The following is a 230,686-nucleotide window of genomic DNA, read 5'->3' on the forward strand; positions in this document are numbered from 1 at the left end:
GGTAAGGCGCTTTATGTTGGTGTTTCGAACTACACTGCCGAGCAAACAAAAGCAATCACTAAAATATTCGATGAACTTGGTACACCATTTATTGGTAACCAAGTATCTTATAACATGTTGAACCGCACAGCTGAAAAGGATGGTCTTTTGGATGTCTTGGATCAAAATCATGCGGGTCTTGTAGCCTATGGACCACTTGCTGAAGGCTTATTGACTGATCGTTATCTGAAAGAAATTCCTGCTGATTATCCAATCCATCCAACAAACCAATTCTTATTTAAGAACGGTAAGGATGCCTTAATTGCCAAGCTAAATGCTTTAAATGCAATTGCGCAAGGCCGTGGACAAAAATTGTCACAAATGGCGCTAGCTTGGTTATTAAAGGATGAACGCGTTGCAACAGTCGTCATTGGTGCAAGTAAGGTTGAACATTTAGTTGACAACTTAAAGTTTTCCGATAATTTAGATTTCTCTGCGGCTGAACTTAAAGAGATCCAAGCTATTTTAGACAAATAAATACTGAATATATCAGGAATCAGTTTTGTACTGGTTCTTTTTTGTTGTCCAAAAAGAAACCGTTTACAATCCAAACGTTCGACAAATTTTGTCAGATCGTGAAAATACCTATCAAAAAACGAACTATATCTTTATTTATTATAAAAATATAATTTAAAAACATACAAAATGGTCAATATAATTGTTAAACTATAGTTATTAACAAACAAAGAGGCCAGTCATGACAAAAGTTTTGATTATCGGTTCTGGTGCACGTGAGCATGCGCTAGCACAGACATTTTTAAAAAGTCCACAAGTAGATGAAGTCATTGTTACACCCGGAAATGATGGGATGACAGATGACCATTTACGACGAGTTGAGATTCCAGTGACTAATTTAATTGAACTAAGGGATTTCGCAAACCAAGAACACGTTGATCTAACGTTTGTTGGCAATGAAGAGCCGTTGACACTAGGTATCGTTGACGTATTCACAGAAGCCTCCTTAAAAATATTTGGTCCAACAAAAAAAGCAGCTCAACTTGAAGGTTCTAAATCATTTACGAAGAACATTCTTCAAAAGTACAATATTCCAACTGCGCAATCAATAACCGTAACTTCTTTTAATGAAGCGAATCAAGCTATTGCAAAATTTGGTTTTCCAATTGTTTTTAAGCTAGATGGATTGGCTTTGGGCAAAGGGGTCACTATTATTGAAAATGCCGCTGATGCTCAAGTTTATTTGGAAAAGTTATACACGCAAAATGTTGATGTCAAATTGGTTATTGAGGAATATCTGAAAGGAGTCGAGTTTTCTGTATTTACATTAGTGGGTCAAAACGGTGCAATGACTCATGCACCTTTAGCACAAGACCATAAACGTCGTTTTGATGGTGATGAAGGACCTAACACCGGTGGAATGGGGGCTTATAGCCCAGTGAAATGGATTTCAGATCAAATTCGTCAGGAAACTATTGAAACTTTAGTTAATCCAACAGTGAAAGCAATGGTTGAAGAGCACGCGTCATTTACTGGTGTCTTATATACAGGCGTCATGTTAACTGAAGAAGGTCCTAAAGTCATTGAATTCAATGTACGCTTTGGTGACCCTGAGGCACAAGTAGTATTACCTCAATTTGAGGGTGATTTTTATCAATTAATTTTGCAGCTATTGTCAGGTGAAAAACCAGCGTCACATTGGCAAGAGGAAGAAGTGTATGTTGGGGTTGTTCTAGCAGCGAAGGGTTATCCTGAACGTCCTCAAAAAGGAGCAATCGTTCCTCAAATCCCATTAGTGACTAATTATGCTGGCGTCAAATTGGCGAACACGGTGTTGCATGCAAATGGCGGGCGTGTAGCCACTGTTATTGCTCATGACAAAAATGTGAAATTGGCACAAGAAAAAGTTTATAATGTATTAGATAAGACACCGATGGATTTACAATATCGTCACGATATTGCTTATCAAGCTGTTCAAAAATTATAAAGGGAAACAAACATGCAAACAGATATTGAAATTGCCCAATCCGTTGAAATAAAACCAATTACCAAAATTGCTACTACTGCAGGGCTGCAGGCTAATGAAATTGAACCCTATGGATACGACAAAGCAAAAATTAATTTGGATCCATCTATCGTTCGTAAGCAAGAATTGGGTAAGTTGATTTTGGTTACGTCAATTAATCCAACTCCCGCCGGCGAAGGAAAATCAACAGTAACGGTTGGTTTGGCTGATGCGCTAAATTTGGCCGATAAAAAGACGATGATTGCGCTACGTGAACCCTCCTTGGGGCCTGTGATGGGGCTTAAAGGTGGCGCAACTGGTGGTGGCTTTGCACAAGTCGTTCCAATGGCTGATATTAATTTACATTTTACTGGAGACTTCCATGCATTAACATCAGCTCATGATACACTTGCTGCATTACTAGATAATAGTATTCACCAAGGAAATCCATTAAATATTGATCCACGTCGTATTTTGTGGAAACGCGTAGTAGATATTAATGATCGTGAATTGCGTCATGTCACTGTCGGCTTAGGTGGACCAACTTCAGGTGTTCCGCGTGAAGATGGTTTTGACATTACTGTAGCTTCTGAATTGATGGCTATTTTAACACTCTCAACTGATTTAATGGATATGAAAGAGCGTATCAAGCGTATTGTTGTTGGTTATACCTACAGCAAAGAACCAGTGACTGTTGCTGATTTAGGTGTTGCTGGCGCCTTAACTGTTTTGTTGAAGGACGCTATCAAACCCAATCTTGTCCAAACACTGGCACACACACCGGCAATTATTCACGGTGGTCCATTTGCTAACATCGCTCAAGGAACTAACTCTATTTTGGCAACCAAAACGGCTCTGAAATTAGCAGATTATGTTGTAACGGAGGCGGGATTTGGTGCAGACTTGGGTGGCGAGAAGTTTCTAGATGTTAAGGTGCCGTTGCTTGGTAAAACGCCAGATACAATTGTTATTGTCGCTACCGTACGTGCTTTGAAACACCATGGTGGCGTTGCATTATCAAATTTGAATAATGAAGATGTCACTGCGCTCAGGAACGGCTTAGAAAATTTAGGTCAACACCTGACAGCGATGAATCGTTATGGCGTACCAGTGTTAGTAGCCATTAATCGCTTCACCTCGGATACGGAAGCAGAGTTACAGGTTATTAAAGACTACGTCCAACAATTTGGCGCAACAGCTTATACAACAGAAGTTTGGGCAAAAGGCGGTGCAGGGGCACAAGAGTTGGCTGCAGCTGTCATTAAAAAATCAGCTCAAGAAGCAGATTTTACACCACTATATCAAGCTGACGATTCAGCTATTGATAAACTAAATACTATCGTGCAAACAATATACGGTGGGACGGGTGTTGAATTATCAACTAAGGCGCAAAAACAATTACAAGATTTTAAAAAATATGGTTGGGACAAGTTACCAATTATTATGGCAAAAACGCAGTATTCATTTACAGATGATGCTAAAAAACTTGGGGCACCTAAAGATTTCAAAATTTATATCCGTGAATTCGTACCAAAACTTGGCGCTGGATTTTTAGTTGCATTAACGGGAAGCATCATGACAATGCCTGGATTACCAAAACATCCAGCGGCATTGGATATTGATATTGATGAGAATGGTACAATTACTGGTTTGTTTTAGACTAAAAAATGGCCTTTAGGCCATTTTTTTATTACTTATTTTCTGGCTCGACATGGATTTCAACGTCAAAAATTTGGTACGCTTCAAATAATTTTTTTTCAATAAGTTTTGTGATGGCATGACTTTCTGCCACAGTCAGTTGTGGGTTCATTGTTACGACAATATCCAGGGCAATGTTTTCACTATAAGATCGACCTCTTATCTCTTTTACAGCGATGACACCAGGAATTCTGTTAACTGTCAAACGATACTGATCCAGTGTATGCTGATCAAAACCATCTGAAAGCATAAACACACTGTTTTTAAAAATATCAACTGCCATGTTAAGGATTAATAGAGAAATAATGATTGCTACAGTAGCATCAAGCCATGAAAAATGAAATGAGGATGCGAGGATTGCCAACGTGGTGGCTATACTAGTAAAAATATCACTGAGGTTGTCCTTAGCAGCTGCAAGCAAAGCTGTGCTATGTACGTTTTTGGCCAACTTCTGGTTGTGAAAGTACAAAAAGCTAAGTAGGATGGCTGAAATAATGCCAACAATTGCGCTGAGGGGGCTAGGTGTGACTATTTGACCACTCAGGATATTTCTAAAAGCACTAAATAGAACTTGTAACGCAACGATTAACATAATTATTGAAGTAATCATGCTGGCGATGTTTTCTGATTTCCAGTGACCGTATTGGTGGTTTTTATCAGGTGGTCGGCGCGAAAAATGAAGCCCAATCAGCACCGTTAGTGACGCTAAAATGTCAGTTGAATTATTGAATCCATCAGCGATTAAGGCTTCCGAATGACCAATATTTCCAACTAGCAATTTCATAATAGTGATCAGACTATAGGCAGTAAGGCTGATAATAGCGCCACCTTCAGCGGCTTTAAGTTGTTCATAGCGTTTATTGAGCATTTTGGTACCTGCATATCAATGATAGATACATGTGCAAGAGTTCACTTTTATTATACAATGAAATACAGTTGTTCCACCAAATTTGACTTTCATTTTTGGTGGAGAATAAGCTCCTTTTAACGTTGTGCTTGAACCGTTTTAAACTAACAATATAAAGGTGTGTTATACTATATTTATGAAAACAGGAACAGTAAAAATTTGGCAAAAAGAACGTGGATATGGATACATTACACCCGATGAAGGTGGAGATGATGTCTTTGTTCATTTTAATGGTATTGATATGGATGGCTTTAAGTCATTGATTCAAGGCGAAAAAGTAGCGTACGTACTGGTACAAGGGTATAAGTCTTATCAAGCAGCCCAGGTTCGTCCACTTTCGGTTGAGGCAGCAGACGTTTAATGGTGGCATATCGTGAGACAGTAACATCGTCTAAGATAATTTATGAGGGGCCAATATTTAGCGTTGAAACGCAAGATGTTGATCTCTATAATGGAAAAAAAGCTAAAAGAGATATTGTTAGGCACGTGCCTGCAATTGGCGTTTTAGCTTTTGTTGATGATGAACATATTATTTTAGAGAAACAATGGCGTGCCACAATTAGCGATTTTATTTTGGAAATTCCCGCTGGAAAATTGGATCAACGTGATTTTGACGAACCTCATCATGCAGTTGAGCGTGAACTAAATGAAGAATTACGTATGGCAGCGGGTTCTATTGAAAAAGCGTTAGGTTTTGTTGAAACAGTTGGTTTTTCTGATGCTTATATGCATTTATATGTTGCGAGAAATTTAACACCCATTGAACAAGATCAACAATTACCACGCGATTTAGGGGAGACAATGGATTTAGTAACCATGTCTTTTAGTGAAGTGAAATCGTTGTTTGATTCAGGAAAATTAATTGATCAAAAAACTGTCACAGCCTTTTTGTATTGGAATTACTTGCGGGGTTAATTTATGGATAAAATGTCACGTAAAGCAGCCAAAAAAGAGCAAAAGGCGCGTGAAAAAGAACGTATCAAAGTTGAAAAAGACTACGCTAGAAAACATCCAACTCAAGTTGAAATTGTCCAGCCAGAAACTCGAGAAGAGATGCGGTTAACACGTAAAGGACGTTATGAATTAGGGTCAGATGGTAAGCTAACAGCGAAAGGCAAATCAAAACGCTTAACGCATCGTTACAATGTAATTATTATTGTTTTGATTTTATTAATTATTGCAACGTACGCTGCCTTTTTTTTAATTAACTAGTAAATTTGGAGAAAAAAATGAAAATAGGAATTATCACGCCAATGGCGGAGGAAAAGATTGCATTGTCTGCAATTCTTGAAAATACAGAAACAAGACAGCACGGCAGCACAACGATTACTTCAGGAACTTATAAAAATCATGAAGTAATGCTCACTGAGTCTGGTATTGGTAAAGTGGCTGCAGGTTCTGCTGCTACAGTGATGATTGATAATTTTAATCCTGATTTGATTGTTAACACTGGTTCTGCTGGTGCGTTAGACCCCGATTTAAAAATAGGGGATGAAGTTATTGGCACACGTATTGCGTATTCAGATGTTGATGTGACAGCATTCGGATATGCTTATGGTCAATTGCCAAACAAGCCCTTATATTACGAAGCTGATCCAGCAGTGGTTGCTGATTTTAAGAATTTGACAGCGGGCAAAGAAGGCTTAATTGTTTCTGGTGATCAATTTGTTCAAGATGATGGTAAAAAGAAAATTTTGTCCCATTTTCCAGAGGCATTAGTTGCTGAGATGGAAGCAGCAGCGGTAGCACAAGTTGCTACACAGTTTGGAACCCCATTTATTGTATTACGTGGTGTTTCCGATTTAGCTAATGGAGAATCTAATATTGTCTTTGATGATTTCGTAGTTGAAGCTGGTAAGGCTTCAGCCCAGTTATTAATCAATTATATGGATCAAAAGAACTAAGCCGACAGGCTTTTTTTTGTACTGTGAAGTCAGTGCAGTGCTAGATATAGCTGATTTCTGTGGTAGTTGGTATAGAGGTTAGTGTGCAAGCAAGTTAAGAATAATGTAAAATAGAAAATATATTAAATTTAAGGAATATAATAAAATGATTACTTCATATAACCAAAAATCTTGTGGGGACATACTTGTTGTTACACTTGCTCCTAACGCGGAAAAACAAATTGTGACTACTGTCGGAAACGTGACACGAATAAGTAATGCTGAAACAGGTCAGGCCACTGGGTTTAACATTGCTAATGTAGGTGCCGAATTAGGGATTATTGGAGAAAATGGTCAAATATTCTTAAACGAAGAGCAAATAAATATTCTTAACGCCAACATCAAATCAGCTGGATTTGATGAAATTATGAAGGTTTCACCTTCAAAACTTGTTATTGGTTTCGTTGAAAACCTTTCGAATCATCCAGATTCAGATCATTTACATATCACACAAACAAAAGTTAGTGACCAAAAAAGCCTTCAAATTGTCTCTGGATCGCCAAATATGAAAACAGGGATTAAAGTTGTGGTAGCTCAGCCTGGAACTATGATGCCTTCAGGCACCTTGATATGGGATGGTGCATTACGCGGTGTGCCATCTTCAGGGATGATTGTTTCTGGACGAGAGTTACATTTACCGGGCGCTCCTGAAAAACCAGGTGCCTTGGTTTTACCAAATGATTTTGGTGAAATTGGCGATGTGTTTGACTTCGAAAAGGGTGCAACGCTCTATACAGATGGATTAGTTGATACAAATTATTAAGACAGGGGAAGTACAGCTCGTGTTGATCAATTGATTAATGTAGCTGAAAGTGTTGATAAGATGGTAGATAAAATTAGAAACGCACCTCATGTTTATCGAATATTCAATGATGAAAGTACAAAGTATCGGAAATTGGTGTTTGAGTTGCGAAAAGGTGAGTTACAGTATTTCACGTTTGTGATGGAGATCGTAAAAAAATGAGTAAAAAATATTATTTTATTGGCATCAAAGGTACTGGAATGGGACCGTTAGCACAAATTTTGCATGACCAAGGAAATGAGGTGCTTGGTTCAGATATTGATACGTATACATATACGCAAGCTCCATTAGAGGCAGCAGGTATTAAAATATTAACATTTGATGCAAGAAATATAGATGCCAATCAAGATGCTATTTTTGTGAGGGGAAACGCTTTTAATAATGATCAAATTGAAGTGGCTCGGGCATTAGAAATTGGTGTAACCATGGTTTCGTATCCAGAAGCTGTTCAAGAACAAATATCACAAACTACATCCATAGCAGTTGCAGGAGCCCACGGCAAAACGTCCACAACCGGATTACTAGCTCACGTGTTGAAGAATATTGCCCCTACCTCATATCTTATCGGAGATGGTACAGGACGAGGCGTGCCTAACTCACAATTTTTTGTTGTTGAGGCAGATGAATATCGTCGTCATTTTAAAGATTATGCCCCGGATTATGCGATTTTAACAAATATTGATTTTGATCATCCTGATTATTATACTGGCATTGAAGATGTAACGTCTGCATTTGCTGATTTTGCTAATAATGTTAAAAAGGCTATTTTTGCTTGGGGTGATGATGAGCACTTGCGTTCTTTGAAACCCTCAGCAGATGTTTACTACTATGGCGTCAATCCAGAAAGAGATGATTTTGTAGCGACTAACATTCACAAATCAACTCAGGGGTCGCATTTTGACGTTGTTTTTCGTGGTAAAGACTTAGGCGAATTTGCTGTTCCTTTATTTGGGCAACATGGTATTTTAAATGCGTTAGCAGTGATTGCTGTATCTTATATGGAAGAGGTTGACCTTGATTTAATTCGTCAATATTTGCTGACCTATCAGGGGGTTAAACGTCGTTTTAGTGAAAAGCAAATTGCTGATATTACAGTGATTGATGATTATGCTCACCATCCAACAGAAATTACAGCGACATTAGACGCGGCACGCCAAAAGTATCCCAATAAAAAAATTATTGCCATTTTCCAACCGCATACTTTTTCACGCGTAATTGCGTATAAAGACGAATTTGCTAGCAGTTTAGAAGCGGCAGATCAAGTTTATCTAGCCAATATTTTTGGCTCTGCACGAGAACAAGCCGGAACGATTACTTCCAAGGACTTAGGATCTGAAATTAGTAAGTTTGGTGGCATCATTGAAGAAAACGACATGAGTCTGTTAATGCCATATGAAAATGCTGTAATGGTCTTTATGGGCGCTGGTGACATTGAAAAATATGAATTTGCTTATGAAAAGCTACTTGGCCAATTGAGAACAGACTTGACTTAATATCTATTTAATGTGATTTCTGTTATAATTGATATAACCAGAATTGTTTAGAATACTGGAGGTAAATAGTAATGGATAATTTTAATATGAACGCCCGTCGTGATGTGACGGGTGTAGATGAGGGAATGCGCGCATTCTTTAAACAGACATATAGCTTTATGGGTATAGCAGTTTTACTTACCGCAGTGACAGGCTTTATAGTACAAAACTTTTTTTTGGAACAAGTTGCTAAGTTGCTTGTAGGTAATGTTATTGGTCTTTTGGCACTGTTGGGTATTCAGATGTTGATTATAACGATGATTGGTCGTGCAACTTTTAAAAATCCTGCTCGTGCTTTTGGCTTGTTGATGGCTTTTGCAGTGGTTGAAGGCTTGACGCTTGGTGTCTTGTTAGCTGTTTATACAGGAGCTTCTGTGGTGATGGCTTTCGTTTCTGCATCCGCGGTTTTCGGTGGAATGGCAGCTTATGGTGTTTTCACAAAACGTGATTTGACGGGACTAGGTTCGATTTTGTTTGGTCTGTTAATTGGTTTGCTGATAGCATCAATTGCTAATATGTTTTTCTATAGTGGAATCGTTTCGCTATTGCTCTCATGGGCTAGTGTCGTTGTCTTTTCCTTATTTACAGCATATGATAATCAGAACTTGAAGGTAATGTATTCACAATTTGCTGGTCAAGCAGATACAACAGGACTTGCAGTAAATGGCGCCTTGAGATTATACCTAGACTTTGTCAATATTTTCTTCGCGCTGTTACGCATCTTCGGTGTTGTTAGTGGCTCACGCGACTAATGAAGAAGACCCATATGGGTCTTTTTTTTGTGAAAAAAATTTAGTTATAAACTAGAAACAAAAATTTTAATTTTAAAAAAATAATCACGTATAATGAAATAGTTGGTAAAATATGAAAATTATTGTTGAGGAATATTATGAATTTGAATCGGAGAAAAAGCATTATTTTGGTATCAATTATCTTGGTATTACTGGCTATTGTTTTTGTGCAAGCAGCACGTTATTATCATGATACATATGTAACAGAAGTCGGCTATGCCAAAGCACCTGCACATGTTCCTAAAAAAGAAAAAACTACAGATGATAACGGGAAGGTTATTGCTCATTCACATAGTTATATATACAAATTTCACTTTGTTACCAAAAAAGGTGAAAGAAAGACACTCAATTATGAATTAAGTGGTGAAAATGTAAGGCCATTGAAAAAGAATAGTTTTGTTAAAGCCGATATTAGTGATAAACGGGTAGTAGAAGGTCCATACATCATTAGTAAGTCAACAATTCCAGATAATATTATTTATAAGCTGAAATAATACTTTTGAACACTTTCACAAATACTGACTAGTATAGTCCATTGCTTTCAAAATGTTATCGTTTTAAAATATTGTATGTGCTTTTCAACTCTACCGAAAAATGCACACTCTTGAATGTGGGACCACATGTTTACCTATTGTGTGGCTCTTTTTTATTTAGTTAAAATGACTAACGTTTGACAAATAAAATGTTTCAGGTAAAATAAATCTTATGCGCAAATTTAAGGGAGAGAGTATTTTTATGACATTTACAAGACTACTAAGGGTAGCTGGAGCAGTATTTTCACTGTTTTTCATCAGCACTTCACCTGTGCTGGCGGGGACTGTGACATCAAATGAGTATCAACAATATTATCACCATAATATTGAGCAAGGGCTTATGAATGACGTACAAAGTATTTGGCAGGATTCATCGGGATACTACCATATTTACTATTTAGCTGATTTGAATTATAAGCATGATGACGATGGCACGGAATGGTATCATGTTAAGACAAAAGATTTCGTACATTACGAGAAACTAGGTATCGCTATTCCAAAGTTTCAGAATAAATGGGAAGCAGTTGCGACTGGATCAGTAATTAAAAACACGAATAAGTTCTTTTCTGATTTGCCAAAAAAAGCAATCATCGCTTATTTCACTAGTTATACACCAACGGGACAAAAACAATATGTGGCTTATTCTATCGATAATGGTGTGACCTATCAACCTTATTCTGACGGAGCTATTATGTCTGCATCATCTGCAAAAGCTCACTTTAGAGATCCATACGTCTTTTTCAATAAAGAAACGAAAAAAATGACGATGTATCTTGCTGAAGACGATAAAATTGGTGTTTATACTAGTGGCGATGGTAAAAACTTCAACTATGTAGGTGCTACACCATTGAACAGCGGTGCTTTAAATGGTAAGGATCTGGGATTGATTGAATGCCCAAATCTAAAAACAATGTGTGATACAACTACGGGGACAACTAAAACGGTGATGTTTTTCGGTGCTAATGGCTACAATTACGGTCAGACCAGTGGTTCTTATTATATGGTTGGGCACCTTGATGATAATGGTGTATTTGTTGCTGAACAGCAACCAAAGCGTGTTGATGATGGTTCAGATTATTATGCTAGTAACTATTTTCAAACATCGGATAACACGAATATATTGTCAATTGGTTGGTTAGGTAATTGGGGGTATTCATGTAAAAAAATAGTTGATGCGAATAATGAACAATCATATAAGTTGGGATCATTATCGTTAGCGCACCAATTGAATTTAACCAAAGTTAATGGTGAGTACACAATGGCATCTTCACTGGTTAAGCCCTATGATAGTTTGACAAAAACAGTTAAAGATACGATTAATACAAGTCAATTATCTAAAGATAACGATGGCTATTATCAACTATTGGATACCCAACGCTGGACAAGTCAAAACTTCTATTTACAAATGACAAATAAAAAGAAGGAAACTGTCTGTGGAAACATTCATTTGTCATTCAAGCAAAAGGATTCAACCGTTGACTTAAATTATAATGCAGATACCGGATATTACACGGTATCACGACAAACAAAAAATATCGCTGATAGTGATGCAAATACTGAATATAATAAAAAATTTGTCGAACAAAGCGGTGTCGTTAATCCAAATGTCTTCAAGCTACATGTATACACGGATAAAACAAGTGTTGAGTTTGAATTTGAAAATAGCGGACGTACTTATTCATTATTAAAGTATTCGACAGAAGAAAATTTATTATTTAATATTGAAACTGACAGTGAGAACGACTTGTTTTATTCGATGAGCAATATTGATAATAAATAATCTTTGCTAATTAGCAGCATTTTTAACTAAATAAAAAAGCACGTAGAACTTTTAGCTGGTGAATTTGGCTAAAAGTTTTTTATCTTTTTGACTAGTAACAACATAAAATACGTGCAAAAACTGGTTCATAAGAAATTACTATACTTAAGTGATATATCAACGTGTGTTACACTTAATATAGATAAATATAAGATGGGACATTAAGATGACCAATAAAAAACTATTACTTGTTGATGGTAATTCGCTGGCTTTTAGAGCTTTTTATGCGATGTACAATCAGTTAGATCGTATGATCTCGCATGAAGGATTGCATACAAATGCATTAGTGGCTTTTAATAACTTTTTAGATAAAATTGTAGATCCAATGGCTCCAGATTTAGCATTAGTGGCTTGGGATGCTGGTTCTGGAAAAGAAACGCATCGTGGGAAGTTATTTCCTGAATATAAGGATGGCCGTTCTAAAGTACCAGAGGAATTTAAAGAACAGTTTCCATATTTACGTGAAATGGTTATGTTGCATGGATTGCGGAATTATGAACAGGCTGGATTAGAAGCTGACGATATCATTGGAACTTATTCACGTATGGGTGAAGCAGCAGGATATTCTGTCATTATTGTAACTGGCGATCAAGATTTGACGCAATTAGCCACGGAAAACGTTACTGTAAACGTGACTAAAAAAGGTGTAACAGATATTGAAAGCTATACACCAGCTTATATAAAAGAAAAATTTGGGCTTACACCGGCTCAAATCATTGATAAGAAGGCGTTGACGGGCGATACATCTGATAATTACCCTGGTGTTACAAAGGTCGGTGAAAAGACAGCATTAAAACTTCTTGCCGAATATAATAACATTGATAATTTGTATGATAATATCGATAAACTGAAGCAGTCAAAAATGAAGGACAATTTGATCAATGATCGTGAATTAGCCTTCCAAGCACGTGAATTAGCTACAATTTTAACTGATGCTAACTTACCTTTACCGCTTGAAGAAATGGAATATAGAGGTGTCGATTTTGAGAAGATTATTCCATTCTATGAAAATTTGGATTTCAAACAACATTTAGCGAAAATAAAAGCATTACGTAAATCTGGGCAGCTTGAGAATACAAAAGAATTTGACAATGGTATAAATTTTGTCGAATTAAAAGAAAATAATTTAAGAGCAATTGCGATGCTAGGTGATAAGATATCAGTTCATATTGAATTTGTGGGTGATAATTATCACGAGGGTGAAATGATTGGTTTCGCTATTGGTAATCCAGAAGTTGGCTACTATGCTAGTCGTGACATCTCCTTGTTACAAACTGAAGAGTTGAAGTCGGTGATTGAGAATGAGCAGATTTTAAAAAATGTTTTTAATGTTAAAGCACAGCTTGTATTATTTAAGCGACTTGGTTTGGCACTTAAGGGCGTGAATTTTGATTTTATACTGGTTGCATATTTGCTTGATACGGTAGCTAATGATAATGTTTTGTCCACTTTGGCACAGCGTTTTGATGTTTATTTGGCACCTGATGAAGATATTTATGGTAAAGGCGCCAAATTCACTGTGCCAACCGATACCAATCTTTTATTGTCGCACGTTGCTCATAAAGCGGATGGACTTTTCAAATTAGAAAAACCAGCGTTCACAGAATTAAAGCAACACGAACAAACGCACCTATATACGGACATTGAGCTACCATTAGCGTTTGTTTTAGCTGATATGGAATATCAAGGGATTAAGGTCAATCCTGAATACTTACGAAATAAAGGCAAAGATTTATCCGAACGAATAGCTGATATTCAATCAGCCATCTATATTGAAGCTGGTGAAGAGTTTAATCTAAACTCACCAAAACAATTAGGGGTATTGTTGTTTGAAAAAATGGGTTTGCCTGTAATTAAAAAAACAAAGACAGGCTACTCAACGGCTGTGGATGTTTTAGAAAAACTAGCACCACAAGCGCCTATAGTTGACCATATTTTGCAGTATCGTCAGCTAGCGAAACTAAAATCAACTTACATTGACGGCCTGCTTTCAGTTATATATCCTAAGGACAGCAAGATTCACACACGATTTTTGCAGACTTTGACACAAACTGGTCGATTGTCATCAGTTGATCCTAATTTGCAGAATATTCCAATGCGTTCAGAAGAAGGGCGCTTAATCCGAACAGCATTTGTTCCTAGTCATCCGAATTGGCAAATATTTGGTGCCGATTATTCTCAAATTGAATTACGTGTTTTGGCCCATGTTACGGGTGATAAAAACATGCAAAAAGCCTTTCTAAATGGCGAAGATATCCATGCCGAAACAGCTCGAGCTGTCTTTGGCTTAGCCGATGATGCAGTAGTTGATCCACTTAAGCGTCGTACGGCTAAAGCTGTGAATTTTGGTATTGTGTATGGTATTTCGGATTATGGATTGGCTAATAATTTGGGGATTTCACGTGCCGAGGCGAAACGTTTTATTGATACTTATTTCCAAGAGTTCCCTCAAATTCATGAATGGATGAATACAATTAAGACTTTTGCACATGAACATGGTTATGTAGAAACAATTGCCCATAGGCGACGTTATTTGCCAGATATTCAAGCAAAGAACTTTAATTTAAGGTCATTCGCTGAACGCACTGCGATGAACTCGCCCATCCAAGGTTCAGCAGCAGATATTATCAAAATTGCGATGATAAAGGTTAACGAGGCTTTACGAGAGAATAATTTACAGGCGAGAATGTTGCTTCAAGTACACGATGAATTGATTTTTGAAACCCCCGTAGACGAAATTGATGAATTGACCGAAGTTGTTACGAATGTTATGGATTCAGCCGTTGCATTAGATGTACCATTGAAAGTTGATGCACATCATGGTGACACTTGGTACGATGCAAAGTAGGGATCACAAGAATTCAGGTGAGGACGGATTATTATGATGATAAAATTGCCTTCAGTATTAGCAGTGGCGTCTAGTGGCGACATGACAGTATGGCAGATCATGCAAAAAATAGGGATATATGTTGCAGTTTTTGTGATGATCTTTTTGTTAGTTGCTGCTAGTCAACTCGTAATTTCTAGACTGCGTCATAAGAAGTTTAGTCATCATCATTTGTTTTATGATGCACTGTTTGTTACAAGTTTCATCTCGTTGCTTGTCCTTGGAGGTTCTTACTTATACCAAAAAAATGTGGCGGGTATCAAAACAGTTATTTTGAAACCAATTCATGAACAAGAACGCAAAACGGCTAATAAAAAAGCATCAGAGGATACAACTTCGCGCGCCCTGATTCGAAAAATGGTTATGCGAAATGCAACAAAAAATTTTGAGAAACAAGGATTTGTATCAATTCCAAGTACAAATATTTTATTGCCAATTTATAATGATGCCTATAGTGATGAAGGACTGAACCTTGGTGCAAATTACGCGAATAAATCTGAAAAAGATCCGGAGGGGAAACAAAAGCCAGTTATGGGACAAGGAAACTATGGGTTGGCAGCCCACAATTTTAATGATGGTCAGACTGGATTTAGCGCGTTGCAACAGACAACCAATAATGATTCACCGTATTTGCAAGATGGCAAGGTGAAGGGTTCATCATGGTTAAACGGGAAAAGCGTTTTGTTGGCTAATAGCAAGGGGATTTACCGATACGAAATTACTAGCCAAAATACAGTTGCATCAACAGAGGTATCAGTGTTAAACCCAACTAAGAAAGCACAGTTAACAATTATTAGTTGCCTTTTCCCATCAACGGCATATCGAATTATTACACATGCTGAATTGAAAAAAACATATACGTGGCGTAATGCACCCGAAAAATTGGTTAGTGAATTTAATTTGAAAGTACGCAATACTAATGCCCGTGTGAGTTGGTGGAATCCAGGAATAGAAGAAGGCGCCAATGGTGATGCTGGTGGAACAAAATAAATTGAATTGACTGAATAAAAATGGTTTCAGATAATGAAACCATTTTTTGATAAATAAAATTCATTACCATTTATTTATACAGTGAACAGCGCTATAATAAGCGAAAGCATAAAAATAGTGTCAAAAATTTTTCTTTATATAGGAATAAAAATGATAGATAAACAAAAACGTAAGGATACTTCACTAATATTTAAGCGACAATTTTTCGATGTGAAAGCACAAGAATATTTGCCCATTTCTGCTGATGAATTATTATCTCAGCACTTGCTAATTACTGGTGTTACTGGTAGCGGAAAGTCTTCGACTGCGCTAACAATTATAGAAGAACTCAAAAAGAACCAGCAGAATGTCATTGTATTAGATCCAACAGGTGAATTCCGTACAATACCAAATGTACAGCGTATTGTGTTGGGGGATGATGGTTTCTTTGATGTTACTCACTTAACGAGTGATCAAATTGCTCATCTATTAAATATTACAGATAAATCACTGCTAGCCAATTTACCCGCTGCAATTGAAAGTTTGCAAATACAAAACAATGTTGTAGCGAAACCAGGAATCTATAAAAAGATCAATAGAAGCCAAATTGAACATGATAACCTAGTGGAACAACTTAAAATTAAGGATAAATACTTTGATTTAAGCTTGCTGGCTAATCAGTTGCAAGAAGAATATATTACGCCTTATGTTGATGAGCGTGCTGATTTTTCATTATTAGGACAAATTTATGATAAGGAAGCCATTGCCAAAGCATGGTCAAGTCTTGCTCAATTAAAACAAACCTTAAAAAATAAACAAATACGTACTTTATTGTTAAGATCAACGAAACAAGAAATTGTGCACTATGATGTCGATTATTTACTGCGATTGTTTATAACACGTCGGGCGACGAAACAGAGTTTGATCATCGATTTATCTTTGTTTAGTCACGAACAAAAATTAAATCAAGTACTTGTTGAAATTCTGACTCTGCAGATGATGAGCATAGCAAAACTTAATGGACTAAGTTTTCCTGTAACAATCTTTATTGATGAAGCACATCGATACTTGTCTAATGATGGTCATGGCAATTACGGCATCTTTTCGTTAATTCGTGAGGGACGAAAACTAGGATTGGATTTGATGCTGAGTACACAAAGCCCATTAGATGTTCCTGTTGAGTTACTCGGGCAATTTGGTAGCTTTATCGTGCAGCGATTAAACACACGAAATGAAATGAAAAACTTATTAATCATCAAAGAGGACCTAATTGACCAAGTAGCACATTTAGCAACTGGGGAGGCGCTTTTAAAAACAATTGGTCGCCAGGAGTTGAAAAAGGTCAAAGTGGAACTGAGTACAATTAGCCATCAAACCGAAAATATTCCATTTGGTCTATAACTAAACTTAATGTTAGAAAACCTGACACATAATTTGCAAAGGTTATTAATTTCGTTTAGAATAAAAGTATCTTAAGCGGAGGTATTGTGATGAGCGAACGCGAATTGAGACGTAATTTATCAATTTTACCAATTGGTACTGTACGCGAGCTCACGTTATTGACTGATCGTCAGATTAGATACTATGAACAACAGAAATTAATTGCGCCGGGTCGCGGCAAAGGTGGCCAGAGACGTTTTTCATTAAATGATGTTGATCGTTTGCTCGAAATTCGTGATTTCTTGGATGCTGGAGACTCTATCAAGGATATTCAAGAAATTTTTGCCAAGCAACGCCGTAAAGCACAAGAAAAACAAGATTCAGAAGCAGCACTACGCCGTTCACTACAAAAAGAATTCGCCCAACTTGGACGATTCGGGGCTCATTAAGAAAGGACAATCATGGCTCGCAAAACTTTTACCAAAGAAGAAATTAAGCAAATCGTGGCAGACGAAAACGTGGAGTTTATCCGCGTAACATTTACAGACGTCTTGGGCGCTATTAAAAATGTCGAAGTGCCCACATCACAGTTAGATAAAGTGTTAGATAATGATTTGATGTTTGACGGTTCATCTATCGAAGGATTTGTGCGTATTAATGAATCAGATATGTATCTATATCCTGATTTGTCCACATTCATGATTTTCCCATGGGCGACTGACGGACACGGCGGTAAGGTGGCACGATTAATTGCTGATATTTATACAGCGGATCGTGAACCATTTGCTGGCGACCCTCGTCACGCACTACGTACTGTGTTAACAGAAGCACGTGAAGCTGGATTTACTTCATTTAATGTTGGTACTGAGCCTGAATTCTTTTTGTTCAAGCTTGATGAAAAAGGAAACCCAACCACTGAATTGAATGATAAGGGTGGCTACTTTGATTTGGCACCTTTGGATATGGGTGAAAATGTTCGTCGTGAAATCGTCTTGACATTGGAAAAGATGGGCTTTGAAATCGAAGCAGCTCACCACGAAGTTGCTGAAGGTCAACACGAAGTTGATTTTAAGTATGCATCAGCATTGGAAGCGGCAGATAACATTCAGACATTTAAGCTCGTTGTTAAAACAATTGCGCGTAAGAATGGTTACTTTGCAACATTCATGCCAAAACCAGTTGCTGGCATTAATGGTTCAGGTATGCACACAAACATGTCTTTGTTTACTAAAGAAGGCAATGCATTTGAAGATGTTTCTGATGAAATGGGACTTTCAAAAGCAGCTTATAACTTCTTGGGTGGTGTTTTGGAACACGCTACAGCCTTTACAGCTTTGGCAAATCCAACTGTTAACTCATATAAGCGTTTGACGCCTGGCTTTGAAGCACCAGTTTATGTTGCTTGGTCAGCTTCAAACCGTTCACCAATGGTACGTGTTCCAGCATCACGTGGGCAATCAACACGTTTGGAACTGCGTTCAGTAGATCCAACGGCCAACCCTTACACATCTCTTGCAGCAATTCTTGCTTCAGGATTAGATGGTATTAAGCGTGAGTTGGAACCATTGGCTTCAGTTGATAAAAACATTTATTTGATGGATGAAATTGAACGTGAGCGTGCCGGTATTACGGATTTGCCAGACACATTGTTGGCGGCAGTTCGTGAACTTGCAGCTGATGACGTTGTCCGTGCAGCGATTGGTGAACATATTGCTGACAAATTTATTGAAGCAAAGAAGATTGAATATACATCATATCGTCAGTATGTTTCTCAATGGGAAACAGATTCATATTTAGAAAAGTATTAATTTCGTAGAAGCAGAAATGCTTCTTTTTTATTGCTCAAAATTTTAGACGAACGTTCAGTTTTAATGTTTTTGTAAACGCATACATCGCTAACGTTCGGATAAAAACAAATAAATGTCAAAAACGTTCGTTATATACGAACTCTTTTTTAATTATTGTGAATTTTCTTATTTTAAAACGAACACAAATGTATAAAAATCTGTTAAATTGTAATTGTAAACGAACGATAACCTTGCAAATCACAAAAATTGTACATATTGGAGAAAAATATGCCTCAAGTTGCAGTTGTCATGGGATCAACTAGTGATTGGTCCAGCATGAAAAAAACTACAGAAATTTTGGATATATTAGGTGTTACTTACGAAAAACACGTCATTTCAGCGCATCGCATGCCTCAAGAATTACAAGCATTTGGCACACAAGCAAGAGACAATAAGCTTCAAGTAATTATTGCTGGTGCCGGCGGCGCGGCTCATTTGCCTGGTATGCTGGCAGCTAATACAACGCTACCAGTCATCGGCGTGCCGATGCAATCACGGGCACTAAATGGACTGGATTCTTTACTCTCTATTGTTCAAATGCCAGCAGGGGTCCCCGTTGCTACAGTTGCAATAGGTGATGCAGGTGCAAAAAATGCGGCAATTCTAGCTGCACAAATTATTGCTTTAAATGATAATGACGTATTGCAGGCCTTGAATGAATATCGAGAACGCCAAACAAAGACTTCTATTGAAAGCGAGGCAGAATTGATATGACAGGAGTAATTTTACCGCCGGCAACGATTGGTATTATTGGCGGTGGCCAACTTGGTCAAATGATGGCTCTTTCTGCAAAAGAAATGGGGTACCGTGTTGGAATTTTGGATCCCACGAAAGGCTCTCCAGCTGGGCAAGTATCAGATTTTCAGATAGTTGCTGATTATGATGATGTCGAAGCATTAAATGAATTATCACGACGAAGTGAAGTGTTAACATATGAATTTGAAAATGTTGATCGAGATGCATTGAATGAGCAAAGCGATGCAGAATTGCCGCAAGGTACAGAACTACTAAGAATTACAAGCGATCGCATTACTGAAAAAAAGTTTATTCGGGATGATGCTAAAGTACCAGTCACAAATTTCATTGAAGTAAATTCACCCGAAGATTTACGAAAGGTAACTTTACCAGCTATCTTAAAAACAGTGAGTGGAGGATATGATGGCCATGGTCAGTGGTCAATTAATACAGTGCAAGATATTGTTAATCTTGAAAAAGATTTTCCAGATATGCAATTAATTTTAGAACAAGTTGTGAATTTTAAACAAGAGCTAAGTATTATGGTTTCACGTTCCCAAGATGGGCAAATTGTGACCTGGCCGATTGTCGAAAATGTTCATGAAAATCACATTTTAAAAACGACAACAGCACCTGCTGACATCTCATTGACACTCAAGAATAAAATTGAAGCAATTGCTGAGAATATCGCTGAGTCACTTAAATTGCGTGGCGTACTTGGTATTGAGTTATTTGTCGCTGACGAGGAAGTATGGGTTAACGAATTAGCACCGCGACCACATAATTCTGGACATTATAGTATTGAAGCGACAAATGTATCACAGTTTGAAGGACATATTAGAAGTATTGTCGGTCTACCTATACCAAAAATTGAGTTGCAAAGCCCTGCTACAATGTTGAATTTGTTGGGCGATGAGTTAACACAAGCTAGAGAAGATTTAATTCATCATCCTGAGTGGCATTTTCACGATTATGGTAAATTGGCTGTTAAACCTAATCGTAAAATGGGTCATATTACGGTACTAGGAACAGAAAATGGTCGAAAATTAAAAGAATGGGGTGACTTGCATGAGCAGCGCAACTGAATACGAAGACAAAACAGTGACTCGCGGAGAACTGAAATATCAAGGTAAGGCGAAACAAGTTTATTTCACAGATAATCCTACAATTTTGTGGGTTCATTATATGGATCAAGCAACAGCTTTAAATGGTAAGGTACATGAAAATATACCAGAAAAAGGCCAATTGAATAGTGCAATTTCGCATATATTATTTGAACATTTAACACGTCAGGGCATTGAAAATCATTATCTTTCTTCGGTTTCTGAAACAGACGAACTGGACTTAGCCCTTGATATTTTGCCCATTGAAGTGGTTACGCGAAACTACGCATCAGGGCATTTTGTAAGTAAATTTAACGCAACGCCAATGCAAAAATTAACACCAGTTGTTCAAGAATTTTACTATAAATCAGACGAGCTGGATGATCCCTTCATGAATGATTCTCAAATTTTAGCTCTTGGTTTTGCCACATTATCTGAACTCACAAAATTACGTGCATATGCCCAAGAAGTTAATCAAGCGCTCACAGAAATATTTGATGAAATTAATATTAACTTAGTCGACTTTAAATTAGAATATGGTCGTGATAGTGAGGGAAAGTTAATCTTGGCTGATGAATTGTCACCAGATAATATGCGTTTGGTCGACCAAAAAACAGGTAAGTCACTTGATAAGGATGTATTTCGAAAACATGCTGGTGATGTTACTGTTGGTTATCGTGATGTTCTATCACGTTTAGAAAATTTGGAGAAATAATATGTACTTAGCAAAAATATATGTCACATACAAGCCATCAATCCTTGATCCACAAGGTGAAGTGATTAAAGCTGCGTTAAATCGTATGGATTATAGCGGAATCGAGCAAGTATCACAAGGAAAATATTTTGAAATTAAGCTGAAAGCGACCGATGTTGATGCTGCTACTTCAGAAGTTGAAAGTTTCACTGATGCCCTATTAATCAATCAAAATACCGAAACCTACCGCTTTGATTTATCTTTGGTAGATGAGGACGAGGTACTATCATGAAAGCTGCGGTTATTAGTTTTCCAGGATCAAATTGCGATTTTGACATGTTACATGCATTGCAAGAATTTGGTGTTGATGCAGAAATTGTTTCTGCAAAACATAATAATTTGAAAGCATATGATGCAATCTTTTTACCAGGTGGTTTTTCATACGGAGATTATTTGCGTACAGGAGCGATTGCCCGTTTTTCACCAATCATGAGTGCTGTGACACAGGCGGCTAATGATGGCAAGCTTATTGTTGGCATTTGTAATGGATTTCAAATTTTGACAGAAGCTGGTTTGCTACCTGGACAACTATTAACAAATAAAAAACCAGGATTTATTTGCGATGAAATAGCACTTTCAATTGCAAATCCAAACACTGCTTATACAAATGCTTATGATTCTGAAGAAATAATTAATATTCCTGTGGCACATGCAGAAGGAAATTATTATGCCGATGCAGAAACATTGACGAAACTTGAAGAGGATAATCTGATTGTTTTCCGATATGTGGATAATCCCAATGGATCAGCACATGATATAGCGGGGATTATGAATGAAAATGGTAACGTCTTTGGTATGATGCCACACCCAGAGCGTGCAGTTGATGCAGTGACTGGTAACGAAGATGGTAAGAACTTTTTCAAAAGTATTTTGAGCGGCATTCTAGCAGGAGCCTAATATAATGACAACAAATGAATTATCACCCGAAGAAGTACGTGACAGTAAAATTTATATAGAGTGGGGGCTTACAGAACAAGAATATGATTTGATTGTTAAGGAGTTAAAGCGTCTACCTAATTTTACTGAAACAGGCATTTTTTCAGGAATGTGGTCGGAACACGTTTCTTATAAGAAATCAAAGCCAATTTTGCGCAAATTCTGGTCATCCAACGAACGGGTTTTACAGGGACCAGGTGAAGGTGCTGGAATTTTAGACATTGGTGACAATCAAGCAGTTGTTTTTAAGGCTGAAAGTCATAATCATCCTTCATTTGTTGAACCGTATGAGGGGGCAGCAACCGGAGTTGGCGGTATCTTACGTGATATTTTTTCAATGGGTGCCCAACCTATTGCTGTACTGGATTCGCTACGTTTTGGTGAATTGGACAATGCGCATACAAAACATATTGTTGACGGTGTCATAGCAGGAATTGCGGGATACGGTAATGCGATTGGTATTCCCACAGTGGGAGGCGAAATTGGTTTCGATGGCGTTTACGCTGGCAATCCATTGGTAAATGTTATGGCTGTTGGCTTGATGGACCAAAATGCTATGCAAGTTGGACAAGCTAAAGGCATAGGAAATTCAATTATCTATGTTGGTGCTAAAACTGGTCGTGATGGTATTAATGGCGCTTCATTTGCCTCTGCTGAGTTTTCAAGTGCAGAAAAATCTGATCGTTCGGCTGTTCAAGTTGGCGATCCATTCTTGGAAAAGTTGGTGATGGACGCAACGCTCCAAGCAATTCGTGAACATTCTGATATTATTGTTGGCATTCAAGATATGGGTGCAGCTGGACTCCTATCTTCGAGTTCTGAAATGGCTGCTAAAGCAGGCATGGGTATTCACTTGAACTTGGATATGGTCCCTCAACGTGAAACAGGAATGACGCCATATGAACTAATGTTGTCAGAGTCGCAAGAACGCATGGTGCTGGTTGTTAAAAAGGGTGAAGAACAAGCTATTATTGATTTGTTCCAATCGGCTGATTTAGATGCTGTAATCATTGGTCAAGTTACCGATGATGGTCGTTATCGATTAAACTTCAAAAATGAAGTTGTTGCAGATGTGCCTGTTGATTTCTTAACGCATGCGCCAAAGCAAGACTTACCAATGATTGAACCGGCAAGATTGGCGAACTTTACAGATGAACAATTTGAGCCAGACATGGGTAACGTCAAAGAAACAATATTAACATTACTCGCACAACCAACAATTGCTTCTAAAGCATCGTTGTTCCGACACTTTGATTCTCAAGTGCGCGCTGATACGGCTATTAAGCCTGGTGGAGATGCGGCGTTGATTCGTATTCGTGATACGCAAAAGGCATTAGCGATGACAACAGATGTCAATGCTCGTTATTTATATCTCAATCCACGTGTGGGTGCCAAAATGGCAGTTGCTGAAGCGGCTAGAAACATTGTATCCACAGGGGCAAAGCCAATTGGCATCACAGATGGCTTGAACTTTGGTTCACCGGATAATCCAGAAGTTTATTATGAGTTGGATCAAGCTGTTGCTGGGATTAATGACGTGGCTAAACAGCTTGACACACCAATTATTTCTGGAAACGTGTCTCTTTACAACGAAACAGATGGGCAAGCAATTTATCCCACACCAATGATTGGCATGGTTGGTTTGCTTGAAGATATCACAAAAGCAACACGAACGGCATTTCAAAAAGCAGGCGATAACATTTATCTTGTAGGGCGAACGAAAGATAGCTTTAACGGTTCAGAAATTCAAAAGATGCAAACAGGACATATTGCCGGTCAATTATTTGATTTTAATGATGAGGACGAGTTAGCAGCGCAACAGGTCATTCTAGATGTCACTGATCAACGTCTGCTTAATAGTGCGCATGATTTATCTGAAGGTGGATTAATCGTTGGTCTTCTTGAGAGCGCCTTTGCTGGAAATCTTGGTTTTGATATCTCGGTAGACTTAGCCGATAAGTATTTATTTTCGGAAACACCAAGTCGTTTTGTAGTCAGTGTGTCACCTGAAAATAGGACAACATTTGAATCACTAGCCGGTGACCGAGTAATAAAATTAGGTGTGGTTACAGCAGATGATACGATTAATATTACAACGACAACAAGCGATATTCAATTGTCATTAATCGAAACGAAGAAAATCTACCAGGAGAGTATCGCATGGAAACTAAATGCGGAGTAACGATGATGAACGAACAAAAAAATGAAACATCACGTCTTAATGTGCGTAGTTTGAATGAAGAATGTGGCATTTTTGGCGTCTGGGGTCGATCCGATGCGGCGCAATTAACATACTATGGACTACATGCATTACAACATCGTGGTCAAGAGGGTGCTGGTATTGTTGCTAACAATAATGGTCATTTGTGGCAAGAACGTGGTTTAGGTCTACTGAGTGATGTTTTTCGAGATACATCTCGCATTGAAGCATTAGCTGGGAAAAGTGCTATTGGTCATGTGCGTTATGCCACAGCTGGATCTAATGGTTTAGAAAACATCCAACCTTTGATGGTGAATTTTCATGACATGCAAATCTCATTAGCGCACAATGGTAATTTGACAAATGCCCTTACATTACGTGAAAATTTGGAAGAAGAAGGGGCCATTTTTCAATCATCTTCTGATTCTGAAATTTTATTGCATTTAATTCGCCGATCTAAAGCAGACAAATTTATTGATAAACTAAAAGAAGCTTTAAACATTGTACATGGTGGATTTGCGTTCTTGCTATTGACGCCACATGGAATGTTTGCTGCGTTGGATCCACACGCGTTTCGACCTTTTGTCATTGGTCAAATGCCGGATGGTCACTACATTGTTACATCTGAAACAGCTGCTATTGAAGTTGTTGGTGCCAAGTTCGTACGCGATGTACAACCTGGCGAACTAATCGCGATTGACGACAATGGTTTAACCATCGATACATATACTGATAAAACCACTTTAAATATTGACTCGATGGAATATATCTATTTTGCTCGCCCTGATTCAATGATTTATGGTGTGAATGTACACAAGGCACGTAAGCGGATGGGGGCAGCTTTAGCAGCAGAACAGCCGGTTCCGGAAGCAGACATTGTTGTTGGCATTCCGAACTCTAGTTTGAGTGCAGCCGCTGGGTTTGCTGAAGCCAGTGGTTTACCAAATGAGATGGGGTTAGTAAAAAATCAATACATTGCGCGTACATTTATTGAACCAACACAAGATAAAAGAGAACGAGCCGTTCGTATGAAATTAAGCGCTGTCCGTGACGTTGTTGTTGATAAAAATGTCGTTTTGATAGATGACTCAATTGTTCGTGGAACAACCTCTATGTTCATCGTGCGAATGCTGAAAGAAGCTGGTGCTAAATCAGTTCATGTAAGAATTGCGAGTCCTATATTTAAATTTCCGTCATTTTATGGCATTGATATGCAAACAACAGAAGAACTGATGGGCGCAAATCATTCATTGCTTGAAATGACAAAAATGATTGAAGCTGATTCACTTGGATTTTTGTCAGTTGATGCACTGGTTAAGGCAATTGACTTACCATATGATGGAGAAGGAACTGGGCTAACGACCGCTTACTTTGATGGGCATTATCCAAGTCCAATTTATGATTATAAAGCCAGTTTAGACCGATTTGTTCGTTCTGGAGAAGTTGATTTCGTTCCTGAACCAGTAACCACTTATCATCCCCGTCAAGTGGCTTCATTGCGACATCAGGAGCTTTTGTCAGATGGCACTATCCATTTAGATTCACAAACAATTCAGGGGGTGGAAATATGAGTGAGAAAAATGCGTATCAGAAAGCTGGCGTCGATATCAAGGCTGGAGAACGTGCTGTTGATTTAATGAAAGATGCAGTTGCAGATACATATAATGACCAAGTGCTTGACGGTATTGGTGGTTTTGGCGCTGCATTTGCTTTAGGAAAAGGATACACTGATCCGGTTTTGATTTCAGGCGCTGATGGGGTAGGAACAAAACTACTGTTGGCTATCGCTGCGGATAAACATGATACAATTGGACAAGATTTAGTAGCGATGGTGGCTAATGATATCTTAGCTCAGGGCGCAAAGCCAGCTTTCTTACTGGATTATTTAGCTGTGGACAAGATGAGACCAGAAGTTGTTGCTGAAATTGTCACTGGCATTGCCAAAGCCGCCAAAGCATCAAATATGTCTCTAATTGGTGGTGAAAGTGCTGAACTACCAGGATTGTACGCGGAAAAACATTATGACTTAGCAGCTTTTGCTGTTGGTATTGCAGAGCGGCAACAATTATTGTCTGCAAAAAATGTCTCTGAAGGAGATGTTTTGATTGGTTTGCCATCTTCTGGAATTCACTCTAACGGCTATTCGCTAGTACGTCAGGTTTTTGGTGTTCAGTCGGATGACGACTTTAATCAATTATCTCCTGAGACAAAGGCAACCTTACTGACTCCAACAGCTTTATATGCTCAATCTGTTTGGCCGGTTGTTGCAGCCAACCTTGTGCAGTCCATGGCGCATATTACTGGTGGAGGAATCATAGAGAACTTACCTCGAGCATTGCCCGATAATGTTTCTGCTGAAATAAGCTGGGGTTCATGGCCAATTTTGCCTATTTTCCACGAACTACAAGCTAAAGGACATTTATCTTTAGAAGATATGCTATTGACGTTCAATAATGGATTAGGTATGATTCTGATTGTAAAGCCACAACAATTAGCAGATGCAATGACCTTATTAACTCATCAAAATCAAACAGCCTACGTGCTTGGTAAAATAACGCCTGCTCAGAACGATCGAGTTGTCTTTACAGGTAATGAACCATGGTGAGAAAAGTAAAGTTAGCAGTTTTTGCGTCTGGTACGGGGACCAACTTTCAAGCATTAAATGATGCTATTTTACAACGAAATCTGAATGCTGAAATCGTACGTTTGATTGTTGATAAATCAACTGCTGGTGCCCTGAATTTAGCAAAATTATTCGGTATTCCTGCTACAGCAATCAAATATTCTAATTATGAAACGAAGATCGAAGCGGAACAGGTCATTATTAATCAACTTAAAACAGATCAAGTTGATGGTATTTTATTGGCTGGTTATATGCGTATTTTGACGCCAAAGTTAATCGATGCCTATTCAGGGAAGATTATTAACCTCCATCCGGCCATGCTGCCTAAATTCCCGGGACGACACAGCATCCTAGATGCCTTTGAAGCCGGTGTTTCAGAGACCGGTGTAACCGTTCATTTTGTGGATAATGGCATTGATACCGGTGAGATAATTGCTCAAGAAGCTGTCCCAATTTTGGTGAATGATACCATTGATTTACTTGAGACACGTATTCATAATGTTGAACATGTGCTGTATCCCAACACACTTGCAAAGTTAATAGATGAAGGAGTATTTTTAAAATGACACGAGCATTACTTAGCGTTTCTGATAAAAGTGGTTTAATCCCTTTTGCCAAAAATTTAGTTGAATTAGGTTATGAATTGGTATCTACTGGCGGTACTCATAAAGTGTTGATCGATGCCGGTTTAGATGTTATTTCAATTGATGAAGTAACTGATTTTCCAGAAATGTTGGATGGCCGTGTAAAAACTTTACATCCTCGTGTCCATGCTGGTTTACTTGCTCGTCGTGACTTACCAGAGCACATGGCTAAATTAGCAGAATTTGATATCACACCGATTGATATGGTAGTTGTTAATTTATATCCCTTCAAATCAACCATCCAAAAAGAAGGTGTTACTGAGGCGGAAGCAATTGAAAACATTGATATTGGTGGACCCTCAATGTTACGTTCTGCAGCTAAAAATTTTGCATCAGTTTTGCCAATTGTGGATCCAAAAGATTATGATGTTGTTGTCAATAAGCTAAAAGCTGGTGAAGTGGATCGTGAATATCGTAAGTCATTAGCCGCAAAAGTGTTTCAACATACTGCCAGTTATGATGCCTTGATTGCCAATTATTTGACGGAAACATCATTTCCTGAAAATCTAACATTAGCTTACGAAAAATTTGATGATATGCGTTACGGGGAAAATCCACATCAACCAGCTGCTGCCTATAAGACAGCCTTACCTGAAGCCTATTCGGTTCTGAATGCTGATATTTTACACGGCAAACAATTGTCATATAACAATATTCGTGACGCTGATGCAGCCCTTAGAATAATTGCTGAATATGAAGAAACGACAGTTGTTACAGTTAAGCACATGAATCCAGCTGGAATAGGGCAGGGACAAACTTTGGAAGCTGCTTGGGATCAAGCCTTTGCTGCTGACGATATTTCAATTTTTGGTGGTATTGTAGCGCTTAATCGTGAAGTTGACGCAGCAACTGCCGAAAAGATGCATGATATTTTCCTTGAAATTATTATTGCACCAAGCTTCACACCGGAAGCATATGAAATTTTAGCAGCTAAAAAAAATCTTCGTTTGCTGACATTACCATTTACAACAAGTATTCCACAAAAATTGGAAGTCACTTCCGTATTAGGTGGGGTGGTTGTACAAGAGCGTGATTTGGTTGGTGAGTCTGAAAATAATTTTACCGTGGTTTCAAAAGCACAGCCTACTAAAGAACAGTTACAGGCAATGGTTTTTGCTCAAAAAGTAGTGAAACATGTGAAGTCAAATGCTATTGTTGTCGCTCGTAATGGTCAAACATTAGGCATCGGTGCAGGACAGCCGAATCGTATTGATTCAGTTGTTTACTCAATCCAAAAGGCAGAAAAAAAGCCAGGGTTTGATGAAGCAGTATTAGCTTCAGATGCATTTTTCCCAATGGATGATTCTGTTCAGTATGCAGCAGAACATGGTATTAAAGCGATTGTTGAGCCTGGTGGATCTATAAAAGACAAGGATTCGATTGCCAAGGCTGATGAATTGGGCGTTGTCTTAATCTTCAGTGGAACACGTCACTTTAAACATTAAAATACTGACAAAAAGCGCTGTTTAGAGCGCTTTTTTAGTTGAATCACATTATTTTTTTAGGTATACTTATCTATACGAACAAATATTCGCTTAGGAGATTATATGAAATTTATTCATGCAGGTGATGTGCATCTTGGCAATCCTTTTTCTGGTCTGGATAAACAGTTGCCATTTACTCTAAAAAAAACAGTTCAAACAGCAACAATTAAGGCATTTGAGCAATTAATTGATGATGCTATTTCTGCTGAGGTCGATTTTGTCTTATTCCCAGGAGATTTATATAATTCAGCGGAGAATAGTCCATTTATTCAAGAAGTAGTGAGCAAACAATTCAAACGACTTTCAGATGTGAACATTGATGTTTTTTTAAGTTTTGGGAATCATGACTTTGAAGCAGATACGAGAAATCATCTGCCCTGGCCAAACAATATCCACGTTTTTCATCAAGAAGTAGAAACAAAAATTAAAATACTTCATTCTGGAGAAAAAGTTGCGCTGACGGGCTTTAGTTACCAAACCCAACGTCAAACTGAAAAAATCATTGATGATTTTCCTAGCAAGGGAGATACTGACTATCAAATAGGCTTGTATCATGGTGCACTTGGTGTGGCTGGTGATCCTTATGCTCCTTTTTCCTTGAGTGATATGTTGCAAAAGAACTATGATTATTGGGCTTTGGGTCACATTCATATACGTCAGACGCTAAATGAGCAGCCGTTTATTGGTTATTCTGGTGTTTTACAGGGCTTAAATCGTAAAGAAACCGGGGACAAAGGCTATTACTTGGTTCACTCTGAGAATCAACGTTTAATTCCAGAATTTAAAAATATTGCACCAATTAATTGGAATAGTACGACGATTTCGTCAATGACAGATGAGACTGACCTAATTGATCAAATTATCAGTCTCAAAAATGACAAAATAACTTTTTGGTCAATCACTATAACTGCTCAGATTGATGCAACCATTATTGAAAGAATTAATAGCGGTGTGACATTAGACAAAATACGTGATCAATTACCAACTAACATGTGGGTCGTTCGTTTAAGTGTTGCTAATGCTGGACAATTATCATTAGTTTCTGACAATATTGATCAACAATACTGGACAGGGGCGCTTGACAAGGTTTTTGAAGAGTCTAACATAACTGATTACTTGCCAAGTCAAGTTCCTGTATTTATTCGTGAGCATTTCATGAGTGATGATGGTCAGGAAGAACTTCAAAATGCTATGGAACAATTAATCGCAGAAAGGCGACAAAACAATGAAGATTAAACGCTTAGAAATTAGCGGATTTGGCCGTTGGTCGCAAGAAGCTTTTGATTTATCGGATGGTTTGCAGGTTATTTTCGGACAAAATGAGTCGGGAAAAACAACCCTAAGAGCATTTATTGTAGGTGTCTTGTTTGGCTTTCCAACGAAAAAAAATGGTCATAATGTTTACGATCCAAAGGACGGAAGCCAATACGGTGGTAGCCTAATTTTAGAAACCGATGAGGGTGATGTCAAAATTACGCGTTTGAATCGTACCAAAACAACTTTGACAATTACACGCTTAATTAATCAAACGGAAATTATTGATCCAGAAAAGTGGTTGAAACAAAAATTATCGCCACTTACAAGAGAAGCATTTGACGATATTTTTAATTTTAACCAAGAAGACCTAACCCGAATATCTCAAATCAAATCAGTGGATTTTCAAAAGTTGCTGCTAAATATTGGTGCTGTAGGGAGCACCGGTTGGTTAGATGTCATGGCTGAATTTGATAAGTCTGCTGATAAACTATTTGCTCCGCGGGCAAATAAAAGGCCTTTAAATATTGCCATTAAAGAATATGAAAATGCAACGGAAGAATTACATCAAAAAAGTGCTGAATTAGATGACTTTATGTTGGCAGAACAAGCACTAACTGATTTAGAAAGTGAGCAACATGAGCAAGAAGAAAAAATTCTTACTGCTAGTCAACAACTACAAGAAACACAACAGTTAGTACAACAATACCAATTGTTTGAATCAGCTAAAAAAATAGAAATCGAAAATGTACCCTCTGTTGATGAAAAGCAGGTCGTGCAAGCACGACGATTACAAATTGAAATTGACTCTTTGAATGATAATATTTTGCGGCATAATGAAGCGTTAAAAAATATTGAAGTGCCTCATGAAGTGAGTGATGACAACACCGACCAAATGGTTTTGACAAAAGCACAAGTAGCGCAACGAAATTTAGCAGTGAATACTGAGAAGCGAACTAATTTGCTAAAGCAGAAGGAACAAATTGAAGCTCAGTTTGAGGGGGATGTGCCGAAAGGATTAACAGACAGTGAATTGCAAAGTTTATCCTCTTCAAATGTGTATTTGCTGTCAACTGGTGCGTTAATTTTAATCTTATTCGTTAGTATTTTTATAATGCACTGGCCTGCCCTGTGGATGGTTATTTTGTCACTAATTGTAACCGCAGGTCTCTTCTATAAGCGACAGAAGAAAAATCAAATACGCCAAATGATTCAAAAGGCTTACAGCCCCCTTAATATACAAAACATTAAGAAGATACAGCCTGAGGTGGATCAATATGAACAACAAAAAATGGATATTCAAAGCTTAAATGAACAAATTGAAGGCCAATATGACAGTCTTATTCAAATGATACAGCCAATTGCATTGAAGCTTGATATTCAGATTCTTTCAGATTCGTTAGAATTAACCATTGCGCAATTAATAAGTGTTCAACAACAAGAAAGTCTTTCAGAGCAAAGTAAGCGAAGTATGTATGTGCAACAGCAAAATCAAATTGTCACTGAAATACAACAACAACAGGAAAAGTTGTCTGAGAAGTTGAACGAACAGAAAACAATTTTTAAAGAATATCATGTCACAGATTTGCACGAACTGCAAAACACATTAGATCAATATAATAAAAATGAACAATTAAAGCAGCGCTATCAAGATATCATGAACCAAATTGATGAAAGTACGCGCCAAGAACTGTTAAAGTATGATGATGAAACTCAACTGCTTGAACAGAAGGAAAAACAACAAAAACACTTAACGATACTACAAAAACATGCCTTTGAATTGCAGAGCGACATTGCACATTATAAAGCTCAGCAAGAGCAAAGAACTAGTAACGATCAGTTCATGATGTTACAACAAGATCTTGCTAACCAAAAAACAGAACTGACACAACAATTTGGCGAATATTTAGCAAAAAAAATGAGCGTAAAATGGATAAATCAAGCCTTGCAAGATGCATCTCAAAATCGCTTTCCAAAGATGCAGCAGTTAGCAACGGACTATTTTCAAAAACTGACAGCCGGTCGATATGTAAACATTCAATTCGATAAAAATACGTTGCAGGTCGTGAGAAATGATCGACAAAAGTTTAGTGTAGTAGAATTATCTACCGGGACGCAAGAACAACTATATGTGGCTTTTCGTTTAGCGTTAAGCCAAGTTATTAAGGATATTATTAATATGCCTATTCTAGTAGATGATGGCTTTGTTAATTTTGATTTAAGTCGCAAACAAAATGTTATAGCATTATTAACTGATATTGGACGGAATCAGCAAGTTATCTATTGGACAGCTGCTATTCATAACGAACACTTCGACAAAGTGATAGAATTATAACTAATTAAGCTGGTAAGGGGCCATGAGATGAACAAATTATTAGCAGAGTATCAAGATACAGAGCATATTGATAATTTTGCATTAATCAAAGCTGCAGAGGTACGTTTAACGAAAACAGGGAAAACTTATATCAGTATACTGTTTTCGGATCGCTCAGGAGATCTGCCTGGTAATCTTTGGGATGCTACTGATGAACAAATTAAGACTTTGATTCCTGGGAAAGTTGTTAGCTTACAAGGCGTTAGGGGATCATATCGTGATCAGCCTCAGATACAAATTACTCACGTCAGACTAACTGAAGCTGGGGAACCTGATAGTCCTTCAGATTTTATGACTCATGCGCCAGTTAAAGAAGCCGAAATGAGCGAAGAACTTAGTGATTTTATCTTGTCAATTGCTAACCCTACCTGGAATCGATTAGTTAGAAAGTTATTTACGCAATATAATGATTTGTTTTTAAAATATCCTGCCGCAAAGATGAATCATCACGCATTTGGAGGCGGACTGGCTTTTCACTCTTTGTCGATTGCTAAACTAGCAAAAAATCTTGTTTTACAATATCCGCAACTTAATCAGGATTTGCTGATTTCTGGTGCCTTGCTGCATGACTTGGGGAAAGTGATCGAACTTTCTGGACCAATTGCTACACAATATACATTGGCAGGAAACTTAATTGGCCATATTACGTTAATTGATGAGCAAATCGTTTTGGCAGCAAATGAGTTACATTTTGATTTGCAGAGTGAAGAAATGATTATTTTACGTCATGTGGTTCTAGCACATCATGGTTTGCTAGAGTTTGGATCGCCCGTTCGTCCGGCACTAATGGAAGCAGAAGTTCTCCATCAACTTGATGAGCTGGATGCGGGGATTCAAATGATGACGGGGGCTTTAGAAAAAACAAATTCAGGATCATTTTCCGATAAAATATTTGGCTTAGACAATCGGAAGTTTTACAAAACAGAAGAGGATTTTTAACTGAAAAATTAGTAGCGTACCCCACTATAAACGTTTGAATAAGAAAAAAGCAAAGGCACAAAATCCAATTTGGATAATCAACACTGTGCTGACAAATGCAAGTAAGTGAACATCATTCAGACGAAATGACACATAAATTAATAATAATAAAACTGAAAAAATGATGATATAAAACCCTGGCATAAATTTCTCCTTATTTATTGTGATCCTATTTTAAATTATTATAAGGTGCAATAGTTATATGAATTTTAAATGATCATAAGACGTCTATCACTTGAGTTTTAATTGTCTATTTAGTAATGAATTTAAGTTAAAGTATAGTACTCAAATACTAATGTTATATTTTTGAACGTCTCTCATATCAGTGCTACAATAAATGAAATATAAATATTTGTAATTTGACGAGAAGGAAGAAACTCATGACTATTAAAAACCCGTTAGTAATTGTATCTTTTGATGCTATGGGTGCTGAAGATATTGCAGAGCACATTGATTTGATGCCTAATGTTGCTACTTTAATCGCTCGGGGAACCCATGTAAAAAAAGTTGAAGGCATTTATCCAACGCTAACTTATCCTTCACATACAACTATTATGACTGGTGTTTATCCCGCCAAGCATGGTATTGTAAACAATACAAAAATCCAGCCGGAGTTAGGGGATTCGCCAGACTGGTTTTGGTACGCGCGAGACATCAAGACACCAACTTTATTTGATTTGGCACACAACAAGGGATTAAAAACAGCCGCTTTTTTATGGCCGGTTTCAGCCAAAGCGCCAATTACATGGAATATCGCTGAAATTTTTCCTAACCGAATTTGGACCAACCAATATTTTGTGTCGTTTCATGCTAGTTCACCCTATTTTTTATTTGACATGAATAGAAAATTTGGTAAGTTTCGAAAAGGAATTGCACAACCACAGTTAGACCAATTTATTACAAAAGCCGCAGCAGACACAATTAAACACAAGAGGCCAGATATGACAGCTATTCATCTAGTTGATATGGATTCGCATCGGCACAAATATGGGGTGCGTTCTAAGCAAGCTTATGAGGCTTTAAAAAGATTAGATGGCAACCTTGGAGATATTATTCAAGCGACGAAAGATGCAGGTGCTTTTGAGCAAACCAATTTCGTTGTTTTAGGTGATCATTTTCAAATTGACGTTGCAAATATGATTCATTTAAACAAGTTATTTGCCATTAATGATTGGCTAACTGTAACTGACAAAGGGCTGATTGCAAATGATTGGCGAGTATTAGCCAAAACAACTGATGGGTCTACGTATATTTATATAAAAGATCTTTCATTAGTGGATGAGGTGCGTGCTGTTGTACAGCAAGTACCTGGTATCGAAATGATTTATACTTCTGCAGATATTATCAAGTGGCACATTGATCCAGAAGCCACTTTTATTGTTGAAGCGCAAAATGGTTTTTTCTTTACAGATGAAGTTGATCGGCCAGTAGTTGTGGAACCCACAGATGAGAAGGAATTAGGTCAAAGCGATCGCTATAAAGCAGTACATGGATTCAGACCGGATAAAGTAGGCTATCAGACTACCCTTGTGATGGCCGGACCAGATATTGCGCATGGCACAATTGAAGAAGCGAGCTTAGTAGATGAAGCGCCCACTATGGCACAATTACTTGATGTGGAATTCGAAAACGTCTTAGACGGTATACCGCTCACCAAAGCGTTTAAATGAAAATATCTTTTTTGGAGATTGATTGTGGATAAAAAAATGGATAAAAGCGAGTTAAAAGTTACAACGCGCTACAAGACAGTGTTAAAAAGTCTGGACAACACATGGCGTATTCTTGATGAAGGTAGGGTAGCTGTACTAAAAGAGGTGTTGATGTGGTTAGGGCATCCTGACAAATCGTTAAAAATTATCCATATTGCTGGGACTAATGGTAAAGGGTCAACAGGCACAATGTTGGGATCAATTTTAAAGGCCAATGGATACACCTATGGTCATTTTTCAAGTCCTTCTATCATGGACGATCGTGAACAAATTCGTATTAATGGGGAAATGATATCCAAAAGTGATTTTTTAAAATATTATGATCAATTAGTCGTTCTTTTTAAACATCACAATGTGCCACTTTATTATTTATCTTATTTTGAGTATTTTACGATTATTTCATTGCTGGCATTTGTTGACAAAAAAGTGAATTTGGTTATTTTTGAAACGGGGTTAGGTGGCCTTTGGGATGCCACTAATGCGATTGAGCCACCAATGTTAACTGTTTTTACTAAAATTAGCATTGACCATCAAAATTTGTTGGGACATAATATCGCCGAAATTGCTGAAAACAAGGCTGCTATTATCAAACCGGGTACATGGGTAATCGACTATCCGGGACAAGATATTGAAGCCAAAAAGGTATTAAAAGCGCGAACAGAAAAAGTTGGCGCACGTTGGTTCGAACATAAGCGAGATGAAATCATTATAGCTAATACCTCACCATCTGGTCTTGATTTGATTATTAATGGCAAGAGCGGTTATTTCTTAAGTATGGCGGGTGCTTTTCAGGTTCATAATTTCAGTATCGTATTGAAAACGAAAGCGGCATTGATCGAAAAAGGATATCAATTTGATACCGAAAAGACTCGTAATGGCATTGCTAATGTAAAAATGTTGGGACGGATGAATTACCATGCTGATAAAAACATTTTGTTTGATGCTGCTCATAATGTTGATGGCATTCAGGGATTAGTCTCTGCATTGAATTCTTGGCACTTAAAAATTAAGCCGACTTTGATTCTAGGTGTTCTCAAGGACAAAGATTATCATGAGATGTTGGATGAAATTATACCATTTGTTCAGCGCGTCATTACCGTCACACCGAATAACAAAACACGAGCGTTATCTGCAGACGAATTGGCAACTGATATCTTATCGAACTATCCAAGTATTGAGGTTGAGATTGCTAATGATGCTTCGGCAGCCATCTCACTTGCAATGCGTGTTCGTGAGTCTTCTCAGGCATTGATTGTCGTTACTGGATCATTCTACACTTTAAGTGCGATTCATAGGGAGGGGCGTATTTAGAGCCATTTCAAAAATGATGATGCTTAGTAGCAGATCAAATTGATCATTTATTCACTTTTTTAGGTTGTTAATATTTTGTGAAAATGTCTTTCTCATGTTAAAATGGGAGAGATATTTTTATGAGTATGAAACTTTATGAGGCAAAATAATGTCAGAATTAAAACCAAATTTTTTCTGGGACGAAGTCATTGAAAAAGTACAAAATAATCACGAGAGCAAACAACCTTTTTTTAGTATGGCACCAATGGAAGCCGTAACTGATACTGTTTTTAGACGTGTTGTCGCCAAAGCAGCGGCACCGGATGTTTATTATACTGAGTTTACCAATGCTAGTTCGATGGTTCATCCTAAAGCTAAGTTTTCTGTTCAGGGTCGCTTAGCAGTCGCTGAAGGCGAACAACAGCCCGTGGCACAGATATGGGGATCAAGACCCAAAGAAATAGCTGGGTCAATAGAGGTTTTAGCAGACATGGGCTATCAGGCTGTTGATATTAATATGGGTTGCCCAGATGGCACAGTGATTAAAAATAGTTCTGGATCTGATTTGATCAGGCATCCTGATTTAGCTGAAGAAATTATTGTTGCCGCTCAAAGCGGTAGTTTGCCGGTTTCAGTAAAAACGCGGCTTGGTTTTTATAAACCAGAAGAATTTAGAGAATGGTTACCAATTATTTTACGGCATCAGGTAGCAGTTCTGACTGTCCATCTACGGTCTCGTAAAGAGATGTCTAAAGCACCAGCTCATTATGAACATATTGATGAAATACTGGCAATGCGTGACGAAATAGCACCCAACACATTAATCCAAATTAATGGTGATATTAAAACTAGAGCACAGGGAATAGCATTAGTCCAAGAACACCCAGGTATTGATGGGATTATGATTGGTCGAGGAATTTTTGAAAATCCGTATGCTTTTGAAAAGGAACCGCGCCAACATACACTAGAAGAATCAATTGCGTTGTTGAATCTACAATTAGACTTATTTGATGAAGTTAGTGAAACGGTAACAACGAAACACTTTGAGGCTTTGAAAAGATACTTTAAAATTTATTTGCGTGGATTCGCCCATGCTTCAGCATTACGTCAAATGTTGATGGATACACATACAACGACTGAGGTTCGAGAAATTTTAACCCGGGAATTAGCCAAGGTCTATGCTGCAGTGGCTGACGATAAGCATATCTACCGTGACAATGCTGCTGCCAGTGCTGATATGGCCTTGTCAGTGAATAAGCAAAAATAAGAAGGCATTTGAAAGTTTGTGCGACTATTGCACAGCTTTTTTAGTATAATGAAATTATGAGATTAACAACTGAAACAATTCAAAATTTATTAGTGGACCATAATCTATTATTAGATGCACCAGACGTTGATATGACGTTTGATTTCTTACACTATGATACCCGAGAAGTACAAAAAAATACTTTATTTGTTATTAAGGGCGCCTTCAAAAGGGCTTACTTGGATAATGTACATGGTATTACAGGATTAATTACAGAAACAAAAATTGATGTTGATTTACCGCAGTGGCAAGTAACGAATGTTCAAAAGGCTTTATCCTTGTTATCAATGGCTTTTTTTGACTATCCGCAGGAGCAGCTATGGATTGGTGCTTTTACAGGTACCAAAGGTAAAACGACTGCTGCTTATTTTGCCTATACAATGCTGAAAGAGGCAACTAATAATCATACAGCCTTATTTTCTACAGTTGATCGCATTACTGGTCCGCAAGCATCCGACAAGAAAAAGTCTGATTTAACAACACCTGAGTCATATGAATTGTTTAAAGATATGCGTCAAGTTGTTGATAATGGTATGACTCACCTTGTGATGGAGGTGAGTTCACAAGCATATCTTAAAAATCGTGTTTATGGACTACGCTATGATGTGGGCGCCTTCTTGAATATCTCCCCAGATCATATTGGCCCTAATGAGCACCCAACATTTGAAGATTATTTGGCACACAAGTTGATGTTACTAGATCACTCAGATGAGGTGATTGTCAACGCTGAAACAGACCATTTTGATACTATTTACACCTATGCTAAAAAAGCACATCATAAGGTCTACACATACAGCCGTCAAATGTTTACTTCTGAAGAAAGTGCCATTCATGAAAGTAGGTTCACAGTTGTTAAGAGTGAATTCAACGAGATGCTTGGTTCGTATCGTTTAAATGTTCCAGGAGACTTCAATGAGTCAAACGCAATGGCAGCAATGATGTTGGTTTCTTTTGCTGGTGTTAAGCATCAAGCCATGGTAAAAGGATTAGATGAAGTGTTTATTCCCGGCCGGATGCTTAGTTTGCCAATTAATGGACATGGGGTTGCTTTTGTTGATTATGCTCATAATTTTGTCTCCATGCAGGCCTTACTTAGCTTTGCGCAGGCCCAGTATCCAAATGGTAGAGTGCTTGTTGTAGTTGGCTCCCCAGGTAATAAAGGTGTTTCGAGACGTGCTGATTTTGGACACGTAGTGAGCGATTTGGCTGATGTAGTTTATTTAACCGCTGATGATCCACAATTTGAAAACCCATTGGATATTGCACATGAGATTGCCGCGCATATCAATAATGATAAATTAGAGGTGCATTATGAAATGAATCGTATTGCAGCCATTCATGAAGCAATTTCTGCTGCAAATGAAAATGATATTGTTATTGTTGCTGGCAAGGGTGAAGATCCTTATCAAAAAATAGATGGTGTTGATGTGCCTTACATTGGCGATTATGCCGTTGTAAAACAATTTAGAGATCAGATAAAGAACCCGTAAGGGTTCTTTTTTGCGCTGTAAACTTTAAAATGTATCATTTTTTTGGTCAAACTAGTGGTACAATGAAGTTGTAGAGTGTAAGCGGTTACAATAAGGAGCTGATAATATGCAATTTATTAATTACTTTAATCAAGATGCCTATACCAACATCGCCATGGATGCTTGGTTACTGAAAAATTTAAAACCAAAAAAGCCGGTTTTTGCATTATGGCAGAACAAAAAAGCAGTGATTATTGGTGAAAATCAAAACACCTTTTCGGAGGTAAATCAGGCGTATATAGAGTCACAAAATGTTCAAGTTGTTCGTCGTGTTTCAGGAGGAGGCGCAGTTTATCATGATTTAGGAAACATTTGTTTTACATTTTTTGTTCCAGTTGCTACTAGTGCTAGTGTTGATTTTCATCAATTTGTTAAACCAATGGCGGATGCTTTGGAGTCACTTGGTATACATGTTGATATCTCCGGACGAAATGATTTAGAGATTGCGGGGAAAAAGGTTTCTGGGAATGCCCAGAGATATGCCGGTGGCTATCTAATGCATCATGGCACACTGCTCTGGGACACTGATGTGGATGCTATGGTACGTTCTCTTAATGTGGCTGACGAAAAGTTCATATCTAAGGCGGCTAAATCAGTTCGTGCTCGTGTTGGCAATATCAAAGACTATGCACCTGAAGGGTTAACAATTAGTACATTTATTGATCAGTTGAAATACTATTTAACAGATGAGGGCAAAGATACGGAATATGTGTTGAGTGAAGCACAAAAGGCTTCTATCAAAAAGCTGCGCGATGAAAAGTTTTCACAGTGGGCCTGGAATTACGGAAAAAGCCCACAGTTTATGTATAACAATCATGCTAAATATGATGGTGGTGCAATTGATGTACAAATCGATGTTAAAAATGGTGATATTACAGATGTAAACTTTACAGGAGACTTTTTAGGGGTTAGAGATTGGCGTGAAATAAAATCAGAATTAATCGGTATTCCATTTACTCGCGATGCAATTGCCGAAGTACTTGACAGAAATAAAGATGGTCAATACTTTGGCAGCATCACAAATGATGAGCTTTTAGAAACATTCTTTCAGAAAGATGAGGTAAAAATAAATGGCTGACATAACAGCAACAAATAAGCAAGTACTTGACTTTAATCATCAGCTTACTGCACAAGCAGATAGTTTCCCAACATTAAGTGTATTAGACAATACTGGAAAAATTGTTGATGATGAAGCTTTCGAGCGTGCTGAGTTATCTAATGAAGACTTAATCAATATTATAAAACGCATGATTTTAAGTCGGCAGTTAGATATTCGTTCAACAAAACTAGCTAAGCAGGGGCGGTTTGGATTTTTTGCACCAACAGCTGGTCAAGAAGCCTCACAGATGGCCTCCTCTTATGCTTTTAATGATGATGACTGGCTAATGCCGGGTTATCGTGACATCCCCCAAATTGTTGTGAAGGGATGGCCAATTTGGAAAGCGATTTTGTGGTCACGTGGGCATGTTTTAGGTAATGTATATACTACTGAAGACGACAAACCAGTAAATTCGTGGATGCCACAAATTATCATTGGTGCTCAGTATGTGGAGGCGGCCGGCATTGCGTTAGGGTTGAAGAAACGTGGAAAAAACGCGGTCGTATATGCTTATACAGGTGATGGTGGTACATCACAAGGCGATTTTTATGAGGGCATAAATTTCGCCGGAGCGTATAACGCTAATGCAGTGTTCTTCGTTCAGAACAATGGTTACGCTATTTCTACACCACGCGCTTTGCAAACAGCAGCACCGCATTTAGCTGCAAAAGGTTGGGCGGCTGGATTACCAAGTCTGGTAGTGGACGGGAACGATCCAATCGCTGTTTATTTGGCTTCTAAAGAGGCTCGTGCATGGGCGGCAAACGGCAATGGCCCTGTGCTGATTGAAACGATTACTAATCGTTTGGAGGCTCATTCGACAGCTGGAGATGATCCGCTACGTTACCGAACGAAAGATGATATTGGAGAATGGTGGAAAAAAGAACCGCTTATTCGCATGCGCAAGTTATTGCAGGGTCAGGGTATTTGGAACGAAGAACAAGAAGACGATTATGTAAAAGAAGTCAATCAACTGATTGATGACCAAATTAAGATTGCAGATAGTGTCGAGAAACAAAAAATTTCTAACTTTATTAAAAATACACTCGAAGTCCCAAGTCAAGCAATGAAAGAGCAAATAGCTAAGTTTGAAAGCGAGGGAAAGTAACATGGCTGTGAAAAGTTATATCGATGCCATCCGTGAAGCGATGGACTTGGCATTGGAAAAAGATGATGATGTGATTATCTTTGGTGAAGACGTTGGAAAAAATGGTGGTGTTTTCCGTGCCACTGATGGTCTTCAAGCTAAATACGGCGAAGATCGTGTGTTTAATACGCCTTTAGCAGAATCAGGTATAGGTGGCATGGCAATTGGTTTGACTACTCAAGATTATCGACCAATTATGGAAATTCAATTCTTTGGCTTTGTGTTTGAAGTAATGGATTCGATAGCAGGTCAAATGGCACGAAATCGTTTCCGGTTTAATGGTACGCGTAACATGCCAATTGTTGTCCGTTCACCTTATGGTGGCGGAACTAAAACACCAGAAATGCATGCTGATAATTTAGAGGGCATGGTAGCACAAATTCCTGGTATCCGAGTTGTGATGCCGGCAAATCCTGCTGACGCAAAGGGGTTGCTACTAAGTTCTATTGCGTCCAATGATCCAGTTGTATTTCTAGAAAATTTACATTTGTATAGATCATTGAAAGGTGAAGTGCCGGAAGGATACTACACGACACCATTAGATAAAGCTGCGATTGCACGCGAGGGAGATGATGTATCAATCATTTCGTATGGCGGTGGTGTTCCTGTTGCCTTGAAGGCAGCTGAGGAATTATCTAAGAACGGTATTTCAGCTGAGGTGCTAGATCTTCGTACAGTTTCACCATTAGATATTCAATCAATCGGAGAAACCGTTGCTAAAACAGGTCGTGTGGTTGTTGTGCAAGAAGCGCAGCGAATGGCAGGTATTGGCGCTGCTATTATGAGTGAAATTTCTGAACGATTTATTTTGAGTTTAAAAGCACCTATCGGTCGAGTAGCTGCACCAGACTCTGTTTATCCATTTGGACAAGCAGAAAACGATTGGATGATTAAGTCTGACGATGTTGTGGCCAAAGTAGTGGAGGTTGTAAATTATGACTGAGATTTTTAAGATGCCAGATATTGGCGAAGGTATGGCGGAGGGAGATATTACTTCTTGGCTGGTTAAAGTTGGTGATACGATAGCGGCTGATGATCCAGTCGCAGAAGTACAAAATGATAAATTGATGCAAGAAATTTTGTCTCCGTATGGTGGTAAAGTTACAAAACTTTTTGTTGACGCCGGAACAACAGTTGAAGTTGGCGATCCATTAATTGAGTTTGATGGAGACGGCAGCAGTGAAAATGACTCTGATAACGGTCATGTAGCGCAACCAAGTACTTCTTCGAACGTAGTGGAGACAGAGCAAAGCACCCCAAAAAACACAGCTCCGAAGGAAACTAGCACTGTTCAAGTAGCAAACGGTCATGTGCTGGCAATGCCATCAGTACGTCATTTGGCTCATGAGAAAAATATAGATTTAACACAAGTACCAGCTACTGGTCGCCATGGTCATGTTACATTAGCAGACGTTGAAAATTTCCAGGGATCAGACAATTCAGCACCCACTCAAACGCAAACATCAACCACATCTCAAACAGAGTCGTCTGCAGCTGTTCATGAGGAACCAACACCAGCATTACCATTGCGTGAAGGGCGTCAACCAATGGCACCAGTACGTAAAGCGATAGCTAGAGCGATGGATAGGCAAGCAGCTATTCCAACAGTAACGAATTTTGATTCTGTTGATGTTAGAAAATTGGTTGGCCACCGTAAGGCGTTTAAGGAAATGGCTCGAGATGACAAAGGCATACGTTTAACATACCTAGCCTATGCTGTTAAAGCGTTGGCAGCTGTAGCTAAGAAATTCCCAGAATTAAATGCTAGTGTTGACATGAAGGCGCAAGAAATTGTTTATCACGATGATGTTAACATGGGTATCGCTGTGGATGCGCCAACTGGGTTGTTTGTGCCAGTCATTAAGAATGCAGATCGAAAGTCTATTTTCACAATTGCGCAAGAAATAACTGATCTTGCTGAAGCAGTTCGTGATGGATCAATTACACCTGCCCAAATGCAGGGCGGAACAATCACAATTTCTAACCTTGGTTCGGCCCGAGGTACTTGGTTTACACCAATTATTAACGGTAAAGAAGTAGCAATATTGGGACTAGGTTCGATCTTAAAGGAACCAATTGTCAATGACGATGGAGAGCTAGCCGTGGGCCAAAACATGAAATTATCATTGACCTATGATCATCGTTTGATTGATGGTATGCTAGGACAATCGGCCCTTAATTATTTGAAGCAGCTATTGTCTGACCCAGCCTATATGTTGATGGAGGTGTAATTATGGTTGTTGGTGCACAAGCACGTGAAATTGATACAGTAGTCATTGGATCTGGTCCTGGTGGTTATGTTGCTGCTATTCGGGCTGCTGAGCTTGGACAAAAAGTTGTTATTATCGAGCGTGATAATATTGGTGGTGTGTGCTTAAATATTGGTTGTATTCCATCAAAGGCATTAATTAATGTGGGTCATAGATACCGTGAAGCAACTGAGGAGACTCCGTTTGGATTACTCACTTCTGGAGCCACACTTGACTGGCAACAGACACAAGATTGGAAACAAAATAAGGTGGTACACACGCTAACTTCTGGTGTAGAGATGCTATTAAAAAAGCATCATGTTGAAATTGTTAAAGGAGAGGCAGTGTTCAATGACAACGAGACCTTGAATGTTTTACAAGAGGATGGTCATGAACTATTGCAGTTTAACAATGCAATAATTGCTACAGGTTCGAGGCCAATTGAAATTCCAACTATTCCGTTTGGTGAACGCATCGTTGATTCTACTGGTGCTTTAGGTTTTACTGAAATACCAAAAAGATTAATTATTGTTGGTGGTGGCGTTATTGGATCTGAGATTGGCGGTGCCTATGCTAATTTAGGAGCGCAAGTAACCATTATTGAGGGTTTGGATCACACACTGAACGGTTTTGATGCGGAAATGACGAAACCAGTATTAGATGATTTTAAAGCTCATGGTGGTACGGTTGTGACATCCGCAATGGCTAAGGAAGCAACACAGACTGCTAAGGAAGTGACGTTGACCTACGAGGCAGACGGTAAGGAGCAAAGTATTACGGGCGATTATCTCTTAGTAGCTGTGGGACGTCGTGCCAATACAGACGGTTTGGGATTGAACAATACCGATATCAAAGTAGACAGCAAAGGCTTGATTACAACAAGCGATACAATGAAAACGAGCGTACCGCATATATATGCCATTGGAGACGTTGTCGCAGGTCCGCAGTTGGCTCATAAAGCTAGTTTTGAAGGAAAAATAGCTGCTGCAGCCATCGCAGAAGATGCGCAGGCGCGTGATTTACATTATTCACTACCTTCTGTAGCCTATACGCAGTATGAATTAGCAACAACTGGTGAAACGCCTGAGTCAGTCAAAGTAAATCATTTGGAAGCAAAAATTTCAAAGTTCCCGTTTGCCGGTAATGGTCGAGCCATTTCTATGGATCAAGCTGTTGGTTTTGTACGGCTGATTAGTGATAAGAGTAGTAATGCCTTAATTGGCGCACAGATTGTTGGTCCCTCTGCATCAGACCTGATTTCCGAGTTGTCCTTAGCGATTGAAAATGGTTTGACAACGAAGGATATTTCATTGACAATACATCCACATCCGACACTCGGTGAAGCAATTATGGATGCAGCTGAGTTAGCCGATGGGCTACCAATCCATATTTAAGTACAAAGTTGTGATGAGTTTAAGAATTGAAGATGTTGGGGGTAAACAATGTCAACATTTATAACAAATGATGACGTAAAACTGAATTACAATATATACGGCGACGGGCTACCAATTATTTTAGTTGCAGGTTATTCAGGCAATCAGGCTACGTGGGCGGCACAAATAGAACCGCTTAAACAGGCTGGGTTTCAGGTGATTACTTATGATCGTCGCAATCATGGTGAAAGTCAAACGGTTGATTATGGCATGCGTATGTCAAGACATGGGCAAGATTTAGCCGAGTTGATCGCAGCGCTTCATCTCAATCAAGTAATTCTTGTAGGACATTCAATGGGTGCAAGTACAATTTGGTCCTATTTGTCGCTGTATGGCGAAGCAGATGTCAAAGCTATTATTACGGAAGATCAAATTCCCAAGATTTTAAGGGATGAAACTTGGTCTCTGGGGATTTTTAACGCAGATATAACAATGATATGGACGGCGGCAGAAAAGTTGCCACATACTAAATTAACACATGCTAAAATTTCAAGTGACATCAAACGTAAACTTGCAGCGGCTTATCATCCCTTTAACTTTAAATATAATGAACCGTTATTAGTAAACAGTTTTATCGAAGATTGGCGTGACATTGTGAAACGTGAACGCGTACCACATTTATTCTTGGCGGGTAAACATTCTCCGTTATGGCCAGCTGACCACGTTTATGATTTGAAGGCTATGTCTACATTCGGTGAAGAACACATATTTGAAGAAGCGGGACATATTCCACATATTGAAGAACCAGAAAATTTCAATCAAGTGACCATCAACTTTTTAAAACGCATCGATGATTATTAGACTGATAATAACAGATTATGACATTAATTTGTTTTAATGGTAACATGAGATTGTTCGGGTTACGTACTATAAATAGTACTAGCTTGTGCTTTCTTTTTTATGTCTAAAATAAAATTTATAATATCCCTGAAGTTCGTGAGAGAATACTTATGAAGAAAATAAAATTAAATACACTTTTTAAATGGGCAGTCGCCTTGTTTATTTACAATCTCGTTGCCAAAATAATCATTTATTTTGCTCAAAAAACGTTACCGGACTTTTATCGAGTTGATACGAGTAGTTTAGCTTCACTGACCGACTCAACTTCAAAATACTTAGGATCTTTATTGGGAATAATTGCGGTTTATATTGTCCTTTGGTTTATGTTCGCAGGTATTGTATTATACTTTCTTCGGCGTTCGTGGGGAGAAAAAAGCGAAAAGCGTTTTACTAGGCAGTTGTTGTCTTACAAATTACATACTTCAATCGCGGCATTTATTATTTTGATGGTCCCGTTAGTTGAATTTGGTTTAAAAGTGCCATTTGCTCAATATCTTGCATTACCCAAAACTTTTGTTGATATGGTGAGTGGATTTTGGGCAAATACAATTTTCACAGCGTGTTATCTTGTACTGATTTTATTGTTAATTAAATTCAGACACATTAGTTATTTTGCGATTTATCAAGATTATTCCTTATTGAACGCTATCAAGATATCTGCAAGAGAAGGCATGGCCTCGGGAATACAGTTATTCTTAAAATCAATAATTCGTTTGGTGGTAGCAAGTGGCATTGGTTTTGCGTTATTATATTTTTTGCAGCTATTTGCTGATACTTTTTTTGACGTAAATAATAGACGCCTCATTGCTAATATCTTACTTGCCATTACAAGTGGATTAATGTATGTTATTACTGCATATATCTTAAACCTGTATGTCACTCTTTTGACAACCGACCACAAGAAAGATGCTGAAAAAAAATTGAATGGCTCTTCGGTATTTTTGCAAGGACTCATACTCATAGTCATTGGGGCAGGCAGTACTTTAATTTCCGGTAATTATTTTATATCGCCAAGAGAAAAATATTTAGTGATTGCACATAAAGGTGTTTCATATCCGAATGCCGTCCCAAACTCGTTAATTGCTTTGAAAAGAACTATTGCTACTCATCCTGATTACATTGAAATTGACATTCAACCCACAAAAGATGGCGTATATGTTCTGACACACAATACTAAAGTAAAAACAGTCTCGGGGGAAACGCTTGACATATCAAAAACAAATTGGTCTACTCTGAAAACCAAAAAAGTTACAGAAGATGGGCATCAATTTTATTTAACTAGCTTTTCGAAATATATTGATTTGGCGAATAACAAAAAACAAAAATTATTAGTAGAATTGAAGTTGAATCAAACTATAACAGATGAGCAATTAAAACAATTTGTAGCCAAATATGGCAAGCAAATGAAGGAAAATAAAAGCGAAATTCAATCAATGAACCAAAACGTTATTAAACGAATATATCAATACACTAGTTTAACTACAGGATTATTATCACCCGTTAAAAATACAGTTGATGGAAATAAAATTAGTAAATTCTATGCTATGGAATATTCAAAGGTTGATGCACATTTATCCAGCCAAATTAGACAGTATAACAAAGATTTGTATAGTTGGACAGTTAACGACAAGCTTGATGTTGAAACGGCCTATATGATAGGTGTCAATGGCGTGATTACCGATAAGCCACGAGAGACACGGACGATTTTAGAAAATATCAGTGAAAAGTTGACTTATCGTAGAGCATTTATTTCTATGATTTTGAATCAGCAAAGTGATATTTAATTCAATCTTTTTGAGTTCGTGCAAAATAATTATGTATGCCCGTGAGGGCTTTTTTGTTAACGTAATGATTTACGATATCCTGCCGCTTGGGCGTCTGCTTCACTATTAAAATAAACAGCGTTGCTACTGTTCATATAGTAGCCAGCTTGACCAGGAACATGATAAATATGTGATTTTGAATTTCCGATAATTTGTTGACTTTCACCAGTGTATGTTTGTGTTGCTGCAGATTGATTCTGTGCTGCTTGTGCTTGTGCAGCTGAAGCTGCTGCTGCAGAATTAGCTGCCGCTTGAGATGACGCGGCGGCTGCCTGTGATACACTAGCTTCACTTGCAGCTTTTTGTGCAGCAGCTATTGAAGATTGTTCTGCTTCGGAACTAGCTTTGGCAGATGACACTGCTTCAGAACTGGCTCTGGCAGATGAAGAAGCTGCCGCGGAGCTAGCTTCTTCTGCAGCTTCTTTTTGAGCGGCTAAGTCAGCTTTTTTGTGTAATGTATTTTTGGCCGTTCCATCAGCATAATTAATAATTGCGTTTGAACTGTCATTATTTAGGTAAACTACTGTTGCACCGTCATTGCCATCTTCTTCACGGTATGATTTAAGACTAATCTTAACTTTCTCTCCAGAGTTAGAATATCCTATGTAAGATAGGCGAATCTGTCGTGGCAAGAGTTCATTGCCACTATACATTGGTGTAACTTGATAATCTAAACGGCTTGATTTGTGGTGCTTAAGCCATTTTGTGAGACCTCTTTCATAATAAAGCATAGCTTTTTTGTTACTGGCATTCGATTTTTTAAGTGCGCCAGTATTTAGGTAAGCTGTCTCTGGAACTAAGTTTTTTGCTTCATCATTTAAACCGCTGAATTGATAGCCAATAAGATGTCCGCGATTGAATAGCCATGACTTACCAATAGATGCGTTGGCTTTTTTATATTTGAATTTATAATTGTGCCAACCAACAGGATTGTAGTTTAGTTTTGTCGCTTGTTTTGCAGTTGGTTCTTCAGCATAATTGAGCTGAATATGAGCATCAACCGCACGCTTTTGACTATCTTGATCAGCTAGAACAAGTTGTTTTTCGTTTTTGAAACTAAGAGGATGCTGCTCAGCACCACTTAGTTTGTCCTTTTGATAACTATCAGCAGCAACACCCAAAGCAGGGTATATCGTACTAGTGGCAACCACTAACACTGCACTGATAGTTACTTTTTTTAGTAACTTTAACATAATAAATTCTCTCCCGAACAGTTTAGCGTGGATATTTGGCACGTATCGAACAATCATTTTTTAGTATTATTAAAAAATAGAAACAAATTTTTTATTTTTAAGCGTGAGTTACCATACTTTTTTAATTATAATACTTCTAAAGTATGACATGCAAATATACTTGTACAGACCAGTTGTTCGATATGTAAACTTAAAACATTTATATCATAAAAGGCATTGACGGAACTTGAAATGCTGATATAATAAATTTGTAAGCGTTTTCTTATGTTGAGGATTCGTTTACACATCAATAATTTTCTGACAACGAGTCAGATGCTCCTTAAATATGTATGCTGAAATGTGTACAATAAATAAGATGTGGTCACGGAAAACCATATCTTATTTTTTCAATATTTATGTTTTTCAAGTTTAATTTATTATGTTTTGATGATATAATTTAAACTGGTTATGACCTACGATAGTTTCGAAAATATCATGATGTAAAATTACCAATTTTATTTCAAAGTACTATTGTGGGGCATTACTGTCTGGACCATTAGCTCAGTTGGTTAGAGCAAACGGCTCATAACCGTTCGGTCGTTGGTTCGAGTCCAACATGGTCCATCTATTTACTTTAATTTTAGTAGGAGCTTGTCTTCTAATTGTCTTTCTGATATCGATTCTTTAATAGGCACCAATCAATAAAAACGAAATAGGCTAAGAACAACCAAACGGAGTATTTTGGTTGTTTTTATTTGCTACTATTTTAAGTGAAAGGAGGATATGCTAATGAGTCGAGATATTGATTATGATGTACTGAGAAAAAATCAGCAAGAAAACCGTGCCAATGCTTATTTGAATAAAGGCTTGCGATTATTTGGTGCTGCGCCTATGGTAACTATGGGGGTAGCCACTAAAGGTTATATGACCGAGAGTGGTTTTTATTCAGACAAGCATTGATAATAGGGAAAAAAAGTCAGCCAGGTTAGTTTCTGGTTGGTTTTTATTTTCACAAAAAGTAGATGATGAATTAAGTCTAAAGCATATTAAACATCAAGATTAATCCAAAAATGAGAACTAGCCACTAAAAGCGTATAATATGAAGTAAGTGAGAAGGAGGATAGATGATGTCAGACATATTTTTAAAAAAGCTACGCAATATTATTGGATTTGACGCTATTGTGTCAATTATTTTTGGTGCTCTGATACTTTTTTGGCCAACGCACAGTGCTTCAGTAGTAGCCGCTTTGATTGGGTTAGCTTTTATTGCGATAGGTATATCGCACATAGCATCCGTATTTGATAGAAAAGATGAAGACGGTTGGGCTCGTGTGGGTAACTTGGTTATTGGGGCTGTCTACTTTATCGCTGGCGTATTTACCTTTATAAACTTGTATGCAGCAACTACCTACTTGTTTATAATTGTCGGCTTGCTTGTTGGTATGACATGGACACTGGAAGGAATTATTGAATTTGGGTCACTGAAGTATTACACACAAAAAGGGTGGGCGATGTTTTCAGCTCTCATCAGTATTATTGGTGGAATCGCGTTATTGTTTGCGCCTTTGCTTAGTGCAATCTTCCTTTGGCAATTACTTGGGGCCTCTTTACTGGTACTAGGTATTATTAAACTGTTGCATTTCTTTGCTTGGAAAAGGTAAAACTTATTTTCCAATTACAACGCCGTCTGCTTAGATTAATTCTGGACAGACGGTTTTGTGTTATAATCAAATCAATTTTAAATTATAAAGTCTTAAACAATTTGATTAGTGACTGATGTAACAGAAAATACTATATTTAAACATAAAAGATTGCGAGGAAATTTACTTTGGCAGAAACCAAAACAGCGACAAAAAAGAAAAAAGCGGCACCACGGAAGAAATCTAAAATCAAGAAAAATCTAGTTATTGTTGAAAGTCCATCGAAAGCAAAAACAATTGAAAAGTATTTAGGTCGCAACTATAAAGTAGTTGCTAGCCTTGGTCATATACGTGATCTGCCTAAATCCACCTTAGGTGTTGATGTCGAAAACGATTATGATCCTAAGTATATTAATATTCGTGGAAAAGGCGATGTTATTAAGGGATTACGCAAGGAAGCAAAAGCCGCAAAAGCCGTTTATCTGGCTTCCGATCCGGATCGTGAAGGTGAAGCAATAGCTTGGCATTTGCAGCATATTTTGGATTTAAATCCTGAACAACCTAATCGAGTTGTTTTCAATGAAATCACAAAAGATACGATTAAAAATTCCTTTAAAACACCGCGTGTTATTAATCAAGATCTTGTTGATGCACAGCAAGCACGTCGTATTCTTGATCGATTAGTAGGTTATTCAATATCACCGATTCTTTGGAAAACCGTGAAGCGTGGGTTGTCGGCTGGCCGTGTGCAGTCTGTGGCTTTAGGCTTGATCATTGCGCGTGAACGTGAGATACAGGCTTTTCAGCCAGAAGAATATTGGACGCTAGATTCTATGTTTAAAAAGAATCGTACCAAATTCAAATCAATATTCTACGGATTTGATGGAAAAAAACAGCCATTGCCAGACAATGACAGTGTGCAAGATGTGTTGAAGCGGATTAACAAAGATGGTGATTTTGATATTGTTAAGGTGGATACGAAGCAACGCAAGCGCCAACCTCAACCACCATTTACGACGTCAACAATGCAACAAACAGCCAATACACAGTTAAAATTTAGAACGCGTAAAACAATGATGGCTGCACAGCAACTATATGAAGGTATTAATCTGGGTAAGGGGTTAGGTCAAGTAGGATTAATTACTTATATGCGTACAGATTCGACGCGTATTTCATCTGTTGCAAAGAATGCTGCAGCACAATTTATTCACGATACATGGGGTGAAGAATACTCACAGCATAAGCCAGTGCAAGGAAAGCTACAGGAGGGAGCTCAAGATGCCCATGAGGCCATACGACCATCTGATGTCAATCGGACGCCAGAGTCTATCAAAGATAAACTAACCCCTGATCAATTTAAGCTATACTCTTTGATCTGGTCCCGATTTGTTGCTAGCCAAATGACACCAGAAATTTTAGATACAATGGCTGTGACAATTGAACAAAACGGCGTTATCTTTAGAGCTAATGGTTCTAAAACAAATTTTGAAGGATTTACAAAGGCCTATCCAACAGCAAAAAAGAAAGATAATGTTTTGCCTTCGTTGAGCGAAGGGGACAAGGTGAGTTTGGCAAATACAGATCCTGAACAACACTTCACTTTGCCACCAGCACGCTATTCTGAAGCAACGCTAATTAAAGCCTTAGAGGAAAATGGCGTAGGGCGTCCATCAACTTACGCGCCAACTCTAGATACAATCCAACGGCGGAACTATGTTCGTATTGATGCTCGTAAGTTTGTGCCAACTGAACTGGGAGAAATTGTTCAAACGATTGTCGAAGAAAGTTTTCCTGACGTGACAAACATGAAGTTCACGGCTGCGGTTGAACATGAGCTAGATGAGGTCGAAACGGGTAACAAGCACTGGGTACCAGTCATTGATTCATTCTTTAAACCCTTTCAAAAGGAAGTCGAGAAAGCTGAGACATCTCTTGAAAAGATTATTATGCATGATGAACTGGCGGGGATGGATTGCGAGGTTTGTGGTGCGCCCATGCTAGTCAAAATGGGTCGTTATGGCAAGTTCTATGCCTGTGCACGTTTCCCCGATTGTCGTAATACAAAAGCAATTGTTCAGGAAATCGGTTTGCTATGTCCAAAGTGCCATAAAGGACAAATTGTTCAGCGAAAAACTAAACGTGGACGAACGTTTTATGGTTGCCAAAGATATCCCGATTGTGACTTTGTAACTTGGGATAAACCTACGGAAAAGACATTAGCTGACGGTACAACACCAAAAGATGATGAGAAAAAAGAACCAGTCAAAAAATAAAAGCCACAATATAAAATTGTGGCTTTTATTTTAATTTGAATATTGATTTTTTGGGACGAAGATAAGAAAAACCTTCGCCAAGCTGTTCTTGCGTTGTAAATATGGAAACAAAAGCTTTTGGATCTACCTGATCAACAATGCGCCGGACTGTGCTGACTTCTGAAGGGTCAACTACGGCATAAACAACACGTTGATCTCGATGAGAGTAGCCTCCTTCAGCTTTAAGCAAACTAGTACCACGATCAAGTTCATCCATAATAGCATGTGACATTTCTTCTGGATACTGTGTAAAGATCATAAAGGACCTTGCATCATAAGCGCCGCGTTGCGTCATGCTAACAACTTGTGAAAATACAAATGAAGCAATCAGTGTGTACATCATGTGAACAATATCAATATAAACAAGTGATAACAGTAAAACACAGGCATCTAGGATAAACATTGTCCGTCCGATAGGAATGCTAAATTTTTGCTCTACAATACGAGCGACAACGTCACTGCCGCCTGATGTGCCACCAAAGCGGAATACAATACCTAAACCAAATCCGGCAATTATCCCGGCAATTATTCCAGCAATCAGCATATCATGATGAAGTGCAGGCGGAGTGGGCACAACTTGCCACAACCAAAGCCAGAATGATAGGGATGCAATGCCCCAAATAGTGTAAATCAGCGCACGACGCCCTAAAATACGATAGCCAATAAAAAGTAAAGGGACATTTAATAGTAAGTTAGTATAAGCAGGATTCCAATTAAAAAGTGCACGCAAAATTAGTGTGATACCAGAAATGCCACCTTCGGCTAAGTCATTAGGAATGTTAACATTAATTAACCCCCAGCCATACATTCCAGTACCAATTGCAATCATAATTAAGTCTCTAATAGAAATACGTTCTAGATTAGTTGTTTCCATAGTCAAAACCTCGTAATATCTCGTAAAATTAATCATACCATATATATGGTAGGAAATTTATCGCTTTATTTGATATAATAGTTAGTGATTAGAGGTTAATATGGCAGATTATAATAATTATAAACGACCACAATTTTATAAAAAAAAGCATCCAGTACGTAATTTTTTTATCGTGCTTGTAATTTTAATTGTTGTAGCGTTGAGTATTTTTATCTACATGAATTATTCAACAGCACAAAAAACAACCACACCAATTGAACAGAAAACTAGTACAAACAGTACAATCGAAGAAAATTCTGATTCAACATCTGAAGATAGCAGTTCTTCGGATGAAAGTGAATCAAGCGATTCTGAGTCATCGTCAAGTGAATCAAGCTCGTCGTCATCTTCAAGTAGCTCAAGTTCATCATCTTCAAGCAGTTCAAGTAGTGCCGCTGATTCAGCGCAATTAAAGGGCAAAAAGATTAGTGAAGCTATTGCATGGGCTAAAGAAAATAGGCGTACTTATTCATGGAACATTACATCAGGTGGAAATGATGCCGTTGTGACGCAGATTACAGATGATGGACAGAATATTAGTTTTACAGCATCAGCTGATCAATAATGGTTAAGAAGTTACTAACAATCGCTGGCTCTGATTCACTTTCAGGTGGTGGAATTCAGGCTGATTTAGCTACATTTAATGAATTTGGATACTTTGGGTTAAGTGTGATCACAAGTATTGTGACCGTAACAAACGACAATTTTAAAATTTACCCAACTGATTTAAAAATTATTCAAGCACAACTTGATTCAACGTTAGCATTAGATGATATTGCTGCGATTAAAGTTGGCTTACTGCCCACAGTTGACATTATTGACCTAGTTGCTGAGTATTTAAAAAAAGTCGATGTACCTGTTATTGTTGATCCCGTGATGGTGTTCAAAGAAACGGATAGTACAAATACTGATTTTTTGGTACAAGAAATAAAAAATCAGTTATTACCATTAGCCACAGTCGCAACTCCAAATCTATATGAGGCACAATTATTGTCTGGTTTAACGATTCAGAGTGTAGACGATATGAAAGCTGCGGCAAAAGTTATTGGTAGTTTTGGAGTCGAGAGTGTTGTAGTTAAAAGTGGCGCGCGACTCGCTGGTAATCAAACATTCGATCTTTTGTTTCACAATAACAACTATAAAATATTTGAACAGAAAAAAGTGATGTCAAATATCCCCATGAACAACGGCGCTGGCTGTACTTTTTCATCCAGCATTGCAGCCAACATCGTAACGTCCAGTGTTACGGATGCTGTAGCGGATGCAAAAGCATTTGTACTTGCGGGCATTGAAAATGGTGTGATAATAAATGAAAATTTTGAAGTAGGCAATGTCTGGCAGGCCGCTAGGCGTCTGCGCAACAACTAAAGTAAAAGCGACAGATCAACATCTGTTGCTTTTTATATGTTAAAGGCACATGTGAAATGGTAATCATAGACGAATTGATACAATATCGACGCACGCTGAGGTCGATGGATCGCAGTTTATTAAATCAAATGTTAGATAATGTTCAAGTTGCTGCATTCTTTGAAACTAGTGATAAAAAAAGCACAATGTATGCGTTTGGACAAAAAAAAATATGGTCAAAAATGCCAGATAAAACAGATTCGATTGTTTTTGGTGCCAGCTCTTTTGATGATCAGTTAGAAGCAGGAATCATGAAGGGTTTTTGGTTTGAGCCTGAATTTTTAGTTTTATTGCAAGATAATCAATTACTATCTAGTACTACAGCTATTGACGATTATTTAATGCAACTTAGTCAATTAAAAAAAACACAAGCACCGCAAATTATCGATGAAAGTGCTGAGGCTGATTGGCAAGCAAGGGTGCAGACTTTAATTAATGAGTTGAGTGTTAATCGAAGTTTAAAAAAGGTGGTTTTTAGTCGGCAACAGCAAATAACCTTATCAGCAAAATTGGTTTTGTCTAAAGTTATACCAGCACTGCAAAAACAGCAAGATGTTTATCATGCGGCCCTCAAAAGGGATACTGAACTATTTATAACTGCCACACCAGAGCGACTGGTTAAAATAAATGATAACCAAGTAGAAACAGCAGCTGTGGCCGGTACAATTCGTCGCGGACAGATAGACCTAGAAGATGTTAAACTGGGTAAAGAGTTATTGAATAGCGAAAAGAACAATCAAGAACATCGTTATGTTGTGGATAATATTGTTCAGCAATTGGGTAGTTTAACTAATCAATTGCATGTGCCAAATAAGCCTTTCTTGTTGAAAAATAAGCAGGTTCAACATCTTTATACGCCAATCCAAGGCACATTAGCTACCAACATTTCTATTAAAGATGTTGTCGGAAAATTACATCCAACCCCAGCTTTGGGCGGTTTACCAAGAAAAAATGCCTTGGTATATATTCGTAATTATGAATTGCATCCCCGAGGATTATTTGCATCCCCAATAGGATATTTTACAAAAAATAATTTCGGAGAATTCGTTGTCGGTATTAGATCAATGTATGTTAATGGGCGAAATGCTCGTCTGTTTGCAGGCGCTGGTATTGTTGCTGAATCAGATAGCCAACAAGAATATTACGAAACAACTTTAAAGTTTCAACCAATGCTTGAGTTACTGGAGGAACTATCAAATGACGGACACACTAACTTTTAATACAAAGCACCTACTAGAGGCACTATTTGAAAGTGGCATTCGACATTTTATTGTGTCTCCTGGATCCAGAAGTACACCGATAGCATTACTTTTAGCAGAATACGCAGAACAAAATAATGAAATTAAATTATTTGTTGATGTTGATGAACGGTCAGCTGGCTTTTTTGCTTTAGGAATCGCCAAAACACTTTTAGAACCTGTTGTTCTGCTAGGAACATCTGGCACTGCAATTGCAGAGTATATGCCAGCAGTGGCTGAAGCGTATGCTGCGAACATACCATTAGTCGTATTATCGACTGATCGACCCCAAGAATTGCAGTTCAATGGGGCGCCACAGACTATACCGCAAAGCAATTTGTTTGGACAATTAACAAAGCAGGCAGTTTTAATACGTTTGCAAGATATGCACAGCGATGTGACAGAGTATATTGATTTCATAGTACAAAAAGTGGTTAACTTATCTATTACTGCACCACGTGGCCCTATTCAAATTAATTTACCACTTCGTAAGCCATTAATGCCTGTATTAGATCGCCAAGATGAGGTGCATGTTCAACGAGTAGTTTTTGACAAGCAATCCGTGCAATATCGTTTACCACCAATAACGGCAAAAAGATTATTAATATTGGCTGGTCCAAATGTTTTGAATAGTTATGACGATAGTTTGAAAAAGTTCGCTATTAAAAATAATGTACCTGTCATTGCCGATGTTCTGAGTCAAAGCAGACACACATATACAATTCATGGCATAGATGTTTTACTTCAGGCACATAAGATTAATGCTGATTTGAAGCCTGATTTAGTTGTTCGGTTTGGTAAAACGCCAGTGTCTGCACGTGTATTACAGTGGCTAAAAGAGGAAAATATTTTAACTTGGCATGTTGATGAAGATGCTGGTGTAGATCATACAAGGCATATTGTACGAGCAATCAAGATGGCGCCACATGATTTCCTGGAAAGCATGCATTTGACGCTGTCTAAAAATCAGATTGATTTTAATCAAAAGTGGTTGTCTTTGCCTAAAGTAATAAAAACTCGTAACGAAATGAATATTATAACTGCTTTGGATGATGCTGTTCCAGATGACACGCATATTTTTGTGGCTAACAGTATGCCAATACGTGACATGGATAACTTTTTTACTGGAAACCATACGCAGCGCATTTATGCAAACCGTGGAGCTAACGGCATTGATGGTGTGATATCGAGTGCATTGGGCATGAGCGCAGTGGTTAAGCAGCGGAGTGTTTTGTTGACAGGTGATTTGACGCTGTTTCATGATATGAATGGTTTAATGATGGCTAAAAACTATCAGTTACCGTTAGATATTATCGTAATTAATAACAACGGTGGGGGCATTTTCTCATTTCTACCACAGGCCGGTGCGCCAAAGTATTTTGAACAATTATTTGGCACGCCGTTAAATATAGACATTAAAAAAATCGCTGATTTATATTATATAGACTATCATCAATTGAATGTTCCAGAAGCATTAAGCCAAATTCTACAGACACCTTCAAAAACGACAAGACTGATTGAATATAAAAGTGATCATCAGAGGAATAGAGATGACCATCGTGAAGTATTGGAGATGTTAAAATGATTATTGACGTCAATAATTATCCTTATCAGGCTTACCTGACGAAAAATAATGATGAAAATCAAAAGTGGCTATTATTACATGGCTTTATGGGCTCTCATTGTGATTTTAATCATATTATTGATCATTTACCGGGACAAGTACTGACTTTGGACTTACTGGGGTTTGGTGGTCATACAACGTCGGTTGAAGTTACCAGATTTGAAATGGCTCATCAAATACAAGATTTAGCGATTATATTGAATCAATTGCACTGGAAAAATATTAACCTACTAGGCTACTCGATGGGCGGTCGGTTAGCTTTAGGCTTTACCAAGGTGCACAGTGAGTTGGTAAAACGATTATACTTAGAGAGCACAACTGCTGGACTGAAGACTGCTCAAGAACGTCATGAACGGCGTGTTTCTGATTACAAAAAGGCTGAAAAAATCCAGCAAAACTTTGAAACATTTGTTACGGACTGGGAGCAGATGCCACTATTTGCTACACAACAACATGTTAGTCCAGAGCAAAAGAAGTTTATGCATCAACAACGGATAAATCAGAATCCAATCAACGTTGCGAACTCACTCCGTTATATGGGTAGTGGTGTGCAACCAAATTATTGGCCTTGTTTGCAATCATTACATACACCCACACAAGTTATTGTAGGAGAACAAGATATTAAATTTAACCTTATTGCCGAAGAAATGACAAACTTACTGCCAAATGCCAAAATAAGCATTGTGCCCAATGCTGGACATAATGCGCATTTTGAGCAACCAGCAGCATTTATTGAGGTACTCGATGTATCAAATTAAAAAAATAACTTTAATACCTATTGCACTGACTATGTTGCAAGCCTTTGAAACTGCGCATCACACCATTAGCGAACGACCATTAACTATTGTCACCGTTGAACTATTGAACGAAGATAGTGGTGAGATAGCTGTAGGTTATGGTGAAGTTCAGTCGTTTGCAGACTTCTCGTATACGCTTGAAAATCAATCTGTCAGTCGAGAAATTTTAAAAACAGTTTTGTTACCACAAATTCGAAGATTCTCTTTTAGTAATCCCCAATCGTTTTCGATACGTTTGAATCAACTGACGCCATTTGCTTCATTCGCTAAGGCAGGTTTAGAAATGGCTGTTTGGGACGCGATTGGTAAACTAACGCATCAATCTCTACAACAAATGATTCATGGCCAAGGGGGAACAGTTCCAGTCGGAATCGCTGTCGGTATGGCAGATAGTATTGATGAAGCATTAACGCAAGGATATCAGAGAATTAAGCTTAAAATTGATGCTCATGTAGTTGACTTTGAAAATTTGAACCGGCTGTTAAAAAAATATCCTGAACAACAATTTTCAATTGATGCAAACAGTAGCTTTACAGATAAAAATATTGCACAAATTAACAGGTTACCTGAAAATGTTGGGTTCATTGAACAACCACTTGGTGAAAATGATTTTGTACAGCATGCGGTACTCCAAGCTCATACAAGTAAAATCATTAGTTTAGACGAATCAATTAATAATCTTAACGATGTTGCTACGATGTTGAAATGTCTTTCGGCGAAAGCTTTGACAATTAAACAGGGCAAGATTGGTGGTATTTCCAATGCTTTGACGGCTATTCAACTTGTTGATAAGCCATGGGTTGGCGGCATGCTAACTAGTGGTTTAGGTAGAAGCGTCGATATAGCAATTAGTAGTTTACCTAAAATTGCTTTCCCAGGAGATATTTCAGATAGCAGGCGCTATTTTGAACGTGATATTATTGAGGAACGTTTACGCGTGAATAATGGGATTATATCAGTGCCAAGGAATTACGGCATTGGCGTGACAGTAGATTTAAATGCGATTTCAGATCTGCAAACGGAACAAATGTTTACAATTACTGATTAAAAACGAGGTTATTATGGAAACGAACTATGCGCAACAAATGCTTGATGCTCTCTCAAGTGGGCAACTAGATGATGCAAAAAAATTTTTTGCACAATCATTACGAAAAGATAGTGATGATTTAATTTATAGTTTAGCTGAGGAGTTATATGCTCTTGGGTTTTTGAACCAGTCATGTCGTGCCTATAAAAAATTATTAGAAAAATACCCTGATGAGGATGAACTTCGTACGGCATTAGCTGATATTGCGATAGAAGATGGTGAGATTGATGAAGCGCAAGACTATTTAGCGCAAATTAAGCCTGATTCACCTTCATACTTACAGGCTTTACTCGTTAAGGCAGATGTCTATCAGTCTGAGGGATTAACGGAATCTGCAGAACACAGTCTATTGCAGGCAGAAAGAATATCCCCAGATGAAGATGTGATTCAATTTGCCTTAGCTGAATTTTATTATGCTAATCAAAGTTATCCCAAGGCGATTCCACGCTATCGTGCGTTGTTGAAAAAAGGCAAACGAGAAATTAGTCGAGTTGATATTGTAGCGCGTATTGGTATGGCGTATGCTCAAGTGGGTAATTATGAGCATGCGGTTGGTTATTTAGAACAAATTAAACCAGAACAAATGACATTAGATACACGATTCCAATTGGCAGTTCTGTATCAAGAAAACAAACGAACCCGAGAAGCGATTGATTTGTTTAATGGTGTATTGGAAGTGGACCCTAAATATACGTCTATTTATCCGATATTGGGACAAGCGTATGAACAAGAACAACAACTTGAGGACGCTTACCGAGTTTATCAAGAAGGATTAGCTCAAGATGAGACCAATACAGTATTATATCGTCTAGCAGGGTTGGCAGCAGAAAAACTTGGAGATGATGCTAAAGCTAAAGCATATTATCAAAATGCTTTGGCGTTAGATGATACAGATGTGACGTCAATAATTATTTTGTCTGCTTTGCTATTAAAGCAACGAGAATTCGAAGCAGACATTCAGTTGTTAGAGAAACATATTCAAGAAGATGTTATTGATCCTGAATTTTACTGGCATTTGGCGCGCGCCTATTATCAGGAAGGCAAGGAAGATCAAGCTACTAAATATTGGGAAATGGCTTTACCCTTTTTCCAAGAGAATACTTCATTTTTGCGTGATATTATTGATTGGTACCATGAAGAAGGTGAACGTCAAGGTGAGATTGATATGATGGTCAGATATTTAAATATCGAACCAGAAGATGCTGATATGCAAATGCGATTAGAAAATGCAAAATATTAAAGATACGCAAATGCTGCTATTTTGGTAAAATAGACTCATATGAAAATTACACAATTACCTCAAGAATTTATAGATGCACAACCAATATTAACAAAGTTAGAAGATGCTGGATTTGAAGCTTATTTTGTTGGTGGTTCGGTACGTGATACTATGCTTGGAAAAACGATTCATGATGTTGATATTGCAAGTAGCGCTTTTCCAGAAGAAGTGAAATCATTGTTCCATAATACTGTGGATACGGGCATTCAACACGGGACAGTGATGGTTTTGGACCATGGGACAGGATATGAAATTACGACTTTTCGTGTCGAGTCAACTTACACAGATTTTAGGCGACCTGATCATGTCACTTTTGTACGTAGCCTCGAAGAGGATCTTAAAAGACGTGATTTCACAATTAATGCTTTGGCAATGCGGCACGACGGTGAGGTATTAGATCTCTTTGATGGTCTAGAGGACATGAAAAAAGGCGTTATTCGAGCCGTTGGTGATGCCGAAAAACGCTTCACAGAAGATGCCCTGAGAATGATGCGTGCCCTGAGATTTAGCGCCCAACTTGGTTTTAACATTGAAGCTGATACTCAAAAAGCATTGGTAGATTTGGCACCGAACTTGGCTAAAATCGCGGTTGAACGAGTTCGAGTTGAATTTGAAAAATTATTGTTAGGTAGTCAAGCATCGCAGAGTTTAGAACTGGCCCTGCGCGATCAGGTCATGAATTATTTACCAGGTCCGCACATTGAAGATTGGTCAAGTATTATAGATGATTTAAATAAAGACCAGGCTACAAATTACACCGTGGCTTGGGCACATATATTATCAAGAACGCAATTTGATGACAAGAAACGTCGTCAATTTATGTACGATTGGAAAATGAGTCGTAACGTGATGAAAACGGTCAACGCAATTGTTCCTATTGTGCATAATCCAAAGAAATCAACTGTATTTGATATATACCAAGTTTTAGCTTATCAGGAAGAATTGCTTGAAGTTTTGTCACTAACTGGTAGTCAGCCCGAGACAATTCAGAGAATAAGTCATATAATAGAGATGTTACCGATTACAAAAGCTGCTGATCTTAACATTAGTGGCGGTGAATTGATCCGTTCTGGTATTTTAACACCTGGGCCTTTATTGGGGCGTGTGCTTAAAAAAATTGAGTACGCAGTCGTTGTTGGTGATATTTTAAATGATCACGACGCACTTGAAAAGTTTGCAAAGGAGTACGTAAATGACCAAAATTAAAATGGTATGGGCTGAAGATCGTCAACATGCAATTGGAAAAGATGGTGGTATACCTTGGCATATGCCTGATGATCTCAAACTGTTTAGAGATGAAACAGTCAATACCCTAATGATTATGGGGCGCCCAACGTGGCTTAGCATTGGGCGGCCATTGCCTAAACGAACAACTGTAGTTATGACTAGGCAAGAAGACTGGACACCAAGTTATCCAGAAGTAAAAGTTATTCATTCCATTGAAGAAGCCAAAAATTTGATAGCTAAGGAAGAGCGAGATATTACGATTGCTGGTGGCGCAGCAGTTTACCGTGAATTTATGCCCTATGCAACAGATTTAGTTATAACGCGAGTTGACGGTGTGATTGATGGCGATACTTTTGTTGATGAGGTGGATTTAACACAATTTCAACTAAAGTCCAGTGAACCACATGCGAAAGATGATAATCATGATTACGCATTCGTTGTCGAACGCTACGAACGCATATAAGGAAAGAATATGTCAAATATTAAAATCGTTACAGATTCAGCTGTAGCATTAACTCCAGAAGAAATTACCAAATACGATATCAAAATTGTGCCGCTATCAGTACAAATCGATGGTACAGTCTATGAAGATGGTGTCACTATTCAGCGCGATGAATTTCTTGAAAAGATGATTGAAAGTAAGAGTCTTCCTCAAACATCGCAGCCATCAATCGGCACATTTCAAGCTGTTTATGATGATATTCATCAGAAATTTCCAGATTCCGAAATTTTAAGTCTCCATTTATCATCAGGGCTGTCAGGAACTGTCCGCGCTGCTGAACAAGCAGCCGCATTGACAAGTGCTAAGATTACAACATTTGACACATTAGCGGCTGACCGTGCGCAAGCATTTGTTGTCTTACAAGCGGCAAAAATGGCGTCCCAAGGGGCTACGATGGCTGAAATATTACCAGCGGTTGAAAAAGCTCGTGATGAGTCGCATATTTTTTTGAGTTTTACTTCTTTGACAAATATGGTTGCCGGTGGTCGCTTGAGTAAAACACAAGGAATTATCGGTAATTTGCTAAACATTAAGGTCGGTGCTGGTGTAACAAAAAATGATGGCACGGTTGAAGTACTGCTCAAAGGCCGAGGCATGAAAACTATTGCTAAATTCAACAATAATGTTATTGCTAAGATGCAAGAGTATAAGGAAGTATTGTCAATAGGTATCTCTCACGCAGGAATTCCAGAGGAAGCAGCTCAAATTGCAGCACGCTTAAAAGCAATTTGGCCTGATATTGAAATTCCAGTTTTAAATACAACACCAATTATTTCTACCCATACAGGCGTAGGCGCATTAGCAATTTTGTACCGAGCACGCTAAAATAAAAACCCCAGAATTTTATTTCTGGGGTTTTATTGTTGCATTAAAATTGGTACACTTAAAAAGCATTTATCAAAATCGGCAATCGTGCCGGACTGGTTCGGAAAATCCCAGAAAAAAAAACCAAGTGTGATTGTATTGTATCAATAAAATCACATATGACAGAAAGGAAAGATAAAATGCAAAAAGTTATAATTGACACGGATCCAGGAATTGATGATAGTTTAGCACTTTTGGTCGCATTAAAATCACCAGAGCTTGATGTTATCGCCATTACTGTTGTCGAGGGAAATGTCCCTACAAAAATCGGTGTTCAGAATACTCTCAAAGTGCTTGAAGAGGTAGGAAGGACTGATGTTCCTGTCTTTGAAGGGGCACATGAACCCTTGCAACATGAGTACATCAGTGCACAGGATACCCACGGATTGGATGGGTTAGGACAAAGTAATATTGCTGTCCCAATGATAGAGGCCAGCACAATAAGTGCCCATTCAGCATACAATCAGTTACTCACCAATCATAATGATGTTTGGGTACTGGCTTTGGGACCGTTGACAAATATTGCGCTAGCCATGCAAGAAAATCCCAAGGTTTGGCAAAATATGTCGCGCCTAATCATTATGGGTGGATCCTATCTTTCGAATGGAAATACCTCACCAGTTGCTGAATACAACTTCTGGGTAGATCCGAATGCAGCTGATTATGTTTTGAAAAATAGTCCTATTGTAGCTGAAATTGTCCCATTAGATGTTACTCGAAAAATGTTACTGACACCAAATATCTTGTCATTAATGCAGCGATTGAATCCTGAGCAATCAATATTTATCACAAAAATCATTAAGTTTTATTTTGATTTTCATTGGCAACAAGAACACGTGATGGGGGCGGTTATTAATGATCCACTTGTGATTATTCATGCATTATATCCTGAGTATACTCGTGGCATTAGTAAATATGTCACTGTAGTAACAGAAGGTGTAGCCCTCGGACAAAGCATAGTTGATATAGCTGATTTTTGGAAAAAAGAAGCGAACGCAGTGATTTTAACAGAGGTGGATTCTTTGCATGTTATGGCGGAAATCATAGCTCGCCTATTGGAAATTTCGTCAGCAACCATATTGACTGAATTAACCAATATTGCCACAGATCTTGAGGTATTATCATGAAAAAGCTATCTACTCAGCGTATCACGTTAATTGCCTTATTTATTGTGATTAATATTGTTGGTGGTCACATTGCTTTACTTGCCAAGTTACCAGTTTACTTAGACACGATTGGTACGCTTTTAGGCGCATCTTTTTTTGGTCCAGTTGGTGGCGTAGTCGTTGGTATTTTGACAGCATTAATAAACGGTACAACAGGTGACCCTTTTTCAATTTACTACATGCCTAGCCAAATTGTTACCGCTCTTGTGGCAGGATTAATTTACAGAAAAGTCAGCGCTACGGATGTTAAAAATATTTGGTGGTCAGCTTTGATCATATCCGTACCGGCGACAATTGTGAGTTCAGTAATTACCGTCATTCTTTTTCACGGCATTACTTCTTCTGGGTCAAGCACGATTGTACAGGTGCTTCACGGTCTTGGGGTCAACCAAACACTTTCTGTTTTTCTAGTACAGATTGGAACGGATTATCTCGATCGCCTGATTGGCGTGTATGTTGTAGCCGTAGTATATAGTGTTATCGTATCACGCGTTCATTTAATTTAAATATCACTTTATAAAATAAAAAAATAAAGAACGAGGAATACTTGTTCTTTGTACATAATGGTCATTTACGCTATAATGGTTACCAGTTAAGTTTCAGGAGAATTGCACATGCGAAAGTTTGCCATCAGTTTAATACCCATCTTATTGATTGGCATTGGGGCATTTTATGGCATCAAAACTTGGGAAAATCAAAAAAATGATTTAAATCAACCTCAAAAATCGGTGCAAAAAGTATCACATATTAATTTAGTTGCCCTTGGGGACTCATTAACAGAGGGTGTTGGAGACGAAAAAAATATGAAGGGGTATTCTGGGCGCATTGCTAAAAAAATTCGTGCACAATACAACGTTAGTGTCACTGTTAGTAATTTTGGTAAAGCAGGGGATCGATCTGACCAAATCAAAAAAAGATTGGATACGCAACAAAAATTTCAAAAACGATTACAAAAAGCTAATGTGATTGTAATGACCTCTGGTGGTAATGATTTGCAACAATTGCTTTTGAAAAATGTTTTGGCAACGTCTCCAAAGACGTTGTCAGCTGCCGTTAAAGCAGGGCAACAATCTTATCAACAAAAGTTATCTGCTTTGATAAAGGATATTCGCTCTTATAATTCTGATGCACCAATATTTATATTTGGAAATTATAATCCTTTATATGTTCATTTTGCCGATCGATCTGATTTTAATGACGACGTTAAGCTATTTAATAACATTAATGCTCAAGCTGCCAAAGAAGCTGGCAATGCATATTTTGTCAGTATTTTCAATTTAACGTATGGTCAATTTAAAACAACAACGCAACGAGAAGGGCTCATTAAGGAATCAGCTAACTCAAATAGCAGTTCAAATTCGAATGCTGCCATGACAGCCGTATTGACGGGTCAAAAGAATGTTAACAACGCATGGATTAGTACGGAAGACAATTACCACCCTAATAATAAGGGCTATAATTACATGACAACACAGTTATTTAACAAAATGAAAAAGGAAACAAAGCAATGGCTGATCAAACAATAGCTAGATCAAATAAAATAGTCAAAAAGAAAAAGCCAATTTGGTTCTGGCTTTTTTGGGGTCTAATATCTATATTATTGGTAGGTGGAATCTGGCTTTTCAATGAAGCTAGCGGGCCAGTAAAAATTAAGGACAATGTATCCAAGATCAGTAAATCGGACGCGACGTTTGATGTATCCTTAAATAAAAAACAAATCAATGCCTTAGTTGCTCATTATCTTAATGATACAGATAACAGTGGCTATACTTTTAAAATTGGGGATGACGTGATGATGTATGGTAGCGCCAAACTTTTGGGCCAAAAATTTAATTTTGGCATGGCGCTAGATGCCAAATTAACGCCTAATGGGAACATCGTTATGCAGGCGAAATCTTTAGCAATTGGTAACCTATCGTTGCCAATTAAAACTGTGATGAGTTACGTTAGATCAAGTTACGATGCGCCTGAATACGTCACAATCGTACCGAAGAAGAAGCAAATATTCATTGATATGAGTAAGTTACCCACAACGCAAGGCATTAAATTTAAAGCAAAGGTCATTAATATAAAAGCAGATCAGTTTGTTTTCCAAGGAGGTCTTGCTAATGAGAAAAAGTGATCGTTCATTTTACAATTGGTTAATGACAAATCGTAATTCTATGGCAGCCAATGAAGTGCAACAATTTGCAAACAATGCCTTTTTAGATTCGTCATTTCCAAAACAAAGTAGTGATTTTGATGAATTGTCACAGTACTTAGAAGAGAATACAACCTATTTAATGAGTATGACAACATTTGATGAAGCGTGGTCACTATACAACGCTGAGCGTTAATGTTAGAAAGGACATATGTTTAATGGCACAAATAATTCAATGGTTCCCAGGCCATATGGCCAAAGCCTTCCGTTTGATGCGGGAAAATTTAAAACTAGTCGACGTTGTTTTTGAGCTGGTTGATTCCCGTATTCCCGAAAGCTCACGTAATCCGGAAGTGGATAAGTTAATCGGCAATAAACCCCGTTTGTTAATTATGACTAAAGCTGATTTGGCAGATCCTGATCAAACACGGGCATGGAAAAAACATTTTGAAGCACAAGGATACACAGTACTTGTGCTCGACACGCGTGACCCAAGAACTCCGCAATTAGTGACTAAAGCAGCCCGACGAGCAGTTGAAGCAAAAAAAGCAGCACAACTAGCAAAAGGTATCCAAGATCAGCCTATTCGCGCCATGATTTCTGGGGTGCCAAATGTCGGTAAGTCAACATTATTGAATCACTTGGTAATGAAAAATGTTGCGCCAACGGCGGATCGACCAGGTGTAACGAAGAAAATTGCTTGGCTAAAAACACCAACAAAATTAGAATTACTGGATTCTCCTGGGGTGCTCTGGCCAAAGTTTGAAGATCAAAACATCGGCATGAAATTAGCATTAACAGGAGCGGTGAAAGATACAATCTTTGCCAAAGATGATGCTGCGCTATTTTTGATCAACTTTTTTCGAGAATATCGACCAGAGGCCATTATTGAGCGATATCATTTGAACGACAATATTTTTGATCAAGAAAATGTAGATGTTTTATTATCCATCACAAGCAAATTAGGATTCAAAGACGATTATGACAAGGCCAGTGAACGAATACTAAATGATCTTAGAAAAAATAAACTAGGGGCGTTTACACTTGATTTAATTGAGACGAAAAATGACTGACACAATTGCAAATATTAAATTACAACTCAAAAACACATCTCCTAATGACGAGCAGTTGCTAATTTGGCAACAAGATAAGCGTGTTGGTGTACAAAATGCATTGAAGGCTTGGCAAAAAAAGCAAGTGATGTTGCGGGAAAAACGCGAGCATTTTTTATCTCGTTTTGATATTGAGCGTCAGTACTGGATGCAAGGCTACGACTTAATTGCTGGCGTGGATGAAGTTGGTCGGGGGCCTTTAGCTGGCCCAGTTGTTGCGGCAGCTGTTATTTTACCGCATGATTTTGATGTTTTAGATGTCATAGATTCTAAGCAACTGTCTGCAAAAAAAAGAGACGAGTTGTACGACAAAATTATAGAAAAAGCAATTTCTATAGGTGTTGGCAGGGTCGAAGCCTCAATTATTGATGAAATTAATATTTATGAAGCAGCACGTGTTGCGATGACCGAAGCAGTCAACCAGTTGGCTCCTATACCTGAAGCTTTATTAATAGATGCTATGCGGTTAGATTTAGATTTGCCGCAAGAATTTTTAATTAAAGGAGATGCACGAAGTAATTCTATAGGTGCAGCCAGTATTATTGCAAAGGTCACACGTGATCGCCTAATGGCTTCTTATGGTTTAAAATATCCTGGTTATGGTTTCGAAAAAAACGCTGGATACGGTACAAAAGAACATCTTGAGGGTATAAAAAAAATCGGCATTACACCGATTCATCGTAAAACATTTGCACCCATTAAAGATATATTATGATGCACTGTAATATGACTAAGAGACTGATTGCCATCATCCAGTCTCTTTTTTTGATTACAATTGTGTTAAAGTGTGTCCGCTCAGCATTTTCGGTAAATCCATGTGAGGCCATAGCTTCTGCTAAACGAGTTGACCACCGGAGTGAGACCAAAATAGCTTTGAAAAATAATTGTGGTGAGTAAAATGTTAAAGATTCACCACGCATTAAAGCTGCCGTTCGGATAGTCTGGACTTCTTGTTTAACACGGGGCACAAAGGATAATGCACCGCGAAGACCGTAGACAAAAGTGGTTGGCACACGAAATTTTTGTTCGAGTGTGTCTAGAAGCAAGATCATGTCAGTTGTAAACGAAAAAGCCGCTCCTAGGAATATGTAGGCAACAATTCGAGTCATCATGATAATTGCCATTTCATGGGAACCAAAAGTTGTAAATGATGTCCATGCACCTAAGACAGGCAAGATAGGCATGGCAATTAATAGCAAATAACGTTTCCAAGACAGTTTTGAAAAAACAAGATAAATACCAGCAATAATCGCTACAACAACATTGACTTGATAATTAAGGACAAAAGTTAGTTCGATGCTAACGATAAGTATAAGTAGAAATTTAACACTTGGATTCATAAAAAATGCTCCATATATTGTAAAGTTCGATTAGATAGATGCAAATGATAATCAATGATTGGGCGTAGCTGATCTAGTTGGTGGCTAATAATAATAAAACGTTGCCGTCCATTATCTGCGATTTCTCGTAAAATTTCGCCTACAACCCGAACGGAATCTGTGTCCAGACCAGCAATAGGTTCGTCTAACAATAATATTGGTGTGCCAACAATTAACATCACCAAGAGTTGAACTTTTTTCTTTTGCCCGCCAGAGAGCTGATAAACGACATGATCTTGTAGCCCATCCAAATTTAAGCGCTCTAAGTAACGAGTAATTACGTTTTCGGACCATTTTTCTGGTTGTTGCGCATGTTGCATGCTCAACGCGATTTCCTCACGAATCGTCATTCGTAAAAACTGCCGTTCTGCATTTTGAAAGATCAATGCTACTTGTTTTGCATATTTAGCAGCATTAAATTTTTTGATATTTTGATCTATATACAAAATGTCACCTTGGTAGGATTTTAGTCGAGTTAGCGCATTGAAAAGGGATGACTTGCCTGTGCCATTTGCTCCAGTAAAGAGCGTAATTCCACCGGGAGCCAAAGGTAAATCAGAAATACTAATTAATTGACGTTGCCCCACTAAAAGTTCAAAATTTTTTAATTGCAAAACACCTTCTTTAGGTAATTGCAGGTGGACATTTTGTTCCGGTAAAATACGATTCTGAAAGTTACTAACAGTTGCTACTTTTTTGTGGTGTATTTCCCACACATGATCAACAAGTGGTTCGTACCCATGTAAATCATGATCAGTGATTAATATAGTGGTTTGTCCCTGTATTTGCAAATCTTTCAATTTAGCTAATAGGTCTTGGCGAGATTGGCTATCAATATTTGCAAAAGGTTCGTCTAATAATAAGAAATCACTTTGCATTGCAACAATGATAGCCAATGCAACTTTTTGTTTTTCACCACCTGATAAGGTGTCAATGTCTTGATGAGTTAAGTCTGAAATACCAACAAATTCTAGAGCGTGCGTTGCACGTTGCTTGATATCAGAAGGATGAACTTGCAAGTTTTCTAAAGTGAAAATCAATTCATCCAGTGGCGTTTTCATAACAAATTGGGTGTCTGGATCTTGAAATAAAAAACCGACGACTTTGGCTTTCTCGTTAGCCGGTAATGTGGTAACTGCTTGATCATTAACAAGTACTTCACCTTTTAGTTGCGGATATAATCCTGCAAATATTCGGAGAAGGGTTGATTTTCCAGAGCCAGAGGGACCAATTAGCAGGTTAAAACTATTGTGAGATATTGACATGGTGGTATCATCAAGTATTTTTGTATTGCCATATGACAAACTGATATGTTTTAAATGAGTAACCATAATAATTCCCTATGTACGCGGAAATTCCGCTTATTTATATTTATCTGTTTTCTTTGCAATGGTTAAAACATCAGAATCTGTAGCCATGTTTATTTTGCTGTATACCATGACAGGGATGTCACTAATTTCTGCTGCAACCTTGGGCAAATTTTTTAAAATATCCATTAGTTGATCGTAATCACCTTCGAGAGTTGATTCGAAAGCACCTACCTGATAGTTGACACCACTCTTGTCAATATAAGCAATCACATGATCAACTATGCGAATGACTTCTTCTGTGTCAGCTGTCATCGGCAATACTTGGACCGCAATACTTGATATCATGAGACCACCTCGTTTTTATTGACCTCTAGGATACCTGATTTAGCAACTAATTTTTGTGTGAAGTAAACGATAACTCCTGCAAAAATAGCTGCTGAAATGAGGCGAGTAATAAATAATCCAATCAACAAACCAAATGAGTAGTCAGCATAACCATTACGGAACAGGTCCCAAATAAACGTCACAATGGTAACTGTGATGACAGACATTGACAAACTCGTTTTGTCCCAACGACGGTAGCCAAATACAGCAAATCCAAGTTCGGTACCAAACCCTTGGATTAATGCAGAAACAACGTTCATGACACCCCATTGAGAGCCAAACACCATTTCAATTGTGCCGCCAAGTGTTTCACCTATAATTGATGCGCCAGGACGACGTAAGATGAACCCAGCCATCGGACCAGCCATTAGCCAAGGACCCAATGTTGCATCATTAGCATATGCGCTTAATCCAAATGGTGTTAAAAAGGCAGCGATGACATTATAACCAAATGCCCAAGCCCAAAATATAAATCCAAAAAAAACACCGATTAGTGCGATGAAGATAACATCGCGAAGTGACCATTTGTTTGCAGACATTTGCAAAACCTCCTAAAATTTCCGATATTAACCAATAGGTGCATGAGCTATACAACTGTTTACATGACTTATTGGTTAATAATTGATGTAACCGAAATCACCGCAAAATCGGGTGTAATTAGAAAAAGCCAGACTTCACAAGGAAGACTGGCTTGAAAAATTGTGGTCATGATCTCAATGCAGAAACGTTACTTAACAAACTTGTGTTATTTCATCATCATATATTATAGTGATAACGTTACAAAACATAGTACCGTCATATATTATAGTGATAACGTTACAAAACATAGTACCGTCAAGATATGTCAGTTCATTAATACATTTTCAAGTAAATCTCCCTACGCTAGTATTAACTAGATCAGGTGTGATGGGTTTTATCTCAGCGCGACGGCACCCCAGATTTTGGTGTTTTCAGTTATTTGTGAAAAGCTCACGCCTAGAGTGTAACACAAGACAAATTATCGTGCAAACTATTCGTATGCAATAGAATTTAATCCCAAAATTATGTTATATTTTCTAACATTCTAATGTTTTTAATTATGAAATTTGAGTATGATATAATTTGTGGTCTTTATTAATTAAAAGTACATGATATCAGCGAGATATTGACTTATTTGTTATACTAAAATGAGTAAAAAAAACAACTCTAAGGATAGAAAATGGACAGTATTCATCTTTCACCACGGCTTGCAGCTGTGGCTTCATTTGTACCCAAAGGCGCAAGGTTAGCCGATATTGGCTCTGATCACGCCTATTTACCTGCTAATCTATTAATCAATAACAAAATATCGTTTGCGATTGCTGGTGAGGTTGCTAAAGGACCTTACGAAAATGCGCAGCACGAAATTGTTCGAAGAGCGTTAACCACACAACTTGAGGCGAGATTGGCGAATGGATTAGCGGCAATTAAAGATGAGGATCATATTGACACGGTCACAATCGCTGGTATGGGTGGTGTCTTAATTACAGATATATTAGAAGCGGGATTTTCAAGAGCAAAACGTTTTGAAACGCTTATACTACAACCTAATACTGATGAGCACATTGTGCGAACGTGGCTAAACAATCATCAGTATAAAATTAACGACGAGGTTATTGAACAAGAGGATAACCACTTTTATGAAATTATGATTGCAACAAAGGGCACCCAAAGTTTATCAAGCCTCGATAAAAAATTTGGTCCTGTCTTGCGAAAGAGAAAAACGTCAGTTTTTGTTGCTAAATGGCAGAAAGAATTGGATCGTATCGACACAATTTTTGAAAATCTTGAATTTGCTGGAAAAGCTGATTCACCCATTTATCAAGATTGGAAAAAAAAATATCAGCAAATTCAGGAGGTTATCAAGTGATTGCACAAGAGTTAATTGACAAGATTGAACTTTTTGCGCCGAAACAATTAGCTGAGGAGGGTGACCCCACGGGACTGCAAATTGGTGATCCTAAACAGCCTGTACATCGAGTAATGACAGCCCTTGATGTTCGTCCAGAAGTGGTTCAAGAAGCAATTGATAATCAGGTCAATTTTATATGGGCACACCATGAGGTCATGTTCTTCCCGGCGAAAAATCTAGACTTATCACAGCCTCAAAATCGAATGTATGCAGATTTGATTCAACACCATATCGTTGTTTATGCTTCACATACTAATATGGACAGTGCACAAGGTGGCATGAATGATTGGTTGGCCGAGGCACTTGGTATTCAAGATGTAGTGCCTTTAGTACCAAATGTAGATAAGAAAACTGGTCTTGGCAGGATCGGACAATTAGAGCAACCAATTTCTGTACAAGAATACGCTGTGAAAATTCGTGATTTGTTTCATGTTCAAGCAGTGCGTGTTATTGCTAAAGATGTGACAAAGCCAATTCAAAAGATCGCTGTGCTAGGTGGAGATGGTGGCCGTTGGTGGCGGGTTGCGCAACAAGCAGGAGCTGATGCCTACGTCACAGCCGATGTCTACTATCACGTTGGGCATGACATCTTGGCTTCAAATTTTATTGTGATTGATCCTGATCATCATATGGAAGCTATTGCTAACGAAAAAATGGTTGATAAGGTCAAAGAATGGTTTGGTGACACTGTTGATGTAGTTGCTACAAAAATCAATACAGATCCATACAAATATATTTAGTTAACGGTTAAAACAGTGAGCAAATGCTCAAAAAGGAGTAATATATGACAAAGTATCCTGAATTGACAGAACGTTTTTTGAAGTATGTAAAGGTAGATACACAATCTGATGAGAACTCAGAAACAGTGCCGTCATCACCTAAAGAGGTCGCTTTTTTGGCAGATTTAGCTGAGGAGTTAAAAGCTATTGGTCTTGAAAATGTACGCACCATGAAGGATGGTTATGTATTTGCGGAATTATCAAGCAATATTGATGACAGTGCTGTGCCTACAATTGGCTTTATTGCACACGTTGATACTGCAGATTTTAATGGAGCGAACATTAACCCACAAATTATTGAAAATTACGACGGCCAATCGTCAATTAAGTTGGGAAATAGTGGTTACGAATTGACAACTAACGAATTTCCTAGCTTAAAAAAATATGCGAGACATACTCTAATTACAACTGATGGCACAACACTATTAGGTGCTGATGATAAAGCTGGAGATGCTGAAATCATTACGGCAGCTCAGTATTTAATTGCACATCCAGAGATCAAGCATGGTGATTTGCGATTTGCTTTTGGACCAGATGAAGAGATTGGTATTGGTGCCGATCATTTTGATGTTGAAACATTTGGTGCTGACTTCGCTTATACAATGGATGGCGGACCGTTAGGCGAGCTTGAATGGGAGACATTTAATGCTGCGAGCGCCGTTATCACAATTCAGGGACGAAATGTTCATCCAGGAACTGCAAAAGATACAATGGTTAATGCCATTCAACTAGCATTTGATTTCCATGAACAACTTCCAGTCCATGATCGGCCAGAAAATACTGAAGGAACAGAAGGATTTTGGCATCTTCTAGCAGTTGACGGTAATCCTGAAGAAGCAACCCTGCGATATATTGTTCGTGATCATGATCGAAATATATTTGAAGAACGTAAGCAAAGATTATTAGATATTGCCGATGCCTTTAATCAGAAATTAGGGGAAAAGCGTATTAAAGTTGTATTGAAAGATCAATACTATAATATGGGTGAAATCTTGAAAGATGATATGCGTTCAGTTAATTTGGCTGAAAAAGCGATGAATAACTTAGAGATTAAACCAATTATTGAGCCTGTCCGTGGCGGTACCGATGGTTCAAAAATAACTTTCCTAGGGCTACCAACACCAAATATTTTTGCCGGTGGCGAAAATATGCATGGCCGTTTTGAATATGTTTCTACAACTGTTATGGAACAGGCAACAGACGTCATTTTAGAAATTGTAAAACTTGCACAAGAAAAATAACTTTTAGATAAACAAAAAAGAGCTCAACTGAGCTCTTTTTTAATCTTGTGATTTATTCTTCAGACGCAACTTCTTTTGGTGCAGCTGATCCTGAAATTGCTGGAATTGCAACTAGCGCAACTTCACCAACAATGACAGCAATGACAGCAACAGTAACAAAATCATAAGTACCAGAATTCAATTGGGATACAATATAACCCAAAATCTCACCAAATATTGCCGACCAAATTGCTACCATAATGTATTTCATGATTTTTACCTCTTTACTGTCATTATAATACACCTTTTTTCACAAATGGCAAGTTTTTAAGGGAATTTAAACAAGAAAATAGAAAATGTCTAATCTGTGATTTTACGGAACCCTAATATTTGTTAAAATTAACGACTTTTCTGTGATTTTTCTGTATAATTAAAGAAAACGGATGTTCGTATAAGGAGTTGAAATGTACGCACCGCTTCAAATTTTAAGCAGTTATAGCTTATTAAAAAATCCAAATACAATTGAACAAATTGTCCAAACGGCAAAGACTCGTGGTTATGAAGCCATTGCACTGGCTGATGTTAATGTAATGTACGGGGCGATAGACTGGTTTCGACAAACAAAAAAGCATGGGATTAAACCTTTATTTGGCTTGACATTAATGGTCAACGGACTTGTGAATACTGCCACGCTATTTCCAGTCGTACTATTAGCTGAGAATCAAGTAGGCTACCAAAATCTAATGTGGCTATCATCAGCCAAGATGACTAGTCAAGGAGATTTTCAGTGGGAAACAATGGTTAAACACTTAGACGGTATAAACATTGTTTTTCCAACTGACAGTGAGCTCGTTCAGCTCATCTCTTCAGGGTATGAGGAAGTTAATAATTATTGGCACCAACTCCTCACCCTTGTTGACGAGCGCCATTCTTTTATTGGTATTAATTCGCAAATGGCACCGCAGATACAAGAGAGGTTAGCACAATTTAGCGAACGTACTGGTGGTCATATGATTGCTTTAGATGATATTGATTATCTTAACTCAGATGATGCTTTCACCACTCAAGTTTTAAAAGCAATTGATGCAAATGTTAAATTGGACGATATTAAAATTTTGGCTCAACAACAAGGCTCACATATTTTAAGAGATTTAGCTGTCGTTCAGCAAGAATACCAAGGTACAGAAATACTAAAGACAGCCTATATTAATAACGAATTATTGGTATCAAAAAGCAATGTCAGCATTGAATTTAAAGATACAGCTTTACCACCCTTTGAAACACCATCTGGCGTGACCAACGCACAGTTTTTAGAAACGATTGCTGTCAGTGGATTAAAAAAACGATTGCAAGGGCATAATGTGAGTTTGAACTTGTACGAAGAAAGATTGCAGCACGAATTAAAAACCATTGAAGTGTTAGGATTTAGCGATTACTTCCTGATTGTTTGGGACATTGTTAACTTCGCACATAAAAATCACATTCAAACTGGACCAGGACGTGGCTCTGTCGCTGGATCTTTGGTTGCGTACAGTTTACAAATTACCGATGTAGATCCTTTGCAATTTAACTTGCTATTTGAACGTTTTCTAAATGATGAGCGAGTGCAAATGCCTGATATTGATATTGATTGGCCACCAAGCAAACGTGAAGAACTATTCACCTACCTTCATCAAAAGTACGGGAAAAGAAATTTTGGTCAAATTATTACATTTGGTACTTTAGCTTCTAAACAAGCTCTACGCGATGTTGGTAGGGTGTTTGGATTACCAACCCCGACATTGAGCAAGTTGAGTGCTAGTATACCTGAAGGAAAAAATGGACGTAAGGTGTCCATTGATGATGCGCTTAAAGCACCACAATTACAGAATGCCCTTCGTGATATTGATAATGGTAGATTGTTATTACAAACGGCGTTGAAAATTGAAGGCTTACCAAAAAATTACTCTACACATGCGGCAGGAATTGTACTTAGTGCGAATCCTTTGGTACAAACATTGCCTGTGCAATCTGGTACGGAGGGACGCTTATTAACACAATTTGAAAAAGATCCGGTTGAACAATTAGGGTTACTTAAAATTGATATTCTAGGACTACAAAATTTAGCCATTTTAAGCCAGGCACTCTATTATGCTCAAAAAGAGCTACCAGAAGGGTTTGATATTACCAAAATTGCTTTAGATGATGCCAAAACCTTAGCATTATTTGCTAAAGGCGACACAAATGGGGTTTTCCAATTTGAATCTGCAGGCATTAAAAATGTGTTGCGAAAGCTGAAGCCAGCCACCTTTGAACATATTGTGGCTGTTAACGCGCTTTATCGTCCTGGTCCTGCACAAAATATTGATAAGTTTATCGCTCGACGCCATGGTAAAGAAGCAGTGACGATCCCAGACCCTAGTTTGAAATCTATTTTGGCGCCCACTTTTGGTATTATTGTATATCAAGAGCAAGTTATGCTAGTTGCGGAATCATATGCTGGATTCACGCTAGGTGAGGCGGATGTTTTACGAAGTGCCATGTCGAAGAAAAAAGTCGACAAAATGCAGAAATTGCATGAACAATTTATTAAAGGCGCTTTAAAAAATGGGCATGATCAAGAACAAGCAGAACTTATTTTTTCTTATATTGATGAATTCGCTAATTATGGTTTTAATCGTTCTCACGCAGTTGCTTATAGTAAATTGGCTTTTGAACTGGCCTATCTAAAGGCACATTATCCAGTTGCTTTTTTTACAGCTCTATTAAATGCAAATCTGGGTGAACAGAAAAAAGTGCAACAATATGTTTCTGAAGCCAAAATACGCGGAATTGTAGTATTAGCGCCAGATGTCAACAAGTCATATAAGTTTTGGACATCTATCGAAAACCAATTACAAATGGGTTTGAATAATATCCGTGGTGTTCGTACAGACTTTGTGACTGGTGTATTGGAAGAGCGCCAGAATAATGGTTCATTTCAAACAATCCAGTCCTTTGTAAGACGTTTGCCAGATAAAATGCGTAAACGAGAAGTGTTAGAGCAGTTAGTATATGCTGGTGCACTTGATTCGTTTGGCTATAATCGACGCGAACTAATCGAAAATATAGCGAGTTTGATTGAAGGTGCAAGCTTTGGTAACTTAATTTTGGAAGAAACGAAAATTAAGAAGTATGATGATTTTGCTTTGTCTGATCGTCTGAAAAAAGAAAAAGAAGTCATTGGCGTAAATTTATCAGGTCATCCTTTAGATACATATGTTGATTTCATTTTGGAAAATGGTTTTAGTCAAATAGGAAATGTCGTACAGCCCAGTCAGGTTGAAAAAATAATCGCAATTGTCGACAGTATTCGCCAGATCCGCACTAAAAAAGGGGATGACATGGCTTTCGTGAAAGTCTCTGATACCACTGGAGAAATTAGTGTAACTATATTCCCACAACTATTTAAAAAAATAAGCAATTTTCTAAAGCCCGGAACAATATTGAGTATTGCTGGTAAATCAGAGCGTGATATGCGGAATGAAATCGCTATTGTGGCTAATCATATTAATTTAGCGCCAGAACCCCAGCGCGTTCAATCTATTCAAGGGACCTGGTTTCTTCAGCTTGACGAAAAGCATGACACACCGGAAAGACGTGAGGAAATCAGCCAAATCATGAAAAAACATCATGGCCATAATCCAGTGGTGATTCACTGGCAAAAAGATGGTAAAAATCAAAAACTTGATCAAGAATTTTGGATGACTAGTGAAACCGTTATCATGCGCGAATTAGCAGCTTTACTAGGCAGTGAGAATATTATTTTTAAACAAACTTACTAATAATATGACTTGTACAAATGGGTCATAATGTATAAAATAGAGATTGGGTAGAGTTGCACAAGCAACAACCAAGATAACTAAGGAGCTATTTAACCATGAAAAAGACGAAAATCGTCTCAACACTTGGTCCGTCATCATCTGATGTCGAAACAATCGTAAAGTTAATCCAAGCGGGCGCCAACGTATTCCGTTTTAACTTTTCACACGGTGATCACGAAGAACATTTGGGTCGTATGAATGCTGTTCACGAAGCCGAAAAGATTACTGGTAAGACAGTTGGTATTTTGTTGGACACTAAGGGTGCTGAAATCCGTACAACAAAGCAAGCTGACGGCAAGATCGAATTCCATACAGGTGACACATTGCGTATTGCAATGGATGAAAACCTTGAAGGAACGAAAGAAAAAATCGCCGTTACATACGCTGGTTTGTTCGATGATGTTAAAGAAGGTGGACAAGTCTTGTTTGATGATGGGTTGCTTGGTACAACTGTTATCGAAAAAGATTCAGCCACTCGCGAATTAGTTGTTCGCGTTGATAATGATGGTATTTTGGGATCACGTAAGGGTGTTAACGCACCTGGTGTTTCAATTAACTTGCCAGGTATTACTGAAAAAGATGCTGATGACATCCGTTTTGGTTTGGATCACGAAATCAACTATATTGCTGCTTCATTCGTTCGTAAGCCTGAAGATGTGCTTGAAATTCGTGGACTATTGAAGGAAAAGAACATGGAACATGTTCAAATTATTCCTAAGATTGAATCACAAGAAGGTATTGACAACCTTGATGCAATTTTGGAAGTTTCAGATGCCTTGATGGTACCACGTGGTGACATGGGTGTTGAAATTCCTGCTGAAAACGTGCCTTTGGTTCAAAAAGACATGATTCGCAAGATGAACAAGGCAGGTTTACCTGTTATTACTGCTACACAAATGCTTGACTCAATGGAAGAAAACCCACGTCCTACGCGTGCCGAAGCTTCCGATGTTGCCAACGCTGTGTTTGATGGTACTGATGCAACAATGTTATCAGGTGAATCAGCTAACGGAGACTATCCAGTTGAATCTGTTGCCACAATGGCTGCTATCGACGAAAAAGCTGAAACTTCATTGCGCGAAAACGGTCGTCATGAGGATATTTTCTTCGATGAGACTGATTCAACGGAAGCTGTTGCAGCATCTGTTGCTCGTATCGCACGCAATGTGAACGCTAAGGCTGTTGTTGTATCAACTAACTCTGGTTACACTGCACGTATGGTTTCAAAGCACCGTCCTGATGTTAACATTTTGGCCGTTACTTATTCAGAACGCGTACAACGTGGTTTGACATTGAACTATGGTGTTGTTCCAGTAGTTTATGATGCACCAAAGACTATTGACGAAATGGTTGACTTAGCTAAGAAGGCCGTAAAAGACCAAGGATTGGCTAATTCAGGTGATACTATTGTTATTGCAGCAGGTGTACCAATGTCACAATCAGGTACAACAAACATGTTGACTGTTCAAACAGTATAATAATTCTAGTTTATACTTGTAAAAAAGACTATAATGATTTGATTATTCAAATCACTATAGTCTTTTTTAATTTAATGTAAGAAAAGCTACCACAGTTTAATACCAAAATTTAGCGAACTGCTAATATTAAATTAATAATAAAAAAACAAGTAGGAGTGATTTAATGAACAGTGGTGATTTAGCATGGGTTTTAGTTTCAGCTGCATTAGTCTGGGTAATGACACCTGGATTAGCCTTGTTCTACGGTGGCTTAGGTGAGCGTAGAAACTTGTTACACACGATGTTTATTCCAGTTATGATTATTGGAATTGCTTCGTTAGTATGGTTTGTTGTTGGATATACGTTATCATTTGGTGGTAGTGGAAATGTGATTGGTAATTTTAAACATTTGTTCTTAACGAATGTTTCATTCACGCATTCTACTAAAGATTTAACAATTCCTGACGGTGCATTTGCCCTGTTCCAAGGTATGTTTCCGATAATAACAGCCGCAATTATTACTGGATCCGTCATTGGTCGAGTTAGAATTAAAGCATTGCTCGTATTTATTGCACTTTGGTTGATTTTCATTTACTCACCGTTAGCGCACATGGTTTGGGGCGGTGGCTTCTTGGCTCAGTTAGGCGCAATTGATTTTGCTGGTGGAACTGTTGTTCATATTTCTAGTGGTGTAACTGGATTGGTGCTGGCTTTGATGATTGGACATCGTCATATTGACAAGCACATACCTGTACGACCTTCTTATGTTTTGATTGGTGGCGCTTTGTTATGGGTTGGATGGTTTGGTTTCAACTCTGGATCAGCTCTTGCAGCAAATGGCACAGCTGTTCTAGCATTAGTTAACACATGGTTAGCATCAGCGGCAGCTGTATTGACTTGGGGTCTTGTTGAATATAAGTATCATGGACGTGCTACATTATCCGGTATTACTAGTGGTGGTGTTGCTGGTCTAGTTGCTATTACGCCTGCTGCTGGTTTTGTGGCACCATGGGCAGCTGTAGTGATGGGACTCTTAGCTGGTTTTATAGGCTTTGCTGGTATCACATTTGTTAAAAATAGTTTTGGATATGATGATACATTAGATGCTTTTGGTATTCATGGTATTGGCGGCGCCGTGGGTGCAATATTGACAGGTGTATTTGCTGATAAAAGTGTTGGCGGTGTTGCTGGTCTAATCAACGGGAATATATCATTGGTTGGTAAGCAGTTAGTCGCAATTTTATTTACTATCGCATTTGCTGCGATTGGCACATATGTTTTAGCTAAAATAACAGAACTCATTGCTGCACCACTGCGTTTGACAGCTGATGAAGAAGCTGAAGGTTATGACGCAATTATGCATGATTTGACTGTGGAATAAAGGACAATGGTCCTTTTTATTTTGCCTGATATTTAGTGCATAAACTACCATCAATCACGGCAATATGGTAGAATAAAGGAAACATATAAAGGGGATTTGCTTTTTGACAGCACAAGTTCAGCAAATTTTTACATTTGAAAATGTGGAGCAACAGACTAAGTTGCTTGGCGTTAATGATAATTTTTTACAGTTAATCGAAGAAGGACTAACTGTGCGACTTCATGCTCGTGGTGACCAAATGACCATCTCAGGTGATGAGGATAAAGTGCCATTAGCTAAAGCTGTACTACGCGAATTAACTAGATTAATTAAGCATCAAATTAATATATCCGATACTGACGTTGTGAGTGCAATAACAATGGCACAGCGTGGAACATTGGAATATTTTGGTGACCTATACTCTGAAGTACTAATTCGTGATAATAAAGGGCGTTCCGTTCACGTTAAAAATTTAGGTCAACGCCAGTACGTCCAATCAATTCGTAAAAATGATGTCACGTTCGGCATCGGACCGGCTGGAACAGGAAAGACTTTTTTAGCAGTTGTTATGGCAATATCAGCCTTGAAGCGTGGTGACGTCGAAAGAATTATTATCACACGTCCTGCTGTTGAAGCAGGTGAGTCACTAGGATTTCTTCCAGGTGATCTGAAAGAAAAAGTAGATCCATATATGCGTCCTATTTACGATGCTATGAATGCATTAATTGGCGCGGAACAGACCCAGCGGTTAATGGAGCGTGGTGTGGTCGAAATTGCGCCACTGGCCTATATGCGTGGTCGAACATTGGATGATGCATTTATTATTCTAGATGAAGCACAAAATACAACGAATCAACAAATGAAAATGTTCCTAACGCGTTTTGGATTTGGCTCAAAAATGATTATTAATGGGGACATCTCTCAAATCGATTTACCATATGGTGCAAAATCCGGGCTCATTTCGGTCCAACGTATTTTGAAAGACGTGAATCATGTATCGTTTATTCATTTTGGTAGTGCCGATGTGGTTCGTCATCCGGTTGTCGGTCTAATAGTTGGTGCCTATGAAGCAGCTGAGAAAAAATTAGCCGAATTAAAAAAGGAGCAAATTAACTAATGGATTTGGCTATTATTGACCAAACAAAAGCTGGTGTTAATCAATATCATCAGGATCTGGTTCGTTGTGTACTAGATTATGCTGGCAAATATTTGGAATTGCCAGATAATACAGAAATGTCTGTAACATTTATGAACAATGAAGAAATTCATCAATACAATAAAAAATATCGTGGTATAGACAAACCCACTGACGTCATTAGTTTCGCAATTGAGGAAGACGGTGATGATCTTCCGGTTTTACCAGACGAATTGATGGATGCCGAGTTAGCGAAAAATATTGGTGATATCCTGGTTTCTGTGGATATTATTAATTCTCAGGCAGAGTACTTGGGGCATAGCTATGAACGTGAGTTAGGCTTCCTAGTGGTGCATGGCTTCTTACATTTGAATGGATATGATCATATGTTAGGCGATGCAGAAGAAAAAGAAATGTTTGATTTACAACGAGAGATTTTAGATAATTATGGCCTCAAAAGATAAAAAGCTAGAAGGTGCGCCTAAAGACTACAATAAAAAAGTACAACGAAACAGTACATTTTTTCGAGCCATGAGAAACTCTTTGCACGGTATTTGGCTGATACTAGTCAGAGAACGCAACATGCGAATACATATCTTGCTAGGATTTCTCATTTTGCTTGTGGGCTTACATCTTGGCTTAAACCGTGCAGATTGGTTGTGGGTTGCGGTCGCAGTATTTACAGTGATATCGAGTGAGTTTTTGAACACGATTATTGAAGCTGTGGTTGATTTGGTTGTCGAAAAAAGATATCATCCACTTGCCGGGCTGGCAAAAGATGTCGCTGCTGGTGGCGTTTTAGTTGCCGTGGGTTTTGAAATTATTATCTTATTGATTGTATTTCAACCTTATGTTTGGCGGCATTTTGGTATTGTTACCAATTTTTCACAATTTATTCATGACTTTAGTAAATAAAACACATACAGGAGAATGCGGCCAAAGACCGTATATATATTATGACAGAATCTACTTTTAAATCAGGATTTGTGGCGATTATTGGTCGTCCAAATGTTGGTAAATCGACGCTTTTGAACCGCATCGTTGGCGAAAAAATTGCCATTATGTCAGATAAAGCACAAACTACCCGTAATAAAATACAAGGCATCTATACAACGGATGATGCACAAGTTGTGTTCATTGACACGCCAGGTGTACATAAACCACAAAATTCACTCGGTGATTTTATGGTAAAATCTGCATTTTCTGCGCTTCATGAGGCAGATGCAATCTGGTTTGTGGTAGATGCTTCAATGGCACGTGGTCGTGGTGACGATTTCATTATTGACCGGTTACAAGAAGTTAAAAATACACCAATTTATTTACTAATTAACAAAGTTGATTTATTAGCGCCAAATGACTTGCTTGATGTTATTGCTAGCTATCAGAATGATGCGCCTGAGTGGGCTGAAGTATTTCCAATTTCTGCCACAGAGGGTGATAATGTTCCAGAGTTGTTGGACAATATTGTGTCTCACTTGGATGAAGGGCCTCAATATTTCGATGCAGACCAATTAACGGATCACCCTGAACGTTTTGTTATTGGAGAATTAATTCGCGAAAAGGTATTGCAGTTAACACGTCAAGAGGTACCACATTCAGTTGCTGTCGTTATCGACAAAATTGCTCGTGAAAATGAAGAAAAAATTCATATTCAGGCATCAATTATTGTTGAACGACCAACACAGAAGAATATCATCATTGGTAAACAGGGTGCGATGATCAAAGATATTGGTACGAGGGCGCGCAAGGACATTGAACGCTTACTCGGGGACAAAGTTTTCCTTGAAACTTGGGTTAAGGTTGAGCCTCGCTGGCGTGACCGACCACAAGCTTTGCAGACATTAGGATATCGTCAAGAAGATTACTAAAATGATGCTGTATCAAAGCACCGTGTTGTCATAAAGAAAAATTTTGGCGATTGATTTAGTGGAGTCATTATGGCAATTATTCGTGGCATTGTATTATATACACGACAATATAAAGATAATGATTTATTAGTTCGCATACTAACGGAAACGTACGGCATGCGAACTTTTTTGGCGCGAGGTGCAAAGAAAGCTACTTCTAAACTCTCAGCTGGTACACAACCTTACACAATTGTAACTTTTGATGGTGCTCTACCGAAACGAGAAACCGGACTAGGTTACATGAATGATGTTCAAGATATAAAAGTATATTCACGGCTTATCGAAGATATCGAAGCAAATGCCTATGCTGCGCTGATTGCTAGTTTAATTGATGCTTCCTTTGAAGAAGGGGAAAAGATAACACGCTGGTATAATCAACTTTATGTCGCGCTACAGAAACTAGATGAGGGACTCGATCCTCAAATTATTGCTAATATTTTTGAAATTCAATTACTTGTTCCTCTAGGGGTGGCGCCAAACTTAAGGGCTGATCCGATTACAGGTCAAGTAGATGGGAAATTTGATTATTCTGAAAAGTACAATGGCATTATTTCAGAACATCATTTTAATCTGGACGATCAGCGATTAATGCTTGATCAAAAAACTGTGTTTTATTTACGTCAATTTAGCGTCATTGATATGCGCCAAGTACATGACATCAAAATGTCAGCAATCACCAAACGTGGTTTGCAACGTGTAATTGACTATATTTACGAAAAACAAGTTGGTTTGAAGCCACGTGCAAAATCATTTATTGAGCAAATGCATTCGTGGCAAAATACGTTAGTTAATTTTAGAAGGAATAAGTAATCATGAAAAAAATTTTGGTTTTGCATACCGGTGGTACAATTTCTATGCATGAAGATGCTGATGGCGATGTCGAAACAGGAGATGAAAATCCTTTAGTTCAAGCAAAGGTTACCTTTCCAAATATCGAACTAGAAGTTGAGAACATTTTTAATTTACCAAGTGAACATATTGGTCCGTCTCATATGCTACAATTGCAAAAACGTATCTCTGAAGCCAAAAATGATTTTGATGGTGTGGTCATTACTCATGGTACTGATACCTTGGAAGAGACAGCATTCTTTCTGGATAGCACATTAAAAGTTTCGTTTCCTATTGTTATAACGGGAGCAATGCGTTCATCCAATGAACTTGGTTCAGATGGTTTGTACAATTATCAATCTGCGCTACGTGTAGCGGCAGATGATACATCCAAAAACCGTGGTGTGATAGTTGTGATGAATGATGAAATACATGCCGCTCGATTTGTAACTAAAACACACACTACTAATGTGGCAACGTTTGCGTCACCACTTAGTGGCACGATGGGGCTACTAACGAAACGACAAATTATTTACTTTTATGACCTGCCACAACGAGAAGTATTACCAGATGTGGATATTAACAAAAATATCCCTGTTTTAAAGGCGTACGCTGGCATGGATGGCCAATTATTGAAAATTTTGGCTGATGCTAATATTGACGGCATTATTATTGAAGCACTTGGTGCTGGTAATTTATCTCGCGAAGCAGCTCGCGGAGTAGCATATTTATTAGCGAAAAATACGCCAGTGGTCATTGTGTCAAGAAGCTTCAATGGTGTTGCTGCACCAGTATATGATTATTTAGGTGGCGGCGTTCAATTAGAGAAATCTGGAGCAATCTTTGCGTCCAGCATTAATGGGCCTAAAGCGCGACTAAAGCTATTAATCGGACTATCAAACAACTTAAGTAAAGAACATCTAGAAACGTATTTACATGGTATTTAACTCACTATGAGAAGAATCTATTTCGTGCGTCATAGCATTCGTGATGATAAAATTAAAGACGATTATTCGGCACCATTAACGATAGAAGGAAAGCAGTTGGCCCATGATTTGGTGGGTTATTTTGTAGACAAAAATATTAAGGCTATCTATTCATCACCTTATCAGCGTGCGTTGCAGACTATTGAACCAACAGCAACTACACTGGGTATAGAAATTAATTTGAATGCTGCATTGCGCGAACGGCAAACTAATGACCAAATAGATTGGCAAAATCATTTAGAAAAGCTGTGGCAAAATTTTTATTTTAAAACCGCTGGGGAAGAATCTTTAGCAACTGTGCAACAAAGAATGAAAACAGCTTTTTATCAAATTATTGATGAATCTTCTGGTGAAATAATTATTACAAGTCATGGGACGGCATTAAGCTTATTGTTCCATTACTTAACAAGTGGTTATTTCAATTTTATAGACTGGCAAAAAATGGAAATGCCGGATGTATATATTGGCCTATTTGATGAAAATAATCAATGCATCAGTTTAACAAAAGAGGCGTATTAACTTTAATAGTTAATACGCCTCTTTTTAATGTCATTTAAAGATATTTGTATAGATTGCTTCTACAGCACTATCAGATAAGTCGGGCTGAATTCCTAACATAATCGAAATTTCGCTCGCTCCTTGGTTAACCATTTGTAGACTGATATTACGCTCCTTCAGGGGCGCGACAATCTCCGTCAAGGCACCAACACGATTACGCATTCCTTCACCAACAACCATTATAATACCGTAGCTTGGAATCCACTTTAATGTATCAGGTTTAATTTCAGCAGCAATATCGCTTAACATGTTATCAACTTGCTCTTGCGTTAACATTGTTTTATCAAAAATAATTGTCAAATCATCAATACCAGAAGGCATATGTTCGTAAGAAATATTGTGACGCTTCAAAATCTCAAGAATACGAAGGGTAAAACCAACTTGTTTATTCAATAAGTACCGATGTAAGTATAGGGCAGCAAAGCGGTTGGAGTTGGCAATACCAGTTACAGGACGTGTTTGCTGAACCTCTGTAGGTGGTACGATAAATGTTCCAGGGGCATCGGGATCATTGGTATTTTTGATGTTTATACGAATACCACCTTGAATGGCTGGAATAATGGCTTCATCATGGAATACAGCAAAACCAGCATAAGATAACTCGCGCATCTCATCGTATGTCATTTGTTGGATAGCTGCTGGATGTTCGACAATTGAAGGATTAACAGCATAGATAGCACTGACATCGGTAAAGTTTTCATATAAATCAGCTCGTAGTCCGCGTGCCATAATAGCACCAGTTATGTCTGAACCACCACGTGAAAATGTAGCCATGTCGCCATTCTTAGTGTAGCCAAAGAAGCCAGGGACAATGAGTCGTTCAGAAGTTGACAGGTCTAACTCGCCGATTGTGGTATAAGAAGCGGCATCAAATGTTGCTGATCGCGCATTATCATCCACGACCAATCCAATCTCTTTAGGATCCACAAAACGAGCTGGCATACCTAAATGGTTAAAGACTTTAGCAATCAATTGCGCATTTAAATATTCGCCGTGAGCAGCGAATGCTGCATATAAATAATCAAATGATCGGTAATGTTTTCTTGCTAGATGTTCAATTTGTTCATCGAGGTCAGCTAGTTCATAATCTGGTAACTCAAAGTATTCACCAATAGAGTGATAGCGATGTTTAATCGTTTCAATAATTTCAGTGGTATCTTCGTCTGCAAGCGTAGCTTGCGCGTATGATATCAATAAATCGGTCACCTTCCGATCATCTTTGAATCGTTTACCAGGTGCTGAGACAACAACAACTTTTCGATCATCATCAGCACGAATGATATCGTAGACACGTTGCAGTTGTTGACCGTTAGCTAGTGAAGAACCACCAAATTTTGTAACTTTCATAATATGTAAGTGCTGGTAAGCACATATTCTCCTAATTATTTTTTGTAATTTGTAAACCAGTATAATCTGGTTCTAGTAATAATAGTTTTCCTGGCAAAGCCATGTTTGTCAGCACTTTTAATAACTTAGTTGCATTATCCTTTGATACGAGAGTGATAACAGTCGGACCCGCACCAGAAAGATAGGTGCCGATGATTTCTAGTTGATGGGCAGTATCACGAATAATTTTTAGGTGTGGTGCTAAATGAGCACGAGCCTGTTCATGAAATTGGTCCTTTTCAATTAAAACACGAGCTGTATTGAAATCACCGGCGTTCAATGCTGCGGTTAAAGTATTACTGATAGCGCTGGCAGCAACACTATCTTTAAATGTCATCTTAGCAGGCAACGCATTACGTGCTTCAGTTGTGAGCAGTTCGTAATTCGGAATGAAGGTGATGAAATTAATGTCTTTTGGTAAACTCAATGGTGCATGATAGACCTGCTCGCCATCGTAAAAGGCTGCTACACTACCTCCAAGTAACGCAGGAGCAACATTATCTGGATGACCTTCTAAAGCCGTCGCTTGCTTCAATAAAGCGTCATTATTCAATCGCATATCAGCCAGAACATTGGCCATTGCTAGACCAGCCAACAGCGCAGAAGATGATGAACCCAGTCCGCGTGCAAGTGGAATATCAGATTTTACAACAATACGATGAGGTGTCAAGTTTGGGGCTAATAAGAGTGCTGTTTTGACGATGAAGTTGTTAACATCACTGGGCATATTTGCACCGTAATCATGAATCACTTGCCATTCGGAGGTTTCTTCATACACTTCTAAGGTTAAGTATAGTTTTAAGGCCACACCAAGAGAATCAAAGCCAGGGCCAATATTGGCGCTAGTAGCTGGTACAGTTATTTTAATCATGAGAAAATTTTATACTCCGCCGCTAAATTAATGCCATCAGCATTTCGGATTGTTGTACGAATAACATTGAGCTGCGCATCAGAGGCAGCGTGTGTCAGAGCAACTAATCGAGCAAAACCATTTTTTGCTGGGGTTTGCTTTAAATCAGTAAAACTTATTTTTGCGGAAGCAAACATACCGGTTACGGAATACATTGCTCCTGGCGTGTCAGCTACTTCTACAACAATAAAACGTCTTGCCACGCGCTGTGAAGGTTTAGCCAAATCTAGATCTTGGTTAAAAGTATTAAATGGTCTTCCTGGCGTATTCAGCGCTAGATTGGTAGCGACATTGGTTAAATCACTTAATACCGAATTAGCAGTAGGCATTTCACCAGCGCCTGGTCCATATAGCATCACTTCACCAACTGACTCACCATTAACTAAAACGGCATTGTTTTCATTGTTAACGGTCGCTAAGGGATGGTTAAACGAAACAAGGTGAGGGGAAACCTCAATACTGAGTGCATTACCAACTCTTTGGGCAACACCAAGCAATTTGATTGCGTAGCCAAAACCGTGCGCATCGTTGATATCTGAATCCGTTAAGTCGGCAATACCAGTAATAGTTACGTCATCCATAACAGGTTGCACACCAAACGAAAAGTTAGACAAAATAATTAACTTGTATGCTGCATCAAAACCTTCCACGTCATTTGTGGGATCAGATTCAGCAAAACCTTTGTCTTGAGCTAATTTAAGGGCTTCTGCATACGTTAAACCATTTGTAGCCATTTGCGTTAGAATAAAGTTACTTGTGCCGTTAATGATACCGGCGACACGTGAAATTTCATCTGCCGTAAAACTGCTTGAAAGCGTACGCAAGATAGGCACGCCACCGGCAACGGCAGCTTCATAATATAAATCAACACCATTCTGGTTGGCTAATTCAGCTAACTCTTGTCCACGACTTGCGATTAAATCTTTGTTTGCCGTGACAACATGCTTTTTTGCCATAAGTGCGCGTTTGATAATATCGTATGCATAATCAATTCCACCCATGACTTCTACTACAATTTGTATTTCGTCATTGCCTAAAATATCCTCAGGATTATCAGTGATTGGAAAATCTTGTGTAAAACCTGTGCGCGGTTTATTAAGATTATGTACGACGGCATGACGTACGACCAAATGAGATCCCGTGCGTTGGGTAATTTGATTAGCGTTTTGTTGTAAAATTTTTACGACACCACTTCCAACTGTGCCGAGACCAAAAAGACCGATGCCTATTTCCATGTGATATTCCCTTTATTTTGAGTATTTTATATATGTTCTTCTTATGATTTTATCATTATAATATCTAAAAATAAACAAATTTGTTATAATTGGATAAATTATAAAAAAAGGAATTTAGTTACTATGAATTATGTATCAACACGTGGACAGGCGCCTGCAGTTACATCTAGCCAAGCAATAATAAACGGTATTGCGCCAGATGGCGGTCTTTACGTTCCAGAAAAATGGCCAAAATTAAAATTAGATTGGAAAAATCTAAGCCAGCAAAGCTATCAAGAAATTGCCACGCAAGTATTTGATGCCTTTTTTGATGATTTTACAGTTCAGGAAATTGACCATATTATTTCAAAATCATATGGCAATCAATGGGATGCTGAGAGCATTGTGACCTTGCACAATGAAAACAAGTTGCACTATATTGAATTGTTTCATGGACCAACCTTAGCATTCAAAGATGTTGCACTACAGGCACTACCACATCTATTAACGACAGCTGCTAAAAAGCAGTCACTAAATGATAAAATTGTTATTTTAACAGCTACATCTGGCGATACAGGAACTGCTGCTATGAGCGGCTTTGCAAATGTTGAAAATACTGAAATAGTTGTTTTTTACCCAGAAGTTGGTGTTAGTGATATTCAGCGTCAACAGATGCAAACTGAAGAGGGACACAATGCTCATGTTACAGCAATAACTGGTAATTTTGATGATGCCCAAAAAGCTGTAAAATCTATTTTGAGCGATGAGAAATTAATTCAGGAATTATCAGAAAAGGGTATGCGTTTTTCATCAGCTAATTCAATTAATATTGGTCGATTAGTACCACAAATTGTGTATTACATTTATGCTTACGCCCAATTAGTAAAAAATGATGTGGTGGTACCAGGAGAAGAAATCAATATTGATGTGCCAACCGGAAACTTTGGTAATGTGCTTGCTTCATATTATGCCAGTCAGTTAGGATTACCAGTTCATCAGTTTACAGTTGCTTCGGATGAAAATAATGTATTAACTGATTTTTTCAACACTGGTATCTATGATCGTCAACGTGATTTTAAAGTCACAAATTCACCGGCAATGGATATCTTAGTATCAAGCAACTTGGAACGGTTGTTGTATTTTGCTAGTGGTCGTAATGATGAAGAAGTTCGCCAGTATATGAAGTCATTAGCTGAAAATGGTCAATATACCTTGACTGATAAAACGCGTAATTATTTGCAAAAATTCACAGCTAAATTTGCGACACAATCTCAAGTGGTTGATACGATTAAAGATGTCTTTGAAAATAGCGGTTACTTAATTGATCCGCATACGGCTGTTGGTCGCTTTGCTTACGAAGAAGAAACACAGCAAACGTTACTTGCAGCAACAGCAAGTGCTTATAAGTTTCCACAAACAGTTTTGGCAGCATTGCAGGAAAAAAACGAAGGGGGCGTAGTGGATTTGCAAAAGCTAGCTGAACGAACAAATACAGTTATTCCAGCACAAGTAGCAACGTTATTTGATAAAACTATTGTGCACACTAAAATCATCGAGCCTGCGATGATTATGCAATCTATTAAAGACGAACTATCTATCTGATAATTGTGGGATTGTTTGCTATATTATGACATTTTATGATTTAAATCGTTGATTTTTTAATGTATAATTAGGCTATATCAACCAAGGAGAATCAAATGTCATATCAAGAATTAGACCCTATTGTCTGGAGTGCGATTCAACAAGAAAGTGCGCGTCAAAACCGTACAATTGAATTAATCGCTTCTGAGAACTTTACATCGCAAGCCGTACGTGCCGCACAAGGTTCGGTGTTGACAAATAAGTATGCTGAAGGATACCCTTATAAGCGTTATTATGGTGGCACGGAGTACGTGGACGTTGTTGAACAGGTAGCCATCGATCGTTTAAAAGAACTTTTTGGTGCTGAATATGCTAACGTTCAGCCGCATTCTGGTTCCCAAGCGAATGCTGCTGCTTACATGGCATTTTTAAAGCCAGGTGACAAGATATTGGGTATGAGTCTTGACGCTGGTGGACACTTGACACATGGGGCCAAGGTCAGTTTCTCTGGAAAAGTTTATGAATCACATACTTATGGATTAAATTCGGAAACAGAAACCTTAGATTATGAAGCAATTGCCAAGCAAGCACGTGAAGTAAAACCACAGATGATTGTGGCCGGTGCTTCTGCATATTCACGAATCATTGAATTTGATAAGTTTCGTGCGATTGCTGACGAAGTGGGTGCCTATTTAATGGTTGATATGGCGCATATTGCCGGACTTGTAGCTGCTGGGCTACATCCCAATCCAGTAGGCATTGCAGATGTTGTTACATCAACAACACATAAAACATTGCGAGGTCCGCGTGGTGGGGTTATTCTATCACAGGAAAAGTATGCTAAGCAGCTTAATTCAGCTATTTTCCCTGGATCACAAGGTGGACCATTGGAACACATTATTGCAGGTAAAGCAATTGCCTTTGGAGAAGCTTTACAACCTAAATTTAAAGACTACGCACAACAAGTTATTAAAAATGCGCAAGCTATGGCAAAAGTTTTCAATGATACTGAAGATATTCGTGTTGTAGCTGGTGGCACTGACAACCATTTATTCAATTTGGACCTAACTAAAACAGCGTTAAATGGTAAGCAAACACAGGAATTATTAGACACAGTTTCAATTACTACAAACAAAGAAGCTCTGCCAAATGAACAATTAAGTCCATTTGTTACATCTGGTATTCGTATTGGAACTGCAGCAATCACAACGCGTGGATTTGATGAAGATGATGCCACTAACGTAGCCGAATTGATTGTGACAGCCATTCATCATTATGATGATGAAAAAGTACTCAAGCAAGTGAAACGTGAAGCTGAAGCATTAGCAATGACGCATCTATTTGAATAATTTAAAAGCTGGTAAAACCGGCTTTTTTTGGTGAAAAATGCAAACAAAATCAGAATTAAGAATTCAACAAAAAGCAGCTCTTGCTAGAGAAAATCTGATGAAGCGTAAAAGGGAAGAGGAGCAACTTTATGCACTACTTTTCCAGACGCCTGAATGGCAATCTGCTGATAGTATAGCAGTTACTTTGAGCATGGAGTTCGAATTAAATACGAGTCCGATTATTATTAAAGCCTGGGAAAAAAGCAAGCGAGTTCTCGTACCAAAAATTATTAATCACAAAATGATTTTTGTGGAAATAGATTCAAATACACGTTATCAAACGGGGATGTTGAACATTAGAGAGCCACTAATAGATAACTATCAGGCCGTTGAACAACTGGATCTGGTAATTGTTCCTGGGTTAGCTTTTACTGTTAGCGGTAAACGTTTAGGTTTTGGGGCTGGATATTATGATCGCTTCTTAGAACACTACGCGGGGCATACGATCAGTGTAGCCTTATCGACGCAATTACTAGATGATTTACCAACAGAAAATCATGATCAAACTGTTCAGCGTATTTTGTATGCAAAATAGCTAATTCCTTGGTGTAGCACTATCATCCATTTTTATCAATGTTTGACTTTTGGTAAATGTTTTCTTACAATACCAATATAGTAGGTAAAGGGGAAATTATGCTTGACAAAACAATTTATAAACAGATTTTTAAGTCTAGTTTCGACGCCCCAATCGACGTTGAATTTTGGGATGGGGAAAAGGTAAGTTACGGTCAAGGAGACCCAATTGCCACAATCATCCTTCACGAGGTCATACCGATCAAAGACATTATGGCACATGCCTCGCTCACTTTTGGTGAAGCGTACATGGATGGAAAAATTGAAATTAAAGGTAATCTACAACAGTTGGTTAAGATTGCGTATGATTCCAAAGAAAGTTTTTTGAATGGATCTAAGTTTTCTAAACTTATTCCTAAACACTCACACTCGGAGAATAAGAGTAAAGCAGACGTACAGAGCCATTATGATATTGGTAATGATTTTTATAACATGTGGTTGGATCCCACAATGACTTATTCTTGTGCTTACTTCGTTAGCGAAAAAGATACGCTTGAGGATGCACAATGGAACAAAGTACGCCACATTTTAAATAAACTTCATGCACAATCTGGTGAAACTTTATTAGACATCGGATGTGGCTGGGGCACATTACTGTTCACCGCAGCTAAAGAATACAACTTGGAAGCCACTGGTGTAACACTTAGTCAACAACAGTATGATTTTGTTTCTAATAAGATTAAAGAAGAAGGACTTGAAGGTCGAGTTCATGTTTATTTGGAAGACTATCGTGAGTTAAAAGATACTTATGACCATGTAACTTCTGTTGGTATGTTCGAACACGTTGGGAAAGAAAACTTAGGTGAATACTTCAACCAAGTGAACAACCTTCTTACAGAAAATGGTACAGCCTTAATTCACGGCATTACTGGGCAACATGACGGTGCAGGTGTTGATGCTTGGATCAATAAATACATTTTCCCAGGTGGTTACATCCCAAATATAGCGGAAAACGTGGGACACATTATTGATGCTTCTTTGCAGGTTGATGATATTGAACCGTTGCGTCGTCATTATCAGAAAACATTGGAAATTTGGACAACTAATTTCCACAAAGTTGAAGAGGAAGTTATTTCAAAATATGGTGAACGTTTTTACAGGATGTGGGATTTATATTTGCAAGCTTGTGCAGGTTCATTTGAAGCTGGAAATATTGATGTCGTTCAGTATTTGCTCACCAAAGGGCCTTCTGGTACAAACTTACCAATGACGCGTTCATATATTTATCATGCTGATGTTGCTAGCGGTGTGAAATAGCGTGTAATCTCGTTAGATTAGTAAAAAGCAGTCAACTATGATTAGAAGTTGACTGCTTTTTTATTGATTAAAATTCCTGATAAACTGCAGGATCTTGATTATTTGTCCTGCCATCAGGTTTTGTTAAATCGTTGATACGTTGCATATCAGATGAACTAATTTCAAAATCAAAAAGATCTAGGTTACCTTTTTGTCTTGCGTAACTACTTGCTTTAGGTATAGGCAATACGCCAAGAGATATTTCCCATTTCAACACGAGTTGACCAATATTCTTGTGGTATTTTTTAGCTAATTCAACTAAAACAGGGTCTTTCAAAATCGCACTTGCACGACCCAATGGGCTCCAAGCCTGTGTTAAAATATTTTGAGTGTTATTGTATTCACGCAATTCCTGTTGATTGAAATAAGGATGCAATTCAACTTGGTTAACAACTGGTAATATATTGGTTTCTTTTTTCAAACGTTCAATATGTTCAGGAAGAAAATTGCAAACACCGATTGATTTAACAAGACCAAACTTTTGCGCCTGAATGAGTGTGTGCCAAGCCTCTAGATAATGATCATCAATCGGGTTGGGCCAATGTAATAGGTACAAATCAAAGTAATCTAACTTACTTCGATACAAGGATTCTTGAATTAGATCAATTGAGTCTTGATAACTACTGTAATACTTCCCTGGAAGCTTTGAGGTGATGATTAATTCATCGCGATTGACATGCGATTGTTGTATAGCTTGTCCAACTGTACCTTCGTTCTGGTAATTAAAGGCAGTGTCGAATAGACGATAACCAGCATCAACTGCGGATAAAATTGATTGTGTTCCTGCAAAGCCATTTAATTTATATGTGCCGAAACCAATTTCTGGTAAGTGTTGGCCATCGCTTAGTTCATGAAATGTCATAAATATAGACCTACTTTCTTCGTACTATAATCCCTATAGTAGGTCAAGAATTTAGGAGTTGCAAGAGAATGGTTTGCTCACTAGCAAACAAAAAAACATCATCTAAGTAATGTTTTTAAGTATTAGTATATTTTAATAATTAAAATACCAATCAACATGCCAATAACGCCAATTATTTGATAGATAGAAATTGATTGCTGTTTTGATTGAAATAACCCAAATTGTTGAATGAGCATGGCGCCAATCATAACGCCTAGTGTTGAAATACTAACCGTGAGACCTGGACCTAACGGTAGGATGAGAAGTGACATAAGGGTTACAAAAGCAGCACCAGCTAAACCAGCAAACCAAGATTGTGACAGACGGATACCAATGCGCAAATGACGCCAATTGTTGTTTTTCAAAAAAGCGAGCACGATCAATCCGATTATGAAGGCCCATAATGCGCTAACAGTCGGGCTTTGGATGTAATGACCTAGTTGACCATTAAAGGTAGACTGCACAGTGCATAAAATACCAGCGCCAAAAGCCCAGAGACGATTTAGCATTTGTGATTTTGAATGCTCACTACTTGCCAATTCTATAGTTGAATGTCGAGCCGATAACACCACGGCAATATAAGTGCCAGCTAAAAGAATGATGATACCAATGATGCGAGTTACTGAAACCATAACAACTGTTGTATTAAACCATCCAAAGGTTTCAAAAAACATACCGGATAAAATTTGCCCTAATGTTGGAAACATGACTGTTTCCACAGACCCAATTTTTGGGAAAAGAATAATACAACTTGTAATGAATACCAATCCAAAAAGACCACCTGTTGTCATCCATATTGGTGCTGAGAAGATAAGCTCTATTTTTGAAAAGTCACCCAGAATAACAGTCAGAATGAGCAATAAAAATGACCCAACTATATATGCCATAAAACAAGCAACGAGGGGAGATTTGAGCAAAAAACTTAACTGCGCGTTAACGGCATTTTGAGCAGCCAAAATTAAACCAGCTCCAATGGCAAGTGCAATATATATCATATACATCAGTTTATCTCCACATGAGCTTGCTGTCGTTCTTTAATTTCTACTGTGTTATCGCCAATAATTATTCGATCACAAATATTTAAAAACAAACCGTGCTCAACAACGCCAACTTGGCTTTCAAGATATTCGGCGAGGGCATATGGATTGTTAATTGTGGTCATATGGCAATCAATAATGTAGTGACCAGCATCAGTGATAACGGGCTGGTTATTTCCGGGATGACGACGTAGCTTTGGGAACAGACCTTTATTGGCAAATTGTCGTAACAACTGACCGCTACCGTAGGGGATAACCTCTACGGGCAGCGGGAAAGAACCTAGCGTGTTGTGCACTTTACTGCGATCAACGATCCAGATATTTTTCTTTGAGTTTTTAGCTACTATTTTCTCCATCAGTAGGGCAGCTCCGCCACCTTTTATACCGTTAAGGTAGGAATCGACTTCATCTGCACCATCAACTGTAACATCAATATGGTCAATGGCATCAATGTCGACAATTGGAATATTTAATTCTGCGCATCGCTGACTAGTAATTGTTGAAGTGGTCACGCCGATGACGTTATATTGAGAAGCAGCTAAAGCATCTAAAAAATAAGAAACAGTTGAACCAGTTCCTAGTCCGATAATCATATCGGTCTGGATATAATTTAAAGCGGCGAGGGCTGCTTGTTTTTTTTGGAAATTTTTTTCATTCATGATAAGCCTCATTCCGCCATAGCAGCATTAGCAAGCAAACCAGCGTCAACGTCTTTTTTATTTGGAATCGAGGCTATTGCACCAGATCGGCTGACGGCTATTGAACTAGCAAAGCAACTACGTCGAATGACACTTGGTAGATTCGACAAGTTGTCGTCAATATTAGCTGAAAAAGTACCAATAAATGTGTCACCAGCAGCAGTGGTATCAACGGCATTTACCTTGAAAACAGGTAAAATATCTGCCGACCCATTGACATGATAGTAAACACCATCACTGCCAAGTGTAACCACTACGTTGGAAAAACCTACTTTATTTAATTTGGAAGTGAGTGGCGTTAACGACGATTGTTTTGTGGTTGGCTCAGTGTGAGCTAGTGCCGCGGCTTCAGTTTCGTTTGGTATGATTAAATCAGTAGACGAAATAATATTTGAATCAAGATGTGACGTAATAGGTGCCGGATTTAATATAGTTAGTACGCCATTTTCCTTGGCGATATTAAACCCAGCAACAATGGCTTCAGTAGGTACTTCAAGCTGTGCTACGATTACATCAGCATTAGCAATTATATTGCGCGCTTTTTCCACATCGGCGCTGGTTAAATTCATATTTGCGCCACCATATACCATAATCGTGTTATGTCCATCTGGCTCCAACATTATAGTGGCGGAACCAGTAAACTGGCTCTTTGTAAAAATATAATCCGTTGATATTCCTTCATCACTTAATAATTGTTTGAAGGCACGTCCACGGTCATCATCACCTACAGCACCGATCATTGTTACATCAGCTCCTTGACGAGCAGCTGCAACTGCCTGATTGGCACCTTTACCACCAAATGTACTTGCTTGATTGTTAACGGTGATGGTTTCTCCTTGGTTTGGTAATCTATCAATCATTTGAATAGTATCAATATTGAGACTACCGATAACAACAACCTTATTTTTCATAATGATTACTCCTTAAAATATCAAAGTTGGTTAAACGTTTTACTAAATTAAGGGTTGATCACAGTGTACGTTATTTTAAAAATAATGTCAAGAAAAAAAGCAACCATAATGTCTTAATGATTGCCTTTTGTATTTTTAACTGGCCCGGTCGATTCACGAATAACCAATTTAACATCGAAAAATTCGGTTTGCAAGGGGAGGTTAGGATGATCGAGACGTCGGATAATCATTTTTAAGGCCGTTTCACCAATTTCCCAAACAGGTTGTGCTATGGTAGTTAATGTAGGAATCATAAATTCTGCATAATCTGTATCATCATAACCAATGATGGAAATATCATCAGGTACTTTAATATCTTGATAGGCCAAACCACGCAAAACACCGATAGCCATTTCATCATTCAAAATGAATGCTGCTGTAGATTTACTTTGAATAAGTTGATGAACAGCTGCCAAACCGCCATGTTTTGACAAAGTAGTAGTAATGATTGCTTTTGGCGTTAAATTTGCTGTAGATAATGTGTCTAAGAAACCAGCTCGACGTTGCCGCATGTTATCGGTCAGATTATTTGGTAAAATTAAAGCGATATCTCGATGACCAAGTGACATTAAATGACTGGCTGCCATACTTCCGCCTGTAAATTCATTTGTTTGAACCATATCATGTGCATTTATATCGGCATTTTGATCAAGCACCAGATACGGTATATTACGTTTTTTTAAAAACGTATTAACTTCCGCTCGATTAGGGATGTGCCGGCCAAAAACTAATGCTTCTACGCCACGCTCAACCAAGGAAAAAATTGCATCTTGTAAACTTTCATCGGTTGACCCTAGAAATACTAAATTAACATCAGATGGCGCACTAGCTTGCATGCTTTGAATAATATCGGCAAAAAAAGGCATGCGGAAAGAAGGGACTATGATGCCAATCAAGCGTTTGTGCCTGCCCTTAAGATTTCTTGCAGCGCTGTTAGGAACATAGCCTAACTCATCTCGTGCTTGAAGTACTTTTTCAATCGTTGCCTCAGAAAAACGTTGGCCTTTGTTATTTAAAATTTGAGATACAGCAGCAATGGAAACGCCCGCTTTTTTGGCAACATCTTTTATTGAGATTTTGCGCATCACATTTTACTCCTTAGTTTAAAAACATTGTTCTTAAACTATTGTACCAGTAAAAAATAATTGAAAACGCTTCCATTTTCAAAAAGTTGGTGTTATAATGTTTTTGGTTAAACGTTTTACTAACTTGCATTTTGTTCAAGAGAGGAATAACTTATGTTTTTATTTGCTAATATTCTTGGTATTTTTGTTTTCATTGCCATTGCAGCTCTGTTTTCAAGGGATCGAAAAAATATTCAGTGGAAATCGGTCGGCATTGTGCTGGCACTAGAGATTTTGCTAGCCTGGTTTTTTACTCAATTCAAGGCCGGACAAATCGCTGTGCAAGCTGCAGCTGATGGTTTCAATTGGCTTGTTTCTGTGGCAACACAAGGAATTGCATTTGCGTTACCTGAATGGTTGACTTCCAATAATGGCGGGCCAAACTTTGTGACTTCTGCTTTGTTGCCAATTTTATTGGTTGTGCCCTTGTTTGATATTTTAACCTATATTGGTTTACTACCATGGCTCATTAAGTGGATTGGTAAGGGGCTCGCTTTTATAACTGGACAACCAAAATTTGAAGCATTCTTTTCGATTGAAATGATGTTTCTAGGAAATACAGAGGTCTTAGCTGTTTCAAAAGCACAACTAGATATGATGTCTGCTCGAAGAAACTTTACGCTCGCTATGATGTCGATGAGCTGTGTCACATCGGCTATTATTGGTTCGTATACTCAAATGGTTCCTGGTAAGTATGTTTTAACCGCCATCCCGCTTAATATATTAGGTGCTATTATCATCGCTACGATTTTAAATCCCACTAAAGTGACGCCTGAAGAAGATGTCATCGTCAGTGTTGCATCAGATAATGGTAAAAAGGAGCCTTTCTTTTCATTCTTAGGCGATTCAATTCTTGGCGCTGGAAAGTTGATTTTAATTATTACGGCTACTGTTATTGCGTTTGTTTCTTTGGCGGCACTGATCAATCAGTTGTTCAGTTTAACTGGGCTACACTGGTTAACATTAGAAAATATCTTTGGCGTAATCATGTTCCCATTTGCATGGTTACTGGGATTCAATGTTCACGAGGCTTTCCAAATTGCGCAATACATGGGCACAAAATTGGTAACTAATGAGTTTGTTGTCATGGGTGAAGTTTCAAAATCAATTATGGCCGGTAAGGGACTCTTTGCAAATGAACATGCACGTATTGTTTTGACGGTTTTCCTTACTAGTTTTGCTAACTTTGGAACCCTGGGCATGATTATTGGTTGTTTCAAAGGCCTTGTCAGCAAAGAAAAAAATGATTACATTAGTGCACGAGTACCGTACATGTTGTTGTCAGGGATATTAGTTTCATTATTGTCAGCTGCAACAGCAGGAATGTTCGTTTGGTAGTCAAAAGAGAAGTTCTTAAAAGGAGAAATGATGATACCTATAATTTTAGACATGGATCCAGGGATTGATGATGCAGTTGCTCTATCGATTGCCCTCAGCAATCCTAGCATTGATATCAAGCTACTAACAAGTGTTGCTGGAAATGTTAGTGTTGACAAAACAACCAATAATTTATTAAAGTTGACAACATTTTTTCATCAAACGCAGATTCCGGTTGCAAAAGGTGCCGCTGCACCATTGAAAAAAGATTTCTCTGATGCTGCTTATATTCATGGCGAATCGGGTATGCCTGGATATGATTTTCCTCAAGTGACAAAAGAAGCAATTAAATTAGATGCAATTACTGCAATGGCCGAAGAACTGGAGGCATCGATCGTGCCAATGACTATTGTTGCTACTGGGTCGTATACGAATATTGCAATGTTGATCCAAAAATATCCAAGTCTACTTCACAAGATTGAAAAATTTGTTTTGATGGGTGGCTCTTTGTCAGGAGGGAATGTGTCTTCAGTTGCAGAATTTAACGTGTTTACTGATCCAGATGCAGCCGACATTGTTTTCAAAAGTGGTGTGCCAATTGTTATGGTTGGCCTTGATGTAACGCTCAAGGCGCTATTACCTTTTGAAACAATAGATGCTATTGGTAGTCAAGGGGAAGCAGGTGAAATGTTACAGAAAGTTATGACAGCTTATGGTGATACTGCAGAAGGTGGTAAGCCTATGCATGATGTCAATACAATTTGTTATCTATTAAATCCTGAATTTTATACAGTAAAAGATTACTGGGTTGATATTATTGTTTCTGGACCGGCTGCGGGCGCCACGATTGCCGACACGCAAAATCGATGGTCAGAAGGTCGATTGAATGCACAGGTGGCGGTTGATATTGACACAACAGCGTTTGAAAAGTGGTTTGTTGAACAAGTACCGAAAATGAATCAATATCGTAAAGAGGAAAATTAAAATGGCATCAACAAAAATGATTTTGGACTTGGATACTGGTGTTGATGATGCGCTAGCTTTGGCTTTAGCTGTGTGTGATCCACGAGTGGATTTAATTGGTGTGATTGCTTCTTACGGTAACACACTAATGAAAACTGCAGCACAAAATACATTAGATTTATTACATTTGTTACATGCTGACGAAGTACCTGTATACTTAGGCGAATCACAGGCTTCCACAGTTAATGATTTTGAGGTAATGCCTATATCGAAAGCTATTCATGGTGACAATGGTGTAGGAAATATTTTATTAGAAAAATCGCCGCGATCAATTGAAAAAGAAAGTGGCATTCAGTTCTTAATAAATATGGCTCATCAATACCAAGATGAATTAGTATATGTACCCACTGGACCATTGACGAATTTAGCCAAAGCATTACAAATTGATCCAAAGATTGCACAGTTGATTGGGAATACTACATTAATGGGTGGTGCTTTAACGGTTCCTGGCAATGTTACACCATTTACAGAGGCAAATATTAACCAGGACCCGCAGGCCGCAGATCAAGTATTTACTGCTCAAGAACACTTGACAATGGTAGGTTTAGACGTGACCCTTCGTACGCTACTGACAAAGGCACACACAAAAAAGTGGCGTGACTTAGGAACTAAAGCTGGTCAAACATATGCTGATTTGATGGACTATTATATTGATGCATATGATAATTTAGGTATTGATCACAGGGGAGCGGCCTTACATGATCCTTTAGCCGTTGCGGTAGCGATAGATCCAAGTTATGTTATGACAATTTCATTAAATATGCGCGTGACTCATGATCAAAAAACGAAAGATTATGGCCGAACGATTGGCGATCGGGAGCGGCTACTTGAACCGACAACGACAAAAGTGGCCGTTGGTGTAAAGTCTGAGCGCTTCGTACATGACTTCATGGATTTTATGATTGCAGTTTTAAAAAATTAATAAAGTAGAAAGATGGCCATTACGATAAGTAATTTGTTGTAGTGGCAATCTTTTTTTGTTTAGTTATTATATAATAGTGAGGTAATTCAATATTTATCAGAGAGATAGGGTGAGTGCTTGTCATGAAAAACACATTGCAGAAAAACAACGTTAAATCCGATCAGAGTAAACATCAGTTAATGGTTTTAATTGGTGGAACAGTTTTGATTGGCATTGTCGTTGGCCTCAGTTCTCTTTTTTTAGGGCTTTTATTAGAGTATGTTGAACAATTATTTTTGAACTACGAAGAAACCGTTTGGCAACCAGCTCCAACCGGAACAATTCCTGTCCGCCGATTATTTTCAGTGCTTATCGGTAGTGTGATTGCTGCCGTTATTTGGTGGTTTTTAAGAACAAAGACAAAACCAACGGTGGGGATTACTAAAGCATTGTCGGGAGAGAAGATGCCTTTTTGGCAAACTATCCTTCATGTCATGACACAAATATTTTATGTAGGTACTGGTGGTTCAGTGGGGCGTGAGCTCGCTCCTCGAGAAGCTGGCGCTATGCTTGCCCAAAAAGTAGGGTCGGCGTTTGAAAAATTTAGCCTGCCTCAGTTATCTAGTGATGATCGTAAATTACTAATTGCATCAGCCGCAGGCGCTGGTTTTGCAGGAATATACATTGCGCCAATAACAGGAATGTTTTTTTGTACTGAAATTTTATTAAAAAAAATGACGGTACGTACAGTTGCAGTCAGCTTAAGTATGTCAACGATTGCAATGCTTATTGGGTCAATCGCCAAAGGCTTTAAGCCATATTACTTAGTTGGGGATGCAAAATTGTCAGTAGCCACTTTGCTGGTGGTGTTAGTGATTGCACCATTATGTGGTATTGCTGGGGCATTATTTCGAAAGTTATGCCAATGGGCAGAAAAAAATCAAACCCGCAAGAATAACATTCTGTGGCAATTACCTATGATGGGATTGACCACGGGACTAATTTCCATAATATTCCCAGAAGTGATGGGCAATGGTCGGTCGTTAGCACAATTGGCTATCAACAGTGAAGGGTTTCTTTCTGTGAGTTTATTGCTATTGGGTGCTTTAACAAAAATGGTGGTGACTGTATTGACCATTCGATTTGGTGCTGCTGGAGGGACCTTGACCCCAGCAATTGCCATTGGGGCTGTTCTAGGAGCATTTATTGGTAGTTTTTTACTTTATTTGGTTCCAGGTATTCCAATGTGGGAAGTAGCTATATTAGGTGCTGCCACGTTACTTGCCGCCTCACAACAAGCACCGTTAATGGCCTTATTTATGATATTTGAAATTTGCCATTTGAATTATGCGATGTTATTACCACTTGGTCTGGGCGTTTTAATATCAATTGTTATCTCGCGAAAAGTATTGAGTCAGTTCAACTGATTTATATATGTTTATATCAAAAAAGACTGGAGGTTTTTCCAGTCTTTTTGGTACAAAGCAAATATCATTCTAATACATCATGAATGGTGACCACACCGACAACTTTTTTATCCTTATCCAAAACGACTAAGTTGGAAATATTATAGTTGGCCATTTTTCTCCAAGCTTCACGATTTCTTTTGTCTTCACTAATACTAATGAAACCTTGTGTCATATAATCTTTTGCTGTTGATCCTTTGACTTTACTGATATTAAGGAACTTTTTTCGAATATCACCATCAGTAATAATACCAATCACATTTTCTTGTTCATCTTTGACTAAGGTAATACCTATCCCGTAGTCACTGATACGGTAGATTACCTCATTGATTGAGGTGTCGACATGAACATAGGGAATTTTAGTGTGCATTGAATTTTTAACGTTTTGAAGCAAAATTTTTCCAATGGAGCCGCCAGGATGGTACATTGCGAAGCTTTCACGATCAAACTCTTTGGCAGTTTCGATGGCAACGAGCAAGGCATCTCCCATGACAAGTGTGGCTGTTGTTGAGCTAGTTGGTGCTAACTTTGTGATATCGGCTTCTTCAGCAACATCAATTGAGAGCACAATATCTGTATTTTTTGCGAGAGTCGAATCTTCAGAACCTGTCATGGCTATAGTTGCCAATTCATTGTTATGAATATTTTGTAGTGCTGACAGGGCTTGAAGTACTTCTTGTGTTTCACCACTGTTGGATATGAATATAACAACGTCATCAGATGATACACGTCCTAAATCACCATGATAAGCTGTCCCTGCATCAATATAGAAACTTGCCAAGCCTACTGAAGAAAATGAAGCAGCAATTTTATCAGCGATGATACCAGATTTTCCAATGCCGATAAATATAACGCGACCTTTAGTAGATAAAATTTTATCTACTGCTTCATCAAATGATTTACCCAGCGAGCTTTTGACGCGAGTCAGTGCTTCTATCTCAACATCAAATGTTTTCTTTGCGTCTTCATAATAAACCTTCATGATCATAAACCGCCTTCATCTTGAGATTTTGATGGAAGAGGTCGTTAGCTACCTCTAAGATTGGACGTATTTTAGAAAGGTATAATTGACTATCCTGATCAGAAATAGCCTTTGGTGGGTTGGGGTGTACTTCCGCAAAGATACCAGCGACACCAATCGTTAAGGCTGCGCGCATCAATGGGAATGCATAATCTCTATTACCACCCGAATGGTTACCATAACCACTAGGTATTTGGATAGAGTGAGTAGCATCGTAGATGATAGGAAAATTAGTCTCACGCATTTGAATAAGACTGGTCATATCAACTACGAGCTGATGATAACCAAACATACTACCACGCTCAGTAACTAAAATATGTTTGTTGGTTTCTTCGACCTTATGCACAGCACTTTGAATATCTTCTGGTGCCATGAATTGAGCTTTTTTAATATTGACGACACGACCAGTTTTGCCAGCGGCAATTAAGAGGTCAGTTTGTCGACTTAGATAGGCAGGAATCTGTAATACATCAGCGACCTTTGCAACTGGTTCACATTGGTAAGATTCGTGAACATCAGTAACGATAGGGACATTATAAGTCTCTTTTATCTTTTTCAAAATTTCAAGGCCATGAGCCATTCCCGCACCACGATCGGAATCAAGTGAACTACGATTGGCCTTATCGAAAGATGATTTGAAAACAAAGTTGATGCCCAATTCGTCAGTAATTTCTTTTAACTTTTCGGCAACCTCAGCACATGTCTCATATGATTCAATTGCGCATGGACCAGCTAACAGCGTTAGCTTATCATCCGAAAAATTGTACTCTTGGAAAACTTCACTAATTTTTGTCATAATATATCTCCTTATATAGATACAAACGATGCACATATCCTCGCGGTATGTGCCACGAGCCCAAGTATTGAGTGAAGAAGCCTTGGTAAACTTATTGTAGCATTTTTGAATTTAGAAGTAGTAAAAAATGACTTTTCAAGTTTTAAGGAAACAAGCGAGAGCGACTGCTACTTTGGAACAAAGCAGTGGACTAAATAATAATTATGAGAGATAATAATTGTTAAGTAAATTTGATGAATAATGAAAGTGTAATACTATGACAGATGAAGAGACACAATACAAAAAAGGGTTGGATATCTTACAGAACAGCGAATTTCGTGTAACGAAACAACGCAAAGATCTCCTGAAATACTTATCAAAATTTGAATCACAATACGTCTCAGTGACTGATGTTGATAGTTTTATGCAACAACTGTATCCTAATGTTAGCCATACAACAACTTATCGTAATATCAAAGAATTCTCTGAGCTGGGCATCGTTGAACAACGTTCTGAAAATGGTCAGCTGAATGTCAAATTTCAATGTGACTTTGTTTCGCCACAACATGGCCACTTTTTTTGCCAAAATTGTCATCGGGTGATAAAAATAGATTCAAGTTTGTCTCCTGCATTAAAAGACTCATTGAAAGAATTTTTAGTATTAAACATAAAATTAGAATTGTTTGGTTTGTGTGACCGGTGTCAGCAAAATAACAAGACAGCATGACATTAAGTTACCTTATTTATAAAAAAGAGCAGCTATATTGTAAAGATATAGTTGCTCTTTTTCTTTTAAAGTAATCATTACTTTTTGTTGACTTTAATAGTAATGATTACTATAATAAAAAAGAAATATTTTAACACTAAATATAGAGAGAAGGCAGTTCTTATGTTTCAAACTTAAACAAAACGTTTATCTCAACATAAATTTTAGAATAGATGAGAAAGTAGGAAATAGAATTATGAAACAAAAGTATTTTTTTGGCAGTTTGATTGGCGTTATTTTAACGCTCTTCATATTTGTTACTGGTAACAGCACAGTGAGAGCTGATACAAAAAATATCCAGGTAGTTTCCTCAGTTGATTTTTATGGGGAAGCAGCTCAAAAAGTGTTGGGTCAGTATGGTACGGTTAAATCGGTCATTACGAACCCTAATGTTGATCCACATGATTATGAACCAAGTGCCAAAATTGCTACAGAAGTTTCCAAGGCTGATTTAGTTGTATACAATGGCATTGGTTATGATTCTTGGATGACTAAGCTAGCAAAAAATGCAAATGTTAAATCTGTTCGAGTTGGTGAAGATATTTTAGGAAAGAAAAACGGCGATAATCCTCACTTATGGTATCAAAGCCAAACCATGCCTAAACTCGCAAACTACTTGGCTGACAAGTTTTCAAAAATAGATCCTAAACATAAGGCTGCTTTTAAAGCAAACGCTAAAAAATACATCGCAAGCTTGGAACCTATTCAAACAAAAATAAAATCACTAAAAAAGAATTCAGATAATAAGTTAGTTGATGTAAGTGAACCGGTATTTGATTACGCTTTGGAAGAACTTGGATATTCTGAAAATAATACACATTTTTCTAAGTCTGTTGAAGATGGTACAGACCCATCACCAAAAGATATCAAGGCAATGCAAGATGATATTAAAAATAAAAAAATCAGCTTCTTTGTTCAAAATACGCAAGCAACCGACAAAACAGTTGGACAATTAGAAAAGTTAGCAAAGAAGCATGATGTACCAGTATTAAATGTTACTGAAACGATGCCTAAGGGTAAAAACTACAAACAATGGATGTTAAGTCAGTATAAGCAGTTAGAAAAAATCCAAAAATCAGAACAGTAGTCATCATATGATTGAGAAAATTTTAGAAGTTAAACAGTTGGATGTTGAAGTGCCAGGAAGTCTATTAATTCAGCAACTTTCTTTTTCAACCTACTCAGGGGCATTATTATGCATCACCGGCGATAACGGGGTTGGCAAAACAACCCTAATTAATTATTTACTAAAGGCAGCAAGAGACAAAAATAGTTATCAATCAGAAATTTATTTGCACATTAAATTTGATGACATTCAATTAGTACCACAATTTAGAGATATTGATGCAGAGTATCCGCTTAGTGTAAAGGATTTTGTAGCGTTGAATTTGACGCATCCTCTTACGCCTTGGCTAACTCTTTCAGAAAAGAAGCACTTAGAAAAAATTATTTCTGTAACTAATTTAAACGAGATTAAGAATCGTGCTTTAGGTCGTGTTTCAGGTGGCGAAAAGCAGCGTGCCTACTTAGCACAAGCATTAATGGCAAATCCCAAGATGTTGATTTTAGATGAGAGTACCTCTAATTTGGATTATGAGTCACGGATTGATCTTTTGAAACTAGTTAAAAAAGTTATTGCACAAGAACAGTTAGCTGTTATTTTCATTACACATGATCCGGAGCTGGTTAGTTTGTTTGGTGATTATGAACTGCACATTAGTAATCACCACGGTGAAATGAACGAATTGCCTTCTTCTGCAGAAAGGGGTACGCATGTTTAATTATCCGTTTATGCAGTATGCGTTCATAGCAAGCTTTTTTATATCAATTATTTGTGCAGTTGTTGGTGTTTTCGTTGTGGCACGTAAAACATCCTTTTATGTCCATACTTTATCTGAAATTAGTTTTTCAGGTGCAAGTTTTGCTATTTTTGCCGGAATATCACCCATTGGCGGCATGCTATTATTTACGATACTAAGTTCAATATTTGTTTCTCTCGCAGGTAACCGGTTGAGTCAACGGGAATCTTCTATTAGTGTTTTTTCAGCAATATTCATTGGATTAGGCGTTTTATTTTTGTCGCTGTCGAATAAGCAGTCTAGTTATGCTACTAACATTTTATTTGGTAGTATTGTTGGTATTAGCCAAGAAAATCTATATGAGCTATTAGTTTTAATTATCGTTATTTTACTAATCACGCTATTAATGTATCGAAAGCTCAAGTATATATCTTTTGATACAATCGGTTCTGATTTGAATGCTAAAGGCACCGTCTGGATTTCTTTACTATTCTTAATACTAGTGGCATGCACTGTCAGTGTGACCGCGCAAATTGTTGGATCATTATTGATATTTTCTTTGTTAACGGTTCCTGCATCCTCTGCCAAATACATTGTTAGGTCTGTCCATCATATGATATTGCTTTCGTTTGTGTTTGCATTGTTTGGCACCTGGATGGGATTGTATTTGAGCTATATTAGTAATTGGCCTGTCAGCTTCTTTATCACTATTATTGAGGGTGCTATTTATTGCTTATCATTGCTATATTATAAAATAGACATGTTACATCGTTAATCATTGAGCGAGTATATTGTTTGCCATAAACATTTGCCTGAACTATAATTGCCATAACTGATATAGGAAGAGCCACTAAAATTGGAGGAAATTTTATGACACAGCAATACGATTATGATGTTTTATATTTGGGTAGTGGGCATGGTACGTTTGATGGTGCAGTTCCACTTGCTCAATCAGGGGTCAAAGTCGGTATTATCGAAAAAGATTTGATTGGTGGTACATGTCCAAACTATGGTTGTAATGCTAAAATTACACTCGATGCTCCAGTTACTTTACTTCGTGAATCAGAGCGTTTCTCGGGCGTCGTTGCGGGTAACTTGAAAATCAACTGGAAAGAAAGTGTTGCGCACAAGCAAGAAGTAATTGACGAGTTGCCAGGAATGATTGGTGGACTTATCAAGAGTTCAGGCATTGATATTATTCAAGGATCAGGTGTTTTTCAAGATAATCACACTATTCTAGTAGATGGTCAGCCAAAAACAGCTGATAAAATTGTCATTTCAACTGGCTTACGTCCACATAGGCTTGATATTCCTGGTAGTGAGTTGGCCCATGATAGCCGTGAGTTTATGGATTTAACTGAATTACCCGACAAGATTGTTATTATAGGATCTGGCTACATTAGCATGGAGTTTGTAACAATTGCCAATGCTGCTGGTTCTGACGTTACAGTGCTGATGCACGGGGACAAAGCGCTTAAAGAATTTTATCAGCCATATGTCAACAAAGTAATTGATGACCTTAAGGAACGTGGGGTAAAGTTTGTTAAAAATGCTAAGGTTTCAAGTTTTGAAAAATCAGGTGATCAAGTTATCGTGAATTATGGTGATGATCAGTCATTATCAGTTGGATGGGTGTTAGATGCGACTGGTCGCATCCCAAATACCGACAACTTAGGGTTATCAGAGATTGGCGTGAACTACAATGAAAAAGGTGTGATCGTTAACGAGTATTTGCAAACTAATGTTGATAACATATACGCATCAGGTGATGTTATTGATAAAACACAGCCTAAATTGACGCCAACAGCAATTTTTGAATCAACTTATTTGTTTAAGCGTTTTTCTGGGCAAAGCAGAGAACCTATCACATATCCTGTGATTCCATCAGTTGTATTTACATCTCCTAGAATTGCTAAAGTTGGAGTAGCTGTTGAAGAGGCAAAAGAGAACAATTATCAAATTGAAGAGAATAATTTGGTTGGTGATTGGTATCGTAAGGTGAACAAGGAAACAATTAGTGAGAACACCTTAATTTTTGATGATGAACATCGATTGCTTGGTGCAACAGAAGTCAGTGAACAAGCAGAAAATGTTATCAACACATTGCTACCAGCCGTTGAATTTAAGTTTAACAAAGAAGAAATTGCTCGGTTAATTCACTTGTTCCCTTCAATCAGCGCCTCTACTTGGGATTTGTTATAAGCTAGTGACAGCTTAAACTTTCTATGGTGCTGTAATCATAAAATAAAAAAGTATAATAAAAAACGCCAAAAAGATATTACTTATCCTTCTGACGCTTTTTATTTTTTCTTGCAAAACTGTTTGAGTTGGCAAATGTTAGTTTCCCGATACTGTACACTGTCGTTAATAGACTAATCAGCATCGTGAAATAATTACTGATATTTACTGTAACCGTAATCTTTAAATGGTTCAGTCCCTTAGGAATTTTTAATTTAAGAGCGTGGCTGTTTGCAAGTTTTACTTTTTTGTGATTTAAAGTAACATTGTAATGAATGCCTGAGTATACAGCAATTGGTAGAGAATAGTACCCTTCCTTTGCCGTAGTGATCATGTACTCAGCACTATTATATGTTTGCGATTTTATTTTCAGGGAAGAAACACTTGCATTTTGTAAAGCAGTTATTCTAGATTGTAGTTGATGCTTATTGTTTGCGGGTAAATAATCAATTCCTATTGCGCTATTTTTAATGGTTTGGACATAGTTGTCTCTAGTTAGCCAAAACCGGTAACCATCTTTCGTGGTTTTGTTGTGATAAGTGTGAACCGCATTTAAACTGACTGCGACCAAAGCTAAGGTAATCACAAAATTAATGTCTTTGTATTTTAAAGGATACTGGTCAAAATAATACATAACACTAATGGCTAGCAATAGGGAAGAAATGAACAATAATCGCCCCAAAAATTGAATCATATTGATCGGTGTACTGGTGAGGTTTTGCCAAGGTAACCAGTCAAAAGTGCTAAAAAATACGATAATTGTTGCAATTGTCCAATGGCGCCATAAACCAGATTTATTTGTAAACAACATAATCATTAGGAAAAACAATAAGAAGGTGTTAATTGGTCCCATGTTAAAGCTAGCGGAACGTTCAATGATACTATTATCAAGAAGAGCTTGCCAGTATTTTGTTGTATTTAACGGTACTAATTTTGGTGTTGGACTCATTAATAAATTGGAGGATAGCAGTGATCCGATGTTAGTGAGCGTATAAAAAGACGATAAAATCGCTAGAACGGCGGCTTTTGTGTAATTGATGACTTCTTTTCGTGTTAATTGATGACGCAAAATTCTGATAAAACAGAAAATAGCAATCATGATTGTTACAATGATTAGAGAAAGAATGTGACTGTTAGCGATGGCGCCCATACCGAATCCTAAGTATAGCCAACCATTTGCTAAATTATGCCATATTTTGAGACATCCCAGCAGTACTAGGGGTAAAAAAGCATAAGCCAGTGCTTCCCCAAGTGCATTGCGAGAATAAAGGACAGCCATATGATAAGAACTAAATTGGTATATTGTTACGCCGAGTATTTGAATCCATCTTTTATGTGTTATAAACTTAGCTAGTAGGAAAACGTTGAAAATTGTTAAAAAGTTTAAAATGATAAATCCAACCATTAATGCAACTATCGGATTATTAAACAATAATTTGGGGATTATAAAAATAGTGCTAGTTATCCATGGATACATACCGTTCATGGCAAGCCCAGTGTGGTGAAGGCCAATAAAATTTACAAGAGGGGGTAAAGAACCATGACTAAGCGCTTGTGTTATAGCGTCGTAGCGTGCCAAGTGAATATTACCATCGTAGCTCAATTTGAATGTGTTGTTGGTAAAAGCGGGTAACGTTGATAAGAGTGATGATACACAGATAATGACAAAAACAATGAAGTGATGCAACCATACTGGGGAATGACGTCTTAACATGATATATCCTTTTTTAGTTCGTTCTAAACTGATTTATACCTACCATAATAAAAACAAGGTCAAATAGCAACTATAAAAAGACTAAAATGTCATTATGTATAAATATGTTTAAAATTAATGTTCATTTTATGTTAAAACGATAGTATTTTTCTGGCGTCTAATCTTAGCCAAGAAATACATAAATAGGGGAAGTTATGTCAACATTTTTACAACAGGTTAAAAAACTATGGCCAATCGCCATTCTACTACTGTCGTCAATACTGCTTTTAATACCATTCATCTTAAATCATGCAATGATTATTGGGTCTGATGCTATTTTTCATTTTAATCGCTTGTATGATACGGCTATGCAGATAAAACATGAGAACTTTCAATATTTTATTTCCATGTATGGATTCCAATCTTCTGGTCGAATTGTCAATGCCTTGTATGGACCATTTATGGCCTACATCCAAGGGCTGATTGTATTAATCAGTCCTTCTTGGTTTGGTTATCAGGTGATTTCAAATGGCATTTTGTATTTTTTTTCTGGCTTGTCCTTGTATCTTCTTTTAAAAAAAGCTGGTGTACAGCTTGTATATAGAATACCATTAGGTATTTTTTATATGACCACATACTCTGTTCAATATTGGACATTACGACAAGGATTTTCGAGTTGGGGAGCAGCATTATTTCCACTCTGCCTTATACCGCTAATTGACTTAATTGAAAAAAAGACGCTTCATCCAGTCCAAACGGCTATATGTATCGGCATCATGTGTCAAATCCATATGTTATCAGCTTTTTTGCTTGTGTTTGTGTATGCTTGCTTTTTCTTAACAGCTTTTTTTGCTAACAGTAAGCACACTAAAATTAAGCTTTTGAAACAGCTAAGATTAGCCATTGTTATTTTCGGTTTTCTAGTATTAAATGTACTCTATAGTTTTATTGCTATTTACAGTGAAAATAATATTGCTCAACCATTTGTCAATAAATGGATGGCAGAAACAACTATTTTTAAAGGTAGTAGTTATTGGTTATTTTATCCGCCCATCTTAATGATTATTGTGCTGTTTGCTCTATGGACGATCTGTAAGCATTGGAAAAAAGAGTCGCAATTATTGAAAGTAACAGCGGTTACCTGCGGATTTTTGTTTATTTTATGTACAGATCTATTTCCGTGGAAATTATTGAATAATTCCCATAATCAATTAATTGAGACAATTCAATTTCCGTTTCGTTTTTTCGTACCTTTCACAGTTTTACTACTCCTAGCAGTTGGTTTGCTTTTGGAAAAGTGGCATACTAGATCAGTTATTTTTGGGCTCATCAGCTATGGTTTATTACTATTGTCGTTGTTGCAAACAGGCATTTCAACTAACAATGCCTTGAATGTGTGGCACCAAACGGAATCCTTTTTAAATTCTTCTGTTCATACGTATTTTACGTCTGAAAATACCAGTGAAATCAAAAAATCTTTTTTCATAAAAAATAAAGTACAAGCTTTACAATACGTGGTAAAGTCCACCCCTGATTACTTACCGGTGAAAACAGTTAAGTGTAAAGATAAATATTCACTTTATCATCATCAAGTTATTAACAAACAAAAATACTTCCATAAGTCTGTTAAAGGCAATAAGTTGGTAGTCGAATGGGAGGGCAGAAGCGTTAAGAATATTCAGGTTCCGGTTATAAAGTACACAGATACTATCATCCGATTAAATCAAAAAATGCTGCACACAAATGTCAAACTCAGTCGAATAGGAACGCCAATCGTCAAACAAAGGAAAGGTCATAATGAATTAGTTGTTTCTTATCGTAGTGATCGTCTGTTAGATACGATACTCATATTTAATTTTATCAGTTGGTTAATTGTATTTTATATGAATTACAAGTTCAAATTTTTGAACGAGTGATGATTAACTAAGAAAAGCCTGTTCCCATTAAAGGAATAGGCTTTTCTTAGTTTTTGGCGGCATATTGTTCTAACTCTTTTAAATATAATTCTTTCTGGTCGGTACTGATCCAAGCTGATTCAAAAGAATTGCGAGCTAACTGAATTAGTTGCTCCTTACTTAGATTGAAATCAGTAGCCATTTTATAGTAATTGTCACTGATATATCCACCAAAATAGGCTGGATCATCAGAATGAATGGAAATTTTAACACCTTGGTTTAACAAGTCAATCAATTCTTTACCCTTCATGTCTGGCGTAACAAAAGAATTAGAGAGGGGGCAAGATGTCAAACCGATTCCTTTTTTAATAACGAAGTTGACTAAGTCTGGGTCTTCGACGATGTTGGTACCGTGGTCGAGTCGCTCGACTTCCATGATTTCGAGTGCTTGGCGGATATGGTCAATGGAATCCTTCTGATCAATATCACAATGAGTTGTTAAATGCAGGCCGTGGGCTGCGGCATCTTCAAACTGACGAGCAAACTTTAAAGGCGGATTATTATGTTCATCAGAATCAAGTCCTACACCAATAAATTTATCTTTGTAAGGAAGCGCTTCTAGAAGCGTTTGCCGAGCTGACTCTTTCGGTAAATCACGCAAGAAACACATAATAAGTGCAGCATCAACATTTAAAGCGCGTGCATCTACAATGGCTCTATGGAGGCCAGTAATGATTGTTTTAAAGGCAATACCTCGCGTCGTATGAGCTTGAGGATCAAAGAAAATTTCGACATGACGAACATTATTGTCAGCAGCTCTTCGTAAATAGTCAAAAGCTAAATCATAAAAATCTTCTTCAGTTATTAAAACTGACATTCCTGGATAGTAGACAGCTAAAAAGGACGCTAGATCGTTAAATTGATAAGATTTTTGTATGTCTTCGACGGTTGTTTCAGTTAGCGCAATATGATTGCGTTGCGCTAACTTAAGCTTTAGCTCTGGTTCAATGGTTCCTTCAATATGCACATGTAACTCGCATTTTGGTAGTTTTTTTGTGAATTCATTCGTAATCACAGTTGTCATTGTATTGTACTCCATTTGCTGTATTGTTCTTAATTTATTGATATTTTTTATTTTAACATACTGATTGGTTGAAAATAGTCGATAAATACTTATTTATTGTTTAATTTATTTTTTATTGTTCGTTTATTAGCGATAAACGCTTTAATAGTTTATTATTTATTAATTTGATACAATGCACTATAGGCAACTGTTATGGTGTTTTGCCATAATTATTCGCAACCATAAAGAAAGAAGTAGGGGGGATAGAATGGTATCTGTTATGTGGTTTCGCAGAGATCTTAGATTAGAGGATAATATTGCATTATTTAATGCATTGCGACATAGTAATGAAATTTTGTGTGTGTTTCATATCAATCCGGAACAAGTGACAGAAAAGAGTACTGTCAATCAGAGTGCTTTTTTTGCGAGTGTCTTGTATTTTAAAAACAAACTCAAAAAACAAGGTATTAATTTAAACATAATGTATGGTGATATTAATGACTGTTTTGCTTCTTTAAAACAGAAGTTGCCAGATTGGCATGACATCTTTTTTAATTTTGATGAAAGAGGTTTTGGGAGAAATAGGGATCAAAAAAGTGTAGCTTTTTTTGAGGATAAGTTAAAGGTTAAAGCACATCCTTATATTGATTATAATCTACACGGTGCCACCGAAGTAAAAAAGGATTCAGGGGCAGGGTACAAAGTATTTACCCCTTACTTTAAAAGGTGGATACGCCAAGAAAAGCCAGCACCAGTAAGCTATGTGATTGATAAACGAATCAAAAGCGCCCGATTACTTTTTCCAGAAAATGAGCAGCTACTAGAAACATTTATTGATGATCGTTTTTCTTTTATAAAAAAAGATTTAGGTAGTGAGACGGCCAAAAAGGTGCTCAATCGATTCATTAATGAAAGTTTAGATCAGTATGATGAGGAAAGAGACTTTCCGGCAAACGACAGCACAAGCCATTTGTCGCGATATTTGCGGACTGGAGAAATATCAATTCGAACAGTTTGGCGAGCAATTGATCAGTCTCCTGATAGTGATGGCAAAAGCACGTTTATGAAAGAGCTTTGCTGGCGTGACTTCTACAACATGATTTATGTGATGTACCCGAACCAAAATGTTGAATCGGTTAATAAGGATTTTCGACATGTTGATTGGATAAACAATGAACAGCAATTTGAAGCCTGGCGGACAGGCCAAACTGGTTTTCCGATTGTAGACGCTGCTATGAGGCAATTAAATGCGACTGGATGGATGCATAATCGTTTAAGAATGATTGTCGCTTCATTTTTGACTAAAGATTTACTCATTGATTGGCGGTGGGGAGAGGCTTACTTTCACAATAAATTGCTAGATTATGATGCGGCAAGTAATATTGGCGGTTGGCAGTGGGCTGCTTCTACGGGAACAGATAGTGTTCCTTATTTTCGAATATTTAATCCTACTTTACAATCAAAAAAATTTGATTCAAATGGATTATTCATTAAAAAATATGTGCCAGAACTAAAGAATGTGGACAACAAAATGATTCATGAACCAGGAAAACTCTCGGAATCAGAACAGACACGATTTAATGTTAGAATAGGTCAGAACTATCCCTTTCCGATTGTGGATCATTCTTACGCAAGGAAACGCGCAATTAGCATTTATGAGAGCAGTAAAGATGTTAATTAAACAGTTAGAGAGGCAGGAGGCATATCATGTTTTTGGCATTAAGAGAAATCAGACATGAGAAATTACGTTATAGTTTAATTGTTACGTTAATACTTTTTATTAGCTATTTAGTTTTTATTCTAAATGGTCTTGCTACAGGCTTGTCTGATTTAAACAAGTCGGCAATTACGCAATGGCAGGCATCCAAGATACTATTAGACAAAGATGCTGAAGGACGGTTGACACAGTCATTTCTGAATAGTGATGATCAAAAGAAGGTTAGTGGGCAAGGAACTGCAATTAGCCAGTACAGCACACTAGTTAAGAACAGCCATGCTGATAAAACTAACGCACAAATTTTGGCAATTAAAAGCGATGGCTTTATCTATAAAAACATAAAAATTATATCTGGGCATCGTTTTACTGGAAATAATACGGCGACCGTATCTGATGAATTAAAAAAATCAGGGTTTGAAATCGGGGATGAGATTACCATAGCTAACAGTGACGCGAAGTTGAAAATTGTTGGCTTTACTTCGAATGCATCCCTGAACGTGGCTCCGGTTATTTATACGTCTTTTCAAACTTTAAAGACAATTAACCAGGCTCCCGTCAACGCGTTAGTGTTTAATAAAAAGATCACAGGCGACGCTCACTTTAAGAATAGCAAGTTGTACACGATAAATAGTTTTATTGAAAAGTTACCGGGTTATCAAGCCCAGCAGTTAACCTTTAAATTTATGATTGGTTTTCTTTTTGTGATTGTTTTGATTGTTATTTCAATCTTCTTATACATCTTGACAATTCAAAAATTACCTAATTTTGGTGTTATGAAAGCGCAAGGTATTTCTACTAAATATCTGGTATTAAACACCCTCACACAAACATTTTTGATGGCAGTGGTGGGTATCGGGCTGGCAATTATTTTTACAATTATAACTTCTTACGTTCTCCCTAGCGAGGTGCCAATAGCCATTTCAACCACGCAAGTGGTTGCCACAAGTTTTGGTATTTTGATTATGTCGTTACTTGGTTCCTTATTACCAATCAGGCAAATCATTAAAGTAGATCCATTTGAAATGATTGGAGGTTAATACTATGTCACGCTTAGAGTTTGAAAATGTTAGTAAAAAATATGGCACCGGAACAAGTGAATTTTTGGCTTTGGATAATGTTAATTTCAGTGCTGACTCCCAGCAATTAATATTAGTTGTTGGTCCTTCAGGTTCTGGGAAAACAACCTTTTTAACAATTGCTGGTGGATTACAATCCCCCACATCCGGTACGGTGAAAATTAATGATGAAATAATCGGCGAGTTATCGAGAAAAGAGCAGTCAGATCTCCGATTAAATACGGTAGGGTTTATTTTGCAATCTTATAACCTAGTGCCTTACTTAACGGTTAATGAGCAATTTGAACTAGTAGATAAAGTGAAAGAACAACATTTATCTCATGAAGCGTTTCGTACTGTTTTAAAAACATTAGCTATCGAGGACTTGGGAGCAAAGTATCCTAACGAACTCTCTGGTGGTCAAAGACAACGTGTTGCTATTGCGCGGGCCTTGTATGCTGATCCGGAATATATTTTAGCCGATGAACCAACTGCTTCATTGGATACAGCCCGGTCCAAAGAAGTCATGTCGCTATTACGTGAATTAGCCCATAAGAATGATAAAACAATTATTGTTGTTACCCATGATTTACGTTTGAAGGAAGAGGTGGATAAAGTTTATCAAATTATTGATGGTAAAATGTCCAAAATTGATGATGGTAAATTCAGTGAGATATATTAAAAAACCTACGTGATTCACGTAGGTTTTTTTATTAGAGAAGGAAAATTTAAGACTGATAACACCATTTGTTGAAATAAGATGTGAGCGTCTTAGGCGACTCTTTCATGTCACTTTTTATCCAATGTCTGATCATACCAACAACTCCGTTCAACGTATACTCGTATAGAAATTGCTTTTCACTCATTGATAGTGTGTCGTCGTCTGGAACTAGTTGGTTAAAAAACTTCTGTTTTGTGGTAGATAAAATATTTGCTAAAAAGTCTTGATCTTCAGTCAAAATAAAATTGAAAACTTTATTATTTTTTTTAACTAGTTCAAATATGGCTTGTAATAAAACTTCCACAGAATCAGTTTGTTTATCATTCTCAAGTATAGAAAAAAGTTCATTAGCAGTTTCTTTTTCCATATGATTCATGCAATCAGCAACATCAACAAAATGAGCATAAAATGTCCCACGATTAATATCAGCAGTTTTACAAATATCTGTCACAGATATACTGTTGATATTTTTATCGCTCATTAGGTGGATTAGAGCATCTTGTATGTTTTTTTTCGTTAACTGTGCACGTCTATTATTTTTGGTACCAACCATTTTATTTCTCCGATTCATTAGTAAGAAATACCATTAATATATTATAGCAATAAATAATAACCAGTTGATATGAAATTAAGATATGATATAATATTTTTTCGTACACTATGTTGTTTTAATAACATCATGTACGAAAAATACACTGGAGGAATAGACGGTTGAAGAGAAAAAGAATGTTTCTCATACAAGCTGTTATTTGGCTAATTATTATGATTTCGGCAGTCATATGGTTGCCAAACACAAGTCAGCTTATCAAGGAGAAAGGGGATACAAATCTTCCAAGTGCTGTCAAAAGTGAGGTAGCGCAGAAAATTCAAGACAATTGGGGCAGAGGTCAAGATAATACGCGACAAGTAATCGTTGTTTTCAACAATGGTCATGAAAAAATAACTGCTGATCAGGGAAAAAACATTGCGAAAACAGTTGATCACCTGAAGAAGAATAAATCTACCTATCATATCAAGTCAATTTTAGCGCCAGAAGATAGTTCTGAAGCTCAAGCGCAATTGCTTTCCAAAGATAAGACAACAGAATTAGTTCAGTTAACCGTGGATAAAAAGCAATCTGTCAGTCAAATGACACAAACTTTAACCAAGCAAGCTAAAACTGATGGTGTTAAAACCTACATAACAGGTAGTGACATTCTTGAAGATGACTTCTCTGAAGAAATTGAAAAAGGATTACATAAAACAGAATGGATAACGGTTGTATTTATTTTCTTAGTGTTAATGGTTGTCTTTAGATCAGTTATCACGCCGATTGTATCACTATTCTCTGTGGGGGTTGCGTTTATTACCTCACTGAGCGTTGTTATGAATTTGGTGGATAAGTTTAATTTTCCCCTTTCAAACTTCACGCAGGTATTTATGGTTGTTGTTTTGTTCGGAATAGGGACTGATTATAATATACTTTTATTTGATCAGTTTAAGGAAGAACTGAATGCAGGATATGAAAAAGTAGAAGCGACCAAACGTGCTTTGAAAACGGCTGGCAGAACAATTTTGTACAGCGGCATTTCTGTGCTGATTGGTTTTGCTACGCTGGAGCTGGCAAAGTTTTCAATTTATAAGTCAGCAGTAGGCGTTTCAATAGCGGTTGCTGTATTGTTGCTTGTACTATTAACCTTGAACCCATTCTTTATGGCTGTATTTGGTAAATACTTGTTTTGGCCAAGTAAACGGTTTGGTGAGACTTCCGAAAGCAAGTTATGGCAAGGCATAGCTAAAAAGTCCATCAAGTATCCTTTGATTGCTTTATTGACTGTGATTTTAATGGCTATACCGCTCTTTGTCAGTTACAATAGTCAATTAAACTATGACACATTAACAGAGTTAGGTGAGGATATTCCTGCTAAAAAGGGATTTAAAGTAGTTCAAAAACATTTTTCAGCAGGAACTGCAGAACCTTCGACACTATATATAAAGTCAAAGAATAGGTTAGACAATGATGCAAGTCTTCAGACTATTGATAGTTTGGCAGACAAACTAAAAAAGACCAAAGGTGTTAAGATGGTTACGTCAGCCACACGTCCTGGTGGCTCCAAAATAAAAGAGTTATATGTGCGTAATCAATTGGGTAGTGTTACTGATGGTTTAAAAAGTGCAATTTCTGGTACAAAGACTATTGGTAATGGTTTGAGTGATGCAAGTAATCAGTTATCAACTAGTAATATTAACGAGGGGGTTGATGGGGCCAAGCAATTAGCAGATGGTTCCGCAGAACTAAAGAGTGGTAGTGCACAACTAAGCTCAGGTGCAAATGATTTGAATACCGGTATAGGTACGCTATCTTCTGGCACGTCCGGGTTGGCTGAGGGGTTGGCAACTTTGGATAGTAATAAGGCGGCCATTCAATCAGGAGTTGGTACACTGAATACTGGTGTAAGTAGTTTAAACAGTGGTTCTGCACAAATTACAGATGGACTAAAGCAATTAGAATCAGAACTGAGTGCACAATCTGGCAATAATGTAGCGGGTCAACAGAGTCAGATTAATGAATTGAAGGAAAGCTTACAAAGTATGAATGAATCCATGGCATCATTATCTAAAAGCTCAGACAATAGTGATAGTCTATCCAAACTTAACAATACTTCTAGTCTGCTAACGACATCTAGTGCTAACGTACAGGCAGATGCAAGTGATTTGAAAAGTTCATTAAATACAGCTTTGAATAGTAATAGTTCACTCAATGTGCTTTCTGAAAATGATATTAATAATATTATTAGTAGCATTAATAGTAAGTCAGCATTAAGTAATGAGCAGCAAGCTGCATTAAGATCAGCATTACAAGAACAATCAAAATCCATCAATGCACAAATCAGTTCAGCACAAAGTACTAACAAAAATAATATTGCTGCAGCAAGTACAGCTGCGCAAAAATTAGAAAATGACATGTCTGCTTTTCAACAAACAGGCAATGCACTTACTGAAGAATTAAGTAATTTGAAGGCTTTTGCTGAACAAATGTCTAACTTAGGTGCTTTAGCAACCAGCTCAATTAAAGCCAATACTGCTTCAATTGCAGCATTAGATAAGCTCAGTGAAGCTATTTCTGGTACACAGCAAATACTGACGGCATTACGGGGAACAAATGGTCAAGCTGGATTAGTAAATGGTTCACAACAATTAACAGAAGGATTGTCACAATTAAATACCGGTGTATCAGATATGCAGAGTCAAATGCATACATATACAAATAGTGTTTCTAGTGCTTCTTCTGGTGCAACGGCAGTTAATAATGGTGTTGCAGAAATCAAGTCGGGTAGTCAGCGTTTAGCCGATAATCAAAGCCAATTAACTTCTGGTATTGATGCACTTAATAGTGGTCAACAAACGATGTATAATTCACTGAAAGGTACGGTTGGACAAGTTCAATCACTACAAGAGGGATTAAAAGAGGCGAGCCAAGGATCAACCCAAATCAGCGGTGGTTTAGAATCAGCAAATGATTATTTGATTGGCTTGAAAGAATCTTCAGCAGCTAATACTTACTATGTACCGAAAAATGTATTGCATGGAAAAGCATATAAATCGGCTTTAGATGCATACATGTCTGAAAATAAGAAAGCAACCAGCTTGAATATTGTTCTAGATAGTAACCCGAATTCTGAAAAAGCAATGAAGAAGGTTTCTCAGTTACAAAGTCAAGTTGAGGGCGCCCTTGAAAGGAACAGGATTAGCTAACGCAATTGCTGCAATTGGTGGGCAAACTTCGAGAACAAATGATACAAGAACAATTGCTTCGGCAGACTTCATTAGAACAGGCATTATAATGGTCGTTGGTATACTGATTGCGTTAATCTTTATTACCAAATCCTTCTTACAACCGTTATATATTATGGAAACCTTGCTGGTATCTTATGTCATGGCATTGAGCCTTACTCAGATTACAAGTCATATCTTTCTCAAGCAAGATATGCTTTCTTGGACGACACCGTTTTTCGCATTTATTATGTTATTAGCATTAGGCGTTGATTATAGTATTTTCTTAATGATGAAGTATCGTGATCTACAAAAAGAAATACCATCAGCTAGAGATAGAATTCTCAGGGCTACGGGAATAATTGGTGTCGTTGTATTGTCCGCCGCACTCATTTTAGGTGGTACTTTCGCCGCCTTGATACCTTCTGGTGTATTAACTTTGATTCAGGTGGCAATTACAGTAATCTTTGGATTAATAATATTAATTATCGTATTACCAATTGTGATACCAAGTATGATTTCTTTGACATATCCTATTAAAAGTATTAAAAGTCATTGATGGCTTACTGAATTGTTACAAAAGGATAGTTGTGTGTAAAGCACAGCTTTTTTGTTAAAATAAATTGTAAGCGCTTGCAATTCGAAGGAAGGTGTTGTATACTTTAGACATAGATTAGAAGAAGTCCTGTGGCAACGCAGTTGCTAGACTTATTTCACGTAAGTGGTATAAATGGATTTCGGCTAATCCAGGAGACAACTTGCTCGTTGTTTATATTATGAAGTTAAGTGAATGCTACGTGCATGATGTTAATTGATTAGTTTAAGCAGAATAATAATTATTTGGCCAAGTGAAAGCCTTGGGGAATGTTGTTAGAGAGTGGGTTGTTTTTTATTGTTTAAAGTATTCTTACGCTTAAGGCAGCGTTAAGATTGGCCATCTTATGTTTATTGGAAAGGAAATGCTCATGATTAATACAATTGTTGTTGCGACTGATGGTAGTGAGGCAGCTATGAGAGCTGTGGAGTACAGCACCCAGTTAGCTAAAAAATTTAATGCAAAGATAGAAATTGTTAGTGTCATTCAATACTCTACTGTTGCCTATCATGATGGTAGCCAGATTTTTTACGCCTCGATGACAGATAGCTTAACAAAGTTAGCATCAGATAATCTTTCCAAAGCAGCATCTGTTGTTGAACCTGCTGGTGTACCATTTGACACACATATCTTTAAAGGGGATGCTCGTTTCGTTTTGGTTAACGAGGTTATAGAAAATTATAATCCAGACCTGATTGTAATGGGAAAAACAGGTACAACTGTCTTGACACGAATGTTTATTGGTTCTACTGCACGTTATGTATCTGAACGTGCGGATACAAATGTCTTGCTTGTAAAATAATTGTAGTTTATAAAAAACATCTAATTAAGCAAATTAGGTGTTTTTTTGATGTTTAAACTCGCAGAAATTTAACTATTTATGATGATGCATCCAGAACAAATAGCCACCCATAATAACTAGTATTGCTGTAAGTAGCGTATAAATAAGGATGTAAATATATCTGATGTGTGACACAATGTAATTTAAAAAATGGGCCATATTTTATCTCGCTTATTAGTATTTTTATTGTAAGTCTATGATGATTGATATGTACGCCCAATAAAGGGCATTTAATTATTGCGGAAGATTTTCGATAGCATAATCAGCCTGTTCTTGGGTAAACTTTTCTCCAGCATCTGATGTTAATTGATCACGAATTGATTCAGGAGACATATCCATTTCTTGGTAAGATTTTGCAGACTCAAGAGCATTTTTGTTCCAATCAGTTTTCACATTATCAATAGCATATTGTGCTGCTTCAGGAGAAAATTTTTCTCCAGCGTCTGCTGTTAACTGATCATATAATCCTGCCTTTGACATATGCATTGTGTTAGCATATGTATCCGCACTATTAAGAGCTGACTTGTATTCTCTAGGAATATTAGTAGAGTTTGAATTACTTTCTGATGATTGAGCTTCACTAGAACTACTGGTTTCAGTAGTAGTAGATTTTTCTTCCGAGCTCGATAAGCTATCTTCTGATGAACTTGAACCACTTACTTTTGAATCCTTACTGGAAGAATTCGCTGAATTTGAATTATTATTGCTACCTGGTCTTGATAAGGCAATACAAATTAGAATAATAGTTAAGATGATAAACCAAATTCGCTTATAAAAAGGCTTCTTCTGTATATATACTTTACCATCTTCTCCGACAATTTTTTTACTCATGTTACTCTCTCCTCAGTCTTTTAACGTGGTTACTTGGCACGTAATAAAATCTCTCAATTTATCTCTATGTACTCGATACTTTCATTCTATCAATAGAAAAATAAAAAGCAAAAGAACTGCATAAGATATTAAAAAACTAGTTATCATATCAACGTTTATGAGTATTTTATTCCAAAATTATATCAAAAGATTAAAAAAATAAGAGTATAATTATAAAAAGTTTTAATTTTTTCCGTTTTGTGTTCAATATATGGTCAGCTTAAATTAAGATGAAATGTGGGTAAAAAAGAATGAAACAATCAAAACTTCGTGAGCAAATGGTGAAAAACGCGCCGCTCTGGGATGAGTCTCTCGAGCACGATGCCTGCGGTATGGGATTTATTGCGCAACGTTATGGGCAGTTTTCTCATGAACTTGTTGAACGCGCCATTACACTATTAACACGAATGAATCATCGAGGTGGCACAGGATCAGAGCCAGATACAGGGGATGGTGCAGGTCTATTGATGTCAATTCCTGACAAATTTTTTAGAAAAGTAGCAAGAATAGAGGGTATTACTTTACCACAATCAGGTGAATATGCTGTGGCAATGCTTTTTTTGCCGTTTGATACTGTGGCTAAGAATAAGGTTTTAGATAAAATAATTACTGAAATCAGTGCAGATGGTTTTGAGTACATTTTTGATCGAGATGTACCGTTTGATTTTGATGCTTGTGGTCCTACTGCTCAACAGGCTATGCCTGGATTTCGACAGATATTTATTAAGAAACCGCAGCATGTTGCTCTAGGAAGGGATTTTGATGACGCGTTGTATACACTACGCCGTCATTTAGAAGATACGATTTCAGACGAAGATATGTATATTGTTTCGTTATCGGCTAAAACGATTACCTATAAGGGGATGCTTCATGCTTACCAAGTTGGGCAGTTCTTTTTGGATTTACACGATGAAGATGTTGAGGCCAAAATAGCGCTAACTCATTCACGTTTTTCAACTAATACTTTCCCATCTTGGGACCGTGCACAGCCATTTCGTTTTTTGGCACATAATGGTGAGATTAATACTTTGCAAGGTGACGTTAATTGGATGAAAACGCATGGGGTTGCGATTTATAATGAAGAAAATTCCGACTCAGCCATGATGGAAAATACAATGGAACACTTGTATCGACATGGTCGCTCAATACCACAATCCCTATTAATGCTAGTGCCAGAAGCACATTCAAAAGAAGCGAATGTGTCAGATGAGTTGGCTGCCTTTACAGAATATAATGAATCATTTATGGCACCTTGGGACGGTCCAGCCGCTGTTGTTTTTACTGATGGCAACATTGTCGGTGCAAGATTGGATCGTAATGGGTTACGACCTTCACGTTATTTGGTGACGGACGACGGGTATGTTATTTTATCTTCTGAATCTGGGGTGGTTGATGTGCCCGCTAATTCAATTATCGAAAAAGGAGTGCTTGGACCTGCAAACATGATTCTTGTAGATACGACGACGGGAACCTTTACAAGGAATGAGGAATTGAAGCATCATTTTGCGACGCAATATCCTTATCGACAATGGCTCGATGAATACCAAGAAACATTGCAAGACCTACCAAATCAAAATTTATTAGAACAACGTTTAAATGATAAAGAACGGCTGACTCTTTTTAAACGCTTCGGATATACCCAAGAAGTGATTGATGGTGCAGTTTTGAAAATGGCTAATACTGGGCAAGAACCAACGGTTGCCATGGGTTATGACTCACCATTGGCAATCTTATCAGACAGGCCACAAGGATTATTTACTTTTTTTAAACAACAATTTGCGCAAGTGACCAACCCGCCAATTGATGCACTTCGTGAGCATTTAGTCATTGCAACACAAATGTATTTAGGCAGAGAAGTTGATTTTCAACGAGATTTACCAGAAAATGCTAGCAAGTTAAAAATTGACTCACCAATTCTTTCACCGGCTGATTTTGCTAAAATTGCACATATTTCCAATTCTAAACAAAAGGTTGCGCTTATCAAGCTGGCTTATAACTTAACCGGACTAGCAAATGGGCGATTGGAGCGTGCTCTAATTGGAATTAATCAGCAAGCCGATGCAGCGATTGCTTCTGGCGCAACAATTTTGATTCTATCTGATCGTGAGGTAACCAAAAATCAACTGACTGTACCGGCTCTTCTAGCTGTGTCCTCACTAAAAAATTATTTGGCGGCCAACGGAAACGCCACAAATGCTTCCATTGTATTAAACACTGCGGAAGCAATTGAAACCCATCATTTTGCAACGTTGGTTGGGTACGGTGCAGCCGCGATATATCCGCGTGGTGCTTACAGAATTTTAGAAGCATACGATATGAATGATGCAACACATCAAGAAAACTATCGTGTAGCTGCTGAAAAAGGTATCGTTAAGATTATGGCCAAAATGGGCATTTCTACGATTCAAGGCTATTATGGAGCGCAATTATTCGAAGCGATTGGTTTATCAAAAAATGTAGTTGATACCTACTTTACTGGTACACATTCACGAATTGGTGGTTTAGACTTAAATCAAATTGAGGAAGAATACTTAAAACGCTATACAACAGCGTATGACGAATCTCAAGACGACCCAATTCCTTCAGGTGGTGCTTATTCACTACGAGAAGATGGTGAATACCATCTATACAATCAAATGATGATGTATAAATTTCAAACGGCGGTTCGGACTGGAAATGAAGAACTCTTCAAGGAGTATGTGGCTGACATTCATGAAGCGGAGCATGAACATCCTGGCACTATCCGGTCAATGTGGGAGATTGTGCCTAATCGTCAACCCATTGACATTCATGAAGTAGAGCGTATTGAAAATATAGTGAAGCGATTTAAGGTTGGTGCCATGTCATTTGGTGCATTATCTCAAGAGGCTCATGAAACGATAGCTGAGGCAATGAACCGATTAGGCGCTAAGTCAAATTCTGGTGAAGGTGGTGAGAATAGGAAACGTTTTCACACAATTAAAAATTCTAAAATTAAGCAGGTTGCTTCCTCACGTTTTGGTGTTAACGCAGAATACTTGATGTCAGCCGAAGAAATTCAAATCAAAATGGCGCAAGGGGCCAAGCCTGGCGAAGGTGGACAACTAGCTGGAAATAAAGTATTTCCATGGATTGCCGAAACACGTGGTTCAACACCAGGGGTACGCTTAATTTCTCCGCCACCACATCACGATATCTATTCGATTGAGGATTTAAAGCAGTTAATATTTGACTTGAAAGCGGTTAACCCATATGCCAAAATCAATGTTAAATTAGTTTCCTCAACAGGTGTTGGTACGATTGCAACTGGTGCGGTGAAAGCTGGTGCTGATACGGTGACCGTTTCTGGATATGATGGTGGCACAGGGGCGGCGCCACGAAATTCGATTCGTGATGCTGGATTACCATGGGAATTAGGGTTAGCTGAAACACACCAAATTCTATCCGCTAATAAATTACGTCAGCGAATGACTTTAGAAACTGATGGCAAACTGTTGACTGGTAGAGATATAGCTATTGCCGCTATGCTTGGTGCGGAAGAGTTTTCATTTGCAACCTTATCAATGGTGGCTATAGGCTGTATTATGATGCGTGTTTGCCATTTAAATACTTGTCCAGTGGGCATTACTTCTCAAAATCCATTATTGCGTTCACGTTTCCAGGGAAAACCGGAAGATATCATAAATATGATGACCTTTTTGGCACAAGATTTACGCGAGTTAATGGCTGAATTAGGGTTCCGCACCTTGGAAGAAATGGTCGGACATACAGAACTGTTGAAAACTCGCTTTACAACGAACAAAAAGTATAAGTCACTTGATTTTTCGAACATGATTGGTCAAGTTATTCCAATAGCACGAAAAACAAAAGACCCATTCATTGCTAAGCGACAATGGCCAGAATTAGATATGGCTGCCAAAGCAGCCATTGATAACACACAAACATTAACGATGTCTGCACCAATTGATAATGTATCACGTGCTGTTGGCGCTCGGATGGGTGGTTGGATAGCAGAGCGTTATGGAAATACCAAATTATCACCAGGACTCCTTAGATATACGTATACTGGCTCTGCAGGGCAGTCTTTTGCAGCCTATACGACACAAGGAATGGAGCTTAAGGTCATTGGAGAAGCCAATGATTATGTTGGTAAGTCATTATCAGGTGCGCGTTTAATTGTAACGCCACCAAAAGATGCAGGATACGATACGAATAATTCACCAATTATCGGTAATGTTGCTTGTTTTGGTGGATTTGCTGGTGAGGCATATTTCCATGGCCGCGCGGGTGAGCGATTCTTTGTTCGCAACTCTGGCGTTTGTGGTGTTGTTGAAGGCGTTGGGGATCACGGTTGCGAATATATGACGGGTGGCGTTGCTGTCATTCTGGGTAAAATTGGTCGTAATTTTGCTGCTGGTATGTCGGGTGGTATTGCTTATATTTATGATCCAGATCATCAAGCGGCTGCTAATATTAATCTGGAAATGGTTGATCTTTTTGAGATAAATCAAACACATGGAGACGACGTATTGTATAGTTTACTTCAATCACATGCAGCGTACACTGACTCACAAAAAGCTAAAGATATTTTAGCGCATTTTGAGGATGAAAAGGCTAATTTTATTAAAGTATATCCAACCGAATATCATCAGGTTTTAAACATTATGAATAAATATGAAACCGAAGGATTTAGTGGATTGACTAAGGAACTCAAGGCTTTTAATGAACTGATGCCAGAATATGAACGAGTACCAGAAACTGAAGAAGAATTAGAAACATTATTATCGAAATGAGGTAATTATAATGGCTGATCCATTTGGCTTTCTCAAATATGAACGTGTTGATAATCCTTATCGTAAAATTACTGAACGTATTAAGGATTTCAATTACATGGCAGAACCACTAGCGTTTGATCAACGAGTCGAACAAGCTGCTCGATGTATGAACTGTGGTGTCCCTTATTGTCATATTGGTGCGTTGTACGGCAATAAAAGTAAACAAATGAGTGGTTGTCCAAATGACAATCTAATTCCGGAATGGAATGACCTCTTGTATCGAAAAGAGCTCCATCAAGCTTGGTTAAGATTGGCAAAAACAAATCCAATTCCTGAGTTTACTGGAAAAGTTTGTCCTGCGCCATGCGAAGTGTCGTGTAATGAGTTTTTGAATGGTGCAGGTGTGACAATCAAAGACAATGAAGATTTTATTGTTGAATATGCTTTTGCGCATGGCTGGGTAGTTCCAGAAGGATTACCAGAACAGCGAACTGGTAAAAAAATTGCAGTCATCGGCTCCGGGCCAGCAGGGATTACAGCAGCTTGGCGCTTAAATCAATTGGGCCATGAGGTCACTATTTTTGAAAAAGATGAACGTTTAGGTGGCCTTTTAATGTATGGCATTCCAAACATGAAATTAGAAAAGTGGGTTGTTGATCGTCGTTTTAAAGTCATGTCAGAAGTCGGTATCAAATTTAAAGTTAATACAACGATTGGAGAGGATATTACTAAGGAACAATTAGACGCTGATTTTGATAAAGTCATTGTTGCTACTGGCGCATCGGTTGCACGAGATGTAGATGTACCCGGACGTGATTTGAAAGGAATTGATTTTGCACTACCATTTCTAAGCCAGACAACCAAAAATGTATTAAAAAACGGTACGACTACATTTGAAAAAACATTATCTAATCAGCAGGTGATTGTGATTGGTTCTGGTGACACGGCGACAGATTGTATTGCAACAGCGATTCGGCTAGGTGCAGAAAATGTAACACAGTTTGATTATCATACTGAAAAGCCGACAGATCGTACGACACCTTGGCCGGAATATCCATGGCAAAAGCAAATTAGTTATGGGCAGGCGGAAGCCATGGACACAGTTAACCAGGAATTAATACCTTATCAAACGCAAACAGTAGAATTTTTAGGTAATTCATTTGGAGAAGTAACTGGCGTTCGAACTGTTTTGATTGATGCCAATAAGCAAGTGATTTCGAATTCGGAAAAAGACTATTCTGCTGATTTGGTATTGGTTGCAGTAGGATTTACAGGTCTCAATACGAAAATATTAAATGATTTGGATATTACTCGCCTGAATGTCATGGGGACAACAAACCAAGAGAATTATATGGTAGCGGGTGATGCTAATACTGGTGCTAATTTGGTTATCACTGCTATTCATGACGCTCGTTTAGTGGCCGAGTTGGTTGATGCAAAACTTCAAAGTTTTGCTGATCGTTTTTCAGTTAAAGTAAATTAGCTAACGAATTAAAAATATTTTTCTTGTAAGCATTATTTTGATAGAATAATGCTTTTTTGAGTGTTCTTTATATCATTTTAAATACATGTTGCATCTAAAATCTATTGACAGGTTAAGTGAATTACTGTAAAGTGATTAACTAAGGTAATTACTTTAGTTAATCAAATGCGCAGAAAGAGGTATCGAATCCTAATTCAATTATATAAGATTCAATTTTAAAATAGTCAGCAACTGTGTAGAAGTGCATAGGCAGTTCGCGAAGCGAGAAAACAATTAAATTAATACGGAAAAATATTATGACTCAAAAAAAGATTGAGCAACGTGCATTTATGGTCGGACTTGCGATGAATTTGCTGATGGGCAGTTTGGGAATTGTTGTTTATTATATTACCCAGATTCAAGCGTTGTTCGTAGATAGTTACTTTACAATAATAACACTGGTTTCTGGAATCGCTGCAATTACGATTTCAAAGTATAGTGCCAGAACAAGTGAGCGTTTTCCAAATGGTCACTTCATGTTTGAACCAATGTATGCTGCTTTTAAATCAATGATGACACTGATTTTGTTAACGGCCTCCACTATTCAAGTAAGTCAAAAAGCATATCAATATTTCGTTTACCATAAAGGGGATGTATTAAACTTAACGCCGATCATTCCATATGAAATCATTATGGTCATATTATGTTTAACGATATCTTTGTTTTATAGTCGGCAAAATCGAAAAATTGGTCGTGCTAGTACGATGCTATCTGCAGAATCCAAAAGTACGCGAATTGATTCAATCATGTGTGGGGGGATTGGGTTAGCAGCCTTTCTAGTTTTATTGATTCCAAAAAATTCAATCCTAGGGTTCTTGCTATACACGGGTGATTTCTTTGTGACGGTAATACTAGTCTTATTTTCAATTACAACGCCGGTTAAAGTACTAAAAAATGCATTCATTGAAATCTGTGGCGGCCGGTTAATTGATGAAAACATTCAGAATGAATTTGAAGCATGCCTTAGAAAACACTTTGGAAAAGAAGTCATATTAACTGGCTGTCATATTTATAAAACGGGCATGTATTTTTCAGTTAAGGTGATGATTGATATTGTCGATGACGAAATTGGGACAGGATTGTTACGTGATAAAAAAGTCCGTATTTTAGAAGAACTTAAAGCATGTTATGAGTTTGTACATTTAGAGTTTGTGTATGCTTAAAAGAAAAAGGGGAAATCAAATGAAAATCAATGTTTATAACGAATATGATCCATTAAAAGAAGTCATTATTGGGGATGCAACAAAGCTATATTTTCCAGATACGCATGAAATAGAGCAGGAAGAACATACTGCAAAATGGAAACAATTTATGACAAAACATATTTATACTCTTTTGCGAGGTAAAAAAGTTCCGAGTTTCCTTGCTAAAAAATTTCAACGAGAATTAGCAGAATTCCAACGAATTTTGGAAACACATGGTGTCAAGGTACACCATGTTGATTCGGTAACCCCAACAAAGCTAGATCCCTATGGAATGGGGCAAATGTATGCACGAGATAGTGCTATGAGCGTTGGAGAACATTTTATTGAAGGAAATGTTCAAATTGAAATGCGAAAAATTGAACGACGTGGGTATCAAAGAATTGTTGCAGCTATTAACGATAAGAATCAGGTGCACACGTTAAATCAAAAGGATAAAATATATCTGGAGGGTGGTGACGTTATCGTTAACTATCCTTATGTATTCGTCGGCATTGGTAAATATGCTAGTAATGAAGCTGGTGCAAAATGGCTACAAAGTATTTTAGACAAGGACTATGAGAATGAAATCGTCGATAAACCGTGGAAAGTAGTACCAGTGTATTTGAATGATGATGCAATTTTGCACTTGGATTGTTGTATGACCATTATTGGTCCAAAAACTGCTATTATCCATAAACCTGTCTTAAAAGACTTACCGAAAGAACTGGTCGATTATAAATTTATTGATATTGATGCAAAAACCAGAAAAGAGATGGGTGGGAATGTTTTAGTTATTGGGCCTAAAAAAGTTATTGTGCAAAAAAGACATACAGCGTTGCAAGAGGCTTTAAAAAATGAAGGTTATACGGTCATCCCTATCGTGTTTACATGGCATTCACTATTAGACGGTGCACTAAGATGTGCATCATGCCCGTTAGTGAGAGAAAAAAATGAGTAAAAAGGGTGTTTAGGGCGACTTTTTACTTTTTTGCTGTCTACAGAATAAGAATTAAAAAGCGTAAAAAATATTTTTGATTGACATTGTAGAATTCTAATGATAAATTAGTTTTGTTAAATAATTTAATCTTCGGGGCAGGGTGTAATTCCCGACCGACGGTGATGGTGAATAACCTCAGTCCGTGACCCGCGATATTTTCGCGGTTGACACAGTGAAATTCTGTGACCGACAGTTAAAGTCTGGATGGGAGAAGATTTGAAATAGTTTAGACGATGCTTTTTTAGATTGTCTAGGTTTTTTGAATTAATCTAAACTACTATAAACCCGATGTGTATTTTTAACGCATCGGGTTTTTTGTCCTGAAAAATTCAGGAGGTAAGTATGAATGATTTAACATGGATGAAGCTCGCTGCAGATGAGGCAATTCGAGCAATGCCGTATCAAACTTTTGAAAATCCTAGGGTTGGTGCAGTAATTGTTAAAGATGGTCAGGTTATCACGACAGGATATCATGAAAAGTTTGGTGAAGCGCATGCTGAAATAAATGCTTTTAATCGTGTCAAAAACAAGACCGAATTTTTAGGTGCTACGCTTTATGTCACTTTGGAGCCGTGTTCCACGCAGGGAAAAGTAGGCTCTTGTGCAGTTCAAATTCAAAATTGGGGACTGAAGCGTGTGGTTGTTGGTAGCATTGATCCGAATCCGTCAACAAATGGAAAGGGAATTAAAATGCTAAGATCAGCTGGTATCACTGTCGATGTTTTGAATACAGTTGAAAATAAAGAGATCAACCCTGCATTTCATTATTTTTATACCACACGACTACCATATGTTCAGTTGAAACTTGCCATGTCTCAAAACGGATTTGTTGCTGAAAAATTTGGAAAACGAAAAAAACTGACTGATGAGCTAGCTGATACTGATGTACACCGAGAGCGTGCAACTAGAAGTGCAATAATGATTGGCAGCGAGACCATGATCACAGATCAACCAATGTTAACTGTACGGCACATCAATATCAGTCATAAACAACCATTGAGAGTTGTTATTGATCGTCGTGGACGGTTGCAAAATACAAACTTTGATTTTTCAAATAATTGGCTGATATATACGGAAAATGTTCTATTTTCAAAACAGCATTCTTATGTCAAATTAATGTCTGGTGCGCTTAAAGATATATTAATAGATTTAGCCAAACAAAATATTCAATCTGTGATGGTTGAAGGCGGACCAAGTTTGATTCACTCATTTTTGAAAGAAAACTTGTGGCAAGAAATGCTAATTTATACAACAGATAAAGTATTATCTAAAGATAGTCTGAAAGGAATATCTGTTAGCCAAAAGCCTAAAAATGAAGTGCAAGTTGGCAATGCTGTCAAAAAAGTCTATATCAATCATCAAGGGGGAACGCAATAATGTTTACAGGTATTACACAAGAAGTTGGTCGTTTAATAAGCATTTATCAGCGTAATGACAAAGAAATGCGCTTGAAAATTGCTGCATCCGAGGACTATTTTTCTGATAGCAGAGTAGGCGATAGCATTATGGTTGATGGCGTTTGTTTAACAATTAATCAGCTAGAATCAAATTATGCTGAATTCGATATTATGGTACCGACTTTTGAAACGACCATTGTTAAATTCTATCAAGTTGGGCAAAAAGTAAACTTGGAGAAAGCACTTTTAGTTTCCAACCGATTTGATGGTCACTTTGTTCTAGGTCATGTAGATCAGACAGCTGAAGTAGTCAAAAAAGAGTACAGTGAAGAAACCACATTGTTAACTTTTAAATTAGCAGACCGTCAACAAATAAATCAAATCGTCAATAAAGGTTCAGTTACTATTTCAGGTGTGAGCCTAACCATTGTTCAAGCGAGAGAAGATGTATTTCAAGTTGGTCTAATACCACTTACATTAACCAAGACAACTTTGGGATTATTGCATGAACGAGATTTGGTAAATGTTGAAACTGATATTTTGGCGAAATATTTAATGAAAGGAAAGTAATAATGACAAGTACTACAGAAAAAGTTAAAACAGCAGTTAAAGAGTTGAAAAAGGGTAAGCTGATTATTTTGAGCGATGACAAAAAAAGAGAACATGAAGGAGATTTGGTCGGTTTAGCATCATTTGTGACGGCAGCTACGGTCAATGAAGCCCTTTCAATTGCAAGGGGTGTTCTAGCTGTACCAATCACTAAATCTCGTGCTGATGAACTCGGGTTAGACCAAATGACGACGCATAATTCTGAAAAATTTGGGACAAAGTTCACTGTGAGCGTTGATCATATTGACAGCACGACGGGTGTTTCTGCGTATGAACGTGCTGCCACAATCAAAAATTTAGCTAATCTAAGTACAACATCTGTTGACTTTGAGACGCCTGGTCATATTTTCCCATTAGTCGCTGAAGATGGTGGCGTACTGACAAGACAGGGACATACAGAAGGGGCTGTTGAGTTAGCTAAAATAGCTGGTGTGCCGCCTGTGGCGTATATAATAGAAATTTTGGCACAAGACGGAAAAATGGCTCGAGAAAAAGAACTTAAAGAATTAGCGAAAAAACACGATATATTTCAATTATCAATGCAGGATCTAATTAATTACCGAGAAGACCAAAAACAAGCAGGTATTGACGAGGGACCAACGGTATATTTACCAACTCAATACGGTGATTTTCATTTGACGGAGTTTAGCGTGAATGATGAAGAAAAATCTGATTTGCTTATTCAAAGCAGTCGAAGTTTTGATCAAATTCCCTTAGTTCGCTTACACTCCGAGTGTTTAACCGGCGAAATATTTGGTTCACAACGTTGTGAATGCGGTCCTCAACTGAGAGAAGCGCTCAAAACAATAAATAAGCAAGGTGGGGCTCTTGTTTATCTTCGTCAAGAAGGTCGTGGTATTGGACTTCATGAAAAACTAAAAAGTTATGTGTTGCAAGAAAATAAGTTTGATACGTATGATGCGAATGTTCACTTAGGGCATTTGCCGGATGAACGGGACTATAAAAAGGCTGCCAAAATTTTGAAAATATCAGGATTAACCAAAATTCGCTTATTAACGAATAATCCGGATAAAGTACAGTCGTTAATTGACGAAGGTATTGAGGTTATTGAACAGGTACCCTTAATTACGGGCATTAATGATAAGAATGAACAATATATGCAAACAAAAAAGGAAAAATTTAATCACAAGCTGTGATTGACATTAAGAAGGTAAATAAAAATGATTTATAAAGCTAAGTTAATTGATCAAACAAATAAAAAAATTGCAATTGTGGCCAGCAAGTTTAATGATTTAATTGTTAAACAACTTATTTCTGGCGCGCAAGAATCTCTAGAAATGCATGGTATTGATGAGAGTAATATTGATATTATTTGGGTACCAGGAGCTTTGGAAATTCCAATGGTTGCGAAAAGAATAGCGCAGGTTCAAAAATATGATGGTATTGTAACACTAGGTGCTGTAATAAAAGGAGACACAGATCATTATGACCTTGTTATTAATGGTGTTGCTAACGGCATTTCTCAAATAAGTTTAAGTACAGATGTACCAATTGTTTTTGGGGTGTTGACTACAGATACTTTAGAGCAAGCACAGCAACGGTCAGGTGCCAAATCAGGAAACAAAGGGGCCGAAGTTGCACTCAGTTTGTTGGAGCTTATTAATATCTTTGAGCAAATAAAATCCATTTGATAAGCGTTTCTCATATTGCGGATATTGTTTTCATTTTCTATTCTTTTTTTTACGTATAATACAGCGTTTGTTCAGTTATGTTACAATAGAAGTATCATACTAATTAGATAAGAATAATCATTTTTATTCTTCTTTTATCATATTCTCATATATCATGAGAGAATAAATTTTGACAGCGAAGAGCGTAACTGAGTTACGTAGAGACATACAATGACTAATTTAAGATGGAAATGATTCATTTTTATCTATAAAGCGCAATGATCAATCAAGTGAGTGTTAGGGACTTCGCTTGAATTGATCATTATTGTTGCGCTTGTTCTTGAATAGTATGCAACTGCCAACACGAACACGCTGGGAAAAACGTGTCGTGGCCACATTTTATCATGTGGTTTTATAATCTTTCCATAAGCAGTAAACAAAAAGGAGGACACTAAATGGAAGCATTCCGAAGAGGTGTTAAGGAAACAATCGCATCGCATCACGTTGATATGGGGAAAGGCTTAGATGCTGAGCAAGTTTCTAAAAATCGTGAAGAATATGGTGCCAACGTTTTTGTAGCTGAAAAAAAAGTTTCATTGTTGAAAAAAATCTTAATCAGCCTAAATGATGTTGCTACAATTATCTTGCTAATTGCAGCAGTTATTTCGTTTGTTGCTACATACTTAGAAGATACTGGGAACTATTTTGAAAGTCTCTTAATTATTGGTATTGTCGTTATTAACTCGGTCTTATCAATCGTTCAGGAAGGAAAAGCTGAAGATTCATTAGCAGCCTTGCAAAATCTCAATCGAACGCAAGTTAAAGTTTTACGTGATGGACAGATAGAACAGATTGACGCGGATGATGTTGTGCTTGGTGATGTATTGGTTGTCGAAAATGGTAGCGCAATCGCCGCTGATGCCCGGTTAATTGAGGCTATTGAGCTTCAAGCTGAAGAGTCTGCTTTAACAGGTGAAAGTTTGCCGGTTGAAAAGAATGCAGATGCCACGTTTAAACCAGACGATGAAGTTGGTCTTGGAGAACGAATTACGATGGTATATCGTGGGACGACGATTGTTAACGGTCATGGACGAGCAATTGTTACAGCCGTTGGTATGCAGACTGAAATGGGTAAAATTGCAAGTCTACTTAGTAATGAGTCAAAAATTCCACTAACACCATTGCAACGACGTTTAGTTCAATTAGGAAAAAATATCTCTTGGGTAGCTATAGGTGCCGCAGTGGTTGTGCTTGGGCTAGGTATTTACCAGGGCATGGATTTGAAGCATATCTTTTTGACAGCAATTTCGCTGGCCGTTGCGGTTGTTCCAGAAACATTAGCAGTAATTGTTACAATGACGCTGGCGCTTGGCGTCCAACGAATCGCACAAAAGCATGCGATTATTCGACGGTTACCAGCAGTAGAAACCTTGGGAACAACGAATGTTATTGCTTCCGATAAAACGGGTACATTAACGCAAAATAAGATGACTGTTCGAAGGGTGTGGCAAGATGAACAGGATCATTTGACTAATATTGCAGATGGATTGGACGATGCTACTAAGGAAGTGTTATCTTTGGCAGCCATATCAACCAATGTTTCGGTTAAAACTGTTGAGGGACAGACTGTTTATGATGGTCTACCAACAGAAGTAGCGTTAGTAAGAGCTATTGATAAAGAAGCGACACGGGAAGAGTTGTTAGAAAAGTATCCGCTAGTCGAACAGATACCGTTTAATTCGACGAAAAAAAGAATGACCACCGTCCATAAGCAACCAGAAGGTGGCTACATTGCGATTACCAAAGGTGCATTTGATGTTTTGCTTCCAATGATTAAGCATGGAAATCGTGATAAAGCTGAAAGTGTTAACAAAACTTTCGGTGGACAGGCATTACGTGTTCTGACGATTGCTAAAAGAACATTTGATGTTATGCCGGAAGCGCCAACACAAGAATTTTATGAACAAGATTTGACATTGGTGGGGCTAGTTGGTATTATCGATCCGCCACGCCCAGAATCGGCACCAGCAGTTGAAAAGGCTCGTCTTGCAGGTGTTAGAACAATTATGATTACCGGAGATCACGTTGAAACGGCTAGTGCAATTGCACGTGAAATTGGCATTTTACGTAATAGGGATAAAACAATTACAGGTTCAGAGTTAGCTAAATTATCAGACAAAGAGCTAGATGGTAATGTCCAGAAGTACAGCGTATATGCCCGTGTAACACCAACTGACAAAATTAGAATTATTAAATCATGGCAACGTCAAGATGCAACCATTGCGATGACTGGAGATGGTGTCAACGATGCTCCAGCATTAAAAGCAGCAGATGTTGGTATTTCGATGGGTGAGACAGGGACAGATGTTGCCCGTGAAGCTTCGGACATCATTTTGACAGACGATAATTTTGCGACGATTATTAATGCTATTTCTGAAGGACGTGGTGTTTATGTTAAAGTTCGAAAGACAATTAATTTCTTATTAAGTGCCAATATATCCGAGTTATTAGTGATCTTGATAGCCATGTTGCTGGGGTGGGGCTCGCCATTGCTACCCGTACATCTGTTGTTCATTAACCTGGTATCAGATGGTTTGCCAGGATTTGCTCTTAGTCGTGAGCCAATGTTAACCAACGTTATGAACGAACCGCCGATGCCTAAAAATACTAAGTTATTTGCACAAGGGTTAGGTCGTCAAATCGGCTTAAATGCTGCTTTATTTGCGATTGTTACCTTGGCAGCTATATGGGTTGGGCAAAATGTTGCCTTTGGTGGTTTGCAAGCTAACGAACAAATTGGTCAAACAATGGCTTTCACCATTCTGTCATTGACTTCTATATTCCACGTGTTCAATATTCGTTCAGAAAAGACGCTTTTTGCTATTAGTTATCGTGCGAATCCTTCGTTAGTTAACATGGCAATTTTAGCGACAGTAATTACCTTGGTGATTACGTTAATACCATTTACACAGACGTTATTTGGTTTAACGGCGCTTTCATTAGGACATTGGATTGTGATTATAGTTCTTTCTTTAGCACCTACAATCGTTATTGAGTTGTTGAAGTATGTACGCCCAACATTGTTTAAAGTGTGATAAATGAAAAAGCTTTGTCCTTGAGACAAAGCTTTTTTGTTATATATTTTAAACCTATTTATGATCATTAATTCATAATATTTTGATGTACTTTTTTCTGGAAAAAGGTTTGGTAAATCAATACAATCATTGTCAGAATGATCAACAACCAGAATGCTGTTAAGAATGGGCCAGCATGTGTCGTTAATGAGTTCATTTTTCCTAATTCGCTTAAGAACAAGGGGGTTGAGAAAGACCCAAGATTTGCGCCAATTAATAGAGTTGAGTTAGCCAATGTTTCTGATCCTTTTGGTGCTATAACACTGACTAGCGAGAAAATATAAGATCCTACAAGTGGATATGACATACCGCAAACAACAGCACCAAGTGTGACACCAAAAACGCTATGAAAACTAACCATAATTAATGAACCGAGCGCCATAAATAAAATGCCTAATGGTAAAATAAATTTTTTAACAAAACGATAAATACGTCCGAAAAGTATGCCCATTACCATGCCCATCAGTGTATTAGCTGAAATAATCAAACTTGAAACGGCGCTTGATTTTGAAAGATCAGTGACTATAATATTTGGAACCTGAATAATAACTGCTGTAGTACAAGCAACCATGAACGCTAATAATACTGTCATAATGAGGACAGGTAAGTTAATACGCTGTTTATTATTATCGCTACCTAGTGGGATAGGTGGTTCTGGCACTACTTTTAAAAAGAAGGCTAGTAGTGGGAAAGCCAAAAGATAGATTAAAAATGAAGCATGCCAGTTAATTAGCACGAGTAAGCCAACGACAATGTTTAAAATTGAAACACCAATTTGTTCCGTAGCAGAACGAAAACCAAGCATTTGAGAACGCGTAGGGTCTTCGTAAAATAAATCAATGATAGTGATGGCAAGTGAATTAAACAGGCCAATACCACACCCCACGATTAACCTTGAAATTAAAATTAAGATGAAACTATGGGAGAAAAACGGAAATACACCGGCTACGCCCGTTAAAATCAATCCAATTGTAATCGTCCTCTTAATACCAAGTTTTTTGGAAATGAAACCAGAGAGAAGTAATGTTATCATAACTGAAAATTGCTGTATGGTAGCAATCATATCAATTTGTGATACGGAAATATTTGGGAAACTCTTCGCCATTTCAGGTAATGCAGAGGAAATGGCTGTACCTGTTGTGATCATAACAGATACGGATAAAACAGCTAGAACAAAAATTTTAGAATGAGGATTTTTTTGATTCAAAATAGCACCTTCTTTTTGTCAGAAATTTTGATTATTTCGTCAAAAGATAAACTTTGCTTTCATATGGGCGTAAGATTGTTCCCTGATCATCTAAATAGTTATTGATTAACAATTCTGAGAACTTCGTTTGTCCATAGTCACGAGTGACTACTTTGTCAGTGAAGTTGCTCAAAACAAGAACAGACTGTTCTTTATAGTGACGAAGGTATGCGTATACCTGGTTGTCTTCAGAATCAATCGCTTCAAACGTTCCATATCTAACAATCTCTGAATCATGACGAAGTTGTATTAGCTTCTGGTAATGGTAGTAAACGGAATCGTTATCAGATAAAACATTTTCGGCATTGATTGCTGTGTAATTTTTGTTTGGTGCATACCAAGGTGTCACATTTGAAAATCCGGCATTTTGTTGGTTATTCCATTGCATAGGGGTTCTCGCATTATCACGTGACATATTAGCTAAATACTTTAGCATTGTTGCGCTGTCAACAATCTTTTGCTCATCAACAAACTCGTGATAAAAGTTGACTGACTCAATATCTTCATATTGTTCCAAACTCTCAAAATGACCGTTAGTCATACCTAGCTCTTCACCTTGATAAACGTAGGGTGTTCCTTGCATCATATGCAAGGTAGTTGCTAACATTTTAGCAGATAATACTCTGAATTCAGGTTGATCATTTCCAAATCGAGAAACTGCACGTGGCTGGTCATGATTATTCCAATAGAGACTATTCCATCCCTTGCCATCTAATCCAATTTGCCAACGATTTAAGGAAGCTTTCAACTCCACTAGGTTAATAGGTTCGTCATTCCATTTACCCAGTCGTACGTCCGGATTTGGGCTGAGGGAAACATGTTCGAATTGGAAGACCATGTTCAATTCATGACTATCTAATCCAGTATATTTAATCGCATCTTCAGGGGTTGAGCTTGGCATTTCACCAACAGTAATTGTGTCGTATTTGGACAGTACTTCGTCGTTCATTTGGCGTAAAAATTCGTTAAGTCGGTGACCATCTGCTACAAAATCCATTGTTGTTCCTGCAGTTACTGGTTCTGTGACATCAGGCAAGCCTTCAGGTTTAGAAATTAAATTGATTACATCCATTCGAAATCCATCAACACCTTTATCCAACCAAAAGCGTTCAATATCGAAAACTGCCTCGCGAACTTCAAGATTTTCCCAATTGAGATCTGGTTGTCCTTCAGCAAACATGTGTAGATAGTATTGCTTTCGTTCAGGAACATAAGTCCAAGCAGAACCGCCAAATGCTGCAAGCCAATTATTTGGTTCATGTCCGTCTACTGGATCCCGCCAAATATAATAATTGGCGTACTCGTTAGTTTGATTCTTGCGACTTTCTTTAAACCAAACATGTTGATCTGACGTATGATTAACAACCAAATCCATCATAATTTTAAGATCTAGGCGATGTGCTTGTTGAAGTAAATCTTCAAAATCCTGCATTGTGCCATAATTTGGGTTAATATTGCGATAATCAGCAATATCGTAGCCGTTGTCTTTATTTGGAGAGACATAAATAGGATTTAACCAGATGACATCAGCACCCAAGTTATGGATATACTGCAATCGTTGAGTGATACCAGCAAGGTCACCAATACCATCGTTATTACTGTCTTGAAAACTCATAGGATATATTTGATATACTACTGAGTCCTTAAACCATTGTTTTGTCATTGTTTGATTCTCCTTTTTATTTTGTACTCATAGATTACCACTTTGCGTAAACGTTTACAATTCATTTATACCAGTACAGTAAACGTTTACTTAGTGTAATAATTGATTTAATCATAAGGTCACGACAAGAATAAGAATTTATTTAATTTATACGATGGAGTAGTGTTGGGATATAATAAAATGAGGTAGTAAGTTAGAAAACGGGGTTAATGATGTCAGTTACAATTAAAGATGTTGCTAAAAATGCAAATGTTTCAATCGCAACTGTTTCCAGAGTGTTAGCGGGTAAAAAAGAGGCCTACTCTCTAGCAACTGAAAAAAGAGTTCATAAAGCAATTCAAGAATTGGGCTACAAAAAAAATAAAGCCGCAGTAGAATTGGTGACCATGAAAAGCAATGTTATTGCAATTTTGGTATCAACGCCCAAAACAAATTTTGCGATGAAAATCATTGAAAGTATTCAAAAAAATGCCTATAAGAAGGATTTGAGTGTGATAATTTTATTTGTGGGTGATAATGATGAAGAGACGCAAATTAAAGCACTTAATACTGTTATTGAGCGACCGGTCAAGGGCATATTATTAATTTCCGTAGAATTATGTGGTGATGCTATCAACCTACTAAAAAATAGTGGCATTTCGAATGTATTTGTTTCAACTGCAATGAGTAAAGAATCAAAGTTTGTTTCTTCAGATGATTTTAAAATAGGATATGAAGCAACCAAGTTTTTGATTCACAAAGGGCACAAAAAAATTGGTTTATCAAGTTTGGAAGTGGATAAATTTATAGGTCAGCAACGAGTAGCCGGCTATTTGTCAGCTCTGAAGGACCATCATATTCCTCAAAATGATGATTGGATTTTTGATGGCGATTACTCATATGAAAGTGGTGTAGCATCAATGCAATATTATGCATCACAAACAGATATAACAGCAGTTATTGGCGCGAGCGACTTGGCAGCAATAGGCATTATTAATACAGCGCAAAAATTAGATATTAATGTACCAGATCAACTAGCAGTGATCAGCATTGACGGCACCTATTTAGTTGATATTGTTAGCCCTCGTATCACGAGCGTCACACAGTCATTCTATAATATGGGAGAAACTGCTTTAAAAATGTTGTTTAGTAAAGGCAATGAGTCCAGTCACATTTATACCTCTTTTCAGATAGACGAACGCGAGAGTAGTTGAATAAAATGAGAATGATTTCAGAATATATTTGTACTAAAAAGACCCCTATACATTCATCATGTGATGTGTGCATGGCGGTCTTTTTACAGTTGCAGACATTTAGCGCGAAATGGACTTTATATGGGCTCGAAGTGTTATGACCAAACCAACAATAATTAAAAAAATACCAATTGCCGCACCAAACAATCCTATTGATGACGAAGCACTAGGTGAATTTTCATAGGACAGTAGTGCATATTGTGTCATCACAATGGCAACTAATCCATCAGCTAAATTTAATGATTTTAAATAAGTAATAATTGGACTACGAAAATGACGAGCTTTAATCCAGCCAACGATGGATGTCACAATTTTAGTGAAGCCAATTAGTGCAATTAGCAACACAATACTCTGATTATATCGTTGCGGTTCGTTTACGATATACATATAAATCGATAATGTAACAAGAGCCATGCCCAGTAAACCGTATAAGATACCACCTTCTCGCAAGTATCTAATTTCAATTTTTTCTCGCTCTAAGGGATTTATGTTTGAAACTCTAATTTGACGATATCGCCACAAAAAGTATGATCGAATAGCCAGTAAAATAATATAATAGCCACCAAATATTAAAAACCATAAAGATAAAAAGAATATACCAATAGTTAATTTGATAAGCGCAAATACCAAATTAGATATTGTGCTTGCGGCATTATATAGAACTACACGATCAGATTTTTCTGAAATGTGATGTCTTAAGTTGTGATGATCAATGATGTCATTAAATTTTGTCGTTATTTTTTTGATGAGCTGCATATGATTATCTTTCGTGGAATGATATATGGCGTCCAGTTAGTCAGTTAAAGAATTCAATTCTCATTGTATCAAAAATTTGCTGATAAAACGCAGTAACGCTTAAGATTAACAAATTGTAAACAAAAGTATCGGTGTTTTGATTAATAAAACGTCATTAACAAAACCGAAACAAAACCTTAGCAATTTATAAACAAAGTAATTAGATAATTAATTCAATCAAAAGGATAAAGGAGATAAGAGATGGCAATTGTATTAAATATCATTATCGGAGTTGTGACAGGGTTAGGTGTCGCATTTTTGGGAAATGTGGTGAAACAACCTGGTACAGTATTGAGGAAAAACATCACCCTTGGCACTGGTGTTTTGTTAGGTAGCTTGGGTGCAGTTTCGGCTGATCAACTACTAAATTACGGACCTACACTGATGGAAACTAACTTTGTACCAGCCATTGCAGGCGGCATAGTGTTATCATTTGTCGGCGTATACGCAGGAAAACGATGGGTACATTTAGGCACAAACTAAAAGGATAGTGGAATCTAATGAAGAAAAATGACTTTATAATCTTGCTAGGGTGGATTAGTAGTGGCTTTCTATTCGCAATTGGGATGTGTATGGTTTTACTACCGGAATGGGGCGTAGAGTTACAAGGTGCAATTCTAGGTGGCGTTGGTATTATTAGTGCTCTAGCTGTATTTTTGGCTAAACGTAAAATGGCAGGAAAAGCGTTATGGATTTGGAATACTAGAATCGTAGTAATCAGTTTGTTTGGTTTTGTTAGTGCGATCGTATTTGGATTAGGTATGGTAATGACAATGGTTTGGGGGATGATGACTTTGGGTATTATTCTAGGATTTGTTGGCGTACTGATGTTAGCTGCCTTGCTACCAATGGTTAAGGGATTTGAAGAATAAGGCTGAACTCAATTATTATTTTTAATATTAGAAAAGGTATTGTTGATTACATAACGATGCTTTTTTTGTGTCGATATGCGAACTTGTGTTCCCTTTTTCTATATGATAAGCTATTTAAATATTAAGAAAGAGGAATGATACATGAAAACAGCAGTGTTTCTTTTGTTAAACGAATATGCAGATTGGGAAGGTGCCTATCTATCAAGTCAATTAAATCAATTAACCGATTGGACAGTCAAAACTGCTTCCATTCAAAAAACTATACACTCCATTGGTGGTTTTCAGACTAAAGCAGACTACTCTATTAACGAGATTCCTCTAGAAACCGAGTTACTTGTTTTGATTGGTGGTAATTCATGGCATATCAACAGCCTTGAAATTACTAATCTAATCAAAAATCGTTTAGTCGCGGGGAAAACGGTGGCGTCTATTTGTGGTGCAGTTGATTTCTTGGCCAAAAATGGTCTATTGAATGATAAAGAACATACTGGTAATTCAGTATATTTGTGGCAGAGTTATGAGCAATATACAAACTTGTCTAGATTCTTGGAAGAACAAGTTGTAGTAGATGAACCTTTAATTACTGCCAATGGAACAGCAACCTTAGAGTTTACAAATCAAGTTATGAAAACAGTTCACGCACTGCCAGTAGATCAAATTGATAAAACAACCAATCTGTACAAACTGGGATTTTACAAGTATTGTGACAAATTCGGTAATCCCTATGCTTAGCGAATGAGCTTGCATTTATTCATGATTTGGTTTACCTTCAAGTAAGTAAATAAAGGACACGAATTATGAAATATAAAATTTTTATAGTTGAGGATAATCAAGAAATCGTAAGCCTGCTGAAAAAGGGTTTGATTAGTTGGGGACTAAGTGCAGTTAGTTGTAAAGATTTTAATCAAGTTGAAGAGGAAATTACAATGCATTCACCACATTTAGTGTTGATGGATATTAATTTACCTTACTATAATGGCTTTTTTTGGACACAGAAAATACGTCAAAATAGCATGATACCGATAATTTTTTTATCTAGTCGTGATGAAGAAAGTGATATGATTCTGGCTATGAATTTCGGCGCAGATGATTACATTACTAAGCCGTTTAACATAGATTTATTAATCGTAAAAATTAATGCATTGCTGAGACGCGAATATAGCTTTAGTGTAGAGAAAAAGCATTCTCAATTTCAAGGTTATACCTTGAATATTATTGATAATCAGTTAATATATGACAGTCGAGAGGTAGTTCTCTCCAAAAATGAAACAAAGCTATTGTATCTTTTATTTACTCATCCAAATCAACTTGTTACCAGAGAGGACATTATGGCTACTTTGTGGGATAACGAGATGTTTGTTGATAAGAATACGTTAGCGGTCACGCTAACGAGATTGCGTAACAAAGTAACAGAAATTGGATTTTCAAAGTATTTACAAACTGTCAAAGGTAAGGGGATTAAGCTTAGTGATTAAAAAAATATTTGGCTTAGCGTTGCAGTTTTTATCTGACTTTTGGTATCTGTACGCCTCATTTATGTTAACTTTTCTTTTGCTAATGTGGAGCGTGATTATGCGATCACTAAGTTTAGACTCGATGTTCGATGTCCTTTGGGGTGGTTGTTATATTTTAATTGTAATTACTTGTATTTTATTTTGGAAATGGTACCGAGCACACAAGGGACTGATTCAGTTGCTGTGCGAAGAAGAGGTACATACATTATCAAGCATTGCGACCTTGTCTAGTCACGAACGAATGTACCAACAATTAATTAAAAAGCAACAATTGCATCAAGAAAAAATGCAGGCACAGTTAAATGAAGATGCAAATGACATTCAAGATTACTATGCAATGTGGGCCCATCAAATTAAAGTACCGCTGTCCGTTTTAGATTTAATGAATCAAACTGGGACAATTGAAAAATATGAAACTAGTAATCAATTGTTAGTGATCAATCAGTATTTGGATATGATGTTGCAGTTTATTCGTTTAAAAAACTTCAATCAGGATATAGCGTACCAGGATATGAGTGTCCAAAAGTCTTTAAGATCGGTGATTAAAGATTATAAATATTGGTTCATCCATAAAGATTTAGCTGTTAGCATAAATGAATTTGATTTTTCTGTCGTTAGTGATGCCAAATGGCTTCGATTTGTATTTGAACAAGTTATATTTAATGCAATTAAATATACACCTCAGGGCAAAATAAATATTATTTGTCAAAATGACAATCAGGTCATTATTAAAGACACGGGCATTGGTATTGCGCAAAATGATTTACCAATGATTTTTAATCAAGGCTATACAGGATTTAATGGGCGCATTAATAGTAATGCGAGTGGCCTTGGTTTATACATGGTTAAAAGAATTTTAAATAATTTAGGTCACGATATAACCATTCAATCTGAAGTAAATGTTGGTACAACAGTCATAATTAATTTTCAACAAACTGTAATTAAATAAACCTTACAAAGTTGTAAGGTGTGGAGATGATATGTAAGGTTAATCATCTCTTTTTTAATTTAAAATAGAATTATGATAAACGATATAGGAGAATAAAATTCATGACACTACTTAAAGTTGAGCATTTGAAAAAAGAATATCAGAGTAAATTTAAAAATAATACAGTTGTTGCCTTGGCGGATGTCAGTTTTGAGGTAGAGAAGGGTGAGTTCATTGCAATCATGGGTGAGTCTGGTTCAGGTAAATCGACTTTGCTAAACTGCATTGCCACACTTGATCAACCAACAGCAGGAACTATTTCTTTAAATAATCAGAATTTCAAACATTTGTCAGATAAACAATTAGCTGCCTTTCGCCGAGATCACCTAGGATTTGTGTTCCAGGATTTTAATTTGCTTGATACAATGTCGGTTGCGGATAATATATATTTACCGCTTATACTAGCTAAAAATACAAATAATAAGGAGCAGAAACTGAGTAATCTTGCCAAACAGTTGGGATTACAGGATCTGTTGAATAAGTATCCATATGAGTTATCTGGCGGACAAAAACAGCGAGTGGCTATTGGCAGAGCGTTGATCACCAATCCAGAAATTTTATTAGCTGATGAACCAACAGGAGCTTTAGATTCTAAGAATTCAGCTGATATTTTGTCAATATTTGAACAATATAATCAGCAAAATCAAACAATATTAATGGTTACGCATTCTGCTTTGGCCGCTAGTCATGCTCAAAGAGTTTTATTTATTAAAGATGGAAAAGTGTTCCATCAGACATACCGAGGGAATAAAACGGAGCAAGAAATGTTACTGACAATTAGTGATGCCATGACTAATTTATTAGGGGGGATTGATTAAAATGTTGTATTGGAAATTAGCTTGGCAATCAATTGTAAAAAACAGGTTAGAGTACTTACCATTTATGTTAGCAGGCAGTGCTGCTGTCGCTTTGAACATGGTTATTCAGTTACTTATTTATTCAAAAGGGGTCAAAAAATTAGCAGCCAATGTATCTGTAATTGAAATGCTTACTTTTTCTCAAATCGTAATTGCTATTTTTTCTATTATTTTTCTGCTCTATACCTATAGTTTTCTAAGTAAACGAAAACAGTCAGAGTTTGGTCTTTTCAGCATTTTAGGGTTACAAAAAATTGATCTGATTAAAATTAGCTGGAGACAACAATTTATTTCTTTTCTGGCAGTTACTTTTTTTGGCCTCATTACTGGTGTTGTGTTCAGTAAAGTATTAATCTTACTATTTATGAAGCTCGTGGGTGGTACCGAATTCCAGCTAAACATCACAGCCGTGTCCATAGTATTTATTGTTGTATTTTTTATGATATGTTTTTTATTCTTGCTGATAACAGACATATTTTCGATTTTTAAACTTAAAACCATATCTTTATTGCATGCAACTAAAAAGGGAGAATCAGAACCCAGAAGCCATTGGGTATTATTTGGCCTTGGACTAGTCCTGCTAACAATGGGATATTATATTTCCTTAACGGTTCATTCACCTTTAAAAGCAATTGGTCAATTCTTTATAGCTATACTGTTAGTTGTTTGTGCGACATATATTCTGTTCATCGTAGCTTCGACGATTATTTTAAAAGTAATGAAACGAAATGGAAAGTATTACTACCAAGCAAATCATTTTATAACTGTGTCGAATATGTTATTTAGAATGAAGCAGAATGCAACAGGTCTGGCTAGCATTACGCTATTAACAACTATGTCGCTGGTTATTATTGTTACAACAGTTTCAATGTTTGTTGGACAAGAAGACTACATCAATCAACAATTCCCGCGGGCTGTTATTTTGACAAGCTCATCTGACCGTAAAGTGCCCATTAAGTCTGTGAGAAAAGTTGCTAGTAATAATGGTATAAAAATAGACAAACCCTACAAATTAGAAATTAGTACTGCGATAGCTGGGGATTTAACGACTCAAGGGAAGCTACAACCTTTAACTGGTGATTCCGTTGGGAGTGCCGACAATTTGTCTGAAATCCAGTTCATAACAGAAAAACAGTATAAATATATGGCCAATAATAGCTCAAACAAGTTAAAGGCTAATGAAATATATGTCTATGATAGACAAGGAACATTCAATGGGGGCAATATCACTTTTTTGGATAAAAACTACCATGTGAAAAGCGTGTTGAAAAAGATTAAAGGGATTCCTAGCGTTCAGCCTAATATGACACATTCACTGATAGTAGTTGTGCCTTCTAAGAGTGTTACAAGTGCTCTAGGAAACGAGTTTAATGATTTAGGTGATACGAAACAGAATATTACTTATAAGAACCAGTTATTATTCAATGTCACAGGTACTGAGCAGCAAAGAGAAAAATTCTTAAAAGAGGTATCTCAAACATACAATATTACGAGTGAAGATAGATTTTCAACAATATCTGTATTAAAAGAATTTTATGGTGGCTTTTTCTTTATTGGTTTAGTATTCTCAGTTAGTTTTATTATGGCAACTGGTTTGATTATTTATTATAAGCAAATATCTGAGGGACGTTCTGACCAAAAGCAATTCGATATTTTGCAAAAAATAGGCATGTCCAGTCAAGAAGTTAAGCAAACCATTCGTTCACAAATCATTTGGATATTTGGTCTGCCTGTGGTTGTCGCGATTATGCACTTATGTTTTGCGATGCCAATGATTCATAAAATTCTGCAATTGTTTGGTATAATTATTGGTCCAGTAGTTTATCTGACCACTGTACTAACAGTGATCTCGATAGTCTTAATTTATTACTTAATCTATCTGAAAACATCGAAAACATATTATCAGCAGGTTTCAAGAAAAATATCTTAGAAGTGTGTTAGAAAAAATAAAAAAGCGATTTCAATCACTGAAGTCGCTTTTAAAATTTGGAAAAATTAAACTTATAAAAATCAATTAAAGTTTTTTAAAACTGCAGTTGCTTGATCGGTAATCATTTGCGACACGATTTTAATTGCAGGAATTCTTTTTTGTGGCTTACGTTCTAAAAGGTAGATTTGTCTCTTGCTTTTAATATCGAAATCATGAATAAAAATTCCATTCATATCAGTACCCGCAGTAAGTGCTAAGGAAGGCAAAATGGAGATACCGAGTTGTGATTTCACTAAGCTTTTTATAGCATCATAACTGTGAATTTCACTAACGACATCAGGGTCAAATAAATTTTCTCGGCACATTTGGATGATATGATTGGATAAATATGTATTCTTGGGTTCTATGATCCACTTTTTTGATGCTAAGTCTGAAAAGTGCTTAATTGGGAAAATACTTTTATCGTCTTTACTTGAGACTACTAATAATTTATCTTCGCCAATATTGGTCGATATGATGTCTGAATTGGGAAAAGTGACCTTTTTTTCAAAATAACCGGTTAAAACAATATCAAATTTGTGTGACCGAAGTCCTAATAGGCTTTGGTCGGGTTCTTCTTCATATATTCTGCATTCTATACTTGGAAAAGTTTGATTAATCTTTTTTATGACAGGAATAAGTATAGAATTTAATGCGCTGGTGAAAGTTGCAATTCTAACAATGCCAGTAATTTCACTTTGTCGTGTTTTAAAATCATTTTCGATCGTTTCTAATTCAGATAAAACTGGCTGGGCTCTCTCCACTAGTTCTTGTCCAGTTTGGTTCAGATAAACTTTCCGTCCTTGTTTTTCAATCAGCGTTAATTCTAAATCGTCTTCAAGGTCTTTTAATTGCTGTGATATTGTTGCAGGACTAACAAATAAAGCCTCAGCAACTCGATTCATTGTTCCTAGTTCGGCTAGGTGGGTTAAAATTTGCAGTTGCCAAATATTCATTCATATTACCTCAATCATTTAGAAAAACTGAACTATATCGTCAGATACTTTATCTTTTCATTAATTTTATATTGCTTTAAAATTAATTTCAAGTTAACTATTAATTGAAAGAGGTATCTGAATATGATAGAAGCATTTGAAAAATCACAGGAACCGTGGGCTGATGTAGAAAAATATGTTGGTCGGTACGCTGGAATGGATTTTAGTCCCGATATTGTTGATCACGCAAAAGGAACCTACTTGTTTACAGAATCAGGTGAAAAAATACTTGATTTTACATCAGGGCAGATGAGTTCTACATTAGGACATTCAAATCCGGAAATTGTTACGACTTTACAGCAAACCGTACAACGATTGGATCATTTATATAGCGGAATGCTTTCGCGACCTAATATTAATTTGTCTAAAAACATTGCCAGTAAAACAGGGGAAAATTTAAAAAAAGTTATTCCGTTGTCGACTGGGTCGGAAGTTAATGAAGCCGCTTTGAGAATGGCTAAATTGGTCACAGGAAAATTTGAGGTTGTCTCTTTTAATAAATCATGGCACGGTGTGACGCAGGCTAGCGCTGGTGCTACCTATGCCTCAGCTAGAAAATCAGGGGCACCAACGTCTCCAGGTCAACTTTCAATTCCAACGCCGTATACATACCGTCCCAATTTTTTCAATTCAGAAGGAGAATACGATTGGCACAAAGAACTAGATTATGGATTTGAAATGGTTGATGCACAATCGGTTGGTAGCCTAGCGGCTTGCATTGTGGAACCAATTGTATCGGGTGGTGGTATTCTGGTGCCCCCAAAAGGATACTTGGCAGCACTAAAAGAAAAATGTCGCGAACGTGGTATGCTACTGATATTTGATGAAGCGCAAACTAGCTTAGGTAGAACTGGTGAATGGTTTGCATATCAGTACGATGACGTTGAACCTGATATTTTGACTTTATCAAAAACATTGGGTTCGGGTCTACCCTTGGCAGCATTAGTTACGACGGATAAAATTGAAAAAAAGGCTCATGAAAAAGGATTTCTTTTTTATACATCGCACGTAAACGATCCCTTGGTAGCAGCTGTGGGTTGCACAGTTATGAATATTATTGAACGTGATAATTTATGCCAAGTAACTAAGGAAAAAGGAAATTATTTACATGACGGATTGCAGAAACTAGTCGATGAATATGATATTGTTGGGGATGCTCGCGGTCGTGGACTTCTGCAAGGATTAGAAATTATAAAAAGTAAAAGCAATAAAGAAAGATCTGAATTTATTGGTGATGAAATTACAAAACGCTGTTATAAACTAGGGCTTCATATGAATATTGTTAATCTGCCAGGGATGGGTGGTGTGTTCAGGATAGCTCCACCATTAACTGTTAGTTATGAGGAATTAGATAGCGGTCTGGCAATACTAGAACAGTCTATTAAATCTGTTCAAAATGATATTAACCTTGGTAATTTATAGAATACTCAAAGGAGAATAATTATTTTTGAAAATATTAAAATGATCAGAAATTACGATCCCGCCATTTCTTCTAATTTGCAAATTATTTTAACTTATTCTGGTTTGCATGCCGTTTGGTTTTATCGCATTAGTCATCAGTTGTGGCAACTCAATTTGAAGCTTCTTGCGCATCTATGTTCGCAATGGGGACGTTTAATCACGGGAGTCGAGATACATCCTGGCGCGCAAATTGGGAGACGTCTGTTAATTGACCATGGTTCTGGAACTGTGATTGGTGAAACAGCAATTATTGGTGATGATGTTATTTTATATCATGGTGTAACTCTAGGCAGCACCCATCATGCACTTGGAGATACAAGTCGCCGGCACCCAAAAATCGGCAATCACACATTGATTGGTGCCCATGCTACTATTTTGGGAAATATTACAATTGGAAATCATGTGAAGATTGGAGCTGCAACAGTGGTCTTACATGATGTTCCAAGCCACGTGACTATCGTTGGTAATCCTGCGCATATATTGCACAAAAATCCGAATATCTAATAAAATAATGTAATATTATCATAATTGTGTTAGAATGTATGATATTCTAGACGTTATGAGGGGGAATTATGAGTGTTTACTTTGAAAGTACGATAGAGAATCATCTTGCTATCGCGGTGACCGAACTAAGCCATGCCGATGAAATATTTGAGTTACTCTATAATGATCAAGAAAACATCGGTCAATTTCTTGGGTTTGTGGCATTAACAAAAACAAAAGAAGACGAAGTTAATTATATAAAGAAAAAAATGCATGGTATCGCAGATGGTACTGATGCCTTGTTTTCAATTATTCGAGATAATCATATTGTGGGTGTAATTGATCTTCATTATATTGATTCAGAGAACAAAAAAGCAGAGATAGGATATTGGCTACATTCAAAATTCCAGCATCAGGGTATCATGACCAAGTCTGTCCGTAAGATTTGTGAGTATGCTTTTGAAAATATTGGTTTGAATAAGTTATCATTGTTTGCCGATGTAGAGAATATTGGCAGTAATGCAGTTGCCAAACACGCAGGTTTTTCATATTTGGCAACTCATCCGGATTACTATGTTCATCGTGGTCAATTGCGCGATATGAATGAGTATTATCTACTCAAACGAGAATTTTAAATGTAACAATTAAGCATGAAAACAGTATTGTTGATTAACCTGCTATATAATTAAGCTAATTAATAGTTAGTTGAATGTAGAGAGGAGAATCATGTCACATAATCAAAAAGAAAGTAGTAAGGCTTTGAAATTGGGCATTGGCACCAACAAAGTGGGCGGTCATAATTTATTCGAGGGCCTACAAGATGAAGACGGCTTTGATATAGTTCGGGAAGCATTGGATTCGAAGGTCCAAATGATTGATACAGCTTATATGTATGGTCTTGGTCGCTCAGAAGAAATCATTGGTGAAGTTCTTAAACATTATCCCCGCTCAAGCTTTGAAATTGCTACTAAAGCGGCACAAGATCCAGACAATGATTTAAAAATAAATAATACACCAACTTTTCTTAAAAAAGCAGTTGATGATGCCTTGGCAAGACTTCAGACGGACTATATTGATATTTTCTATATTCATTTTCCTGATGAAAACACGCCCAAAGATGAAGCAGTTGCTGCTTTAAATGATTTGAAGAAATCTGGGAAAATTCGTGCAGTCGGTGTGTCAAACTTCAGTTTAGAACAAATTAAAGAAGCTAACAAAAATGGTCAAGTAGACTATGTAGAAGATGCATATAGTTTAGTGCACCGCGAAGCGGAAAATAAATTATGGCCATACTTGCAAGAAAACCATATTGGTTTTGTGCCATATTTTCCATTGGCTTCTGGATTGTTAACAGGAAAGTACAGCTTGGCGGATGCTGATAAGTTTGATCAGTTTACAAAAGAGCAATTTGAAACAATTATCTCTGCCTTAAAACTTGTTGAGAAAATATCGGAAAATCACAATGCTTCAATTTCGCAAACTATTCTGGCTTGGTATATTGCTAATCCCAGTATCAGTGCGGTTATTCCGGGGGCGCGTAATGCAAGCCAAGTGACCAATAACGTTGCTACATTAAACATTGACTTAACTGAAACAGAATATCAGCAAATTGACACTGCCTTTGAAAATTTTTAGGTAGTGTTGTACTATAAATTTATATGAAAAAGCAAGTCATATTACTGACTTGCTTTTTTACGCTATTCACACTTTAGAAAGAAGGAATGGATATGGAAAAATATCATCGTGCATTTGGCGTTTATGGCATTATTTATTCAAGCAGCAAAGGGATTGTTGTCATAAAAAAGAATGGTGGACCTTACATTAATCGTTTTGATTTGCCGGGTGGTAGTTTAGAAGATGGTGAAGAATTATCGCTTGCTATTAAACGTGAAATAGCAGAAGAAACAGGTTTGACGGTTCAGAAATATAGTCAGTTGGGAATTACTAGTTTTAAATATCCTTGGGATTATTTAAATTACCACTATAATCAACACATCGCTGTATTTTATGATGTTGAAAAGTTGTCTGGCAAAATTGAAGAGATAGCACCACAGTTTGATGGGCAAGATTCATTAGGCGCTGTTTTTATACCGCTTGAAAATATTAGTATTCGTAATGCTTCACCATTGGTTTTAAAAGCAAAGGAATACTTATTGAATAATCGTCGTTTTGAAGATGAAGATACGATATTTGATGAGTGGACCGTGTTGGAAAATGCTGTATTTTAAGAAAAGTACTGATTGTTAACAGTCAGTACTTTTTTATTGATGACTTTTACGATATTGATAGGGAGTATTTTCAGTCCATTTTTTAAATTGTCGTGAAAAATGAGCGGGATCTCGGTAACCCAGCGCTTCACTAATGTCAATCACACTCAAATCAGGCATTTGCAGTAACCGCTTGGCTTGGGCAATTTTTAATTTTGTTAAATATTGTCGTGGCGCGTATCCATAAATTTTTCTAAACACTTCTCCGCCATAACTTGGACTAATTTTTAAATCACTATAAATTTTGTCGATACTTAAGCGTGACGAATGATCGCTAACAATGAAATCTTCGTTAAAATAACTGTGGATATTTTTTTGCAAAGTAGTTCTTATACCATAAGCAATTGAACTGGCTATTTTAAGTTGTGAGGAGTTAAGTGGTGTGTGTTCTAATATTTCACTAGAAAATAATTGGAAAATAAAATCAGACAGTAACACGTGAAGTTTCAACTCGTCCTTAAAAGTGTACGCCATATTCTTATTTAGCACATCCCGTAATTTGTCCAAACTTTTTATAAGAGGGATATTTTTTAGTGAGCCGTTAGGAAAATTAAGGATACCCTGATTTATTAAATTTGTGACGAATCGTTCATCATCTAAATTGAAATGAAAATTAAAGTAGGTTGTATTTGTTAGACTTGTTGTTTCGTGCCATACATTGGGATATAAAACCATAATATCTCCAGATTCTAGGCGAATTGTATTATCAAAGGCCGTTACATTGATTGCGCCTTCGACAATGTAAAATACTTCAAATGCCAGATGACGTTCAGAAGGGTAGTGCCAGCCAGATTTGATATCTTGCTGATGACCGCCAAAGAAAGAGATGTTCCAATCTAATGCGGGTAATCGTATTGAGCCTTGGAGCTCTTTTTTTTCGAATGATTTCATTTGATAACCTCAAAAAGGGCTGTTTTATCATAAATAAAGCGCTTACATTTAAGATAATTATGCCCCATAATGAAAGCGTTATCAAGAGTTGTAATTTTATTCTAACACAAAGGAAGGAATAGTATGAACAAAAATAAGGAATTATTGTTTGGCGTTGCCTATTATTTTGAGTATTTGCCCTACGATCGTATTGATCAAGATATCAAAATGATGCAAGAAGCTAAAATTAATGTCGTCAGAATTGGAGAAAGTACTTGGAGTACCTACGAACCACAAGATGGTGTATTTGATTTTAGCAAACTGATTTATACGCTAAATAAAATGAGGGATGCAAAGATATCGGTTATTGTGGGCACGCCGACGTATGCATTTCCTACTTGGTTGGCTAGGAAGTTTCCTGAGGTGCTTGTTGAAAATAACGGGAACAGGTTACCTTATGGTGCCAGGCAGATAATGGATATTACCAGTCCGATTTATCGATATTATTCTGAGCGAATCATTCGTCATATGTTGCAGGAAACGGTTGATTACGAGAATATCATTGGCTATCAAGTCGATAATGAAACCAAGCACTATGGTACATCTGCAAGTCACGTACAGGCCGGTTTTGTTGAAGAAATTAAAGAAAAATTTTCTGGTGATCTTGATACATTCAATAAAGAGTTTGGTCTTGAATATTGGTCGAATCGTATTAACACATGGGAGGACTTTCCGAATGTAAACGGTACAATTAACGGCAGTTTAGCAGGTGAGTTTGCAAAATACCAACGTTCATTAGTGAAGGAATACTTAAGTTGGCAAGTTGACTTGGTCAATGAGTATAAAAAAGATTTTCAATTTGTAACACACAATTTTGATTTTGAATGGCGTGATTATTCGTATGGCATTCAACCAGATGTCAATCATTTTGAAGCAGCTGAACCGTTAGACTTTGTGGGAATTGACGTCTATCATCCCTCACAAAGTCAGCTTACAGGGACAGAAAATTCTTTTGCTGGCGATGTTGCGCGTTCAATTAAGCATCAAAATTATTTGGTGCTAGAAACGCAGGCACAAGCATTTAAAAGCTGGACACCATATCCAGGACAACTTTATCAACTTGCTTTTAACCATATCGCCAATGGCGCGAACATGATTGAATATTGGCACTGGCATTCTATCCATAATTCTTTCGAGACATATTGGAAAGGGTTACTGAGTCATGATTTTGAACCAAATCCAGTTTATGAAGAGGCTCAAAAAGTGGGACATGACTTTGAACGTTTGTCTGATAAGTTAGTCAACTTAAATCATGGAGCAGACGTAGCGTTTGTGGTAGATAACGAAAGTCTCACAGCAACATCTAGTGATTGGATAGAGTTTGCGATTGGAAAAGACGTAAACTACAATGATGTATTTCGAAGATTGTACGATACATTTTACAAATTAAATGTCCGAACCGATATTTTGAATCCAAAGACAATTAATTTGAGTGATTACGCATTAGTTGTCGTACCAATGTTATATGTCAGTGACGAAAATTTTTTGAAAGCGTTAAATCAGTACATTCATGACGGTGGCAATGTATTGTTCACGTTTAAAGACGGTGTGACTGATGAACATGTCAAAGTGCGGACTGATATACAACCAGCAATTATTCGAGAAGCAATTGGTGCGCATTATCACATGTTTGTCGACCCCAACGGTGAGACATTAGAAGATCAAACTGGCATATTTGAAGATACTGATTTGCACATCAGTGAGTGGGCTGAATTGCTCGAGAGTGACGGAGCAACAATTTTGGCCTCATATAATAATCATTGGAAAAAATTTGGTGCTATTACAGAAAACAAATATGGTAATGGTATGGCATGGTATTTAGGTGCTTGGCCAAGCCAGTCTGTTACGAATGCTCTAGTAAAGCATGTTATCAATCAATCAGGAATTTCCCAATCTGATTATGATGTAACTTTTCCAGTGATTGTTAAATCAGCAAAAAATGAGTACGGCGCGAACATTGATTTTCTGTTCAATTTTTCGGATACGAGTACAAGCCTTGCTACGCCTTTCTCAGGTATGGAGCTAATCAAACAAGAACATATGGCTCAAGGTAGTCAAGTGACATTGCAACCTTGGGATGTAAAAATTATAGAAAGAAGTAACAGATAATGGATAAGACAGTAGATGCTCAAATTAAATTGGGCAAAAAAGATGGATTTCGATTCACGATATCCTATTTCTTGTTCTCATTGTTGTGGATGGCTGGATTGGCAATTATAGCTGCAGTTCTTTTGCCACAACATTTGCGAAATGTGGTAGGAGCCGAAGGTTCCACAGCCGTGTTTGGTGTTTTAAACGCAGCAACCGCCATAACCTCATTATTATCAAACTTAATCGTTGGTAATTTATCAGATCGCACGCGTTCTCGCTTTGGCCAACGTACACCATGGATTGTTGCAGGTGGTGTTATCGGCGGTGTATCCTTGTTTGCTATCGGTCTGTTTCAAAATGTCTGGTTGATCGGTGTTAGTTACTGTATCAGTATGATTGGTTTAAATATGATGATTGCGCCAGCTATGGCGACTCTGTCAGATCGAGTTCCTGAAAACTTGCGTGCAACGACATCAGCCTTTTATTCAGCTGGTACTACCGTTGGAACGTCGCTTGGAACCTTGATTGGTGCCCGCTTTATTACGTTACAGACCCCAGGATTTATTACAGCCGGTATCCTAATGGGTATTGCAGGTATTGCGACAGTTATCGTTTGGCCACACGAGCGTTCTGCAAAGTCATTACCATCAGTTACAGGTGGCGTTAAGGAATTATTAGCTTCATTTCGTCCACCGCTTAAAGGCGCCCGTGATTTTTGGTTAGCCTTTACCGGTAGGTCATTATTAATTTTTTCATACTACATGATTTTGAATTATCAGTTATATATTTTGTTAAGTTATATTGGTCAAAGTGAAACAGCTGCTGCTGCGACTATTTCGGTCATGTCAATCGTGACAATGGTTGTCGGACTAGTTGGTTCACTAGTTTCAGGAAGTTTGTCAGACAAATTTGGCCGTCGAAAGCTGCCAGTAAATATTGCAACCTTGCTCATGTCAATTGGGTTTTTGTTACCATGGATTATGAAGTCACCATTCTCAATGATTCTGTTTGCAGGATTCTCAGGACTAGGTTATGCGGTTTATGGTGCGGTTGATCAAGCGTTGAATATAGATGTTTTGCCTAACAAGAATGAATCGGGTAAGGATTTAGGAATCTTAAACATGGCAACCACATTAGGCCAGACAGTTGGTCCAATTGTTACGAGTATTTTAGTTGGATTTGGTGGATATAATTTGGTATCTCCAACAGCTGTTGTTTTTTCTGCACTAGCTATGATATTTATCCAAATGATTAAGTCGACAAAGTAAAGGAGAATTTAGACAATGATTAAAGGTGTTAATTTAGGTGGATGGCTTGTTTTGGAAAAGTGGATGGCGCCACAATTATTTGATGGTGTGGAAGCAGAAGATGAGTATTATTTGCCACGTGACTTAAGTGAAACAGAATACAGAACGCGCATAAATATGCACCGGGCTAATTTTATTACGGAGGCTGATTTCTTAAACATCGCTAGTTTAGGAATTGACACGATACGTATTCCAGTTCCTTATTTTATCTTTGGTGATGTGCCACCATTTATTGGTGCTATCGATTATCTTGATAAAGCCTTTAGTTGGGCTGAAGCATATAACCTTAAAATTTTAATTGATTTGCATACAGTTCCTGGGAGTCAAAATGGTTTTGACAATGGTGGTATATCTGGCGTTCAGAACTGGGCACAACACTCAGACCAAGTAGATTTTGCTATTTCAGTTTTGTGTCGTTTGGCCGAACGCTATGGGCATAGAGTTGGATTATATGGTATTGAAGTATTAAATGAACCTGCAACGGCCGAAATGTTTCAAACAATGCTTGATCGGTATAAGCCTCGTGATCCGGAGATGGCATTGGAAAACGCACCGATTACCTTTAAGTTTCTATACGAATTTTATAAGCAAGCATACATCAAATTACGAGAAGTACTGCCGCTCGACAAGGTGGTTATGTTTCATGATGGGTTTGATATTTCAAAATGGGCGGACTTTTTTAAGAAAAATGAATTTGAGAATGTTGTATTAGATACCCACCAATACCTAATGATTGCTGAAATGAAGACAGGCGAGTTAACACTTGATTCGTATCATCAATACATGAATGAGATTGGGGATGCGATTGCTAAGGTTAGAGAATTCGTTCCAGTAGTGGTGGGTGAATGGACTTTGTTTAATTCTTTGGCCACAGGTTCAGACACCAAAGGTGGTGTTAGTCCTGTTCAACAGGTGTTTGATCAAGAAGTAGAAATTGATCAAAACAATGCACTGAGTATTTATCAAGATCTTTGGAACTTACAAATTGAGCAGTGGCAACGTGTCGATGGTTATTTTTTCTGGAGTTACAAAATTAATATTGACACAATTAATGATAAGGAATGGTTCGGCTGGGATTCTTGGTCACTCGAAAGGTCTGTCAACAAAAAATGGGCCAAGATTTAAACATACTGAGGCGATTAATTGAAAGAGAGTGATCATATGTTAAAAATAAAAAACCCGATTATTCCTGGAATGGCACCTGATCCATCCATCATTAGGGTAGAAAATAAATATTATATTGCTACTTCAACCTTTCATTGGACACCTGCAATTCAGCTATTTGAATCAACTGACTTAAAAAATTGGCAATTAATTGATCATGTTTTGAAAAAAGAAGAGATCTCTTTGAAGGGAACAAACACACCAGCAGGAATTTGGGCGCCACATCTATCCTATGATGCACACAAAAAACGTTATTGGATTGCTTATTCGCACATGTTAAACATGGCGGGTCGAGAATTTAATGCCGATTCGTATGCGCTTTGGTCGGAAAGTATTCACGGCCCTTGGTCAGAGCCAATTTACCTCACATCAATAGGCTTTGATCCATCTATTTTTCATGACGACGATGGCAAGAAATATATTGCTATCTTAGAATGGGAGTCAAGGCCAAATTATCAAGCACCAGGGCATATTGTCATAGCTGAATTCAACTTTGAAAAGCAGAAAATTGTTGGTTCGTGGCATCGAGTGACTACCGGATTTACTTCAAGGGGTGCTGCTGAAGCACCAATAATTTACAAAAGAAATGGTTACTATTATCTTATGATTGCAGCTGGGGGTACAGGATATGCCCACGGTGTCGAAATTGGCCGATCAAAAGACATATTTGGACCTTATGAATCACATCCTAGTGGCGAACCAATTATTACTTCCTCACCGGAACACCTTTTTTCCCTAGGAGATCCTGATGCTGGGCAATTTGAGATGTACAATCCAAATTCTAATATACAAAAGTCGGGCCACGGTTCTTTGGTGGAGACACCTAATGGTGAGTGGTACGTTGCCCATTTGATGTCACGCCCATTACCTGGTACGACATTAAATCCATTAGGACGAGAAACTGGTATCCAGAAAGTAAATTGGACGGCAGACGGTTGGTTACAAATGGCTGACGGCACAAATTTTGCTAAGGAAAATATCGATGGCCCACAACAAGAAGAAGCGACAATAAAGTATTCTGAAGATATCACGGAGTACTTTAATGAGCCTCATTATGACAAGCGATTTTTATCCCCGTATCGTTTTCAGAACAAAACATGGGTCAATCATTTGGGAAATACAAATTACTTAAGAATTTATGGCGGCGAGTCACTTTTCTCACAAATGAATCCAAGTATTTTAGCTACACGAGCTACATCGTTCACTTATTCTCTAGAAACTGAAGTGGAAATTCATCCAGATCATTATTCTGAATCAGCTGGAGCAGGGCTATATTATGATGCTAATAATTGGTTGTATGCAAATTTATACTGGTCAGAATCATTAAACGCGATAGCATTAGGTTTAACACAAGCAAAGTTGGGTGAGAAAAAAATTTATCAGTATGTTAAGGTGCCTATTTCAAATGGACACGTTCAAATAAAATTTGTCTATAATTTTGGTGAAGCGACAGTGTTTTATAGAATGTCTACCGACGATGAATGGCTGATATTACTAGAAAATGTTGATGTTAATTATTTATCTGATGAAGGGGTTAATGGTGAAAAAGGTGAAATTGGAGGTTTCACGGGGCTCTTCAACTTCATAGCGGTCACTGATGCACATCAGCATGATGGTTACGGCGACTTTTCGTTCTATAAAGTGACGAGTCTTTGATGTATTATTTGTTTTAATAATAAATTCCAACATACTAAGTGTGTTGGAATTTTTATAAGGTGTTATCTAATTATTTGCTAATAAACCTCTTAACATTCAAAAACAGATGTGATAGGATATTTATATCGCTTCAACCGACTAAAATTTTAGGAATTGAGAATAATCCATGTCGTTATCACAACAACAATTGAATGATTTTTGGAGTGGCGTAAAGGCTTCCCTGCCAACCATGCTAGGTTATATTAGTATTGGCGCAGCATTTGGAACAATAGCTGGCTCAGAACACTTTACTATTTGGCAAGTCTTTTTGCTGTCAGCGATTTTTTATGCTGGTTCTGGACAGTTTATTGTTGTTAGTATGCTGGCTGCCAATGCTTCTATTAGCAGTATTGTCATGATGGTTTTTTTGGTTAACTTTCGCATGTTTTTACAATCATTAACGGTTACACAGGTTTTTCCACGGCAATCTACAGTATCTAGTTTGCTTATGGGTAGTTTAGTAACTGACGAATCATTTGGCATACTATCTGTGAATATTGCTGCTGGCAAGGAAAGATCAGTGATGTGGATGCATGGCTTAAATATTGCTTCGTGGGCAACGTGGTGGCTAGCTTGTGTTATTTTTGCAGTAGTTGGCAAAAACATTACTGATCCTGCAGCATTCGGCTTGGATTTTGCTTTAACGGGAATGTTTGCCGGACTTTGGTTGCTGACAAGCATTTCTATGTTCCAAAATCCGAAGGAAAGCAAGTTTAAGGTGCTGTCAATTATAATTGTTTCTACGGCTTTGTTATATATACTTATGTATTTCTTTAGCGCAGTTGTGTCTGTATTGATAGCCTCTGTTTTGGGAAGTTTTTACGCCGTTTTGGTAAATAGAAGTGAGGGTAAGTGATATGAGTGATACGAAATTTTATATCGTCCTTCTAGGTAGTATTATTGTGACACTTATTCCTAGAGTGATACCTTTTTTTATGGCTAAGTATATTAATTTTCCAGATTGGATGACGACATTTTTAAGGTATTTACCGTTAGCAATGATGACAACACTTATGTTTCAAAATATATTTGTTGTTCATGGGTACGGGCATCTGGCGACAGTTAACTTTACTGCTTTAGTAGCATTGTTGCCTGGTTTAATTATTGGTTATTTTAGGCGTTCTCTGATGGCTGTAGTTTTATTGAGCGTGCTAGTAATGGCTTTGATGAGATACTTTAATCTATAAGTAAAATTCCATATCAATTTAAGTGGATTTTGGCTGAGTTAATACTACTACTAGTGCCGGTGTGATAAACTCTATATATAGATCAATTTTATTATGGACTACTTTCTAGACACGCAAACACTGAAAGTACACAATAAAAATATGAGAATTAAAATAAGCATACCAAAAAGGAAACTGAGCGCTGATTATAAAATTTTCATAGCGCATTTTTATTAAATATGGCAAATAAATATGAAATTGTTAAAAAAGACATTTTAGAAAAAATATTGAGCGGAGAATACGATAAAAATCAACAGCTGCCAACAGAGAGCGAAATGATGACAGCATTTTCTGTCAGCCGTTATACCGTACGACGTGCTATTTCTGATTTAGAAAATGAAAAGTATGTTTATCGTGTGCAAGGTGGCGGTTCGTTTGTGGCTGATTGGTCGGCTGCAAAAAAATATGAGGAAATTCCCAAAGTAATTGGTATCTTATCTACTCATGTGGCATCTTATATTTTTCCAGCAATTATTGATGGTGCTGATCAAGTGCTATCTGAAAATGGATTTTCGCTTATTTTGGCTAACACCCATAACGACCCAAAACGTGAACGCACAGCATTAACAAATTTGATGAGCCAAAATTTGGGTGGATTAATCATTGAACCAACACAAAGTGCCATCGATACACCTAATATTGATTTGTATCAAAAAATTGCGCAACTAAATATTCCGATGGTTTTCATTAATGCATCATACAATAATTTTGAAGGTACCACGTTGGTCAGTGATGATAAAAATGCAATCTATCAGGTAACGGAATATTTGATTAAACGCGGACATAAAAGAATCACAGGTGTATTTCAAGTTTCTGATGTTCAAGGTATTCATCGTTTGAATGGCTTTCTTCAGTCGTATCAGAACCATCCGAATATCTTACCAGAGAGTTCCTCGATCATGTATAAATCTGATGAAGTGAATGAAGCACTTCAAAATATGCGTGAATTGTTGGTGAAAAATCCAGATCAGAGGCCCACAGCCGTCATCGCGTATAATGATCAATTAGCGATACGCATTGTCGATTTGATTCATGAGGTGGGGCTTAAAGTACCACAAGATATCTCCGTGATTGGTTTTGATGATTTCCAATTATCACAATATTTGTCTCCTAGGTTGACAACGGTGTCACATGCTAAAGAGAAAATGGGACAAGATGCAGCAAGGTTGCTGTTACAGAAAATCAAACATCATAAGGTTGAGTCGATTGTCTATCATTCTCAATTGATTGAAAGAGAATCAGTAAGTGATATTAGTTAAATTAAACGGCTAAAATAAAGCTAACTAGAATCTATCTTCTAGTTAGCTTTTTTGTGTTTTTAAAAATAAGTTATCGTATAAAAATATATTTATTTGACTTATACGGACAAATGTTTTATAGTTTGTTTGTAAGCGTTTCCAAAAAATGATTATTCTAGATAGTATTGTTTGATTCCGAGTCGCTTCAAAATAACTAATGTCGCTACAAGTACAAATACAGAGGATGAAAAATGGCTGATATAAAAGATTACAAGTTTTGGTTTGTGACAGGATCTCAATTTCTGTACGGTCCTGAAGTACTGAAACAAGTTGAAGAAGATTCAAAAAAAATTATTGAAAAGTTAAATGAATCAGGTAATTTACCTTATCCAATTGAATTTAAAACTGTTGGTGTGACAGCTGAAAACATTACTGAAGCAATGAAAGAAGCAAATTATGATGACTCTGTTGCTGGTGTTATCACATGGGCACATACATTTTCACCAGCTAAAAACTGGATTCGTGGCACGCAATTGCTCAACAAACCATTGCTCCATTTGGCAACCCAAATGTTGAACAATATTCCATACGATTCAATTGATTTTGATTATATGAACTTAAATCAGTCAGCACATGGTGACCGTGAATATGCATTTATCAATGCTAGGCTTCGATTGAATAATAAAATTGTCTTTGGACACTGGGCTGATGAAGCCGTTCAAGTACAAATCGGCAAGTGGATGGATGTTGCGGTTGCTTACGAAGAAAGTTTCAAAATTAAAGTAGTTACTTTTGCTGATAAGATGCGTAATGTTGCGGTAACTGATGGTGACAAAATCGAAGCGCAAATTAAATTTGGCTGGACGGTTGACTATTGGGGTGTTGGCGACTTAGTGACGTATGTTAACGCAATTGATGATGCTGATATTGATAATCTATATATCGAACTTCAAGATAAGTATGACTTTGTTGCTGGGCAAAATGATTCTGAAAAATATGAACATAATGTGAAATATCAATTACGCGAATACCTTGGTATCAAGAGATTTTTGACTGATAAAGGTTATTCGGCTTTCACCACTAATTTTGAAGACTTAGTTGGCCTTGAACAATTGCCTGGTTTGGCAGCACAGCTTTTGATGGCAGATGGATTTGGATTTGCCGGTGAAGGGGACTGGAAGACGGCAGCCTTAACACGTTTGTTAAAAATTGTGTCACATAATCAAGCGACAGCATTTATGGAAGACTACACTTTGGATTTGAGACAAGGTCACGAAGCAATTCTCGGATCACATATGCTCGAAGTGGATCCAACGATAGCATCAGATAAACCACGTGTTGAGGTGCATCCTCTTGGAATTGGTGGTAAAGAAGATCCCGCTCGTTTGGTCTTTAGTGGACGTACTGGTGATGCTGTTGATGTGACAATTTCTGATTTTGGTGATGAGTTTAAGCTAATTAGCTATGATGTCACAGGAAATAAACCAGAAGCTGAAACACCATATCTACCAGTTGCTAAGCAATTATGGACACCAAAGGCTGGTTTGAAAGCGGGTGCAGAAGGTTGGTTAACAGTGGGTGGCGGACATCACACAACATTGAGTTTCTCTGTTGATTCTGAACAGCTGACAGATTTGGCCAACTTATTCGGTGTCACATATGTAGATATTAAGTAAAGGGCATAATCATGGAAAATGGATCCACAAAAAGAATCGCCAGTTCATTTATATATTTCTTTGGTGCATTTGGCGGCATTTTATTTGGTTACGATATTGGCGTTATGACTGGCGCTTTACCATTTTTACAAAAAGACTGGCATCTAACAGATGCAGGAACTATCGGTTGGATCACTTCAACCCTTATGTTAGGAGCAATTCTTGGCGGCGCATTAGCTGGACAACTGTCAGATAGATTAGGTCGTCGTCGAATGATACTGGCTTCATCATTTATCTTTGCAGTTGGTGCAATTATGGCTGGTGTTTCTCCAAATAATGGGGTGGTGTGGTTATTAATTGCTCGCTTCCTCTTGGGCTTAGCAGTTGGTGCAGCTTCGGCATTAGTACCTTCATATATGTCCGAAATGGCACCTGCCAAAAATAGAGGTCGGCTATCCGGGTTGAATCAGCTGATGATTGTTTCTGGAATGCTTTTATCATATATCGTTGACTATTTGCTACAAGGCTTGCCGCATACGATTGCTTGGCGATTAATGCTTGGATTAGCAGCTGTGCCGGCAATCATACTTTTCGTTGGTGTTCTTCGTTTACCTGAGTCACCACGATTTTTAGTGAAAACGCACAAATTAGCCGAAGCACGACAAGTGTTAACTTATATTCGTACTGCCAGTGAAGTGGATCCAGAGCTAGAAGACATACAAAATACTGTAGCAATTGAGTCCGGTGCGCAAAAAAATATTACTTTAAGTACATTATTTTCCAGTAAGTATCGATATTTAGTCACCGCGGGTATTGGTGTGGCAGCTTTCCAACAGTTTATGGGTGCCAACGCAATATTTTACTACATTCCGTTGATTGTTGAAAAAGCAAGTGGACAAGCTGCGTCAAGCGCATTACTATGGCCAATCGTACAAGGTGTGATACTTGTCCTAGGCGCGTTGTTGTATATGGTAATAGCAGACAAGTTCAAACGGCGTACGCTACTGATGGTCGGTGGAACCGTAATGGCATTGTCATTCTTAATGCCATCAGCACTCAATGCATTGGTGGGTGCAGACAAGTTTCCACCTATGCTGATAGTGGTATTTCTGTCAATATTTGTTGCTTTCTATTCATTCACTTGGGCACCACTCACCTGGGTATTAGTTGGTGAGGTATTTCCGCTAGCAATTCGCGGTCGTGCTAGTGGATTGGCATCGTCATTTAATTGGCTTGGTTCCTTTGCTGTAGGGTTATTATTTCCTATCATGACGGCTGCCATGCCGCAAGCAACGGTATTTGCTATCTTTGGTGTAATTTCAATCATCGCCGTCTTATTTATTAAGTTTGCCGTACCCGAAACTCATGGCAGAACGCTTGAAGAAATAGAAGCGCAAGGAACAAACCATTAAAGAGTATTCGATAGATAAACTGGTTCAGTTGAAATAGGGAAATCGCAGAGCGGGCATCTTGTACTGGTTGGCGTTTTTCCATAAAGGAGAGCATATTTATGGCAGATGAAAAAATAGAACAAGCGATTAAAAATGGTGAAGTTGCACTTGGTGTTGAATTTGGTTCGACGACGGTAAAGGCAATCTTAACAACTGAAGATTTCAAAACAATTGCTTCAGGTAGCTATGAATGGGATAACAGTTTGCAAGATGGGCTGTGGACATATGCGATAGATGATATTTGGCTGGGATTGCAAACAGCTTATAGGAATCTTAGAAAGAAAGTATCTGTCGATTACAATGTTGAGATAAAACAGATTAACGCCATGGGATTTTCAGCGATGATGCATGGTTATCTAGCATTTGATAAGAATAATGAATTATTGGTCCCTTTTCGTACATGGCGTAATGCCATCACTGAAGAGGCATCGCTAGAATTGACAAAATTATTTGAATTTAATATTCCACAACGTTGGAGTGTTGCCCATCTTTATCAAGCTATTTTGAACCAAGAGACCCATGTCAAAAACATTGAATTTTTAACAACCTTGGCAGGCTACGTTCATTGGCAATTGACTGATCAAAAAGTTATAGGTATCGGTGACGCTTCTGGAATGTTCCCAATTGATGAGAAAACTGGGAGCTACAGTCAGCGCATGCTGAGCCAGTTTGATTCTTTGAAGTCTGTCCAACAATATAATTGGCACATTCAAGACTTACTACCAAAGCCATTAACAGCTGGTGAGGTTGGTGGGTACTTAACAGAGAAAGGGGCGAGGTTACTTGACCCTAGTGGCAATTTATCAGCAGGAGCAACTATTGCACCTCCGGAAGGAGATGCAGGAACGGGTATGGTGTCAACTAACAGTGTTAAAAAACGTTCTGGAAATATTTCAGTAGGTACATCAATTTTTTCTATGATTGTACTAGAAAAAAGTTTACAGCACGTTTATACAAATATTGATATAGTGACAACGCCTACCGGCTCGCCAGTAGCAATGGTTCATGCCAATAACTCAGCATCTGATTTGAGTGCGTGGGTCAAACTATTTTCGCAATTTGCTAAGATGATTGGCAGTAATATTTCTACCAGTGAATTATACCAAGCACTTTTTAATACCGCGTTGACGGAAGCAGAACCAGATGCTGGTGGTCTGTCTGGTTACGGTTATTATTCTGGTGAGAATATTACCGCGGTCCCAGAAGGACGGCCATTATTAGTGCGACAGCCAGATTCTGAATTTACTATTGGTAATTTGATGAGATTTCATTTTTTCACAGCATTTGGTGCTATTAAAATCGGTATGCGTATTCTATCTGACGAAAAAGTTTTGACAGACAATATCGTGGCGCAAGGAGGTGTCTTCAAAACGCCCATTGTGGCACAAAAATTATTAGCCGCAGCACTAAATACCGATATTACCGTAATGAAAACAGCAGGTGAAGGTGGCCCATGGGGAATGGCCGTGTTGTCTTTGTACACGATAAATAAAAAAACAACTCAAACTTTGGATGATTTTTTGGATAATAATGTGTTTATCAATGAAAAATACGAAACCTTATCTCCTGAACCTGAAGATGTTCAAGGATTTGAACAGTTTATGGAGCGATATGTCGCAGGGCTAGATATTGAATTGACAGCGATTAAAACATTGCCATCAAAAAAAGAGAAGGAGTAAACGTTATGTTAGAAGATTTGAAAAAAGAAGTTTACGAAGCTAACATGGCTTTGCCAGCTAATAATTTAGTGACTTTAACTTGGGGAAATGTTTCCCAAGTTGATCGCGAGAAAGGGGTTTTTGTAATTAAGCCTAGTGGTGTTGATTATAATGACCTCAAGCCTGAAGACATGGTGGTTGTTAGTTTAGATGGGCATGTTGTGGAAGGAAATTTGAATCCTTCTACAGATACCCCAACCCATGCATTTTTGTACCGACATTGGACTGATTTGGGTGGAATCGTTCACACCCATTCAAAATGGGCTGTTGCCTTTGCTCAAGCAGGAATACCAGTTCCTGCTGCTGGAACAACCCATGCGGACACATTTTATGGGGATGTTCCAGTCGCTCGGCGTTTGACTAAAAATGAAGTAGATAGTGAGTACGAACTAAATACTGGGAAATCAATTGTACGCGCGTTTGAAAGTGAAGATATTGATCCCATGGCAGTTCCGGGTGTTTTGACGAATGATCATGGACCATTTACATGGGGGAAAGATGCTATGGATGCGGTTCATAATGCTATAGTTTTGGATGTTGTAGCTGAAATTGATTATCATACTATGAGCCTTAATCCTTCGCAAGATATTCACGTACCACAATATTTGTTAGACCGTCATTACTATAGAAAACACGGTGTAAACGCATATTACGGACAAAATACTCATTGAAATATAATTTATTAAGATAGTTAAAGTTAATAAAAAAGAGTCCTTGATTTTTCAAGAGCTCTTTTTACATGTTAATCGTGTTATTTTTTAGTGTAGTAGGACAGTATTCGATCAAATAACTGAGTGGTATTAACATCGTTTAGATATTCTGTAATATTATAGGCTTCTTTTATTTTCTTTTCATTATTATAGTAAATTCCGGTTAGAAATAATTTCCATAATTGTTGATTGGTGTTGAGTGATATTTTTTCCATTTCCAATTTATTAAGTAAAAAAGTAGTAATATTATTTTCCTTCTGCATGATACTAGTTTCCAAATATTTAATTATCGTATTAGTAATTATATCAGGGTAGCACATAACATTGGATTCGCTGTTGTATTGTGACAAAATGTCTAAGAAATACGATTTCGTTTTCTTAACAGGAAGCATATTAATAGTAGATTCAAACAGATAAATATCGTAGAGACGCCAATTAATAATTTTATCAAAATATGAAAAAAGTATATTTTGATCAATTTCATCTGCTGATTGAAAGAAAAGATGATAAATAGTTGATTGTACCATTAGCATACGATGCTTTGTTTCTATATCTAATGATTTATGATGCTTATAGTGTGAAAATATTTTACGTAATTCATCAATGCTTCCCTGCATGTATAGCTTATCTAGGTTATTTCTAAAAGTTGTCGTATTTTGATCCGGACCAAATATACTATAGAAGTATTCCTCAACGGTAATCTCAAGTTTGTTACAAAGAATAAATATGGTTTGAGCATTTGGCAAAATTTGCCCATTTTCTATTCTGGAAACCATGGCCTGAGAACCAACAATATCGCCCAGTTGCGCTTGAGACATATTTCTCAATTTTCTCTTTTCTTTGATAATGTTGCTCTTAAATTCTCTCATAATTACAAATCCCCATCCCGTTGCTATATAAAATTTAGTAACTAAAAACTAGCACGGTATGTGCTAGTTTTTTTACTTTATTCAATATTGAATATGCTATTATGCATAAATTACAAAAGAGAAGCAGAAGGCTTATAGAATGAAATGGTAAAGGTTTGACATCTTTATGAGTACTTTACGGTAAGAATATGAAGTGAGGGAAAATTTCATGAGAGACAAAAGAATAATATGCGATCGTAAAAAATTGTATAAATCTGGGAAACTGTTAGTGACAGCCGGTATTTTTTCTGCTGTGATATTTGGCGTTTCCACAACTAACGTAAGCGCTGATAGCACTAACAACACTGGTGTTACGGTGTCACAAGCACCAGATAAAGTAGCGGACACAACAGCTACAACAGATAAAGTAGCAGACACGACGGCTACAACGGATAAAGCAGCGGACACAACAGCTACAACAGATAAAGTGGCCGACACAGCAGCTGCAACGGACAAAGTAGCGGACACAACAGCTACAACGGACAAAGTAGCGGACACAACAGCTACAACAGATAAAGTGGCCGACACAGCAGCTGCAACGGACAAAGTAGCGGACACAACAGCTACAACAGATAAAGTAGCGGACACAACAGCTACAACGGACAAAGTAGCGGACACAACAGCTACAACAGATAAAGTAGCGGACACAGCAGCTGCAACGGATAAAGCAGCGGACACGACGGCTACAACAGATAAAGCAGCGGACACGACGGCTACAACAGATAAAGTGGCCGACACAGCAGCTACAACAGATAAAGCAGCGGACACGACGGCTACAACAGATAAAGTGGCCGACACAGCAGCTACAACAGATAAAGCAGCCGATACAGCGGCTACAACGGATAAAGTAACCGACACAACAGTTGCAACGAATAAAGCAGTGGACACAACAGCTACAACAGATAAAGTGGACGACACAACAGCCACAACGTCAGAAAAATCAAAAAGTATTAAACAAATTGATGGTAAAACTTATTTCATTGGTGATGATGGTCAGCCTAAGAAAAATTTTACAGCCATTGTTGACGGTCAAGTATTATATTTCGACAAAGATACTGGTGCTTTGACATCAAATAGTAGTCAATATACCGATGGTTTAGTCAATATAGGAAATGAGCATAATGCGGCTTATTCATTGTCTTCGGATAGTTTTACACAAGTTGATGGCTATCTAACGGCTAACAGTTGGTACCGACCTAAAGATATATTAAAAAATGGTACAACTTGGACGGCTGCAACAGCAAACGATTTTCGACCATTGTTAATGTCTTGGTGGCCAGATAAAGATACCCAAGTTTCATACTTAAAATATATGCAATCTGCGGGATTATTATCAGATGACGTTGCATTATCAAACAATGATAGTATGAACAGTTTGACGGATACGGCTATGACTGTTCAAAAAAACATTGAAGAAAAAATTGGCCTATTGGGCAGTACTGACTGGCTTAAGGCCGATATGAACCAAATGGTTGATTCACAATCGAATTGGAACATTAGTAGTGAGTCTAAAGGAACAGATCATTTGCAAGGTGGTGCGCTCCTATACGTTAATAGTGATTTAACACCAAATGCCAATTCTGATTATCGTTTATTAAATCGAACGCCAACTAACCAAAAAGGTCAAATTACAACAAATGGTAATCAAGGTGGCTATGAGATGCTGTTGGCCAACGATGTTGATAATTCTAACCCAATTGTTCAAGCTGAACAATTGAATTGGTTATACTACATGATGAATATCGGTAGCATCGCCCAAAATGATCCAACAGCAAATTTTGACGGTTACAGAGTTGATGCTGTTGATAACGTGAATGCTGACTTGTTGCAAATTGCTGGAGATTATTTTAAAGCAGCATATGGAACAAATCAAAGTGACGCTAATGCAAACAATCACATTTCCATCTTAGAAGACTGGGACAATAATGATCCAGCGTATGTAAAAGCACAGGGGAACAACCAATTAACCATGGATTTTCCAATGCATTTGGCATTGAAGTATTCATTGAATATGCCAAGTAGTGCTCGTAGCGGTTTGGAACCAGCAATTTCAACAAGCCTAGTAAATCGTGCAGCAGACGCCACAGAAAATGAAGCCCAACCGAACTATTCATTTATTCGTGCACATGATAGTGAAGTACAAACGGTTATTGCTCAAATTATTAAAGATAAAATTAATCCTAGTTCCGATGGATTGACTGTCTCAACAGATGAAATTGCCAAAGCATTCGAAATATATAATGCTGACGAATTAAAGGCTGATAAAGAGTATACCGCATATAATATACCCTCATCATATGCATTGATGTTAACTAACAAAGATACAATTCCTCGTGTGTATTATGGTGATTTGTTTACGGATGATGGACAATATATGTCTGCAAAATCACCATATTATGATGCACTTACTTCATTGCTTCAATCGCGAGTAAAATATGTTTCAGGTGGTCAATCTATGAATATGACTTACCTTCATAATAATCAAGGCCTTTTGACGTCAGTCCGCTATGGAAAAGACGCCATGACAGCTAACGACACTGGTACAAGTGAAACGCGCACACAAGGTATTGGATTAATTGTCGGCAACAAAACTGATTTAAACCTGAATAATGATGAGCAAATTGTGCTTAACATGGGCGCCGCACACAAAAATCAAGCTTACCGTGCATTAATGTTAAGTACTAAAGATGGCTTGAAAATTTATAATAGTGATGACGAGGCACCGGTATCGTATACAGATGATCAAGGCCGTTTGATTTTTAAATCTGATGTGGTTTATGGTGTGAGTGATGCTCAGGTTTCTGGTTATTTAGCAGCTTGGGTGCCAGTCGGTGCAAACGATAGCCAAGATGCTAGAACAGAAAGTAGTACAACAGCGTCAACAGATGGTAATACCTATCATTCAAATAGTGCCTTAGATTCTCAAGTTATATATGAAGGTTTTTCAAACTTCCAAGCCATGCCAACACAGGCCGATGAGTATACCAATATCAAGATTGCCGAAAATGCACAATTATTCAAGAGCCTTGGGATAACAAGCTTTGAATTGGCACCTCAATACCGTTCAAGTACGGATAACAGTTTCTTAGATTCAGTTATTCAAAATGGCTATGCCTTCACGGATCGCTACGACATTGGTTATAATACGCCTACAAAGTACGGTACAGTTGACCAACTATTAGATGCTTTAAGAGCATTGCATGCCCAAGGCATTCAGGCTATCAATGATTGGGTCCCAGACCAAATTTATAATTTGCCTGGCGAAGAAATAGTGACAGCCAGTCGAACAAACGGTTCGGGAAAGGTGAATGAAAGTTCAGTTATTAATAATACGCTATATGATTCTCGTACTGTTGGTGGCGGAGAGTATCAAGCAATATATGGAGGTGCTTTCTTAGATAAGTTAAAACAAGATTATCCTGAGTTATTTGAAACAAAACAAATTTCAACAGGTGAAGCAATGAACCCTGATGTCAAAATCACAGAATGGTCAGCTAAGTATTTTAATGGCTCAAACATTCAAGGACGTGGTGCATGGTATGTTCTCAAGGATTGGTCAACAAATCAATACTTTAATGTTTCAAGTGGTAGTGAATTTTTACCTAAGCAACTGTTAGGCGAAAAAACAAGTACAGGGTTTACCAACGTGGACAATGGCAAGACTGAGTTTTATTCTACGAGTGGCTACCAAGCAAAGAATACATTTATTCAAGATAATGACAATTGGTATTATTTTGATAATGATGGCTATATGGTTGTTGGCGGTCAAGAAATTAATGGTAAAAAATATTATTTCCTACCAAATGGTGTAGAGTTACAAGATGCTTATTTGTCTGATGGGACTAGTGAGTATTACTACAGTAGTGATGGTCGTCAAATTTCTAATCAATATTATCAAGGATCAGACAACAACTGGCGTTATTTCTTTGCAGATGGTCATATGGCTGTAGGGTTAGCAACAATTACTACAGAAAATGGTACAACAAATCAACAATATTTCGATGCAAATGGTATGCAACTTAAGGGCGTAGCTATAAAGGATACTGATGGCAATGTGCACTATTTTGATGGTAAGACAGGAAACATGGTTATAAATTCCTGGGGCAAAATAAGCGATGGTTCATGGTTATACTTAAATGATAGCGGTGTAGCGGTCACAGGACCGCAAAATATTAACGGTCAAAATCTTTACTTCAACGAAGACGGTATTCAAGTAAAGGGTGAAGCCATTACTGATAATAGTGGAAACATACATTATTATGATCGCAGCACAGGAAATATGGTTGTGAACTCATGGGGTGAAACGAATAATGGTTCATGGCTATACTTGAACGACAAGGGTGATGCCGTTACAGGAGAACAAGTTATTGACGGTCAAAAACTATATTTCAGTAGTAATGGAATCCAACTTAAAAATACATTCAAGAAGCTATCCGATGGTTCATGGCTATATTTGAACGATAAAGGTCTTCCAGTGACAGGAGCACAGGTCATTGATGGACAAAACTTGTATTTCGACCAAGATGGGAAGCAAGTCAAAGGTGACGTTGCTACAGATGGACAAGGTAACACTCATTATTATGACGGCAACACAGGAAATATGGTTACTAATTCATGGGCAGAGTTAGCGGACGGTTCATGGATGTATCTAGATAATGATGGCAATCCTTTAACAGGACCGCAAAAGATTGATGGCCAGTCACTCTACTTTAATGATGCTGGTAAGCAAATCAAAAACGCATTGGTTAAACTAGATGATGGGTCAACAATTTACCTCGATGATAAAGGTGTTTCATCAACCGGTATTCAAAGAATTGATGATAAGATATATTATTTTGATCCTGATGGTAAACAAGTAGTATGTCGTTTTGAAGAATTACCAGATGGTTCATGGATGTATCTAGATGATGACGGTGTTGCTGCTACGGGCGCTCAAAAAATTAATGGCCAGGAATTATATTTCGACAATAACGGGAAACAAGTCAAAAATGACAAAGTAATTAATGACGATGGAACAATAAACTATTACACAGGTATGAGCGGTGAAAAACTAAAAAATGATTTTGGTGAATTACCAGACGGTTCATGGATGTACTTGGATAATCAAGGTAATGCTGTAATAGGTGCCCAAAAAATTAATGGCCAGAATCTTTACTTCAAGACAGACGGACGACAGGTTAAGGGTGAAGCAAATGTTGATTCATCGGGTGAAATGCACTTCTATGATCCTGATTCTGGCGAGCTAATTACAAATAGATTTGAACAAGTTGCTAGTGGTGTATGGGCTTACTTTGATGCCAACGGTGTTGCTGTAACTGGTGAGCAACGCATTGGTAAGCAAAATTTATTTTTTGATCCAACTGGTTATCAAGTTAAAGGCGACAAACGAACAATTGACGGCGTTCTCTATACCTTTGATAAAGAAAGTGGTGAGAGAAAGGGTTTAGATTCTATATCGGTATTACCCACCAATGGACAATACACAACCGATAAGGCCCAAAATTGGTATTACCAAGTCGATGGTGAAAATGTAAAAGGGCTATATACAAATAATGATGGTCAATTACGTTACTTCGATTTGACAACTGGCGTGCAGACTAAAGGTAATTTTGTGACAATTGGCAATGATACCTACTATTTCACCAAGGAACAAGGGGATGGACAGATAGTTTCTGAGGTTGTGTCAGGACACTATGGTACTGTCCAGTTGAGTGACAATTCGTCTGCATGGGTTTATCGCGGTGCAAATGATCAAATTTTGAAAGGCCTACAGAATATAAACGGTCGTCTGCAATATTTTGATCTAACCACCGGTGCGCAATTAAAAGGCGGTGCTGCAAACTATGATGGCAACCTTTATTATTTTGAATCATCAGATGGTAACCTAGTCAGTAAAATTCAGCAATCTTATTCTACTGGGAATTATGTGACCGATGGTGATAAAGTAACATATGTTGATGAGCAAAACAACCAAGTCACGGGATTAGCGTTGATTGATGATCAACTACAATACTTCAATCCAAGTGACGGTAGTCAAGTCAAGAATGAGCAGGTTATCGTTGATGGCGTCACATACTACTTTGATAAAAATGGTAATGGACAATACTTGTTTACAAATACTGCAACGATGTCTACTAATGAATTTGCCAAACATAGTGCTGCTTATAGCAATGATAGTTCTAGCTTCAAGAATACGATAGATGGTTTCTTGACGGCCGATACCTGGTATCGCCCTAAAGATATCTTGGAAAACGGACAAACGTGGGTAGTTTCTTCAACAAATGACGTGCGACCACTGATAACAGTTTGGTGGCCAAATAAAGATGTTCAAGTTAATTATTTAAATTTTATGAAGAAAAATGGTTTGCTAGATACAAGTAGTCAATTTAATCTACAATTTGATCAATATGACTTGAATGTCGCCGCGCAAAAAGTTCAAGTGGCTATTGAAAAACGCATTTCGAAAGAAAAGAGTACAGATTGGTTGAAAGATCTTTTGTTTGAAGCTCATGAAGATACGCCTTCATTTGTGAAACAACAATTTATTTGGAATAAAGATTCTGAATATCAAGGTCAAGGGGATGCGTGGTTCCAAGGTGGTTATCTGAAATATGATAATAGTGAATTAACCCCAACAACGAACTCAGATTATCGTGAATCCGGTAATACATTAGACTTCTTGCTTGCTAATGATGTCGACAATTCTAACCCAGCGGTTCAAGCTGAAAATTTGAATTGGTTACATTATTTAATGAACTTTGGCACGATTACAGCTAATGATGATGATGCCAACTTTGACAGTATTCGTATTGATGCCGTTGACTTTATTGATAATGATGCCATTCAGAGAACCTACGATTACATGCGTGATGCTTATAAAGTTGATGCAAGTGAAGACAACGCTAATAAGCATATTTCACTAGTTGAAGCTGGATTAGATGCTGGTACCTCTACAATTAAGAATAATGCTTTAGTTGAATCTAACTTTAGAGAGGCAGCTACACTATCGCTAGCAAATCAATCAGGGAAAAATAGTTCCTTGACTAATATGTTGCAAGACATTGATGGTGGCCAGATTATAGCTGATCACGCCAACAATGCAACAGAAAATGAAGCAACGCCAAATTATTCAATTATTCATGCTCATGATAAGGGGATTCAAGAAAAGGTTGGTGCAGCAATTACCGACGTTACTGGTGCAGACTGGACGAATTTCACCGATGACCAATTAAAAGAAGGATTAGCAGCTTATTATCAAGATCAACGTTCAACGAATAAAAAGTATAACATCTATAACTTACCTAGTATCTATGCTTTGATGTTGACCAATAAGGACACAGTTCCTCGTGTTTATTACGGTGATATGTATCAAGATGATGGCCAGTATATGGAAAAGCAAAGTATTTATTATGATGCCATTGTTTCCTTGATGAACACTAGAAAGAGTTATGTGAGCGGTGGACAAACCATGGATGTAGATGAACATGGTTTGTTGAAGAGCGTTCGTTTTGGTAAAGACGCAATGACAGCTAGTGAACTTGGTACGAATGAAACACGCACTGAAGGTGTTGGTGTGCTGGTCGGTAATGATTCTTCACTAAAACTAAATGATTCAGATACAGTTACTTTAGAGATGGGGGCGGCTCATAAAAACCAAGAGTACCGAGCTGCATTGTTGACAACTAGTGATGGTATTGTTACGTATGATGCTGATAATGATGCACCAACGATCTGGACAGATGACCGGGGTACATTAACGTTCTCAAATAAGGAGATTGCTGGTCAAGATTATACTAGTGTGCAAGGATTCGCTAATCCACAAGTATCAGGTTACTTAGCAGTTTGGGTGCCCGTAGGAGCTAGTGACGATCAAGATGCCCGAACAGCAGCATCAACAGATAAAAATACTGATGACAAAGTACTGCATTCTAATGCTGCATTAGATTCGAACTTGATTTACGAAGGTTTTTCGAACTTTCAACCTAAAGCAACCACCAATGATGAACTGACTAACGTAGTAATTGCTAAAAATGCTAATTTATTTGAAAAGTGGGGAATCACAAGTTTTGAGATGGCACCACAATATCGTTCAAGTGGGGACCACACGTTCTTAGATTCAACGATTGATAATGGTTATGTATTTACTGACCGATACGATTTGGGATTTGAAACACCAACTAAGTACGGTACTGATAAGGATTTGCGTACTGCAATTAAAGCATTGCACCAATCAAATATGCAGGTTATGGCTGATGTAGTTGATAACCAAGTTTATAATTTATCTGGACAAGAGGTCGTATCAGCTTCACGTGCTGGTGTTTACGGCAATGATGTGTCAACTGGATTTGGGACACAACTCTATGCGGTTAATAGTGTTGGTGGTGGTAAATATCAAGCCCAATACGGTGGTGAATATTTGAATGAATTGAAGCAACAATACCCAGATTTGTTCGAAGCTAAGACGTATGACTATTGGGTTAAAAATTATTCAAATGACGGATCGGATCCGTATTACACACTGTCGCAAAACACACGAAAAGATATGCCAAGTAGTGAGGTCATTAAACAATGGTCAGCTAAATATATGAATGGTACTAATGTATTAGGAAACGGTATGGGATATGTTTTGAAAGATTGGAATACAGGTGAGTACTTCAAAATTGGAGAAAAGAATGCTGATTTTATAACAAATTAATCAATAAGGTTTTCTTATATTGTTGAGAAAGGAAGTGTGATTTTTAAATCATCACGCTTCCTTTTTTTTTGATTTATTTTCATCTGATATTAACAAATTACATTGTCAAGTATCTAGGCAAAATTTTTGTAACCGCTCTCTACTAATGATATAGTAGGCATAACAAACAAAGTGTTTGTTAAACAATATACACGTTATTAGTGCGTGTCAAGATTGTGCTGAGTACTGTATGAAAAAGGGAGGAATTATATGACAAACATAAATGGAGAATATGCAAAGCAGAATTTTCCAAAACAGAGTCAACCTGAACCAGGATTACAAAGCAAGATGTCGCCAACACCAGATGATGGTGCAGCAAGTTACGTTGGGCATGACCGCCTGAAACATAAGAAAGCACTGATAACCGGTGGTGACTCAGGAATCGGCAGATCTGTGGCGATAGCGTATGCGCATGAAGGTGCTGATATTGTGTTAAATTATCTCCCTGAAGAAGAACCAGATGCACAAGAAGTTAAGGGCATTATTGAATCATTGGGTCGTAAAATCAAGCTAGTTCCAGGTGATTTAAAGAATGAATCATTCAGCCAAAAGTTGATTGATGAAGCAGTTTCATTTTTTGGTGATTTAAGTATTTTGACGTTAGTAGCTGGCAAACAACAAGCGGAAGTTGATATAGCTAATTTGTCGACACAACAAATAACCGACACTTATGCAACAAATGTTTTTAGTCTCGTTTGGCTTGTTAAAGCGGCTTTACCACATATGCAACCTGGCAGCAGTATCATAACAACGAATTCTATTCAGGCAGAGCAACCATCGTCATTTCTCGTGGATTATGCAGGTACAAAAGCTGCTATCAAGAATATGACGATGAGTTTGGCTAAACAATTGGCTAATCGGGGGATTCGCGTGAATAGTGTGGCACCTGGTCCCATTTGGACACCTTTGCAGATTGTTGGTGGACAGTTACCGGAGAACATTCCAACATTTGGCCAATCGACACCCATCGGTAGAGCTGGTCAACCAGCAGAATTAGCAGGCGCTTATGTTTTCCTAGCATCAAATGAATCTAGCTATGTAACAGGTGAGTCAATCAATGTTACTGGTGGCTTAAAGTAAATCATGAGCTCCTTTGAATTTCGTAGATACTAATCAGAAATTTGGTTGGATCAACGAAGAAAGTGGAGAAAAGATGGATAAAAAGAATAAAAAATTTGGCTTTTGGGATAAACTGTCGATGCTTTTGGCGTTGTCTCAATTATTGTTCAGTTTCTATTATTTTGTCAGAAATTGGAAGAAAACAAAAGAAGATTAACAAATTTTCATTTTAGGCATAAAGGAGGAAAACTATGTTAAAAACTGTACTTAAGGTATTGTTGGCATCTACATTAATTCTAGGCGGTATAGCAGTTGGAGGGACCATATTTGCAGCTAAAGGCATCGATAAAGCTGGGGACCGTTTGGAAGAGGAAATCCATAATTAAATCATTGAACAGATAATAACGATAGCAACTTATTGATGAGGAGCTGTTGTTTTTTTAATCTTTTAAAAATAACTCATAATTTCATTGTTTTGTAAAGGGGGTAAGCATTATTTTTGTAAACGCTTTCCGTTAGTGCTATATTTAGGCTAGTGAATTGGATATCATAATTCATAGAGAAGAGAATGGAGGAAAGATTATGATTTGGTCATTAATTGTAGGTGCCATTATTGGTGCCATTGCAGGTGCTATCACAAATCGTGGTGAGTCAATGGGGTGGATTAGCAATATTATTGCTGGTCTAATCGGATCGGCTATTGGCCAGGCTTTGTTGGGTCAATGGGGACCTAGCTTGGCGGGAATGGCAATCATTCCTTCGATAATTGGTGCTGTGATTCTTGTACTAGTCGTGTCAATGGTGCTTGGTATGAGAGCAAAACAGTAGCATAAGGTAATAGAGAGGTATGATATGAAGAAAAGTCAAAAAATTGTTCTGAGTATTTTCAGCCTCGGATATTTGGTTGGGCTTTGTTTGTTAATATGGCCGCAAATAATTGATGAAGTGTTCAAATTTTTAGCAGAGTTTAATATACATTTAGACTTTAAGAGCGATCTTTTCATTTATTACTATGGTCTTGTACTGCTGGCACTGACCGTGCTTGTGTTTTTACTCATATTGATATGGCCGGTAGAATTACCAGATATTCCTTTGAAGCAAACCAAAGAAGGACGGCTTGCGTTGAGTAATCATGGTATCAACCAGTTTATTCAGACAAAGCTCTCAGGTGAAGATTTATCAAATATTAAAGTGAGATTGAAAAATACTCGTCGTCAACGAAAATTTTATATTGTTGCTGATTCAGTTTATAAACAGGCGACAGTCGAAGAATTACCTCGTATTTCATACGATTTAACGAAAAGCTTGAGTGATTTACTCGCTGGCATAAATCGAATTCCCATTAAAGTTGATATTAAAGTAAATCAGAAATCAAACTCAAAGCGTAAAGTCACACGTGTGATTTAAAAAGGAGTGCGGATATAATGAAAGACAAAAAATCAATTAATATTTGGGTTGGTGGTCTTGCGGGTTTCATTCTGTCAACTCTATTGGTAACTGTAGGATTTTGGAAGACGATTTTGATTATAGTTGTCACCTTACTAGCAGGTTGGATTGGCTACTTGCTCGAAGCGTATAATGTCGATTTATCAATTGTCTCTAAAATATTTACACGTAAAAATTAATTATTTAGATATAGAAAGGATTTAATTATGTCTACAGAAAAAACAACTACACAAAATACTGCAACAGAGAATCGTCAACCTAAAGGTGAATTAACATTTGATGACAAAGTGATTCAAAAAGTAGTGGGCTATGCAATTGAAAACGTGACAGGATTGCTAGGTGTTGATGGTGGTTTTGTCGCAAACATTAAAAATAAAATTGTGAATACGGATAACCCCACTGATGGCATTGGTGTCGAGGTCGGAAAAGAACAAGTTGCGGTAGATTTAGATATTATCATGGAATATGGACACAACGCACATGATATTTATAAGCAACTAACAGAAGTAATCACAAAACAGGTGCGAGAAACAACAAGTTTGACGCTAGTTGAGTTAAATGTTGAAGTAGTTGATATTCAAACACAAAAAGAATTTGATGAATCACAAACAAGCCTACAGGATCGCGTAACAGACGCTGGTAGCACAATCAAAGAAAAAACTTCAGATGGCGTTGATGCCGTGAAAAAGACAACTTCTCAAGCAGTGAACGATGACGACAATCGTGTCAAGTAAACGCACAAGCATTTTGAAGTTGCAGTAGCAAGTCTCAGCACAACGGTCTAAACGTTGTGCTTTTTATAATTAGAACTAGGTTGATGTAAGCTATGAAGCGAATAAAAATTCAAAAATTTTTGCATAAACACGGGAATGTTTTCTTGCTTGCCTTGACTAGTGGTACCTTAGTAGCTTTGCTAACTTCTTTGACTGCGTCTTGGGAATACATTCTCCTAACAGGATGGGACTGCGCTATATTCGTACTTTTTTGTTTAGTAATTTACTCTTTTTATCCGATGGATCAAGGCCGGCACACGAAGAAAGTAATTCTCAAAGAAGGTATTCGATATCCACTGATTGATGCGTTTGTTGTCTTTTCAAGTGCAGTGAGTGTGTTTATTGTGATTTTGTTATTAACTATCAGCAAAGGCAGTCGCCTGGAAATTGTATTTTGTATTTTTAGTGTTTTTTCTTCTTGGAATTTGATTCAATTATTGTACGCTATTCATTACACGGAAATTTATTACCAAAATAATGGTGGTGTGTCATTTAATGCAAAGGGTCTTCCTAATTTCTGGGATTTTTTGTATTTAGCCTATACCATTGGTATGACTTACCAAGTTTCGGATACAAATTTTTCTACAACCCGTTTTCGAAAAGTTGCATTAGGGCACTCACTCATTTCTTTTGCCTTTAGCACACTCCTCATTGCCACTATGATTAATTTTATAGCCAGTTTGATTAGTAGTCACTAAGCCCTTTTTAGAATCAAACGTGATAAAAGTGCAAGCTAAATATTTGCGGAAAAAATATGACAGTGGTAATCTGGACTTAGGTTCTGATAGAGAACCAGAAGGAGAGATATCATTATGGGATTAATTTGGACACTTATCGTAGGTGCAGTTATCGGTGCTATTGCAGGAGCAATTACAAGCCGCGGTGCAGCTATGGGATGGATTAGTAACATCATTGCTGGTTTAATTGGTTCTTGGTTAGGTGAAAGCCTTCTTGGATCATGGGGACCAAGCTTAGCAGGAATGGCACTTATTCCTTCAATTATTGGTGCAGTTGTATTAGTCTTAATCGTATCTTGGATTACTAGTCGCACAAATAAGTAATTTATAAAAACTCACTGCGTAAAACTATAATTAACTGTTTTACACAGAAAGTAGGTATAGGAGAAACTTATCATGACAGAAAACAAAAATAAAGACCAAAATAAAGAAGAGCAGGTTAAGGATCAAAAGGAAAAGATTGATCCTGAGTCAACTGCCGAAAATACTAATCTTTACGAACATGATCCAAAAAACGCTGATTATAAAAAAGCTGATTAAGGATTATATCAGTATTGCTACTAAAGCTTAAATTTGTTAGTTAACAAGTTAGGCTTTTTTATAAACCTTTTTGCAGTAGAATAGGAGACATTTTTAATGAGTTTGAATGAGTTATATGAACTAAATGATGGGCATCAGTTACCAAAAATTGGCTTGGGAACCTTTCAGATTCGAGGTTATCAAGGCGTTGACCAGATTTTAAATGCTATACAAATCGGTTACCGATTGCTTGATACGTCTACAAATTATGACAGTGAAGGTGCGGTTGGAGAAGCTATTCGTCGTTCAGGTATCCCACGCTCGCAATTTTATGTAACAACAAAACTTCCTGGTAAATATCATCATTTCGATGATGCTCTGAAAATCATTGAAGAATCATTGCTTCGTTTAGGATTAGACTACTTGGATCTTTATTTGATTCATTGGCCACTTCCTAAACGAGACAATTATGTGGAGGCTTGGCAAGCATTAATTGAGGCACAAAGGCGTGGACTAGTTCGTTCGATTGGTGTATCCAACTTTGAAAAGGAACATCTGGATAAGATTATTTCAGCAACGGGGGTCACACCGGCTGTTAACCAAAATGAAATTCATCCATATTGGCCGCAGGAATCATTGGTGGCTACTAATCAAGAGTATGGTATCGTAACTGAGGCTTGGAGCCCATTAGGCCGAGGCAGTAGCGAATTAACAGAACCGTTAATTTTAAAACTAGCCGAAAAATATGATAAAAATGCGGGTCAAATTATTTTGAGATGGCATATACAACGTGGTATTTTACCAGTTGCTAAATCTACCACTCCTCAGCATCAGCGACGTAACTTAGATATCTTTGATTTCACACTGACAGAGACTGAGGTTAGCCAAATATCTGATTTGGAACGTAAAGATGGGCGTGTGGATGACCAAGATCCAAAAGAATACGAAGAATTTGTTTAAGTGATTTATGGTTTTCTCACTTTTAAAATTTTTACAAAGGAATATTGAAAAGTATGAAAACTAAATCAAAAAAAGTTAAGCTAAATTTTCTGCATTACTGTGTTTACGTTATATCATTAGGCGGATTTCTATTTGGCTATGATACTGGTGTGATTAACGGTGCACTGGCATTCATGAGCCGTCCGGACCAACTGAATTTGACACCGACCTTACAAGGCGTTGTGTCCAGTTCATTGGTTATTGGTGCTTGTTTTGGGGCACTGGGATGTGGTCGAGTTGCTGATAAAATTGGTCGCCGTAAAACGCTACGAATCATTGCAATCGTATTTACAATAGCTACGGTGCTTTGCGCTGTTGCCATGAACTTTTGGCTTATGTCACTTTTTCGATTTGTATTAGGTTTAGCAGTTGGTGCTGCATCAAGTTTGTCACCAATGTATTTAGCAGAAATTTCACCGGAAAATTTAAGAAGCGCCAATGTCAACAAAAACGCTATTTTTATTGTACTTGGTCAGTTATGTGCTTTCATTGTAAATGCAATATTAGGCAACATCTGGGGTCATTGGGGTCCAATTTGGCGTGTTATGGTGATTTCTGGTGCGGTTCCATCAATTATTCTGTGGGTAAACTCGTTTCGTATCAGCGGTAGTCCGCAATGGTTACTCTTAAAGCATCGTTTTAACCGAGCTCGAAAAATATTTCGTCGATTGGGATTTAAAAATACTAACCAGCTTATCAAATCTCAAAGTGATCAATCTAGTGAGCAAAACGATAATGAATTTAATTGGTCAATAGCATTAAAAAACAAAAAATTGTTTTATTTGTTAGTGACAGGAATTGTGATTGCTCTGATTCAGCAAATCTCAGGTGTAAACACCGTGATGTATTACGGTACAATTTTACTTGAAAAAGTTGGTATGGGTGAAAGTGGCTCCTTGTACGCCAATGTGTTAATTGGTGTCGTTTCTGTTATTGCTAGTATATTTGGTACTCGAATGATAGAACATGCCAATCATCATCGCATGTTGATTATTGGTCTGATTGGTAACGTTGTTTTTATGGCGCTACTTGGAACTATTATGAAATCTAGTGTTTTTTCTCAAGGAATAACTAATGCTTTGGTGCTTGTTAGTTTAACGTTGTTTTTGGCTAATCATCAAGGTATTGTAAGTCCTGTTACATGGCTCTTGTTAGCCGAAATGTTTCCTGGAAAGGTTAAGGCGCAATTTATGTCCGTGGCTACAGCAACAACTTGGATAACCAACTTCGTCATTAGTTTAATCTATCCCCAGTTAGTTGCTATTCTTGGAACAGCATTGGTATTTTTCGTTTTTGCTATGTCAAATGGATTAAGTATTGTGTTAGCAAGTCTGTTTGTCAATAGTAAAAAGATGGCAAAGGCTTATGATACAGCTAGTCTATCATAGCCCCCAAAAAGGAGTGTAGTTAATGGCTAATTTTTACATTGATACGACAGAAGTCGTTCATGAAATTCCACAAAATGATCGTCCAAAATTTTATATGTTTGGTGTACCACGTTATACAAATATGGGTGATCAAGCAGTATCATTGGCTGAAAGAAAATATATTGAGAACGAATTTCCAAATTATCAGTATATTGAAATTATTGAGGAAGACGGTGATGAGGCGATACCTGTTGTCCAAGAGAATTTGCGTAAAGATGATGTTATTGCGTTTACTGGTGGTGGCAATATGGGTAATTTGTATCACAACCACGAAGAGGCAAGGCGTAAAGTATTTTCGACATTTGTTGACAACCTTACGATCTCATTTCCCCAATCAATTCATTTTGAGGATAATGAGGATGGTGAGATTGAAAAAAGAAAAAGTCAGGAAGCCTATAGCAAGAACCCAAATCTTGTCCTTGTAGCTCGCGACGCACAAAGCTTTCATCGTATGCTTACGACTTTTGACAATAAAGTTATTTTCACGCCGGACATGGTATTATACATGAATTCGGTGGACTGGAAATTTGAACGTAATGGGGCTTTGTTTGTTTTGCGTCATGATTCAGAGAAGGTTGTCAAACAAACCACCATTGATAAAATAAAAGAAATACTCGGTGGGGACAGACCAGTGGAACGTGTTGATACCGTATTAGATGAACCAAAAGAGATTACGCCGATCACACGTGACACTTTGTTTGAGCAACAGCTGGAGTTGTTTTCACACCAAGAAATTATTATCACAGACCGTTGGCATGCTATGGTTTTCTCTGTCCTCACTGGGACACCATGCTTGCTTTTTGGAAATAGTTATGGAAAAGGGAAGCACGCGTACTTTGATTGGTTAGAGCATGTGAATTGGATTGATTACACAGATGAAACCGATATCGATCGAATTGAAAGTAGTTTAAATGAACTGATGAAGCAGGAACGTCATGATTATAATGTGAAAAAAGACTTCCAACAACTTCATGACATTATTGAAGAAAATATATCTAAATAAGAAAAGACATAACGTAAGTTATGTCTTTTTCTATTCATTTTAATTTTTTTATAAAGAATATTTTGTGTGTTAAATCAACAATAGGACCTTGCAAAAATAGTGAACCTACAAGTCCAATACCAACCCCAAACCATTGGTCATTAATATAAAAAGCTAGAACCAGAATGGACAAAGGAAGCATATAAGCGATGAGTTGTGCTTTAGTTGCATTTCCATGTGTATATTTGAATCGTAATGTGAACATCAATTCATCGTTTGGATGCAAGATTAAGTTTGCCTGCTGGTACATGGCAACTGCTATAGCAATCGTTGTAATTGCTAAAAGATTAAAGATTAGTTTAACATACAAGTTACTTGTTAAAAGAAATGAGTCGTTTAAGCATGTAACAATCCAATCAACTAAGTAACTAAACGGAAACATGAACAAAAAATTTCCGATAATTCGACGGAAATTAATTTCACGCGCCAGCAGAGAATTCAGCAACAATACGAAAACACCAAAGCTGACCAAAGCTGTACCGAGAGATATGTCAAAAGTTGCTGCTAATCCTTGACCAGCAGCAGTCCATGGATTAGCACCAAGATTTGTAGTGATTGCCACGGCATTACCAAGTGCGTTTAATAAAAGTGAAAATACTAATAGATAAAGTCTACTTTTCATTTTTGTCACCTTCAACAAAGTTTGTATCTACTGTTACATGAACAGGGACTTTGTATTCTTTTAAAATTAAATCAATTGCCATGTCTACCATGACAGACACATTTACTGAAACTGTTTTAATTGGGATCGGTGATTGAGATAAGGTTTTGATATTATCGAAACCAAAGAGTGCTTTCACATTATGCGTCAATTTTTTTTCGGCTACAATCTGTGCAATTTTCAAAGCTAAATAATCGTTCTCAGCTACTATAGTTGTGTTATTTTGTAGCGTATTGATAATAAGTTGTTGCTCAGAAGTTGTTGTTTCTGAAAAACTAAAACTATCCATTTTAATTTCCGTTAAATTGAAATCTTTCGTCTGGGCTGAATATTTAAAGGCAGTGTTGCGTTCCTGAAAATTAGGAATAGCTGGTAATCCGTGAACGTATAAAACGGTCTCCTTTGGAGAAATCTGATGGACAATGCTTCGAACACCCTCTTTATTATTAATAACTACCGAACTATGAGAATTTTCAATAGACGGATTGTCCAAAATAACTATGTTTGCATGCACCTTGTTTAGCAATAATACATCATCTGATGTTAAAAATGTGCCTAGTATTACAACGCCATAGATATTTGTCTGTTGCCAATTTGAAAAGGTATCTTGATCTAGCTTAGAAACTGTCTGAAGTGAGAGGTTATAACCTTTTAAATACGACTTTGTTTTGAAAGCATCGATAATGGATTGAAAAAAAGGGAGACGTTGAAAATAATCCAATGATTGCGCGTGATCATTAGTAACTAAAAGAAAAACAATAGTATCTTTTTTTATTTTTCGTCGAGGAACATAATTCAATTCTTCAGCAATCTTTAAAATTTGATTGCGTGTTGCTTGGCTGATTCCAGGCTTATCATTTAGGGCGAAAGATACTGCTGCTTTTGAAACACCAGCTATTTTCGCTATTTTTTCCATATTCATAACATTTCCTCTAACATTATCATACACTCGTTAACCTTTGTTTAGTCATATAAGTTCATTTTGTTAAGTTGTTTAGTTTTTTTTATGTAGTCATTTAGTGTTAGTATAACAATATAGAAAGCGCTTTCAAAATATTGGAAAGGTTTATGATATGATTAAACAACTTAACGAAAAAGCACGAACCATAATTACTACTGATGGCGAAGTAGATGATATGAATTCTTTTTTGCGGTATTTGTTATACAGTAATGAATTTGATACAGAGGGTATCATATTGACGAGCTCAGTATATCATTACGCGGGCGATGATGAAAAAGGGATTAAGCCAGAACGTTGGACTGGAGAAAAGTGGATTCCGTATCTAATTTCAGAGTATGGAAAAGTTTATGATCATTTAAAAGTCCATGGTGAGGGGTATCCAACACCTGAATACTTACAAAGTATCTACCATGTTGGTAATATCAGTTTCAAAGGTGAATATGAACAAGAAACAGATGGTTCAAGGTTTCTAGAAAACTATTTATTAGAAGATACAGATGAACGTCCGTTATATATTCAAACTTGGGGTGGAACCAATACAACGGCTCGTGCATTGAGATCAATAGAGGAAAAATATGGGCACAGTCCAGAATGGTCCACTATAAAAAAACGTATTGAAGAAAAAGTGGTTATTTATATAATTCTTGATCAGGATGACACCTATAATGAATACATCGCAAAAAAATGGCATATTAAAGTTATTAATGATAAATTCAATTTTTGGTATTTTGCTTATCTTTGGAAATATACCAACTACAATTTAACCCGTAAATTGAACCACGATTGGCAAAAAAAATTGGTTAATAATTTTGGTTCATTCTTGGCAAACTATGCTTTGATAGGTGATGGACGCGTTATAGATGGTGAGAATGAGGATGAGCAACGAGGAATTGATTCATATTTAGAAAAAAATCCCGAATACGAGCGTTTTGATTTTATTTCGGAAGGGGACTCACCATCGTTTTTCTATTTAATTAACAATGGCTTGAGAAATAGTTCTGATCCAACCTTTGGGGGGTGGGGTGGCCGATTTGTTGAAAAATCATCAACGCTCTATACTAACGAAGCATTGGACTTTAATCCATATACGAAGCGTTATGAAGCTGCATATACTTTAACACGATGGTTTGATGATATTCAAGATGACTTTATTGCACGTGCTGCATGGAGTGCTACAGATGATTTCGATAAGGTGTCGCATTATCCAATTGTTGACATAGATATGAACTTAGAAAGGGATGTAAAGCCAGGAGAAAGAGTTAAATATAAAGTTTATGCTAAAGATTTGAACGGACGTAAGCTATATTATAAATGGTGGATTTATGATGAAGCCTCTACCTATAACGCTCACGAACATTTGGAAGCAAAGCAGGAAGATATTGAGGGGTTTTTAATTGGCTATAATGCTGAACCATTGGCTGATAGTTATCACAAAATTCGTATAAAGAATGAAAACCAACCAACCGTTAGCATTGATGTGCCAAAAGATATTTCTGATGGTCAAACGATTCATGTGATTTTGGAAGTTAAAAATGATGGTGAGCATCCTCTAAAAACGTATCGTCGCATCATTTTAACAGCAAAGGAAAACTAAAATGATTAAAGATAAATATTCATCAAATATGTTTAAACTAGCATTCTTATCAATTTCATTATTATTGACTTCAACTGCGTCAATTTCAATTACAATTCCAAAAATGCAACAAACATTTGCCAATCAAAGTGCAACTGCTGTTGAAGCGTTAGTTACGGCATCTAATATTACGGTTATGATTTTCGTGCTACTGAGCCCTTTTATTGTAAGAGTTTTTGGAACTAGAAAAACAGTTTTAACTGGCTTATTCTTGGCAGGAGTTTCAGGTGTAGTGCCTATGTTCTCTGATAACTATTTTCTTGTATATATTTCTCGATTGGTTTTAGGTGCTGGCTTGGGAATGTTTAACTCATTAGCTGTCAGTTTGATTAATGACTTTTGGAGTGGAGATACACGCAATAAAATGCTAGGTTTTCAAAGTGCTGTTCAAAGTGTAGGTCAAACTGTAACAACATTTATTGCAGGAATTTTGGTTAATTACAATTGGCATTATTCGTATAGTATTTACTTCTTAGCATTAGTTTCGTTCATTCTGTTTTTGGTTTATGTACCAGATACGACTACTAAGGATGACTTAGTCACAAATGAAGTGGTTGAAAAACCTAAACAAAGTATTAATAGTTATGTTTTGTTTTCATCGTTTGGTTTGCTGATCTCGTTTGCGTTATTAATGGCTGTATTCCTAAAGTCAGCTGGATTTGTTGTTGAAGAAAAATTTGAAAATGCTTCGTTTATTGGAACGGCATTATCAGTCTATACTTTGGTCGGATTTTTAGGTAGTTTGCTCTATGGCTATATTGTGAAAATAACGAAGCAATATACTTTCTCATTGAGTTATGCGATTATTGGCATATCTTTCTTGATAGTTGCACTAGCACCTAACATGTTCGTCATTACTCTGGGTATGGCTATTGGTGGTATTGGCGGATCGGTATTTCTACCGATAGCATTTGGTACAATCTTGGAAAAAGCGCCAGCAAATTCAGGAAATTTGGCGATTTCTATCGCTATGGTTGGTACAAACTTAGGTACCTATTTATCGCCATATTTGCTAGCAACATTAGGTAATTTATTTGGTAACAATACTTCTAAATTCTCAATCATTATTGCAGGCGTATTAATGCTTGTGTTAGCTGTATTTTATTTCTTCATAAGGAACATATTTAAGCAAGCTAATGAGGTGGGAGAACTACAAAATTAGCTTTCAAAATGATTGCTAATAGTGAATTAATGCGTTAGTTACTAATAGCTAATTCATATTTCTACCATGGTATTGAGTTTGGTGTATTCTATAGTTAGAAACAATGAATTGACTTTATTGGCAGCAGTATATTAGATAACAAGGAGTTGAAAGAATGAGCACAGAATTTAATTTATCCTTTGTACAAGGGCTAACCGTTCGTGAAAAAGCAGAATTAGTAACGGGGAAAGATTTCTGGTTTACCGCGGAAAATATTGAAAATGATATACCAAAAATCATGGTAACAGATGGTCCTTCAGGATTGCGAAAACAAGCAAGTAGTGCAGACGCACTAGGCTTGAATCAAAGTGTGGAAGCCATTGCTTTTCCAAGTTCAGCTTTGATGGCTAGTTCATTTAATGTGGACATGCTTTATCAATTAGGTCAAAATCTTGGAACAGCATCTAGAGCTGAAAATGTGTCAGTTTTATTGGGGCCAGGTATTAATATTAAGCGTTCTCCATTGGCAGGAAGAAATTTTGAATATTTTTCCGAAGATCCATATCTAACTGGAGAACTAGGAAGCGCTTATGTGAAGGGCGTGCAATCGCAAGGTGTTGGCGTGAGTGTCAAGCACTTTGCAGCCAATAATCGAGAAGATCAACGTTTTACCTCGTCCTCGAATGTTGATGAACGTGCTTTACGTGAGATATACTTGCTGGCTTTTGAAAAGATTGTCAAAGAGGCACATCCAGCAACGTTAATGTGCTCTTACAACGCGATTAATGGTGTGCTCAATTCTCAAAATTATCGTTTGTTAACCGAAATACTGCGTAATGAATGGGGATATACTGGCGTCGTTATGTCAGATTGGGGAGCAGTAGCCGATAATATTGCTTCGCTAAAAGCAGGTTTAGACTTAGAAATGCCTGGAAATGGTGCATATTCGATTGATAGAATTGTATCTGCTGTCCAAAATGGTCAGCTAGAAGAATCAAAATTGGATATCTCAGTATTACGCGTACTGGCGTTGGTTGAAAAGTTCCGTGTTAGCGAAGATGATAGTACGGATTATGATAAGAATAATCAACATGAGTTTGCTCGAAAAGCAGCAGAGGATAGCATTGCTTTACTAAAAAACGATGACGATGTTTTACCAATTAAACAAACTGAAAAAATTGCATTAATTGGTGAACTAGCCCAGAATCCAAGATATCAAGGTGGCGGTAGTTCACATGTAAATGCATACAAAGTTGTTACGCCACATGAGGTTGCAAGCAACAGTGATTACAATGTTACTTATACTGCAGGGTATAGCCTATCTGAAGAAAAAGGTAATTTAGATTTAGAACAGCAAGCAGAATCTATTGCTGAGTTGAGTGACAAAATCATTTTCTTTGCTGGTGTCCCAGAACAAGATGAGTCAGAAGGATTTGACAAAAAAACCATTGATTTGCCGGAAAATCAAGTCAATTTGATTCAAAAGCTATCAGCAATTAATCCTAATATAATTGTTGTTCTTCAAAATGGATCAGCGGTTGCAACACCTTGGAGAAATAAGGTAAAAGCAATTGTAGAAACTTATTTAGCCGGCGAAGCTGTCGGTGAGGCGACATGGAATATTCTTACTGGTCAAACAAATCCGTCAGGTAAATTAGCAGAAACTTTTCCTGAAAAAATTGAAGACACACCGGCATACGGTACGTTCAATGCTAGTGTAGATGAAGAAAATTACCATGAAGGAATATTTGTTGGTTATCGGCATTATGATTTAAAGAGGAAAGAGGTTGCGTTTCCATTTGGACATGGATTAAGCTATACAGATTTTAAGTATGACGATTTGGAAATAGTAGCTAATACGAAAAAGCATGTCACGGGTAAAATCAAAATAACCAATGTGGGCTCAATATATGGCAAAGAAACAGCTCAAATCTATATTCAAAATCTAGAAAGCCGTGTTGAGAAACCTCGTCAAGAATTAAAAGCATTTGTTAAAGTCGGACTCAATCCAGGAGAAAGTAAAACTGTCGAATTTTTCTTAGATCGGAGAAGTTTTGCTTGGTATAACGTGAAAAAAAGTATCTGGCAAGTTGATCAAGGTGACTATAATCTAAAAATAGGTAGTTCTTCGCGCGATATTAGATTAGAAAAAACGGTTTCTTTAGAAATGGGCACGACAAATAATCGTCCGATCAGCGGAGACACTTATATTAGCGAAATCATTAACCGAGATGGTTTACATGAATCACTCGTGGCGTCTGGTTTACAAACAGCGATTGAAAGTATTAGTGCGTCTGATAGTAATCGAGAGCTAATGGAAAACTTGCCACTGCGGGCAATTATTATGATCGGAGCAAATGTAGATCAAGTGAACAAGTTCATTGAACTAGCAAATAATTAATCTACTCGTTTGTAAATTTCGTTGAAAATGGTTACTCAAAGATGGCTTGGTTAGTGTACAAACAGATATAAATAGATGCTTGCAAACTACTCAATTTCATTGTATACTTACTTTTAGTAATTAGAAAGAAGGTCACATAAATGACAAAATATGGTGTTGTTGTTGGTTCGATTCGTGAAAACTCATTTTCAAAGGGAGTAGCTGATGCACTTGTTGCTGGTCTGCCTGAAGATGCTGAGGTAAATTACTTAAATATCAGTAACTTACCCCTTTACAATCAAGATTTCGATGCTGATTCGCCTGAAGAATATACAAAGTTCCGCGCGGCAGTTGCTGAGCAAGATGCATTTATCTTTGTCACACCTGAGCATAACCGAAGCATTTCAGCAGCTTTGAAAAATGCCTTAGATGTTGCTTCTCGACCTTGGGGTGAAAACGCATGGGCTGGCAAACCAGCGCTAGTCGCTTCACAGTCAGTTTCTGGTATTTCTGGTGTATTGGCTCATCACGTGCTACGTCAATCTTTGGTATTCTTGGATATGCCAACTTTACAACAACCAGAATTGTATATTGGCAATGTTCAAAACTTAGCCGATGAAAATGGTCATATTACTAACACAGATACGCAAAATTTCCTTGCAAATGCAGCAAAGCAATTTGTTACATTCGCACAAAAGTTTTAATTATGAATCAAAAAAACCTGACTTTAGAAATAAATCAGGTTTTTTTATGCGCCTTTAAATGCGATTAAAATTAAAATGAGGGTATAATAAAGATAGAGGACTTAAATAATATGGATAAAAACCAGTTTAAAAAGGGAAACGATGATCCAGTCTCAGAAGACAAAGAATTCAATTCATTTTTTTCTGAAGTACTGCAACGATTTCCTGACAAAACCTCAAAGATTATACAGAATTCATATGAAAAATCGAAATCCAGGGCGGACAAGATATTTTTTAAAAGTCGATCGAATCTTGATCAAGTTTTTGATACCTTTTTGACGGGAGTTGATCAACAAACAGCTCAGAAGTGTCATCGAATTATTCACGCTGCATCATTGAGTGCTGCAATTGTGGGCTGCTCGCCAATTCCGTTCTCAGATGCTTTTTTACTAGTACCAATTCAACTAACTATGATGTCACGATTGCATAAATTGTTTGGGCAATCATGGTCAGAAGGTTTAGGTAAAAGTTTATCTAAGGAACTGGTAGTTGTAGGTCTTGGTCGTAGCGCAGTGGGGAATATTATTAAATTTATACCAGCTGTGGGAACTGTATCCGGTGCTGTAATCAATGCTTCCGTAGCTGTTTCAATCACTGAGGCTTTGGGATGGGTGACAGTGAAAATGTTAAATGATGGTGAGGACATATTTGAACAAGCTATGTCATTTCGAGGGCAGTTTGAAATCCTCTTTAAAGCACTTAGAAAAGCGAAAAAATAATTTTAAAAAGCATATCTCATGAGGATATGCTTTTTTATAATTATTTGACATTAATTAAGAAACATTATAAACTATTTTGGTTACGTATTAATTGCTAGGGGGAAGCATTGAACATGGGGAAATTAAAAATAGTTTTAAAGTATTTGGTATATGCATTTTTACTCAGTTTTGTATTGGATATCGGCGGATTTTTTAGCGGAATATATGCTGAGCGTAGCGGTTTATCCGAGGAATGGCTTGAAAATAGTCAGGTAGCCATAGTTTTCATGTTGATTAGTCAAATTACTTTACCAATTTTTTTGATGTTTCAATATGAAAGTCGAAAAAATGATCTTAGAATTATAATGCCCTTTGCTAAAGATAAAAAGGCATACAGATATTTGATAGGGTACGCTGCAGGGGCAATATTCTTTGTACTAACTTGGATAATAGCAGTTGCCTTTGGAGGATTTCAAGTCATTAACATTTGGCATATAGGTAATGTGCTGTGGCTCGTTCTCTTTCTTTTAGGTTTTTGTATTCAAGGCATGGGCGAAGAAATATTAGTTAGAGGCTATTTGTTAGGTAAATTAAGTCAACATTTAAGCCATGCTTCAGCTATTATAATTAGCTCGCTTTTTTTCGCAGCGCTACATTTGGCAAACCCAGGAATAACTAGAGTAGCTTTCTTAGAACTATTTTTGTTTGGTGCTATCATGGCTATGATTCGAATTGAAACCGAAGATTTGTGGGTGGTGGGTGCCTTTCATGGTGCGTGGAACTTTTTTCAAGGGCCAATTCTTGGTGTTGCAGTTTCTGGCACTAACAGTGGTGCGCTAATTTTCAAATCAATTCCAACACAAGCTTATGAATGGTTAAATGGTGGGCGTTTTGGCATCGAAGGGAGTGTAATGAGCCTAACGTTACATGTTGCGTTATTTGGTGCAATCGCAGTTTGGATTAAATTAAACAAGAACAAATCAAAAATTATTTGCGAATCTACTAAATAATTTCTTTTTATTTTGACCTAATGGTTGATTATTTTTTTGGTCTAAATAGGGTAATTTGGAAAAATTCGTCTGAATCGTCATTATCTAGGATATGTTCGATTGAAACGGTATCGATTTCAGCATGGATTTGCAGTTGTTTTGAGTTTAGTACTTTTAAGGTTGATAACATTGCTTGCTGATTGTGTATCTGTCCCACTGTGATATGGGGTGTATATGGAAATTCAGGGCGTAGAAAGGGTGAGAACAAAGGGGATTGATATAAAACATCATGCATCTTTTGAATGACCGAACACCCCTCGTCAACAGGTAGCCAAAGATAACTTTTCTCATCAGACGAAAAATTTTCAAAGGTCACGTTGAAAGCCGAGAATGGTTTTAAAATCGTTTGAATATTTTGGATAATGACTTCGTCTGTAGCCTCACTTTCAAATGGAAACACAAGAGTTATGTGTGGACGAATATGTGGATATAAGGGATCAAGTTCGCGCCTAATATTTTGGATTGTTGTTATTTCTGAAAGTTTAGGAAATATTAAAATAGAACGTAACATAAACCTTGCCTCCTTAAATAAATTTAACTTGTGTTTGTAGTATATCAAAATTTAATGTACACAGTCTTCATAAGAAACAAAAAGTTATCAATATATTATATATTGATAACTTTTTGTTCCTGTATGTTAAAATTTACTTATTTATTGATTAAAGTCAAAACAATATCATCTTTATCGACTTTACTACCAATTGGTTTTACAATGTTGAATTCAGAAAGGACATTAGAATTTGTTATTGTCACAATAACGGTGTCATCAAAGCCAGCATCCTTTATTGACTTGTCCCAGAACTCAATGAGTAGATCACCTTTCTTAACATGTTGGCCGCGCTCGAAGTAAGTAACAAAACCTGTCCCTTGCATAGCAACAGTACCAATACCAATGTGAATTAATGTGACTAGACCAGTGTCTGAAACAAGGCCAATGGCATGTTTCGTTGAGAAGGCAACGCGAACGGTTGCATCAAATGGCGCATAAACCCGACCATCGCTCGGACGAATTGCAAATCCTTGACCTAGAGATCCTGAAGCAAATGCATGGTCATTAACGGATGAGAGATTAATTAATTCACCGGCAATAGGTGCATTGTATGTGTACTCACCAGTTTTTAATTCAGGCGTGGTTGTAGTCGTTGTTGTGTCAACAAATTTCTTTCCCCATGTTTTTTCAAGTTGGTCAACAATTTCAGCGTGCTTGCGCTCAGTAAGTGTTACTTTGCGATAAAATACGTAGGTGCCGATTAAAATAATAACAATTGGCAAACCAAACATAATGGTTTTGAAAATGGATTGTCCGGACCCTGTTACTGAAGAAGCTGTAGCACCAGTTGTCATTCCAGCGACTACGGCAGTTATTCCGACGACGCCGTTTGAAATAGCACCAGCTAGTTTATCTAATAGTGGACGAACCGACAACGTTAATGATTCATCACGATGCCCGAGCTTCAGTTGACCGTACTCCACAGAATCAGAGATTGTCATGAGAACCACTAAGAACACAAGTGGTTGTGGAATGGCAAATAATTCGGCAGCGATTAGAACCATTGTGAGTGACTGTCCTGCAAAAATAAACAGAACTAATCCGATAATCATGGTTAAGATACACCAGAAAAATAAATTACGTCGATTAAGTTTATCAGCTAATTTTGGAAATAGTGAAACAGATAGTAAGCCAGTTACAATGTTTAGTGAGGCGAAAATTGAGAAAGCAGATGAGTTTCCTAAAATAAAAGTGAAATAATATAACTCTAGTGAATTAACAAGAGTGACGCCCGTGGTGTAAAAACCATAAGACAGGGCAATCCACATGAGCTGATCATTATGCGTTAGAATATGGATAACATTTTTGAATGTTGTTTTTTCTTTGTTCTTACGTAGGTCGGAATCAACTTCTTTAGTACCAACACCAACAGCGACCGCACTCAGCCATGCGATTACCGCAATAATAACAGCAAACCAGAACCAACCACGAGTGTCACCAGTACCATCATTTTGATTCAAAGAGAAAAACAAAACAATGGGCATAACAACAACACCGACTAAGTTTCCACCGATTGTAGAACCGATACGGGCAAAAGTTGCAGTTTTTTCACGTTCGCGTGAGCCAAAAGTTAATGCCGGTATCATTGACCAGAACCCAATATCTTTAAATGAATAGAAGATATCCATAATAATATAGATTATGCCAAAGATAATCAAATAAAGAAGTGGGTTTGATTTATTTAGACCGCCCATATTTGTGAAAAGAATGATCAGAGCAACTGATCCAACCGTTCCACCAACAACCACCCAAGGTTTAAATTTACCCCAACGAGTGCTTGTATTATCAATTGCATTACCAATAAATGGATCAATTGCTAATTCAACAAATCGTAGTAGAAAGATAATTAGCGTAATGGAACTAATCATTTTGTCATTTTGCGCGGCATTACCACTATTGAACAAATGTGTGGTAACAAACATAATGAAATACGTTGATAATGTCGCAAAAAACATATCATTACCGAATGCACCAAAAGCGTATGAAACGCGTGATGTCATTGACTGCTGGTTAGACTTCATAATTGTAATCTCCTTTTTGTAGTAGCTAACATCTCAATAGTAAGCGCTTTCATTTAAAAAATCAATACTTTTTAGTAAATATTTAGTAAATAGGTATTTTTTATATTTTGATGTAAAATGATAAGGAGTATAAATAAAGCAAATGAACTTGCATAAATTGAGGAAGAAAATATGGTAACAATTAAGCAGATAGCGCTGGAAACGGATGTGTCATCAAGCACGGTATCTCGAGTTTTAAATAATGACCTGACTCTGTCAGTTTCTGACGAAACTCGCCGAAAGATTATTGATGCCGCGCAAAGGTTGAATTACACAAAAAAACATAAAAAAAGTATTTCCAAAAAATTGATCCATATTGCAGTATTGACGGTTTTTTCTGAAATCCGAGAAGCTAGCGATGCTTATTGGCGACAAATATACTTGAGTATTGAGCAAAATGCGCAAGATCAAAATATTATTGTTGATGAAATTATTCGAATTAATCAAGGCATTAATATCGCGGATTTCGCAACTTACGATGCCATTATTATTTTAGGCGATATGACTCAAAAAGCGGTGAACCAATTGCAGAAAATTAATGAGCGAATTGTGTTGGTTGATGCCAAAACGCGCTATGAAACCATTGACTCTGTCAATCCCGAACTGCGGTTGATGACAACTCGGATATTGGATGAGTTTTATCAAGCTGGACGGCGACATATTGGATTTATTGGTGGCGTGAATGATTTGCTAGAATTAGATGGCTCCTCAACACTTGCTGTTGAAGATGTGCGTAGTGAAATCTATCGTAATTGGGCTGAAGAGCATCAAATGAGCTCTCATTTTTACACCGGTCCGTGGCATGCTGAAACGGGCATGCAAGGCGCTATATCTTTATTAAGAGAAGAACACAGTATAGATGCACTATTAGTTGCTTCGGATCCTATTGCAATTGGTGCCATTAATGCATTGAAATCCGAGAATCTAGAGCCAGGAATTGATATTGATGTGGTGAGCTTTGATAATGTTGAGTTATCCTCTTACTTGGTTCCGGCACTAACGACGGTAGATCTAAATCCTGCGGCACTAGGGAAGACGGCTTTAGAACAAGCCTACGAATTAGCAAATGATGAACGTGATTGGACAGTTTGGGCTACAATACCGGGAAATTTGAAATATCGAGAAACTTTTAAAAAGTAAAAGTAACCGTTTACATTTTAGTAAACGAGTGGTAAACTGTGTTTGTAATTTAGTAAAAGACTTCACGGAGGAAGATTATGGCTAATGCAAACATTTCTTTTGATGACAAGCAAAATGTTTTTCATCTTTCAAATCGACAAATATCTTACCTGATACAAATTGAAGAGGGCGGACTGCTAAGCCATCTCTATTTTGGTAAAAAAATTACAAAATATCATGGTTCACGACATTATCCACGTCTAGATAGAGGATTCTCACCAAACTTAGCTGGAAAACCACATCAAACAGATCGTAGCTATTCGAAGGACACATTATTACAAGAATACGGTGGTTATAATACGGGAGATTTTCGTCAAGCCGCGATTAAAATTCAAGGAGCCAACGGTGCACAAACATCTGATTTTCGTTTTCAATCATTCGAAATCGTAAATGGTAAGCCACATATAGCTCATCTGCCTCAGGCCTACGTGTTATCAGAAGATGAAGCTAAAACATTAATAATTTATCTTGTGGATAGTGCGCTAAATGTCCAAGTATCGCTTTATTACACAATTTATAATGACCGGCCAGTAGTTGCAAGATCAACTAAAATAACGAATCTCTCTCAACAAAGTATTAATATTGAGAAAATTGCATCACTGCAATTAGATTTACCAGCAAGTGATCTAGAAATCATCTCGTTACCCGGCGCCCATGTGCGTGAACGTCAAATGGAGCGACAAACTGTGCGCCAAGGAGTGGCTGAATTTTCTAGTCATCGAGGAACAAGCTCGCACCACATGAATCCATTTGTAGCGCTAGTAACACCGAACACAACCGAAAATGAGGGTGAAGCTGTTGGTATCCAACTGGTTTATTCGGGAAATCATCAATTCACTATCGAAAGAGATTATGTGGAACAGACACGTGTTCTATCTGGTATTAACGAAGATGGATTTGATTGGCAATTAAACGCTGATGATGACTTTCAGACACCTGAAGCGTTGTTGGTTTATTCTGATGAAGGTTTAAATGGTATGTCACAAGCTTACCATCACTTGCTACGAGAACGTGTGGCTCGTGGAAAATATCAATATGCAGAGAGACCAATTGTTATTAATAACTGGGAAGCAACTTATTTTGATTTTAATGCAGAAAAAATTCAAGAGATATTAGATGAAGCATCCCCATTAGGCATTGAAATGTTTGTCTTAGATGATGGTTGGTTTGGAAAACGTGATGATGATGATAGCTCTTTGGGTGACTGGTTTGAATACGCCACTAAATTACAGAGTGGCGGTGGTTTAGTTGGCTTGTCAGATAAAGTACACGAAAAAGGTATGAAATTTGGATTATGGTTTGAACCGGAAATGATTTCCAAAAATTCTGATCTCTATCGACAACATCCTGATTATATTCTCGGTATGCCTAACCGTGATTTGACCCCTAGTCGTGATCAATATGTGCTTGATTTTTCAAGACCTGAGGTAGTGGATAATATTTTCCAACAAGTAGTAAATATCTTGGATAATGTTAAGATTGATTACATTAAGTGGGACATGAACCGTCATTTAACAGAAGTATATTCTGCAGCGTTGTCACCAGAACGTCAAGGAGAAGTGGGACATCGTTATATGTTAGGTGTGTATGATTTGGCGGATCGTTTGACCAAACGTTATCCAGATATTTTATTTGAAGGATGCTCTGGCGGTGGCGGACGATTTGACGCTGGCATGTTATATTTCTTTCCACAATCGTGGACATCAGACAATACGGACCCTGTTGAGCGCTTAAAAATTCAATATGGGACGACATTAAGCTACCCAGTCTCTAGTATGACCGCGCATGTTTCAGCATCGCCTAATCATCAAACTGGGCGTCAAACGAGTCTGGCTATGCGTGGGGATGTTGCTACTGCAGGAGTCTTTGGATATGAATTAAACCTAGCTAAGTTGTCATTAGAAGAAAAATCAGAAATCAAAGATCAAGTGACATTTTATAAACAGCATCGCTCGTTGATCCAGTATGGCAATTTTTACCGTATCAAAAGTCCTTTTAAAAATAATGAAACAGCCTGGGAATTTATCAGTGAAGATAAGACAGAAGCATTGTTATTCAATTACCGTGTTTTGTCAACTGCGCAGCCAGTTTTCACTGTAACTAAAATGAGTCACCTGAAATCTGACGGAATCTATGTTGATCAAAGAACAAATGAACATTATTCTGGAGATGAACTCATGTCAATTGGTCTATATAACACGCCAATTAAGCAAGCTGATTTTACCTCTGCGGTGCGTTATTTCAAATGGCAAGCTGAATAAGTGAAAATCATTGTGAAAGGAAAAATGGAAATGACTGAAATATACGAAGAATTAATTCATGTTTTTAAGAAGCAATTTCATCATGAACCAACTGACAAGTTTTTCTCACCAGGTCGAATTAACTTAATCGGTGAGCATACTGATTATAATGGTGGTCACGTGTTTCCAGCATCAATTACACTGGGAACATATGGCGTAGCATCTCAAAGAGCGGATAGTTTGGTAAAACTCTATTCGACTAATTTCCCGGATGAAGGGGTGATTAGTTTTGACGTTAATGACGAAGAAAAGTTACCTGGATCATCTTGGGGAAATTTTGTTAAAGGCGTGTTGCAGGCTTTAAGAGGATATGGTAACCGTTTTGAGCATGGATTTGAATTAGTTATCAATGGTAACATACCAAACGGCTCAGGATTGTCATCATCGTCATCTTTAGAACTCTTAATTGGCGTAGTGGCGCAAAAGCTATATGATCTAAAAATTCCGAGATTGCAATTGGTGGCCAGTGGACAACGTGCTGAAAACGATTTTGTTGGTGTTAATACTGGAATAATGGATCAATTTGCTATTGGATTTGGTGAAGCGGACCAAGCTATCTATTTAGACACGAATACGATGATTTACGAAATGGTACCAATCCATTTGGGTGATTATGTTGTTGTTATTATGAATACGAACAAACGAAGAGAGTTGGCTGACTCAAAATACAATGAGCGTGTTCGTGAAACTCAAGAAGCAGTCTATCAATTGCAAAAATATACACCTATCCAATATCTGGGCGAATTAGACGCCAAAACTTTTAATAAATATGCTGATAAATTAGAAAGCAACATACTTGTAAAACGTGCCCGCCATGCTGTTTATGAAAACGAACGAACTAAGATTGCTGTCGAGGCATTAAAATCAAATGATTTGGCTAGCTTTGGTAAGTTAATGAATGAATCGCATCAGTCTTTAAAGGATGACTATGCGGTAACTGGAATAGAACTTGATACGCTTGTGGAAACAGCACAAACCGTCGATGGTGTGCTCGGTGCAAGGATGACCGGTGCAGGATTTGGTGGTTGTGCAATCGCACTAGTACATCAAGATAATGTTGATGATTTGAAAGCGGCTGTTGGGGCTAAATATGAATCTGTAGTTGGCTACGATCCCTCATTTTATGTAGCAAATGTTGGTGACGGAGCACACTGGGTCGGTAAAGTAGGTGAATAATAATGTCAGAAAATAATTTAATTACGGAATTTACTCAGCGTATTATCGAACAATCGGATTACACAAATGAAGATGCAAACTATTTGGGAAACCAAATATTAGGCATGATTGGTGAATCAAATTATGAGCATGTAACAAGTGATCAAGATGTTTCGAGGTTATCTACGTTAACACTATTGGATAATTTGGTAGCAATTGCAGCAGATAATGGCACATTACAGAATAGAAAAATAAATGCTGATATACTAGGGGCACAACTAATGGATTATTTTGTGCCTCGTCCTTCACAAGTTCGACAAATTTTTTGGCAACATTACGATCACGCCCCACGGGAGGCTACTGACTATTTCTTTGATTTATCGAAAAGAAGTAACTATATCAAGACGCGGGAAATTAGCCAAAATTTATCTTACCCAGTTGAGACCGAGTATGGTCAATTACAAATTACAATTAATCTCTCAAAGCCTGAAAAAGATCCTAAGGTAATTGCAGCAGCACTGAAAAATAAAACACAACAACAGGAACAGTATCCTGCATCTCAGTTGGCAAAAGAGAATGAAGGCTACTGGGGTCGTTTAGATTATGCTGCTCGGTCGAATCATCGTGTCATTCCAGTAACTTTAGGTAATGAAAATTGGTATTTTCAATATTCACCGTATGCCTATTTTAATGAACATGCAATTGTGCTATCAGAAAATATTCGACCAATGCACGTTGATCAGGAAAACTTAGCTAGACTGTTAGAATTTGTTACTAAATTCCCAGATTATTTTATTGGATCCAATGCAGATTTGCCAATTGTGGGTGGTTCAATATTGTCCCACGATCATTTTCAAGCAGGGCGCTATGATTTACCTATGGCAAAAGCAACATTGAAGGAAAGCTTTCAGATTTCAGATGTGAACCTGTCGGAAGCGGGGGTATTAAACTGGCCAATGACTGCAATTCGCTTAATTGATTCGGACAGCGATAAATTACTCGCAGCGGCTGGTAAAGTAATGAAAACATGGGAAGATTATGACGACCCAAGTTTATTTATTCAATCTCATAGTCAAACGGGTGAAAGACATCATACGGTTACACCAATCGTCCGATTCCGTGACCACAAATATGAAGTAGACCTTGTGTTACGGGACAACAATACGTCGACTGAATTTCCAGACGGAATCTTTCATCCTCACTCAGATGTACAACACATAAAAAAAGAAAACATTGGACTAATAGAAGTAATGGGTTTGGCTATTTTGCCACCGCGTTTAAAAACAGAACTTGCAGAAGTCGAAGCATATCTTTTGGGGAATACGGATTCTGTGGCTCCAAAGCACAAGATATGGGCCGATAAACTAAAATATGAAGAAACTTTTAATGCTGATAATGTAACGGAAGTGGTGGAGCAAAGTGTTGGTCAAATTTTTAAAAGAGTCCTTGAAGACGCTGGCGTTTTCAAAAATTCCGAAGCAGGCCAAGCTGGTTTGAAAAAATTTATTGTGCAGTTAACAACTAATTGAAAACATGAAAAAAAATACAAGTTATTGCTTGTATTTTTTCATGTTTTCAATACATACTCTGCTCTGACTTTGATTATCATATAAAAAAATGATAACATTGCATTGAATTGTACATTAAAGATAATCGGTAAGGGGGATAGCGTGGGTAACAATGAATGGATTGGCATCGACAATGCGCATCAAAATAATTTAAAAAACATTTCGGTCAAAATTCCAAAACACCAGTTAACCGTTTTTACAGGTGTATCTGGTTCGGGAAAGTCAACCTTAGTTTTTGACACTTTAGTTGCGCAGTCAAGACGTGAATTAAATGATACGTTCTCGAGTTATGTGCAACATATTTTACCAAAATATGGTAGACCGGCTGTAGATAACATTACTAATTTGCCAATAGCAATACCAATTGAGCAACGAAAAATGTCGGGCAACGTTAGATCAACAGTAGGAACGTATACTGAAATATACACATTCTTGCGTTTGCTGTTTTCTCGAATAGGACAACCCTTTGTTGGTTATTCAGATGCCTTTTCTTTCAATCATCCCCAAGGCAAATGTGAAGTTTGTGATGGCTTAGGTTTTACTAAAAAAATTAATTTAACATATCTTGTTGATTTTAATCAATCACTTAATGAAGATCCAATTGATTTTCCAACTTTTGGAAATGGTGCTTGGCGTTGGAAACGTTATGCCTATAGCGGCTTATTTGATTTGAATAAAAAAATAAAGGATTATTCTAAAGAAGAACTAGATTTATTGTTATACGCACCACAGCAAAAACTAGCGTCTCCTCCTGAAAAATGGCCAAAAACTGCCTTATATGAGGGTTTGTTACCGAGAATTAAGCGAAGTATTATTAATACTGATGAGGGGAAAAGGCATAGAAAGCAACTTGAAAAGTTTGTATCCACTGATATTTGTCCAACTTGTCAGGGCTCCAGATTGAATGCAAAGGCGCTAAGTTGCAAAATTGATGGGCATAATATCAGTGATTTAGTTGCAATGTCATTGGATGAATTACAATTATTAATTCAAAAAATAAGAAATCCACTGGTTCAGGATGTTAAAACACAGATTGATAAACGCCTAAATGCTTTGATTACGATTGGTTTAGGCTATCTTAATTTAGCGCGAAGTACAGATACGCTATCGGGCGGCGAAGCGCAAAGAATCAGAATTGCTAAGCATATCACAAGCTCTTTAAATGATGTGATGTATGTCCTAGACGAACCTAGCTCAGGCCTACATCCAAAAGATATTGAACGACTATATAAATGTTTGTGTGTCTTAAAGAATCAAGGCAATACGATTATTTTAGTGGAACATAACCCACTGCTAATTCAGCGAGCTGACTACATCATTGATGTTGGTCCAGGTCCGGGAGTTAATGGTGGCAGTATTCAATTTTCGGGAACATATGGTGAGTTTTTAAAAAGCGATACGATTACCAGTGTTGCTATGCGTGAAAATGAGAGGTTGAATAATCATACTAATAGCAGCTTCAAAAAATGGCTGTCTGTTAGAGATAAAAATTTAAACACAGTACAAAACGTTTCTTTAAAAATACCACTTAATGCTTTGACTGTTTTATGCGGTGTGGCTGGATCAGGTAAATCGTCTCTAGCACAAATAGTAGCGTCAGAATTGATTCAAAGAGAAATCGATGTTATCAATATTTCGCAAAAGAACATTGGTATTAGTCTTAGATCAACTCCACTGACTTACTTAGATATTTTTGATGATATTAGGAAACTATTTGCAAGAGCAAACTCAGTTAGTCCATCGTTATTTAGTTACAATTCAAAGGGCGCTTGTCCGCGCTGCAAGGGAAAAGGCGTTATCGTTAATGATATGTATTTTATGGACGATGTCGTTTCTGAGTGTGAATTGTGCCATGGACAACGCTATAATCAGGAAGTTTTGCAATATGGCTATAAGGATAAGACTATTGTTGACATATTGTCTATGACGGTGAGTCAAGCCGTTAATTTTTTTAGTGGTATTACACGAATAGCTACTGGTTTGCAAGCAATCTGTGATGTGGGTCTTGGTTATTTAAAATTAAACCAATCTTTGAGTACATTGTCAGGCGGAGAGTTGCAACGGATCAAGTTATCGAGCTACTTACAAAAGAAGAGTAGTGTTTATATTATTGATGAACCAACGAATGGGTTACATTTAAAAGATATTGATCATTTGCTTGAGCTTTTCGATAAGCTGGTTGCTAGAGGAAACACGATTGTCATTATTGAACACAGTTTGAAAGTCATTCGACAGGCTGATTGGCTGATTGAGATGGGTCCTGAAGGCGGAAAAATGGGTGGTAAAGTTGTTTTTTCCGGTACAATCGACGATTTGAAAAAATCAAATGATGCAATAACAAAACCATATTTATAAAAAAGATGCATATAAAAAGCAGAAAAATATGATTTATTTTTCTGCTTTTTATATTTGGCTATTTATTCGATAAAAATTCTTTTATTGCATCAAATCCTAATTGTCGATTACCTGCTTGACAATGTTGATCACCACCAGACGCCTTGTCAAACATAATTGATTTAACGGAAGCAGCATTAATTAATTTGCTATCAATTTCTACTAAGCGGCTACTGGGAACATATTGATCATTTTCGCCAGCTAGTAACAGAACATCTTGATTAATAAGTGGCATAATCGGTTCCATATTATATTTTTGGAACTGTTTTAATAGTTCGTAAGGCGATTGAACGCCAACGTTTGCCATACCCTTATTGATTTTCCAATTTAAATCTAGATTATTGGCCATCATACTTTTGAACATAAAATTAACTGTTTTGGCATCTTTAGCAGCTAGCAGCTGTTCGATTTTAGTAATTTGATTATAGGGCATTCGAATACGTAATGCATCAAAGAAACTATAGAAAATATCAAATGCAACAATTTTATCCAATCGTTTTTCAAATGCGGCGGCGCGCATAACTAAATATCCACCTAATGACATACCAACTGCACTAGCTCTTTTAAGGTTGAAATAATCTAATATGACGCTTACTGGATTTTCCCAATTATGTATCAGGTGAATCCCTTGACGCAACGCAGTTCCTTGACCTGGCCCATCAAAAACATAAATGTTGTAATCAATTCCTTTCAAAAATTTTGACATTTTGACCATCTCTTCCATGTAGGAATCATATCCGGCAAATAGCAATAGATTCTTAGTGGCGTTTGGTGTGACTAGTTTTACAATTGGTAGATACCCATTTTCATAAGGTACTTGATACCTTTCGTATTCAAAGTCGTTGAAGCCTTTATAAAAATTTTCTCGATACTTTCGATAAGCATTTTCATCTCGGGGATCCTCAGGTGACAAATAAAACTCAGAGGCTTGATAATAAGTTGATGCGACAGAGAAATCACCATCTTGTTCTCTTGCAATAGCTTTGTCGTTCCATGCTTTAAACCATGATTCTTCATCTTTTAACTGAGGAATAATACTTTTTAAATCTTCCTGTACTTTTTGATCATTTTCGTACTCATCATTGATGAATCGATTAATTTGTAAATTGAATTGTTCATTTTTAACATACTGTTTAAACATGTTGTTCCTCCTTCTTTTAAGTACATTTTGACATGATGAAGGTAAAATACAACTGGCAAAAGCGGTAATAAGGAACGATATCATACTGAAAAAAGAAAACAGTATGATATTATTGGTGTATAAATAGGAGGGTCAGCATTGTGTCAAAAGACAAAAGGGTTATCAAAACAGAAAAATTGATTACTGAAACGATGATGCGGTTATTGACGACCACGAGTATTTCAAAAATCACTGTTAAGAAAATTTGTGATCAAGCGTTGATTAGCAAATCAACTTTTTATGATCACTATGTCGACAAATTTGATGTCATTGACAAGATTGTTGATGTGTATGCGATGCAGTTTAATTGTGAAATCCAACAAAGATTTGAAGCAGTGCAGCAGAAAAATACCTTTGAAATCTTTAACAAAATTATTAAAGATATGGCTAATCAAGATAGTGATTTATTAATTTTAATGTCGCTTGAACAGGATGTACATCCTGTTCAAGATTGTTTTCACAAAATATTATACGATAATGCCCACGCTTTCTTGTCAAAACAAAAAATGAATAATCGTTTTTCAGTTGACTTCTTATCCCAAATTTATGCTGACCTTGCATTAACTTCAATTTCTTTTACGTTAAAACATGCTGAGAACGAAAAGCTTCTTGAAGAGCAAACTGATTTTATGAATTTAATGCAAGAGGTGATCATTTCTAACGTTAAGCAGTAGACATTTTTTAGTAGCTGAAATAGCTAAGGTATGTTTATTTTGTCTATTCAATATTATCGCAGCTAGAAAATTATCAAAGCAAAAAAATAAAAAAGTACTGATTGATGTGTAAAGTTCATATCTATCAGTACTTTTTTGTCGATATAAATTGTTTCGGGGATGTGCCAGTTATACGTTTGAAGGTGTGGGAAAAATGTGTGTAGTCTTTAAAGTTAAGGAGCGTCGAAATGTCCATTAAGGAAAGTTGTGTTGAAAGTAGTAAGCGTTTTGCTTCTGTTATCTTTGTCTTAATGATGTATTGTTTGAGTGTTTCATTTGTTTCTTTTTTGAATCGTGTGGACAGGTAGTTTTGACTATATTTAAATTGTTTTGCAATTTTCACAATGGACAAATTTTCATAGATATGAATTTGAATATAGGTCTGCACTTCAAATATTAAATGACTTAATTTGCTATATTTTTTTGTTTTTACCAAACTAGTAAAATTGAGAAGAATATTTAATCGGACATTCTGATTAATAATATTTTCCACAGAAGTGTGCTTTTCAATTGTATTAATCCACTGGTCTGAAAGTAAATAAGCTTTTTTATCATTTACGCCAGCTTGAATCGCTTCTCGTGTACACAGGGTTGCAATAATGATGAGCATATTTTTCTCATGGCGTAAGCGATTATTCTTCATTGCTAAGAAGGATTCGTATGCATTATGGATTTGAAACTGCTTGTAGGCATTTATGACAATTTGTTTGTCACCGGTTTTGATAGAGCTGAGCAATGTTTGTTCATCAGAATAGCTATGATGTGTTTGTAGTTGAGAAGAATATTCTAAAAGACTGAGGCTATCATTTGGAGGGGCAATATCAATCAAACCGTTATTTTCAGATATATCATTACTGATTATTTTTAGTATTGCACGATATCTTTGATAGAGCTTAAGTAATAGGTATGTAGATGAGTGACTTTCTGATGGCGTGAGTTTACCATACAGCATTAAGTAGTATTTTTTTATTGAAAATATAGCAAGTATGTCATCATCGTCAGGGTGATTAAAATTCCTAATTGGATAAAATAGTATTGCAGATGGATTGTCCAAAATTTCATCATTAAAATGCAGTTCGTCATCAAACTTCATCAAGAGTTTTTCGTCGCCAAATATCACATTACAATGCGTGTCTTGCATAAATATTTTTTCATCAAGCAGTTGCTGAATTGATTCCAAAGTTTCTGTTAACATACTTAACCCCATTTTTCACAAAAAAAAGTTAGAAATTACAATTTCTTTTTCAACGAAAGATTTATTATTCAATTATAGTAAGCGCTTACAAAAAAATCAAACAATATTACTCATCTAATTTATGAAAATTGGATTTTTGCAGGAGACATTGTTGGAAGATTTTTTGTTCCTAATGGGCGTACTAAACAATGTCTGATAAAATTGATCGTTATTATTGCTTTGATAGGTTATGGTTATTGGTTGCTTACTACCATGGATGCTCCAAAAAAAAACATTTTCAATGATGTGTTGCCATCTAAAGAAACAGCTGCAAAGGATTTAGAAATTTTGAATATCGCGATAATGCTTGGACAAACAGGCGGCCATGGTTACGTAGGTGCAACTGCTATTGTATTTGCCTTCATTGCATGCATATTTATTCAAATAATTCGATCCACAAAGTAGTAAAAAGGTGAAATCTTCTGGAGGAAAAATGAAAGTTAAAATAGAAAAACGTCAAAATGAGACTAAAATCAATCCACGTTTACATGGTCAATTTATAGAATTTCTTGGTAATGCGATAAATGATGGCATATGGGTCGGAAAAGAAAGCAAAATTCCAAACATTAATGGGATGCGGTTAGATGTCATTAACGCCTTGAAAGAAATTGAACCTCCAATTATAAGGTGGCCAGGTGGTGTATTTGCGGATCATTACAATTGGCAAGACGGGGTTGGGGAAAAAAGGAAAAAGGTATTTAACGAAGGATTCGGAACATATAGCGTTGAAACCAATGAGTTTGGTACGGATGAGTTTCTAGAATTTGCGTCACTGATTCATTCTGAACCATGGATCAATGTTAATTTATTAACTGGTTCAGCTCGGGAAATGACTGAGTGGATGGAATATATTAATCGTAAGCAGTCAACGTATTTATCAAAAAAGAGAAAAGATTCTGGTCATGAAAAACCCTATGATGTAAATTATTGGGGAATCGGGAATGAAGTTTGGGGTGGTGGAGGCATGATGACCCCCGAGCAATATGTTGCTGATTACCGAAAGTACGCAACGGCGGCACCAACATTTGCGTTGAATCAGTTTTCAGAGGATTCGCGCTACTTCATTTTGAGTGGTGCCGATGCTAATAAACCAAAAGAACGCCGTTATTGGACTAAAAGTGTAATGAAGGAATTAGCAAGGGCTCGTCCACCAAAAGTTGATGGTTATGATTTGCATTGGTATAACTGGTACCTGGGTAATGAGTTTTCCGCCTCAGCAACAGATTTTAATGCCAACGACTGGTATCAAGTAATTAAAGGTGCGACAGAATTAGAAGATATCCTTAAAGAACAATACGATTTGATTCAAGATGGTTTGGATCAACTGCCAGAACCTGAAGGAGAGTTTGATCAAAAACTAGAGAAAATGGATCTGATTTTAGGTGAGTGGGGCAATTGGTATGGGAGAGCTTTTTTTGAAGAGAAGGCACTGTATCAACAAAATACAATGCGCGATGCGATAACAACTGCAATCGTTTTAGATATTCTTCATTCTAATGCTGATAAAGTTAAAATGGCTAGTATGGCTCAGACAATTAATGTGTTAAATGCATTAATATTAACTAACGGTGAACAATTTGTGCTAACACCAGTATATGATATTTTCAAGATGTACAAAGTGCATAGAAATAATGATGTTCTAGATGTGACAATAACAGATGAGAATAGTGATCACGTTAAGTTTTTTGCATCAATAAATGACAAAACAATTTACTTAAATGTGATTAATTTTGATTTGACTGAAACCATCAGTGTTGACATTGATTTACCAGGGTTGGTACTTCAGTATCAAAAGGAGGAGTTAGCGGCCAATGATATGCATGAAACCAATACGTTCGAGGATCCTAATCACCTACGTGCAGCGATTGTTGAACAGCGTAATAATGTTTCTGCGAATGAGTTATTTGATATTAGCATAAAGCCAATGTCAGTTTCTGTATTCAAAATTGTATTAGGTTAGTCTAAAGTTAAACTATTTAAAGAATGTGAAATAGTTGGTGTATTTCCGAAAAGTCAGAAAAAGATTGAGACACCCGTCTCGATCTTTTTCATGTTAAAATAACGTGGACAGGAGGTCTGGTATGGTAACGATACAAGATATTGCAAACAAAACTGGTGTGGCTATTTCAACAGTATCACGCGCTTTAGGGGATTCCCCAAAAATAAGTTTAAGAACTAAAGAACGTATCAGAAAAGCGGCGCGTGACATGGGTTATACACCTAACTTTGCTGCCAGAAACTTAACGCAAACTGAAAGTAATACGGTTGGCGTTGTATTTCAACCTCAATCAGAAGGTAATACAGATAATGACTTTGCCATGCAAATTCTATTTGGTATTAATGCGCAATTAATTGCGCGTCGTTATTTATTGACTACAGCTACGGGCAGCAATTGGTCTGAGGTGTTTAATGCAGTTAAAATGATGGTTGAAGCCGGACAAGTTCGACGCTTTATTTTACTATATACAGTCGAAAATGATCCAATTGCCGAATTGCTTCGTGAGAATCATGCACGTGTTGTAGTTACAGGTGAGCCAGAAATTGCTACGAATATTTTGTATGTAGATAACGATAATCGCAAAGCAAGCGCTGAAGCTACCAAAAACTTAGTGTCTAGTTTTCAGTTAAAATCACCAGTTTTTGTCAGAACGTTAGCTGATTGGCGCTTTGAAGATAATCGAGAGTTGGGCTTTCGTGAAGCACAAGAAGAAGGTGATGTTTTATCTTTACCCTTGGAATTCACGCAACAAAAGCAGGTCTTACAGAAATATTTTGAGCAACATCAAACGGTTGACGGAATAGTTGCCAGTGACGATAAACTTGGTTATTTGGCACGTAATCAAGCACAAGCTCATCTTCCCAGTCATCCTAAATTGCCGACAATTGCATTTAACTGTTCTGAATACGCCCGCTTGGGAGGGAAAAACTTTTATTCTGTTGATGTCTTACCAAGAACTCTTGGCAGTGAAGCAGTCCGATTGTTATTTAATGACCAGCAATCGCCACTTGAGAAAACTGAAGCTAGCAGCGTCATTGTTCCGTATCGTATACCAAAAATAGGTGAATAATAATGACAAATTTAAATGATGTTGCGCGCAATGCACACGTGTCTAAAATGACAGTTAGTCGTGTAATTAATCATCCCGAACGAGTTTCAGATGAATTGAAAGAGCTTGTAGAGAAAGCAATTCAGGACGTTGGATATGAGCCAAATCGCATGGCAAAAGCGCTTGTTAACAAGCGCCATTATGTGATTAGATTTTTACTGTTAGAGGATGTCACAACAGTTGAACCAAATTACGCCAAGCTATTGATTCATATTGCTAATTATCTCCAAGAGAGCGGCTACACGCTCGAAATAAGTACCGATTTAGCCGCCAGTACAAACAATATTGACGGGATGATTGTTAGTGGCTGGCGTCAAGCGGACTTAGAGGGTTTATCATTAGTGACCGTACCAATTATTTTGTATGGTGTGGCACCGGAAAATTCACGTCTTTCTTATGTTGACGTTCATAATAAACAAGGAATTGAGATGGCAACGCAATATATGATAGACAGGGGTTATCAGGATATTTGGTACATTGGAATTGCAATTGATTTACCATTTGCTAAGCAGCGGGCGTTAGGCTATCGTTCGGTCATGAATAAGTATGGTATGAGTCAAAAAGTTTTTGCGACAGAAAACCATGCCCACTCGGCGGATATATTGATGACGAATATGGTGACAAGTATTCAATCAAATACTGGTTTCGTCTGCGCGACAGATCGGATTGCTTTGGGTGTTGTCAGATCCTTGACACGTATTTATGAAGTGCCAACTGACTTTGGAGTAATTGGATTTGATGGTGTATTTATTGACCAAATTTCCTCGCCACAATTAACGACAATTAGGCAACCGCTTGCATTAATTGCAAAAAATTTGGTCAAGGAGATAGTAAACCGAGTTGAGTCTGATGAAGAAAATACCAAAATTGAAGTTAATATTACGCCAGAACTAATTATCCGCGATTCAACGCAATGAAATGATGTTACCGTTAACATCGGGCAAACGCTTCCAAATATTTATCTACTGCTTTATACTGTTCAATGTAAACGGTTACAAAAATAATATTTTGGAGGCAGAAATAATGGATGATAAGCATAAAGGGCAGGGATTGCCTAATTTGCCGCTTAGCACAATTTGGATGTTGAGTTTTGGGTTCTTAGGTGTGCAAATGGCTTTTTCCTTGCAAAGTTCACAAATGGGAAGAATTTTCCAAACATTGGGTGCTGACCCAACAAAACTTGGTTTTTTCTTCATATTGCCACCTTTGGCTGGACTATTTGTTCAACCCTTGGTTGGTTACTTTTCAGATCGAACATGGACCAAGCGTTTTGGACGACGCATGCCATACTTGTTAGTTGGTGCATTAGTTTCGGTTATAGTAATGTTCCTGTTACCAAATTCTGGTAGCTTTGGATTTTCTACAACCGCAGCATTATGGTTTGGCGCAATAACGATTTTGTTTATGGATCTTAGTTCAAATGTGGCTATGCAACCTTTTAAAATGGTTGTTGGTGATATGGTTAATGAAGATCAGAAATCATACGCCTATTCTATTCAGAGTTTCTTATCAAATACAGGTTCTGTACTAGCCACAATTTTTCCTTTCTTGTTAACAGCAATTGGGGTTGCTAATACTGCTGACAAAGGACAGGTTCCAGCTTCGGTTATTATTTCCTTTTACGTTGGTGCAGTTGTATTAGTTGTCTTCTCATTAGTTGCGGTATTCAACGTAAAAGAATACGATGACGCAACTTACGAGCTTTATCATGGTTACGCATTAAACACGCCAAATGATAATGATGGTGGGTTTTTAACTTTATTGAAGCGCGCACCAAAAACATTTTGGATGGTTACTGTGACACAATTCTTCTGCTGGATGGCTTTCCAGTATTTGTGGACATACGGTACAGGTGCAGTTGCAGATAATGTCTTTCATGCAACCGACCCAACAACAGCAGGTTATCAAAATGGTGGAAATTGGTTTGGAATTTTGTCGGCGGTTTATGCAATTGCTGCCGTACTCTGGTCGTTAGTACTGTCTAAAATTCCGGCAGAAAAAAATAAATTTGGGTATGCTTTGTCGCTTCTATTAGGGTCAACAGGATTCATTTCAGTTTTCTTTATCCATTCACAATATCTTTTAATTGCATCTTTCATTTTGATTGGTATTTCATGGGCAGGGATGATGGCTTATCCATTTATCATGGTTACTAATGCATTGAACGGCGATCACATGGGCACTTATCTCGGGCTATTCAACGGCTCTATATGCCTGCCACAAATTGTGGCGTCAGTTGCAAGTTTTGTTGTATTTCCAGCATTAGGATCACATTTTCCATCAATGATCTTAGTTTCAGGGGTTTTGATGCTATTGGGTGCAGTTAGTGTTGGTTTTATTAAAGAAATTCATAGTAATCCAGTGAATGCACATTAATATAGTAATAACGTTACCGTAAAGAAGAAAGAGGCATAAAAATAATGAAAAGAATTTTTGAAATTAACCCTTGGACAGTCGTAACGCACGATTTAAATCCTGAAGACAAACGCCTACAGGAATCTATGACAAGTTTGGGAAACGAATATATGGGCATGCGTGGTATGTTTGAAGAGGTTTATTCAGGCGATACACACCAAGGTATCTATATTGGAGGCGTGTGGTTTCCAGATAAAACAAGAGTTGGCTGGTGGAAAAATGGTTACCCACTTTACTTTGGAAAAGCTATTAATGCTTTGAATTTTGTGAAAGCAGACATTTATATTGATGGTCATCAAATTGATTTAGCCAAGAATGAATTTCAGAATTTTGAAGTATCCTTAGACATGAAACATGGTGTTTTGAAGCGTCAATTTACAGTCTTTGGCGTTGAAGTTCAAGTATCACGTTTCGTTTCAGCCGCGTTTAAAGAACTAGCCGATATTCACTATACCTTTACATCCGTGGATGGATATAAGCATAACATTCGTTTTGATGCTAGCATTGATGCTGATGTAGTCAATGAAGATGCTAATTATGACGGAAAATTTTGGCAAGTTTTAGATGCCGGTAATGATGTTGCATCGTCATTTATTGCCACACAAACCATTGAGAATCCATTTGGTGTACCACAATTCACAGTGGTTGCTCGTCAAAGTTTCATTGGTGGCGAAAAACACGGCACTAATCGTGGAACAAAAGAAGTTACTGATAACTTTGATATTGAGGTACCAACTAAAGGCGTAGTAAATTTTGAAAAGCGTGTTATCGTAACCACTTCTCGAGATTACGATAGTTTAAAAGAGACAATAGATGCTGGGACAGCGTTGACGAACAAAGTTTTAGAAAACTCTTATCAAGAAATATATGAAGACCATGCGCAAGAATGGTTGAAACGGTGGGAGAAGGCTGACGTTCAAATTGAAGGTGATGATGCTGCGCAACAAGGTATTCGGTTCAATTTGTTCCACCTCTTCTCAACTTACTATGGTAACGACCCACGGCTAAATATTGGACCAAAGGGCTTCACCGGTGAAAAGTATGGTGGTGCAACGTACTGGGACACAGAAGCTTTCGCCATTCCGGTCTATCTAGGTGTTGCTGATCCATCAGTTACAAGATCACTATTGCAATACCGTTTTGATCAACTTGATGGTGCCTTTCATAATGCTAAACAACAAGGCCTAAAAGGCGCGCTTTATCCAATGGTGACTTTTGATGGTATTGAATCTCATAATGAGTGGGAAATAACATTTGAAGAGATTCACCGTAATTCAACTATTGCTTATGCGATTTATAATTATACAAATATTACTGGAGATCACTCTTGGTTAGACGGGGATGGGGCGCAAGTACTTTACAGCATCGCACGTTTCTGGGCTGATCGCGTTCACTATTCAAAACGCAATAATCAGTATATGATTCACGGTGTCACTGGACCTAATGAATATGAAAATAATGTTAATAATAATTACTACACTAATTGGATGGCTAAATGGGTATTACAGTATTCGCTTGATCACTATGACGAAATTAATGACAAGCAAAAGGCAAAGCTAGCTATTACCGATGAAGAGTTGGTTCAATGGCAAGATATTGTTACCAAAATGTATTTGCCAGAAGCTGATGTTGATACAAAAAATGGCAAAAAACATATTTTTGTACAACATGATACATTTTTGGATAAAGATTTAACCCCAATTGCTGATATGCCACAAGATATTCGTCCAATCAACCAGAACTGGTCTTGGGATCGAATACTACGGTCGCCATACATTAAGCAGTCTGACACTTTGCACGCAATGTTCTATTTTCCTGATGCCTTTACTGAAGAAGAGAAACGTAACAATTTTAACTTTTATGAGCCACTGACTGTGCACGAATCATCATTATCACCGTCAGTTCACGCGATATTGGCTGCTGATTTACAAATGGCTGACAAAGCTGTTGAAATGTATGAACGCGCTGCGCGATTGGATTTGGATAATTACAATAATGATACTGGTGATGGTTTGCATATTACTGCGATGACCGGTTCATGGTTAGCAATCGTGCAGGGATTTGCCGGAATGCGAGTACGAAATGACGAATTAAATTTAAAGCCATTTTTACCTAAGAATTGGACAAAATACGCGTTCCGTCTGGTTTTCCGTGGTCATGTTTTAGAAGTGACGGTTGACAAAGAAGGTGCAGATGTCCAACTAATTTCTGGTGATCCACTTACGATTAATTTATTGGGTAAACAAGTCACATTAACGAGATAATAAAGAGGACAAATCAATGCAGAAATTCAAAGATATTAAGGGATTTGCTTTTGATTTAGATGGGGTCATTGCAGATACAGCTCGATTTCATGGACAAGCTTGGCATCAGACTGCTGATGAAGTCGGCACAACTTGGACACCACAATTGGCTGAATCACTCAAAGGTATTAGTCGCATGGAATCATTGCAAATGATTTTAGACGCGGGTAATCATGCGGATGATTTTTCACAAGCTGATAGAGAAGCACTCGCTGAAAAGAAAAATCATTTCTATCAACGATTGATTGCAACATTAACGGAGGACGACATATTGCCGGGGATGAAAAGTTTTATTCATTCGGCCAAAGTGGCAGGGTACAAAATGTCTATCGCCTCAGCCTCAAAAAACGCTCCTATGATCCTTGATCATTTGGGATTAGCAAATGATTTTGTTGGAATAGTAGATCCAGCAACACTGACAAAGGGAAAACCAGACCCTGAAATTTTTGTTAGAGCTGCAGAAGTGCTAGAACTAGCACCCAATCAAGTGATTGGATTAGAAGATTCAGCAGCCGGTATCGAGTCAATTAATAGTGCTGGTCAAATATCGTTGGCAATTGGTGATGCAGTTGTTTTATCGGCTGCTAATTTAATTTTCAGTTCGACTGTCGATGTTACTTTGCAAAGTATTCAATCTAAAATGGACAAAATCAAGTCCAACTAAAAAAAATCATTAAAGCTACTAGAAATAAGCTTTAATGATTTTTTATTGTGCTAATTATTTTTATTAAGCGTTGTCACTGTACCTGACGGTACGATTTTAGTCTCTGTAAAGAAAACAGCATGTGGTGCTAATTCCTGTTCATCTAGTGCCGAAACAGCCAACTGTCCCATCAATTGAAAATCTTGTTTGGCAGCACTGAGAATGGGCCGGGTTATTTGTGCTATTTCAGTACCGTCAATTGTTACGATAGATAGGTCTTTGGGAACATCTATTTGAGCATCTTTAGCACCATTGAGGATGCCAACGCTGATAATATCAGCCGAACCAATTGCTGCTGTAAAAGGTAACGGTGTGCCAAAATGTTTGACAGCATCCAATCCGGTTTGATAAGTAATATCTGTCCCCCAGATAAAATCAGAGTTATATTGAATACCGTGTTTTGCGAGTGAATCAATAAATCCTTGCCTTCGTAATTTGGAAACAATTGAATTTGAGTTTGAGGAACCAATGAGCGCAATTTTTTCATGTCCATTTTCGTAAAGATAATTAACAATTTGGTGCATCATATCATAATTATCGGAGGAAATTGAAGGGATTTCATTGTTTAATTGATTTGAAACGCTAAGAAGCTGGACATCAGTGTTGGTTAATAGGTTAAAAACCGGGTCAGCAATTTCAATATCTACTGCCAACATGACAATTGCCAGCACTTTTCGAGATAGCAAAGAATGAACGGTTTGCAGCTGTTGTTCTTTGTTTACATCGACAAAGGCGATGAGTAATTCATAGTTGAGCTCATACGCTTTAGACCGCATGCCCTTAATAATTTCATCAGCAAAATTAGTATGCTCGCTTGGTACTAACACGCCAATAACGCGACTTTGTTTTTGTGATAAATCAGCTGCTGATTGATTCTTAAGATAACCCATTGATTCCGCAAGTTCACGAACTCTTTTTGCTGTATCCGCATTAAAACGACCTCGATTAGTTAAAATCCGAGAGACGGATGCTGGTGAAAGCCCAGCTTTATCTGCAATGTCTTTAATAGTAATAGCCATATCAATTATTATAACCTAAAAAGGTTGACTTTCAATATGGAAGCGTTTACAATGTAAATTGCGTAAACGTTTACTCAAAAAGTTTTTTAGAAATAATAAGGACGGTTAGTATGGAAAAAGTACAGTGGTGGCAGAATACTGTTGTCTACCAAATTTATCCCAGGAGCTTTCAAGATAGTAACGGAGATGGTGTGGGGGATATACCCGGCATTATTGAACGATTACCCTATTTGAAAGCTCTTGGTGTCCAAGTGATTTGGCTAAGTCCAATTTATCAGTCGCCAAATGATGATAATGGCTATGACATTAGTGATTATCGTAAAGTTTTACCGGAATTTGGAACAATGGCAGATGTTCAAGAAATGCTCGAGGTAGCACATCATTTAGGTCTAAAAATTATGATGGATTTGGTCGTCAACCATACTTCTGATGAACATCAATGGTTTAAAGAGAGTCGTAAAAACAAGGATAATCCTTATCGCAATTATTACATTTGGCGTGATCCTGTGGATGGTCACGAACCTAATAATTGGTTGTCAGACTTTGGTGGATCAGCATGGGAATTTGACAATAATACACAACAGTATTATTTGCATTTATTCTCAAAGAAGCAACCAGATCTTAATTGGGATAACCCCGATTTACGACAAGATATTTACGACACAATGAAATGGTGGTTAGATCAAGGTGTTGATGGTTTTCGCATGGATGTTATTAACCTAATTTCAAAACCATCAGATTTACCAAATGATCCAAATGTCACCTTAGAAAATCATGGCTCATCGATGGATTTTGTTGCTAATGGTCCAAATATTCATGATTATTTACAAGAAATGAATCAAGAAGTATTGTCAAAGCATGATATCATCACTGTTGGTGAAACGCCAGGCGTATCAACAAAGGATGCAATGAAATATGCCGGATTTGATTCGCATGAGTTGCAGATGATTTTCCAGTTTGAACATACTGAGGTTGATAACAGTCATGAGGGATTAGGCAAATGGAGTGATGAACGCTTCAATCTGGTTGATTTAAAGCGTATTTTATCCAGATGGCAAAATGAGTTGTATGGTAAGGCTTGGAACAGTCTTTATTGGAATAATCATGATCGACCAAGAGTAGTCTCACGATTTGGAAATGATTCAGATGAATATCGCGTATTGTCTGCTAAAATGTTGGCTGCAACTTTACATTTTATGCAGGGAACACCTTATATTTACCAAGGTGAAGAAATTGGTATGACCAATATTGACTTACCATCTATTAAAGACTACCGAGATATTGATACCTTGAATGCATATGATGACTTAGTTGTCCAACAAAGACGAGTTACTGCTGATAAAATGATGTCTTATGTTCATCATTCTTCAAGAGACAATGCACGAACACCAATGCAATGGGATAACACTAAAAATGCCGGATTTACTGAAAGTCACCCATGGTTAAGTGTTAATCCTAATTACCAGACCATCAATGTGGCAGATTCATTAACTGATCAACAGTCAGTCTTTCATTTTTACCAAAAGCTCATCGCCTTAAGGCAAGAGTTATCCATTATCACGACTGGGAAGTATGAAGTGTTGGATTTAGAAGACGAATCTGTTTACGCTTACAAGCGGATTGACAAAGACACGCAATTACTGGTTATTAGCAATTTTACTGATCAAAAGCAAACACGTCATTACGATCGAACCCAATCTGCACAATTAGTTATAAGTAATTATTCAGATGATCAAGGTGACACACTCAGACCTTACGAATCAAAAGTATATTTGTTTTAATTCAATAAAATGTAAGCGGTTACTTAAATTGCTGTTATTTTAAATTTTTATATGATCACTTAATTAAGGAGAGTGAATATAATGAGTAGTAACGAACACAAAAAAGGTCAGCTTCCGATGCTGACTAGCATGCAACTGTTTTTAATGACTTTTGGTTATGCAGGCGTCCAGGTTGCCTTCTCGGTTCAAACGGGTAATATGGGAAGAATATTCCAGACCTTGGGTTCCGATCCAACAAAATTAGGATTTTTCTTCATCTTGCCCCCTTTGGCAGGTATGATCACGCAACCTTTAATTGGTCTGTTTTCTGACAAAACTTGGTTGCCTAAATTGGGTCGACGAATGCCTTATCTCATTGGTGGCTGTTTAGTATCATTGATTGTTTTACTATTATTGCCCAACACAGGTTCATTTGGTTTTGGTTATGGATCAATGACAGCCTTGTGGTTTGGTGCGGTAACAGTATTGTTCATGGACTTGTCCGCAAACGTTTCAATGCAGCCTTTTAAGATGATTATTCCTGATATGGTCAATGAAAAGCAAACCGACAAAGCCTGGAGCTTACAAAATATATGGGGAAGTTTGGGTGGCGTGATTGCCTTTGTTTTCCCATTTATCTTAACTTCGTTTGGTGTTGCTAACACTGCAGCACGTGGGGTTGTGCCTGATTCAGTTAAGATTTCATTTTATGTTGCAGCTGCAATACTATTATTGTCAACCATTTTTACCATTATAAATGTAAAAGAGTATGACCCAGAAACGCTAGCATATTACCATGGTTTCAGGTCCGATGATAAGACACATGAATCGTTTATTGATATTTTGAAACACGCGCCAAAAGTTTTTTGGACCTTAGGCATTGTTGAATTCTTTGTCTGGTTTGGTATTCCATACATGTGGACTTATTCTACTGGTGCTCTGTCAGAAAATATTTGGCACGTTTCAGACCCTGCATCTGCTGGCTACCAAGCAGCAGGTAACTGGTTTGGTATTTTGCAGGCAGTGTACTCGGTTGTTGCAATAGTAGTGGGTATTTTATTTCAAAGGTTAAACGATAAAACAAGAAAAATGACGTATTTCTTAAGTTTGATAGCTGGTGGTTTAGGATTTATTATCGTAGCTTATGGTCATACTCATGTGTCGTCGTTAATTGGATTTGTACTAATCGGTATAGGTTGGATTGCATTGATTTCGATTCCATTTACTATTTTGACGAACGCATTGGATGGTAAACATGATGGCGTTTATCTAGGTTTGTTTAATTGCTTTATCTGTATCCCTCAAATTGTTGCTTCGGTAGCAAGTTTTGCTATTTTCCCAGCTGTCGGAAAATCAATGGCCCACATGTTAGCAATTGCAGGCGTCTTTCTGATGATTGGTGGTTGTTTAATTTGGATTGTTAAAGAAGAAAAAACACAAGTAGATATGACACAAAAAGGAGAATGAAAAATGACAGAAGATATTAAGTGGTGGCAAAAAGCAGTTGCTTATCAGGTTTACCCACGATCGTTTCAAGATGCAAATGGAGATGGTATTGGTGATCTTCAAGGCATAGAACAAAGATTAGATTATATTAAAAAATTGGGTGCCGATGTCATTTGGTTAAATCCAATATATGCTTCACCTGACAAAGATAATGGCTACGATATCTCTGATTATGAAGATATTAATGCAAAATTTGGTACAATGCAGGACTTTGATCGATTACTTCAGAAAGCTCATGATAAAGGGATCAAAATTTTGATGGACTTGGTCGTTAATCACACATCAGACCAACACCAATGGTTCATTGAAAGCCGTTCCTCAAAGGATAATGATAAGCGTGACTTTTATATTTGGCGTGATCCAGTTGATGGACATGAGCCCAATAATTGGGGTTCCTTCTTTTCAGGGCCGGCATGGAAATTTGACGAAGAAACTGGGCAGTATTACTTACATTTGTTTGTTGAAGGACAGCCCGATTTGAATTGGGTAAATCCGGAAGTGCGCCAGGCAGTATTTGACATGATGAACTTTTGGGTTGATAAGGGAATTGATGGCTTCCGAATGGATGTTATTTCTTTGATATCAAAACCAGATGGGTTACCAGACGGTGAGGTACCTGAAGGAGGGGAGTATGGTAATTCAGATAAGGCAGTAGCTAATGGGCCCCATGTTCACGAGTATCTGCAAGAAATGCGTGAAAAAGTGCTAAAGAGAGCTGATATGATGACTGTTGGTGAAGCATCTGGTGTTGATATCAATAACGCTATCAAGTATGCAAACACAAATGAATCAGAATTAAATATGGTTTTCCAGTTTGAACATATGGGACTTGATAATAATCCAAATCCAGCTTTGGGAAAATGGTATGATCAAAAAGTTTCTCTAGTCGACCTGAAGGAAAACTTATCCAAGTGGCAAAATGATTTAGCTGGTAAAGCTTGGAATTCACTTTATTGGGATAACCATGATCAACCAAGAGCAGTAAGCCGCTATGGGGATGACCGAGCAGCGTATCGTGTGGTTTCAGCAAAGATGGTTGCGACCTTATTACACTTTATGCAAGGGACACCATATGTCTATCAGGGTGAAGAAATTGGAATGACCAATGCCTATAATTTGCAACGTGAAGATTTCGATGATGTTGAAATCAAAAATGCTTTTAAGTATTTAATTGACAAGGATCATTTGATTGACGAAGACACAATGTTGAAATACGTACATGCGAAAGGACGCGACAATGCACGAACGCCGATGCAATGGGACAGTACAGCGAATGCAGGATTTACAACAGGCACACCATGGCTCAAATTAAACGATAATTATGACACAATAAACGTTGAGCAAGCACTAGCTGACAAGAGTTCTATATTTTACTATTATCAAAAACTAATTCAATTGCGCCATGATTTGCCAATTATCACTACTGGCAAGTATCAGTTGTTGGATCCGAAAGACGAGCAAGTCTATGCGTATCGACGTGTGGGAAACAACGAACAACTGCTTGTTATCAATAACTTCACTGACAATATCGTTACACGAGATTATAGTGTACCAACAAATGCAAAAATTTTGGTTAGCAATTATGCTGATGACAAAGCGGAAACACTTCGTCCGTACGAGTCTAAAGTTTATCAGTTTGAAAAATAGTATCTTGCTTGATGACTAGCATTAAATGTTTATTGTAAACTAATTTATTTAAACTATTGTAAACGCTTTCATTTTGATAAATAATAACAATATAAAGTTGGATTGTAACCACTGAATAAGTTGCGGTGGGCAAAACCAAATGATAGGGAAACTATACACCTTTCGATAATCGATGGTGATGGGGAACTATTATTTGGTTTTTTATTTTCAAAATATAGGAGTAGACCATGCTGGTAAAAAGAATTTTTAATAATAATGTTCTACTAGCTGAGAATAGCGAACAGGAATTAGTTATCGTTGGGCGCGGCGTTGGTTTCAAGCAAAAAATAGGTAATACAGTTGATTCGAGTAAAATTGAAAAAACTTATTATCCGCAAGATGAAAATTGGACGAGAATGTTTAACGAAATGGCTGATACAATTTCGTCAGATTATGTTGAAATCGCCTCACATATTATTTCAACTGCGGAAAAAAGTTTAGGCCTGTCATTTGACGGATACTTGTTAATTGGACTAGCAGATCACATACAGTTTGCGGTAGAACGCTTACAAAAAAACTTGCCCATTAAAAATGAACTATTATGGGAAACAAAACATTTTTATCCTGATGAATATCGTATTGGTGCACTCGCTGTAGCTTTTATTAATGAACAAATGGGTGTGCAATTACCTGAGGATGAGGTTGGTTTTATTGCTTTGAAGTTTGTTGAAAAGCGTGCTGGACCAAACTTCAATGAGAAAGCAACCAATATGACGCAGCTCATTGAGAGTGCATTAACATTGATTCGTCATGATTTATTACCTGATATTGATTCTTCTAATCTCAATTATCAGAGATTAATTGTTCATTTGCGTTTCTTCGTAGATCGACTATTAGATGAAAGCCATGTTCAAAAAGGTGAGAATAGTTTTGACAATGTAATGTCGCAGCATTTATCAGAAAGTCTGCAGGAGCGTTACACAAGCTCATACCAATGTGCACAACGTGTGATTAACTATTTTGAAAAACAAACCAAACAAAAAACAGGAGTCAACGAACAAGTTTACTTGACTATGCATCTGCAAAGAATTGTTGATTCTTCAATTTAAATTAGGGATTGTAACTATTTAATTAGGCAAAACCCAAAAGATATCATTTATGTGATGTTTTTTGGGTTTTTATTTTACAACATAACGAGGTAGAAAAAATGGATTATGGAGTTTTGGCTAATAATATATTGGCTGGTGTCGGCGGCAAAGATAATATCGGATCCGCTTGGCATTGCGCTACGCGTTTGCGGTTTAAGTTAAAAGATGAAAGCAAGGCAGACACTGAAAAAATAGAAAATATGGATGGTGTGATTACCGTTGTTAAATCAGCGGGTCAATACCAGGTAGTTATTGGCAACAACGTTGCACGGGTTTTTGAACCATTGGCCGATGCAATTGGACTAGCAAGAGATGACGCTCAGAGCGATAATCAAGAAGAAAAAAAGAAAGATAATATTGTT

200 protein-coding genes, 1 tRNA gene and 2 riboswitches (2 of these 203 running past the window's edge) are annotated in these 230,686 nt (G+C 37.4%); of the genes, 166 read left to right on the forward strand and 35 right to left on the reverse strand.

The features are described from left to right. The 3 genes from LEUM_RS03410 to LEUM_RS03420 all read left to right on the forward strand — a co-directional run. Positions 1 to 516 carry the 3' portion of an aldo/keto reductase gene (locus LEUM_RS03410; RefSeq protein WP_011679495.1) on the forward strand. Its footprint begins 477 nt before the window's first position, so 516 of the gene's 993 nt are visible here — the last part of the coding sequence; its start codon lies off the left edge, out of view; the stop codon is at positions 514 to 516. Between the two features lie 220 nt (positions 517 to 736). Next, positions 737 to 1,981 carry a phosphoribosylamine--glycine ligase gene (gene purD, locus LEUM_RS03415; RefSeq protein WP_011679496.1) on the forward strand — a complete coding sequence of 415 codons (1,245 nt, stop codon included), beginning with the start codon at positions 737 to 739 and terminating at the stop codon, positions 1,979 to 1,981. 12 nt (positions 1,982 to 1,993) lie between these two features. Continuing rightward, positions 1,994 to 3,658, forward strand: coding sequence for a formate--tetrahydrofolate ligase (locus tag LEUM_RS03420; protein ID WP_011679497.1), 1,665 nt, complete (start codon positions 1,994 to 1,996; stop codon positions 3,656 to 3,658). Positions 3,659 to 3,689: 31 nt separating this feature from the next. Here LEUM_RS03420 and LEUM_RS03425 read toward each other — a convergent pair whose 3' ends face one another. Then, positions 3,690 to 4,565: a cation diffusion facilitator family transporter gene (locus LEUM_RS03425; RefSeq protein ID WP_011679498.1), complete on the reverse strand. Its 876-nt coding sequence runs from the start codon at positions 4,563 to 4,565 to the stop codon at positions 3,690 to 3,692. 175 nt (positions 4,566 to 4,740) lie between these two features. Between LEUM_RS03425 and LEUM_RS03430 the strand changes: the two genes are divergently transcribed. The 38 genes from LEUM_RS03430 to LEUM_RS03615 all read left to right on the forward strand — a co-directional run bounded on the left by LEUM_RS03430 (position 4,741) and on the right by LEUM_RS03615 (position 48,578). Next, on the forward strand, positions 4,741 to 4,965 hold the full coding sequence (locus LEUM_RS03430; RefSeq protein WP_004164295.1) for a cold-shock protein: 225 nt from the start codon (positions 4,741 to 4,743) through the stop codon (positions 4,963 to 4,965). Next, positions 4,965 to 5,519, forward strand: a complete 555-nt coding sequence (locus LEUM_RS03435; protein WP_011679499.1) for an NUDIX hydrolase — start codon at positions 4,965 to 4,967, stop codon at positions 5,517 to 5,519. The genes LEUM_RS03430 and LEUM_RS03435 overlap by 1 nt, the downstream gene beginning before the upstream one ends. A gap of 3 nt (positions 5,520 to 5,522) precedes the next feature. Next, positions 5,523 to 5,816, forward strand: coding sequence for a hypothetical protein (locus tag LEUM_RS03440; protein ID WP_004164293.1), 294 nt, complete (start codon positions 5,523 to 5,525; stop codon positions 5,814 to 5,816). 17 nt (positions 5,817 to 5,833) lie between these two features. Then, positions 5,834 to 6,508 (forward strand): 5'-methylthioadenosine/adenosylhomocysteine nucleosidase, encoded by a 675-nt coding sequence (locus LEUM_RS03445; protein ID WP_011679500.1) that lies wholly within the window; start codon positions 5,834 to 5,836, stop codon positions 6,506 to 6,508. Positions 6,509 to 6,653: 145 nt separating this feature from the next. Next, a complete protein-coding gene (gene ytpR / locus LEUM_RS03450) occupies positions 6,654 to 7,310 on the forward strand; it encodes a YtpR family tRNA-binding protein (RefSeq protein ID WP_011679501.1) in 657 nt (218 codons plus the stop codon). Between the two features lie 197 nt (positions 7,311 to 7,507). Then, complete coding sequence (murC, locus tag LEUM_RS03455) at positions 7,508 to 8,842, forward strand: UDP-N-acetylmuramate--L-alanine ligase (RefSeq protein WP_004164289.1); 1,335 nt, start codon at positions 7,508 to 7,510, stop codon at positions 8,840 to 8,842. Between the two features lie 71 nt (positions 8,843 to 8,913). Then, complete coding sequence (locus LEUM_RS03460) at positions 8,914 to 9,633, forward strand: Bax inhibitor-1/YccA family protein (RefSeq protein WP_011679503.1); 720 nt, start codon at positions 8,914 to 8,916, stop codon at positions 9,631 to 9,633. A gap of 137 nt (positions 9,634 to 9,770) precedes the next feature. Further along, entirely contained in the window at positions 9,771 to 10,166 is a 396-nt protein-coding gene (locus LEUM_RS03465; RefSeq protein WP_011679504.1) for a DUF1093 domain-containing protein, read from the forward strand. A gap of 241 nt (positions 10,167 to 10,407) precedes the next feature. Further along, the gene (locus tag LEUM_RS03470; protein WP_011679505.1) at positions 10,408 to 11,985 is read left to right on the forward strand and encodes a glycoside hydrolase family 32 protein; all 1,578 of its coding nucleotides are present in this window, start codon (positions 10,408 to 10,410) and stop codon (positions 11,983 to 11,985) included. Positions 11,986 to 12,190: 205 nt separating this feature from the next. Next, positions 12,191 to 14,872, forward strand: a complete 2,682-nt coding sequence (gene polA / locus LEUM_RS03475; RefSeq protein WP_011679506.1) for a DNA polymerase I — start codon at positions 12,191 to 12,193, stop codon at positions 14,870 to 14,872. 33 nt (positions 14,873 to 14,905) lie between these two features. Continuing rightward, positions 14,906 to 15,901, forward strand: a complete 996-nt coding sequence (locus LEUM_RS03480; protein WP_011679507.1) for a class A sortase — start codon at positions 14,906 to 14,908, stop codon at positions 15,899 to 15,901. A gap of 150 nt (positions 15,902 to 16,051) precedes the next feature. Beyond that, entirely contained in the window at positions 16,052 to 17,281 is a 1,230-nt protein-coding gene (locus tag LEUM_RS03485; RefSeq protein ID WP_011679508.1) for an ATP-binding protein, read from the forward strand. Positions 17,282 to 17,370: 89 nt separating this feature from the next. Then, the gene (locus tag LEUM_RS03490; RefSeq protein ID WP_010289022.1) at positions 17,371 to 17,709 is read left to right on the forward strand and encodes a MerR family transcriptional regulator; all 339 of its coding nucleotides are present in this window, start codon (positions 17,371 to 17,373) and stop codon (positions 17,707 to 17,709) included. Between the two features lie 12 nt (positions 17,710 to 17,721). Further along, the gene (gene glnA / locus LEUM_RS03495; RefSeq protein WP_011679509.1) at positions 17,722 to 19,068 is read left to right on the forward strand and encodes a type I glutamate--ammonia ligase; all 1,347 of its coding nucleotides are present in this window, start codon (positions 17,722 to 17,724) and stop codon (positions 19,066 to 19,068) included. A 267-nt stretch (positions 19,069 to 19,335) separates the two neighbouring features. Next, complete coding sequence (gene purE, locus LEUM_RS03500; protein WP_004164276.1) at positions 19,336 to 19,821, forward strand: 5-(carboxyamino)imidazole ribonucleotide mutase; 486 nt, start codon at positions 19,336 to 19,338, stop codon at positions 19,819 to 19,821. Continuing rightward, positions 19,818 to 20,927 carry a 5-(carboxyamino)imidazole ribonucleotide synthase gene (gene purK, locus LEUM_RS03505; RefSeq protein WP_011679510.1) on the forward strand — a complete coding sequence of 370 codons (1,110 nt, stop codon included), beginning with the start codon at positions 19,818 to 19,820 and terminating at the stop codon, positions 20,925 to 20,927. The genes purE and purK overlap by 4 nt, the downstream gene beginning before the upstream one ends. Further along, complete coding sequence (locus tag LEUM_RS03510; RefSeq protein WP_011679511.1) at positions 20,911 to 21,660, forward strand: phosphoribosylaminoimidazolesuccinocarboxamide synthase; 750 nt, start codon at positions 20,911 to 20,913, stop codon at positions 21,658 to 21,660. The genes purK and LEUM_RS03510 overlap by 17 nt, the downstream gene beginning before the upstream one ends. 1 nt (position 21,661) lies before the next feature. Next, positions 21,662 to 21,931: a phosphoribosylformylglycinamidine synthase subunit PurS gene (gene purS, locus LEUM_RS03515; protein WP_004164272.1), complete on the forward strand. Its 270-nt coding sequence runs from the start codon at positions 21,662 to 21,664 to the stop codon at positions 21,929 to 21,931. Then, entirely contained in the window at positions 21,928 to 22,596 is a 669-nt protein-coding gene (gene purQ, locus LEUM_RS03520) for a phosphoribosylformylglycinamidine synthase subunit PurQ (RefSeq protein ID WP_011679512.1), read from the forward strand. The genes purS and purQ overlap by 4 nt, the downstream gene beginning before the upstream one ends. Positions 22,597 to 22,600: 4 nt before the next feature. Further along, positions 22,601 to 24,817 (forward strand): phosphoribosylformylglycinamidine synthase subunit PurL, encoded by a 2,217-nt coding sequence (gene purL / locus LEUM_RS03525; protein ID WP_011679513.1) that lies wholly within the window; start codon positions 22,601 to 22,603, stop codon positions 24,815 to 24,817. Then, positions 24,796 to 26,406 carry an amidophosphoribosyltransferase gene (purF, locus tag LEUM_RS03530; protein ID WP_011679514.1) on the forward strand — a complete coding sequence of 537 codons (1,611 nt, stop codon included), beginning with the start codon at positions 24,796 to 24,798 and terminating at the stop codon, positions 26,404 to 26,406. The genes purL and purF overlap by 22 nt, the downstream gene beginning before the upstream one ends. Next, positions 26,403 to 27,440 (forward strand): phosphoribosylformylglycinamidine cyclo-ligase, encoded by a 1,038-nt coding sequence (purM, locus tag LEUM_RS03535; protein ID WP_011679515.1) that lies wholly within the window; start codon positions 26,403 to 26,405, stop codon positions 27,438 to 27,440. The genes purF and purM overlap by 4 nt, the downstream gene beginning before the upstream one ends. Beyond that, positions 27,434 to 28,024 (forward strand): phosphoribosylglycinamide formyltransferase, encoded by a 591-nt coding sequence (gene purN, locus LEUM_RS03540; protein ID WP_011679516.1) that lies wholly within the window; start codon positions 27,434 to 27,436, stop codon positions 28,022 to 28,024. Before purM ends, purN begins: the two co-directional genes overlap by 7 nt. Beyond that, positions 28,021 to 29,547: a bifunctional phosphoribosylaminoimidazolecarboxamide formyltransferase/IMP cyclohydrolase gene (gene purH / locus LEUM_RS03545; protein ID WP_011679517.1), complete on the forward strand. Its 1,527-nt coding sequence runs from the start codon at positions 28,021 to 28,023 to the stop codon at positions 29,545 to 29,547. Before purN ends, purH begins: the two co-directional genes overlap by 4 nt. A gap of 102 nt (positions 29,548 to 29,649) precedes the next feature. Beyond that, positions 29,650 to 30,822, forward strand: coding sequence for a metallophosphoesterase family protein (locus LEUM_RS03550; RefSeq protein WP_011679518.1), 1,173 nt, complete (start codon positions 29,650 to 29,652; stop codon positions 30,820 to 30,822). Continuing rightward, positions 30,812 to 33,175 carry an ATP-binding protein gene (locus LEUM_RS03555; RefSeq protein ID WP_011679519.1) on the forward strand — a complete coding sequence of 788 codons (2,364 nt, stop codon included), beginning with the start codon at positions 30,812 to 30,814 and terminating at the stop codon, positions 33,173 to 33,175. Before LEUM_RS03550 ends, LEUM_RS03555 begins: the two co-directional genes overlap by 11 nt. Before the next feature lie 27 nt (positions 33,176 to 33,202). Then, the gene (locus tag LEUM_RS03560) at positions 33,203 to 34,153 is read left to right on the forward strand and encodes a 3'-5' exoribonuclease YhaM family protein (RefSeq protein WP_011679520.1); all 951 of its coding nucleotides are present in this window, start codon (positions 33,203 to 33,205) and stop codon (positions 34,151 to 34,153) included. A gap of 419 nt (positions 34,154 to 34,572) precedes the next feature. Further along, positions 34,573 to 35,862: an alkaline phosphatase family protein gene (locus LEUM_RS03565; RefSeq protein ID WP_011679521.1), complete on the forward strand. Its 1,290-nt coding sequence runs from the start codon at positions 34,573 to 34,575 to the stop codon at positions 35,860 to 35,862. A gap of 36 nt (positions 35,863 to 35,898) precedes the next feature. After that, positions 35,899 to 37,212 (forward strand): bifunctional folylpolyglutamate synthase/dihydrofolate synthase, encoded by a 1,314-nt coding sequence (locus LEUM_RS03570; protein ID WP_153245357.1) that lies wholly within the window; start codon positions 35,899 to 35,901, stop codon positions 37,210 to 37,212. 148 nt (positions 37,213 to 37,360) lie between these two features. Continuing rightward, a complete protein-coding gene (locus LEUM_RS03575; RefSeq protein WP_011679523.1) occupies positions 37,361 to 38,458 on the forward strand; it encodes a tRNA dihydrouridine synthase in 1,098 nt (365 codons plus the stop codon). Positions 38,459 to 38,514: 56 nt separating this feature from the next. Next, positions 38,515 to 39,987 (forward strand): UDP-N-acetylmuramyl-tripeptide synthetase, encoded by a 1,473-nt coding sequence (gene murE, locus LEUM_RS03580; protein ID WP_011679524.1) that lies wholly within the window; start codon positions 38,515 to 38,517, stop codon positions 39,985 to 39,987. A 106-nt stretch (positions 39,988 to 40,093) separates the two neighbouring features. Then, entirely contained in the window at positions 40,094 to 41,104 is a 1,011-nt protein-coding gene (gene lplA, locus LEUM_RS03585; RefSeq protein ID WP_011679525.1) for a lipoate--protein ligase, read from the forward strand. Next, entirely contained in the window at positions 41,097 to 42,233 is a 1,137-nt protein-coding gene (locus LEUM_RS03590) for a thiamine pyrophosphate-dependent dehydrogenase E1 component subunit alpha (RefSeq protein ID WP_011679526.1), read from the forward strand. Before lplA ends, LEUM_RS03590 begins: the two co-directional genes overlap by 8 nt. Position 42,234: 1 nt before the next feature. Beyond that, positions 42,235 to 43,215 carry an alpha-ketoacid dehydrogenase subunit beta gene (locus LEUM_RS03595; RefSeq protein WP_011679527.1) on the forward strand — a complete coding sequence of 327 codons (981 nt, stop codon included), beginning with the start codon at positions 42,235 to 42,237 and terminating at the stop codon, positions 43,213 to 43,215. Next, on the forward strand, positions 43,208 to 44,503 hold the full coding sequence (locus tag LEUM_RS03600) for a dihydrolipoamide acetyltransferase family protein (RefSeq protein WP_011679528.1): 1,296 nt from the start codon (positions 43,208 to 43,210) through the stop codon (positions 44,501 to 44,503). Before LEUM_RS03595 ends, LEUM_RS03600 begins: the two co-directional genes overlap by 8 nt. A 2-nt stretch (positions 44,504 to 44,505) precedes the next feature. Then, positions 44,506 to 45,915: a dihydrolipoyl dehydrogenase gene (gene lpdA, locus LEUM_RS03605; RefSeq protein ID WP_011679529.1), complete on the forward strand. Its 1,410-nt coding sequence runs from the start codon at positions 44,506 to 44,508 to the stop codon at positions 45,913 to 45,915. 48 nt (positions 45,916 to 45,963) lie between these two features. Next, the gene (locus tag LEUM_RS03610) at positions 45,964 to 46,755 is read left to right on the forward strand and encodes an alpha/beta fold hydrolase (protein ID WP_011679530.1); all 792 of its coding nucleotides are present in this window, start codon (positions 45,964 to 45,966) and stop codon (positions 46,753 to 46,755) included. Positions 46,756 to 46,904: 149 nt separating this feature from the next. After that, positions 46,905 to 48,578, forward strand: coding sequence for a glycerophosphodiester phosphodiesterase family protein (locus LEUM_RS03615; RefSeq protein WP_011679531.1), 1,674 nt, complete (start codon positions 46,905 to 46,907; stop codon positions 48,576 to 48,578). A gap of 56 nt (positions 48,579 to 48,634) precedes the next feature. Here the strand turns inward: LEUM_RS03615 and LEUM_RS03620 are convergent, their stop codons facing one another. Next, a complete protein-coding gene (locus LEUM_RS03620) occupies positions 48,635 to 49,810 on the reverse strand; it encodes a DNA/RNA non-specific endonuclease (protein ID WP_011679532.1) in 1,176 nt (391 codons plus the stop codon). Positions 49,811 to 50,339: 529 nt separating this feature from the next. On the opposite strand from LEUM_RS03620, the gene LEUM_RS03625 reads away from it, so the two are divergent. The 4 genes from LEUM_RS03625 (at position 50,340) to topA (ending at position 53,702) form a co-directional block, all read left to right on the forward strand. Then, positions 50,340 to 50,413: transfer RNA gene (locus LEUM_RS03625), tRNA-Ile, on the forward strand. A 165-nt stretch (positions 50,414 to 50,578) separates the two neighbouring features. After that, positions 50,579 to 50,749: a hypothetical protein gene (locus LEUM_RS10680; protein ID WP_011679533.1), complete on the forward strand. Its 171-nt coding sequence runs from the start codon at positions 50,579 to 50,581 to the stop codon at positions 50,747 to 50,749. 167 nt (positions 50,750 to 50,916) lie between these two features. Next, positions 50,917 to 51,450, forward strand: coding sequence for an HdeD family acid-resistance protein (locus tag LEUM_RS03630; protein ID WP_010295542.1), 534 nt, complete (start codon positions 50,917 to 50,919; stop codon positions 51,448 to 51,450). 167 nt (positions 51,451 to 51,617) lie between these two features. Continuing rightward, positions 51,618 to 53,702: a type I DNA topoisomerase gene (gene topA, locus LEUM_RS03635; protein ID WP_011679534.1), complete on the forward strand. Its 2,085-nt coding sequence runs from the start codon at positions 51,618 to 51,620 to the stop codon at positions 53,700 to 53,702. Between the two features lie 25 nt (positions 53,703 to 53,727). Here the strand turns inward: topA and LEUM_RS03640 are convergent, their stop codons facing one another. Beyond that, on the reverse strand, positions 53,728 to 54,615 hold the full coding sequence (locus tag LEUM_RS03640) for a YitT family protein (protein ID WP_011679535.1): 888 nt from the start codon (positions 54,613 to 54,615) through the stop codon (positions 53,728 to 53,730). A gap of 100 nt (positions 54,616 to 54,715) precedes the next feature. On the opposite strand from LEUM_RS03640, the gene LEUM_RS03645 reads away from it, so the two are divergent. From LEUM_RS03645 to LEUM_RS03725, 17 genes are all read left to right on the forward strand, one after another. Then, positions 54,716 to 55,219: a hypothetical protein gene (locus LEUM_RS03645; protein ID WP_011679536.1), complete on the forward strand. Its 504-nt coding sequence runs from the start codon at positions 54,716 to 54,718 to the stop codon at positions 55,217 to 55,219. Continuing rightward, positions 55,219 to 56,022 carry a bifunctional hydroxymethylpyrimidine kinase/phosphomethylpyrimidine kinase gene (locus LEUM_RS03650; RefSeq protein WP_011679537.1) on the forward strand — a complete coding sequence of 268 codons (804 nt, stop codon included), beginning with the start codon at positions 55,219 to 55,221 and terminating at the stop codon, positions 56,020 to 56,022. Before LEUM_RS03645 ends, LEUM_RS03650 begins: the two co-directional genes overlap by 1 nt. A gap of 104 nt (positions 56,023 to 56,126) precedes the next feature. Next, on the forward strand, positions 56,127 to 57,281 hold the full coding sequence (locus tag LEUM_RS03655) for an isochorismate synthase (RefSeq protein ID WP_011679538.1): 1,155 nt from the start codon (positions 56,127 to 56,129) through the stop codon (positions 57,279 to 57,281). Then, complete coding sequence (gene menD / locus LEUM_RS03660) at positions 57,259 to 58,884, forward strand: 2-succinyl-5-enolpyruvyl-6-hydroxy-3-cyclohexene-1-carboxylic-acid synthase (RefSeq protein WP_011679539.1); 1,626 nt, start codon at positions 57,259 to 57,261, stop codon at positions 58,882 to 58,884. The genes LEUM_RS03655 and menD overlap by 23 nt, the downstream gene beginning before the upstream one ends. Next, positions 58,881 to 59,681, forward strand: a complete 801-nt coding sequence (gene menH / locus LEUM_RS03665) for a 2-succinyl-6-hydroxy-2,4-cyclohexadiene-1-carboxylate synthase (protein WP_011679540.1) — start codon at positions 58,881 to 58,883, stop codon at positions 59,679 to 59,681. The genes menD and menH overlap by 4 nt, the downstream gene beginning before the upstream one ends. Then, on the forward strand, positions 59,668 to 60,768 hold the full coding sequence (menC, locus tag LEUM_RS03670) for an o-succinylbenzoate synthase (RefSeq protein WP_011679541.1): 1,101 nt from the start codon (positions 59,668 to 59,670) through the stop codon (positions 60,766 to 60,768). The genes menH and menC overlap by 14 nt, the downstream gene beginning before the upstream one ends. Before the next feature lie 13 nt (positions 60,769 to 60,781). Beyond that, positions 60,782 to 62,047, forward strand: a complete 1,266-nt coding sequence (locus LEUM_RS03675; protein ID WP_011679542.1) for a tetratricopeptide repeat protein — start codon at positions 60,782 to 60,784, stop codon at positions 62,045 to 62,047. Positions 62,048 to 62,086: 39 nt separating this feature from the next. After that, positions 62,087 to 63,292, forward strand: a complete 1,206-nt coding sequence (locus LEUM_RS03680; protein WP_011679543.1) for a CCA tRNA nucleotidyltransferase — start codon at positions 62,087 to 62,089, stop codon at positions 63,290 to 63,292. Next, positions 63,279 to 63,776, forward strand: a complete 498-nt coding sequence (locus tag LEUM_RS03685) for a dihydrofolate reductase (protein WP_011679544.1) — start codon at positions 63,279 to 63,281, stop codon at positions 63,774 to 63,776. Before LEUM_RS03680 ends, LEUM_RS03685 begins: the two co-directional genes overlap by 14 nt. A gap of 9 nt (positions 63,777 to 63,785) precedes the next feature. Further along, on the forward strand, positions 63,786 to 64,640 hold the full coding sequence (locus LEUM_RS03690; RefSeq protein WP_004164228.1) for a DegV family protein: 855 nt from the start codon (positions 63,786 to 63,788) through the stop codon (positions 64,638 to 64,640). A 179-nt stretch (positions 64,641 to 64,819) separates the two neighbouring features. Next, on the forward strand, positions 64,820 to 65,806 hold the full coding sequence (locus LEUM_RS03695) for a nucleoside hydrolase (RefSeq protein WP_011679545.1): 987 nt from the start codon (positions 64,820 to 64,822) through the stop codon (positions 65,804 to 65,806). Further along, positions 65,803 to 66,351 (forward strand): ECF transporter S component, encoded by a 549-nt coding sequence (locus tag LEUM_RS03700; RefSeq protein WP_011679546.1) that lies wholly within the window; start codon positions 65,803 to 65,805, stop codon positions 66,349 to 66,351. The genes LEUM_RS03695 and LEUM_RS03700 overlap by 4 nt, the downstream gene beginning before the upstream one ends. A 108-nt stretch (positions 66,352 to 66,459) precedes the next feature. Next, complete coding sequence (locus LEUM_RS03705) at positions 66,460 to 67,371, forward strand: SGNH/GDSL hydrolase family protein (protein ID WP_011679547.1); 912 nt, start codon at positions 66,460 to 66,462, stop codon at positions 67,369 to 67,371. Further along, positions 67,353 to 67,967: a YpmS family protein gene (locus LEUM_RS03710; RefSeq protein WP_011679548.1), complete on the forward strand. Its 615-nt coding sequence runs from the start codon at positions 67,353 to 67,355 to the stop codon at positions 67,965 to 67,967. The genes LEUM_RS03705 and LEUM_RS03710 overlap by 19 nt, the downstream gene beginning before the upstream one ends. Then, on the forward strand, positions 67,954 to 68,181 hold the full coding sequence (locus LEUM_RS03715) for a YozE family protein (RefSeq protein WP_010295592.1): 228 nt from the start codon (positions 67,954 to 67,956) through the stop codon (positions 68,179 to 68,181). The genes LEUM_RS03710 and LEUM_RS03715 overlap by 14 nt, the downstream gene beginning before the upstream one ends. A 22-nt stretch (positions 68,182 to 68,203) precedes the next feature. Then, positions 68,204 to 69,058 carry a ribosome biogenesis GTPase YlqF gene (ylqF, locus tag LEUM_RS03720; protein WP_011679549.1) on the forward strand — a complete coding sequence of 285 codons (855 nt, stop codon included), beginning with the start codon at positions 68,204 to 68,206 and terminating at the stop codon, positions 69,056 to 69,058. Beyond that, the gene (locus LEUM_RS03725) at positions 69,051 to 69,812 is read left to right on the forward strand and encodes a ribonuclease HII (protein ID WP_011679550.1); all 762 of its coding nucleotides are present in this window, start codon (positions 69,051 to 69,053) and stop codon (positions 69,810 to 69,812) included. Before ylqF ends, LEUM_RS03725 begins: the two co-directional genes overlap by 8 nt. On the opposite strand, the gene LEUM_RS03730 is transcribed toward LEUM_RS03725, so the two are convergent. Genes LEUM_RS03730 through LEUM_RS03745 form a run of 4 tightly spaced genes read right to left on the reverse strand, consistent with a single transcriptional unit; the run spans position 69,796 to position 72,709 of the window. Then, positions 69,796 to 70,437 (reverse strand): energy-coupling factor transporter transmembrane component T family protein, encoded by a 642-nt coding sequence (locus LEUM_RS03730; RefSeq protein WP_011679551.1) that lies wholly within the window; start codon positions 70,435 to 70,437, stop codon positions 69,796 to 69,798. The genes LEUM_RS03725 and LEUM_RS03730 overlap by 17 nt on opposite strands. After that, on the reverse strand, positions 70,434 to 71,807 hold the full coding sequence (locus LEUM_RS03735) for an ATP-binding cassette domain-containing protein (RefSeq protein WP_011679552.1): 1,374 nt from the start codon (positions 71,805 to 71,807) through the stop codon (positions 70,434 to 70,436). The genes LEUM_RS03730 and LEUM_RS03735 overlap by 4 nt, the downstream gene beginning before the upstream one ends. Positions 71,808 to 71,837: 30 nt before the next feature. After that, on the reverse strand, positions 71,838 to 72,131 hold the full coding sequence (locus tag LEUM_RS03740; protein WP_010282020.1) for a thiamine-binding protein: 294 nt from the start codon (positions 72,129 to 72,131) through the stop codon (positions 71,838 to 71,840). Then, positions 72,128 to 72,709, reverse strand: coding sequence for an ECF transporter S component (locus tag LEUM_RS03745; RefSeq protein ID WP_004164215.1), 582 nt, complete (start codon positions 72,707 to 72,709; stop codon positions 72,128 to 72,130). The genes LEUM_RS03740 and LEUM_RS03745 overlap by 4 nt, the downstream gene beginning before the upstream one ends. A 318-nt stretch (positions 72,710 to 73,027) precedes the next feature. Further along, a riboswitch (TPP riboswitch) is annotated at positions 73,028 to 73,117 on the reverse strand. Between the two features lie 251 nt (positions 73,118 to 73,368). Here LEUM_RS03745 and LEUM_RS03750 point away from each other — a divergent pair. From LEUM_RS03750 to pepT, 3 genes are read left to right on the forward strand one after another with little or no spacing between them, the layout of a single operon-like run. Then, positions 73,369 to 74,058, forward strand: coding sequence for a tRNA (adenine(22)-N(1))-methyltransferase (locus tag LEUM_RS03750; protein ID WP_011679553.1), 690 nt, complete (start codon positions 73,369 to 73,371; stop codon positions 74,056 to 74,058). Further along, a complete protein-coding gene (locus tag LEUM_RS03755; RefSeq protein WP_011679554.1) occupies positions 74,055 to 74,840 on the forward strand; it encodes a Nif3-like dinuclear metal center hexameric protein in 786 nt (261 codons plus the stop codon). The genes LEUM_RS03750 and LEUM_RS03755 overlap by 4 nt, the downstream gene beginning before the upstream one ends. 44 nt (positions 74,841 to 74,884) lie before the next feature. Further along, positions 74,885 to 76,120, forward strand: coding sequence for a peptidase T (gene pepT / locus LEUM_RS03760; RefSeq protein WP_011679555.1), 1,236 nt, complete (start codon positions 74,885 to 74,887; stop codon positions 76,118 to 76,120). A gap of 52 nt (positions 76,121 to 76,172) precedes the next feature. Here the strand turns inward: pepT and LEUM_RS03765 are convergent, their stop codons facing one another. Beyond that, entirely contained in the window at positions 76,173 to 76,370 is a 198-nt protein-coding gene (locus tag LEUM_RS03765) for a YjzD family protein (RefSeq protein WP_010289296.1), read from the reverse strand. Between the two features lie 193 nt (positions 76,371 to 76,563). Here LEUM_RS03765 and LEUM_RS03770 point away from each other — a divergent pair, with 193 nt between their 5' ends. The 10 genes from LEUM_RS03770 (at position 76,564) to LEUM_RS03815 (ending at position 88,133) form a co-directional block, all read left to right on the forward strand. Further along, a complete protein-coding gene (locus tag LEUM_RS03770) occupies positions 76,564 to 79,902 on the forward strand; it encodes a DNA polymerase III subunit alpha (RefSeq protein WP_011679556.1) in 3,339 nt (1,112 codons plus the stop codon). Positions 79,903 to 79,997: 95 nt separating this feature from the next. Next, on the forward strand, positions 79,998 to 81,419 hold the full coding sequence (gene pyk / locus LEUM_RS03775) for a pyruvate kinase (RefSeq protein ID WP_011679557.1): 1,422 nt from the start codon (positions 79,998 to 80,000) through the stop codon (positions 81,417 to 81,419). 163 nt (positions 81,420 to 81,582) lie between these two features. Then, a complete protein-coding gene (locus tag LEUM_RS03780; RefSeq protein WP_010287422.1) occupies positions 81,583 to 82,779 on the forward strand; it encodes an ammonium transporter in 1,197 nt (398 codons plus the stop codon). Between the two features lie 103 nt (positions 82,780 to 82,882). Beyond that, a complete protein-coding gene (locus tag LEUM_RS03785; RefSeq protein ID WP_011679558.1) occupies positions 82,883 to 83,875 on the forward strand; it encodes a PhoH family protein in 993 nt (330 codons plus the stop codon). Continuing rightward, positions 83,875 to 84,357, forward strand: coding sequence for an rRNA maturation RNase YbeY (ybeY, locus tag LEUM_RS03790; RefSeq protein WP_011679559.1), 483 nt, complete (start codon positions 83,875 to 83,877; stop codon positions 84,355 to 84,357). The genes LEUM_RS03785 and ybeY overlap by 1 nt, the downstream gene beginning before the upstream one ends. Then, positions 84,341 to 84,808 carry a diacylglycerol kinase family protein gene (locus LEUM_RS03795; protein WP_010284749.1) on the forward strand — a complete coding sequence of 156 codons (468 nt, stop codon included), beginning with the start codon at positions 84,341 to 84,343 and terminating at the stop codon, positions 84,806 to 84,808. Before ybeY ends, LEUM_RS03795 begins: the two co-directional genes overlap by 17 nt. A 41-nt stretch (positions 84,809 to 84,849) precedes the next feature. Further along, on the forward strand, positions 84,850 to 85,761 hold the full coding sequence (era, locus tag LEUM_RS03800) for a GTPase Era (RefSeq protein ID WP_011679560.1): 912 nt from the start codon (positions 84,850 to 84,852) through the stop codon (positions 85,759 to 85,761). A gap of 69 nt (positions 85,762 to 85,830) precedes the next feature. Continuing rightward, positions 85,831 to 86,610: a DNA repair protein RecO gene (gene recO, locus LEUM_RS03805; RefSeq protein WP_011679561.1), complete on the forward strand. Its 780-nt coding sequence runs from the start codon at positions 85,831 to 85,833 to the stop codon at positions 86,608 to 86,610. A gap of 2 nt (positions 86,611 to 86,612) precedes the next feature. Beyond that, positions 86,613 to 87,575 carry an asparaginase gene (locus tag LEUM_RS03810; RefSeq protein WP_011679562.1) on the forward strand — a complete coding sequence of 321 codons (963 nt, stop codon included), beginning with the start codon at positions 86,613 to 86,615 and terminating at the stop codon, positions 87,573 to 87,575. A 6-nt stretch (positions 87,576 to 87,581) separates the two neighbouring features. Then, a complete protein-coding gene (locus LEUM_RS03815; protein ID WP_153245352.1) occupies positions 87,582 to 88,133 on the forward strand; it encodes a histidine phosphatase family protein in 552 nt (183 codons plus the stop codon). Positions 88,134 to 88,163: 30 nt separating this feature from the next. Here the strand turns inward: LEUM_RS03815 and LEUM_RS03820 are convergent, their stop codons facing one another. From LEUM_RS03820 to LEUM_RS03830, 3 genes are read right to left on the reverse strand one after another with little or no spacing between them, the layout of a single operon-like run. Continuing rightward, positions 88,164 to 89,519: an aspartate kinase gene (locus LEUM_RS03820; RefSeq protein WP_011679563.1), complete on the reverse strand. Its 1,356-nt coding sequence runs from the start codon at positions 89,517 to 89,519 to the stop codon at positions 88,164 to 88,166. Positions 89,520 to 89,550: 31 nt separating this feature from the next. After that, on the reverse strand, positions 89,551 to 90,429 hold the full coding sequence (gene thrB / locus LEUM_RS03825) for a homoserine kinase (protein ID WP_011679564.1): 879 nt from the start codon (positions 90,427 to 90,429) through the stop codon (positions 89,551 to 89,553). Then, complete coding sequence (locus LEUM_RS03830; protein ID WP_004164184.1) at positions 90,426 to 91,703, reverse strand: homoserine dehydrogenase; 1,278 nt, start codon at positions 91,701 to 91,703, stop codon at positions 90,426 to 90,428. Before LEUM_RS03830 ends, thrB begins: the two co-directional genes overlap by 4 nt. Before the next feature lie 123 nt (positions 91,704 to 91,826). On the opposite strand from LEUM_RS03830, the gene thrC reads away from it, so the two are divergent. The 4 genes from thrC (at position 91,827) to LEUM_RS03850 (ending at position 96,481) form a co-directional block, all read left to right on the forward strand. Next, positions 91,827 to 93,284 (forward strand): threonine synthase, encoded by a 1,458-nt coding sequence (thrC, locus tag LEUM_RS03835; RefSeq protein WP_011679565.1) that lies wholly within the window; start codon positions 91,827 to 91,829, stop codon positions 93,282 to 93,284. A gap of 95 nt (positions 93,285 to 93,379) precedes the next feature. Beyond that, on the forward strand, positions 93,380 to 94,612 hold the full coding sequence (glyA, locus tag LEUM_RS03840; RefSeq protein ID WP_011679566.1) for a serine hydroxymethyltransferase: 1,233 nt from the start codon (positions 93,380 to 93,382) through the stop codon (positions 94,610 to 94,612). A gap of 37 nt (positions 94,613 to 94,649) precedes the next feature. Continuing rightward, positions 94,650 to 95,186: a 5-formyltetrahydrofolate cyclo-ligase gene (locus LEUM_RS03845; protein WP_011679567.1), complete on the forward strand. Its 537-nt coding sequence runs from the start codon at positions 94,650 to 94,652 to the stop codon at positions 95,184 to 95,186. A 98-nt stretch (positions 95,187 to 95,284) separates the two neighbouring features. Next, positions 95,285 to 96,481, forward strand: a complete 1,197-nt coding sequence (locus LEUM_RS03850; protein ID WP_011679568.1) for an SAM-dependent methyltransferase — start codon at positions 95,285 to 95,287, stop codon at positions 96,479 to 96,481. Between the two features lie 67 nt (positions 96,482 to 96,548). On the opposite strand, the gene LEUM_RS03855 is transcribed toward LEUM_RS03850, so the two are convergent. The 5 genes from LEUM_RS03855 to rbsR all read right to left on the reverse strand — a co-directional run bounded on the left by LEUM_RS03855 (position 96,549) and on the right by rbsR (position 101,191). Beyond that, entirely contained in the window at positions 96,549 to 97,382 is an 834-nt protein-coding gene (locus LEUM_RS03855) for an aldo/keto reductase (RefSeq protein ID WP_011679569.1), read from the reverse strand. Positions 97,383 to 97,504: 122 nt separating this feature from the next. Beyond that, positions 97,505 to 98,422, reverse strand: coding sequence for a DMT family transporter (locus tag LEUM_RS03860; protein WP_011679570.1), 918 nt, complete (start codon positions 98,420 to 98,422; stop codon positions 97,505 to 97,507). After that, positions 98,422 to 99,117: a ribose-5-phosphate isomerase RpiA gene (gene rpiA, locus LEUM_RS03865; RefSeq protein ID WP_011679571.1), complete on the reverse strand. Its 696-nt coding sequence runs from the start codon at positions 99,115 to 99,117 to the stop codon at positions 98,422 to 98,424. Before rpiA ends, LEUM_RS03860 begins: the two co-directional genes overlap by 1 nt. An 8-nt stretch (positions 99,118 to 99,125) precedes the next feature. Beyond that, positions 99,126 to 100,067 (reverse strand): ribokinase, encoded by a 942-nt coding sequence (rbsK, locus tag LEUM_RS03870; protein WP_011679572.1) that lies wholly within the window; start codon positions 100,065 to 100,067, stop codon positions 99,126 to 99,128. A gap of 113 nt (positions 100,068 to 100,180) precedes the next feature. Next, positions 100,181 to 101,191 (reverse strand): ribose utilization transcriptional repressor RbsR, encoded by a 1,011-nt coding sequence (rbsR, locus tag LEUM_RS03875; protein ID WP_011679573.1) that lies wholly within the window; start codon positions 101,189 to 101,191, stop codon positions 100,181 to 100,183. A 153-nt stretch (positions 101,192 to 101,344) separates the two neighbouring features. On the opposite strand from rbsR, the gene LEUM_RS03880 reads away from it, so the two are divergent. The 4 genes from LEUM_RS03880 to LEUM_RS03895 all read left to right on the forward strand — a co-directional run bounded on the left by LEUM_RS03880 (position 101,345) and on the right by LEUM_RS03895 (position 105,898). Beyond that, a complete protein-coding gene (locus tag LEUM_RS03880) occupies positions 101,345 to 102,568 on the forward strand; it encodes a NupC/NupG family nucleoside CNT transporter (protein WP_011679574.1) in 1,224 nt (407 codons plus the stop codon). Between the two features lie 30 nt (positions 102,569 to 102,598). Continuing rightward, positions 102,599 to 103,531 carry a ribonucleoside hydrolase RihC gene (gene rihC, locus LEUM_RS03885; protein ID WP_011679575.1) on the forward strand — a complete coding sequence of 311 codons (933 nt, stop codon included), beginning with the start codon at positions 102,599 to 102,601 and terminating at the stop codon, positions 103,529 to 103,531. Between the two features lies 1 nt (position 103,532). Then, a complete protein-coding gene (locus tag LEUM_RS03890; protein ID WP_011679576.1) occupies positions 103,533 to 104,492 on the forward strand; it encodes a nucleoside hydrolase in 960 nt (319 codons plus the stop codon). Between the two features lie 122 nt (positions 104,493 to 104,614). Then, a complete protein-coding gene (locus LEUM_RS03895) occupies positions 104,615 to 105,898 on the forward strand; it encodes a chloride channel protein (protein ID WP_011679577.1) in 1,284 nt (427 codons plus the stop codon). 64 nt (positions 105,899 to 105,962) lie between these two features. Here LEUM_RS03895 and LEUM_RS03900 read toward each other — a convergent pair whose 3' ends face one another. Both LEUM_RS03900 and kdsA read right to left on the reverse strand, forming a co-directional pair. Then, on the reverse strand, positions 105,963 to 106,919 hold the full coding sequence (locus LEUM_RS03900; RefSeq protein WP_031295622.1) for a KpsF/GutQ family sugar-phosphate isomerase: 957 nt from the start codon (positions 106,917 to 106,919) through the stop codon (positions 105,963 to 105,965). Continuing rightward, entirely contained in the window at positions 106,903 to 107,754 is an 852-nt protein-coding gene (gene kdsA / locus LEUM_RS03905; protein ID WP_011679578.1) for a 3-deoxy-8-phosphooctulonate synthase, read from the reverse strand. The genes LEUM_RS03900 and kdsA overlap by 17 nt, the downstream gene beginning before the upstream one ends. Before the next feature lie 256 nt (positions 107,755 to 108,010). Here kdsA and LEUM_RS03910 point away from each other — a divergent pair, with 256 nt between their 5' ends. The 5 genes from LEUM_RS03910 (at position 108,011) to LEUM_RS03930 (ending at position 112,500) form a co-directional block, all read left to right on the forward strand. Further along, positions 108,011 to 108,460, forward strand: coding sequence for a Fur family transcriptional regulator (locus tag LEUM_RS03910; RefSeq protein WP_004164151.1), 450 nt, complete (start codon positions 108,011 to 108,013; stop codon positions 108,458 to 108,460). A gap of 235 nt (positions 108,461 to 108,695) precedes the next feature. Further along, complete coding sequence (locus tag LEUM_RS03915) at positions 108,696 to 109,586, forward strand: metal ABC transporter solute-binding protein (RefSeq protein ID WP_011679579.1); 891 nt, start codon at positions 108,696 to 108,698, stop codon at positions 109,584 to 109,586. Positions 109,587 to 109,593: 7 nt separating this feature from the next. After that, a complete protein-coding gene (locus tag LEUM_RS03920; protein ID WP_011679580.1) occupies positions 109,594 to 110,280 on the forward strand; it encodes an ATP-binding cassette domain-containing protein in 687 nt (228 codons plus the stop codon). After that, on the forward strand, positions 110,273 to 111,073 hold the full coding sequence (locus tag LEUM_RS03925) for a metal ABC transporter permease (RefSeq protein WP_011679581.1): 801 nt from the start codon (positions 110,273 to 110,275) through the stop codon (positions 111,071 to 111,073). The genes LEUM_RS03920 and LEUM_RS03925 overlap by 8 nt, the downstream gene beginning before the upstream one ends. Positions 111,074 to 111,168: 95 nt before the next feature. Continuing rightward, complete coding sequence (locus LEUM_RS03930) at positions 111,169 to 112,500, forward strand: dihydrolipoyl dehydrogenase family protein (protein ID WP_011679582.1); 1,332 nt, start codon at positions 111,169 to 111,171, stop codon at positions 112,498 to 112,500. A gap of 76 nt (positions 112,501 to 112,576) precedes the next feature. On the opposite strand, the gene LEUM_RS03935 is transcribed toward LEUM_RS03930, so the two are convergent. Next, on the reverse strand, positions 112,577 to 114,250 hold the full coding sequence (locus LEUM_RS03935; RefSeq protein WP_011679583.1) for a hypothetical protein: 1,674 nt from the start codon (positions 114,248 to 114,250) through the stop codon (positions 112,577 to 112,579). 194 nt (positions 114,251 to 114,444) lie between these two features. On the opposite strand from LEUM_RS03935, the gene LEUM_RS03940 reads away from it, so the two are divergent. Further along, positions 114,445 to 116,145, forward strand: coding sequence for a hypothetical protein (locus LEUM_RS03940; RefSeq protein WP_011679584.1), 1,701 nt, complete (start codon positions 114,445 to 114,447; stop codon positions 116,143 to 116,145). 46 nt (positions 116,146 to 116,191) lie between these two features. Here LEUM_RS03940 and add read toward each other — a convergent pair whose 3' ends face one another. Then, positions 116,192 to 117,208 (reverse strand): adenosine deaminase, encoded by a 1,017-nt coding sequence (add, locus tag LEUM_RS03945; RefSeq protein ID WP_011679585.1) that lies wholly within the window; start codon positions 117,206 to 117,208, stop codon positions 116,192 to 116,194. A gap of 247 nt (positions 117,209 to 117,455) precedes the next feature. Here add and LEUM_RS03950 point away from each other — a divergent pair, with 247 nt between their 5' ends. Genes LEUM_RS03950 through LEUM_RS03960 form a run of 3 tightly spaced genes read left to right on the forward strand, consistent with a single transcriptional unit; the run spans position 117,456 to position 120,641 of the window. Then, positions 117,456 to 118,868, forward strand: coding sequence for a cryptochrome/photolyase family protein (locus LEUM_RS03950; protein WP_011679586.1), 1,413 nt, complete (start codon positions 117,456 to 117,458; stop codon positions 118,866 to 118,868). A gap of 26 nt (positions 118,869 to 118,894) precedes the next feature. Then, positions 118,895 to 119,941: an ABC transporter permease gene (locus LEUM_RS03955; RefSeq protein ID WP_011679587.1), complete on the forward strand. Its 1,047-nt coding sequence runs from the start codon at positions 118,895 to 118,897 to the stop codon at positions 119,939 to 119,941. 4 nt (positions 119,942 to 119,945) lie between these two features. Further along, positions 119,946 to 120,641: an ABC transporter ATP-binding protein gene (locus LEUM_RS03960; RefSeq protein WP_011679588.1), complete on the forward strand. Its 696-nt coding sequence runs from the start codon at positions 119,946 to 119,948 to the stop codon at positions 120,639 to 120,641. A gap of 46 nt (positions 120,642 to 120,687) precedes the next feature. Here the strand turns inward: LEUM_RS03960 and LEUM_RS03965 are convergent, their stop codons facing one another. After that, positions 120,688 to 121,233 (reverse strand): TetR/AcrR family transcriptional regulator, encoded by a 546-nt coding sequence (locus LEUM_RS03965; RefSeq protein WP_011679589.1) that lies wholly within the window; start codon positions 121,231 to 121,233, stop codon positions 120,688 to 120,690. A 173-nt stretch (positions 121,234 to 121,406) separates the two neighbouring features. Here LEUM_RS03965 and LEUM_RS03970 point away from each other — a divergent pair, with 173 nt between their 5' ends. The 3 genes from LEUM_RS03970 (at position 121,407) to LEUM_RS03975 (ending at position 125,830) form a co-directional block, all read left to right on the forward strand. Then, positions 121,407 to 124,415 (forward strand): MMPL family transporter, encoded by a 3,009-nt coding sequence (locus LEUM_RS03970; RefSeq protein ID WP_011679590.1) that lies wholly within the window; start codon positions 121,407 to 121,409, stop codon positions 124,413 to 124,415. Beyond that, positions 124,393 to 124,992, forward strand: coding sequence for an MMPL family transporter (locus tag LEUM_RS10935; protein ID WP_341349449.1), 600 nt, complete (start codon positions 124,393 to 124,395; stop codon positions 124,990 to 124,992). The genes LEUM_RS03970 and LEUM_RS10935 overlap by 23 nt, the downstream gene beginning before the upstream one ends. Before the next feature lie 406 nt (positions 124,993 to 125,398). Continuing rightward, positions 125,399 to 125,830, forward strand: coding sequence for a universal stress protein (locus LEUM_RS03975; protein ID WP_011679591.1), 432 nt, complete (start codon positions 125,399 to 125,401; stop codon positions 125,828 to 125,830). Positions 125,831 to 126,103: 273 nt separating this feature from the next. Here LEUM_RS03975 and LEUM_RS03980 read toward each other — a convergent pair whose 3' ends face one another. Further along, positions 126,104 to 126,700 (reverse strand): Ltp family lipoprotein, encoded by a 597-nt coding sequence (locus LEUM_RS03980; protein WP_011679592.1) that lies wholly within the window; start codon positions 126,698 to 126,700, stop codon positions 126,104 to 126,106. A gap of 290 nt (positions 126,701 to 126,990) precedes the next feature. On the opposite strand from LEUM_RS03980, the gene gltB reads away from it, so the two are divergent. The 9 genes from gltB to LEUM_RS04025 all read left to right on the forward strand — a co-directional run bounded on the left by gltB (position 126,991) and on the right by LEUM_RS04025 (position 141,928). Then, entirely contained in the window at positions 126,991 to 131,511 is a 4,521-nt protein-coding gene (gene gltB, locus LEUM_RS03985) for a glutamate synthase large subunit (protein ID WP_011679593.1), read from the forward strand. A gap of 10 nt (positions 131,512 to 131,521) precedes the next feature. Continuing rightward, positions 131,522 to 132,976: a glutamate synthase subunit beta gene (locus tag LEUM_RS03990; protein WP_011679594.1), complete on the forward strand. Its 1,455-nt coding sequence runs from the start codon at positions 131,522 to 131,524 to the stop codon at positions 132,974 to 132,976. Positions 132,977 to 133,272: 296 nt separating this feature from the next. Continuing rightward, positions 133,273 to 134,178 carry a cation transporter gene (locus tag LEUM_RS03995; RefSeq protein ID WP_010288677.1) on the forward strand — a complete coding sequence of 302 codons (906 nt, stop codon included), beginning with the start codon at positions 133,273 to 133,275 and terminating at the stop codon, positions 134,176 to 134,178. Positions 134,179 to 134,197: 19 nt separating this feature from the next. Next, on the forward strand, positions 134,198 to 135,157 hold the full coding sequence (locus tag LEUM_RS04000) for a dimethylarginine dimethylaminohydrolase family protein (RefSeq protein WP_011679595.1): 960 nt from the start codon (positions 134,198 to 134,200) through the stop codon (positions 135,155 to 135,157). A gap of 121 nt (positions 135,158 to 135,278) precedes the next feature. Then, a riboswitch (FMN riboswitch) is annotated at positions 135,279 to 135,416 on the forward strand. Positions 135,417 to 135,538: 122 nt separating this feature from the next. Next, positions 135,539 to 136,573 carry a bifunctional diaminohydroxyphosphoribosylaminopyrimidine deaminase/5-amino-6-(5-phosphoribosylamino)uracil reductase RibD gene (gene ribD / locus LEUM_RS04005; protein ID WP_011679596.1) on the forward strand — a complete coding sequence of 345 codons (1,035 nt, stop codon included), beginning with the start codon at positions 135,539 to 135,541 and terminating at the stop codon, positions 136,571 to 136,573. After that, positions 136,573 to 137,163, forward strand: coding sequence for a riboflavin synthase (locus tag LEUM_RS04010; RefSeq protein WP_011679597.1), 591 nt, complete (start codon positions 136,573 to 136,575; stop codon positions 137,161 to 137,163). Before ribD ends, LEUM_RS04010 begins: the two co-directional genes overlap by 1 nt. Before the next feature lie 2 nt (positions 137,164 to 137,165). Then, complete coding sequence (locus LEUM_RS04015) at positions 137,166 to 138,359, forward strand: bifunctional 3,4-dihydroxy-2-butanone-4-phosphate synthase/GTP cyclohydrolase II (RefSeq protein WP_011679598.1); 1,194 nt, start codon at positions 137,166 to 137,168, stop codon at positions 138,357 to 138,359. A 24-nt stretch (positions 138,360 to 138,383) separates the two neighbouring features. Beyond that, complete coding sequence (gene ribH / locus LEUM_RS04020; RefSeq protein WP_011679599.1) at positions 138,384 to 138,854, forward strand: 6,7-dimethyl-8-ribityllumazine synthase; 471 nt, start codon at positions 138,384 to 138,386, stop codon at positions 138,852 to 138,854. Positions 138,855 to 139,288: 434 nt separating this feature from the next. Further along, positions 139,289 to 141,928, forward strand: coding sequence for a cation-translocating P-type ATPase (locus tag LEUM_RS04025; RefSeq protein WP_011679600.1), 2,640 nt, complete (start codon positions 139,289 to 139,291; stop codon positions 141,926 to 141,928). Between the two features lie 67 nt (positions 141,929 to 141,995). Here the strand turns inward: LEUM_RS04025 and LEUM_RS04030 are convergent, their stop codons facing one another. Both LEUM_RS04030 and LEUM_RS04035 read right to left on the reverse strand, forming a co-directional pair. Then, positions 141,996 to 143,174: an MFS transporter gene (locus LEUM_RS04030; RefSeq protein ID WP_011679601.1), complete on the reverse strand. Its 1,179-nt coding sequence runs from the start codon at positions 143,172 to 143,174 to the stop codon at positions 141,996 to 141,998. Between the two features lie 31 nt (positions 143,175 to 143,205). Continuing rightward, positions 143,206 to 144,876: a glycoside hydrolase family 13 protein gene (locus LEUM_RS04035; protein ID WP_011679602.1), complete on the reverse strand. Its 1,671-nt coding sequence runs from the start codon at positions 144,874 to 144,876 to the stop codon at positions 143,206 to 143,208. Between the two features lie 212 nt (positions 144,877 to 145,088). Between LEUM_RS04035 and LEUM_RS04040 the strand changes: the two genes are divergently transcribed. Further along, the gene (locus LEUM_RS04040) at positions 145,089 to 146,069 is read left to right on the forward strand and encodes a LacI family DNA-binding transcriptional regulator (RefSeq protein ID WP_014324579.1); all 981 of its coding nucleotides are present in this window, start codon (positions 145,089 to 145,091) and stop codon (positions 146,067 to 146,069) included. Between the two features lie 99 nt (positions 146,070 to 146,168). Here LEUM_RS04040 and LEUM_RS04045 read toward each other — a convergent pair whose 3' ends face one another. Beyond that, positions 146,169 to 146,864, reverse strand: coding sequence for a hypothetical protein (locus tag LEUM_RS04045; RefSeq protein WP_011679604.1), 696 nt, complete (start codon positions 146,862 to 146,864; stop codon positions 146,169 to 146,171). A 240-nt stretch (positions 146,865 to 147,104) separates the two neighbouring features. On the opposite strand from LEUM_RS04045, the gene LEUM_RS04050 reads away from it, so the two are divergent. The 7 genes from LEUM_RS04050 to LEUM_RS04080 all read left to right on the forward strand — a co-directional run bounded on the left by LEUM_RS04050 (position 147,105) and on the right by LEUM_RS04080 (position 153,064). Next, positions 147,105 to 147,386, forward strand: a complete 282-nt coding sequence (locus tag LEUM_RS04050) for a hypothetical protein (RefSeq protein ID WP_011679605.1) — start codon at positions 147,105 to 147,107, stop codon at positions 147,384 to 147,386. 17 nt (positions 147,387 to 147,403) lie between these two features. Next, the gene (locus LEUM_RS04055; protein WP_011679606.1) at positions 147,404 to 147,775 is read left to right on the forward strand and encodes a hypothetical protein; all 372 of its coding nucleotides are present in this window, start codon (positions 147,404 to 147,406) and stop codon (positions 147,773 to 147,775) included. Positions 147,776 to 147,916: 141 nt separating this feature from the next. Beyond that, complete coding sequence (locus tag LEUM_RS04060) at positions 147,917 to 148,507, forward strand: DJ-1/PfpI family protein (RefSeq protein WP_011679607.1); 591 nt, start codon at positions 147,917 to 147,919, stop codon at positions 148,505 to 148,507. Positions 148,508 to 148,572: 65 nt separating this feature from the next. Then, the gene (locus tag LEUM_RS04065) at positions 148,573 to 149,250 is read left to right on the forward strand and encodes a response regulator transcription factor (protein WP_011679608.1); all 678 of its coding nucleotides are present in this window, start codon (positions 148,573 to 148,575) and stop codon (positions 149,248 to 149,250) included. Positions 149,251 to 149,347: 97 nt separating this feature from the next. Next, on the forward strand, positions 149,348 to 150,238 hold the full coding sequence (locus tag LEUM_RS04070; RefSeq protein WP_223319749.1) for a sensor histidine kinase: 891 nt from the start codon (positions 149,348 to 149,350) through the stop codon (positions 150,236 to 150,238). Positions 150,239 to 150,339: 101 nt separating this feature from the next. After that, positions 150,340 to 151,095 (forward strand): ABC transporter ATP-binding protein, encoded by a 756-nt coding sequence (locus tag LEUM_RS04075; protein ID WP_011679610.1) that lies wholly within the window; start codon positions 150,340 to 150,342, stop codon positions 151,093 to 151,095. 1 nt (position 151,096) lies between these two features. Continuing rightward, positions 151,097 to 153,064: an ABC transporter permease gene (locus tag LEUM_RS04080; protein ID WP_011679611.1), complete on the forward strand. Its 1,968-nt coding sequence runs from the start codon at positions 151,097 to 151,099 to the stop codon at positions 153,062 to 153,064. 80 nt (positions 153,065 to 153,144) lie between these two features. Here the strand turns inward: LEUM_RS04080 and LEUM_RS04085 are convergent, their stop codons facing one another. Beyond that, the gene (locus tag LEUM_RS04085) at positions 153,145 to 154,059 is read right to left on the reverse strand and encodes a LysR family transcriptional regulator (protein WP_010288105.1); all 915 of its coding nucleotides are present in this window, start codon (positions 154,057 to 154,059) and stop codon (positions 153,145 to 153,147) included. A gap of 123 nt (positions 154,060 to 154,182) precedes the next feature. Here LEUM_RS04085 and LEUM_RS04090 point away from each other — a divergent pair, with 123 nt between their 5' ends. From LEUM_RS04090 to LEUM_RS04110, 5 genes are all read left to right on the forward strand, one after another. Next, a complete protein-coding gene (locus LEUM_RS04090) occupies positions 154,183 to 155,520 on the forward strand; it encodes an aspartate aminotransferase family protein (protein WP_011679612.1) in 1,338 nt (445 codons plus the stop codon). A 39-nt stretch (positions 155,521 to 155,559) separates the two neighbouring features. Next, positions 155,560 to 156,063: a serine O-acetyltransferase gene (gene cysE, locus LEUM_RS04095; protein ID WP_011679613.1), complete on the forward strand. Its 504-nt coding sequence runs from the start codon at positions 155,560 to 155,562 to the stop codon at positions 156,061 to 156,063. Positions 156,064 to 156,131: 68 nt separating this feature from the next. Further along, positions 156,132 to 156,677, forward strand: a complete 546-nt coding sequence (locus LEUM_RS04100; RefSeq protein WP_011679614.1) for a GNAT family N-acetyltransferase — start codon at positions 156,132 to 156,134, stop codon at positions 156,675 to 156,677. Positions 156,678 to 156,768: 91 nt separating this feature from the next. Then, complete coding sequence (locus tag LEUM_RS04105; protein ID WP_011679615.1) at positions 156,769 to 157,677, forward strand: aldo/keto reductase; 909 nt, start codon at positions 156,769 to 156,771, stop codon at positions 157,675 to 157,677. Between the two features lie 92 nt (positions 157,678 to 157,769). Further along, positions 157,770 to 158,270 (forward strand): NUDIX hydrolase, encoded by a 501-nt coding sequence (locus LEUM_RS04110; RefSeq protein WP_010294717.1) that lies wholly within the window; start codon positions 157,770 to 157,772, stop codon positions 158,268 to 158,270. A 33-nt stretch (positions 158,271 to 158,303) separates the two neighbouring features. Here LEUM_RS04110 and LEUM_RS04115 read toward each other — a convergent pair whose 3' ends face one another. Then, positions 158,304 to 159,200: an AraC family transcriptional regulator gene (locus tag LEUM_RS04115; RefSeq protein ID WP_011679616.1), complete on the reverse strand. Its 897-nt coding sequence runs from the start codon at positions 159,198 to 159,200 to the stop codon at positions 158,304 to 158,306. A gap of 123 nt (positions 159,201 to 159,323) precedes the next feature. Here LEUM_RS04115 and LEUM_RS04120 point away from each other — a divergent pair, with 123 nt between their 5' ends. The 11 genes from LEUM_RS04120 to LEUM_RS04170 all read left to right on the forward strand — a co-directional run bounded on the left by LEUM_RS04120 (position 159,324) and on the right by LEUM_RS04170 (position 173,455). After that, complete coding sequence (locus LEUM_RS04120) at positions 159,324 to 161,348, forward strand: beta-galactosidase (protein ID WP_011679617.1); 2,025 nt, start codon at positions 159,324 to 159,326, stop codon at positions 161,346 to 161,348. After that, a complete protein-coding gene (locus tag LEUM_RS04125) occupies positions 161,348 to 162,598 on the forward strand; it encodes an MFS transporter (RefSeq protein ID WP_011679618.1) in 1,251 nt (416 codons plus the stop codon). Before LEUM_RS04120 ends, LEUM_RS04125 begins: the two co-directional genes overlap by 1 nt. A 15-nt stretch (positions 162,599 to 162,613) precedes the next feature. Continuing rightward, entirely contained in the window at positions 162,614 to 163,762 is a 1,149-nt protein-coding gene (locus LEUM_RS04130) for a glycoside hydrolase family 5 protein (protein WP_011679619.1), read from the forward strand. A gap of 36 nt (positions 163,763 to 163,798) precedes the next feature. Next, entirely contained in the window at positions 163,799 to 165,457 is a 1,659-nt protein-coding gene (locus LEUM_RS04135) for a glycoside hydrolase family 43 protein (protein WP_011679620.1), read from the forward strand. Between the two features lie 166 nt (positions 165,458 to 165,623). After that, positions 165,624 to 166,352 (forward strand): AzlC family ABC transporter permease, encoded by a 729-nt coding sequence (locus LEUM_RS04140; RefSeq protein ID WP_011679621.1) that lies wholly within the window; start codon positions 165,624 to 165,626, stop codon positions 166,350 to 166,352. 1 nt (position 166,353) lies between these two features. Beyond that, the gene (locus LEUM_RS04145) at positions 166,354 to 166,683 is read left to right on the forward strand and encodes an AzlD domain-containing protein (RefSeq protein ID WP_010293382.1); all 330 of its coding nucleotides are present in this window, start codon (positions 166,354 to 166,356) and stop codon (positions 166,681 to 166,683) included. A 218-nt stretch (positions 166,684 to 166,901) separates the two neighbouring features. Continuing rightward, positions 166,902 to 167,981, forward strand: a complete 1,080-nt coding sequence (locus LEUM_RS04150; RefSeq protein WP_011679622.1) for a GntR family transcriptional regulator — start codon at positions 166,902 to 166,904, stop codon at positions 167,979 to 167,981. 230 nt (positions 167,982 to 168,211) lie between these two features. Beyond that, on the forward strand, positions 168,212 to 169,636 hold the full coding sequence (gene araA, locus LEUM_RS04155; protein WP_011679623.1) for an L-arabinose isomerase: 1,425 nt from the start codon (positions 168,212 to 168,214) through the stop codon (positions 169,634 to 169,636). An 11-nt stretch (positions 169,637 to 169,647) separates the two neighbouring features. Further along, on the forward strand, positions 169,648 to 171,027 hold the full coding sequence (locus LEUM_RS04160) for a sugar porter family MFS transporter (protein WP_011679624.1): 1,380 nt from the start codon (positions 169,648 to 169,650) through the stop codon (positions 171,025 to 171,027). A gap of 98 nt (positions 171,028 to 171,125) precedes the next feature. Then, positions 171,126 to 172,745 (forward strand): xylulokinase, encoded by a 1,620-nt coding sequence (locus LEUM_RS04165; protein WP_011679625.1) that lies wholly within the window; start codon positions 171,126 to 171,128, stop codon positions 172,743 to 172,745. A gap of 5 nt (positions 172,746 to 172,750) precedes the next feature. Next, positions 172,751 to 173,455 carry an L-ribulose-5-phosphate 4-epimerase gene (locus LEUM_RS04170; protein ID WP_011679626.1) on the forward strand — a complete coding sequence of 235 codons (705 nt, stop codon included), beginning with the start codon at positions 172,751 to 172,753 and terminating at the stop codon, positions 173,453 to 173,455. A gap of 80 nt (positions 173,456 to 173,535) precedes the next feature. On the opposite strand, the gene LEUM_RS04175 is transcribed toward LEUM_RS04170, so the two are convergent. Beyond that, complete coding sequence (locus LEUM_RS04175; protein WP_011679627.1) at positions 173,536 to 174,363, reverse strand: helix-turn-helix domain-containing protein; 828 nt, start codon at positions 174,361 to 174,363, stop codon at positions 173,536 to 173,538. 208 nt (positions 174,364 to 174,571) lie between these two features. On the opposite strand from LEUM_RS04175, the gene LEUM_RS10940 reads away from it, so the two are divergent. The 14 genes from LEUM_RS10940 to LEUM_RS04235 all read left to right on the forward strand — a co-directional run bounded on the left by LEUM_RS10940 (position 174,572) and on the right by LEUM_RS04235 (position 191,099). After that, complete coding sequence (locus tag LEUM_RS10940; protein ID WP_049752804.1) at positions 174,572 to 183,097, forward strand: glycoside hydrolase family 70 protein; 8,526 nt, start codon at positions 174,572 to 174,574, stop codon at positions 183,095 to 183,097. 249 nt (positions 183,098 to 183,346) lie between these two features. Further along, entirely contained in the window at positions 183,347 to 184,216 is an 870-nt protein-coding gene (locus LEUM_RS04185) for an SDR family oxidoreductase (protein ID WP_011679629.1), read from the forward strand. A 13-nt stretch (positions 184,217 to 184,229) separates the two neighbouring features. Beyond that, positions 184,230 to 184,412 carry a hypothetical protein gene (locus LEUM_RS04190; RefSeq protein WP_014324606.1) on the forward strand — a complete coding sequence of 61 codons (183 nt, stop codon included), beginning with the start codon at positions 184,230 to 184,232 and terminating at the stop codon, positions 184,410 to 184,412. Between the two features lie 34 nt (positions 184,413 to 184,446). Continuing rightward, positions 184,447 to 184,581, forward strand: a complete 135-nt coding sequence (locus tag LEUM_RS10910) for a hypothetical protein (protein ID WP_002827664.1) — start codon at positions 184,447 to 184,449, stop codon at positions 184,579 to 184,581. 196 nt (positions 184,582 to 184,777) lie between these two features. Continuing rightward, the gene (locus LEUM_RS04195; protein WP_011679630.1) at positions 184,778 to 185,023 is read left to right on the forward strand and encodes a GlsB/YeaQ/YmgE family stress response membrane protein; all 246 of its coding nucleotides are present in this window, start codon (positions 184,778 to 184,780) and stop codon (positions 185,021 to 185,023) included. A 24-nt stretch (positions 185,024 to 185,047) separates the two neighbouring features. Beyond that, positions 185,048 to 185,602, forward strand: coding sequence for an alkaline shock response membrane anchor protein AmaP (gene amaP, locus LEUM_RS04200; RefSeq protein ID WP_011679631.1), 555 nt, complete (start codon positions 185,048 to 185,050; stop codon positions 185,600 to 185,602). 17 nt (positions 185,603 to 185,619) lie between these two features. Continuing rightward, positions 185,620 to 185,820 (forward strand): DUF2273 domain-containing protein, encoded by a 201-nt coding sequence (locus LEUM_RS04205; RefSeq protein ID WP_002827661.1) that lies wholly within the window; start codon positions 185,620 to 185,622, stop codon positions 185,818 to 185,820. Between the two features lie 27 nt (positions 185,821 to 185,847). After that, entirely contained in the window at positions 185,848 to 186,375 is a 528-nt protein-coding gene (locus tag LEUM_RS04210) for an Asp23/Gls24 family envelope stress response protein (protein WP_011679632.1), read from the forward strand. Between the two features lie 92 nt (positions 186,376 to 186,467). Beyond that, positions 186,468 to 187,112 (forward strand): DUF1345 domain-containing protein, encoded by a 645-nt coding sequence (locus LEUM_RS04215; RefSeq protein WP_011679633.1) that lies wholly within the window; start codon positions 186,468 to 186,470, stop codon positions 187,110 to 187,112. Between the two features lie 114 nt (positions 187,113 to 187,226). Next, entirely contained in the window at positions 187,227 to 187,475 is a 249-nt protein-coding gene (locus LEUM_RS04220; protein WP_010280269.1) for a GlsB/YeaQ/YmgE family stress response membrane protein, read from the forward strand. A 72-nt stretch (positions 187,476 to 187,547) separates the two neighbouring features. Beyond that, positions 187,548 to 187,691 carry a hypothetical protein gene (locus LEUM_RS10685; protein WP_004909504.1) on the forward strand — a complete coding sequence of 48 codons (144 nt, stop codon included), beginning with the start codon at positions 187,548 to 187,550 and terminating at the stop codon, positions 187,689 to 187,691. Between the two features lie 96 nt (positions 187,692 to 187,787). Continuing rightward, positions 187,788 to 188,630 carry an aldo/keto reductase gene (locus LEUM_RS04225; protein ID WP_011679634.1) on the forward strand — a complete coding sequence of 281 codons (843 nt, stop codon included), beginning with the start codon at positions 187,788 to 187,790 and terminating at the stop codon, positions 188,628 to 188,630. A 53-nt stretch (positions 188,631 to 188,683) separates the two neighbouring features. Further along, complete coding sequence (locus LEUM_RS04230; RefSeq protein ID WP_011679635.1) at positions 188,684 to 190,057, forward strand: sugar porter family MFS transporter; 1,374 nt, start codon at positions 188,684 to 188,686, stop codon at positions 190,055 to 190,057. Positions 190,058 to 190,079: 22 nt separating this feature from the next. Beyond that, the gene (locus tag LEUM_RS04235) at positions 190,080 to 191,099 is read left to right on the forward strand and encodes a polysaccharide pyruvyl transferase family protein (protein WP_011679636.1); all 1,020 of its coding nucleotides are present in this window, start codon (positions 190,080 to 190,082) and stop codon (positions 191,097 to 191,099) included. Positions 191,100 to 191,133: 34 nt separating this feature from the next. On the opposite strand, the gene LEUM_RS04240 is transcribed toward LEUM_RS04235, so the two are convergent. Together LEUM_RS04240 and LEUM_RS04245 are read right to left on the reverse strand one after the other, a co-directional pair. Further along, positions 191,134 to 191,760: a YczE/YyaS/YitT family protein gene (locus LEUM_RS04240; RefSeq protein ID WP_011679637.1), complete on the reverse strand. Its 627-nt coding sequence runs from the start codon at positions 191,758 to 191,760 to the stop codon at positions 191,134 to 191,136. Further along, positions 191,750 to 192,715 (reverse strand): LacI family DNA-binding transcriptional regulator, encoded by a 966-nt coding sequence (locus tag LEUM_RS04245; RefSeq protein WP_011679638.1) that lies wholly within the window; start codon positions 192,713 to 192,715, stop codon positions 191,750 to 191,752. Before LEUM_RS04245 ends, LEUM_RS04240 begins: the two co-directional genes overlap by 11 nt. 157 nt (positions 192,716 to 192,872) lie before the next feature. Here LEUM_RS04245 and LEUM_RS04250 point away from each other — a divergent pair, with 157 nt between their 5' ends. The 6 genes from LEUM_RS04250 to LEUM_RS04275 all read left to right on the forward strand — a co-directional run bounded on the left by LEUM_RS04250 (position 192,873) and on the right by LEUM_RS04275 (position 200,365). Continuing rightward, positions 192,873 to 194,354 carry a nucleoside hydrolase-like domain-containing protein gene (locus LEUM_RS04250; protein ID WP_011679639.1) on the forward strand — a complete coding sequence of 494 codons (1,482 nt, stop codon included), beginning with the start codon at positions 192,873 to 192,875 and terminating at the stop codon, positions 194,352 to 194,354. A 1-nt stretch (position 194,355) separates the two neighbouring features. Beyond that, entirely contained in the window at positions 194,356 to 195,555 is a 1,200-nt protein-coding gene (locus LEUM_RS04255; RefSeq protein ID WP_011679640.1) for an MFS transporter, read from the forward strand. 154 nt (positions 195,556 to 195,709) lie between these two features. Beyond that, on the forward strand, positions 195,710 to 197,935 hold the full coding sequence (locus LEUM_RS04260) for a beta-glucosidase (protein WP_011679641.1): 2,226 nt from the start codon (positions 195,710 to 195,712) through the stop codon (positions 197,933 to 197,935). Positions 197,936 to 198,075: 140 nt separating this feature from the next. Continuing rightward, on the forward strand, positions 198,076 to 198,618 hold the full coding sequence (locus LEUM_RS04265; RefSeq protein ID WP_004164145.1) for an NADPH-dependent FMN reductase: 543 nt from the start codon (positions 198,076 to 198,078) through the stop codon (positions 198,616 to 198,618). Positions 198,619 to 198,728: 110 nt separating this feature from the next. Then, positions 198,729 to 199,376, forward strand: coding sequence for a YcjF family protein (locus LEUM_RS04270; protein WP_011679642.1), 648 nt, complete (start codon positions 198,729 to 198,731; stop codon positions 199,374 to 199,376). A 113-nt stretch (positions 199,377 to 199,489) separates the two neighbouring features. Beyond that, complete coding sequence (locus tag LEUM_RS04275; protein WP_011679643.1) at positions 199,490 to 200,365, forward strand: CPBP family intramembrane glutamic endopeptidase; 876 nt, start codon at positions 199,490 to 199,492, stop codon at positions 200,363 to 200,365. A gap of 28 nt (positions 200,366 to 200,393) precedes the next feature. Here LEUM_RS04275 and LEUM_RS04280 read toward each other — a convergent pair whose 3' ends face one another. Further along, positions 200,394 to 200,915 carry a 2'-5' RNA ligase family protein gene (locus LEUM_RS04280; protein WP_011679644.1) on the reverse strand — a complete coding sequence of 174 codons (522 nt, stop codon included), beginning with the start codon at positions 200,913 to 200,915 and terminating at the stop codon, positions 200,394 to 200,396. Between the two features lie 137 nt (positions 200,916 to 201,052). Then, positions 201,053 to 202,975 (reverse strand): glycoside-pentoside-hexuronide (GPH):cation symporter, encoded by a 1,923-nt coding sequence (locus tag LEUM_RS04285; protein WP_011679645.1) that lies wholly within the window; start codon positions 202,973 to 202,975, stop codon positions 201,053 to 201,055. A 171-nt stretch (positions 202,976 to 203,146) separates the two neighbouring features. On the opposite strand from LEUM_RS04285, the gene LEUM_RS04290 reads away from it, so the two are divergent. The 5 genes from LEUM_RS04290 (at position 203,147) to LEUM_RS04310 (ending at position 211,571) form a co-directional block, all read left to right on the forward strand. Beyond that, the gene (locus tag LEUM_RS04290) at positions 203,147 to 204,154 is read left to right on the forward strand and encodes a LacI family DNA-binding transcriptional regulator (RefSeq protein WP_011679646.1); all 1,008 of its coding nucleotides are present in this window, start codon (positions 203,147 to 203,149) and stop codon (positions 204,152 to 204,154) included. Between the two features lie 77 nt (positions 204,155 to 204,231). After that, positions 204,232 to 206,454: an alpha-galactosidase gene (locus LEUM_RS04295; protein WP_011679647.1), complete on the forward strand. Its 2,223-nt coding sequence runs from the start codon at positions 204,232 to 204,234 to the stop codon at positions 206,452 to 206,454. Positions 206,455 to 206,484: 30 nt separating this feature from the next. Beyond that, the gene (locus tag LEUM_RS04300; RefSeq protein WP_011679648.1) at positions 206,485 to 207,669 is read left to right on the forward strand and encodes a galactokinase; all 1,185 of its coding nucleotides are present in this window, start codon (positions 206,485 to 206,487) and stop codon (positions 207,667 to 207,669) included. Positions 207,670 to 207,671: 2 nt separating this feature from the next. Next, positions 207,672 to 209,177: a UDP-glucose--hexose-1-phosphate uridylyltransferase gene (gene galT, locus LEUM_RS04305; RefSeq protein WP_011679649.1), complete on the forward strand. Its 1,506-nt coding sequence runs from the start codon at positions 207,672 to 207,674 to the stop codon at positions 209,175 to 209,177. 141 nt (positions 209,178 to 209,318) lie between these two features. Continuing rightward, positions 209,319 to 211,571, forward strand: a complete 2,253-nt coding sequence (locus tag LEUM_RS04310; RefSeq protein ID WP_011679650.1) for an ATP-binding cassette domain-containing protein — start codon at positions 209,319 to 209,321, stop codon at positions 211,569 to 211,571. Between the two features lie 58 nt (positions 211,572 to 211,629). On the opposite strand, the gene LEUM_RS04315 is transcribed toward LEUM_RS04310, so the two are convergent. Beyond that, entirely contained in the window at positions 211,630 to 212,751 is a 1,122-nt protein-coding gene (locus LEUM_RS04315; RefSeq protein ID WP_011679651.1) for an alpha/beta fold hydrolase, read from the reverse strand. Positions 212,752 to 212,891: 140 nt separating this feature from the next. Here LEUM_RS04315 and LEUM_RS04320 point away from each other — a divergent pair, with 140 nt between their 5' ends. Continuing rightward, a complete protein-coding gene (locus LEUM_RS04320; RefSeq protein ID WP_011679652.1) occupies positions 212,892 to 213,464 on the forward strand; it encodes a TetR/AcrR family transcriptional regulator in 573 nt (190 codons plus the stop codon). Between the two features lie 124 nt (positions 213,465 to 213,588). Here the strand turns inward: LEUM_RS04320 and LEUM_RS04325 are convergent, their stop codons facing one another. Then, on the reverse strand, positions 213,589 to 214,698 hold the full coding sequence (locus tag LEUM_RS04325) for an AraC family transcriptional regulator (RefSeq protein WP_011679653.1): 1,110 nt from the start codon (positions 214,696 to 214,698) through the stop codon (positions 213,589 to 213,591). A 252-nt stretch (positions 214,699 to 214,950) separates the two neighbouring features. Here LEUM_RS04325 and LEUM_RS04330 point away from each other — a divergent pair, with 252 nt between their 5' ends. The 7 genes from LEUM_RS04330 to pgmB all read left to right on the forward strand — a co-directional run bounded on the left by LEUM_RS04330 (position 214,951) and on the right by pgmB (position 223,226). Next, positions 214,951 to 215,142, forward strand: coding sequence for a hypothetical protein (locus LEUM_RS04330; RefSeq protein WP_176579698.1), 192 nt, complete (start codon positions 214,951 to 214,953; stop codon positions 215,140 to 215,142). A gap of 28 nt (positions 215,143 to 215,170) precedes the next feature. Then, positions 215,171 to 216,697: an alpha-L-arabinofuranosidase C-terminal domain-containing protein gene (locus LEUM_RS04335; RefSeq protein ID WP_011679654.1), complete on the forward strand. Its 1,527-nt coding sequence runs from the start codon at positions 215,171 to 215,173 to the stop codon at positions 216,695 to 216,697. 121 nt (positions 216,698 to 216,818) lie between these two features. Next, positions 216,819 to 217,805, forward strand: a complete 987-nt coding sequence (locus LEUM_RS04340) for a LacI family DNA-binding transcriptional regulator (protein ID WP_011679655.1) — start codon at positions 216,819 to 216,821, stop codon at positions 217,803 to 217,805. A 2-nt stretch (positions 217,806 to 217,807) separates the two neighbouring features. After that, on the forward strand, positions 217,808 to 218,761 hold the full coding sequence (locus LEUM_RS04345; RefSeq protein ID WP_011679656.1) for a LacI family DNA-binding transcriptional regulator: 954 nt from the start codon (positions 217,808 to 217,810) through the stop codon (positions 218,759 to 218,761). A gap of 106 nt (positions 218,762 to 218,867) precedes the next feature. Continuing rightward, positions 218,868 to 220,220, forward strand: coding sequence for an SLC45 family MFS transporter (locus LEUM_RS04350; RefSeq protein ID WP_011679657.1), 1,353 nt, complete (start codon positions 218,868 to 218,870; stop codon positions 220,218 to 220,220). 44 nt (positions 220,221 to 220,264) lie between these two features. Beyond that, the gene (locus LEUM_RS04355; protein WP_011679658.1) at positions 220,265 to 222,523 is read left to right on the forward strand and encodes a glycoside hydrolase family 65 protein; all 2,259 of its coding nucleotides are present in this window, start codon (positions 220,265 to 220,267) and stop codon (positions 222,521 to 222,523) included. A 16-nt stretch (positions 222,524 to 222,539) separates the two neighbouring features. Further along, complete coding sequence (pgmB, locus tag LEUM_RS04360) at positions 222,540 to 223,226, forward strand: beta-phosphoglucomutase (RefSeq protein WP_011679659.1); 687 nt, start codon at positions 222,540 to 222,542, stop codon at positions 223,224 to 223,226. Positions 223,227 to 223,276: 50 nt separating this feature from the next. Here the strand turns inward: pgmB and LEUM_RS04365 are convergent, their stop codons facing one another. Next, positions 223,277 to 224,284: a LacI family DNA-binding transcriptional regulator gene (locus LEUM_RS04365; protein ID WP_011679660.1), complete on the reverse strand. Its 1,008-nt coding sequence runs from the start codon at positions 224,282 to 224,284 to the stop codon at positions 223,277 to 223,279. Positions 224,285 to 224,394: 110 nt separating this feature from the next. Between LEUM_RS04365 and LEUM_RS04370 the strand changes: the two genes are divergently transcribed. The 5 genes from LEUM_RS04370 to LEUM_RS04390 all read left to right on the forward strand — a co-directional run. Then, positions 224,395 to 226,065, forward strand: coding sequence for a glycoside hydrolase family 13 protein (locus LEUM_RS04370; RefSeq protein ID WP_011679661.1), 1,671 nt, complete (start codon positions 224,395 to 224,397; stop codon positions 226,063 to 226,065). Between the two features lie 81 nt (positions 226,066 to 226,146). Then, positions 226,147 to 227,511 (forward strand): SLC45 family MFS transporter, encoded by a 1,365-nt coding sequence (locus LEUM_RS04375; RefSeq protein ID WP_011679662.1) that lies wholly within the window; start codon positions 226,147 to 226,149, stop codon positions 227,509 to 227,511. 3 nt (positions 227,512 to 227,514) lie between these two features. Beyond that, a complete protein-coding gene (locus LEUM_RS04380; RefSeq protein WP_011679663.1) occupies positions 227,515 to 229,197 on the forward strand; it encodes a glycoside hydrolase family 13 protein in 1,683 nt (560 codons plus the stop codon). Positions 229,198 to 229,424: 227 nt separating this feature from the next. Further along, on the forward strand, positions 229,425 to 230,285 hold the full coding sequence (locus LEUM_RS04385) for a PRD domain-containing protein (RefSeq protein WP_011679664.1): 861 nt from the start codon (positions 229,425 to 229,427) through the stop codon (positions 230,283 to 230,285). A 98-nt stretch (positions 230,286 to 230,383) separates the two neighbouring features. Then, positions 230,384 to 230,686 carry the 5' portion of a beta-glucoside-specific PTS transporter subunit IIABC gene (locus LEUM_RS04390; RefSeq protein ID WP_011679665.1) on the forward strand. It continues 1,536 nt past the right edge of the window, so only the first 303 of its 1,839 coding nucleotides appear in the window; it begins with the start codon at positions 230,384 to 230,386; the stop codon falls past the right edge of the window.

This window comes from Leuconostoc mesenteroides subsp. mesenteroides ATCC 8293 (genome assembly GCF_000014445.1).
Taxonomy (GTDB): Bacteria; Bacillota; Bacilli; order Lactobacillales; family Lactobacillaceae; genus Leuconostoc; species Leuconostoc mesenteroides.

Bases quoted from the DNA above. Each gene is read 5' to 3' on its own strand.
- LEUM_RS03420 (WP_011679497.1), top strand. From the start codon at position 1,994: ATGCAAACAGATATTGAAATTGCCCAATCCGTTGAAATAAAACCAATT.
- LEUM_RS04135 (WP_011679620.1), top strand. From the start codon at position 163,799: ATGTTAAAAATAAAAAACCCGATTATTCCTGGAATGGCACCTGATCCA.
- LEUM_RS03705 (WP_011679547.1), top strand. From the start codon at position 66,460: ATGCGAAAGTTTGCCATCAGTTTAATACCCATCTTATTGATTGGCATT.
- LEUM_RS03695 (WP_011679545.1), top strand. From the start codon at position 64,820: ATGCAAAAAGTTATAATTGACACGGATCCAGGAATTGATGATAGTTTA.
- LEUM_RS04050 (WP_011679605.1), top strand. From the start codon at position 147,105: ATGGCAATTGTATTAAATATCATTATCGGAGTTGTGACAGGGTTAGGT.
- lplA (WP_011679525.1), top strand. From the start codon at position 40,094: ATGCAATTTATTAATTACTTTAATCAAGATGCCTATACCAACATCGCC.
- LEUM_RS03460 (WP_011679503.1), top strand. From the start codon at position 8,914: ATGGATAATTTTAATATGAACGCCCGTCGTGATGTGACGGGTGTAGAT.
- LEUM_RS03550 (WP_011679518.1), top strand. From the start codon at position 29,650: ATGAAATTTATTCATGCAGGTGATGTGCATCTTGGCAATCCTTTTTCT.
- ribD (WP_011679596.1), top strand. From the start codon at position 135,539: ATGAATGATTTAACATGGATGAAGCTCGCTGCAGATGAGGCAATTCGA.
- LEUM_RS03510 (WP_011679511.1), top strand. From the start codon at position 20,911: ATGAGCAGCGCAACTGAATACGAAGACAAAACAGTGACTCGCGGAGAA.
- LEUM_RS03980 (WP_011679592.1), bottom strand. From the start codon at position 126,700: ATGAGTAAAAAAATTGTCGGAGAAGATGGTAAAGTATATATACAGAAG.
- LEUM_RS04205 (WP_002827661.1), top strand. From the start codon at position 185,620: ATGAAAGACAAAAAATCAATTAATATTTGGGTTGGTGGTCTTGCGGGT.
- purF (WP_011679514.1), top strand. From the start codon at position 24,796: ATGGAAACTAAATGCGGAGTAACGATGATGAACGAACAAAAAAATGAA.
- araA (WP_011679623.1), top strand. From the start codon at position 168,212: ATGGCTGATATAAAAGATTACAAGTTTTGGTTTGTGACAGGATCTCAA.
- galT (WP_011679649.1), top strand. From the start codon at position 207,672: ATGTCAGAAAATAATTTAATTACGGAATTTACTCAGCGTATTATCGAA.
- purQ (WP_011679512.1), top strand. From the start codon at position 21,928: ATGAAAGCTGCGGTTATTAGTTTTCCAGGATCAAATTGCGATTTTGAC.
- LEUM_RS04110 (WP_010294717.1), top strand. From the start codon at position 157,770: ATGGAAAAATATCATCGTGCATTTGGCGTTTATGGCATTATTTATTCA.
- LEUM_RS03710 (WP_011679548.1), top strand. From the start codon at position 67,353: ATGGCTGATCAAACAATAGCTAGATCAAATAAAATAGTCAAAAAGAAA.
- LEUM_RS04165 (WP_011679625.1), top strand. From the start codon at position 171,126: ATGGCAGATGAAAAAATAGAACAAGCGATTAAAAATGGTGAAGTTGCA.
- LEUM_RS04295 (WP_011679647.1), top strand. From the start codon at position 204,232: ATGGCTAATGCAAACATTTCTTTTGATGACAAGCAAAATGTTTTTCAT.
- LEUM_RS04250 (WP_011679639.1), top strand. From the start codon at position 192,873: ATGATTAAACAACTTAACGAAAAAGCACGAACCATAATTACTACTGAT.
- LEUM_RS03915 (WP_011679579.1), top strand. From the start codon at position 108,696: ATGAAACAAAAGTATTTTTTTGGCAGTTTGATTGGCGTTATTTTAACG.
- LEUM_RS03560 (WP_011679520.1), top strand. From the start codon at position 33,203: ATGAACAAATTATTAGCAGAGTATCAAGATACAGAGCATATTGATAAT.
- LEUM_RS04235 (WP_011679636.1), top strand. From the start codon at position 190,080: ATGGCTAATTTTTACATTGATACGACAGAAGTCGTTCATGAAATTCCA.
- LEUM_RS03730 (WP_011679551.1), bottom strand. From the start codon at position 70,437: ATGAATCCAAGTGTTAAATTTCTACTTATACTTATCGTTAGCATCGAA.
- LEUM_RS03955 (WP_011679587.1), top strand. From the start codon at position 118,895: ATGTTTTTGGCATTAAGAGAAATCAGACATGAGAAATTACGTTATAGT.
- LEUM_RS03610 (WP_011679530.1), top strand. From the start codon at position 45,964: ATGTCAACATTTATAACAAATGATGACGTAAAACTGAATTACAATATA.
- lpdA (WP_011679529.1), top strand. From the start codon at position 44,506: ATGGTTGTTGGTGCACAAGCACGTGAAATTGATACAGTAGTCATTGGA.
- menC (WP_011679541.1), top strand. From the start codon at position 59,668: ATGTATCAAATTAAAAAAATAACTTTAATACCTATTGCACTGACTATG.
- LEUM_RS04160 (WP_011679624.1), top strand. From the start codon at position 169,648: ATGGAAAATGGATCCACAAAAAGAATCGCCAGTTCATTTATATATTTC.
- LEUM_RS03860 (WP_011679570.1), bottom strand. From the start codon at position 98,422: ATGTATATGATATATATTGCACTTGCCATTGGAGCTGGTTTAATTTTG.
- LEUM_RS04385 (WP_011679664.1), top strand. From the start codon at position 229,425: ATGCTGGTAAAAAGAATTTTTAATAATAATGTTCTACTAGCTGAGAAT.
- LEUM_RS03765 (WP_010289296.1), bottom strand. From the start codon at position 76,370: ATGAAATACATTATGGTAGCAATTTGGTCGGCAATATTTGGTGAGATT.
- LEUM_RS03470 (WP_011679505.1), top strand. From the start codon at position 10,408: ATGACATTTACAAGACTACTAAGGGTAGCTGGAGCAGTATTTTCACTG.
- LEUM_RS03565 (WP_011679521.1), top strand. From the start codon at position 34,573: ATGACTATTAAAAACCCGTTAGTAATTGTATCTTTTGATGCTATGGGT.
- murC (WP_004164289.1), top strand. From the start codon at position 7,508: ATGAGTAAAAAATATTATTTTATTGGCATCAAAGGTACTGGAATGGGA.
- LEUM_RS04100 (WP_011679614.1), top strand. From the start codon at position 156,132: ATGAGTGTTTACTTTGAAAGTACGATAGAGAATCATCTTGCTATCGCG.
- thrC (WP_011679565.1), top strand. From the start codon at position 91,827: ATGAATTATGTATCAACACGTGGACAGGCGCCTGCAGTTACATCTAGC.
- LEUM_RS04105 (WP_011679615.1), top strand. From the start codon at position 156,769: ATGTCACATAATCAAAAAGAAAGTAGTAAGGCTTTGAAATTGGGCATT.
- purH (WP_011679517.1), top strand. From the start codon at position 28,021: ATGACACGAGCATTACTTAGCGTTTCTGATAAAAGTGGTTTAATCCCT.
- LEUM_RS04380 (WP_011679663.1), top strand. From the start codon at position 227,515: ATGACAGAAGATATTAAGTGGTGGCAAAAAGCAGTTGCTTATCAGGTT.
- LEUM_RS04120 (WP_011679617.1), top strand. From the start codon at position 159,324: ATGAACAAAAATAAGGAATTATTGTTTGGCGTTGCCTATTATTTTGAG.
- add (WP_011679585.1), bottom strand. From the start codon at position 117,208: ATGACAACTGTGATTACGAATGAATTCACAAAAAAACTACCAAAATGC.
- LEUM_RS10940 (WP_049752804.1), top strand. From the start codon at position 174,572: ATGAGAGACAAAAGAATAATATGCGATCGTAAAAAATTGTATAAATCT.
- LEUM_RS03485 (WP_011679508.1), top strand. From the start codon at position 16,052: ATGATAGATAAACAAAAACGTAAGGATACTTCACTAATATTTAAGCGA.
- LEUM_RS03920 (WP_011679580.1), top strand. From the start codon at position 109,594: ATGATTGAGAAAATTTTAGAAGTTAAACAGTTGGATGTTGAAGTGCCA.
- LEUM_RS03555 (WP_011679519.1), top strand. From the start codon at position 30,812: ATGAAGATTAAACGCTTAGAAATTAGCGGATTTGGCCGTTGGTCGCAA.
- LEUM_RS03820 (WP_011679563.1), bottom strand. From the start codon at position 89,519: ATGAAAGTTACAAAATTTGGTGGTTCTTCACTAGCTAACGGTCAACAA.
- purS (WP_004164272.1), top strand. From the start codon at position 21,662: ATGTACTTAGCAAAAATATATGTCACATACAAGCCATCAATCCTTGAT.
- rbsK (WP_011679572.1), bottom strand. From the start codon at position 100,067: ATGAAAAATAAGGTTGTTGTTATCGGTAGTCTCAATATTGATACTATT.
- LEUM_RS03795 (WP_010284749.1), top strand. From the start codon at position 84,341: ATGGCCTCAAAAGATAAAAAGCTAGAAGGTGCGCCTAAAGACTACAAT.
- LEUM_RS03740 (WP_010282020.1), bottom strand. From the start codon at position 72,131: ATGATATCAAGTATTGCGGTCCAAGTATTGCCGATGACAGCTGACACA.
- LEUM_RS03575 (WP_011679523.1), top strand. From the start codon at position 37,361: ATGTCAGAATTAAAACCAAATTTTTTCTGGGACGAAGTCATTGAAAAA.
- purN (WP_011679516.1), top strand. From the start codon at position 27,434: ATGGTGAGAAAAGTAAAGTTAGCAGTTTTTGCGTCTGGTACGGGGACC.
- LEUM_RS03630 (WP_010295542.1), top strand. From the start codon at position 50,917: ATGTCAGACATATTTTTAAAAAAGCTACGCAATATTATTGGATTTGAC.
- LEUM_RS03925 (WP_011679581.1), top strand. From the start codon at position 110,273: ATGTTTAATTATCCGTTTATGCAGTATGCGTTCATAGCAAGCTTTTTT.
- LEUM_RS03700 (WP_011679546.1), top strand. From the start codon at position 65,803: ATGAAAAAGCTATCTACTCAGCGTATCACGTTAATTGCCTTATTTATT.
- LEUM_RS04210 (WP_011679632.1), top strand. From the start codon at position 185,848: ATGTCTACAGAAAAAACAACTACACAAAATACTGCAACAGAGAATCGT.
- LEUM_RS04340 (WP_011679655.1), top strand. From the start codon at position 216,819: ATGGTAACGATACAAGATATTGCAAACAAAACTGGTGTGGCTATTTCA.
- LEUM_RS03965 (WP_011679589.1), bottom strand. From the start codon at position 121,233: ATGGTTGGTACCAAAAATAATAGACGTGCACAGTTAACGAAAAAAAAC.
- LEUM_RS04065 (WP_011679608.1), top strand. From the start codon at position 148,573: ATGAAATATAAAATTTTTATAGTTGAGGATAATCAAGAAATCGTAAGC.
- LEUM_RS03770 (WP_011679556.1), top strand. From the start codon at position 76,564: ATGTACGCACCGCTTCAAATTTTAAGCAGTTATAGCTTATTAAAAAAT.
- LEUM_RS03430 (WP_004164295.1), top strand. From the start codon at position 4,741: ATGAAAACAGGAACAGTAAAAATTTGGCAAAAAGAACGTGGATATGGA.
- LEUM_RS04170 (WP_011679626.1), top strand. From the start codon at position 172,751: ATGTTAGAAGATTTGAAAAAAGAAGTTTACGAAGCTAACATGGCTTTG.
- pepT (WP_011679555.1), top strand. From the start codon at position 74,885: ATGACAAAGTATCCTGAATTGACAGAACGTTTTTTGAAGTATGTAAAG.
- LEUM_RS03935 (WP_011679583.1), bottom strand. From the start codon at position 114,250: ATGTTAAGACGTCATTCCCCAGTATGGTTGCATCACTTCATTGTTTTT.
- LEUM_RS03480 (WP_011679507.1), top strand. From the start codon at position 14,906: ATGATGATAAAATTGCCTTCAGTATTAGCAGTGGCGTCTAGTGGCGAC.
- LEUM_RS03590 (WP_011679526.1), top strand. From the start codon at position 41,097: ATGGCTGACATAACAGCAACAAATAAGCAAGTACTTGACTTTAATCAT.
- LEUM_RS04000 (WP_011679595.1), top strand. From the start codon at position 134,198: ATGAAAATCAATGTTTATAACGAATATGATCCATTAAAAGAAGTCATT.
- LEUM_RS04070 (WP_223319749.1), top strand. From the start codon at position 149,348: ATGCGATCACTAAGTTTAGACTCGATGTTCGATGTCCTTTGGGGTGGT.
- LEUM_RS04335 (WP_011679654.1), top strand. From the start codon at position 215,171: ATGAAAGTTAAAATAGAAAAACGTCAAAATGAGACTAAAATCAATCCA.
- LEUM_RS03715 (WP_010295592.1), top strand. From the start codon at position 67,954: ATGAGAAAAAGTGATCGTTCATTTTACAATTGGTTAATGACAAATCGT.
- LEUM_RS03735 (WP_011679552.1), bottom strand. From the start codon at position 71,807: ATGGTTACTCATTTAAAACATATCAGTTTGTCATATGGCAATACAAAA.
- LEUM_RS03425 (WP_011679498.1), bottom strand. From the start codon at position 4,565: ATGCTCAATAAACGCTATGAACAACTTAAAGCCGCTGAAGGTGGCGCT.
- LEUM_RS03780 (WP_010287422.1), top strand. From the start codon at position 81,583: ATGAACAGTGGTGATTTAGCATGGGTTTTAGTTTCAGCTGCATTAGTC.
- LEUM_RS04055 (WP_011679606.1), top strand. From the start codon at position 147,404: ATGAAGAAAAATGACTTTATAATCTTGCTAGGGTGGATTAGTAGTGGC.
- LEUM_RS10910 (WP_002827664.1), top strand. From the start codon at position 184,447: ATGTTAAAAACTGTACTTAAGGTATTGTTGGCATCTACATTAATTCTA.
- LEUM_RS03620 (WP_011679532.1), bottom strand. From the start codon at position 49,810: ATGTTAAAGTTACTAAAAAAAGTAACTATCAGTGCAGTGTTAGTGGTT.
- thrB (WP_011679564.1), bottom strand. From the start codon at position 90,429: ATGATTAAAATAACTGTACCAGCTACTAGCGCCAATATTGGCCCTGGC.
- LEUM_RS10680 (WP_011679533.1), top strand. From the start codon at position 50,579: ATGAGTCGAGATATTGATTATGATGTACTGAGAAAAAATCAGCAAGAA.
- glyA (WP_011679566.1), top strand. From the start codon at position 93,380: ATGTCATATCAAGAATTAGACCCTATTGTCTGGAGTGCGATTCAACAA.
- LEUM_RS03815 (WP_153245352.1), top strand. From the start codon at position 87,582: ATGAGAAGAATCTATTTCGTGCGTCATAGCATTCGTGATGATAAAATT.
- ytpR (WP_011679501.1), top strand. From the start codon at position 6,654: ATGATTACTTCATATAACCAAAAATCTTGTGGGGACATACTTGTTGTT.
- LEUM_RS03490 (WP_010289022.1), top strand. From the start codon at position 17,371: ATGAGCGAACGCGAATTGAGACGTAATTTATCAATTTTACCAATTGGT.
- LEUM_RS04090 (WP_011679612.1), top strand. From the start codon at position 154,183: ATGATAGAAGCATTTGAAAAATCACAGGAACCGTGGGCTGATGTAGAA.
- pgmB (WP_011679659.1), top strand. From the start codon at position 222,540: ATGCAGAAATTCAAAGATATTAAGGGATTTGCTTTTGATTTAGATGGG.
- LEUM_RS03890 (WP_011679576.1), top strand. From the start codon at position 103,533: ATGGCATCAACAAAAATGATTTTGGACTTGGATACTGGTGTTGATGAT.
- LEUM_RS04285 (WP_011679645.1), bottom strand. From the start codon at position 202,975: ATGAAGTCTAACCAGCAGTCAATGACATCACGCGTTTCATACGCTTTT.
- purE (WP_004164276.1), top strand. From the start codon at position 19,336: ATGCCTCAAGTTGCAGTTGTCATGGGATCAACTAGTGATTGGTCCAGC.
- LEUM_RS03650 (WP_011679537.1), top strand. From the start codon at position 55,219: ATGGTTAAGAAGTTACTAACAATCGCTGGCTCTGATTCACTTTCAGGT.
- LEUM_RS03950 (WP_011679586.1), top strand. From the start codon at position 117,456: ATGGTATCTGTTATGTGGTTTCGCAGAGATCTTAGATTAGAGGATAAT.
- LEUM_RS04275 (WP_011679643.1), top strand. From the start codon at position 199,490: ATGGGGAAATTAAAAATAGTTTTAAAGTATTTGGTATATGCATTTTTA.
- LEUM_RS04315 (WP_011679651.1), bottom strand. From the start codon at position 212,751: ATGTTTAAACAGTATGTTAAAAATGAACAATTCAATTTACAAATTAAT.
- LEUM_RS03830 (WP_004164184.1), bottom strand. From the start codon at position 91,703: ATGGAAATAGGCATCGGTCTTTTTGGTCTCGGCACAGTTGGAAGTGGT.
- LEUM_RS03750 (WP_011679553.1), top strand. From the start codon at position 73,369: ATGGACAGTATTCATCTTTCACCACGGCTTGCAGCTGTGGCTTCATTT.
- LEUM_RS03680 (WP_011679543.1), top strand. From the start codon at position 62,087: ATGAAAATTACACAATTACCTCAAGAATTTATAGATGCACAACCAATA.
- LEUM_RS04240 (WP_011679637.1), bottom strand. From the start codon at position 191,760: ATGAAAAGTAGACTTTATCTATTAGTATTTTCACTTTTATTAAACGCA.
- LEUM_RS04300 (WP_011679648.1), top strand. From the start codon at position 206,485: ATGACTGAAATATACGAAGAATTAATTCATGTTTTTAAGAAGCAATTT.
- LEUM_RS03910 (WP_004164151.1), top strand. From the start codon at position 108,011: ATGACAGATGAAGAGACACAATACAAAAAAGGGTTGGATATCTTACAG.
- LEUM_RS04045 (WP_011679604.1), bottom strand. From the start codon at position 146,864: ATGCAGCTCATCAAAAAAATAACGACAAAATTTAATGACATCATTGAT.
- LEUM_RS04265 (WP_004164145.1), top strand. From the start codon at position 198,076: ATGACAAAATATGGTGTTGTTGTTGGTTCGATTCGTGAAAACTCATTT.
- LEUM_RS03595 (WP_011679527.1), top strand. From the start codon at position 42,235: ATGGCTGTGAAAAGTTATATCGATGCCATCCGTGAAGCGATGGACTTG.
- amaP (WP_011679631.1), top strand. From the start codon at position 185,048: ATGAAGAAAAGTCAAAAAATTGTTCTGAGTATTTTCAGCCTCGGATAT.
- LEUM_RS04060 (WP_011679607.1), top strand. From the start codon at position 147,917: ATGAAAACAGCAGTGTTTCTTTTGTTAAACGAATATGCAGATTGGGAA.
- LEUM_RS04080 (WP_011679611.1), top strand. From the start codon at position 151,097: ATGTTGTATTGGAAATTAGCTTGGCAATCAATTGTAAAAAACAGGTTA.
- LEUM_RS03675 (WP_011679542.1), top strand. From the start codon at position 60,782: ATGGAAACGAACTATGCGCAACAAATGCTTGATGCTCTCTCAAGTGGG.
- LEUM_RS04245 (WP_011679638.1), bottom strand. From the start codon at position 192,715: ATGGAAAAAATAGCGAAAATAGCTGGTGTTTCAAAAGCAGCAGTATCT.
- LEUM_RS04115 (WP_011679616.1), bottom strand. From the start codon at position 159,200: ATGAAATCATTCGAAAAAAAAGAGCTCCAAGGCTCAATACGATTACCC.
- LEUM_RS03640 (WP_011679535.1), bottom strand. From the start codon at position 54,615: ATGGAAACAACTAATCTAGAACGTATTTCTATTAGAGACTTAATTATG.
- LEUM_RS04325 (WP_011679653.1), bottom strand. From the start codon at position 214,698: ATGTTAACAGAAACTTTGGAATCAATTCAGCAACTGCTTGATGAAAAA.
- LEUM_RS04350 (WP_011679657.1), top strand. From the start codon at position 218,868: ATGGATGATAAGCATAAAGGGCAGGGATTGCCTAATTTGCCGCTTAGC.
- menH (WP_011679540.1), top strand. From the start codon at position 58,881: ATGATTATTGACGTCAATAATTATCCTTATCAGGCTTACCTGACGAAA.
- LEUM_RS03645 (WP_011679536.1), top strand. From the start codon at position 54,716: ATGGCAGATTATAATAATTATAAACGACCACAATTTTATAAAAAAAAG.
- LEUM_RS03940 (WP_011679584.1), top strand. From the start codon at position 114,445: ATGTCAACATTTTTACAACAGGTTAAAAAACTATGGCCAATCGCCATT.
- LEUM_RS03960 (WP_011679588.1), top strand. From the start codon at position 119,946: ATGTCACGCTTAGAGTTTGAAAATGTTAGTAAAAAATATGGCACCGGA.
- recO (WP_011679561.1), top strand. From the start codon at position 85,831: ATGGCAATTATTCGTGGCATTGTATTATATACACGACAATATAAAGAT.
- LEUM_RS04015 (WP_011679598.1), top strand. From the start codon at position 137,166: ATGACAAGTACTACAGAAAAAGTTAAAACAGCAGTTAAAGAGTTGAAA.
- LEUM_RS03990 (WP_011679594.1), top strand. From the start codon at position 131,522: ATGGCTGATCCATTTGGCTTTCTCAAATATGAACGTGTTGATAATCCT.
- purD (WP_011679496.1), top strand. From the start codon at position 737: ATGACAAAAGTTTTGATTATCGGTTCTGGTGCACGTGAGCATGCGCTA.
- LEUM_RS04195 (WP_011679630.1), top strand. From the start codon at position 184,778: ATGATTTGGTCATTAATTGTAGGTGCCATTATTGGTGCCATTGCAGGT.
- LEUM_RS03810 (WP_011679562.1), top strand. From the start codon at position 86,613: ATGAAAAAAATTTTGGTTTTGCATACCGGTGGTACAATTTCTATGCAT.
- LEUM_RS04230 (WP_011679635.1), top strand. From the start codon at position 188,684: ATGAAAACTAAATCAAAAAAAGTTAAGCTAAATTTTCTGCATTACTGT.
- LEUM_RS03655 (WP_011679538.1), top strand. From the start codon at position 56,127: ATGGATCGCAGTTTATTAAATCAAATGTTAGATAATGTTCAAGTTGCT.
- rpiA (WP_011679571.1), bottom strand. From the start codon at position 99,117: ATGAATGAAAAAAATTTCCAAAAAAAACAAGCAGCCCTCGCCGCTTTA.
- ribH (WP_011679599.1), top strand. From the start codon at position 138,384: ATGATTTATAAAGCTAAGTTAATTGATCAAACAAATAAAAAAATTGCA.
- LEUM_RS04035 (WP_011679602.1), bottom strand. From the start codon at position 144,876: ATGACAAAACAATGGTTTAAGGACTCAGTAGTATATCAAATATATCCT.
- era (WP_011679560.1), top strand. From the start codon at position 84,850: ATGACAGAATCTACTTTTAAATCAGGATTTGTGGCGATTATTGGTCGT.
- LEUM_RS04345 (WP_011679656.1), top strand. From the start codon at position 217,808: ATGACAAATTTAAATGATGTTGCGCGCAATGCACACGTGTCTAAAATG.
- LEUM_RS04185 (WP_011679629.1), top strand. From the start codon at position 183,347: ATGACAAACATAAATGGAGAATATGCAAAGCAGAATTTTCCAAAACAG.
- LEUM_RS03465 (WP_011679504.1), top strand. From the start codon at position 9,771: ATGAATTTGAATCGGAGAAAAAGCATTATTTTGGTATCAATTATCTTG.
- polA (WP_011679506.1), top strand. From the start codon at position 12,191: ATGACCAATAAAAAACTATTACTTGTTGATGGTAATTCGCTGGCTTTT.
- LEUM_RS03600 (WP_011679528.1), top strand. From the start codon at position 43,208: ATGACTGAGATTTTTAAGATGCCAGATATTGGCGAAGGTATGGCGGAG.
- gltB (WP_011679593.1), top strand. From the start codon at position 126,991: ATGAAACAATCAAAACTTCGTGAGCAAATGGTGAAAAACGCGCCGCTC.
- ylqF (WP_011679549.1), top strand. From the start codon at position 68,204: ATGGCACAAATAATTCAATGGTTCCCAGGCCATATGGCCAAAGCCTTC.
- LEUM_RS04175 (WP_011679627.1), bottom strand. From the start codon at position 174,363: ATGAGAGAATTTAAGAGCAACATTATCAAAGAAAAGAGAAAATTGAGA.
- LEUM_RS03900 (WP_031295622.1), bottom strand. From the start codon at position 106,919: ATGAAGGTTTATTATGAAGACGCAAAGAAAACATTTGATGTTGAGATA.
- LEUM_RS03970 (WP_011679590.1), top strand. From the start codon at position 121,407: ATGTTTCTCATACAAGCTGTTATTTGGCTAATTATTATGATTTCGGCA.
- LEUM_RS04075 (WP_011679610.1), top strand. From the start codon at position 150,340: ATGACACTACTTAAAGTTGAGCATTTGAAAAAAGAATATCAGAGTAAA.
- LEUM_RS03435 (WP_011679499.1), top strand. From the start codon at position 4,965: ATGGTGGCATATCGTGAGACAGTAACATCGTCTAAGATAATTTATGAG.
- LEUM_RS03685 (WP_011679544.1), top strand. From the start codon at position 63,279: ATGACCAAAATTAAAATGGTATGGGCTGAAGATCGTCAACATGCAATT.
- LEUM_RS04215 (WP_011679633.1), top strand. From the start codon at position 186,468: ATGAAGCGAATAAAAATTCAAAAATTTTTGCATAAACACGGGAATGTT.
- LEUM_RS04225 (WP_011679634.1), top strand. From the start codon at position 187,788: ATGAGTTTGAATGAGTTATATGAACTAAATGATGGGCATCAGTTACCA.
- LEUM_RS04355 (WP_011679658.1), top strand. From the start codon at position 220,265: ATGAAAAGAATTTTTGAAATTAACCCTTGGACAGTCGTAACGCACGAT.
- LEUM_RS03850 (WP_011679568.1), top strand. From the start codon at position 95,285: ATGCTTGACAAAACAATTTATAAACAGATTTTTAAGTCTAGTTTCGAC.
- LEUM_RS03995 (WP_010288677.1), top strand. From the start codon at position 133,273: ATGACTCAAAAAAAGATTGAGCAACGTGCATTTATGGTCGGACTTGCG.
- glnA (WP_011679509.1), top strand. From the start codon at position 17,722: ATGGCTCGCAAAACTTTTACCAAAGAAGAAATTAAGCAAATCGTGGCA.
- LEUM_RS04085 (WP_010288105.1), bottom strand. From the start codon at position 154,059: ATGAATATTTGGCAACTGCAAATTTTAACCCACCTAGCCGAACTAGGA.
- LEUM_RS04370 (WP_011679661.1), top strand. From the start codon at position 224,395: ATGGAAAAAGTACAGTGGTGGCAGAATACTGTTGTCTACCAAATTTAT.
- LEUM_RS03745 (WP_004164215.1), bottom strand. From the start codon at position 72,709: ATGTCTGCAAACAAATGGTCACTTCGCGATGTTATCTTCATCGCACTA.
- LEUM_RS04290 (WP_011679646.1), top strand. From the start codon at position 203,147: ATGGTAACAATTAAGCAGATAGCGCTGGAAACGGATGTGTCATCAAGC.
- menD (WP_011679539.1), top strand. From the start codon at position 57,259: ATGACGGACACACTAACTTTTAATACAAAGCACCTACTAGAGGCACTA.
- purK (WP_011679510.1), top strand. From the start codon at position 19,818: ATGACAGGAGTAATTTTACCGCCGGCAACGATTGGTATTATTGGCGGT.
- LEUM_RS04280 (WP_011679644.1), bottom strand. From the start codon at position 200,915: ATGTTACGTTCTATTTTAATATTTCCTAAACTTTCAGAAATAACAACA.
- LEUM_RS04125 (WP_011679618.1), top strand. From the start codon at position 161,348: ATGGATAAGACAGTAGATGCTCAAATTAAATTGGGCAAAAAAGATGGA.
- rihC (WP_011679575.1), top strand. From the start codon at position 102,599: ATGATACCTATAATTTTAGACATGGATCCAGGGATTGATGATGCAGTT.
- LEUM_RS03690 (WP_004164228.1), top strand. From the start codon at position 63,786: ATGTCAAATATTAAAATCGTTACAGATTCAGCTGTAGCATTAACTCCA.
- LEUM_RS04270 (WP_011679642.1), top strand. From the start codon at position 198,729: ATGGATAAAAACCAGTTTAAAAAGGGAAACGATGATCCAGTCTCAGAA.
- LEUM_RS03880 (WP_011679574.1), top strand. From the start codon at position 101,345: ATGTTTTTATTTGCTAATATTCTTGGTATTTTTGTTTTCATTGCCATT.
- LEUM_RS04255 (WP_011679640.1), top strand. From the start codon at position 194,356: ATGATTAAAGATAAATATTCATCAAATATGTTTAAACTAGCATTCTTA.
- LEUM_RS03440 (WP_004164293.1), top strand. From the start codon at position 5,523: ATGGATAAAATGTCACGTAAAGCAGCCAAAAAAGAGCAAAAGGCGCGT.
- murE (WP_011679524.1), top strand. From the start codon at position 38,515: ATGAGATTAACAACTGAAACAATTCAAAATTTATTAGTGGACCATAAT.
- LEUM_RS04010 (WP_011679597.1), top strand. From the start codon at position 136,573: ATGTTTACAGGTATTACACAAGAAGTTGGTCGTTTAATAAGCATTTAT.
- pyk (WP_011679557.1), top strand. From the start codon at position 79,998: ATGAAAAAGACGAAAATCGTCTCAACACTTGGTCCGTCATCATCTGAT.
- LEUM_RS04260 (WP_011679641.1), top strand. From the start codon at position 195,710: ATGAGCACAGAATTTAATTTATCCTTTGTACAAGGGCTAACCGTTCGT.
- LEUM_RS03930 (WP_011679582.1), top strand. From the start codon at position 111,169: ATGACACAGCAATACGATTATGATGTTTTATATTTGGGTAGTGGGCAT.
- kdsA (WP_011679578.1), bottom strand. From the start codon at position 107,754: ATGACAAAAATTAGTGAAGTTTTCCAAGAGTACAATTTTTCGGATGAT.
- LEUM_RS10685 (WP_004909504.1), top strand. From the start codon at position 187,548: ATGACAGAAAACAAAAATAAAGACCAAAATAAAGAAGAGCAGGTTAAG.
- LEUM_RS03725 (WP_011679550.1), top strand. From the start codon at position 69,051: ATGACTGACACAATTGCAAATATTAAATTACAACTCAAAAACACATCT.
- LEUM_RS04040 (WP_014324579.1), top strand. From the start codon at position 145,089: ATGTCAGTTACAATTAAAGATGTTGCTAAAAATGCAAATGTTTCAATC.
- cysE (WP_011679613.1), top strand. From the start codon at position 155,560: ATGATCAGAAATTACGATCCCGCCATTTCTTCTAATTTGCAAATTATT.
- LEUM_RS04130 (WP_011679619.1), top strand. From the start codon at position 162,614: ATGATTAAAGGTGTTAATTTAGGTGGATGGCTTGTTTTGGAAAAGTGG.
- LEUM_RS03845 (WP_011679567.1), top strand. From the start codon at position 94,650: ATGCAAACAAAATCAGAATTAAGAATTCAACAAAAAGCAGCTCTTGCT.
- LEUM_RS03895 (WP_011679577.1), top strand. From the start codon at position 104,615: ATGAAAAACACATTGCAGAAAAACAACGTTAAATCCGATCAGAGTAAA.
- purL (WP_011679513.1), top strand. From the start codon at position 22,601: ATGACAACAAATGAATTATCACCCGAAGAAGTACGTGACAGTAAAATT.
- LEUM_RS03445 (WP_011679500.1), top strand. From the start codon at position 5,834: ATGAAAATAGGAATTATCACGCCAATGGCGGAGGAAAAGATTGCATTG.
- LEUM_RS04330 (WP_176579698.1), top strand. From the start codon at position 214,951: ATGGATGCTCCAAAAAAAAACATTTTCAATGATGTGTTGCCATCTAAA.
- ybeY (WP_011679559.1), top strand. From the start codon at position 83,875: ATGGATTTGGCTATTATTGACCAAACAAAAGCTGGTGTTAATCAATAT.
- purM (WP_011679515.1), top strand. From the start codon at position 26,403: ATGAGTGAGAAAAATGCGTATCAGAAAGCTGGCGTCGATATCAAGGCT.
- rbsR (WP_011679573.1), bottom strand. From the start codon at position 101,191: ATGCGCAAAATCTCAATAAAAGATGTTGCCAAAAAAGCGGGCGTTTCC.
- LEUM_RS03570 (WP_153245357.1), top strand. From the start codon at position 35,899: ATGGATAAAAGCGAGTTAAAAGTTACAACGCGCTACAAGACAGTGTTA.
- LEUM_RS04025 (WP_011679600.1), top strand. From the start codon at position 139,289: ATGGAAGCATTCCGAAGAGGTGTTAAGGAAACAATCGCATCGCATCAC.
- LEUM_RS03975 (WP_011679591.1), top strand. From the start codon at position 125,399: ATGATTAATACAATTGTTGTTGCGACTGATGGTAGTGAGGCAGCTATG.
- LEUM_RS03855 (WP_011679569.1), bottom strand. From the start codon at position 97,382: ATGACATTTCATGAACTAAGCGATGGCCAACACTTACCAGAAATTGGT.
- LEUM_RS04150 (WP_011679622.1), top strand. From the start codon at position 166,902: ATGGCAAATAAATATGAAATTGTTAAAAAAGACATTTTAGAAAAAATA.
- LEUM_RS04145 (WP_010293382.1), top strand. From the start codon at position 166,354: ATGAGTGATACGAAATTTTATATCGTCCTTCTAGGTAGTATTATTGTG.
- LEUM_RS04375 (WP_011679662.1), top strand. From the start codon at position 226,147: ATGAGTAGTAACGAACACAAAAAAGGTCAGCTTCCGATGCTGACTAGC.
- LEUM_RS03615 (WP_011679531.1), top strand. From the start codon at position 46,905: ATGAAGAAAATAAAATTAAATACACTTTTTAAATGGGCAGTCGCCTTG.
- LEUM_RS04220 (WP_010280269.1), top strand. From the start codon at position 187,227: ATGGGATTAATTTGGACACTTATCGTAGGTGCAGTTATCGGTGCTATT.
- LEUM_RS04140 (WP_011679621.1), top strand. From the start codon at position 165,624: ATGTCGTTATCACAACAACAATTGAATGATTTTTGGAGTGGCGTAAAG.
- LEUM_RS04365 (WP_011679660.1), bottom strand. From the start codon at position 224,284: ATGGCTATTACTATTAAAGACATTGCAGATAAAGCTGGGCTTTCACCA.